The organism is Rhodococcus sp. MurmanLake-1 (assembly GCF_056945715.1).
Map to the genome: position 1 here is coordinate 1 of NZ_JBWZNF010000008.1, position 230,686 is coordinate 230,686.

Annotated in this window: 216 protein-coding genes, 6 tRNA genes and 1 other RNA gene (1 of these 223 cut by a window edge); 83 read left to right on the forward strand and 140 right to left on the reverse strand. The window is 62.3% G+C overall.

The annotated features are described in order from the left end of the window. Positions 1-78 precede the first annotated feature (78 nt). From AC2ETI_RS21565 to cspE, 6 genes are all read right to left on the reverse strand, one after another. A complete protein-coding gene (locus tag AC2ETI_RS21565; protein WP_021342696.1) occupies positions 79-648 on the reverse strand; it encodes an RDD family protein in 570 nt (189 codons plus the stop codon). 121 nt (positions 649-769) lie between these two features. Next, positions 770-842 (reverse strand) — tRNA-Thr (locus AC2ETI_RS21570). Between the two features lie 30 nt (positions 843-872). Further along, positions 873-2,102 (reverse strand): DNA polymerase III subunit delta', encoded by a 1,230-nt coding sequence (locus AC2ETI_RS21575; RefSeq protein ID WP_019746652.1) that lies wholly within the window; start codon positions 2,100-2,102, stop codon positions 873-875. A 33-nt stretch (positions 2,103-2,135) separates the two neighbouring features. Further along, positions 2,136-5,072, reverse strand: coding sequence for a type I DNA topoisomerase (gene topA / locus AC2ETI_RS21580; protein WP_019746651.1), 2,937 nt, complete (start codon positions 5,070-5,072; stop codon positions 2,136-2,138). A gap of 215 nt (positions 5,073-5,287) precedes the next feature. After that, the gene (locus AC2ETI_RS21585) at positions 5,288-5,872 is read right to left on the reverse strand and encodes a hypothetical protein (protein WP_003946106.1); all 585 of its coding nucleotides are present in this window, start codon (positions 5,870-5,872) and stop codon (positions 5,288-5,290) included. Positions 5,873-6,055: 183 nt separating this feature from the next. Next, on the reverse strand, positions 6,056-6,259 hold the full coding sequence (cspE, locus tag AC2ETI_RS21590; RefSeq protein WP_003946117.1) for a transcription antiterminator/RNA stability regulator CspE: 204 nt from the start codon (positions 6,257-6,259) through the stop codon (positions 6,056-6,058). 456 nt (positions 6,260-6,715) lie between these two features. Between cspE and AC2ETI_RS21595 the strand changes: the two genes are divergently transcribed. After that, entirely contained in the window at positions 6,716-9,004 is a 2,289-nt protein-coding gene (locus tag AC2ETI_RS21595; protein ID WP_030535671.1) for a DEAD/DEAH box helicase, read from the forward strand. A gap of 7 nt (positions 9,005-9,011) precedes the next feature. On the opposite strand, the gene AC2ETI_RS21600 is transcribed toward AC2ETI_RS21595, so the two are convergent. The 7 genes from AC2ETI_RS21600 to ssd form a co-directional block, all read right to left on the reverse strand. Beyond that, the gene (locus AC2ETI_RS21600; RefSeq protein WP_019746648.1) at positions 9,012-9,362 is read right to left on the reverse strand and encodes an Rv3654c family TadE-like protein; all 351 of its coding nucleotides are present in this window, start codon (positions 9,360-9,362) and stop codon (positions 9,012-9,014) included. Then, positions 9,359-9,718 (reverse strand): TadE family type IV pilus minor pilin, encoded by a 360-nt coding sequence (locus AC2ETI_RS21605; protein ID WP_020968274.1) that lies wholly within the window; start codon positions 9,716-9,718, stop codon positions 9,359-9,361. Before AC2ETI_RS21605 ends, AC2ETI_RS21600 begins: the two co-directional genes overlap by 4 nt. Beyond that, on the reverse strand, positions 9,718-9,921 hold the full coding sequence (locus tag AC2ETI_RS21610; RefSeq protein ID WP_020905984.1) for a DUF4244 domain-containing protein: 204 nt from the start codon (positions 9,919-9,921) through the stop codon (positions 9,718-9,720). Before AC2ETI_RS21610 ends, AC2ETI_RS21605 begins: the two co-directional genes overlap by 1 nt. 65 nt (positions 9,922-9,986) lie before the next feature. Continuing rightward, positions 9,987-10,571, reverse strand: a complete 585-nt coding sequence (locus AC2ETI_RS21615) for a type II secretion system F family protein (protein ID WP_019746645.1) — start codon at positions 10,569-10,571, stop codon at positions 9,987-9,989. Further along, complete coding sequence (locus AC2ETI_RS21620; RefSeq protein ID WP_019746644.1) at positions 10,568-11,356, reverse strand: type II secretion system F family protein; 789 nt, start codon at positions 11,354-11,356, stop codon at positions 10,568-10,570. Before AC2ETI_RS21620 ends, AC2ETI_RS21615 begins: the two co-directional genes overlap by 4 nt. Continuing rightward, positions 11,353-12,534, reverse strand: a complete 1,182-nt coding sequence (locus tag AC2ETI_RS21625; protein WP_092765749.1) for a TadA family conjugal transfer-associated ATPase — start codon at positions 12,532-12,534, stop codon at positions 11,353-11,355. Before AC2ETI_RS21625 ends, AC2ETI_RS21620 begins: the two co-directional genes overlap by 4 nt. Continuing rightward, positions 12,531-13,625: a septum site-determining protein Ssd gene (gene ssd, locus AC2ETI_RS21630; protein ID WP_019746642.1), complete on the reverse strand. Its 1,095-nt coding sequence runs from the start codon at positions 13,623-13,625 to the stop codon at positions 12,531-12,533. Before ssd ends, AC2ETI_RS21625 begins: the two co-directional genes overlap by 4 nt. 312 nt (positions 13,626-13,937) lie before the next feature. Here ssd and AC2ETI_RS21635 point away from each other — a divergent pair, with 312 nt between their 5' ends. Further along, positions 13,938-14,756: an HAD-IB family hydrolase gene (locus AC2ETI_RS21635; RefSeq protein ID WP_019746641.1), complete on the forward strand. Its 819-nt coding sequence runs from the start codon at positions 13,938-13,940 to the stop codon at positions 14,754-14,756. 390 nt (positions 14,757-15,146) lie between these two features. Here AC2ETI_RS21635 and AC2ETI_RS21640 read toward each other — a convergent pair whose 3' ends face one another. The 5 genes from AC2ETI_RS21640 to AC2ETI_RS21660 all read right to left on the reverse strand — a co-directional run bounded on the left by AC2ETI_RS21640 (position 15,147) and on the right by AC2ETI_RS21660 (position 21,300). After that, a complete protein-coding gene (locus tag AC2ETI_RS21640) occupies positions 15,147-15,896 on the reverse strand; it encodes a Fic family protein (RefSeq protein WP_020905979.1) in 750 nt (249 codons plus the stop codon). A gap of 56 nt (positions 15,897-15,952) precedes the next feature. Then, the gene (locus tag AC2ETI_RS21645; protein WP_095973517.1) at positions 15,953-17,677 is read right to left on the reverse strand and encodes a dipeptide ABC transporter ATP-binding protein; all 1,725 of its coding nucleotides are present in this window, start codon (positions 17,675-17,677) and stop codon (positions 15,953-15,955) included. Positions 17,678-17,682: 5 nt separating this feature from the next. Then, the gene (locus AC2ETI_RS21650) at positions 17,683-18,639 is read right to left on the reverse strand and encodes an ABC transporter permease (protein WP_019746638.1); all 957 of its coding nucleotides are present in this window, start codon (positions 18,637-18,639) and stop codon (positions 17,683-17,685) included. Further along, positions 18,632-19,558 carry an ABC transporter permease gene (locus AC2ETI_RS21655; RefSeq protein ID WP_019746637.1) on the reverse strand — a complete coding sequence of 309 codons (927 nt, stop codon included), beginning with the start codon at positions 19,556-19,558 and terminating at the stop codon, positions 18,632-18,634. Before AC2ETI_RS21655 ends, AC2ETI_RS21650 begins: the two co-directional genes overlap by 8 nt. 125 nt (positions 19,559-19,683) lie before the next feature. Then, positions 19,684-21,300, reverse strand: coding sequence for a peptide ABC transporter substrate-binding protein (locus tag AC2ETI_RS21660; RefSeq protein ID WP_020968269.1), 1,617 nt, complete (start codon positions 21,298-21,300; stop codon positions 19,684-19,686). Positions 21,301-21,664: 364 nt separating this feature from the next. Here AC2ETI_RS21660 and acs point away from each other — a divergent pair, with 364 nt between their 5' ends. Then, complete coding sequence (gene acs, locus AC2ETI_RS21665; protein ID WP_030535675.1) at positions 21,665-23,596, forward strand: acetate--CoA ligase; 1,932 nt, start codon at positions 21,665-21,667, stop codon at positions 23,594-23,596. Positions 23,597-23,633: 37 nt separating this feature from the next. Here the strand turns inward: acs and AC2ETI_RS21670 are convergent, their stop codons facing one another. Continuing rightward, entirely contained in the window at positions 23,634-24,059 is a 426-nt protein-coding gene (locus AC2ETI_RS21670; RefSeq protein WP_041815521.1) for a MarR family transcriptional regulator, read from the reverse strand. A gap of 107 nt (positions 24,060-24,166) precedes the next feature. Here AC2ETI_RS21670 and AC2ETI_RS21675 point away from each other — a divergent pair, with 107 nt between their 5' ends. The 5 genes from AC2ETI_RS21675 to AC2ETI_RS21695 all read left to right on the forward strand — a co-directional run bounded on the left by AC2ETI_RS21675 (position 24,167) and on the right by AC2ETI_RS21695 (position 29,931). Beyond that, on the forward strand, positions 24,167-25,246 hold the full coding sequence (locus AC2ETI_RS21675) for a substrate-binding domain-containing protein (protein WP_029254338.1): 1,080 nt from the start codon (positions 24,167-24,169) through the stop codon (positions 25,244-25,246). A 110-nt stretch (positions 25,247-25,356) separates the two neighbouring features. After that, positions 25,357-25,977 carry an AmiS/UreI family transporter gene (locus AC2ETI_RS21680; RefSeq protein WP_070796468.1) on the forward strand — a complete coding sequence of 207 codons (621 nt, stop codon included), beginning with the start codon at positions 25,357-25,359 and terminating at the stop codon, positions 25,975-25,977. A 26-nt stretch (positions 25,978-26,003) separates the two neighbouring features. Beyond that, positions 26,004-27,041 (forward strand): aliphatic amidase, encoded by a 1,038-nt coding sequence (locus tag AC2ETI_RS21685; protein ID WP_019746630.1) that lies wholly within the window; start codon positions 26,004-26,006, stop codon positions 27,039-27,041. A 10-nt stretch (positions 27,042-27,051) separates the two neighbouring features. Next, positions 27,052-28,110 (forward strand): AAA family ATPase, encoded by a 1,059-nt coding sequence (locus AC2ETI_RS21690; protein ID WP_041814587.1) that lies wholly within the window; start codon positions 27,052-27,054, stop codon positions 28,108-28,110. Positions 28,111-28,245: 135 nt separating this feature from the next. Then, the gene (locus AC2ETI_RS21695; protein WP_019746628.1) at positions 28,246-29,931 is read left to right on the forward strand and encodes a purine-cytosine permease family protein; all 1,686 of its coding nucleotides are present in this window, start codon (positions 28,246-28,248) and stop codon (positions 29,929-29,931) included. A 55-nt stretch (positions 29,932-29,986) separates the two neighbouring features. Here the strand turns inward: AC2ETI_RS21695 and AC2ETI_RS21700 are convergent, their stop codons facing one another. Further along, entirely contained in the window at positions 29,987-31,378 is a 1,392-nt protein-coding gene (locus AC2ETI_RS21700) for an MFS transporter (RefSeq protein ID WP_483634378.1), read from the reverse strand. Between the two features lie 173 nt (positions 31,379-31,551). On the opposite strand from AC2ETI_RS21700, the gene nhaA reads away from it, so the two are divergent. The 3 genes from nhaA to AC2ETI_RS21715 are packed head-to-tail and all read left to right on the forward strand — an operon-like array spanning position 31,552 to position 34,343. Further along, complete coding sequence (gene nhaA, locus AC2ETI_RS21705; protein WP_019746626.1) at positions 31,552-32,886, forward strand: Na+/H+ antiporter NhaA; 1,335 nt, start codon at positions 31,552-31,554, stop codon at positions 32,884-32,886. Continuing rightward, the gene (locus tag AC2ETI_RS21710) at positions 32,883-33,392 is read left to right on the forward strand and encodes a phage holin family protein (protein ID WP_019746625.1); all 510 of its coding nucleotides are present in this window, start codon (positions 32,883-32,885) and stop codon (positions 33,390-33,392) included. The genes nhaA and AC2ETI_RS21710 overlap by 4 nt, the downstream gene beginning before the upstream one ends. Positions 33,393-33,407: 15 nt before the next feature. Beyond that, complete coding sequence (locus AC2ETI_RS21715) at positions 33,408-34,343, forward strand: alpha/beta fold hydrolase (RefSeq protein WP_070385864.1); 936 nt, start codon at positions 33,408-33,410, stop codon at positions 34,341-34,343. Positions 34,344-34,346: 3 nt separating this feature from the next. Here AC2ETI_RS21715 and AC2ETI_RS21720 read toward each other — a convergent pair whose 3' ends face one another. Genes AC2ETI_RS21720 through nth form a run of 4 tightly spaced genes read right to left on the reverse strand, consistent with a single transcriptional unit; the run spans position 34,347 to position 37,695 of the window. Then, positions 34,347-35,537: a MarP family serine protease gene (locus tag AC2ETI_RS21720; RefSeq protein ID WP_019746623.1), complete on the reverse strand. Its 1,191-nt coding sequence runs from the start codon at positions 35,535-35,537 to the stop codon at positions 34,347-34,349. After that, on the reverse strand, positions 35,534-36,253 hold the full coding sequence (locus AC2ETI_RS21725; RefSeq protein ID WP_019746622.1) for an NUDIX hydrolase: 720 nt from the start codon (positions 36,251-36,253) through the stop codon (positions 35,534-35,536). The genes AC2ETI_RS21720 and AC2ETI_RS21725 overlap by 4 nt, the downstream gene beginning before the upstream one ends. Continuing rightward, positions 36,250-36,903, reverse strand: a complete 654-nt coding sequence (locus AC2ETI_RS21730; protein ID WP_020905971.1) for a TlpA family protein disulfide reductase — start codon at positions 36,901-36,903, stop codon at positions 36,250-36,252. Before AC2ETI_RS21730 ends, AC2ETI_RS21725 begins: the two co-directional genes overlap by 4 nt. A gap of 6 nt (positions 36,904-36,909) precedes the next feature. Beyond that, positions 36,910-37,695: an endonuclease III gene (gene nth / locus AC2ETI_RS21735; protein WP_003943471.1), complete on the reverse strand. Its 786-nt coding sequence runs from the start codon at positions 37,693-37,695 to the stop codon at positions 36,910-36,912. Between the two features lie 80 nt (positions 37,696-37,775). Here nth and AC2ETI_RS21740 point away from each other — a divergent pair, with 80 nt between their 5' ends. From AC2ETI_RS21740 to AC2ETI_RS21765, 6 genes are all read left to right on the forward strand, one after another. After that, entirely contained in the window at positions 37,776-38,048 is a 273-nt protein-coding gene (locus tag AC2ETI_RS21740; protein WP_019746620.1) for a hypothetical protein, read from the forward strand. Positions 38,049-38,303: 255 nt separating this feature from the next. Next, positions 38,304-38,978 (forward strand): Crp/Fnr family transcriptional regulator, encoded by a 675-nt coding sequence (locus AC2ETI_RS21745; RefSeq protein WP_003943506.1) that lies wholly within the window; start codon positions 38,304-38,306, stop codon positions 38,976-38,978. A 130-nt stretch (positions 38,979-39,108) separates the two neighbouring features. Then, on the forward strand, positions 39,109-39,579 hold the full coding sequence (locus AC2ETI_RS21750) for a nuclear transport factor 2 family protein (protein WP_019746619.1): 471 nt from the start codon (positions 39,109-39,111) through the stop codon (positions 39,577-39,579). 15 nt (positions 39,580-39,594) lie between these two features. Then, a complete protein-coding gene (locus tag AC2ETI_RS21755; protein WP_020905969.1) occupies positions 39,595-40,155 on the forward strand; it encodes a TetR/AcrR family transcriptional regulator in 561 nt (186 codons plus the stop codon). Positions 40,156-40,240: 85 nt separating this feature from the next. Next, on the forward strand, positions 40,241-41,533 hold the full coding sequence (locus AC2ETI_RS21760) for a carboxylesterase family protein (RefSeq protein WP_483634379.1): 1,293 nt from the start codon (positions 40,241-40,243) through the stop codon (positions 41,531-41,533). 50 nt (positions 41,534-41,583) lie between these two features. Continuing rightward, positions 41,584-42,510 (forward strand): LysR substrate-binding domain-containing protein, encoded by a 927-nt coding sequence (locus tag AC2ETI_RS21765; RefSeq protein ID WP_030535682.1) that lies wholly within the window; start codon positions 41,584-41,586, stop codon positions 42,508-42,510. A gap of 60 nt (positions 42,511-42,570) precedes the next feature. Here the strand turns inward: AC2ETI_RS21765 and AC2ETI_RS21770 are convergent, their stop codons facing one another. The 9 genes from AC2ETI_RS21770 to sp36 form a co-directional block, all read right to left on the reverse strand. Beyond that, positions 42,571-43,929, reverse strand: coding sequence for an MFS transporter (locus AC2ETI_RS21770; protein ID WP_047888101.1), 1,359 nt, complete (start codon positions 43,927-43,929; stop codon positions 42,571-42,573). A gap of 184 nt (positions 43,930-44,113) precedes the next feature. Continuing rightward, positions 44,114-45,109 (reverse strand): amidohydrolase family protein, encoded by a 996-nt coding sequence (locus tag AC2ETI_RS21775; protein WP_020968257.1) that lies wholly within the window; start codon positions 45,107-45,109, stop codon positions 44,114-44,116. A 3-nt stretch (positions 45,110-45,112) separates the two neighbouring features. Continuing rightward, a complete protein-coding gene (locus tag AC2ETI_RS21780; protein WP_003943511.1) occupies positions 45,113-45,634 on the reverse strand; it encodes a 3-hydroxyanthranilate 3,4-dioxygenase in 522 nt (173 codons plus the stop codon). Next, positions 45,631-46,083, reverse strand: coding sequence for a RidA family protein (locus AC2ETI_RS21785; RefSeq protein ID WP_019746612.1), 453 nt, complete (start codon positions 46,081-46,083; stop codon positions 45,631-45,633). Before AC2ETI_RS21785 ends, AC2ETI_RS21780 begins: the two co-directional genes overlap by 4 nt. Continuing rightward, complete coding sequence (locus AC2ETI_RS21790; RefSeq protein ID WP_019746611.1) at positions 46,080-46,853, reverse strand: 2-keto-4-pentenoate hydratase; 774 nt, start codon at positions 46,851-46,853, stop codon at positions 46,080-46,082. Before AC2ETI_RS21790 ends, AC2ETI_RS21785 begins: the two co-directional genes overlap by 4 nt. Positions 46,854-46,895: 42 nt before the next feature. After that, complete coding sequence (locus AC2ETI_RS21795; protein WP_483634380.1) at positions 46,896-48,371, reverse strand: 2-hydroxymuconic semialdehyde dehydrogenase; 1,476 nt, start codon at positions 48,369-48,371, stop codon at positions 46,896-46,898. A 157-nt stretch (positions 48,372-48,528) separates the two neighbouring features. Next, complete coding sequence (locus tag AC2ETI_RS21800; RefSeq protein WP_020905965.1) at positions 48,529-49,314, reverse strand: MBL fold metallo-hydrolase; 786 nt, start codon at positions 49,312-49,314, stop codon at positions 48,529-48,531. Continuing rightward, on the reverse strand, positions 49,314-49,784 hold the full coding sequence (locus AC2ETI_RS21805; RefSeq protein WP_003943508.1) for a RidA family protein: 471 nt from the start codon (positions 49,782-49,784) through the stop codon (positions 49,314-49,316). The genes AC2ETI_RS21800 and AC2ETI_RS21805 overlap by 1 nt, the downstream gene beginning before the upstream one ends. Before the next feature lie 5 nt (positions 49,785-49,789). Beyond that, a complete protein-coding gene (gene sp36, locus AC2ETI_RS21810; RefSeq protein WP_003943454.1) occupies positions 49,790-49,954 on the reverse strand; it encodes a Sp36 family protein in 165 nt (54 codons plus the stop codon). A 53-nt stretch (positions 49,955-50,007) separates the two neighbouring features. Here sp36 and bagA point away from each other — a divergent pair, with 53 nt between their 5' ends. Together bagA and bagB are read left to right on the forward strand one after the other, a co-directional pair. After that, positions 50,008-51,021, forward strand: coding sequence for an ATPase BagA (bagA, locus tag AC2ETI_RS21815; RefSeq protein ID WP_019746607.1), 1,014 nt, complete (start codon positions 50,008-50,010; stop codon positions 51,019-51,021). After that, on the forward strand, positions 51,021-52,199 hold the full coding sequence (bagB, locus tag AC2ETI_RS21820; protein WP_483634381.1) for an ATPase BagB: 1,179 nt from the start codon (positions 51,021-51,023) through the stop codon (positions 52,197-52,199). The genes bagA and bagB overlap by 1 nt, the downstream gene beginning before the upstream one ends. A 19-nt stretch (positions 52,200-52,218) precedes the next feature. Here the strand turns inward: bagB and AC2ETI_RS21825 are convergent, their stop codons facing one another. Continuing rightward, positions 52,219-52,542 (reverse strand): WhiB family transcriptional regulator, encoded by a 324-nt coding sequence (locus AC2ETI_RS21825; RefSeq protein ID WP_007732375.1) that lies wholly within the window; start codon positions 52,540-52,542, stop codon positions 52,219-52,221. 293 nt (positions 52,543-52,835) lie between these two features. Between AC2ETI_RS21825 and AC2ETI_RS21830 the strand changes: the two genes are divergently transcribed. Beyond that, positions 52,836-55,205 (forward strand): penicillin-binding protein, encoded by a 2,370-nt coding sequence (locus tag AC2ETI_RS21830; RefSeq protein ID WP_003943525.1) that lies wholly within the window; start codon positions 52,836-52,838, stop codon positions 55,203-55,205. 94 nt (positions 55,206-55,299) lie between these two features. On the opposite strand, the gene AC2ETI_RS21835 is transcribed toward AC2ETI_RS21830, so the two are convergent. After that, positions 55,300-55,776 (reverse strand): GatB/YqeY domain-containing protein, encoded by a 477-nt coding sequence (locus tag AC2ETI_RS21835; protein WP_003943491.1) that lies wholly within the window; start codon positions 55,774-55,776, stop codon positions 55,300-55,302. Between the two features lie 132 nt (positions 55,777-55,908). On the opposite strand from AC2ETI_RS21835, the gene AC2ETI_RS21840 reads away from it, so the two are divergent. The 3 genes from AC2ETI_RS21840 to AC2ETI_RS21850 all read left to right on the forward strand — a co-directional run bounded on the left by AC2ETI_RS21840 (position 55,909) and on the right by AC2ETI_RS21850 (position 57,403). Beyond that, complete coding sequence (locus AC2ETI_RS21840) at positions 55,909-56,877, forward strand: metallophosphoesterase (RefSeq protein ID WP_003943461.1); 969 nt, start codon at positions 55,909-55,911, stop codon at positions 56,875-56,877. Positions 56,878-56,931: 54 nt separating this feature from the next. Then, positions 56,932-57,005: transfer RNA gene (locus tag AC2ETI_RS21845), tRNA-Pro, on the forward strand. Positions 57,006-57,079: 74 nt separating this feature from the next. Continuing rightward, the gene (locus AC2ETI_RS21850; protein WP_020968253.1) at positions 57,080-57,403 is read left to right on the forward strand and encodes a hypothetical protein; all 324 of its coding nucleotides are present in this window, start codon (positions 57,080-57,082) and stop codon (positions 57,401-57,403) included. Here the strand turns inward: AC2ETI_RS21850 and AC2ETI_RS21855 are convergent. Together AC2ETI_RS21855 and AC2ETI_RS21860 are read right to left on the reverse strand one after the other, a co-directional pair. Next, positions 57,366-58,697 carry a wax ester/triacylglycerol synthase domain-containing protein gene (locus AC2ETI_RS21855; protein ID WP_483634382.1) on the reverse strand — a complete coding sequence of 444 codons (1,332 nt, stop codon included), beginning with the start codon at positions 58,695-58,697 and terminating at the stop codon, positions 57,366-57,368. The two genes, AC2ETI_RS21850 and AC2ETI_RS21855, sit on opposite strands and share 38 nt — an antisense overlap. Positions 58,698-58,777: 80 nt before the next feature. Continuing rightward, positions 58,778-60,337: an acyl-CoA synthetase gene (locus AC2ETI_RS21860; RefSeq protein WP_483634383.1), complete on the reverse strand. Its 1,560-nt coding sequence runs from the start codon at positions 60,335-60,337 to the stop codon at positions 58,778-58,780. Between the two features lie 189 nt (positions 60,338-60,526). Here AC2ETI_RS21860 and AC2ETI_RS21865 point away from each other — a divergent pair, with 189 nt between their 5' ends. Continuing rightward, the gene (locus AC2ETI_RS21865) at positions 60,527-61,558 is read left to right on the forward strand and encodes an ABC transporter substrate-binding protein (RefSeq protein WP_020968250.1); all 1,032 of its coding nucleotides are present in this window, start codon (positions 60,527-60,529) and stop codon (positions 61,556-61,558) included. 56 nt (positions 61,559-61,614) lie between these two features. Here AC2ETI_RS21865 and AC2ETI_RS21870 read toward each other — a convergent pair whose 3' ends face one another. Continuing rightward, positions 61,615-62,091: a MarR family winged helix-turn-helix transcriptional regulator gene (locus tag AC2ETI_RS21870; protein ID WP_020905958.1), complete on the reverse strand. Its 477-nt coding sequence runs from the start codon at positions 62,089-62,091 to the stop codon at positions 61,615-61,617. Positions 62,092-62,210: 119 nt separating this feature from the next. On the opposite strand from AC2ETI_RS21870, the gene AC2ETI_RS21875 reads away from it, so the two are divergent. Continuing rightward, the gene (locus AC2ETI_RS21875) at positions 62,211-63,824 is read left to right on the forward strand and encodes a DHA2 family efflux MFS transporter permease subunit (protein ID WP_029254323.1); all 1,614 of its coding nucleotides are present in this window, start codon (positions 62,211-62,213) and stop codon (positions 63,822-63,824) included. A gap of 92 nt (positions 63,825-63,916) precedes the next feature. Then, the gene (locus tag AC2ETI_RS21880) at positions 63,917-64,585 is read left to right on the forward strand and encodes a DUF6891 domain-containing protein (protein ID WP_046377835.1); all 669 of its coding nucleotides are present in this window, start codon (positions 63,917-63,919) and stop codon (positions 64,583-64,585) included. 5 nt (positions 64,586-64,590) lie between these two features. Here the strand turns inward: AC2ETI_RS21880 and AC2ETI_RS21885 are convergent, their stop codons facing one another. From AC2ETI_RS21885 to AC2ETI_RS21895, 3 genes are all read right to left on the reverse strand, one after another. Further along, positions 64,591-66,357 carry a cholesterol oxidase substrate-binding domain-containing protein gene (locus AC2ETI_RS21885; RefSeq protein ID WP_483634384.1) on the reverse strand — a complete coding sequence of 589 codons (1,767 nt, stop codon included), beginning with the start codon at positions 66,355-66,357 and terminating at the stop codon, positions 64,591-64,593. Between the two features lie 96 nt (positions 66,358-66,453). Next, positions 66,454-67,257: a metal-dependent hydrolase gene (locus AC2ETI_RS21890; protein WP_007732353.1), complete on the reverse strand. Its 804-nt coding sequence runs from the start codon at positions 67,255-67,257 to the stop codon at positions 66,454-66,456. A 220-nt stretch (positions 67,258-67,477) separates the two neighbouring features. Further along, positions 67,478-67,942: a hypothetical protein gene (locus AC2ETI_RS21895; protein ID WP_019746594.1), complete on the reverse strand. Its 465-nt coding sequence runs from the start codon at positions 67,940-67,942 to the stop codon at positions 67,478-67,480. Positions 67,943-68,109: 167 nt separating this feature from the next. On the opposite strand from AC2ETI_RS21895, the gene AC2ETI_RS21900 reads away from it, so the two are divergent. Both AC2ETI_RS21900 and AC2ETI_RS21905 read left to right on the forward strand, forming a co-directional pair. Next, complete coding sequence (locus AC2ETI_RS21900) at positions 68,110-68,814, forward strand: response regulator transcription factor (protein ID WP_003943475.1); 705 nt, start codon at positions 68,110-68,112, stop codon at positions 68,812-68,814. Continuing rightward, entirely contained in the window at positions 68,811-70,190 is a 1,380-nt protein-coding gene (locus AC2ETI_RS21905; RefSeq protein WP_019746593.1) for a sensor histidine kinase, read from the forward strand. Before AC2ETI_RS21900 ends, AC2ETI_RS21905 begins: the two co-directional genes overlap by 4 nt. Here the strand turns inward: AC2ETI_RS21905 and AC2ETI_RS21910 are convergent. The 8 genes from AC2ETI_RS21910 to AC2ETI_RS21945 all read right to left on the reverse strand — a co-directional run bounded on the left by AC2ETI_RS21910 (position 70,087) and on the right by AC2ETI_RS21945 (position 78,714). Then, positions 70,087-71,076, reverse strand: a complete 990-nt coding sequence (locus AC2ETI_RS21910; RefSeq protein WP_020723628.1) for an LLM class F420-dependent oxidoreductase — start codon at positions 71,074-71,076, stop codon at positions 70,087-70,089. The genes AC2ETI_RS21905 and AC2ETI_RS21910 overlap by 104 nt on opposite strands. 6 nt (positions 71,077-71,082) lie before the next feature. Continuing rightward, on the reverse strand, positions 71,083-71,769 hold the full coding sequence (locus AC2ETI_RS21915; protein ID WP_030535692.1) for an HAD family hydrolase: 687 nt from the start codon (positions 71,767-71,769) through the stop codon (positions 71,083-71,085). Between the two features lie 269 nt (positions 71,770-72,038). Beyond that, positions 72,039-73,490 carry a catalase gene (locus AC2ETI_RS21920; RefSeq protein ID WP_019746589.1) on the reverse strand — a complete coding sequence of 484 codons (1,452 nt, stop codon included), beginning with the start codon at positions 73,488-73,490 and terminating at the stop codon, positions 72,039-72,041. A 31-nt stretch (positions 73,491-73,521) separates the two neighbouring features. Then, positions 73,522-74,076 carry a Fur family transcriptional regulator gene (locus AC2ETI_RS21925; protein WP_019746588.1) on the reverse strand — a complete coding sequence of 185 codons (555 nt, stop codon included), beginning with the start codon at positions 74,074-74,076 and terminating at the stop codon, positions 73,522-73,524. A 289-nt stretch (positions 74,077-74,365) separates the two neighbouring features. Continuing rightward, complete coding sequence (locus AC2ETI_RS21930) at positions 74,366-75,013, reverse strand: acetoacetate decarboxylase family protein (protein WP_279218678.1); 648 nt, start codon at positions 75,011-75,013, stop codon at positions 74,366-74,368. Continuing rightward, positions 74,997-76,712: a GMC oxidoreductase gene (locus AC2ETI_RS21935; protein WP_483634385.1), complete on the reverse strand. Its 1,716-nt coding sequence runs from the start codon at positions 76,710-76,712 to the stop codon at positions 74,997-74,999. The genes AC2ETI_RS21930 and AC2ETI_RS21935 overlap by 17 nt, the downstream gene beginning before the upstream one ends. After that, positions 76,709-78,193 (reverse strand): flavin-containing monooxygenase, encoded by a 1,485-nt coding sequence (locus AC2ETI_RS21940; protein ID WP_166501707.1) that lies wholly within the window; start codon positions 78,191-78,193, stop codon positions 76,709-76,711. The genes AC2ETI_RS21935 and AC2ETI_RS21940 overlap by 4 nt, the downstream gene beginning before the upstream one ends. Next, complete coding sequence (locus AC2ETI_RS21945) at positions 78,190-78,714, reverse strand: TetR/AcrR family transcriptional regulator (protein ID WP_020968240.1); 525 nt, start codon at positions 78,712-78,714, stop codon at positions 78,190-78,192. The genes AC2ETI_RS21940 and AC2ETI_RS21945 overlap by 4 nt, the downstream gene beginning before the upstream one ends. 183 nt (positions 78,715-78,897) lie before the next feature. On the opposite strand from AC2ETI_RS21945, the gene AC2ETI_RS21950 reads away from it, so the two are divergent. From AC2ETI_RS21950 to AC2ETI_RS21970, 5 genes are all read left to right on the forward strand, one after another. Beyond that, positions 78,898-79,602 carry a response regulator transcription factor gene (locus tag AC2ETI_RS21950; RefSeq protein ID WP_019746583.1) on the forward strand — a complete coding sequence of 235 codons (705 nt, stop codon included), beginning with the start codon at positions 78,898-78,900 and terminating at the stop codon, positions 79,600-79,602. 190 nt (positions 79,603-79,792) lie between these two features. Continuing rightward, positions 79,793-80,035 (forward strand): LuxR C-terminal-related transcriptional regulator, encoded by a 243-nt coding sequence (locus AC2ETI_RS21955; RefSeq protein WP_042950493.1) that lies wholly within the window; start codon positions 79,793-79,795, stop codon positions 80,033-80,035. After that, positions 79,978-81,234 (forward strand): sensor histidine kinase, encoded by a 1,257-nt coding sequence (locus AC2ETI_RS21960; RefSeq protein WP_223257798.1) that lies wholly within the window; start codon positions 79,978-79,980, stop codon positions 81,232-81,234. Before AC2ETI_RS21955 ends, AC2ETI_RS21960 begins: the two co-directional genes overlap by 58 nt. Further along, a complete protein-coding gene (locus AC2ETI_RS21965) occupies positions 81,231-82,328 on the forward strand; it encodes a hypothetical protein (protein WP_047888090.1) in 1,098 nt (365 codons plus the stop codon). Before AC2ETI_RS21960 ends, AC2ETI_RS21965 begins: the two co-directional genes overlap by 4 nt. A gap of 47 nt (positions 82,329-82,375) precedes the next feature. Further along, entirely contained in the window at positions 82,376-82,681 is a 306-nt protein-coding gene (locus AC2ETI_RS21970) for a hypothetical protein (protein ID WP_019746579.1), read from the forward strand. Positions 82,682-82,687: 6 nt separating this feature from the next. Here the strand turns inward: AC2ETI_RS21970 and AC2ETI_RS21975 are convergent, their stop codons facing one another. From AC2ETI_RS21975 to AC2ETI_RS21990, 4 genes are read right to left on the reverse strand one after another with little or no spacing between them, the layout of a single operon-like run. Continuing rightward, entirely contained in the window at positions 82,688-83,599 is a 912-nt protein-coding gene (locus AC2ETI_RS21975) for a hydroxymethylglutaryl-CoA lyase (protein WP_069147138.1), read from the reverse strand. Position 83,600: 1 nt separating this feature from the next. Next, positions 83,601-84,815, reverse strand: a complete 1,215-nt coding sequence (locus AC2ETI_RS21980) for a CaiB/BaiF CoA transferase family protein (RefSeq protein ID WP_019746577.1) — start codon at positions 84,813-84,815, stop codon at positions 83,601-83,603. 36 nt (positions 84,816-84,851) lie between these two features. Beyond that, entirely contained in the window at positions 84,852-86,618 is a 1,767-nt protein-coding gene (locus AC2ETI_RS21985) for a multicopper oxidase family protein (protein WP_020905930.1), read from the reverse strand. Positions 86,619-86,674: 56 nt separating this feature from the next. Beyond that, positions 86,675-87,514, reverse strand: a complete 840-nt coding sequence (locus tag AC2ETI_RS21990) for an alpha/beta fold hydrolase (RefSeq protein WP_020968234.1) — start codon at positions 87,512-87,514, stop codon at positions 86,675-86,677. A 65-nt stretch (positions 87,515-87,579) separates the two neighbouring features. Here AC2ETI_RS21990 and AC2ETI_RS21995 point away from each other — a divergent pair, with 65 nt between their 5' ends. Both AC2ETI_RS21995 and AC2ETI_RS22000 read left to right on the forward strand, forming a co-directional pair. Continuing rightward, positions 87,580-88,356: a TetR/AcrR family transcriptional regulator gene (locus AC2ETI_RS21995; protein WP_428691720.1), complete on the forward strand. Its 777-nt coding sequence runs from the start codon at positions 87,580-87,582 to the stop codon at positions 88,354-88,356. Positions 88,357-88,405: 49 nt separating this feature from the next. After that, positions 88,406-89,710, forward strand: coding sequence for an HNH endonuclease signature motif containing protein (locus AC2ETI_RS22000; protein ID WP_483634386.1), 1,305 nt, complete (start codon positions 88,406-88,408; stop codon positions 89,708-89,710). 85 nt (positions 89,711-89,795) lie between these two features. Here AC2ETI_RS22000 and AC2ETI_RS22005 read toward each other — a convergent pair whose 3' ends face one another. Together AC2ETI_RS22005 and AC2ETI_RS22010 are read right to left on the reverse strand one after the other, a co-directional pair. Then, a complete protein-coding gene (locus tag AC2ETI_RS22005) occupies positions 89,796-90,728 on the reverse strand; it encodes an oxygenase MpaB family protein (RefSeq protein ID WP_081341386.1) in 933 nt (310 codons plus the stop codon). 1 nt (position 90,729) lies between these two features. After that, positions 90,730-92,511, reverse strand: coding sequence for an acyl-CoA dehydrogenase family protein (locus AC2ETI_RS22010; RefSeq protein WP_416314771.1), 1,782 nt, complete (start codon positions 92,509-92,511; stop codon positions 90,730-90,732). A gap of 159 nt (positions 92,512-92,670) precedes the next feature. Between AC2ETI_RS22010 and AC2ETI_RS22015 the strand changes: the two genes are divergently transcribed. Next, the gene (locus AC2ETI_RS22015) at positions 92,671-93,312 is read left to right on the forward strand and encodes a TetR/AcrR family transcriptional regulator (protein ID WP_020905924.1); all 642 of its coding nucleotides are present in this window, start codon (positions 92,671-92,673) and stop codon (positions 93,310-93,312) included. 43 nt (positions 93,313-93,355) lie between these two features. Beyond that, complete coding sequence (locus AC2ETI_RS22020) at positions 93,356-93,697, forward strand: Imm51 family immunity protein (RefSeq protein WP_483634387.1); 342 nt, start codon at positions 93,356-93,358, stop codon at positions 93,695-93,697. 62 nt (positions 93,698-93,759) lie between these two features. Here the strand turns inward: AC2ETI_RS22020 and AC2ETI_RS22025 are convergent, their stop codons facing one another. From AC2ETI_RS22025 to AC2ETI_RS22040, 4 genes are read right to left on the reverse strand one after another with little or no spacing between them, the layout of a single operon-like run. Then, entirely contained in the window at positions 93,760-94,794 is a 1,035-nt protein-coding gene (locus tag AC2ETI_RS22025; RefSeq protein WP_019746568.1) for an aspartate-semialdehyde dehydrogenase, read from the reverse strand. 6 nt (positions 94,795-94,800) lie between these two features. Beyond that, positions 94,801-96,066, reverse strand: coding sequence for an aspartate kinase (locus AC2ETI_RS22030; protein WP_019746567.1), 1,266 nt, complete (start codon positions 96,064-96,066; stop codon positions 94,801-94,803). 49 nt (positions 96,067-96,115) lie between these two features. Continuing rightward, positions 96,116-97,069 carry a hypothetical protein gene (locus AC2ETI_RS22035; protein ID WP_483634388.1) on the reverse strand — a complete coding sequence of 318 codons (954 nt, stop codon included), beginning with the start codon at positions 97,067-97,069 and terminating at the stop codon, positions 96,116-96,118. Continuing rightward, positions 97,069-97,434: a DUF8021 domain-containing protein gene (locus AC2ETI_RS22040; protein ID WP_003943492.1), complete on the reverse strand. Its 366-nt coding sequence runs from the start codon at positions 97,432-97,434 to the stop codon at positions 97,069-97,071. The genes AC2ETI_RS22035 and AC2ETI_RS22040 overlap by 1 nt, the downstream gene beginning before the upstream one ends. 270 nt (positions 97,435-97,704) lie before the next feature. Between AC2ETI_RS22040 and leuA the strand changes: the two genes are divergently transcribed. Together leuA and AC2ETI_RS22050 are read left to right on the forward strand one after the other, a co-directional pair. Continuing rightward, positions 97,705-99,513, forward strand: a complete 1,809-nt coding sequence (leuA, locus tag AC2ETI_RS22045; RefSeq protein WP_019746565.1) for a 2-isopropylmalate synthase — start codon at positions 97,705-97,707, stop codon at positions 99,511-99,513. 248 nt (positions 99,514-99,761) lie between these two features. After that, positions 99,762-100,139: a PLDc N-terminal domain-containing protein gene (locus tag AC2ETI_RS22050; protein ID WP_020968226.1), complete on the forward strand. Its 378-nt coding sequence runs from the start codon at positions 99,762-99,764 to the stop codon at positions 100,137-100,139. A 95-nt stretch (positions 100,140-100,234) separates the two neighbouring features. Here the strand turns inward: AC2ETI_RS22050 and AC2ETI_RS22055 are convergent, their stop codons facing one another. Continuing rightward, positions 100,235-101,128, reverse strand: a complete 894-nt coding sequence (locus AC2ETI_RS22055) for a LysR family transcriptional regulator (protein ID WP_069147130.1) — start codon at positions 101,126-101,128, stop codon at positions 100,235-100,237. 90 nt (positions 101,129-101,218) lie between these two features. Between AC2ETI_RS22055 and AC2ETI_RS22060 the strand changes: the two genes are divergently transcribed. Genes AC2ETI_RS22060 through AC2ETI_RS22070 form a run of 3 tightly spaced genes read left to right on the forward strand, consistent with a single transcriptional unit; the run spans position 101,219 to position 104,145 of the window. Further along, positions 101,219-102,160 (forward strand): EamA family transporter, encoded by a 942-nt coding sequence (locus tag AC2ETI_RS22060; protein WP_070385887.1) that lies wholly within the window; start codon positions 101,219-101,221, stop codon positions 102,158-102,160. A 25-nt stretch (positions 102,161-102,185) separates the two neighbouring features. Further along, positions 102,186-103,439, forward strand: coding sequence for a DUF1727 domain-containing protein (locus AC2ETI_RS22065; protein WP_483634389.1), 1,254 nt, complete (start codon positions 102,186-102,188; stop codon positions 103,437-103,439). Continuing rightward, complete coding sequence (locus AC2ETI_RS22070) at positions 103,432-104,145, forward strand: type 1 glutamine amidotransferase (RefSeq protein WP_019746560.1); 714 nt, start codon at positions 103,432-103,434, stop codon at positions 104,143-104,145. Before AC2ETI_RS22065 ends, AC2ETI_RS22070 begins: the two co-directional genes overlap by 8 nt. 6 nt (positions 104,146-104,151) lie before the next feature. Here AC2ETI_RS22070 and AC2ETI_RS22075 read toward each other — a convergent pair whose 3' ends face one another. The 11 genes from AC2ETI_RS22075 to AC2ETI_RS22125 all read right to left on the reverse strand — a co-directional run bounded on the left by AC2ETI_RS22075 (position 104,152) and on the right by AC2ETI_RS22125 (position 115,769). After that, positions 104,152-105,315, reverse strand: coding sequence for a low temperature requirement protein A (locus AC2ETI_RS22075; RefSeq protein ID WP_020905917.1), 1,164 nt, complete (start codon positions 105,313-105,315; stop codon positions 104,152-104,154). A 66-nt stretch (positions 105,316-105,381) separates the two neighbouring features. After that, positions 105,382-106,509 carry an acyl-CoA dehydrogenase family protein gene (locus AC2ETI_RS22080; protein ID WP_428691717.1) on the reverse strand — a complete coding sequence of 376 codons (1,128 nt, stop codon included), beginning with the start codon at positions 106,507-106,509 and terminating at the stop codon, positions 105,382-105,384. A 1-nt stretch (position 106,510) separates the two neighbouring features. Further along, on the reverse strand, positions 106,511-107,716 hold the full coding sequence (locus AC2ETI_RS22085; protein WP_483634390.1) for an acyl-CoA dehydrogenase family protein: 1,206 nt from the start codon (positions 107,714-107,716) through the stop codon (positions 106,511-106,513). A 17-nt stretch (positions 107,717-107,733) separates the two neighbouring features. Beyond that, positions 107,734-109,944 (reverse strand): acyl-CoA dehydrogenase family protein, encoded by a 2,211-nt coding sequence (locus AC2ETI_RS22090; protein WP_483634391.1) that lies wholly within the window; start codon positions 109,942-109,944, stop codon positions 107,734-107,736. A gap of 27 nt (positions 109,945-109,971) precedes the next feature. Next, positions 109,972-111,102 carry a steroid 3-ketoacyl-CoA thiolase gene (locus tag AC2ETI_RS22095; protein WP_070796486.1) on the reverse strand — a complete coding sequence of 377 codons (1,131 nt, stop codon included), beginning with the start codon at positions 111,100-111,102 and terminating at the stop codon, positions 109,972-109,974. Beyond that, the gene (locus AC2ETI_RS22100) at positions 111,099-111,935 is read right to left on the reverse strand and encodes an SDR family NAD(P)-dependent oxidoreductase (RefSeq protein WP_133728605.1); all 837 of its coding nucleotides are present in this window, start codon (positions 111,933-111,935) and stop codon (positions 111,099-111,101) included. The genes AC2ETI_RS22095 and AC2ETI_RS22100 overlap by 4 nt, the downstream gene beginning before the upstream one ends. A 1-nt stretch (position 111,936) precedes the next feature. Next, complete coding sequence (locus AC2ETI_RS22105; RefSeq protein ID WP_003943793.1) at positions 111,937-113,145, reverse strand: DegT/DnrJ/EryC1/StrS family aminotransferase; 1,209 nt, start codon at positions 113,143-113,145, stop codon at positions 111,937-111,939. Between the two features lie 32 nt (positions 113,146-113,177). Further along, complete coding sequence (locus tag AC2ETI_RS22110) at positions 113,178-114,359, reverse strand: lipid-transfer protein (protein WP_047888076.1); 1,182 nt, start codon at positions 114,357-114,359, stop codon at positions 113,178-113,180. Beyond that, positions 114,356-114,769, reverse strand: coding sequence for a hotdog family protein (locus AC2ETI_RS22115; protein ID WP_020968218.1), 414 nt, complete (start codon positions 114,767-114,769; stop codon positions 114,356-114,358). Before AC2ETI_RS22115 ends, AC2ETI_RS22110 begins: the two co-directional genes overlap by 4 nt. Next, positions 114,766-115,194, reverse strand: a complete 429-nt coding sequence (locus AC2ETI_RS22120) for a Zn-ribbon domain-containing OB-fold protein (RefSeq protein WP_047888075.1) — start codon at positions 115,192-115,194, stop codon at positions 114,766-114,768. Before AC2ETI_RS22120 ends, AC2ETI_RS22115 begins: the two co-directional genes overlap by 4 nt. Further along, entirely contained in the window at positions 115,191-115,769 is a 579-nt protein-coding gene (locus AC2ETI_RS22125; protein ID WP_483634392.1) for an FAS1-like dehydratase domain-containing protein, read from the reverse strand. The genes AC2ETI_RS22120 and AC2ETI_RS22125 overlap by 4 nt, the downstream gene beginning before the upstream one ends. A gap of 65 nt (positions 115,770-115,834) precedes the next feature. Here AC2ETI_RS22125 and AC2ETI_RS22130 point away from each other — a divergent pair, with 65 nt between their 5' ends. Then, on the forward strand, positions 115,835-116,548 hold the full coding sequence (locus AC2ETI_RS22130; RefSeq protein ID WP_020968216.1) for a TetR/AcrR family transcriptional regulator: 714 nt from the start codon (positions 115,835-115,837) through the stop codon (positions 116,546-116,548). Here the strand turns inward: AC2ETI_RS22130 and AC2ETI_RS22135 are convergent. From AC2ETI_RS22135 to AC2ETI_RS22150, 4 genes are all read right to left on the reverse strand, one after another. Further along, positions 116,535-118,007 (reverse strand): MFS transporter, encoded by a 1,473-nt coding sequence (locus AC2ETI_RS22135; protein WP_069147121.1) that lies wholly within the window; start codon positions 118,005-118,007, stop codon positions 116,535-116,537. The two genes, AC2ETI_RS22130 and AC2ETI_RS22135, sit on opposite strands and share 14 nt — an antisense overlap. Before the next feature lie 86 nt (positions 118,008-118,093). Further along, positions 118,094-118,663, reverse strand: a complete 570-nt coding sequence (locus AC2ETI_RS22140; protein WP_007731538.1) for a TetR/AcrR family transcriptional regulator — start codon at positions 118,661-118,663, stop codon at positions 118,094-118,096. Further along, a complete protein-coding gene (gene recR / locus AC2ETI_RS22145; protein WP_003943917.1) occupies positions 118,663-119,283 on the reverse strand; it encodes a recombination mediator RecR in 621 nt (206 codons plus the stop codon). The genes AC2ETI_RS22140 and recR overlap by 1 nt, the downstream gene beginning before the upstream one ends. Before the next feature lie 12 nt (positions 119,284-119,295). Then, positions 119,296-119,634: a YbaB/EbfC family nucleoid-associated protein gene (locus AC2ETI_RS22150; protein WP_003943929.1), complete on the reverse strand. Its 339-nt coding sequence runs from the start codon at positions 119,632-119,634 to the stop codon at positions 119,296-119,298. A 109-nt stretch (positions 119,635-119,743) separates the two neighbouring features. On the opposite strand from AC2ETI_RS22150, the gene AC2ETI_RS22155 reads away from it, so the two are divergent. The 3 genes from AC2ETI_RS22155 to AC2ETI_RS22165 all read left to right on the forward strand — a co-directional run bounded on the left by AC2ETI_RS22155 (position 119,744) and on the right by AC2ETI_RS22165 (position 122,436). After that, positions 119,744-120,544, forward strand: a complete 801-nt coding sequence (locus AC2ETI_RS22155; protein ID WP_070796491.1) for an Rv3717 family N-acetylmuramoyl-L-alanine amidase — start codon at positions 119,744-119,746, stop codon at positions 120,542-120,544. Positions 120,545-120,628: 84 nt separating this feature from the next. Then, positions 120,629-120,925, forward strand: a complete 297-nt coding sequence (locus tag AC2ETI_RS22160) for a hypothetical protein (RefSeq protein WP_483634393.1) — start codon at positions 120,629-120,631, stop codon at positions 120,923-120,925. Further along, positions 120,925-122,436 carry an alpha/beta hydrolase gene (locus AC2ETI_RS22165; protein ID WP_483634394.1) on the forward strand — a complete coding sequence of 504 codons (1,512 nt, stop codon included), beginning with the start codon at positions 120,925-120,927 and terminating at the stop codon, positions 122,434-122,436. Before AC2ETI_RS22160 ends, AC2ETI_RS22165 begins: the two co-directional genes overlap by 1 nt. Positions 122,437-122,490: 54 nt before the next feature. On the opposite strand, the gene AC2ETI_RS22170 is transcribed toward AC2ETI_RS22165, so the two are convergent. Beyond that, on the reverse strand, positions 122,491-122,925 hold the full coding sequence (locus AC2ETI_RS22170; RefSeq protein WP_019746544.1) for an SRPBCC family protein: 435 nt from the start codon (positions 122,923-122,925) through the stop codon (positions 122,491-122,493). Between the two features lie 338 nt (positions 122,926-123,263). Between AC2ETI_RS22170 and AC2ETI_RS22175 the strand changes: the two genes are divergently transcribed. Continuing rightward, positions 123,264-124,667: an FAD-binding protein gene (locus AC2ETI_RS22175; RefSeq protein ID WP_483634433.1), complete on the forward strand. Its 1,404-nt coding sequence runs from the start codon at positions 123,264-123,266 to the stop codon at positions 124,665-124,667. Further along, positions 124,664-125,965, forward strand: coding sequence for a class I SAM-dependent methyltransferase (locus AC2ETI_RS22180; RefSeq protein WP_003943932.1), 1,302 nt, complete (start codon positions 124,664-124,666; stop codon positions 125,963-125,965). Before AC2ETI_RS22175 ends, AC2ETI_RS22180 begins: the two co-directional genes overlap by 4 nt. Before the next feature lie 36 nt (positions 125,966-126,001). On the opposite strand, the gene AC2ETI_RS22185 is transcribed toward AC2ETI_RS22180, so the two are convergent. The 7 genes from AC2ETI_RS22185 to AC2ETI_RS22215 all read right to left on the reverse strand — a co-directional run bounded on the left by AC2ETI_RS22185 (position 126,002) and on the right by AC2ETI_RS22215 (position 143,291). Continuing rightward, on the reverse strand, positions 126,002-127,039 hold the full coding sequence (locus AC2ETI_RS22185; protein ID WP_003943834.1) for a type IV toxin-antitoxin system AbiEi family antitoxin domain-containing protein: 1,038 nt from the start codon (positions 127,037-127,039) through the stop codon (positions 126,002-126,004). A gap of 140 nt (positions 127,040-127,179) precedes the next feature. Then, complete coding sequence (locus AC2ETI_RS22190; protein WP_483634395.1) at positions 127,180-129,321, reverse strand: 3-hydroxyacyl-CoA dehydrogenase NAD-binding domain-containing protein; 2,142 nt, start codon at positions 129,319-129,321, stop codon at positions 127,180-127,182. A gap of 45 nt (positions 129,322-129,366) precedes the next feature. Then, positions 129,367-130,581, reverse strand: a complete 1,215-nt coding sequence (locus AC2ETI_RS22195; protein WP_007731553.1) for an acetyl-CoA C-acetyltransferase — start codon at positions 130,579-130,581, stop codon at positions 129,367-129,369. 222 nt (positions 130,582-130,803) lie between these two features. After that, positions 130,804-132,615, reverse strand: coding sequence for a multicopper oxidase family protein (locus tag AC2ETI_RS22200; RefSeq protein ID WP_058227082.1), 1,812 nt, complete (start codon positions 132,613-132,615; stop codon positions 130,804-130,806). Between the two features lie 88 nt (positions 132,616-132,703). Then, on the reverse strand, positions 132,704-134,260 hold the full coding sequence (locus tag AC2ETI_RS22205) for a hypothetical protein (RefSeq protein ID WP_483634396.1): 1,557 nt from the start codon (positions 134,258-134,260) through the stop codon (positions 132,704-132,706). Next, positions 134,257-140,367, reverse strand: a complete 6,111-nt coding sequence (locus AC2ETI_RS22210; protein ID WP_483634397.1) for an SDR family NAD(P)-dependent oxidoreductase — start codon at positions 140,365-140,367, stop codon at positions 134,257-134,259. Before AC2ETI_RS22210 ends, AC2ETI_RS22205 begins: the two co-directional genes overlap by 4 nt. A gap of 677 nt (positions 140,368-141,044) precedes the next feature. After that, positions 141,045-143,291 (reverse strand): DNA polymerase III subunit gamma and tau, encoded by a 2,247-nt coding sequence (locus AC2ETI_RS22215; protein WP_483634398.1) that lies wholly within the window; start codon positions 143,289-143,291, stop codon positions 141,045-141,047. A 162-nt stretch (positions 143,292-143,453) separates the two neighbouring features. Here AC2ETI_RS22215 and AC2ETI_RS22220 point away from each other — a divergent pair, with 162 nt between their 5' ends. Further along, positions 143,454-144,767: an ammonium transporter gene (locus tag AC2ETI_RS22220; RefSeq protein ID WP_003943791.1), complete on the forward strand. Its 1,314-nt coding sequence runs from the start codon at positions 143,454-143,456 to the stop codon at positions 144,765-144,767. Positions 144,768-144,773: 6 nt separating this feature from the next. On the opposite strand, the gene AC2ETI_RS22225 is transcribed toward AC2ETI_RS22220, so the two are convergent. The 7 genes from AC2ETI_RS22225 to AC2ETI_RS22255 all read right to left on the reverse strand — a co-directional run bounded on the left by AC2ETI_RS22225 (position 144,774) and on the right by AC2ETI_RS22255 (position 151,825). Beyond that, entirely contained in the window at positions 144,774-145,145 is a 372-nt protein-coding gene (locus tag AC2ETI_RS22225; RefSeq protein ID WP_020905896.1) for a carboxymuconolactone decarboxylase family protein, read from the reverse strand. Positions 145,146-145,153: 8 nt separating this feature from the next. Next, positions 145,154-146,743 carry a long-chain-fatty-acid--CoA ligase gene (locus AC2ETI_RS22230; protein ID WP_483634399.1) on the reverse strand — a complete coding sequence of 530 codons (1,590 nt, stop codon included), beginning with the start codon at positions 146,741-146,743 and terminating at the stop codon, positions 145,154-145,156. Further along, positions 146,736-147,359: an RBBP9/YdeN family alpha/beta hydrolase gene (locus AC2ETI_RS22235; RefSeq protein WP_483634400.1), complete on the reverse strand. Its 624-nt coding sequence runs from the start codon at positions 147,357-147,359 to the stop codon at positions 146,736-146,738. Before AC2ETI_RS22235 ends, AC2ETI_RS22230 begins: the two co-directional genes overlap by 8 nt. Next, positions 147,359-148,720 carry an MFS transporter gene (locus AC2ETI_RS22240; RefSeq protein ID WP_021332896.1) on the reverse strand — a complete coding sequence of 454 codons (1,362 nt, stop codon included), beginning with the start codon at positions 148,718-148,720 and terminating at the stop codon, positions 147,359-147,361. The genes AC2ETI_RS22235 and AC2ETI_RS22240 overlap by 1 nt, the downstream gene beginning before the upstream one ends. Positions 148,721-148,816: 96 nt before the next feature. Next, positions 148,817-149,869 carry a beta-keto acid cleavage family enzyme gene (locus tag AC2ETI_RS22245; RefSeq protein ID WP_003943988.1) on the reverse strand — a complete coding sequence of 351 codons (1,053 nt, stop codon included), beginning with the start codon at positions 149,867-149,869 and terminating at the stop codon, positions 148,817-148,819. 51 nt (positions 149,870-149,920) lie between these two features. Continuing rightward, on the reverse strand, positions 149,921-150,820 hold the full coding sequence (locus AC2ETI_RS22250; protein ID WP_483634401.1) for a TauD/TfdA dioxygenase family protein: 900 nt from the start codon (positions 150,818-150,820) through the stop codon (positions 149,921-149,923). A 30-nt stretch (positions 150,821-150,850) separates the two neighbouring features. Further along, positions 150,851-151,825, reverse strand: coding sequence for a quinone oxidoreductase family protein (locus AC2ETI_RS22255; RefSeq protein ID WP_003943928.1), 975 nt, complete (start codon positions 151,823-151,825; stop codon positions 150,851-150,853). 200 nt (positions 151,826-152,025) lie between these two features. On the opposite strand from AC2ETI_RS22255, the gene AC2ETI_RS22260 reads away from it, so the two are divergent. After that, on the forward strand, positions 152,026-153,030 hold the full coding sequence (locus AC2ETI_RS22260) for an AraC family transcriptional regulator (protein WP_021342611.1): 1,005 nt from the start codon (positions 152,026-152,028) through the stop codon (positions 153,028-153,030). Here the strand turns inward: AC2ETI_RS22260 and AC2ETI_RS22265 are convergent. Further along, entirely contained in the window at positions 153,023-154,069 is a 1,047-nt protein-coding gene (locus AC2ETI_RS22265) for a YeiH family protein (RefSeq protein ID WP_020905890.1), read from the reverse strand. The genes AC2ETI_RS22260 and AC2ETI_RS22265 overlap by 8 nt on opposite strands. Positions 154,070-154,170: 101 nt before the next feature. Here AC2ETI_RS22265 and AC2ETI_RS22270 point away from each other — a divergent pair, with 101 nt between their 5' ends. Further along, positions 154,171-155,079, forward strand: a complete 909-nt coding sequence (locus tag AC2ETI_RS22270) for a LysR family transcriptional regulator (RefSeq protein ID WP_020905889.1) — start codon at positions 154,171-154,173, stop codon at positions 155,077-155,079. A gap of 6 nt (positions 155,080-155,085) precedes the next feature. On the opposite strand, the gene AC2ETI_RS22275 is transcribed toward AC2ETI_RS22270, so the two are convergent. The 4 genes from AC2ETI_RS22275 to ffs form a co-directional block, all read right to left on the reverse strand. After that, positions 155,086-155,667 (reverse strand): HhH-GPD-type base excision DNA repair protein, encoded by a 582-nt coding sequence (locus tag AC2ETI_RS22275; protein WP_019746526.1) that lies wholly within the window; start codon positions 155,665-155,667, stop codon positions 155,086-155,088. Between the two features lie 18 nt (positions 155,668-155,685). Then, entirely contained in the window at positions 155,686-157,041 is a 1,356-nt protein-coding gene (locus tag AC2ETI_RS22280) for a glycosyltransferase 87 family protein (RefSeq protein WP_020968199.1), read from the reverse strand. Between the two features lie 98 nt (positions 157,042-157,139). Further along, positions 157,140-158,432 carry an aspartate aminotransferase type Ic gene (locus AC2ETI_RS22285; RefSeq protein ID WP_019746524.1) on the reverse strand — a complete coding sequence of 431 codons (1,293 nt, stop codon included), beginning with the start codon at positions 158,430-158,432 and terminating at the stop codon, positions 157,140-157,142. A 42-nt stretch (positions 158,433-158,474) separates the two neighbouring features. Continuing rightward, positions 158,475-158,574: signal recognition particle sRNA small type (gene ffs, locus AC2ETI_RS22290), an RNA gene on the reverse strand. 136 nt (positions 158,575-158,710) lie between these two features. Here ffs and AC2ETI_RS22295 point away from each other — a divergent pair. The 3 genes from AC2ETI_RS22295 to AC2ETI_RS22305 all read left to right on the forward strand — a co-directional run bounded on the left by AC2ETI_RS22295 (position 158,711) and on the right by AC2ETI_RS22305 (position 161,595). Further along, positions 158,711-158,798, forward strand: a tRNA-Ser gene (locus tag AC2ETI_RS22295). Between the two features lie 358 nt (positions 158,799-159,156). Next, complete coding sequence (locus tag AC2ETI_RS22300) at positions 159,157-160,422, forward strand: Fic family protein (protein WP_483634402.1); 1,266 nt, start codon at positions 159,157-159,159, stop codon at positions 160,420-160,422. A 354-nt stretch (positions 160,423-160,776) separates the two neighbouring features. Next, a complete protein-coding gene (locus tag AC2ETI_RS22305) occupies positions 160,777-161,595 on the forward strand; it encodes a pentapeptide repeat-containing protein (RefSeq protein WP_063315218.1) in 819 nt (272 codons plus the stop codon). A gap of 61 nt (positions 161,596-161,656) precedes the next feature. Here the strand turns inward: AC2ETI_RS22305 and AC2ETI_RS22310 are convergent, their stop codons facing one another. Then, positions 161,657-161,965: a DUF6191 domain-containing protein gene (locus AC2ETI_RS22310; protein ID WP_007731580.1), complete on the reverse strand. Its 309-nt coding sequence runs from the start codon at positions 161,963-161,965 to the stop codon at positions 161,657-161,659. Positions 161,966-162,099: 134 nt separating this feature from the next. Between AC2ETI_RS22310 and AC2ETI_RS22315 the strand changes: the two genes are divergently transcribed. Together AC2ETI_RS22315 and AC2ETI_RS22320 are read left to right on the forward strand one after the other, a co-directional pair. Further along, positions 162,100-162,771: a response regulator transcription factor gene (locus tag AC2ETI_RS22315; RefSeq protein ID WP_483634403.1), complete on the forward strand. Its 672-nt coding sequence runs from the start codon at positions 162,100-162,102 to the stop codon at positions 162,769-162,771. Between the two features lie 39 nt (positions 162,772-162,810). Further along, on the forward strand, positions 162,811-163,590 hold the full coding sequence (locus AC2ETI_RS22320) for a helix-turn-helix domain-containing protein (RefSeq protein WP_483634404.1): 780 nt from the start codon (positions 162,811-162,813) through the stop codon (positions 163,588-163,590). A gap of 22 nt (positions 163,591-163,612) precedes the next feature. Here AC2ETI_RS22320 and AC2ETI_RS22325 read toward each other — a convergent pair whose 3' ends face one another. Both AC2ETI_RS22325 and argE read right to left on the reverse strand, forming a co-directional pair. After that, on the reverse strand, positions 163,613-164,902 hold the full coding sequence (locus AC2ETI_RS22325) for an MFS transporter (RefSeq protein ID WP_483634405.1): 1,290 nt from the start codon (positions 164,900-164,902) through the stop codon (positions 163,613-163,615). A 26-nt stretch (positions 164,903-164,928) separates the two neighbouring features. Beyond that, positions 164,929-166,116: an acetylornithine deacetylase gene (gene argE / locus AC2ETI_RS22330; RefSeq protein WP_084325697.1), complete on the reverse strand. Its 1,188-nt coding sequence runs from the start codon at positions 166,114-166,116 to the stop codon at positions 164,929-164,931. Between the two features lie 111 nt (positions 166,117-166,227). Here argE and AC2ETI_RS22335 point away from each other — a divergent pair, with 111 nt between their 5' ends. From AC2ETI_RS22335 to AC2ETI_RS22355, 5 genes are all read left to right on the forward strand, one after another. Continuing rightward, entirely contained in the window at positions 166,228-167,295 is a 1,068-nt protein-coding gene (locus tag AC2ETI_RS22335) for an Lrp/AsnC family transcriptional regulator (RefSeq protein WP_225989443.1), read from the forward strand. Positions 167,296-167,346: 51 nt separating this feature from the next. Further along, positions 167,347-167,907, forward strand: a complete 561-nt coding sequence (locus tag AC2ETI_RS22340; protein ID WP_020968193.1) for a TIGR03086 family metal-binding protein — start codon at positions 167,347-167,349, stop codon at positions 167,905-167,907. Positions 167,908-167,958: 51 nt separating this feature from the next. Beyond that, a complete protein-coding gene (locus AC2ETI_RS22345; RefSeq protein WP_019746515.1) occupies positions 167,959-168,567 on the forward strand; it encodes a TetR/AcrR family transcriptional regulator in 609 nt (202 codons plus the stop codon). Position 168,568: 1 nt separating this feature from the next. Beyond that, positions 168,569-169,465, forward strand: coding sequence for a tRNA glutamyl-Q(34) synthetase GluQRS (gene gluQRS, locus AC2ETI_RS22350; RefSeq protein WP_483634406.1), 897 nt, complete (start codon positions 168,569-168,571; stop codon positions 169,463-169,465). Positions 169,466-169,720: 255 nt separating this feature from the next. Then, positions 169,721-170,461, forward strand: coding sequence for an EAL domain-containing protein (locus AC2ETI_RS22355; RefSeq protein WP_097387997.1), 741 nt, complete (start codon positions 169,721-169,723; stop codon positions 170,459-170,461). Between the two features lie 28 nt (positions 170,462-170,489). On the opposite strand, the gene AC2ETI_RS22360 is transcribed toward AC2ETI_RS22355, so the two are convergent. After that, on the reverse strand, positions 170,490-171,128 hold the full coding sequence (locus AC2ETI_RS22360) for a DUF4190 domain-containing protein (RefSeq protein WP_113683491.1): 639 nt from the start codon (positions 171,126-171,128) through the stop codon (positions 170,490-170,492). A 130-nt stretch (positions 171,129-171,258) separates the two neighbouring features. Between AC2ETI_RS22360 and AC2ETI_RS22365 the strand changes: the two genes are divergently transcribed. From AC2ETI_RS22365 to AC2ETI_RS22375, 3 genes are all read left to right on the forward strand, one after another. Continuing rightward, positions 171,259-171,981, forward strand: coding sequence for an RDD family protein (locus tag AC2ETI_RS22365; RefSeq protein WP_020968189.1), 723 nt, complete (start codon positions 171,259-171,261; stop codon positions 171,979-171,981). 10 nt (positions 171,982-171,991) lie between these two features. Then, positions 171,992-172,936 (forward strand): hypothetical protein, encoded by a 945-nt coding sequence (locus tag AC2ETI_RS22370; protein ID WP_230091064.1) that lies wholly within the window; start codon positions 171,992-171,994, stop codon positions 172,934-172,936. Between the two features lie 117 nt (positions 172,937-173,053). Further along, on the forward strand, positions 173,054-173,788 hold the full coding sequence (locus tag AC2ETI_RS22375; protein WP_019746509.1) for a queuosine precursor transporter: 735 nt from the start codon (positions 173,054-173,056) through the stop codon (positions 173,786-173,788). On the opposite strand, the gene tgt is transcribed toward AC2ETI_RS22375, so the two are convergent. Beyond that, positions 173,779-175,068 carry a tRNA guanosine(34) transglycosylase Tgt gene (gene tgt / locus AC2ETI_RS22380; RefSeq protein WP_483634407.1) on the reverse strand — a complete coding sequence of 430 codons (1,290 nt, stop codon included), beginning with the start codon at positions 175,066-175,068 and terminating at the stop codon, positions 173,779-173,781. The two genes, AC2ETI_RS22375 and tgt, sit on opposite strands and share 10 nt — an antisense overlap. Positions 175,069-175,259: 191 nt before the next feature. On the opposite strand from tgt, the gene AC2ETI_RS22385 reads away from it, so the two are divergent. The 5 genes from AC2ETI_RS22385 (at position 175,260) to AC2ETI_RS22405 (ending at position 182,042) form a co-directional block, all read left to right on the forward strand. Beyond that, a complete protein-coding gene (locus tag AC2ETI_RS22385) occupies positions 175,260-176,051 on the forward strand; it encodes an enoyl-CoA hydratase/isomerase family protein (RefSeq protein WP_020723626.1) in 792 nt (263 codons plus the stop codon). 26 nt (positions 176,052-176,077) lie between these two features. Then, entirely contained in the window at positions 176,078-177,049 is a 972-nt protein-coding gene (locus tag AC2ETI_RS22390) for an ABC transporter substrate-binding protein (protein ID WP_483634408.1), read from the forward strand. Positions 177,050-177,168: 119 nt separating this feature from the next. Then, positions 177,169-179,505, forward strand: coding sequence for a CaiB/BaiF CoA-transferase family protein (locus AC2ETI_RS22395; protein ID WP_483634409.1), 2,337 nt, complete (start codon positions 177,169-177,171; stop codon positions 179,503-179,505). Positions 179,506-179,555: 50 nt separating this feature from the next. Next, positions 179,556-180,503, forward strand: coding sequence for a quinone oxidoreductase family protein (locus AC2ETI_RS22400; RefSeq protein ID WP_021332885.1), 948 nt, complete (start codon positions 179,556-179,558; stop codon positions 180,501-180,503). Between the two features lie 15 nt (positions 180,504-180,518). Further along, the gene (locus AC2ETI_RS22405) at positions 180,519-182,042 is read left to right on the forward strand and encodes an AMP-binding protein (protein WP_021342542.1); all 1,524 of its coding nucleotides are present in this window, start codon (positions 180,519-180,521) and stop codon (positions 182,040-182,042) included. Between the two features lie 11 nt (positions 182,043-182,053). Here the strand turns inward: AC2ETI_RS22405 and AC2ETI_RS22410 are convergent, their stop codons facing one another. The 15 genes from AC2ETI_RS22410 to AC2ETI_RS22480 all read right to left on the reverse strand — a co-directional run bounded on the left by AC2ETI_RS22410 (position 182,054) and on the right by AC2ETI_RS22480 (position 195,807). After that, positions 182,054-182,956, reverse strand: a complete 903-nt coding sequence (locus AC2ETI_RS22410) for an IclR family transcriptional regulator (protein WP_007731601.1) — start codon at positions 182,954-182,956, stop codon at positions 182,054-182,056. 167 nt (positions 182,957-183,123) lie between these two features. Continuing rightward, positions 183,124-183,948 carry an alpha/beta fold hydrolase gene (locus AC2ETI_RS22415; protein WP_007731603.1) on the reverse strand — a complete coding sequence of 275 codons (825 nt, stop codon included), beginning with the start codon at positions 183,946-183,948 and terminating at the stop codon, positions 183,124-183,126. Continuing rightward, positions 183,948-184,268, reverse strand: coding sequence for a DUF362 domain-containing protein (locus tag AC2ETI_RS22420; RefSeq protein WP_007731605.1), 321 nt, complete (start codon positions 184,266-184,268; stop codon positions 183,948-183,950). The genes AC2ETI_RS22415 and AC2ETI_RS22420 overlap by 1 nt, the downstream gene beginning before the upstream one ends. A 3-nt stretch (positions 184,269-184,271) precedes the next feature. Beyond that, positions 184,272-185,282 (reverse strand): NAD(P)/FAD-dependent oxidoreductase, encoded by a 1,011-nt coding sequence (locus tag AC2ETI_RS22425; RefSeq protein ID WP_483634410.1) that lies wholly within the window; start codon positions 185,280-185,282, stop codon positions 184,272-184,274. 150 nt (positions 185,283-185,432) lie between these two features. After that, positions 185,433-186,218: a class II aldolase/adducin family protein gene (locus AC2ETI_RS22430; RefSeq protein ID WP_070385912.1), complete on the reverse strand. Its 786-nt coding sequence runs from the start codon at positions 186,216-186,218 to the stop codon at positions 185,433-185,435. 13 nt (positions 186,219-186,231) lie between these two features. Beyond that, a complete protein-coding gene (locus tag AC2ETI_RS22435; RefSeq protein ID WP_483634411.1) occupies positions 186,232-187,068 on the reverse strand; it encodes an ABC transporter permease in 837 nt (278 codons plus the stop codon). Then, positions 187,065-187,928 carry an ABC transporter ATP-binding protein gene (locus tag AC2ETI_RS22440; RefSeq protein WP_007731623.1) on the reverse strand — a complete coding sequence of 288 codons (864 nt, stop codon included), beginning with the start codon at positions 187,926-187,928 and terminating at the stop codon, positions 187,065-187,067. The genes AC2ETI_RS22435 and AC2ETI_RS22440 overlap by 4 nt, the downstream gene beginning before the upstream one ends. Then, positions 187,925-188,908 (reverse strand): ABC transporter substrate-binding protein, encoded by a 984-nt coding sequence (locus AC2ETI_RS22445; RefSeq protein WP_007731624.1) that lies wholly within the window; start codon positions 188,906-188,908, stop codon positions 187,925-187,927. The genes AC2ETI_RS22440 and AC2ETI_RS22445 overlap by 4 nt, the downstream gene beginning before the upstream one ends. 204 nt (positions 188,909-189,112) lie before the next feature. Then, positions 189,113-190,069, reverse strand: coding sequence for an NAD(P)-dependent oxidoreductase (locus tag AC2ETI_RS22450; protein ID WP_019746501.1), 957 nt, complete (start codon positions 190,067-190,069; stop codon positions 189,113-189,115). Positions 190,070-190,230: 161 nt separating this feature from the next. After that, positions 190,231-191,103 (reverse strand): alpha/beta fold hydrolase, encoded by an 873-nt coding sequence (locus AC2ETI_RS22455; protein ID WP_113683487.1) that lies wholly within the window; start codon positions 191,101-191,103, stop codon positions 190,231-190,233. A 30-nt stretch (positions 191,104-191,133) separates the two neighbouring features. After that, positions 191,134-192,090: a DODA-type extradiol aromatic ring-opening family dioxygenase gene (locus AC2ETI_RS22460; RefSeq protein WP_007731630.1), complete on the reverse strand. Its 957-nt coding sequence runs from the start codon at positions 192,088-192,090 to the stop codon at positions 191,134-191,136. After that, the gene (locus AC2ETI_RS22465) at positions 192,090-193,433 is read right to left on the reverse strand and encodes a M20 family metallopeptidase (RefSeq protein ID WP_021342534.1); all 1,344 of its coding nucleotides are present in this window, start codon (positions 193,431-193,433) and stop codon (positions 192,090-192,092) included. Before AC2ETI_RS22465 ends, AC2ETI_RS22460 begins: the two co-directional genes overlap by 1 nt. Before the next feature lie 122 nt (positions 193,434-193,555). Beyond that, entirely contained in the window at positions 193,556-194,845 is a 1,290-nt protein-coding gene (locus tag AC2ETI_RS22470) for an aromatic ring-hydroxylating oxygenase subunit alpha (RefSeq protein WP_046377787.1), read from the reverse strand. 81 nt (positions 194,846-194,926) lie between these two features. Beyond that, entirely contained in the window at positions 194,927-195,325 is a 399-nt protein-coding gene (locus tag AC2ETI_RS22475; protein ID WP_070385914.1) for a hotdog family protein, read from the reverse strand. After that, positions 195,322-195,807 (reverse strand): FAS1-like dehydratase domain-containing protein, encoded by a 486-nt coding sequence (locus AC2ETI_RS22480; protein ID WP_007731639.1) that lies wholly within the window; start codon positions 195,805-195,807, stop codon positions 195,322-195,324. Before AC2ETI_RS22480 ends, AC2ETI_RS22475 begins: the two co-directional genes overlap by 4 nt. A gap of 101 nt (positions 195,808-195,908) precedes the next feature. On the opposite strand from AC2ETI_RS22480, the gene AC2ETI_RS22485 reads away from it, so the two are divergent. Next, entirely contained in the window at positions 195,909-196,760 is an 852-nt protein-coding gene (locus AC2ETI_RS22485; RefSeq protein WP_046377785.1) for an alpha/beta fold hydrolase, read from the forward strand. Positions 196,761-196,767: 7 nt separating this feature from the next. After that, on the forward strand, positions 196,768-197,949 hold the full coding sequence (locus AC2ETI_RS22490; RefSeq protein WP_058038203.1) for a multidrug effflux MFS transporter: 1,182 nt from the start codon (positions 196,768-196,770) through the stop codon (positions 197,947-197,949). A 5-nt stretch (positions 197,950-197,954) separates the two neighbouring features. Here AC2ETI_RS22490 and AC2ETI_RS22495 read toward each other — a convergent pair whose 3' ends face one another. The 5 genes from AC2ETI_RS22495 to AC2ETI_RS22515 form a co-directional block, all read right to left on the reverse strand. Next, positions 197,955-198,698: an IclR family transcriptional regulator gene (locus AC2ETI_RS22495; protein WP_007731643.1), complete on the reverse strand. Its 744-nt coding sequence runs from the start codon at positions 198,696-198,698 to the stop codon at positions 197,955-197,957. A gap of 70 nt (positions 198,699-198,768) precedes the next feature. Then, entirely contained in the window at positions 198,769-200,700 is a 1,932-nt protein-coding gene (locus tag AC2ETI_RS22500) for an ABC transporter ATP-binding protein (protein WP_483634412.1), read from the reverse strand. Further along, on the reverse strand, positions 200,697-202,430 hold the full coding sequence (locus tag AC2ETI_RS22505; protein WP_021332868.1) for an ABC transporter ATP-binding protein: 1,734 nt from the start codon (positions 202,428-202,430) through the stop codon (positions 200,697-200,699). Before AC2ETI_RS22505 ends, AC2ETI_RS22500 begins: the two co-directional genes overlap by 4 nt. A gap of 114 nt (positions 202,431-202,544) precedes the next feature. Further along, positions 202,545-204,899 (reverse strand): MMPL family transporter, encoded by a 2,355-nt coding sequence (locus AC2ETI_RS22510; RefSeq protein ID WP_141487946.1) that lies wholly within the window; start codon positions 204,897-204,899, stop codon positions 202,545-202,547. A 71-nt stretch (positions 204,900-204,970) separates the two neighbouring features. Further along, complete coding sequence (locus AC2ETI_RS22515; protein WP_007731646.1) at positions 204,971-205,600, reverse strand: TetR/AcrR family transcriptional regulator; 630 nt, start codon at positions 205,598-205,600, stop codon at positions 204,971-204,973. 250 nt (positions 205,601-205,850) lie between these two features. Here AC2ETI_RS22515 and AC2ETI_RS22520 point away from each other — a divergent pair, with 250 nt between their 5' ends. Beyond that, positions 205,851-206,960, forward strand: a complete 1,110-nt coding sequence (locus AC2ETI_RS22520) for a GGDEF domain-containing protein (protein WP_113683484.1) — start codon at positions 205,851-205,853, stop codon at positions 206,958-206,960. A gap of 12 nt (positions 206,961-206,972) precedes the next feature. Here the strand turns inward: AC2ETI_RS22520 and AC2ETI_RS22525 are convergent, their stop codons facing one another. Next, complete coding sequence (locus AC2ETI_RS22525) at positions 206,973-207,428, reverse strand: RrF2 family transcriptional regulator (protein ID WP_003943908.1); 456 nt, start codon at positions 207,426-207,428, stop codon at positions 206,973-206,975. Between the two features lie 128 nt (positions 207,429-207,556). Between AC2ETI_RS22525 and AC2ETI_RS22530 the strand changes: the two genes are divergently transcribed. Further along, positions 207,557-208,498: a sterol desaturase family protein gene (locus AC2ETI_RS22530; protein ID WP_029254270.1), complete on the forward strand. Its 942-nt coding sequence runs from the start codon at positions 207,557-207,559 to the stop codon at positions 208,496-208,498. Here AC2ETI_RS22530 and AC2ETI_RS22535 read toward each other — a convergent pair. From AC2ETI_RS22535 to AC2ETI_RS22545, 3 genes are all read right to left on the reverse strand, one after another. Next, positions 208,464-208,802: a DUF202 domain-containing protein gene (locus AC2ETI_RS22535; RefSeq protein WP_029254269.1), complete on the reverse strand. Its 339-nt coding sequence runs from the start codon at positions 208,800-208,802 to the stop codon at positions 208,464-208,466. The two genes, AC2ETI_RS22530 and AC2ETI_RS22535, sit on opposite strands and share 35 nt — an antisense overlap. Beyond that, the gene (locus AC2ETI_RS22540; protein WP_029254268.1) at positions 208,803-209,153 is read right to left on the reverse strand and encodes a YidH family protein; all 351 of its coding nucleotides are present in this window, start codon (positions 209,151-209,153) and stop codon (positions 208,803-208,805) included. A 123-nt stretch (positions 209,154-209,276) separates the two neighbouring features. Beyond that, a complete protein-coding gene (locus tag AC2ETI_RS22545) occupies positions 209,277-209,960 on the reverse strand; it encodes a YceI family protein (RefSeq protein ID WP_483634413.1) in 684 nt (227 codons plus the stop codon). Positions 209,961-210,204: 244 nt separating this feature from the next. Between AC2ETI_RS22545 and AC2ETI_RS22550 the strand changes: the two genes are divergently transcribed. Continuing rightward, the gene (locus tag AC2ETI_RS22550) at positions 210,205-210,378 is read left to right on the forward strand and encodes a hypothetical protein (protein WP_003943953.1); all 174 of its coding nucleotides are present in this window, start codon (positions 210,205-210,207) and stop codon (positions 210,376-210,378) included. A gap of 352 nt (positions 210,379-210,730) precedes the next feature. Here AC2ETI_RS22550 and AC2ETI_RS22555 read toward each other — a convergent pair. From AC2ETI_RS22555 to AC2ETI_RS22570, 4 genes are all read right to left on the reverse strand, one after another. Further along, a tRNA-Ser gene (locus AC2ETI_RS22555) sits at positions 210,731-210,821 on the reverse strand. A gap of 56 nt (positions 210,822-210,877) precedes the next feature. After that, positions 210,878-211,069, reverse strand: a complete 192-nt coding sequence (locus tag AC2ETI_RS22560; RefSeq protein ID WP_003943869.1) for a CsbD family protein — start codon at positions 211,067-211,069, stop codon at positions 210,878-210,880. A gap of 138 nt (positions 211,070-211,207) precedes the next feature. Further along, complete coding sequence (locus AC2ETI_RS22565; protein WP_019746485.1) at positions 211,208-211,669, reverse strand: nucleoside deaminase; 462 nt, start codon at positions 211,667-211,669, stop codon at positions 211,208-211,210. Next, a complete protein-coding gene (locus AC2ETI_RS22570; protein WP_003943823.1) occupies positions 211,670-212,209 on the reverse strand; it encodes a tRNA adenosine deaminase-associated protein in 540 nt (179 codons plus the stop codon). 48 nt (positions 212,210-212,257) lie between these two features. Between AC2ETI_RS22570 and AC2ETI_RS22575 the strand changes: the two genes are divergently transcribed. Further along, positions 212,258-213,232, forward strand: coding sequence for a prephenate dehydrogenase (locus AC2ETI_RS22575; RefSeq protein WP_069146643.1), 975 nt, complete (start codon positions 212,258-212,260; stop codon positions 213,230-213,232). A gap of 11 nt (positions 213,233-213,243) precedes the next feature. Here the strand turns inward: AC2ETI_RS22575 and AC2ETI_RS22580 are convergent, their stop codons facing one another. Beyond that, the gene (locus AC2ETI_RS22580) at positions 213,244-213,831 is read right to left on the reverse strand and encodes a putative glycolipid-binding domain-containing protein (protein WP_019746484.1); all 588 of its coding nucleotides are present in this window, start codon (positions 213,829-213,831) and stop codon (positions 213,244-213,246) included. 238 nt (positions 213,832-214,069) lie between these two features. Between AC2ETI_RS22580 and AC2ETI_RS22585 the strand changes: the two genes are divergently transcribed. The 5 genes from AC2ETI_RS22585 (at position 214,070) to AC2ETI_RS22605 (ending at position 218,526) form a co-directional block, all read left to right on the forward strand. After that, positions 214,070-215,215, forward strand: a complete 1,146-nt coding sequence (locus AC2ETI_RS22585; protein WP_174531793.1) for a DNA cytosine methyltransferase — start codon at positions 214,070-214,072, stop codon at positions 215,213-215,215. Beyond that, entirely contained in the window at positions 215,212-216,087 is an 876-nt protein-coding gene (locus AC2ETI_RS22590; protein ID WP_483634414.1) for a hypothetical protein, read from the forward strand. The genes AC2ETI_RS22585 and AC2ETI_RS22590 overlap by 4 nt, the downstream gene beginning before the upstream one ends. A 10-nt stretch (positions 216,088-216,097) precedes the next feature. After that, positions 216,098-216,502, forward strand: a complete 405-nt coding sequence (locus AC2ETI_RS22595) for a very short patch repair endonuclease (protein WP_019746481.1) — start codon at positions 216,098-216,100, stop codon at positions 216,500-216,502. A 10-nt stretch (positions 216,503-216,512) separates the two neighbouring features. Next, positions 216,513-217,202 carry a DUF998 domain-containing protein gene (locus AC2ETI_RS22600; RefSeq protein ID WP_029254264.1) on the forward strand — a complete coding sequence of 230 codons (690 nt, stop codon included), beginning with the start codon at positions 216,513-216,515 and terminating at the stop codon, positions 217,200-217,202. A 79-nt stretch (positions 217,203-217,281) separates the two neighbouring features. Continuing rightward, positions 217,282-218,526 carry an alpha/beta hydrolase family protein gene (locus tag AC2ETI_RS22605; protein ID WP_483634415.1) on the forward strand — a complete coding sequence of 415 codons (1,245 nt, stop codon included), beginning with the start codon at positions 217,282-217,284 and terminating at the stop codon, positions 218,524-218,526. A gap of 1 nt (position 218,527) precedes the next feature. Here AC2ETI_RS22605 and AC2ETI_RS22610 read toward each other — a convergent pair whose 3' ends face one another. The 10 genes from AC2ETI_RS22610 to AC2ETI_RS22655 form a co-directional block, all read right to left on the reverse strand. Continuing rightward, positions 218,528-219,706 (reverse strand): cation:proton antiporter, encoded by a 1,179-nt coding sequence (locus AC2ETI_RS22610; protein ID WP_021332860.1) that lies wholly within the window; start codon positions 219,704-219,706, stop codon positions 218,528-218,530. A gap of 34 nt (positions 219,707-219,740) precedes the next feature. Next, on the reverse strand, positions 219,741-220,370 hold the full coding sequence (locus tag AC2ETI_RS22615; RefSeq protein WP_047888777.1) for a pyridoxamine 5'-phosphate oxidase family protein: 630 nt from the start codon (positions 220,368-220,370) through the stop codon (positions 219,741-219,743). Then, positions 220,367-221,182, reverse strand: a complete 816-nt coding sequence (locus tag AC2ETI_RS22620; protein ID WP_283385096.1) for an ABC transporter ATP-binding protein — start codon at positions 221,180-221,182, stop codon at positions 220,367-220,369. The genes AC2ETI_RS22615 and AC2ETI_RS22620 overlap by 4 nt, the downstream gene beginning before the upstream one ends. After that, positions 221,179-222,231: a FecCD family ABC transporter permease gene (locus AC2ETI_RS22625; RefSeq protein ID WP_046377767.1), complete on the reverse strand. Its 1,053-nt coding sequence runs from the start codon at positions 222,229-222,231 to the stop codon at positions 221,179-221,181. Before AC2ETI_RS22625 ends, AC2ETI_RS22620 begins: the two co-directional genes overlap by 4 nt. Continuing rightward, positions 222,228-223,271: a FecCD family ABC transporter permease gene (locus tag AC2ETI_RS22630; RefSeq protein WP_019746475.1), complete on the reverse strand. Its 1,044-nt coding sequence runs from the start codon at positions 223,269-223,271 to the stop codon at positions 222,228-222,230. The genes AC2ETI_RS22625 and AC2ETI_RS22630 overlap by 4 nt, the downstream gene beginning before the upstream one ends. Further along, complete coding sequence (locus tag AC2ETI_RS22635; RefSeq protein WP_029254259.1) at positions 223,268-224,302, reverse strand: iron-siderophore ABC transporter substrate-binding protein; 1,035 nt, start codon at positions 224,300-224,302, stop codon at positions 223,268-223,270. The genes AC2ETI_RS22630 and AC2ETI_RS22635 overlap by 4 nt, the downstream gene beginning before the upstream one ends. A gap of 156 nt (positions 224,303-224,458) precedes the next feature. Then, complete coding sequence (locus AC2ETI_RS22640; RefSeq protein WP_029537413.1) at positions 224,459-225,235, reverse strand: helix-turn-helix domain-containing protein; 777 nt, start codon at positions 225,233-225,235, stop codon at positions 224,459-224,461. 187 nt (positions 225,236-225,422) lie between these two features. Continuing rightward, positions 225,423-225,495: transfer RNA gene (locus tag AC2ETI_RS22645), tRNA-Arg, on the reverse strand. 82 nt (positions 225,496-225,577) lie between these two features. Beyond that, positions 225,578-225,669: transfer RNA gene (locus AC2ETI_RS22650), tRNA-Ser, on the reverse strand. Between the two features lie 96 nt (positions 225,670-225,765). Beyond that, complete coding sequence (locus tag AC2ETI_RS22655; RefSeq protein ID WP_483634416.1) at positions 225,766-226,485, reverse strand: dienelactone hydrolase family protein; 720 nt, start codon at positions 226,483-226,485, stop codon at positions 225,766-225,768. A 61-nt stretch (positions 226,486-226,546) separates the two neighbouring features. Here AC2ETI_RS22655 and hisC point away from each other — a divergent pair, with 61 nt between their 5' ends. The 3 genes from hisC to AC2ETI_RS22670 all read left to right on the forward strand — a co-directional run bounded on the left by hisC (position 226,547) and on the right by AC2ETI_RS22670 (position 230,325). After that, positions 226,547-227,623 (forward strand): histidinol-phosphate transaminase, encoded by a 1,077-nt coding sequence (gene hisC, locus AC2ETI_RS22660; protein WP_046377764.1) that lies wholly within the window; start codon positions 226,547-226,549, stop codon positions 227,621-227,623. A 100-nt stretch (positions 227,624-227,723) separates the two neighbouring features. Next, positions 227,724-229,418, forward strand: coding sequence for a bifunctional metallophosphatase/5'-nucleotidase (locus tag AC2ETI_RS22665; RefSeq protein ID WP_020968166.1), 1,695 nt, complete (start codon positions 227,724-227,726; stop codon positions 229,416-229,418). A 37-nt stretch (positions 229,419-229,455) separates the two neighbouring features. Then, positions 229,456-230,325 carry an MYG1 family protein gene (locus AC2ETI_RS22670; protein ID WP_042950378.1) on the forward strand — a complete coding sequence of 290 codons (870 nt, stop codon included), beginning with the start codon at positions 229,456-229,458 and terminating at the stop codon, positions 230,323-230,325. A 20-nt stretch (positions 230,326-230,345) separates the two neighbouring features. On the opposite strand, the gene AC2ETI_RS22675 is transcribed toward AC2ETI_RS22670, so the two are convergent. After that, on the reverse strand, positions 230,346-230,686 hold the 3' end of the coding sequence (locus AC2ETI_RS22675; protein ID WP_042950377.1) for an alpha/beta hydrolase. Its footprint extends 670 nt past the window's final position; 341 of the gene's 1,011 nt are visible here — the last part of the coding sequence; its start codon lies off the right edge, out of view; its stop codon occupies positions 230,346-230,348.

The following is a 230,686-nucleotide window of genomic DNA, read 5'->3' on the forward strand; positions in this document are numbered from 1 at the left end:
ACCGCATTCAGCACGCGGAGGACGACCGCCCGCCGCTTACCGCCGGCACCGCGTCACCAACGTCCGTTCCTCATACAACTAGCGCGCGCGAACGACTACCGACCGGACCACCATGTCGTGCCAGCACTGGTGCTTCGAGTCCCAGAGCGGCCAGAGATAGTTGAGGAAGCAGGCGCCACCCAGGATCGCCATCATGATCCAACGAAGCAGCGCCATCACCGGGCCGAGAGGCACACCGTCGGACTCCCGAATCACCGAAATTCCCAGCCACTTCTTGCCGAGCGTCTGTCCGGTGTTCCCTTGCCTGAAGACGAGATTCCACACCTCGATCAAGAAGATCGCCAGTATGCCGACGACCATGACGATCACCCCGACCGGATTACCGCCTTCAGCGCTCACGCTGCCGTCGTCGTATGTGGTCACTTCGGATCCGGAGAACGCGATCACTGCTCCGATGCCCGCGAGGATGACGCCGGGGAGCGGAACGACAAAGCCGTCGAGGATTGACGCAAACACCCGAGAGATCCAGCTTGCGTACGGATAGGCGGGCGTCGGCGGCTGATAACCCTGCGGCGGCATCGGCGGCATCTGCCCGTACGGCGGCTGATTCTGCGATGGTTGGCCTGGTCCCCAGTTCTGATCCGACATCGAGGTCTCTCCTGTTCAGGCACGTGTTCGCCGAACTCAGGATAAACCGCACATACGCAAGAATTGGGAACTAACGACAAGAGCCCCACATCCGGATTTCGGGGTGTGGGGCTCTTGGCTGAGCTGCCTGAGAGAATCGAACTCTCGACCTTTTCATTACGAGTGAAATGCTCTACCGACTGAGCTAAGGCAGCGTGCCTTTCGGCGGTGGCGAGTCTATCTGGTCAACCCCCGGATCGCGAAAACGGGGGTCGGAAAGCGGCTCCGATGGAGGCAACCATCGCATCGAGCGCCCACTGCAACTTGACGTTGAAGTCGACGGCCTCGCGGCATTCGAGCACCGCTTCGATGCACTTGAGCAACCCCTCCGGGGACGTTCGTGCAGCCAACTCGGCGGCCTGCCGAGCCATGTCGGGATGGGTCGCCGTCGACGTCGACCCCAGCGAATAGGAAAGCGCGTCCCGGTACATGCCGGCCAGGTCGATCAGCGTCCGGTCGAGAAGATCGCGGCGGGCCCGGGTGTCGCGCGATTTCTGGCGTGCTTCGAGGTCCTTGATCAGACCAGCCGATCCGCGCAGAGTCCCGGCTGTTCCCTTGCCGGTTCCACCGCCACCCAAGGAGACCTTGAGCTCCTCGAGTTCCTGTTCCTTGAGTTCGGCGTAGAACGCCTTGGTGTCAGCCTCGATCGACTTCACCAAGTTCTCTGCGGCCTTGTACGCCGTCGAAGCACCGATCGCGTCTGCGGCCAGCCGAAGCGAACGCTGACGCTCGTCCCGCGCGCTCTCGTCGGTGGCGAGGCGCCGCGCCCGACCGACATGTCCGCCGCTGATCGATGCGGCGATTCTCGCTCGCTCCGGATCCAGCCCGTCGCGGTCGATCAGTACCTGAGCGATCGATTCGACGGACGGCGTCACCAACGGCATGTGCCTACACCGCGAACGGAGGGTGACAGACATGTCTTCCGGATCGGTCGTCGGCGCGCAGAGCAGGATGACCGTGCGGTCCGGTGGCTCCTCGACAACCTTCAGCAGGGCGTTGGCTGCGCCTTCGGTCAAACGATCGGCATCCTCGACCACGATGACCTGCCACCGCCCCGTCGTCGGCCGACGCGAAGCGATGTTGACTATCTCGCGCATGCCTTTGACGCTGATGCTCAGGCCGTCGGGGATGATCCGTCGTACGTCACCGTGGGTTCCACCCATCGTCGTCGTACACGCATGACACTCACCGCACCCTGGTGCACCGTCGGAGGTGCATTGCAGGGCTGCGGCGAAGCAGAGAGCAGCAACCGAACGACCAGAGCCGGGTGGCCCGGTGAAGAGCCACGCGTGGGTCATCTCCGAGCCGCTGGAATCGCCACGAGCCGACAGCGCAGCATCACGCAGGCTCTGCTCGACGTCGTGCTGACCCACCAGCCGACCGAACACACCTCGTTCGGCCACTTCAGTACTCATGCAAAAACCCTAACCGTCGGCACCGACGAAGCCTTACGAGTCCTTCTTCGCGGGAGCCTTCTTGGCGGCAGCCTTCTTGGCCGGGGCCTTTTTTGCGGCTGTTTTCTTGGCAGCGGCCTTCTTTGCCGGAGCCTTCTTGGCAGCAGCCTTCTTCTTGACCGGGCCGCGCGCACGACGATCAGCCAGCAACTCCGACGCACGAGCATCGGAAATGGATTCGACGTCGTCGTCCTTGCGGAGGCTGGCGTTGGTCTCGCCGTCGGTGACGTACGGACCGAAACGGCCGTCCTTGATCACCATCGGCTTCTCGCTGACCGGATCGACGCCCAACTCACGCAACGGAGGCGTTGCCGACGCCTGACGCCCACGACGCTTCGGCTCGGCGTAGATCTTGAGGGCCTCGTCGAGCGTGACGGTGAACATCTGCTCTTCGTTGGCGAGCGAGCGTGAATCCGTGCCCTTCTTCAGGTACGGGCCGTAACGGCCGTTCTGCGCGGTGATCTCTTCCTTGGATTCGGGGTCGACACCCACGACGCGCGGAAGCGACAGCAGACGAAGCGCATCTTCCAAGGTGATCGTCGCCAAATCCATGGACTTGAGCAGCGATCCCGTCCGCGGCTTGGGGCCCGCGACCTTCTTGGCAGCCTTCTTCGCGGGCGCCTTCTTGGCTGCGGCCTTCTTCACCGCAGTCTTTGTACTGCCCGAACTGATTTCTTCCGGCTCGGGAGCGGAGACGGGAACGATGTCCGGTTCCGGCTCGGCCGGCGGTTCGGGCAGGATCTCGGTCACGTAGGGACCGAAGCGGCCTTCCTTCGCGACGATCTCGTGGCCCGTCAGTGGGTCGACGCCCAGCTTGCGGCCCTCTTGAGGCGTCGAGAACAGCTTCTCGGCGTACTCGGGAGTGAGCTCGTCCGGCGGCAGGTCGTCGGGAAGATTTGCCCGCTGCGAGATCAGATCGCCTTCGGGATCGTCCGGGTTCTGAACCATGCGCTCGAGATACGGGCCGAACCGGCCGACGCGGACGTGAACCTCGCGACCCTCGGCGTCGTCGAAGAGACGGATGGAGTTGACCTCGCGAGCGTCGATCTCCTCGAGGTTGACACCGACCATCTTCTTCAGCCCGCCCTCGCGGGCGACCGAACCCTCTGCGCCTGTCTCGCCGCCGAAGTAGAAGCTGCTCAGCCAGTTGCCACGCTGCTCACGGCCGCCGGCGATCGCGTCGAGATCGTCTTCCATTCCTGCCGTGAAGTCGAAGTCGACCAGCCGGCCGAAGTGCACCTCGAGCAGTCCGATGACGGCAAACGCCACCCAGGACGGAACCAGCGCGCTGCCACGTTTGTAGACGTATCCGCGATCGAGGATGGTCTTGATGATCGACGAGTAGGTCGAAGGACGACCGATGCCGAGTTCTTCGAGCGTCTTGATCAGGCTGGCTTCTGTGTAGCGAGCGGGCGGGTTGGTGCTGTGCCCGTCCGGATCGAGCTTGGTGGCCGTGACTTCCTGGCCCTTGACCAGTACCGGAAGCCTGGATTCGGCGTCGTCGGACTGACCGCCGGCTTCTTCGTCGACACTTTCGACGTAAGCCTTGAGGAAGCCGGCGAACACGATGGTGCGACCCGAAGCGGAGAACGTGCAGTCCTCGCCGGTGCCTGCCGTGCCGGAGATGCGGAGCGTCAGCGTCGTACCGCGGGCGTCGGCCATCTGTGAAGCGACGGTCCGCTGCCAGATCAGTTCGTACAGCTTGAACTCGTCGGAATCGAGCTTGGAGTGCAGCTGACCCGGGGTCTGGAACACGTCGCCGGCGGGGCGGATCGCCTCGTGCGCTTCCTGCGCGTTCTTGACCTTGCGGGTGTACTGACGCGGCGTCGGATGCACGTATTCCGGACCGTACAACTCGGTGGCCTGCGCTCGAGCGGCTGCAATCGCCGACTCCGAGAGCGTCGTCGAGTCGGTACGCATGTAGGTGATGTAGCCGTTTTCGTACAGACGCTGCGCGATACGCATGGCGCGCTCGGACGTGAAACGAAGTTTGCGTCCGGCTTCCTGCTGGAGAGTCGACGTCATGAACGGCGGGTAAGGCTTGCGCGTGTATGGCTTGTCCTCGGCGGAGGAAACCGTGAGGTCGACGCCCTGCAACGCTTCCGCCAGACGACGCGCGTATGCCTCGTCGAGCACGGTGACCGCGCTGCCCTTGAGCTTTCCGTCAGCTCCGAAATCGCGACCGGAGGCGACACGCGAACCGTCGACGGAGACCAGGCGAGCACCGAAACTACGCGGGCTGGCCTCTGCACCGGCGTCGAGCGTCGCGGAAATGTCCCAGTACGACGCCGACTTGAACGCCATGCGCTCGCGTTCACGCTGGACGATGACGCGAGTGGCCACCGACTGGACGCGGCCGGCCGAGAGCTTCGGCATGACCTTCTTCCAGAGAACCGGGCTGACCTCGTAACCGTAGAGACGGTCGAGGATGCGGCGGGTTTCCTGAGCATCAACGAGGTCGGTGTCGAGTTCGCGGGTGTCTTCGGCGGCAGCACGGATTGCCGGCTCGGTGATCTCGTGGAAGACCATTCGACGAACCGGAATCTTGGGCTTGAGAGTCTCGAGGAGATGCCAGGCGATTGCCTCGCCCTCGCGGTCGGGGTCAGTTGCGAGGAAGAGCTCGTCGGCGTCCTTCAACAGAGACTTGAGTTCGGCGACCTTGCCCTTCTTTTCCGGGCTCACGACATAGAGCGGCTCGAAGTCGTGATCGACGTTGACGCCGAGACGGGCCCATGACTCGCCCTTGTACTTGGCCGGAACGTCTGCTGCGCCTCGCGGCAGGTCGCGAATGTGACCGACCGATGCCTCTACGACGTAGTCCTTACCGAGGTAGGGAGCGATTTTGCGCGCCTTGGTCGGTGACTCGACGATCACGAGGCGACGAGGGTTACCGGACGCTCCCTGACCGCTGCCGTTGTCCGCTTTAGCCACCTGCTGCCCGAGCCTTCCTTTGGACGTTCACTGCCGTCGGCAGATCTTCAGAACTAGACGTGTGGAGCAAGTTATACCCCGTGTCTCTCTTTACAGAGTGACATACCCGCAAGACATTCGTGCAGATCAGTACAGTATGGGCTCCGTCGGACACGCGGCATGAGCACCGTCGGACACGCGGCATGAGCACCGTCGGACGCGAGGCAAGAGCACTGTCAGACGTGCGGCCAGGCGACCGAAGTGTCGACGTGTTTCGGCGCCTCACCGAGGTATTCGACGAGCTTTGTCAGTCTCTTCTTTCCCGACACACGGAGCCCCGGGCCCGGTGTCCGGTTACCCAGTTGAGTCGGCGCGATACCAACCCGCATCAAGGCCTGAGCCAGCGGTGCGTGCGTCTCCTTGGCATGGGGGTCGAGGCCGAAAACGAATCGCTCGCCGCCTTCTTCGAGCCTGCCGGCCGCGACGGCCCACACCCGGAGTTGGCGGGAGTTCGGTACCCAACCGACCGGCACCGCCTTCACAGCTCCCTTGGTCCACTGCACGGACAGCGGAAGGAGTGCGGGCGTCGACTGCGTGCGGACCAATGGGCTGCCTTCTTCACTACGCGTCACCTCGGCCCCGAGTCCGCACTGCGCGATCAACTCGGCAACGGCCTGCGCTCTCCAGTCCCGATCCACGACGATCGAGATCCGGGCACGGTCCTCCGAGGTCACGACCTGACCCGGTCCGGCCAGCATTCCGGCGAGGTCCGTCACGGCAGGTGGAATCGACTCGGCAGAGAAAAAGGACAGTTGGCTCACAGAGTGAAACGTAAGCCACGAAGGTACTGACGGCATAGACGACCGGCCGTGGTCGAACAGCTGCGTGCATTACCTCGGACAGAGAAAGACTGGCTCAGCCCGAAAAGATTTGTCCCCCACCGCACGGATGCGATGGGGGACAAATACTGTCCGAACTAATCGCTCAGCGAGTGAGCGGAAAAATCAGACCGCGCGAACGCCGGTAGCCTGGGGACCCTTGGTGCCCTGGCCGACCTCGAACTCCACACGCTGGTTCTCCTCGAGGGTACGGAAGCCGTTGCCCTGAATTTCGGAGTAGTGAACGAAGACGTCTGCGGAACCGTCTTCGGGAGCGATGAAGCCGAAGCCCTTTTCAGCGTTGAACCACTTCACAGTGCCCTGTGCCATGCTTTTCCTTCTCTTTCTAACACCGGATTCGGTGAACAGCCCTTACAGTCCACCGGGCCGGTTCCGACCGCTGTACGTCTTTATTTCCCCCTCAGGAAAGGCAGAGCACCGCGCCCGCAACAACGATCCTGCGAGCGTGCACTTTCTCAAGCCTACGAACACAGAAGCTGCGACCGATTGTCAGTCAACCATGTTCTCCGCGTGCACAACAGTCGAAAAGGGAACTAAAAACGTTAAAAGTTCGCTACGAGAAAAACGGCCCACGATCGTGGCTTCCCGCTTGCGCGCCGACCACCCGGTTCCACCAAGACCGCCGGCCGTTGCGTATCATCAAAACTGCAGGTAGCGACAGTTTCCGATTGCCGCCACACCCCAACGCCGAGCCCGGAGAGTCACGTGAACGCACCTTCCCCGATCCCCGCCCCGGGAGGGAAGCCTGGCGACACCTACGGGCAGATGCTGCTCGATCGCGTCGTCGCCGGGGTCAGTGGAAGCGAAAAACCACTGATGTTCACCGCGCAGTTGCCTGCTCGCGTAGCCGAGTTCACCGAATGGCCGGAGTGGGTGCACCCCAGCGTCGTACGCGCGCTCGCCGAGCACAGCGTGCGGTCCCCGTGGATCCACCAGAGTGAGGCCGCCGACCTTGCTCACGAGGGAAAACACGTGGTCGTGGCCACCGGTACGGCGTCGGGTAAGTCACTGGCATACCAACTCCCGGTGCTGACGGCCATGGCGACCGATCCGCTCGCAACTGCCCTGTACCTCTCCCCCACCAAAGCGCTGGGCTCGGATCAACTGCGAGCAGTGCTGTCCCTCACCGACTTCGACGTCGAACTTCGCAGCACGAACGCCAGTGCGTACGACGGCGACACCTCGCAGGAACTCCGCACCTGGGCACGCGAGAACTCACGCTGGCTCTTCACCAACCCCGACATGATCCACATTTCGCTGCTCCGCACCCATCAGCGATGGGCGCACTTCTTCCGCAACCTGAAATACGTGATCATCGACGAATGCCACTCCTACAGGGGAGTCTTCGGATCCAACGTCGCGCTCGTGATCCGGCGACTTCGCAGGATTGCAGCGCGCTACGGCGCCGAACCTACCTTCATCCTGGCCAGCGCGACCACGGCAGATCCCGGCGCAGCGGCCTCGCGGCTCATCGGCGCACACTGCACCGAGGTCACGGAAGACGGATCGCCGCACGGCCCACGCACCGTCGCACTGTGGGAGCCGCCGCTACTCGAGGCATTGACCGGCGAAAACGGTAGCCCGGTACGACGTCCCGCGGGCGCGGAAGCAGCGCGGATCATGGCTGACCTCATGATCGAGGGCGCCCGTACTCTCACCTTCGTCCGCTCCCGCCGCGGTGCCGAACTGACCGCGATGGCCACCAAACGTCTACTCGCCGAGGTGGACCCGGACCTCGCCGAGCGAGTCGCGTCGTATCGCGCCGGATATCTGGCCGAGGACCGTCGCGAACTGGAAGCTGCGCTCGCCGACGGCACGCTGCTGGGCGCAGCCACCACCAACGCGCTGGAGCTCGGCGTCGACATCGCAGGCCTCGACGCCGTTGTCGTGGCAGGCTTCCCGGGGACCGTTGCCTCGTTCTGGCAGCAGGCCGGTCGCTCCGGGCGACGCGGCGAGGGTTCACTCGTCGTGTTGATCGCCCGCGACGATCCACTCGACACCTACCTCGTTCACCATCCGTCGGCGGTACTCGACAAACCCGTCGAGGCGACGGTGACAGATCCCGGAAATCCGTACGTCCTGGGACCACAACTTCTCTGCGCTGCAATGGAACTCCCACTTTCCGATGCCGAGGTCGACGCTTTCGGGGCTCTCGAGGTTCTGACCAGGCTGTCGGAGGAAGGCAAGATCCGGCGCCGAAAGCACGGATGGTTCGTCACCGCCGATTCGAACCCCCACGGCTCTTTGGACATTCGCGGCGGTATCGGAACTCAGGTGGCCATTGTCGACGGTGAATCCGGCCGGATGCTGGGTACTGTTGACGCGGGCCGCGCTCCCGCCACAGTTCATCCCGGTGCCGTGCACATCCATCAAGGCGAGACCTACGTCGTCGACGAATTGGACCTCGACGTCGGACTCGCATTGGTGCACACCGAGAATCCGGACTGGACCACCTCGGCCCGCGAGACCACCGAAATCACGATCACCGAACAACTCGAGCACAAGAACTACGGCGACATCGCCGTCGCTCTCGTCCAGGTCGAGGTGACACATCAAGTCGTCGGGTACCTACGACGGTTGACTTCGGGTGAAGTCCTCGACTCGATCGAACTCGACATGCCCGCACACACTTTGCCCACCAGGGCAGTGATGTACACGGTCACGCCGGAACTACTCGAATCCATCGGGGTGCCGCCCGAACGGTTCCCCGGATCACTGCATGCCGCCGAACATGCCGCGATCGGCCTGCTGCCGCTGGTGGCAATCTGCGACCGCGGAGACATCGGCGGAGTATCGACGGCCATGCACGCCGACACCGGACTCCCGACTGTCTTCGTCTACGACGGTCACGCCGGCGGCGCCGGGTTCGCCGACCGGGGGCACAGCGAACTGTCACGGTGGCTCACCGCGACGCGCGACGCCATACTCTCCTGCGAGTGCGCTCACGGATGCCCGTCCTGCGTCTATTCACCCAAGTGCGGCAACGGAAACGACCCACTCGACAAAGACGGCGCGGTCAAGGTTCTGACCGCCGTCATCGATACGATCAGCTGAGACACGATCAGCCGATCGGACCCGCACGAGCGTAGGCCTGCGCATCGCCGATCCCGAAGCCCGACAACAACACCGGTGCACGTATCTCGACAACTACATCCCACCCCTGCACCTCACATTCCGCGAGCACCGTACGCATACGCTCCGCGATCGCCGCGGACTTCGCACACGCAGACGCCTCACCTCCGTCCAAGGCGCCCGCACCGCCGAGAGCCGAAAGATCAGCGGCCGACTGAGCAGTGTGCCGGGCCACCACCGCGGACCCGACATGCAGCATCCCACCAGTCACCATCACGATCGCTGCCAGAACGCAGCACGCCAGAACCGTCGCAACACCTTCGTCGTCACGTAGGTTCACCCCTCTTCCACCCCTGACTCCACAGCTGCCACAGCCTCGGAAGAAATGTCGACCAACGGCAGCAACGTACTCTCGGCGCTGACAACGGCAACGGCAAAGCCGTCAACGATCTCCACCGAGATCGACGCATCTTGGGGTGCGATCCGGCGGGCCGTGGCGACCGCAGACTCACGATCACCACGTGCCACCAACCGCGCGGCCTCACGAGCGGCGTCGACACACCGAACCTGCATCGACACCGCGAGGACACCACCGATACACAGCACGACCACCGTGACGATCGAAGCCAGAGCAATCGCAGCCTCGACCGTCACGGCGCCGTCGTCGGCTTGCCGAATACCTCTCGTGGACAACATCACACAGCTGTCTTGAGCGCCTTGTCGATGATGCCCGTCAGCGCCGAGACAATGGAGTCGCCGGTGACAACCGTGTACAGGACGGCACCGAATGCGGCAGCCGCAATCGTGCCGATCGCATACTCCGCGGTAGACATACCGTCGTCCTCCGTTACCAACAGCGCAAATCTGGCCGACATCGTCCTGAACGTCTTCGAAATCATTTTTCCCCCTTCAATCAAAACCTGTGGCAGCAGTTCTGCCGCAGGAGCTTTCACACGGATCCGGCTCACAACAGGCCGTTACCGAGCACAGTCGTGGCAAGCCCGATCACCACCGGGACGATGCCCAGGGCGATGAACGCCGGCAGGAAACACAGTCCGAGTGGACCGCTGATCAGCACTCCCGCACGTTCGGCCGCGGCAGCAGCCAGATCCTCGGCGTCACCTCGACTGCGCTCGGCGAGTTCTGCCATGGACGAGGACAGCGACGAACCCGAACGGGCGGAACGCCGAGCCATTCTGGCCAGCGCCTCGGTATCGGGATCGAGCGCGGCTTCGCTCCACGCAGCGTCAGGGTCGGCACCGAGCGTGAGAAGGTCGGCGACGCGACTGAGCGTGTCGGCCATCGGTTTCGGTGCCGTCGACGCCATCGCTGTGATCGCGGCGGAGACGGGAAGCCCCGCTCGCAGGCAGGCCCCGAGAAGGTCGAGACTTGCGGCAACCGCGAGTGGATCCGGCTTGTCCGGGGCTGAAACCGAATTTTCTGTTGTTGTGTCCGCGAACAGAATTTCTGCCGCCCTGGCCGAAGCGCCGCGGCGAGCGGGAATGATCGCGAGCGCCAACGCGATCATCGCCACGGATGCCCAACTCACGACGTGACCTTCGCAGTTATCCGGTCGGTCCAGAGCAAACCAGCTGAGACACAGGCAGTTCCGATCACGAGCAGCACGCCGCCGAGCCCACCGCCGAACAGCACGCGCAGAGGCGACGCCCCCATCAACTGGCCGAGGCCGATCCCCAGCAGCGGTAGAAAAGCCAGCACCGCAGCCGTCGCCCGAGCGCCCGCCAACCCGGCCTCGGTGCGCTGACGAAAGCGTCTACGCCCCAACATGTCCGTCCGGACCGCGCCGAGTAGTTCAGCCAGAGCCAGACCGTGTTGGTCTGCGACCCGCCAGACGGATCCGATACGGAAGAACTCACGCTCGATGCACGAATCCGGTACCGCGAAGGCCGCCGCGGCAGAACCACCGAGACGCGCCCTGGCCCCAGCGGACCGGAACACCGCACTTACTTCGCCGGTACATTCCTCGCCTGCAACAGAACTGGCAACTGCAGGATGCGCGCCGACGCTCAGCTCGGCGATCAGCACCTCCAGACCGGAGAGCAGCATCTTCTGTGAGAGGTCCCGGTTTTCGGCCGCCTTCACGCGGCGCCCACGAAAGATCAAGGTTCCGGCGAGGACAACCGCCGCGCATCCTGCCGACAAGCCTCCGAGAACCCATGCAGCCGACACCGCGAAAAATGCGGCGACCAACTGCCACGGAATCTGCCGGGAGGGCTTGCGGATGCTCGGGGCGTACGTAGCGAGCCGAGCACGTGAATCCCGCACCGGCGCAATCGAGACCGCCAACGCGAGGACCAGGAAGGAAACTGTCACGTCCCGACCTCTCGATTGCGAAGCCGGAACATCCGCTCGAGCCGCTCACGACCCGAACCGCCGTCCGGCCATGCCTGCATGATTTGTACGTATCCGTCCGCACCGCGGTCGATGACGCCGATCTGTTCGAGACGCCTCGATCCGTCGGCCAACCGGTGCACGTGCAGGATCACTTGAACTGCCGCGGCAAGTTGACTGTGCAACGCGTGGCGATCCATACCGCCGAGCGCAGCCAACGCCTCGAGTCTGGCCGGCACCTCTTCAGGCGAATTGGCGTGAACGGTGCCGGCGCCGCCGTCGTGGCCGGTGTTCATCGCCGTGAGCAGATCCGTCACCTCTGCACCGCGGACCTCACCGACGACGATGCGATCGGGACGCATCCGCAGTGCCTGCCGAACCAGATCGCGCACCGTCACCTCTCCGACGCCCTCGACGTTGGGAGCCCTGGCGACGAGGCGGACGACGTGCGGATGCGGCGGCGCTAGTTCGGCCGCGTCCTCGACGCAGACGATTCGCTCGCGCGGGTCGACGGCGCCGAGCATGGCGGACAACAACGTGGTCTTTCCCGCGCCGGTCCCGCCGATCACCAGGAAGGCCAAGCGGCACGAGATGATGCGATCGAGGAGTTCGCGCGCGTCCGGTTCCACGGCGCCGTGAGCACACAGCGCGTCGAGACCCTGTGTTGCGGGCCGCAGCACTCGCAGTGACACGCAGGTTCCGCCCTGGGCCACCGGTGCGAGTACGGCATGAAGTCGTACCCCGAAGTGCCCGTCGCCGACGCCCCGCAGGCGGCCGTCGACCCACGGTTGGGCGTCGTCGAGGCGTCGACCTGCCGACAGTGCCAACCGCTGCGCCAGTCGACGCACGGCTGCCTCGTCGGTGAACCGGACCCCTGACCTTTCGAGGCCGACCCCGCGGTCCACCCAGACCTGATCCGGCGCGGTCACCAGTACGTCGGCGACACCGGGTTCGTGCAGCAGTGGTTCGAGCGGCCCTGCGCCTGTCAGTTCCGTCTGGAGCACCCTGACGACCTCCAACAGATCCGTGTCCGCCAGAACGCCGGAGGACTCGGCTCGCACGGCGTCGGCAACGGTGGCCGCCGTCGGCTCGGCGACCGACGACGCCGTCAGCCGCTCGCGAACTCGGTCGAGCAGTTCTGTCGTGACCAACGCGCTCATGCCGCAGCCCTGCGCGGGCGTGCGCCGGATTCGACGGCGTCGAGTACCGCTGTTGCCACCGCACTCAGCGGACAACCTCGGGTCAATTCGAGGCCACCGCGCTCGAGCATCGGCGCCAGCGAGCGGTGGCCGCGCATCACGGCCGTCAGCGGCAGGCCGAGCATGTCTGCCACATCGGCGCCGCGTAGGCCTCCCGGCGCCGGCCCACGCACGACGAGCCCGACATTGGAGTTGTGTCGCACCACCCAGGCTCCGACCTTCTCGGCAGCGACGCACGCAGCCACGGTGGCCGGAACCACCACGAGAACCAAATCCGACATCTCCAACGCGGCCTGACCTACCTCGCTGGGATGACGTGGCACGTCGCAGACCACGAGTCCGCCGGAACTGCGACCTGCGTCCAGCACGGCGCGAACGGCGGTCACTGTCGGACCGTCGATCTCGCGGCGACTGCTCGCCAGAACCCTCAAGAACTTTCCCTTTGCCGGCAGGGCATCGCGCAGCGCATCCGGGGCCAACCGCCCGCCCTCGACGGTCAGTGCACCCCAACGCAATCCGGGGGTCGTCTCGATGCCCAACAGCACATCAGCGCCGGAGCCGAGGGCGTCGACGTCCACCAGTAACGTCGGGACGTGACGTGCCGCCGACGTCAACGCGACAGCCGCCGCAGTTGCCGAGGCTCCGCCGCCGCCACAACCACCCACCACGCTCACGACGGTGCCGTCACCACTCACGTCTACGTGGTCGGCCAGAACTGCGACCAACGCGTTCTCCTCTTCCGGCAGGGACAGAACGCTGTCGGCTCCGATCGCGGTGGCGCTCTTCCAGTCGTCGACGGTCGGTGTGCCGTCGCACACGAGGAACACTCGCGTTCGTTTAGGGGAACGAGCCAGAGCATCCCGCGCAGCCGACGCGTCCAATACGACCGCCGAGGCCCGGTTCCACTGTTGCCGGGAAACGGGATGCTCGGCCTCGTCCAGACGGCGGTCCACCGCGGCAGCGACGCGTCGCACGCTCGCGAGGACCTTCGCGTCGTCGACGAGAACCAGAATGGGAGCCCCGGTTTCCCGAGAGTTGATCGTCGTGTTCATGACTGCAGAGCCTGAACGAGCACCGGCACCGAAAACAGTGGGTCGAGAGAGCCTGTGGACAACTGGGAAGTTGTGGAGAAACAGGCCTGAGACAGAGGACGACCCCCGCCAATGGGGGGAGGAGGCGGGGGCCGTCTGAGTTCAGCCCCGGGGGGTCGGGCTGAACTAGTTCGAACGAATCGAACAGCAACGATCTTACACCCGCCATTGGCGAGAAATGCAAGCCTGAGCTGCACTGAACTGCTGTTTTTCGCCGAAAGAGGACGCTTGCCGAGGAGCACACGAACCGCCTGTCGGACTATCCTCATTCCTGTGACCGACAAGCCTGCGAACGGACTGAATACCGGGCGGACAGCCGCTTTCTTCGATTTGGACAAAACGATCATCGCGAAGTCGAGCACCCTGGCGTTCAGCAAGCCATTCTTCGCCCAGGGTCTGATCAATCGACGCTCGGTTCTCAAGAGCAGCTATGCGCAATTCCTGTTTCTTCTGTCCGGCGCCGATCACGATCAGATGGAGCGCATGCGCGAGCACCTGACGGCGATGTGCGCGGGCTGGGACGTGGAACAGGTGAAGGCCATCGTCGCGGAGACTCTGCACGACATCGTCGACCCACTCGTCTTTGCCGAGGCGGCCGATCTGATCGCCGATCACAAGCTGCGTGGACACGACGTCATCGTGGTGTCGGCGTCGGGCGAGGAGATCGTCGCTCCGATCGCCCGCGCCCTCGGCGCCACCCATTCCGTGGCGACGTCGATGAGGGAAGAAGACGGCCACTACACCGGCGAGGTCGACTTCTACTGCTACGGTCCGGGCAAGGTCGAGGCGATGGAAAAACTCGCCGCGGAATACGGCTACGACCTCGCCGCCAGTTACGCCTACTCCGACTCGGTGACCGATTTGCCCATGCTCGAGGCGGTCGGACATCCCACCGCAGTCAACCCCGATCGTGCATTACGCAAGGAAGCGGCCGTAAACGGTTGGCCCATACTGACTTTCTCGAACCCGGTCTCGCTTCGCGCGCGATTGTCAGCCCAGTCCACGACGACGGTCGCCACAACTGCAGCGGTGGGAATCGCAGCTCTGGTGGCCGGCGCCATGACCTTCGGGCTACTGCGTCGGAAACGCTGAAATCCAATGCCCACAAACAAAAATTGGTACTTGCTGTGAGCCCGGACACAGGGTACAAAGGAGTTACGGAAGAACGGAAGGCCAGGAACGGCTCGGAAGAGAAGGACCGTTTCCCCAACCGAAATTCCTAGCACGGGCACTAGGGCACCCACGCGGAGCACAAGCCACTATAAGGGCAGAAGCGTTGTGGGCCTGCGAGATTCGTTCAATTTGAGCGAGGACCCCGCACCGGTTGCGGGGACGACCTCAGAAAGTGCGATCCCTCGCCGAGGCCACCCACACAACCCACCGAGCACGCTTGGTAACGAGTAGTCCGTGCTGACGGGCGGCGAAGTCGATTTATCGGCAGCGCCGCCCGTTCGTTATGTGCCGGCCCCGCCCTGTTGCAGACTATCCAGTCGCCGCGTCGGCGATCGAAGTCGCTTCTCGCGCACCGGCTTCGAGAGCTCCGCAGCACAAGATCACCCAACTGCCGACACCCGCCGGATTTCCCGAAGCGAATCCAGCCGCGCCGTCCGTGTACGCCTGCGGCCGCCGAAGCCAACTGACCTCGGGGACTCCCAGATTGTGCGGATCCAACCCGGACGAGACCGCAACCAGACGCGAAGCCGCACGTGCAACAATGCCGTCAGCGGTGCCGAACGGGCTCAGCGCCAAGAGCTCTCCGTGTACGACGGCCGCCAGAACCGGCGCCGGCGCACTGGTTCCGCCGGTAACGAGTTGCGCGAGAGCGTCCAACCGCTCCCCCACTCCGCGATCCGACCGTGGCCGCCCCAGTTGATCCGCGTCCTCGACGAGGTCTGCCGCGGCCAGCAGGTGCAGCCGGGCCAAAGCCTGCAGCGGGGCGCGCTTCCACGTCGACTCCATGAGCGGAAGACTGTCGCCGTCCAGTGCCTGAGCCACGCGCAGAGCACCCGCGAGAATCGGATCACCGGCCATGCCCTCGGCCGGCAATTCGGTGGTGCCACCGGCCAGCGATGCGGAAGCTCGCGCAGCGCGAACCGCGGCTTCGGCGGCAGTGGTGGGCCAACCGCGACGGTTGGTCTTGTGCCGATGAACCTCACCCAGAGCGTCGCGCGCATGATCGGCGGCGGCGCGTACGCCTGGAAGATCGACGAGGGGCTGCAAGGGGTCCGTCACGATCAACGACGGTACCCTTGCAGCCCCTCTGCGGACTTGCCTACCTACCTGTTGCGTCAGCTTCCCAGCGTGATGGACCCGCCGGGAATCGCGTCGAGCAACTTGCGGGTGTAGTCCTGTTGCGGATTGCCGAACACGTCGTCGATCGGTGCCGATTCGACGATCGAGCCACGCGACATCACCAACACGTTGTCCGCGATCTGGCGAACCACGGCCAGGTCGTGCGTGATGAAGAGGTACGTCAACCCGAACTCTGCCTGCAGGTCGTTGAGCAGGGTCAAGATCTGATCCTGCACGAGCACGTCAAGAGCGGAGACCGCCTCGTCGCAGATCACGACCTCCGGCTGAAGTGCCAACGCTCGCGCAATTGCGACGCGCTGACGCTGTCCGCCTGAGAGCTCGTTCGGGAACCGTCGCATGACCGACTGGGGCAGACCGACCTTGTCGAGAAGTTCGCGGACGCGAGCCTCCCGTTCTGCTTTGGTCCCGACCTTGTGGGTACGCAGCGGCTCTTCGATCGTGCGGTAGATCGAGTACATCGGGTCGAGCGTGCCGTAAGGGTTCTGGAAGATCGGCTGCACTCGGCGACGGAACGCAAAGGTTTCCTTGGCGCCGAGTTTCGCCACGTCCTGACCGTCGAAGACCACGTTGCCTGCGGTGGGCTCGAGCAAACCGAGAACCATCTGCGCGACCGTCGACTTACCGGAACCCGATTCGCCGACGATTGCAGTCGTGGTTCCGCGGCGGACCTTGAAGGACACGTCGTTCACGGCTGTGAAGTCGGTGGTCTTGCGGAAACCCTTGCGCAGCTTGAACACCTTGGTCAGATGATCGACGACAAGAACGTCGTCGGTCGCCTTGCCGAAGGACTCTGCCGCACTTTCCTCGGCCTTGACCGCTTCGGCGACCTCTTCCGCCTGTTCGCGAATCTCGGCGCGCGCCACCGACGAGCTGAGCCGCTTCGACGCCAACGACGGCGCAGCAGCGACCAGCTTCTGCGTGTACGGATGCTGCGGGCGCTTCAGAATCTCCAGTGCCGGACCGGATTCGACGATGCGACCCTTGCTCATCACGATCAGATGCTCGGCGCGCTCGGCGGCCAAGCCCAGATCGTGAGTGATGAGCAGAACGGCGGTGCCGAGTTCCGTTGTCAGACCGTCGAGGTGGTCGAGGATCTGACGCTGGACCGTGACGTCGAGCGCCGACGTCGGCTCGTCCGCGATCAGGAGCTTCGGACGAGCGGACAACCCGATCGCGATGAGTGCGCGCTGACGCATACCGCCCGAGAACTCGTGCGGGTACTGCCCCAACCGGCTCTCGGCTTCGGCGAGTCCTGCCTCCTCGAGCAGTTCGGCGGCCCGAACCTTGGCTGCCTTGCCCTTGGCGATCCCGTTGGCGGCCAGTGCTTCCTCGATCTGGAAGCCCACTTTCCACACGGGATTCAGATTCGACATAGGGTCCTGCGGAACCAAACCGATCTGGCTTCCCCGGATGTGGACGAAGTCCTTCTCCGAGACCTTCGAGATGTCCTTGCCGTCGAAGATGATCTCGCCTGCCGTCACCTTGCCGGTGCCGGGAAGCAGATTGATGATCGAGTGGGCGGTGGTGGACTTACCCGAACCCGATTCGCCGACGATCGCGACCGTCTGACCCGGGTAGACGGTCAGGCTGACGCCTCGAACTGCCGGAACCGGACCGGAATTGGACTGGAAAGACACCTCGAGATCACGAATCTCGAGCAACGGAGTTTCCTCCGAGGTGAGAGTTTCCTTGGTGGTCATCGTGCTCACCGCTTCCGCGACTTGGGATCGAGGGCGTCGCGCAGAGCGTCACCCATCATGATGAATCCGAGAACGGTGATCGCCAAAGCCGTTGCCGGGTAGAACAGAATGGTCGAACCCTGACGCAGCGTCACCTGAGCGTTGCTGATGTCGCCGCCCCACGAAACCTCGGTGGACGGAAGACCGATACCGAGGAAGGACAGCGTCGCCTCGGCAACGATGTACGTACCGAGCGATATGGTGGCGACCACGATGATGGGCGCCAACGAGTTCGGGATGACGTGGCGGATCAGTGTCTTGAGCTTCGAGACACCCAACGCTTCCGAGGCCATGACGTAATCGTTGTTCTTCGCCGAGATCACCGCGCCTCGAGCGATTCTTGCCATCTGCGGCCAGCCGAAGAGCGCCAGCACGCCGACGACGGTCCAGATGGTGCGATCGGTGAACAGCTGCATCAGGACGATGGCAGCCAGGATCAGCGGGATGCCGAAGAAGATGTCGGCGACACGGGAGAGGATCGAATCGGTCCATCCGCCGTAGAAACCGGACAGCGCACCGAAGATCACGCCGATCACCAGCACCGACGCAGTGACACCGACGCCCACGAGTACGGATGCGCGAGCACCGTAGATGGTGCGCGAGTACACGTCACAGCCCTGGCGGTCGAAGCCGAACCAGTGCCCTGAGGTCGGCCCCTGCATGCTGTAGGTCAGGTCGCAGAACCGCGGATCGGTGCTCGTGAACAAGCTCGGAAACGCTGCGATGACGATGACCGCGAGGATGATGATCGTCGAGATGATGAACAGGGGGCGCTTGCGTAGGTCGCGCCACGCGTCGGTCCACATGCTCGTCGGCGCCTGATCGAGTTTGACGGCGTCCGTCTCCCCCGGTGCCGCAACTTCGGGCGGCGCCACGAAATGACTTTGCCGGACTGCGCGTCCGGTCTTCACGGTCTCAGACATAGCGGATCCTCGGATCGAGCGCGGCGTACAAGAGGTCGACGAGCAGATTCGCGATCAGGTAGATCACGATCAGGATGGTGACGAACGAAACCACCGTCGGCGCTTCACCTCTGGTCACGGCCTGGTAGATCGTGCCACCGACGCCGTTGATGTTGAAGATGCCCTCGGTGACGATGGCGCCGCCCATCAACGTCGCGAGGTCGGCACCCAGGAACGTGACCACGGGGATCAGCGAGTTGCGCAACACGTGCACGCGAACCACTCGTCCACGGGAAAGTCCCTTGGCGGTAGCGGTGCGGACGTAATCGGCAGTCAGATTCTCCGCCACGGACGTTCGGGTCAGTCGCAGTACGTACGCGAACGAGACCGAACCAAGAACCAGGGCAGGGAGCAGGAGATTGGTGAAGCTGGTGTTGCCACCGACCGTCGGCGGGACGATGCCCCATTTGACGCCGATGAAGAACTGAGCCAGGAAGCCGATCACGAAGATCGGGATGGCGATGAGAACGAGGCTGAACAGCAGGACGGTGCTGTCGAAGAATCCGCCCTTACGCAGGCCCGCGATGAGGCCGAAGCCGACACCGAAGACCGTCTCGACGATCAGTGCCATGAAGGCAAGTTTCATCGTGATCGGAAATGCCTGTGCCAGAACTTCACTGACAGGTCGTCCGGAGAACGACGTGCCGAAGTCCAGCGTGAAGATGCCCTTCAGGTACAGCAGGTACTGCTGATAGAAGGGGAGATCGAGGTGGTAGCGCTCCCGAAGCTGTGCTGCCACAGCCGGACTGAGCGCCTTGTCGCCCGCCAACGCGGCAATCGGATCACCGGGAAGCAGGAAGACCATGGCGTAGATCAGAAGAGTGGCCCCGAGAAAAACCGGGATCATTTGAAGCACTCGGCGACCGATGTACCAGAGCATCGGATCACCTCCTTGTCGATGATCGTGTACGTCAGCGGACAGTCCGGTGTGAACACGAGTTCGGGGCGGCAGGCAGGGCGCCTGCCGCCCCGAACTCACGTTTCAGATGCGGATCGTTCTACGCGTCAGTTCTTTTCGATGTCTTCGTAGACCGGAACACCGTTCCAGCTGATGGTCACGTTGGAAACGTTCTCCGACCATCCACTGGCAGCGTTGCGGTACCACGTCGGAACTGCGGGCAGGTCCTTGAGCAGGACTTCCTGGGCCTGATCGAGCAGTTCCTGAGCCTTCGCCTGATCGGTCTGGCCGGCCGATTCGCGCAGGAGGCGGTCGAACTCGGGGTTGGAGTAATCACCGTCGTTGGAGCTGCCGCCGGTCTGGTAGTTCTGCGCCAGGAAGCCGTACTGCTGCGGGTAGTCGCCCTGCCAACCGGAGCGGAAAGAGCTCTGGATGGTGCGGTCGGTGGCTTCGGTGCGGATCTGAGCGAAGGTGGCGTACTGCTTGCCCTTCGCGTCGATACCGAGGGTGTTGCGGATGCTGTTCGCCGTGGCATCGACCCATTCCTGGTGTCCGCCGTCGGAGTTGTAGGCGATCTCGAAGCTGCCGGACCACGGTGCGATGGCGTCGGCCTTGGCCCAAGCAGCCTTGGCCGCCTCGGGATCGAACTTCACGTTGCTGTTACCGGTCAGCGAGTCGTTCCAGCCCTTGATCGCGGGGCTGGTGAAGTCGAGTGCAGGCGTCCTGGTCTTGTTGAAGATCTGCTGGGTGATCTGATCGCGGTTGATCGCCATCGAGATCGCCTGACGGCGGAGCATGCCCTCTTCGCCGCTGAAGTGCGGCAGGCGACCCGGGATCGTGAACGTCTCGATGGTTGCCGACGGCTGGTTGACGGTGCGTCCGGGCAGGTCCGACTCGAAGGTCGTGACGGCGCTCGGCGGAACCTGGTCGAGAACGTCGACGTTGTTGGCCAGGAGATCGGTGTACGCCGTGTCGAGGCTGTTGTACATGATGAAGTCGACGCCGGCGTTCTTCGGCTTACGGTTGCCGTTGTAGTCCGGGTTCACGACGGTGTCGATGCGGACGTTGTGCTGCCACGCGCCGGTTCCGTCGAGCTTGTACGGGCCGTTGCCGATCGGGTTCTCACCGAAGGCGGTCATGTCCTTGAACGCGACCTCGGGCAGCGGGTAGTACGCCGTGAAGCCGAGGCGATCGGGGAACGCCGACTCGGGCTGCTTGAGTTCGATGGTGAAGGTGGAGTCGTCCACAACCTTCAGACCCGACATGGTCTGTGCCGTCGGAACCTCGGCGGCAACTTCGTCGTAGCCCTTGATCGGATCGAAGAACGATGCCTGAAGCTGAGCGTTGGTGGAGAGGGCTCCGTAGTTCCACGCGTCGACGAACGACTTCGCGGTGACGGGGGTGCCGTCCGTGAAGGTCCAACCGTCCTTGAGCTTGACGGTGAAGTTCTGACCGTCGGTGCTCTCGATGGACTCGGCAACCTCGTTCTCCGTACCGCCGTCTGCGGTGTACGAAACGAGACCGGAGAACAGCGAGTCGAGGACGCGGCCGCCCATGTTCTCACTCGTGTTCGTGGGGATCAACGGGTTCTGAGGCTCGCCCGCCCAGGCGTTGACGACGCCACTGGACGATCCGCCCGACGAATCGCCGGACGAACATGCCGTGATCAGCACTGCCGTCATTCCGAGCGCGACCGCGCCGGTCGCTATGCGTGAGATACGCAAAGGAATTCCTTCCACATCTAAGTGACCCCGAGCATGCTCGCGGCCTGCCGACAGCCGTAACTGCCGGCGTCGTGTCGCCTACAACTGAAAGTGAACGTGACTTCGAGTTGCGGTCGAATAATGGTTTGACAATAGACACATCGAACCCGAAGCGCGCACCGCACCCATTGTTGGAAAATTGGGGGTAATTGAATTCGGGCACATTCATTCGTCGGCGGAAGTGACCACCCGTCGCATCGATTCGACCGATCGTCGCAGGACAACGGGTTGCAACGTGATGCAACGGTGCGTTTGAGCGAGCTTGTGACTACCCTCACACGGAGTCAGAAAAGTGTCGATCAATGTGGAAAGAAGGCCGTCAGCCATGACAAGCGCAGCCGAAACAGACGTCCCCCAGGCATATCCGCCGAGCGCAGAGTTCGCTGCGGCCGCCAACGCGGGACCGGAGTTGCAGGCTGCCGCAGATACCGACCGCCTCGCTTTCTGGGCGAATCAGGCTGAGCGCCTTCACTGGCACGAGAAATGGACCGACGTCCTCGACTGGACCGACGCCCCCGTCGCCAAATGGTTCGTCGGCGGAAAACTCAACGTCGCCTACAACTGCGTCGACCGCCACGTCCTCGCCGGCAACGGCGACCGCGTCGCCATTGCATTCGAAGGCGAACCAGGCGATTCCCGGGATCTGACCTACAACGACCTCCTCGCCGAAGTCAGCCGCGCCGCAAACACTTTCACCGACCTCGGCCTCGTCGCCGGTGACCGCGTAGCGATCTACATGCCGATGATCCCCGAAGCGATCGTCACCATGCTCGCCTGCGCCCGCCTCGGCCTGACCCACTCGGTCGTCTTCGCCGGATTCTCCGCCACTGCCCTACGCTCGCGCATCGACGACGCCCAAGCCAAGCTCGTCGTCACCGTCGACGGCCAGTGGCGACGCGGCGCCGCAGCACCCATCAAAACAGCGGTCGACGAATCCGTCGCCGGCGCCGACTCCGTCCAGAACGTGTTGGTGGTCAACCGGACCGGCATCGACGTCGAGTGGACCGACGGCCGCGACCTGTGGTGGCACGAGACCGTCGCGGCGGCCTCGCCCGAGCACGAAGCGCAGGCCTTCGACGCCGAACATCCCCTGTTCATCCTCTACACCTCCGGCACCACCGGTAAGCCCAAGGGCATCATCCACACCTCCGGCGGCTACCTCACCCAGGCGTCGTACACCCACCACAACGTCTTCGATCACAAAGCGGGACAAGACGTCTACTGGTGCACCGCCGACATCGGCTGGGTCACCGGACACTCCTACATCGTCTATGGACCCCTCTCCAACGGCGTCACCCAGGTCGTCTACGAAGGCACCCCCAACTCCCCGAACGAGCACCGCCACTTCGACATCATCGAGAAGTACGGCGTCTCCATCTACTACACCGCCCCCACCCTCGTGCGGACGTTCATGAAGTGGGGCCGGGAAATCCCCGACGCCCACGACCTGTCCTCGATCCGTTTGCTCGGATCTGTGGGCGAGCCCATCAACCCCGAAGCGTGGCGCTGGTTCCGCGACGTCATCGGCGGCAACAAGGCCCCCATCGTCGACACCTGGTGGCAGACCGAGACCGGCGCGATCATGATCTCTCCGCTGCCCGGTATCACCGCCACCAAGCCCGGATCCGCGATGGCACCGCTGCCCGGTATCTCCGCGAAGATCGTCGACGACGACGCCAAGCCCCTCGGCCCCGGCGGCAACGGTTACCTCGTCCTCGACGAGCCGTGGCCGGCGATGCTCCGCGGCATCTGGGGCGACATGGACCGCTACCGCGACACCTACTGGTCCCGTTACGCCGAAGAAGGCTGGTACTTCGCCGGTGACGGCGCCAAGTACGACGACGACGGCGCCCTCTGGGTCCTCGGCCGCGTCGACGACGTCATGAACGTCTCCGGTCACCGCATCTCCACCTCCGAAGTGGAATCGGCACTGGTCAACCATCACGGAGTCGCCGAAGCCGCCGTCGTCGGTGCCGCGGACGAGACCACCGGACAGGGCATCGTCGCGTTCGTCATCCTGCGCGAAGGCGTCGAGAACACCGGTGAGGTTCTGATCGCCGAGCTCAAGGCGCAGGTCTCCACCGACATCAGCCCCATCGCCAAGCCGCGTCAGATCACGATCGTGCCGGAACTGCCGAAAACCCGATCCGGCAAGATCATGCGCCGCCTCCTGCGCGACGTCGCCGAAGGCCGCGACCTCGGAGACACCTCAACCCTGGTCGATCCCAAGGTATTCGACGCAATCCGCGGTAAGTAGGGCCTTCGGCCCCTGTGCGCCTTTTTGGTAGTCCCCACTACCGGAAAGGCGCACAGGGGCGGAGCCCCTCTCGCAACTTCACTTCCTCTTTCGACGTCAGCCAAGACTCCTCGGCCACGCGAATGTCTGCGGCAACCCGCTTGTGCAGAGACTTTCCACGCGAGGAGAGAAACACGCGCACCTTCCGGCGATCGTCCTCACCGACTTCGCGATAGATCAGCGCAAGCGAGACCAACTTGTCCGCAACTCGCGTCAGCGTCGGAGCCGGTGTTCCCGTTCGATCGCGCAGCTCAGCCATCGTCAGCCCCTCGGTCGACGCCAGGGCTTCGAGCGTCATCCAGTGATCGAGAGTGAGATTCTCAGCCGCCAGCGTCTTCTCCGCCGCTGCCGCGGCCATTCGAGCCGCTCGGACCAGAGCGGTCGTCAGCGAAGCATCAAGAATTCCGGAGTCACTTTTTCCCACTGATCGCTCCCCCGCTGTTGCGTACTTCACACTTCTCGGGCAATACTTTCAAATGAAATGATAGTAACCCAGGCCAGGCCGCTGACTTCCGATTCCGGCGGCGACACATGAGCGCTACCGGCGCGCTCGAACGCGCGCGCAGCGCCGTGTGGCGCCTGGGCATGGTGCTTCCCCTCCAAGGGCCGGCCGGACTGTTCGGTCCGTCGTGTGAGGCGATCAGCGAATTGGCCGCCCGCGATCTCAACAACTCCGGCGGCGTACTGGGACGCGAAGTCCAGATCGAAGTGATCGACGGCGGCGCTTCGCCGGGCGTCGTCGCAGCCCGCGTGCAACAGCTACTCGACGCAGGTGACATCGACGCCGTCAGCGGTTGGCACATCTCCTCGGTCCGCCACGCACTCGCACCGGTGGTCGCAGGCCGTATTCCGTACTCGTACACCTCGCTCTACGAGGGCGGCGAGGTCAGACCAGGAATCTACTGTTCAGGCGAAACACCACGACAGCAGATCGCGCCGGCACTGAAGTGGCTGCGCGACAACGTCGGAGCGCGCAAGTGGTTCGTCGTCGGCGACGACTACATCTGGCCTCACAGCTCGCTCGGGGCCGTGAGGCAATTCGCCACCGAACTCGACCTCACCCTGGTCGGCGGTTCGTTTGTCGATCTGGGGCGCGGCAACATGAAGCAGTTGGTCGAGACCGTCTCGAACTCCGGTTGCGACGGCGTGATCATGCTCCTCGTCGGGCAGGACGCCGTCGACTTCAACCGAGCCTTCGCCCGCCGAGGCCTCGACGAGTCGATGATCCGGTTCAGCCCGTTGATGGAAGAAAACATGCTGCTCGCAAGCGGCCCCCGCGCAACCCGGAACCTGTTTGCGTCGGCAGCGTACTTCCGCTCGATGGTCGACGGTAACTCCATGGACCTGCTCGGGCGCTACATCGCACTGCACGGCGCGCACGCCCCGGCACTGAACAACGCTGCCGAGTCGTGTTACGAAGGGATACATACCCTTTCGGCCCTGGTTCGACGCGCCGACAGCACCCACCCGCACGCCCTGGACGCCGTCGTCGAAGGCGCCGCGTACGACGGGCCTCGCGGAACCGTCGAGTTTCGCGATCGCGTTGCACGACAGAAGATTCAGCTGGCCGTCGCCGACGGACTCGACTTCTCGATCATCGCCACCCTCTGAAACCTTCCCCTGAGATCCACCTCTTGACTTCTGTGGCGCGCATCACTTAGTTTCATTTGGAATCATTTCATTTGAAAGTAACCCGTCCCGAAAGTAACCGGAGGTGCTCGATGGGCAGTGTTGGTTTGCTTTACGTGGGAGCCGTCCTCTTCGTCAACGGACTGATGCTGCTCGGCACAGTTCCCGTTCGATCCGCCTCGGTCCTCAACCTCTTCGTCGGCACACTTCAATGCGTCGTCCCCACCGTTTTGTTGATTCAGGCACAGGGAGATTCGAGCGCCGTCCTGGCGGCCTCAGGTCTCTACCTGTTCGGATTCACCTACCTCTACGTGGGAATCAGCAATCTCGCCGGCTTCGAACCGGAAGGAATCGGGTGGTTCTCACTGTTCGTCGCGTGCGCCGCGCTCGTGTACTCCTTCCTCTCGTTCACGGTGAGCAACGACCCCGTCTTCGGGGTCATCTGGCTCGCATGGGCAGCACTGTGGACGCTGTTCTTCCTGGTGCTCGGCCTCGGCCGTGAGAACCTCAGCCGCTTCACCGGCTGGGCAGCAGTCCTGCTGAGCCAGCCCACCTGTACTGTTCCCGCCTTTCTGATCCTGACCGACAACTTCCACACCACACCCGCGGTAGCCGCCGGCTGGGCCGGAGCGCTTCTGGTTCTCCTCGGCCTGGCCAAGATCCTCGCTGCACCCAAAGCCGCAGTTCCCCAGACTCATCCAGTCTTCAACTGATCCACACAACCAAGGAGTGAAAGACAATGCGACACGGTGACATCTCCTCCAGCAACGACACGGTCGGCGTAGCAGTAGTCAACTACAAGATGCCCCGCCTGCACGATCGCGCCGGAGTTCTCGAGAACGCGCGCAAGATCGCCGACATGATGATCGGCATGAAGACCGGACTCCCCGGAATGGATCTGGTGGTATTCCCCGAATACTCCACGCAGGGAATCATGTACAACGAAGAGGAGATGTATGCGACAGCGGCAACCATCCCCGGTGACGAGACCGCAATCTTTTCCGCCGCTTGCCGCGAGGCCGATACCTGGGGAATCTTCTCCATCACCGGTGAACAGCACGAAGACCATCCGAACAAGCCGCCGTACAACACGTTGATTCTCATCGACAACAAGGGCGAGATCGTTCAGAAGTACCGAAAGATCCTGCCCTGGTGCCCCATCGAAGGTTGGTACCCCGGCGACACCACGTACGTATCCGAGGGTCCCAAGGGCCTGAAGATCTCGCTCATCATCTGCGACGACGGCAACTACCCGGAGATCTGGCGTGACTGCGCGATGAAGGGTGCAGAACTCATCGTCCGCTGCCAGGGCTACATGTACCCCGCCAAGGACCAGCAGGTGATGATGTCCAAGGCAATGGCCTGGGCCAACAATTGTTATGTGGCAGTTGCCAATGCAGCCGGATTCGACGGCGTCTACTCCTACTTCGGACACTCCGCGATCATCGGATTCGACGGCCGGACGCTGGGTGAGACCGGTGAGGAGGAATACGGAATCCAGTACGCACAGCTGTCCGTTTCCGCCATTCGCGACGCACGCGAGAACGATCAGTCCCAGAACCACATCTTCAAGCTCCTTCACCGCGGATACTCCGGTGTCCACGCAGCAGGTGACGGAGACAAGGGCGTCGCTGACTGCCCGTTCGAGTTCTACAAGCTGTGGGTCACCGATGCCCAGAAGGCTCAGGAACGCGTCGAGGCCATCACCCGAGACACAGTGGGCGTGGCGGACTGCCGCGTCGGAAACCTGCCGGTCGAGAAGACAATCGAAGTTTAAGGATCTCGCTGTGCCGTATATCACCGACATGCTCCATGACCGGAACAGTGCAGCACCACCACCACCGGCCGAGGAACGATCCGAACCCGTACCGGTCGGGGCCTTCGACGCTCGGAAGCTCTCGAAAGCCCTCAGTTCCAAGATCGTCGGACAACAGGCCGCCGTCGACGCAGTGGTTCGGGCGATTTCGATCGCGCATGTCGGTGCCACGGATCCGACGCGTCCGCTCGCCAACATCCTTCTGGTCGGCCCCACCGGCGTCGGCAAGACGGAGTTGGTGCGGCGCGTGGCCGCGGAACTACGGTCCGGGCCCGACGATCTGTGCCGCATCGACATGAATGCTCTTGCGCAAGAGCATTATGCGGCGTCGTTCTCCGGGGCACCGCCTGGGTATGCCGGCAGCAAGGAGTCCTTCACACTGTTCGACAAGAACACCGTCGAGGGAGATCCGTACACCCCCGGAATCGTCCTGTTCGACGAAGTGGAGAAGGCCGACCCCACCGTTCTACGCGCGCTCCTGCAGGTCCTCGACAACGGCGAACTCCGGTTGGCGAACGGTCAGCAGAAGATCTCGTTCCGCAACAGCTACGTGTTCCTGACCTCGAATCTCGGTTCGGCTGCGGTGGCGGAGCGTCGACGGTCCCGGGTGCGGCAGCTCACCGATCGCGTCCGGATCGATCGACCACACCATGGTCACCACTTGGTGCAGCGTGCTCTCGAGAAGTTCTTCGATCCCGAGTTCTTCAACCGCATCGACGAAACCGTGATCCTCGACGAGTTCGACGAACAGACCGCGGAACAAGTGACCCGGCTCGAGATCGAACTGATCACGACTCGGTTGGCAAGGAGAGGCGTCGACGTCGACGTGGACGACAGCGCCGTCGCACTGTTGCAACGGCGCGGATTCGATCCGGTGTACGGAGCACGTGGCCTGCGCCGGACCATCCGAAACGTCTTGGCCGACCCGGTGGCCGCCGCCGTTCTCAACCTACGACCGGTCGGGACGCAGCCACTCGCCTTGCAGGCGCGGGCAGTTGGTGATCAGATACAGGTAAAGAAAGTCCCATGAGTGCTCGCTCACGTTGCGGATCGAATCCGCAACGTGGGCGACACATTTCAAACATGTCCGCGTAACGCCACCTCCCTAGGTTGGGTGCCTGCACCACAAAGTGCACATGCACAGGCACCCAGGGGAAGTGACGTCATGACAGCAGTGAACGAGCAGGTGTCCGCCGGCGCACCGGACAGGGCAGATCTCGGTGAGAACGCCGCACTGAAGGAGACTCTGGAGGACTACACCCTCCGATTTGCGCCACGCAGCTACCGCAAATGGGGAACCGGCGTCGTCGCGACCTCCGCACTCGGCGGAATCGCGTATCTCGCAGACTTCTCGATCGGCGCCAACATCGGCATCTCGTACGGCACCGGTAACGCATTGCTGGGCATCGCCGTGTTTGCCGTCGTCATCATGGCCACCGGCTTCCCACTCGCCTACTACGCCGCGCGATACAACATCGACCTCGATTTGATCACGCGCGGAAGCGGTTTCGGCTACTACGGCTCCGTGGTCACCAACGTAATCTTCGCGACGTTCACCTTCATCTTCTTCGCGCTCGAAGGTTCCATCATGGCCCAGGGTTTGAAACTGGGGCTCGGGATCCCACTCTCGATCGGCTACGCGGTCTCGACCCTGATGGTCATTCCACTGGTCATCTACGGAATGAAGGCTCTGGCAAAGCTCCAAGTGTGGACGACGCCTCTGTGGCTCGTCATGATGGTGCTGCCGTTCCTGTATCTGCTGTTCAAGCACCCAGATTCGGTGAGCGCGTTCTTCGCCTTCGGCGGTGAGGACGGCGCAAACGGCAAGGGCGTCAACTTCGGATCGGTGATGCTGGCCGCGGGTGTCTGCCTGTCGCTGATCGCACAGATCGCCGAGCAGATCGACTACCTACGCTTCATGCCGCCCAAGACGCCGGAGAACACCCGTCGTTGGTGGGCTGCAGTAATTCTCGCGGGGCCCGGCTGGGTCATCTTCGGCGCGTTCAAGCAGATCGTCGGACTGTTCCTCGCCGTGTACATCATCGCGAACGTCGTCGACGGATCTTCGATCGCCAACCAGCCCGTGCACCAGTTTCTCGAGATCTACCAGGACATGATGCCGCACTGGCTGGCCATGACCCTTGCCGTGATCCTCGTGGTCATCAGCCAGATCAAGATCAACGTCACCAACGCGTACTCCGGCTCACTGGCCTGGACCAACTCGTACACCCGCGTCACCAAGACCTACCCGGGACGCATGATCTTCGTTCTGGTCAACCTGGCGATCGCACTGATCTTGATGGAAGCCAACATGTTCGACTTCCTCAACACGATCCTGGGCTTCTACGCCAACTGCGGTATCGCCTGGGTCGTGGTCGTCGCCTCCGACATCGCGATCAACAAGTACTGGTTGAAGCTCTCCCCGAAGGTCCCCGAGTTCCGACGCGGGATGCTCTACGACGTCAACCCTGTCGGCTTCGTGTCGATGCTGCTGGCCGCGGGCATTTCGATCCTGGTGTTCTTCGGCGCATTCGGTTCGGCGATCAAGCCGTTCTCCCCAATCGTCGCGATCGTCATCGCACTGGTGATGCCGCCGGTCCTCGCCGTCGCCACCAAGGGCAAGTACTACCTGCGGCGCACCGACGACGGCATCGATCTGCCGATGTTCGACGAGTACGGGAACCCCTCGGGTGAAACGCTTCTGTGCTGCGTCAGCGGCATCGAGTTCGAGCGACCCGACATGCTCGCGTCGAATGTTCCCGGCCCCAACGGCGAGAAGCAGTACATCAGTTCCTTGGCCTTGAGCACCGACAAGACCGGTGAGCACGTCCTGCCTGCTCAGCTTCCCTGACAACTGCTGTGCGCCTTTATTAACCGCCGGGGGTTAATAAAGGCGCACAGCAGGGTTATGCCCCTACATCGTCTAGCGACTCACCCTTTGTCTCGCGCATGACCAGCAGCGCAACAAAAGTCAGCGTCGCCGCCACGAGGAGGTAGATGCCGACCCAGCCGACGCCGTAGTTCTTCGCGAGGTAGACGGCGATGAACGGCGCCACCGCAGCGCCCAGAATACTGGCCGTGTTGTACGCGATTCCCGAGCCCGTGTAGCGGACGTTGGTCGGGAAGAGCTCCGGGAGAACGGCACTCATCGGTCCGAAGGTCAGGCCCATGAGCAGCATGCCCACGATGAGGAACGCCAACATACGACCGTCGTTCATTCCGTCCGGTTCGAGGAACACGCCGAAGGTCAAGCCGAACACCATGATCAGGCCGGTGATGATCAGCAGTGTGATACGACGCCCGCAACGGTCCGCAAGCCAACCCGAGACCGGCACGGCGGCAGCGAAGAACACGACTGCGATCAACTGCAGGACAAGGAAATCGGTGTACTTGAAGCCGGCGCCGGTTCCGCCGTCGGCCGCCGTCTTGCCGGTTCCGTGGCTGAGCACCCAGGTGGTCATGATGTAGAAGAGCGTGTACGTCGCGAGCATCACGAACGTACCGATGATCAGCTGACGCCAGCTGGTCTTGAATACCTCGGCGACCGGGGTCTTGACCTTCTCGCCGCGCTCGACTGCACGCGCGAACACCGGGGTCTCTTCGAGCTTGAGCCTGACGTACAGGCCGATCATCACCATGATTGCGCTGAGCAGGAACGGAATTCGCCATCCCCAGCTCAGGAAGGCACCTTCGAGGTCCGGGCTGGAATTGTCGTGGTTCATGAACAACGTGATGATCAGGAACAGTCCGTTGGCCATGAAGAAGCCGATGGGTGCACCGAGCTGCGGCCACATCGCCGCCCAGGCCCGCTTGCCTTCCTTGGCCGTCTCGGTCGCGAGCAGAGCCGCGCCCGACCATTCGCCGCCGAGTCCGAGGCCCTGACAGAAACGCATGAGCGCCAACAACGCCGGGGCCAGCAGACCGATCTGGTGATAAGTGGGCAGCAGTCCGATGAGGAAGGTCGCGATACCCATCGTCAGCAGCGAGCCGACCAGAGTTGCCTTGCGTCCGACGCGGTCACCGAAGTGCCCGAAGAGAATCGAGCCGAGGGGACGGGCGACAAACGCGAGTCCGAACGTCGCCAACGACGCGAGAAGCGCGGTGGTGTCGTTGCCCTTCGGGAAGAACAGGTGCGGGAACACCGATACTGCCGCTGTTGCATAGATGTAGAAGTCGTAGAACTCGATGGACGTACCCACCATGCTGGCAACCACGATTCGGCTGCGCGGCACTCCGGCGACGGTATCTGCGTCGCTGCCCTCCGGCTTGGGTGGGTTCTCACTGACTGACGTGCTCAAAACATGCTCCTGCGCCGTTATACGAAAATTGTCCAATTGGTGGGATGGTGTCCCAATCAGTAGGAATTGAACACCCGCGGGGTTTTCCGGCGCAAATTCGGTTCGCTAATTCGGCTCAGCGAGCAATCCGCGATAAAATCCCGTAAAGGTGAGCCGGGAAGTCTGGTCGGCACGTGCATTCGATGCTTTACAACGTCGATCACGTTCATGTCTGTTGCATCCGAACTCGGGTGCACGAACAAAGGTCGTCCCCACGCGTGATCTCCACTTTGCGTTCCGAACTGTCCCGCTATCTCCGCACCGAAACGGTGGGCGGATCGATACTGCTCATCGCCGCTGCCGTCGCTCTGATCTGGGTGAACTCACCTTTCGGTGAGAGCTACATCGCACTGCGCGACTTCCAGATCGGCCCGTCTGCACTCCATCTGGACCTCAGCCTTGGCACCTGGGCGCAAGACGGACTGCTTGCCGTCTTCTTCTTCGTCGCCGGCCTCGAACTCAAACGCGAACTGGTGGTCGGCGAGCTCGCGGACCGCAAAGCCGCGATGCTCCCGATCATCGCGGCGTGCGGCGGCGTCCTGGTCCCCGCGATCATCGCGGCGTCCATCGGCTTCGGCACTCCAGGTATGGACAAGGGCTGGGCCATTCCCGTCGCGACGGACATCGCTTTTGCCCTCGGCGTGCTCGCTCTCACCGGATCGAAGATCCCCGCAAGCGCCCGAGTCTTCCTGCTCAGCCTGGCCGTCGTCGACGATCTGCTCGCCATCATCCTCATCGCCGTACTGTTCACCGGCTCCCTCGCGATGTTGTGGCTGCTGACCGCGGCCGCAGCCCTCGCTGTCTACGCCTACGCCCAGCACAAGCGCATCACGACGCCGTTCCTCTACGTCCCGCTGGCACTACTGACCTGGTACGCGATGCACGAAGCGGGGATACACGCCACACTCGCGGGCGTCGCGCTCGGCCTACTCACCCGTGTCAGGCGCGATCCGGACGAGGAATACGCGCCGGGCAGCCGCCTCGAGCACCGCATTCAGCCGTACTCCGCAGGCTTCTGCGTCCCCGTGTTCGCACTGTTCGCCTCCGGTGTTCCGATCAACGCCGCGGTACTCGGCGACATTTTCACCGACCCCGTCGGGCAATCGGTTGTCGTCGGCCTTCTGGTCGGAAAGACCGTCGGAATCTTCGGAATTTCCCTGCTCGCGATCAAATTGGGCATAGCCACCAAGCCCAAGACACTGGAATTGAGAGACATGTTTGCCCTCTCAGTTCTCGGTGGCATCGGGTTCACCGTTAGCCTGCTTGTAGCAGACCTCGCATTGGACGGGGTCGGCGATGGCAGCGAGGCCGAGATAGCGAAGGCCGCAGTTCTCGTGACATCGTTGGTGGCATCGCTGATCGGATCAGCGCTGCTGTGGCGACGTGGACGAGTTCATGCGGCTCGAGACGACGCTTCCACCGCCATTGCCACGGACGCGAGAGAACTACCTGGAGAGGTCGACAAGTGAGCTTGACCAACGGAGAGAGCCAGCGCTTCACCGGAGATGGAGTACCGAACACGGTCTCGTCCATCCCTCTCACCGATGTGGACGCCCGCACGCCGGGTGAGGCCACCATCGGGGCCCTCGTCAAGGACGCGACCGCACAGGTCTCCACCCTCGTGCGCGCCGAGGTTGAACTTGCCAAGGCCGAGGTCACGGGCGAGGTCAAGAAGGGTCTGCAGGGCAGTGTCTTCTTCATCCTGGCCTTCACGGTTCTGCTGTTCAGCTCGTTCTTCTTCTTTTTCTTCTTGGCCGAGATGCTCGATACCTGGGTGCCGCGCTGGCTGGCGTTCCTCATCGTCTTCCTGATCATGGTGGTGACCACCGCGATTCTGGCGCTGCTCGGTTATCTGCGTGTGCGCAAGCTGAGGGCTCCGGAGAAGACGATCGAATCGCTCAAGCAGGCCAAGAACGTCCTTCCCGGCAGCCATGACGACGCAAAGCCGTCTGTCGATTTCAACGCGCGCCGGTAGCGAGTCTGATCGAAAGTGGCAGCCCCAGATCCATCCACCGTCAGGTTCGACGGCCCCTGGATTCACCGGGACATTCACGCCAACGGCATCCGGTTTCACGTCGTCGAGGTAGGCGACGCGGAGCCGGATGCTCCGTTGGTGGTCCTGTTGCACGGATTCGCCGATTTCTGGTGGTCCTGGCGCCATCAGTTGACGGCACTGTCGGAACAGGGATTCCGCGTCGTCGCCATGGATCTTCGTGGGTACGGCGATTCCGACAAGCCCCCTCGCGGCTACGACGGTTGGACGCTCGCCGGTGACGTAGCCGGTCTCATTCGTGCGATGGGTTACGGCAAGGCCACGCTGATCGGTCATGCCGACGGCGGGTTGGTGTGCTGGGCGACCGCGCTCCTGCATCCACGCCTGGTGCGGTCGATCGCGTTGATCTCGTCGCCACACCCGATGGCACTCAAGAAAGCAGTCGTGCGCGACCCATATCAGCGCCGCGCGCTTTTGCCCTCTTTCCTGGCCTATCAGGTACCGCTACGCCCGGAACGTCGGTTGACGGCCGACAACGGCGCCGAGGTGGAGCGTCTGGTTCGCTCGCGGTCCGGCCCCACCTGGCCGCAGCAACCCGAGTTCGCGGACGTGATGACCAAGATGCGGGCCGCGATCCGGATCCCGGGCGTCGCGCATTCCACGCTGGAGTACCAGCGCTGGGCCTTCCGCAGCCAGCTTCGGCCCGAGGGTCGTCGTTTCATGCGTTTGATGGATCAGGTTCTTCGCATTCCGATCGTCCAGATTCACGGCGAACTCGACCCGTACGTGCTCACCCGTACCGTGCGGCGCGACAAGCATTGGGCTCCCGGCGAGAAACTGCGCACCATTGCGGGAGTTGGTCACTACGCGCATCAGGAAGCCCCCGAGCGCGTCAACCGCGAACTCGAGGACTTCCTCCTTACAGAGCAGTGACCGCTACAGAATGCAGGCGCCTGTCGGCACCGGCGTCGACGCCGAGGCAGCCGCGTTCAACTGGCGCGATACTTCCTGGGCGGTGAGGACGAATCCGGTGTCGCTGTCGTCGACGGCGGCACCGAACACGACGCCGAGGACGCGCCCCTGATCGTCGACCATCGGCCCACCAGAGTTGCCCTGCCTGATGGATCCGCGGACGGTGTAGACCTCACGTTGAGTGGTTCCGGCCTTGTAGATGTCCGGTCCGTTCAGGTTCAGGACCTCACGAACGCGGGCTGCGCTGGCCGTGTACGGACCGCCGCCTGGGTAACCGAGCACCAACGCGTTGTCGCCGGTCTGAGCCTGCTCCGGAGCAAACGGCAGCACCGGTGCGTCCAGTCCGGGAACCGCCAGAATCGCGATGTCGACGGCGGAGTCGAAGAGAACCACCTGCGCGGGCAGCGCGCCCTCCATGGTGTCCACCGTGATGCTCTCGGTTCCGGCAACCACGTGTGCGTTGGTCATGACGCGTTCGGGAGCGACGATGAATCCGGATCCCTCGAGCGCGCGCTGGCAACTCGGTGCGACGCCGTTGATGCGTAGAACACTCGGACGCAACTGCGCCGCCAACGGACTGGCCAGAACGCTCGCGTCGGGTGCTTCGACCTCGGTGATGGGCGTACGCCCGAACGGGCCGATGACGTCTGGCAGGCCGGAGGTGTCGAGCAACGCCGAAAACTCCGTCGGGATGCGGCGCAGCCACTGCGGGGCCAGTTCGTCCACGCTGGCGAGAACATCCGAACCACGAACAGCGGCGGCAATATTCGGCTGCGACGAAGAAGTGAGCGGAATCGCGAGCAACCACGCCGCGACCACGACGGCCACCGCCTGTAGACCCGCACCGATGACGCTGTCGACGGATCGCGCCGTCGGACTGTGCATTCCGCTGCGCGCCGCGCGTCCGAGCACCATGCCGGCGACTTCGCCGATGATGACCAACACCACGATCAGCGAGATGCCCGCGAGGATGCGCAGCTTGCCTTCGGTGACGTGCACGAGCAGGTGGGGCGCCAACAGAATTCCGGCGACGGCACCGAGGATCACGCCGACAAACGCCAACGCCGACGCCACCGCACCCTGACGCCATCCGGACGTGGCCGCGATGAGGGCGACCAGAACGATGGCGATGTCCACCCAACGAGAACCTGTCATCGCGGCACCGCCGAATCCTCGACACCTTCACCGAACTCGGACAGCGCTGTGTCCAGGTCTCTCACGTCCTCGTAGTTCCACGGAATCTCCCAGCCCGACACCGTGAACAGCGCCGCGAGGATTCCTGCTGTGAACCCCCAGACCAGCATGCCGTCGGCGCGGAACGCCGGGCCCTGGTATCCGAGGGGATGGCGAACCTGAAACCGGTTGTCGGGGTCGAGCAACGTGCGCAGCGGCACCCTGGCCACCCGTCCGACCTCGCCCTCGTCCTGAATCCCCACCGTCGTCGGCTGCTCCCAGTAGCCGAGCACCGGCGTCACGTCGAAACCCGACGGCGGGATGAAGATCTCCGGCAGCACGGTGAGCGGCTGAACTCCGCTCGGATCGAGCCCGGTTTCCTCCTGCGCTTCACGCAACGCGGTGCCGATGGGGCCGTCGTCGCCCGGATCGGCGGCGCCGCCCGGGAATGCGACCTGTCCGCTGTGCTGACGCATCGTCGACGCCCGTTGGGTCAGCAACACGTCTGCGCCCTCCGGCAAGCCGCCGACGGCGAGAGGGTCTGCCTCACGCGGTCCGCCGAAGAGCACGAGCACCGCGGCCGGACGCGTCACGGTCCCGCGCGGCGCGCGACGCTCGAGGACGGGGTTGATCCGGTGTGGATCGGTGGGCTCGGTGCTGGCAACAGCGCGCAACCACTCGGGAACCGGTGTGCTCATACGACGACTCCCAGATATTGCGCCGCAGCGGCGGCGATTTCGTCCGCACTGCGGAAAGGTTGAGGCAAGACCTTGGCGACTGTTCCATCCGCGCGCACGAGCACCGACACCGGCAGCACCGGCGGTGCGCCCACTGCGATCCGTACCTTGCCGTCACCGTCCTGGACGCCGGGTAAACGCACCGAGTAGTCGATGAGTCGCGTCAAAGCGTTCTCCTGATTCGGATCCGAATGCACCGTCAAAACGTTGATGCTGCCCTCGGCGCGCTCCGCGAATTCCTGAAGGTACGGAAGCTCTTCGGCGCATGGCGCGCACCAGTACGCCCACAAGTTGAGCAGAGTCGGTTTTCCGCCGACCGCTGCGGCAAGGTCGACGGGCCGACCGTCGGACACGCAGTCGAGGGTGATTCCGGCCAGAGCCGAGCCGGCCGGAGCTTCGCCCGTCGGAGTCGGACAGGGAGCCAGTGAGGCCTGGCTACGGAGTTGATCGAGCGATTCCGACGACGGAGTGAACGTCGGCGGCTGATACGCGGACGACGACGGACCCGTGGACGTGGGCGTCGTGTCGTCTCCCCCGCGCGGCCAGATCGCCACGACGAGAGCCGCGACGACCACGAGCGCAGCGAGAGACCATCTTCCAGCACTTGTCATCGGCGATCACAACCCTGCCAGGGCGAGCAGATGGTCGGTCTCGGGGCCTTTCACCAGGGCCGCGGCCTCGGTTTTGTCGGTCGGGCCGAGTCCGTACGACGGGCAGTCCTTGGCCAGAACGCACACCCCGCACGCGGGCTTGCGCGCGTGGCAGACCCGGCGGCCGTGAAAGATCACGCGGTGCGAGAGCAGTGTCCATTCCTTACGTTCGATCAGTGCCCCGACGGCGTGTTCCACCTTGACGGCATCTTCTTCCTCGGTCCACTTCCACCGGCGCACGAGCCGACCGAAGTGGGTGTCGACGGTGATTCCCGGGATGTCGAAGGCATTGCCCAGCACGACGTTCGCGGTCTTGCGTCCGATGCCTGGGAGTTTCACCAGATCTTCGAGCTTGTTCGGGACCTGACCGTCGTGGCGTTCGAGTAGCGCCTGACCGAGGCCGATCAACGACGTCGTCTTGTTCCGGTAGAAGCCGGTGGAGCGGATGTACTCCTCGAGTTCGGTCCGATCGGCTTCCGCGTATGCCTTCGCGTCGGGATAGCGGGCGAAGAGCGCCGGCGTGACCATGTTGACGCGGACGTCAGTGCATTGCGCCGACAGGATTGTCGCCACTGCCAGTTCCAACGGAGTCGTGAAGTCGAGTTCGCAATACACGTGCGGGAAAGCCACAGCGAGCTCGCGATTCATCCGACGCGCCCGGCGTACCAATCCGAGGTGTGATTCTTCCTTCCGCGCACCCCCCGAACGCGGTTTCTTCCGCTGCTCTGAACTGCCTGTCGGGGTGGTCTGCACTCAGACAACTGTACGGATACGACATGAGTGGAGACTCCGTCGTGTCGATTCTGAGACCTTCGACGTGTTTACTTCCCCCTATGCAAGGACTCGCAGTAATTCTCTTTCCGCTACTGCTGATGCTCTTTGCCCTGGCGATGGAACGAGTCGAAGGGCGATTGCGTCGGCTCTCGGTTCAAGAGCACGAAGTAGAAGACTTCCTCGATCAGGCAAGTCACGACGACGTCGCCCGCCTGGCAAGCGATGGGTTTCCCCATGCGTTCGCTCGCTTCCACCGGAAGCGGAAGGGCCGCCAGTCGGAGGCTCCCGAGAGCGCCAGCCTGGGCGAAATCCGGACACAACGGGCAAGTTGACGGCCATACAAAGTAGTCACCGCAGCGGATTCCGGAAGAATTTTCGGCTCTTACGTGGCATCAATCACTCGTCGCGAGCTATCGGGACGTAGACTTCGATGCCGTACCTGTTGCATTGAACACAGATTGCATTGGACACAGTGTCTCACTCATGAGGGCTGAGCCTGTGTACGACGGTTTGTGCGCAGCGCGGGTACAAAGATAGTTAGCGCAAAAATGACACCACAAACGAACAAATCCCAACAAGGAGCGCACGTGGACGACGTCCTGGCAAGAGCCGGCATCTTCCAAGGAGTCGAGCCCTCAGCGGTAGCGGCGCTGACAAAGCAGCTGCAGCCCGTCGACTTCCCCCGTGGACATGTCATCTTCAACGAAGGTGAACCCGGTGACCGCCTGTACATCATCGTGTCCGGCAAGGTGAAGATCGGTCGACGCTCACCCGACGGTCGCGAGAACCTACTGACGATCATGGGCCCGTCCGACATGTTCGGCGAACTGTCCATCTTCGACCCCGGCCCCCGCACCTCGACGGCTACGACCGTCACCGAGGTTCGCGCCGTGAGCATGGACCGCGACGCTCTCAAGGCATGGATCCAGCAGCGCCCCGAGATCGCCGAGCAGCTGCTGCGCGTTCTCGCCCGCCGACTGCGTCGTACCAACAACACCCTGGCCGACCTGATCTTCACGGACGTTCCCGGCCGTGTGGCCAAGGCGCTCCTGCAGCTCGCGCAGCGCTTCGGCACTCAGGAAGGTGGCGCCCTGCGCGTCACTCACGACCTCACGCAGGAAGAGATCGCCCAGCTCGTCGGCGCTTCCCGCGAGACCGTCAACAAGGCGCTCGCCGATTTCGCACACCGCGGATGGCTGCGCCTCGAAGGCAAGAGCGTTCTGATCTCGGATTCCGAGCGTCTGGCTCGTCGCGCCCGCTAGTTTCTTCCTTCTCGACTCTTTCGGCCGCTCCCACTTCGGTGGGGGCGGCCGAAGTCATTCCCTGGACTCTTGTTGTACCTATCGGTAAAGTGTGTACCGATAGGTACACATCCGATCGAGAGGCCACGCAATGACCGTCCGAGCACCGATTCCGCCCTTCACCCACGAAACCGCCGTCCAGAAGGTCCGCCTCGCCGAGGACGGATGGAACTCACGCGATCCGCACAAGGTGTCGCTGGCCTACACGCCGGACAGTTGGTGGCGCAATCGGTCGACGTTCGTCACCGGCCGATCCGAAATCGTCGAACTTCTGACCGAGAAGTGGACCCGCGAGCTGGACTACCGGTTGATCAAAGAGTTGTGGGCACACGGCGACGACCGCATCGCCGTGCGATTCGCGTACGAGTGGCACGATCACGACGGGCAGTGGTTCCGCTCCTACGGCAACGAGAACTGGGAATTCGACGCGGACGGCCTCATGCATCACCGTCATGCCAGCATCAACGACGTCCCCATCGCGGAGTCCGAGCGAAAGTTCTTCTGGGATTCGACCGGACCACGCCCGCACGATCATCCGGGCCTGAGCGAGTTGGGTCTGTGATGAAAGGATGAATCCATGGCCAGACAGGTAGCTGAACGCTCGGACACGATCCCCGCTCTCGCGAACGTGTTTCGAACCTACGGGTTCGACGGAGCAAGCCTGGCCGTCATCACCGAACACACCGGTTTGGGCAAAGGCAGTCTCTACAACTTCTTTCCGCGAGGGAAGGAAGAGATGGCCGAGGCCGTACTCGACGAGGTCGACGGATGGTTTCGCACCGAAGTCTTCGAACCGCTTCGAGCAGAGTCGGTTCCACCGCAGCAGCGCATCGAGAGCATGTTCGCTACCGTCGCCGACTACTTTCGGTCAGGGCAACGCATTTGCTTGTTCGGCGCATTTGCACTCGGTGAAGAGCGAAACCGCTTCGGCGCCAAGGTGCGAACCTACTTCGACGAATGGACCGCGGCGCTCGAGGCGGCACTCGTGGGAGCCGAAGATTCCACCGGACTCGCCGAAGAAGCCGTGGCCGGAATCCAAGGCGCAATAGTGATGTCCCGAGCCCTGGACGACGGTGCCGTATACAGCCGAGTAACGACGCGACTCGAAGATCGACTGGTTCAGGCACTCACGCCGTAACGCATACCGCACGACCACAAAGGCATTTGTGCCGCGGCATGCACCTGGCATGCTCGAAAAGGTATGCACAAGAGGAAAGGAACCCATGCCCTCGTCCGAGACGGTGATCGCATCCACAGCTTCGGGGAAGATCCGCGGCCTAAAGCGTGACGGTTTCTACTACTTCGGTGCGATCCCCTACGCCCGCGCACCGCGCTTCGAGAAGCCGCGGCCGGCGGGACCGTTCTCCGACGTCTTCGACGCCACAGCGCTTGGAACGGTCTTCCCCCAACCACCTTCACGGCTCGAGCGCATCATGGGGCCACCGCTCCCCGAACCGGAGCAGAGCGAGGACAGCTTCACCGTCACCGTCACAACCCCGTCGCTGACCGGTCATCGCCCGGTGATGGTCTGGCTTCACGGTGGCGGTTACTCCAGTGGCGGCGGCTCCCTCCCCTGGTACGACGGCGGCGCTTTGTCAGCCGAGGGCGACGTCGTCGTGGTGTCGGTCAACTACCGCGTCGGCGTGCTCGGATATCTCCTCCTCGACGGCGTGAGCGAAGGCAATCTCGGGGTCCACGATCAGATCGCAGCGCTCGAGTGGGTGCGCGAGAACATCGAGGCATTCGGCGGCGACCCAGACTCGGTCACCGTGTTCGGGCAGTCGGCCGGCGCTCATTCGATTGTGAATCTGTTGAGCAGTAACAACTCTCGAACTCTGTTCCATCGAGCAATTCTGCAGAGCACCCCACGGCCGGACCTCAACTTCACGCAGGTTGCCGCGATCGAGAACGGTGAAACATTTGCCCGACTGCTCGACGGAGATCCTCGGACCGCGCTACTCTCCCGCATTCTCGACGCATTCCGCAGCACCGCAATCGAGTTCAGCCGGCGGTCCCCTAACGTCGTGCAACCGCCCTTCGCACCGATTTCCGAACTGGATCCGGTGATCCGAACTTTCGAAACAGCGCCGGACGTCATCGTGGGATACACCCGCGACGAGGGATCCGCTTTCGTGCGCGACGTGGCGGGAGTACCCGATCCCGAACGCGTCGCCGAAAAGGCACTGACACAGAACATGTTTGCCGAACCGGCGATGGAGCTGGCCGACGCCTTCACAGCGGCCGGCGCGTCGGTGTACACGTATCGCTTCGACTGGGCACCGACGGACGACGTCTTCGGAGCCACTCACTGCATCGAACTACCCTTCATGTTGGGAACCGAGCAGTCCTGGAAGAGCTCACCGATGCTGGGCAGCAGCGACTGGCAGAGCATCGACGCACTGGGCCGTCGGATACGCCGGCACTGGACGTCGTTTGCGCACACGGGAAGTCCGGACAGCAGCGAAACCTGGGAGAAGTACACCTCGGCCCAACCGATCGGAATCACCTTCTTCTGAGCAACTTCGGGCGCCTACCCACTCGCGGCAATCCCGTCTAGGATTGCTCCATGGACATGCCCAAGCTCCTCGACGGGCGACTCAAACTCCGCCATCTTCTGCTCGTCGACGCATTGAGCCGTCAGGGCAGCGTGGTCGGCGCCGCTGCCGCACTTCACATCACACAACCCGTCGCGACCCGCAGTCTGCACGACATCGAGTCCATTCTCGGTGTCTCGCTCTTCGACCGCGGGCCACGCGGAATCACCCCGACCATTTTCGGCGAGGCCTTCACAACTCATGCGCGGGCCGTGATCGCGCAGCTGACCGAAGCCGGGCGGCACGTCGTCGAACTTGCCGACGCCAATCGCGGAACCGTCATCGTGGGAACACATCTCGCCGGATCCAACGTGCTGCTTCCCGGCGCTATCGCGCGCCTGAAGGTTCACCACCCGCTGCTCACCGTCATCGTGCGCGAAGGCACGCCCGAACAGTTGCTCACCGATCTGGAAGCGGGCCGAATCGACCTGATCGTCGGCCGGCTCACCTCACCTACTGATGACACCGCGACAAGACGGAACCTCTACGCGGAGTCCGTCGAACTCGTCACCCGCGTGGATCACCCGCTCGCTCACCGCGAGGACGTCCAACTCGAAGAACTACGCGGCTTCCCCTGGATCCTTCCCGGGGTCGAGACAGTGCTCCGCCGCGAGCTCGAGGAGTTCTTCGCCCGCAACAGCCTGCCGTTGCCCGAAAACCGCGTCGAGGCAACCTCTTTCCTCACCGTGCGCCAACTGCTGGTCGAGACCGACATGATCGCGGTCCTACCGAGCCTCATCCCCCGCGACGACGCGCGCTTGACCACCCTGTCCATCACACTCGATCCGATCGGGCACAGCGTCGGCATCACTTCCTCGGCGACTCGCACGTCGAGCCCGTCCGCACAGGCCCTGATCGCGACGCTGGAGTCCTTTGCAGCTGAGCTCATGCGACCGTGAAACGCCGATCGGCCCGTTCCCCGCGAGGGGGAACGGGCCGATGTCGGATCAATCCAGTACTCAGGCGTTTTCGGAGACGCGAATCTCCTCGTGCTCCAAGCCCCGCGACGAATCGGGGACAATCTTGAACAGTGCGATGGCGCCGACCAGGCTGATTGTGCATATCGAGGCGAGGTACCAGGTGACGCCTACCGAAGACCCGGTGGCGTCCAGCAGTGCGGTGGCGATCATCGGCGCCAGTCCACCGCCGAGAATCGCACCACTCTGAAGGATCAGAGACGAACCGGAGTAGCGGACCTTGGCCGGGAAGGTATCGGCGATGATGCTGCCCTGAACGCAGTGGGTGACCGGCACGATCAGACCCATACCCAGGAACGCGATGACAGCGATCACTTTGTTCTCGGTGTTCAGTAGCGGGAAGAACACGATGCACCACAACAGGATTGCGGCTGATCCGCCGATGAACATGTGTCGACGACCGTACTTGTCAGCGATCTTGGTCCAGAACGGGATGGAAAGGAACCACAGGACTGCTGCCGCGGTCACGCTGAGCACCAGGAATTGCTTGTCGTAGCCCAGATGTTGAGTTCCGTACGACAGGGTGAACACCATGAAGGCGTACGCCACGGCGGAGTTCGCCAAGCACGCGGCAAGCGTGAGAGACAACCGGGGGAAGCCGACCTTGAGCGACTCGCGCAGCGGGAAGCGGACTATTTCGCCCTTCTCCATGATCCCGGCGAATGACGGCGACTCGGTGACGCGCAGGCGAATCACCAGACCGATCGCCACCAGAACGAAGCTGAGCAGGAACGGGATTCGCCAACCCCACGAAGCGAATGCCGAGTCCGACATCACGGCGTTGGTCGTCAGGAAGATGCCGTTGGCGAGAACCAGTCCGGCGGGTGTGCCCATCTGCGGGAAACCTGCATAACGATTCTTCTGCCCTGCCGGCGCGTGCTCCATCGACATGAGTGTCGCACCGGCGCCTTCACCGCCTAGACCGATGCCCTGAACGACGCGCATGGCCACCAGGAGGACGGGCGCCCAGAATCCGATGGAATCGTAGTTCGGGATGAGGCCGATGAGTGTGGACCCGACGCCCATCATCACCAGGGAGACCACGAGTGTGGCCTTGCGCCCGATCCGGTCACCGAAGTGCCCGAACACGAGCCCACCTACCGGCCGTGCGATGAATCCGACGGCGAAGGTGCTGAAGGCAGCCAGCGTGCCGGCCGTGGGGCTCAGGCTCGGAAAGAATTGTTTGTTGAAGATCAGCGCGGCGGCTGTGCCGTAGAGGAAGAAGTCGTACCATTCGAGAGTTGTGCCGGCCAGAGTTGCCATGGCAACTCGGCTACGGGCAGCTTTCTCCGGCAACGGCTTTCCGTCACTCGTTGTGCTGTTGGATATCTTGTCTGACATCGCGGAACCTATCGATTGGATGGGGCAGGCGGACGATGAAATCTGTAGTCACCGACCCCGTCTTCGGGATTGTCGGCATCACGAGCGTCGTCGATCGTTGTGTTTGGAATTGTGCTCGCTCGAGACATGACTCACAAATGCCGAATTCACCGTCCGCCATACCGGAAAGGGTATAGCCGGGGTCTCAGACGAGACCCAGGAAGCGTTCGGCATTCCCCCGCGAAATCAGTTGGCGCGCAGTATCGTCCAAGAACTCACTCTTGCGAACCACCTCACCGACCGGACGCTCCCCCAAGGGGTACGGGTAATCACTACCCACCATCACACGGTCCACCCCCACCGTGTCCACCAGCAGTCGCAGTGCGCGCTCGTCGAAGACGACGGAATCCACGTAGAACCTACCCAGGTAATGCGAAGGCGGGAACTCCGACGTACCGATGATGTCGTTGCGGCCGTGCCAGGCGTTTTCCATCCGGCCCAACCAGAACGCGAAAGATCCACCACCGTGCGCAAATCCGATCTTGAGACGATCGTCGATCTTGTCGAACACCCCACCGAGAATCAGCGCGAGTATCGACAGATGCGTTTCGGCCGGCATCGCGGTGAGCCACTGCGCCATCCAGCGATCGAGGCGCGGAGAGTTGGCCATGTCCCACGGGTGCACGAATACCGGCACGTCAAGCGACGCGCAGTGCTGGAGAAACGTCACCACGCCCTCGCTGTCGAGGTCCAGATCGCCCACATGATTGCCGATCTCGACACCGCGGTGCCCGTTCGCGATGCACCGCTCGAGCTCACGACACGCTGCGTCGGTGTCTTGCAGAGGCACCTGGCAGAACGGAATCAACCGATCCTTCGCCGGCTCCACGATCTCGAGCGCGAGGTCGTTGAAGATCCGTGCGATGCGACTTGCCTGCTCGCCGCTTCGGCCGTAATTGAAGAATGCCGGCGTCGGCGAGACGACCTGCGTGTGCACGCCGTCGGCATCCATGTCCCGAAGCCGCACCTCGGCGTCCCAGGCATCGGACTGGATGCGGCGGAACTCCTTGGTGCCCATCATGATCATGGCTTCGGTCTCCGACTCGACCTTCAGCCACGGCGCTTGCGGCCCCGCGTCTTCGGTCAGATCCGGCCACCCGTTGGGCACGTAGTGGGTGTGGATGTCGATCAGGTTGCTCATCACTCAGCCCTTGCCGGGATGGAGCGTGCCGCACTTGTCACACGTGCGGGCTTCTTCGCTCTCGTAGAACTTGACGAACACCGGCGGAAGGTCGGCCACGATGTCGCGCACCTGAAGTTCGACCTCGTGAATCTTGTGATCGCATTCGAGGCAGTACCACTGGAACTTCTCGAGCGTGCCTTCCTTGCGGACGCGTTCGATGACCAGGCCGATGGAGCCCGCAGTGGGACGCTGCGGCGAATGCGGAATGTCTCCCGGCAGCAACCAGGTTTCGCCCTCACGAATGTCGACACGCTGAGGACCGTCCTCGGTCATGACGTTGACGTGGATGTCGCCTTCGAGCTGGTAGAACCACTCCTCGTACGGATCGAGGTGGTAGTCGGTCCGCTGGTTCGGTCCGCCGACGACCTGCACGATGAAGTCGTCTCCGAGCGCCATCGTCTGATTGTTGACAGGCGGCTGCAGCAGGTGGCGGTTGTCGTCGATCCACTTCTTGAAGTCGATGACGGGAGGAATCGTGGTCATGATGCATTCTCCGTATCTTCGGACGCTGAGCGCTTGGAGGCGGGCACGTACGCCACGCCGGAAATTTCGATGAGCAGATGCGGGTGGGGCAGTTGGTGAACAGCCACAGTCGTTCTCGTCGGACCGTTTTCGTCGAACAGTTCGGCGTACACCTCGTTGTATCCACCGAAGTCGTTCATGGACACCAGGTAGGAGGTGACCTGAACCAGATCACTGAGTTCTCCACCCACTTCGGCGAGGATTGCCGCGATGTTTTCGATGACGGCACGCGTCTGCGCCCGAATGTCGAGCGCCGTCGTCCCCATCTCGTCGACCTCGACGCCGACAAACGTGTTGTCGGGTCGACGCGAACTGGTCCCGGAGACATAGACGAAATCGCCGACCACCTTGACGTGGGGGAACTTTCCGCGCGGCTTCGCCAGCTTCTCGATGACCTGCGCCCCACTCATCGCTTCACACCTTTCACCGTGACGGTTCCGAGTCCGTCGATCGTGCACTGTGCGACGCCCTCGTCGAGTCGCACAGCTGCTGTGGCGGCACCGGCCAGAATTACCTGACCGGCGCGCAACGGAATTCGGCGTCGGCGGGCGATGTCGAGCAGTGCATGCAAAGCGCGCGCCGGATCGCCGAGAATGGCCGACGTGGAACCGACTACCGTCTCGCCGCCGACCTCCATACGTACGGAACGGTCTTCGACGTTCTGTAGCGGCAGCCACCGCCCGATCACATACCCGGCAGCGCTGGTGTTGTCAGCGACGACGTCGGTGTAGGTGAAGCGGAAGTCGCGATAGCGCGAGTCGATGATCTCCATTGCGGGAGCCAGTGCATCGACGCAGGTTTCGATGTCGACGTTCGGATCGTCGAGATCGACGTCCTTCGACAGACGGTATGCCACTTCGGGTTCGATCTTGGGATGAATGAACTTCCTCAGGTCGACTTCGCCGCCGTTGCTCACGCACATCGCGTCGGTCAACTGACCGACGATCACTTCGGAGACACCCATCTGCGCCATCTTCGCCTGGCTTGTGAAGCCGAGCTTGATACCCACAATCGATTCGCCACGGCTGGTTCGTCGTTCGAGGAGTTCGTTCTGGATCCGGTAGGCCTCGTCGATGTCGATGGTGTATTCGTCGGCGAGGCTCGGGGTGTCGGTGCGAGTCTGCGCAGCGTCGTCGAGGCGACGCGCGAGCGCGGATACGGTGTCTTCGGGGGCTGTCATCACGCCTCGCTCATTTCTGAAAAACTTTTGCGGTTTCGATGTTCACAGTTGCACACATACATTCGTCGGTTCGGTGTAGAAGTGCAGCGAGGACTCGCCACCCTCACGTCCGATGCCGGACAGGCCCATGCCGCCGAAGGGAGATCGCAGTTCACGGGTGAACCACGTGTTGACCCAGGAGATTCCGACGTTCATCCTCTGCGCGACGCGGTGTCCACGGCGCAGGTCGTTGGTCCACACGGAGGCCGCCAAGCCGTACTCGGTGTCGTTTGCCAAGGCGATCGCTTCTGCCTCGGTGTCGAACGGAATGAGTGCTGCGACGGGTCCGAAGATCTCCTCGCGCACGACGCGATCCTTGTTGGTCAAGCCAGTCCACAGGGTGGGTTCGATCCACGATCCGCCCGACAGTTCCTGTCCGAGGTCCGGAATACCGCCGCCGGTCAGCACTTTCGCGCCTTCCTGCTCGGCGATCTCGAAGTAGTCGAGAACCTTCTTCCGGTGCGCCTGCGAGATGAGCGGTCCGGTCGTCGTTGCATCGAGCGTCGGGTCGCCCAGACGCAATCCTGCTGCCCGCTCGACGAGTCCACCGGCGATGTCGTCGAAAATGCTGCGGTGCACGTACACCCGCTCGGTGCACAGGCAGACCTGGCCGGTGTTGGTGAACACCGACTTGGTCAGACCCGTCAACGCTTCGTCGATGTCGACGTCGTCGAAGACGATCGCGGCGTTCTTGCCACCGAGTTCGAACGAGACCGGACGGACTCGCGGCGCAACGGTTTTCATGACATGGGAACCGGTTGCCGAAGAACCGGTGAAGGTGACGCCGTCGATGCCGGGGTGCGTGGTGAGGAACTCGCCGGCGGAGTTCGCACCGAACCCGTGGACGACGTTGTAGACACCGGCAGGCAGGCCGACTTCTTCGAGTACCTCGGCAAGCAACGACGCGGTCGCTGGGGTTTCCTCGGAGGGCTTGACCACCACGGAGTTCCCGCACGCGAGCGCGGGCGCTACCTTCCAGGTCAGGAGAAGCAGCGGCAGGTTCCAGGGAACGATGACAGCGACGACGCCGAGCGGCTTGCGGATCGCGTAGTTCAGCGCCTGCTTCCCACCCGCGAGATCCATGACAAACGATTCCTGTCCGGCCGCGGCGACGATGTCGGCGAAAGTGCGGAAGTTCGTCAGGGCGCGCGCGACGTCGAGTTCGCGTGCCTGTGTGATCGGCTTGCCGGTGTCCGCCATTTCTGCGGCGACGAACTCTTCGAATCGCTCCTCGATCCGGTCGGCGGCGCGTCGCAGCAGAGCCGTCCGCTCGCGGACCGGCGTATCGGCCCAACCGTTGTCCAGAGCACGTCTGGCAGAGGTCACGGCCCGATCGACCAGGGCCTTGTCGGCCTCGTGGACCCGGGCGAGAACACGGCCCGTTGCTGGGTCGACCTGATCGAAGCTCGACGACTCGTCGGGTTCGACATAGGAGCCGTCCACGTAATTGCGGATCCATCCGTCGCATTGTGAGGTCATGGACTAACTATTGGCCCGTGACCCATATCAAACAAATGCAAAAACTGCCGCCAGCTATACCTCGATCGGCATAGATGGCGGCAGTTCGGCTACACAACTCAACTCTTTATGTCGGCGCCGAGCGCCTCAGCGGCGCAGAATGTCGGCGCCGAGCGCCTCAGCGGCGCAGATACGCCAACTGCACGTTGACGGATTTCTCCGCCACCGGCCACAGCTTCGGGTCGACGTCGGAGTAGACGTGCTCGACAACCTCGCGCACCGATGCCGACTCCCCCAACGTCGTCAGAGCGTCCCGCACCTGGGCTAGACGCTCCTCGCGGTGAGCAAGGTACTGCTGCGAAATCGCCTGCAGATCGGGCAGGTCCGGACCGTGCCCGGGAAGAACCGTCAGTCCTTCGCCGAGTGCGGCCAACGACCGCAGTGATGTGAGGTAATCCCCCAGATCGCCGTCGGTGTCGTCCAGAACTGCGGTGCCGCGGCCGAGAATGGTGTCGCCTGTCAGCACGCTCGCATCGTTCTCGATGACTATCGACACCGAGTCAGCGGTGTGTCCCGGAGTCGCGAGGATCCGCAGCTTCAGACCCGCCACCTCGATCACTTCACCGTCGACAAGCGCCGAAGCACCCCCGCGCAGAAAAGTGGGGTCGACGGAACGCACCGGAGCCGAGGTCAATTCATGGAAACGGTCCACCCCGCCGGTGTGGTCGTAGTGCCGGTGCGTGATCAAGGTCAGCGCAACCGGACCGATACCAGCGACACGTTGCAGGTGTTCCTCGTCGTTGTCGCCCGGATCGACGACTACACACTCGACGCTGCCGGGAGCATGCAGAATCCAGGTGTTCGTACCGTCCAGCGTCATCATGCCCGGATTGTTTTCGAGCAAGACCGAAGCGATGTCGGTGACGCGGCGAAGCTGCGCGTAGGCGGGATGGACCGTCGACATCAGCGAACTTCGACGATCAGTTCCACCTCGACCGGAGAGCCGAGGGGAAGCTCTGCCACGCCGACTGCCGAACGAGCGTGGATACCGGCGTCGCCGAGCACCTCACCGAGGAATTCGGAAGCGCCGTTGATCACGCCGGGCTGACCGGTGAATCCTTCGGCGGATGCCACGAAGCCGACAACCTTGACAACACGAACGACGTTGTCGATGCCGACCAGGGCGTCGATGGCAGCAAGAGCGTTGAGCGCGCAGGTACGCGCCGCGGCCTTGGCGTCCTCATCCGACACGCCCGCACCGAGCTTGCCGGTCAGCGCCAGTTTTCCGTCGACGAACGGGAGCTGACCCGACGTGTACACGTGGTTGCCGCTGCGAACCGCGGGAACGTACGCAGCAACGGGTGCCGCGACGGCGGGAAGTGCAATGCCCAGTTCGGCGAGACGCTCCGACCAGGTCTGTGTTGCCTCTGCCATGTGATTCAGCCCTTCGGACGCTTCATGTACGCGACGTGCTGCTCGCCCGACGCGCTCGGCAGGACTGCCACGAGTTCCCAGCCGTCGACACCCCAGTTGTCGAGAATTGCCTTCGGATTGTGGACCAGCAACGGAGTCACGGTGTATTCCCAGGAAGTTATTTCGCTCATGCGGTGAGCCTATCCCGCGTACATCTTCGGCCCCAGACTTATAGGCTCGCGGTGTGGTTGCATCCCAAGATGAGCTGAGCAGGACCTGGCCCGAGTCTGCGACGAAGGCCCGCCTGCACTTTGTGTCGGGTAAAGGCGGAACCGGTAAGTCCACGGTTGCCGCCGCGTTGGCGCTCGCGTTGGCCGAGGGCGGCAAGCGCGTTCTCCTCGTGGAGGTCGAGGGCCGCCAGGGAATCGCGCAGCTCTTCGACGTACCGCCGCTTCCACCGCAGGAGACCAAAGTCGCGGCCGCCGAAGGTGGCGGTGAAGTGATGGCTCTGGCCGTCGACATCGAGACCGCGTTCCTCGAATACCTCGAAATGTTCTACAACCTCGGCTTCGCCGGCCGGGCGATGCGTAAGTTCGGCGCCATCGAATTCGCCACCACCATCGCTCCCGGCCTTCGCGACGTTCTACTCACCGGCAAGATCAAGGAGTGCGTCATCCGCACCGATCGAACCGGCAAACGCGTGTACGACGCCGTTGTCGTCGACGCTCCCCCGACCGGACGAATCGGCAGCTTCCTCGACGTCACCAAGGCGATGGCCGATCTCGCCAAGGGCGGCCCGGTGCACTCCCAGAGTGAAGGCGTCGTTCGGCTGCTGCACTCGCCGGAGACCGTCGTACATCTTGTTGCACTTCTCGAAGCGCTGCCCGTTCAGGAAACTGCCGACGCCGCCGCAGAACTGGCGCGCGACGACCTCAACCTCGGTGCCATCATCGTCAACCGCGCCAGCCCGAGGTTCTTGCCCGAAGACCAACTCTCCGGTGCCGCTGCCGGCGATATCGACGCGGCTTCGATCCGGTCGACACTCTCGGACGTCGGCATCGATCTGTCCGACGACGACTTCGCAGGCCTGCTCACCGAGACGATCGAGCATGCCTCGGTGCTCGAAGCTCAAGAATCCAGCGCCGAGAAGCTCCGCGAGATCGACGGGGCTCGGGTGCAACTTCCCGCACTCGCCGACGGCGTCGATCTCGGTGGGCTGTACGAGCTTGCCGAATACCTCACGGAACAGGGCGTGTGATGACCGAGACCACCGAGAACGTGACGGTCGGCAGTTCCAGGACCGGCCGACGCGCAGCTCCTGCCCTCGATATTTCGGCGATCATCAAGGACCCGACGGCCCGGATCGTGGTGTGTTGCGGCGCAGGTGGCGTCGGCAAGACCACGACGGCCGCGTCCCTGGCGTTGCGTGCAGCCGAAGAGGGCCGACGCGTAGTCGTCCTCACCATCGATCCGGCCCGCCGCCTCGCACAGGCCCTGGGTGTGGCCGAACTCGACAACACTCCGCAGCCGGTGAAGCTGGGTCCCGAGGCCACGGGCGAACTGCACGCGATGATGCTGAACATGCGTCGGACTTTCGACGAGATGGTCATCGAGCATTCGAGCCCTGAGAAGGCCGAGCAGATCCTGGCGAATCCCTTCTACCAAACCGTTGCCACATCGTTCTCCGGAACGCAGGAGTACATGGCGATGGAGAAGTTGGGGCAGCTGGCGTCGAACGACGCGTGGGACCTGGTGATCGTCGATACCCCGCCGTCGCGCAATGCGCTCGACTTCCTCGACGCCCCGCAGAGGCTCGGCACGTTCCTCGACGGACGGATGATCCGGCTGCTCTCCGCACCCGGCCGTGGCCTGACCAGGCTCGTGGCCGGCGCGATGGGATTGGCACTGAAGGGTGTCTCTACCATCGTGGGAAGCCAAATGCTTTCGGATGCATCGGCATTCGTGCAGTCGCTCGACTCGATGTTCGGCGGTTTCCGTGAACGCGCAACGAAGACCTACGAGTTGCTACGTCAGCCGGGGACTCATTTCCTGGTGATCGCAGCGGCCGAACCCGACGCTCTTCGCGAGGCGGCGTTCTTCGTCGATCGCCTTGCGGGCGACTCGATGCCGTTGGCCGGTCTGGTTCTCAACCGCACGCACCCGACATTGACGGCTCTGCCTGCCGATCATGCGGTGACCGCCGCCGACAAACTGGAAGCGAAGGAAAGTGCGACCGAGGCCGAAGCCCTCACCGCAGCCGTTCTCCGCATCCATGCCCATCGGGCAGTGATCGCGAAGCGGGAGATCGCCTTGCTGAGTCGATTCACCGCAGCTCACCCGAGGGTGCCGCTGATCGGTGTTCCGTCGCTACCGTTCGAGGTCTCGGACCTCAAGGCGCTGCGCGCGGTGGGAGATCAGCTCACTCGTAAGGGCTGATCCCCCCGATCGGCCTGGATCAGACTGCTGAGTGATGCTGGCGCTGGTCTTCGAAGAACTCGGACCAGGAGTCGACGTCGGGGTGCTGCTTGAGCAGTGCACGGCGCTGACGCTCGGTCATTCCGCCCCACACACCGAACTCGACACGATTGTCGAGAGCATCTGCTCCGCACTGCATGAGGACCGGGCAGTGACGGCAGATGGTGGCCGCCTTGCGCTGCGCGGCGCCACGAACAAAAAGTTGGTCGGGGTCGACCTCGCGGCATCGTGCCTGAGTTACCCAGGCAATTCGTGCCTCGGCCTGCTCGATGTCCAAACGGCTACTCGGGGTGGCTGTGTACATTCTGGGTCCCCTCTACAAAGTCTGACCGTCGCCATAGGGCGAGCAGCGCACCATCTCAGCCGTCCCCGCGGTAGCACGGTGAAAGCTGAGACACATTCGCGATCGAGTGTTACGTCGATCACACTGATCACAATTTAGGTAAAGAACGGCCCTAACGCAAGACGCTCGGGAGCATTTTTTGGTACGGCAGTACAAAGCGCGTGTTCAGAAGGTTTCGAACACCCCCAAAACACTGAAACCGGTTCCAATGGGTGGGCACACGTACTCTGTAGATCGTGTCGATTGCAAAAACAGTGGCGAAGCTCGCCGGAAGCTCCGCATTGGCGGGTGTCCTGGTCGCAGGGGTGATGTTCCCAGTGGCGGGCGGATTCGGATTCGCGTCCAACCGCGCCGCCGATACCGTCGACAACGTCTCGGCCGAACTGGTCGAAGGCACGGTCCCCGCGGTGTCCACCATGGTCGATGCGGCAGGCAATCCCATTGCCTGGCTCTACGACCAACGACGCTTCGAAGTCCCGAGCGAGAAGATCTCCAACAACATGAAGTTGGCGATCGTCTCCATCGAGGACCGCCGGTTCCCCGACCACAAGGGCGTCGACTGGCAGGGAACGCTGCGTGCCTTCCTCACCAACACGACGACCGGTGAAGTGCAGCAGGGCGCGTCGACACTCGATCAGCAGTATGTGAAGAACTACCAACTGTTGGTCGTGGCCAAGACGGATGCCGAGCGCCGCGCTGCCATCGAGACCACCCCGGCCCGAAAGATCCGCGAGATCCGGATGGCCCTGACGCTGGACAAGGAACTCACGAAAGACGAGATCCTCACCCGGTACCTCAACCTCGTACCGTTCGGCAACGGATCCTTCGGCATCCAGGACGCGGCTCAGACCTACTTCGGCGTCGATGCCGCAGATCTGACCGTTCCCCAGTCGGCGATGCTTGCCGGCATGGTTCAGTCCAGCTCCGCACTGAACCCGTACACGAACGTCGAGGGCGTGACCGAGCGTCGTAACACCGTGCTCGACACCATGATCACGAACATTCCGGATCGTGCCGACGAGTTCCGCGCCGCCAAGGAAGAGCCCCTCGGCGTCCTGGAAACCCCCAACAACTTGCCGCGCGGCTGCATCGCTGCAGGCGATCGCGGATTCTTCTGTGACTACGCACTGAAGTACCTCTCGGACGCCGGAATCACGCGCGACCAGATCAACGAGGGTGGTTACCTCATCAAGACCACTCTCGATCCGCAGGTCCAGGCGTCCACCAAGGCCGGACTGAACGCGAACGCGAGCGCCAACCTCGACGGCATCGCGAACGTGATGAACGTGATCAGGCCGGGCCAGGATTCACACAAGGTCATCGCGATGGCCAGCAGTCGCACGTACGGTCTCAATGCCGACGCCGACGAAACCGTCCAGGCACAGCCGTACTCCCTTGCGGGTGACGGTGCGGGTTCCGTCTTCAAGATCTTCACGACGGCTGCGGCGATGGAGAAGGGCCTCGGTATCAACGCGACGCTCGACGTGCCCAAGCGATTCGAAGCCAAGGGCATGGGTAGCGGTGGTGCGGCCGGTTGCCCGGTGTCGACTTACTGCGTGGAGAACGCCGGCAACTACCCGCCGACGCTGTCCGTGACCGACGCGCTGGCACAGTCCCCCAACACCGCTTTCGTCAAGCTCATCGAGGCAACCGGCGTCACGCCGACCGTCGACATGGCCGTCCGTCTCGGCATGCGCTCGTACGCTGATCCCAACACCTCGGGCTTCGACGAGCGCAGCATGGCCGACTTCCAGAAGGAACAGAACCTCGGTTCGTTCACCCTGGGCCCCACCTGGATCAACCCGCTCGAACTCTCCAACGTCGCGGCCACTCTCGCCTCGCACGGCAAGTGGTGCCCGCCGAGTCCCATCGATTCGGTCTTCGACCGCTACGGCAAGCCGGTGGCCGTCACCGAGCAGGGCTGTGAGCAGGTTGTCGAGCCCGGCTTGGCAGACACACTCGCCAACGCCATGAGCCGTGACGACGTCGGCGCCGGTACGTCTGCCGGAGCTGCAAGCAGCGCCGGATGGAGCCTGCCGATGTCGGGCAAGACGGGTACCACCGAGACCCACAAGTCCTCGGCGTTCCTCGGCTTCACCAACAACCTCGCTGCTGCCGTCTACATCTTCGGCGACTCCCCGACGCCGGGAGAGATCTGCTCGAGCCCGCTGCGCCCCTGCTACAGCGGCAACCTGTACGGCGGTACCGAACCGGCGAGATCCTGGTTCGCGGCAATGAACCCGGTCGCCAACAACTTCGGGCCCACCTCACTGCCTCCGATCGACGAGAAGTACGCACGGGGATCGCAGAACGGCCAGGTTCCCGAGGTTGTCGGCCTGAGCCAGTCGGCGGCGACGTCGAGGTTGCAGGCGTCCGGCTTCACGGTCAATTCCGTGACCACGGCGTCCGGAGCACGCGCGGGAACGGTCACCGGAGTTTCGCCGTCCGGGTCCGCGATCCCGGGTTCGACCGTCACGATCTACATCAGTGACGGTTCCGTGAGGGCTCCGGCAGCACCCGCATCCCCGGCAGCTCCAGCAGCTCCGGCACCGGGCGCGACTCCCCCGGATGCGACTCCGCCCGGAGGTGAACCCGCACCGCCCGCGGGGACCCCGCCGAACTGACGGCCCTGAAAACTGACGGCTCTGAAAACAAGAACGGCCGCGATCTCCGAGTGACTCGGAGATCGCGGCCGTTTTCGATTCTGGTGGCGCGCTTCTACAGGCGGGACTTCACTGCTGCAGAGATACGGGCGCCATCGGCCTTGCCCTTGGCCAGCGCGCTGGCGGCCTTGATGACCTGGCCCATCTGACGCATCCCCGGACGCTCACCGAGCTCCTCGGACACCTGAGCGAGGGCGGTGTCGACGACGTCGACAAGCTCGGCGTCGGTCAACGGCGTCGGCAGGTACTCGTCGATGATCTGAGCTTCGGCGCGCTCTTTCGCGGCAAGCTCACCGCGGCCGTTCTCGGTGTAGATCTCGGCCGATTCGCCGCGCTTCTTCGATTCCTTTGCAAGGACTTTGATGATTTCTTCGTCGGTGAGGACTCGTGCTTCCTTACCGGCCACCTCTTCGGTCTGGATGGCTGCCATGAGCATCCGAAGGGTGGCTGTACGTAGCGGATCCTTCGCCTTCATGGATGCAACCATGTCGGTTCGGAGGGTGGCTTTGAGCGATGGTGTCGTGTCGGACATGGTGGAAACGTTACGCGCTCGGCGTTTCGAGCGTGCCGATAGTTACCTCCGCCCGGACACAATTCTCTGTGGAATAGCTGCAAATGGCGGCGAGAGCGACGCAGAAGAACGCCACACCCGTATCCTTGAGAGGTGTCTTCCCAGTTCCGCACCAATCTGACCCGCACCGCACTTGGTGCCGCGGGCGCCGCTGCACTAGGGATCGGGTACGCATCCGGCATCGAACGCAATGCATTTGCACTGCGTGAGGTGACGATGCCAGTCCTGGCGCCCGGTTCGTCGTCGCTGCGGGTCCTCCATCTCAGCGACCTGCACATGATGCCGAACCAACGGTTGAAACAGAATTGGTTGCGTGAGCTCGAAGGCCTCGACCCCGACCTCGTGGTCAACACCGGCGACAACTTGTCGCATCAGCGCAGCGTCCCGGCAGTGGTCCAGGCGCTCGGTGATCTGTTGGCTCGGCCGGGTCTGTTCGTCTTCGGCAGCAACGACTACTTCGCTCCGAAACCGAAGAACCCACTGAGCTACATCTTCAACAAGGACAAGCGCATCACCGGGGATCCCCTCCCCTGGGGCGATCTGCGGGCCGCGTTCACCGAACGTGGATGGCTGGACATGACCCACGTGCGCCGCGAACTCGAAGTGGCCGGTATTCGCATCGCGGCCGCCGGCGTCGACGATCCGCACCTGAAGCGTGATCGCTACGACACCGTCGCCGGAACACCCAATCCCGTCGCCCAGCTCAAGCTTGGTCTGACGCACTCGCCCGAACCTCGAGTTCTCGATCGGTTCGCCGACGACGGTTACGACCTTGTGCTCGCCGGCCACACGCACGGTGGTCAGCTGTGCCTTCCGTTCTACGGCGCGTTGGTCACCAACTGCCAGATCGATCGATCCCGGGTCAAGGGGCCGTCGAAGTGGGGCGCGCACACCCAGCTGCACGTCTCCGCGGGCATCGGCACTTCGCCGTGGGCGCCGGCGCGCTTCTGCTGCCGCCCCGAGGCAACTCTGTTGACTCTGGTTCCGGCCACCAGGCGCGAACCGGAGCACGTCTCCGCACACAGTTCCGCAGAGTCTCCAGCGTCGGTTCTACGCAACTGACCTGCGGATTTAATGTCAGTCGACTCGGTAATGTAAGCTAACCGAGGTTCGACACGGGGTGTGGCGCAGCTTGGTAGCGCGCTTCGTTCGGGACGAAGAGGTCGTGGGTTCAAATCCCGCCACCCCGACAGTGAAGAACAGCAATCGAGGCCCTTCCGCTCACGCGGGAGGGCCTCGATTGCGTTGACGATAAGGTGAAGCCGTGGCATCCCAACCAGACTTTGCGCACAACGACATGGCGAGCCGTAGCCGACGCGAGAAAGCCGTCGGCCTGGCCAAGTTCGCCTGGGATCGCGATATCAGTAGCACCGAGTTGCTAGAGATGCCCGACGATCGACTGCGCAAACTCGCACGTGCGGCCGGCGCCAATCCGCCGAGCACGCGGGAGACCTGGACCATCGCGGCCGGACTGCTCGACGAGAAAGCTGTGTGGGCAGCCGCTAACCCTGACCGTCCCGAAGCTCGGCGTGAGCATCCGGACGAGAAGATCATGTGGGTGAAGAAGCCGATCGAGCCCTGGCTGTAGTACTTCGCTCCGCGAGGCATGCCAGAACCCGGGCTGAGTTCCTCTCGAGAACTGTCGCGTAGTTGTCGATGTCACCACTGTCCGGGGATCCGCTGAGCACCGAGATAGCGAGCACGTCACCCACCGAATAGATCCCGTGATTGAAGGGACTCCTCGGTGACACGTATGGGAAAGACACGGTCGACAGGATCTTCGAGGTTCCGAGTGTCATGACAGCGGGACCACGGTTGACACTGCTCGCGACAGTTCCCAGTTTGGGATCCGCGGACAATTCAGATTTGATCGCAATTGCCGGAAGTTCGTATTGCAGTGCGCGTACGGCTCGATATGCGTCGAGATATCCCGCTTTGGCGTGGTTGTTGTTCTTGGTGATGGCGAGAAGTCGCTCCTCGATGTCTACTGTGCCCAACGCCAAGGCGATGTGATAGCAGCCCATGTGATTTTGTCCGCGCACTGCGGCGCCCATGGGCGCCCCGGACATTACTTGCATCGATCGCGGACTCTTCTCACCGAAATATTCTTCCAAAGACAACGAGATCACTGTCTGGGCAATGGCAGTCACCGTAACTCCAGGCCATTCTTTCTTGGCCTCTCGAATCAGTGCCAAATCGAGCATCACCGCCGTTGCCGAACGCTCGCCGGTGAAGGTCACAGCGCCACCACCTGAATCCGGCGCGTCGTACTTCCGGGACTCCGGCAGAGCCCTTAATGCGCGGACATACTTACGCGGCGTTCCAATAATTCCCTTGACGGACGACCACCACGGGTTAAGCGTTGTCAGTTGCGGAACAAAGTCGGGTAATTGCTTCGTCGAAAACAGATCGTGAACGATTTCGTTGTACATCCGTCCGTCCCCCAGAGCATGGGAGGCCTTGAGAATCACTACCGTTGCTTCCCCCTGCACTCCAGGCGCATCGCGAACACCTCGAATTACGTGCAGACGCCACAGACATTGGTAAGGATCTACAAACCGCGCCGCCAACTCGGCAGAGTATTCGAAAACACCTTTCCACGTTGAAATTTCAACATTATCTTCGACGTGGTCGTCGATATCGAACGGTTGGGAGTCAATCCAGTAGGGAAAATTGAACCCACCAGGGACTGTGGTCAAAGTCCATCGCAATTGCGGGATCCTCGACGCGCGCGCAGCAAGGAGTTCGAGTAGCTCTTTTCTATCGAGCGGTAGCGAACTACCTGAATCGAACAGGAATATCGTTAGAACATCCGTAGAACGGTTTTCCACGTTGGCCGCAATCAATCCGAAATCTACCGAGGTCAGTTGCCTGGTGGGCATAAATCTCCAATCGAAATCTTGAAAGCAGGGCGCGAATGGAAGCTGTCAGCGACCTACCTACTTCCGCAGGTGTTTCACGATTATGTACAACCAGCTACGGTTTCGCGAGCCCAACGGTAGTCGGCCTTCCCACTGGGTGAGCGGAGGATGCTGGGTACCAGCACGATCGACCGGGGGATCTTGTACCCAGCCACGTGGGTGCGGCAGTGCTCCGACAATGATTCCGTCGCAACATCTTCGAACCCCGGCCGAACCTGCACGACAGCGGCGACCTTCTCACCGAATCGTGCGTCGGGCGCGCCCGCTACCAAAGCGTCGAAAACTGCCGGGTGAGTTTTGAGCGCCTGCTCCACTTCTTCGGGGTAGACCTTCTCGCCGCCGGAGTTGATGCACATCGAACCGCGCCCGAGCAGCACGATGGTTCCGTCGGCTTCCAAGGTGCCCATGTCCCCGAGTACCGCCAGCCGCACCCCGTCGACGACAGGAAAAGTTGCAGCAGTCTTGGCGGGGTCGTCGAAGTAGGCCACGGGGACATGGCCGGCCCTGGCGATGAACCCGGTTGTGCCCGAGCCTGGTTCGATGCGACGAAATTCGTCGTCGACAAGAATCATGTTGGGGTTGGATCGAATTCGCTTTGAACCGTCCTCACCGAATTCGACGACGCCGTCGTTGCCGGATTCCGAAGCACCGAAGGCATCCTTGATCACCAGTCCCGGTAATCGGGTTGTCAGTTCTGCCTTCAGGTTCGGGGAGAACAATGCGCCACCCGACCCGATCAGTTTGAGAGTCGAAAGGTCGTAGCGCCCTTCGCTTGCGGCGATGGCGTCGGCGATCGGCCGAGCAATCGCGTCGCCGACGACCGTGATTCCGGTGATCTTCTCGGCCTCGACCAGTCGCAACACTTCCATCGGATCGAAGCTGCTGGTCAGTACTCGGGGCGCTCCCATGAGGAAAGCCGTGAGCAGTGAATAGATCGCGGCTCCATGCATGAGCGGCGGGATAAGTAGCAGCACAGTTGGATTGGTGTTCGCCACGGCCGCATCCACAACCTCTTCGAGGCTCCGACGCGGCGGCCCGCTGAGGTTCGCTCCGGACAGCGCGGCGAAGAAGAAGTCCTCGTGCCGCCACACCACGCCCTTGGGCATTCCGGTTGTACCGCCGGTGTAGATGATGAAATGGTCGTCGTTGCTTCGCGGGCCGAAGTCGCGGGTATCAGTCTGCGCGGCAAGGGCGTTCTCATAGTCGTCGCCGACGATCAGCACGTGGGAGATCTCCGGACACTGCGGAACCACGGCCAATGCCGTCGGCGCGAATTCCTCTTCGACGAGTAATGCCACCATTTGAGAGTTGGTGTAGATGTACAGGAGTTCTGCATCGGTATAGCGGAAGTTGACGTTGATCGGCACTGCTCTGATCTTCAAGCAAGCCAGGAGCGCTTCGACGTACTCGACGCAGTTACGCATGTGAATACCGACGTGCTGCCCAGGCTCGACGCCGACGGACTGCAGATGATGTGCGAGGCGGTTCGATCGCAGTTCGAGTTCGGCGTAGCTCAACCGCGAATCTTCCAGAATCAAGGGAACCCGATCGGGGATCGCATCGGCAACGGCCTCGAACAGATCGGCAATGTTCAGGGTCATCGAAATCCTCACTACACGCGTCTTCGCTTACCAGTACAGGTCTTTCGCGAAGCTAACACGTTGATCGCACCCTGTAGTCCGAATTGCGTAGCGGTCCCGCTGAGCGAGACCTGACGCGCTGCTCACCTGGCATCAACGGTGCGGATACCTCTCTGACCAAGCCCGATAGCTGGAAGGTAGGGTAGCCTAATGCATTCACGCACCACTCTCCGGAGCCGCACATCGGTCCGGGTCGCCATGGTTGCCCTGGCGACTGTTTTTGCCGCTACGGCCTGCGGTTCTTCCGACGCCGGCGGCAACGCAAACGGCAACACCGATGTCGCAACCGGCGGCAAGCTGTTCAGCACCGCCGACACGGAAACCGCGAAGCTCGGCAGCGATGCTGCGCCCGGCGAGTTCCCACGCACCATCACCCATGCTCTGGGCGAGACCACCCTCGAGGCCAAGCCGACCCGTGTCGTCGTCCTCGACAGCGGCGAACTCGACGAGGTCCTCTCGCTCGGGATCACCCCGGTCGGCATCGCCAGCCCGGAAAGTGCCGCCGGTCAGCCGTCGTACCTGGCTGACAAATTGGTCGGCGTCCCCGACGTCGGCACGACCAACAACCTCAACCTCGAGGCGATCACCGCACTGCAGCCCGATCTGATCCTCGGCAGCAAGCTGCGCCAGGACAAGCTTTACCCGCAGCTCGCGGCAATCGCGCCGACGGTCTTCAGCATCCGCCCCGGCTTCCCGTGGAAGGAGAACTTCCTCCTTGCCGGTGACGCACTCGGGGAGGAGACCAAGGCCGAGCAGGTTCTCAACGACTACCAGACGCACGCGGATCAGGTCCGTGAGTCGATCGACGGTTCGCCGACGATCTCGCTGGTTCGCTTCATGTCCGGGAAGCTGCGCCTGTACGGCAACCTGTCGTTCATCGGCGTCATCTTGAAGGATGTCGGCCTGCCACGCCCGGCGATCCAGGACATCAACGAGTTGGCCGTCGAGGTCAGCCCGGAAACGATCACCGAGGCAGAGGGTGACCGAATCTTCTACTCCAGCTACGGAAATCCCGCAGACACCGGTCAGACCACCGTTGTTGCCGGCCCGCTGTGGGCAAGCATGGACGCAGTCAAGGAAGGCCGCGCCACCGAGGTGAGTGACGAGACCTGGTTCCTGGGCCTCGGCCCGACAGGCGCAGGCCTGGTTCTCGACGACCTGCAGGCCAAGCTCGGCAAGTAGCCGTCACCGACACAAAAAACGCCGCCCGACTCTCCGGAGTCGGGCGGCTTTTTTGTTCAGCGGTTGTCCTGCTCGAGGTGTTCGTTCATCGTCGAGTGCAGGTCGACGAGAAATTCCTCGAATCGACTGAGCAGTTCGGGCGGGTATTTCTCCATCATGGCGTCGAGTCGCACGGCAAGTGGGCCGAAGAACTCGTCCGCGAGGTCCTGCACATGCGCACTGCTGTGCAGCGTGACCACGCGACGGTCTGCATTCTCACGGGTCCGGACGATATGTCCCGCCTTCTCCAGGCGGTTGAGCAACGCGGTGGTTGCGCCCGACGTCAGCGAGATCCGCTCTCCGAGGCGGGCGGGCGAGAGCGGCGCCCCCTTCTCCTCGGCAGCGGTGATTTCCATCAAGGCAGTCGCGTCGGTGGAATGCAGGCCGAGCCACGACGCGAATCGATGACTGAATTCGGTGAACGTCCCACCGTACGCGCGGAATTCGTCCATCAGCCGCTCCCGCTCCACGGAGATGTCGCGCGGTGCTTCCACCCCGTGATCCCACCTTTCCTGTGCCAGACGGCGGCCGGTCGAGCCCAGCGCGCACGTTGACAACTTACCGCCTCAAATATACCTTCACTGTGAAGTTACTTCACAATGGAGGTTTATTCGTGAACATCTCACCCACCACTCGCAAGTGGTTGGGCCTGATCGCCATCGCACTCGGCGTGGCACTGATCGTCGTCGACACCACTATCGTCAACGTCATAGTTCCCTCGATCATCGAAGATCTCGGGATCAACTCCGTTCAGGCTCAATGGATCCAAGAGTCCTACGCAATCGTGTTCGCGGCGCTCCTGCTACTGGTCGGCAGAGTTGCGGACCTGGTCGGCGCCCGTCGCATCTTCATCGCCGGTGTCGTCGTGTTCGGCGCAACGAGCCTGCTGGCCGGACTGGCACCGAACGGCGGCTTGCTCATCCTGGCGCGATTCCTGCAGGGCGCCGGCGCGGCCATGATCCTGCCCACCTCACTGTCGCTTCTGAACGCGATGTTCACCGGCAAAGCCCGCGGCCAGGCCTTCGCAGTCTGGGGTTCCACCATCGGTGCTGCCTCCGCCCTCGGCCCACTACTCGGCGGGTGGCTTGCCGAACATGCCTCATGGCGTTGGGCATTCGGCATCAATATTCCGCTTGCTGCGCTCATTCTGATCGGCGCGGTGCTGTTCATCGCGCCCTCACCCCGCACCGCTGGGCGCATCGACGCCACCGGAGCGGCACTGTCCATCGCCGGCCTGGGCCTGCTCGCCTTCGGCCTCGTCGAGGGACGTACGTATGGGTGGCTGACGACGAAGGAACCCTTCGATCTGTTCGGCCTGTCGTGGTCCAGCGGACCGTCGCCGGTTCTGGTGGCGTTGGTTCTCGCCGTTCTGTCGCTCGGTGCGTTCGCCTACCGTCAAACCATGCTCACCCGCAGCGACGATCCGTCGCGGGCGCTGATGGACGTACGGCTGTTCTCCATCTCGTCGTTCCGCAACGGCAACATCGCGACGCTGATCATCGGGCTCGGTGAGTTCGGAATCGTTGCGGTGCTTCCCCTCTGGCTTCAGTTCACGCTCGGGTACAGCGCACTCCAGGCGGGGCTCGCGCTGGTTCCCATTGCCATCGGCAGCTTCGTCGCCAGTGGTGCGAGCTTCGGAATGGCGTCGAAGGTCTCGCCGTTGGGCTTGGTCCGTATCGGTTTGGCCCTCGAAGCGCTCGGTCTCGCCGGTCTCGGATTCATCGCTGCGACAGACAGCCCCTGGTGGACTATCGCCGCAGTGCTCTTCTTCTACGGCATCGGTGTCGGTTTTGCGACTGCGCAGGTGACCAACGTCGTGCTCGAGGAGATTCCCGAGCAGAGCGCCGGTCAAGGCTCCGGCATTCAGAGTGCGTTCCGCCAACTCGGATCCGCACTGGGCATCGCTGTCCTCACCACGGTCTTCTTCAGCACTCTCAATTCCACGCTGAACAACGACCTCACCGAGTCCGGTGTCGACCAAGCTCAGGCTGATCAGTTGACGCGTGCTGTCACCGACAGCGCGGGCGCCGCCATCGACTCGCTGGCCGGGTCACCGAGCACCGCTTTCGTCGCCGACGCTGCACAGTCTGCAATGACTCACGGGATCACACTCGGCGGATACCTTGCGGCCGGATTTGTCGTGGTCGGCCTGATCGCCACCGCGCTCATCCCGAACAAGCCTGCCCCGTCGACCGAGGAGGAAACAAAGGCAGCAGCCGACGCCTGACGGCCGGATCGGTGCAGTACGGTGCCGGTATGCGATTGCCCTGGTCACGGTCAGCACCGTCACGGTCAGCACGGTCACGTCAGCCTGCAACGGTGCTCAGCGCGGCCGACATCGTGGCCGTCCGTGAGCAAGCACGCGAATTGGTAGTCCCCGGGTTCGCGACGTTCGATGAAATCTGCGAAGCCGCCCGAGACTGTGTCGAGGGCGGTTTCGAGAACGATGAACTCGGCAGACAGATCGACGCAGTAGTGCGTGAGGTCTGGGACCGAAGGCTCGGGGAGCAGACCCAGTGGGCGGGTCCCGGCGACTTCGAGCGCGTATCCGCCGCCTTCGCAGAACTCGAGCGCAACGGCATCGTGGCCCGCATGAACTTCACCTGCTGCATGCAGTGCGGCACTACCGAAATCGACGACGAACGCACGCCGTCCGAACCGGACGAGAACGGGTATCCCTTTGCTCAGTGGGCGTACACGTTCTTCCACATGCAAGATGCGGAGCGTCTCGGCGACGAGCCGTCCGATCTCTACTTGTCCTACAGTGCGTTTCGTCCGGCCCACGATCTCGATCCCGCGCTGGTCTCCGCCGCGTTCGGCGGCGACGAAACCGCCAAGGCACAGATGATCGCGCACACCGATCAGACCGTCGGGCGCCAGGTAGCCGACGCACTCCGAGCCCAGGGACTGAGCGTCGACTGGAACGGTGACAACAATCAGCGCATCCGCATCTCCGACGTGCGCTGGCGCAAACCACTACCGCAGTAGGAGATTCAGCTGGGTGGCAAGACGCGGTCGATGAACGTATTGCTGAAGACGCGGTGCGGGTCGTGTTCGTCCAGAGTGGCGAGAGCGAAGTCCCAGTTCCCGTCGCCACCGGCACGGAAGGTGGCAGGCACTGTGCTGGTGAGGAATTCGTCGTCTTGGTACGCAGCTTGATCGGTGAATGCCCATCCCTTGGACCACTCCGGACGGAAAGTCGCGTAATCGCCGGAGTAGTTCGCGACCATCCACCGTTCCATCTCGCGAAGGAACGCGGGCAATCCCGCGGTGCCGGGAATCGAGACCACGTTCATCCAGATCGCCGTATCCCAGTCCTGACGATCCGCCCGGGGCCGCACCGCTGACAGATCCGGCACGCCGGCGCTGTCGACAAGGACTTCGCCACTGTCATCGACACCACAGAGACGCACTTCGAACGGCATGTTGACGGGATACTGCCCCAGCGACGCGTAGTACGTCATTCGCTCGTTCAACCAACTCGTCATCTCGTGGACGACTCGGCCGATGTTGGACCGCTTGGTGATCACCGCGCCGCCGCCCGCTACTACGCGCAACGTCGTGTGCCGCAGGTAGAACAGAACATCTTTTGACCAGCCCCACAGATCGTCGGTGTCGGTCAGCGCCAATCCTGCTGCTACAGCTCCGAACTGAGAGGCGCCGAACAGCGGTGTCGCAGCTTGAAGGCCCTGCGCCACCATCCCCAACGGGGTGGTGACTTCTTCGGGAATCGCGTCGGAGAAGAAGTAGTTGTACGGCCCGCTCACCTCTCGGGACTCCGGTGGTTTGACCGGGGTCGGCGTCCAGACCTTGAGCCACGGTGTTTGCGTGAACGGGAACCAGATCGCCTCCACCCGTCCGGATTTCTCGACAAAACTCTCGTAGGTACGCCCTGGCGAACCGGGAGCAGCAAAGAGTTCTTGCCACGGAATGTCGGTGAAACTCTGGCACCGCAGCCGATAATTCTCCCCGGCTTGCAGCGTCACGGAGGTGACGAAGGTTCGGCCCAGGTGAGTCAGGAAAGCCGTGATCTCGTCATCTGATCGGTGAAAAGTCTTCAGCCCGTAGCGATTGCTGCCTTCGTCCCACGCCACCACCGTGATCTCGGTGATCAGGTTGCTCAGCGACCCGTACGACTGGCCAGGGGTAATCGTCTCCCCCACCGCCGGATACGTTGCCCCGTGAGCGCCGATCGCCAGTGCCCCGGCGATGGACAGCTCACCGATCGCCGGAGAGTTGGCCCACCCGAGCCCCTCGCGCTCGAGCGCTGTCAGAATCGCTTCGATACTGGCGCCGGCGCCCGCCGTGACTGTTGCGGGCGTGCCGTGCTGCACCACAACCGAATTCAAGTTCGCCATCGTACCGACCAGCAGAACTCGATCCGAAGGCGCGCCGGGCACCACCGTCAACGGACTCCACCCGTGCATCGTTCCCTTCGCACGCACTGTGTACCCGTTGTCGAACGCCCAGTTGGCGAGGGCGACGACGTCGTCGCTGTGCCGCGCCGTCGCCGTCCACACGCTGTCGAGCATGATTTCTCGCGACCAGTTCGCGTATGCCTGCTGTGACAACGGAATGTCCGACGGAAATCCGGGCGGTGGCGCGATGGTCGATGCCGAGCCCCAGGGAACAGCTCCCGCCGGTGCCCAGGAAATACCCGCGAGAGCAGCTGCGCCGACACTCGCTGCGAGAAATCCGCGCCGGCTCACACCGTTTTCTCTCGAGCTGTGCTCCGCCTTGCGCTCTGCTTGATGCACCACTGCTCACTCCGTCAGCCGACTCGGTTCATGTCAGGGACGAACGTAGAACAAATATGATTACGATGCCAGTGGTTCCGTAATAAAAGATTTAGATGCTCACTGCACCATCGGAGCGAAGACGGCGTAGATCGCTTCCGGGGCGCCGTCGAAAGCACTGATGATCAACCAGGCAGTCAGGACCGTCAGCGCCGGCCCGATCAGAATCTTCTCGAGGTTCCCACCTGCGCGGATGGACAGAAATGACGGCAGCCGTTGTTCCCACCACCGCTTGCCGCCGAGCGGAATCAGGGGCGCGAGAAACGGCACCCCTTCCTTGGTGATCGCATCGCCGAGACAGTGTGTGGCGCAGCCCAGTGCCACTGCAACACCTAGCCCGGTGGATCCGGCCTCACTCGGATACCACTGCCAGGTGAGGGCCGAGAGCACCAACGCAACGGCGGAGACGGCGAGCCACCCCTTCTCCTTGGCCAATTCACCCGCCAATCCTCGGATCGCCAGCCCGAGGCAGAAGAACAGCGTGATGATGATGGCGGGCTTCCCGAACTGAACAACCAGCGCCGAGACCCCGGCCCCAAGACCGGCGGCAAACAGCGCGGTGTGCGTGAGCGTCCGATGTCCACCACGACGCTTGCCGTCCTTCTTGCCTTTGGTGATGCGGTAGAAGGTCACCGAAATTGCGTCGATACCTTTGGCCAGCGCTTTGCTGAGCGGACCGAATGATCGGGAAACCGTCGACTGACCGGTATCGAGGTCGGGAAGCAAGGCGGCTCCCGCGCACACACCGGCAAAAGTCAAGGTTTCAGCGGTGGATGTGGGCCCTCCCCAATCGAGAGGCAACAACTCTGCAACCACCAACCCCACAGCAGCACCGGACATCGCGTGGGTGGGGCCCATGACCATGAAACACAACACCTTTCGAAACGCGCCCCGCATCAGGCCGTACCGGACCCTCTGCAAGACACCACACACATGACGCCGTCGGCGACGGCCCCGGCATGCTCGCCGAGACCGCCCCGAACGTAGCAAGTGCTACCGACAGGGTTGACCAACCTCCGGACCCGGTTGAGTACGGCCGTACCGTTCCAGGTCAAAGCGGTTCATGCGGAGCTTTTTTCGCTCGTCAGCCCGCAGCAACCGCGCATGACAGGGCAACGCCTTCCTCCAGCGGAGCGACGCCTGCCATGTTGAGCACCTCTGCCGGAACACCCTCGATCGCCGGAGCCCATTCGACGGTCGGCAACGCCGGCACCCCTTCACGCGCAATGAATGTCGCGGCGTCGCCAGGGACTTCGATCGTGATTGCGGCTGTGCCCGCCTCCTCGGCGCGCACAACCTTGCCCTCGTCGATGAGCTTCTGCAGCTCCTCGTCGGAAATCGGCGTCGCGGCACCACACGCTACTTCCGGTGCCACACCTGCCTCTGACGGAGCGGTCGCGATCGATCGCACCGCCACCGGCGACCCGTCGGAAATCGGGTTGGAAGCCCAGGCGATTCCCGGCGCCACGGCCATACCGAGGACCGCCACCGACGCCACCACCACACCGGTCCGGCTGGCCCGCTTGCCGTTCACTTTCAATCGCGTCATCGTTGTTCTCCTTGATCGAACGTTCTCGAATTCTCGGCGCGGTCGCATCCGAGAAACCCGAGGTTATGAAGCCAACACTGCAGATCTGTTGTCGGTTTCTTAGGAGTTGATGAGAATGCGGCGGCCCTCGCTCCGAGCGAGGCCCCAGGTCGCAATCCGATGGCACCATGGCTGGAGTGAGTACACGCGAGCGCATCCTGATCGTTGACGACGACGCGAAGGTTCTGAATTCGCTCGAACGTGGACTCCGATTGTCGGGCTTCGACACGGCAACTGCCGTCGACGGACGATCGGCCTTGTCATCGGTGAACAAGCAATGCCCGGCCGCACTCGTTCTCGACGTCAACATGCCCGGCCTCGACGGCGTCGGAGTGGTAACCGCCCTGCGCGCGATCGGCAACGAGGTTCCGATCTGCGTACTCAGCGCCCGAAGCTCCGTGGGTGACCGCATCGCGGGGCTGGAGGCGGGCGCCGACGACTACCTCACCAAGCCCTTCGAATTGGCCGAGCTCGTCGCCAGACTGCGCGCATTGCTACGACGCACGACGCGAGCCACTCCGTCGGTCGACCATCCGATCACGGTGGGACCGCTGACGGTCGATCTCCGTGGCCATCGAGCACACATCGACGGTAGGCGAATCGAACTCACCAAAAGAGAATTCGACCTGTTGTCGGTACTCGCCGAGCATGCCGGTGTCGTACTCAGTCGCGCACAACTCCTGCGACTCGTCTGGGGTTACGACTTCGCTGCCGACACCAATGTCGTCGACGTCTTCGTCACCTACCTACGCAAGAAACTCGAAGTCGACGGGGCGCCCCGCGTGATCCACACGGTGCGCGGAGTGGGCTTCGTCCTGAGGGCCGAACGATGAAGCGGCCGCTGTCACTTCAGACCCGGGTAGCCATCGCGTCGGGCCTGGCCGCCGGAATCGTGATTGCCGCGATCGGAATTGCGTTCGCGGTCTTCCTGCGCGTCAACGGATCCGAACAACTCGAACGCACTCTCGATTCCGTCACCCTGGGCGTCGCAGCGAGTGCACCGAGCCCCCTGTTCATCGAAACACCAACTGCAACAACAGAACCATTCGTGGTCAGCCCTGGATTCAACGCCACGACCGTCAGCGCCTTGGCTACCACCGATGTTCGCAGTCGGGATGTTCTCGTGCCCGGCGACAGCGGCGCCGCATTGGCCGTCAGCATCCCCGAAGATCCACTGACCCAGGCAATCCGTGAACAGCAGTTCCAAGTGGCCGCTGCGGCAGTGGTCGCCATCCTTGCCGCGGCCGGGCTCGGCTGGTTCCTCACAGGCCGAGCCGTCCGGCCCCTACAGCAATTGACCGAGACCACCAGTTCGATCGGCAACAACCTCGACGTCGAAGGACTCTCGCGCCGGGCACCGTCGGTGCGCGGAACGCGCGAAGCCGAAGAACTGTCGGAGGCAATCCACAGCATGCTCAGCCGCATCGAAACCGATAGAAGCCGCACCGAAGAGGCGTTGGAGTCGGCACGCGATTTCGCTCGCGTCTCCGCCCACGAACTACGCACACCTCTCACGTCGATGCGTACCGATCTCGAAGTTCTCGCAACACTGGATCTCACGGAAAGCCAACGCCGCGAACTGTCCAGCGAGTTGTTGGAGGCGCAGCGCCAGATCGAGCGCACCCTGACCGATCTCGAGACGCTCGCCCTGGGTGAAGTGGCCGATCCGGAGGATTGTGCCGACGTCGATCTCGTGGAGGTTGCCGATCGTGCCGTCGCTGACGCAGGCCGTCTGCACCCTCAGGTCGACGTTCGTTTGAAAGCACCGGAAGAACTTTCGGTTCAGGCCTTTCCCGCGGGCATCCGTCTGGTGTTGACCAACGCCGTCACCAACTCCGTTCGGCACGGCAATGCCGACGAAGTCGAGATCACCGTCCGATCAGGGGCTGCCACCGGTTCGGCGACGGTATACGTCGACGACAACGGCACCGTGATCGCGCCGTCGGAACGCGAAGCGATGTTCGAACGATTTGTTCGTGGTACCGGCGCCGGCGACGCCGGAAGCGGTTTGGGGTTGGCCCTCGTCGCGCAGCAGGCGCGGCTGCACGGCGGTAGCGCGCGACTCGACGCGAGCCCCCTCGGCGGAACTCGATTGATTTTCTCGATCAACCCAATTCGACGTGCAGAGCCTCGAGCAGTGGCTTGGCTGCCTCGTCGAAGAATCGGTCTTGGGTATCTCCACCGATCTGTACCAGCGCCACATCGGTGAACCCGGCATCGGTGTACGCCTTGACTGCCTCCACGATGACATCGAGATCAGGACCACACGGAATACTTTCCGCCACATCCTCTTTGCGCACGAACTGAGTCGCACCTGCGAAACTCGCCGGTGTGGGTAGTTCGGAGTTCACAGACCACCCTCCACCGAACCACCGGAACTGCTGATGAGCGCGAGCGATGGCCGTGTCGCGATCAGGATCCCACGAGATCGGAATCTGACCGATGGTCCGGCCTGCTGGCGCCAACCCGTACGCCCGTCCGTGAACATGCTTCCACTGGTGCACCAGATCCGAATCCGGTTGCACGGCAATCAGGTCATCGGCCATCGGACCGAAACGCTCGACGGACTTGTCGCCGGACATGGCCAGCGCCAGGGGAACCGGGTTCTCCGGGAGATCCCAGATCCGCGCGGACTGAACGTCGAAGTACTCCCCCTTCCAGCTCACCAGATCTCCGGCAAGCAGTGCACGAATAATGCTCACTGCTTCCTGCAGCATGTCGTGCCGGGTGTCGACGGACGGCCACCCCTCACCGACCACATGCTCGTTCAGGCTCTCGCCACTTCCCAATCCCAGTGTGAAGCGCCCGTCCGCGAGGATCTGGATCGTCGCGGCTTTCTGCGCGACCACGGCAGGGTGGTACCTGACGGTCGGACAAGTCACATACGTCATCAACCCGACTCGCTCGGTGGCATGGGCAACTGCTCCCAGCACCGACCAGGCGTAAGGCGCATGCCCCTGCTCGGTCAGCCACGGCGAGTAATGATCACTCATCACTTCGAAGTCGAAGCCGACTTCTTCGGCCCGAACTGCATGGCGGACCAGTTCTTTCGGGCCGGCCTGTTCGGTCATCAAGGTATAGCCGAATCGTGCCATCACTGATCAACTCCCGGTATCTTGGCCTGAAACGAGTTCGGAAATCACACTGCCGTCGAGGTGGTCGAGAAGGTCGCGGGCGTCGTCGTACACCTCCGCCGCACCCGCGCCGTCGAGTTCGTCGGTCGACATGCCGCCGCTGCGCACTCCCACAGCCACAACGCCTGCCGATGTCGCCGCCTTCATGTCCCAGACGGCGTCTCCGACCATGACCGCATCGCCCGCGTCGACACCTGCCTTCGCGAGCGCGATTTCGATCAGGTCCGGATCAGGCTTGGCCTCGTCGACGGATTCCGAAGAGGTCGCGGCGTAGATCATTTCGTCGATGTCGAGCGTCTGGCGCAACAACTCCAGTTCGTCGTCGGGCGCCGAGGTAGCGAGCACGACGTGCAGTCCGAGCGAGTGAACTCGGCGGATCAACTCTCGCGCTCCCGGCAGTACTCGGAGACGGTCAGCCGACTGCCGGTAGTACTTGGTGTGAAGTTCCTTGGCCCGAGGCCCGCACCCGTCGATGTCTTCGCCGAGCAACGTCTCCAGTAGTTGGTCTCCGTCCATGCCGATGCAGCGGTGCACCCGCCACGCGTCAACCGGGCGACCCACCTCGAAGAAGGCTCGCGACCACGCTTCTACATGCAGATAGTTGGAATCGACGAGCGTTCCGTCGATGTCGAAGAGAACTGCACCTGTTGCCATGGGAATTGACTGCCCAACACCTCGGTTCGCGAAACTTGTGCCCCGAGCATTCTCCGCTCGAGAAGCGGATCATGGAGAGTGCGGACAGCAGAAGTGCACGTCGAACAGGGGTGTCGTCATGGAGTCAGTGGTTGTGTTCCTTCTGGCATGCTTCGTCTACTGGTTCGCACTGCTGTAGTTGGGCAGACAAAAACGGACCGCTGCCGGGAAGTGATTTCCCTTGCAGCGGTCCGCATTCGGTAAACCTAGGCGATGCTCATGTCAGCGGGTCACTGACCTGCGCGTACACCTTCTTCGACGCGCTTGCCCAAATCTGCGTCGACGTTCTTCCAGTACTCGAAGACACGCAGTAGAACTTCTTCGCTGACGCCGGCAAGGGCGTGGCCGACGATGTTGCTCACCAGGCGCTCACGAGCTGCGTCGTCGAGAACTTCACGGACCAGCGTTCCGGCCTGCGTGAAGTCGCCGTCCTCGGCGTGCTCGATGTATCCGGCGCGCACTGCCTTGCCGTCGAACGACCACAGGCCTTCGTCACCGGCAACAGACGGATCGGCGTGAGGTCCGCCGTACGAGTTGGGTGCGTACACCGGCGTCGACGGGGAATTGAAGCTGTAACGCATGGCGCCCTCCTTGGAGTAGGAGTTCACCTCGTTCTTCGGGGCGTTGACCGGCAGGTCGGCGTAGTTGGTGCCGATGCGGTAACGATGTGCGTCGGCGTAGGAGAAGACGCGACCCAGAAGCATCTTGTCCGGGCTGAATCCGATGCCGGGCACCACGTTCGACGGCTCGAAGGATGCCTGCTCGATCTGCGCGAAGAAGTTCTCCGGGTTACGGTTCAGCGTCCACTTGCCGACCTCGATCAGCGGGTAGTCCTTCTGGGACCAGACCTTGGTGAGGTCGAACGGGTTGAAGCGGTAGCCTTCGGCCTCGTCGACCGGCATGATCTGAACCTTGAGGGTCCAGCTCGGGAAATTACCGGCCTCGATGGCGTTGTACAGATCCGCGCGGTGGTAGTCGGGATCGCTACCGGCGAGGCTGTCTGCTTCTGCCTGCGTCAGGAACTCGATCCCCTGATCGGTCTTGAAGTGGTACTTCACCCAGAAGCGTTCGCCCGCAGCGTTGACCCACTGGTAGGTGTGCGATCCGAAGCCGTCCATGTTGCGCCAGGTCTTCGGGATACCGCGGTCACCCATCAACCAGGTCACCTGGTGAGCCGTTTCGGGACGCAGAGTCCAGAAGTCCCACTGCATGTCGTGGTCACGAAGACCGGAGCCTGGCAGTCGCTTCTGCGAACGGATGAAGTCGGGGAACTTGATGGCGTCCTTGATGAAGAACACCGGGGTGTTGTTGCCGACGAGGTCGTAGTTTCCCTCTTCGGTGTAGAACTTCATCGCGAAACCGCGCGGATCGCGCCAGGTGTCCGGGCTGCCCTGCTCACCGGCGACGGTGGAGAAGCGGACGAGCGACTCGGTCTTCTTACCCGGCTGCAGGAACGCGGCCTTCGTGTACTTGCTGACGTCGTGTGTGATGACGAGTTCACCGAAAGCGCCGCCGCCCTTGGCGTGGACGATGCGCTCCGGGACACGCTCGCGGTTGAACTGCGCGAGCTTCTCGATCAGGTAGTGGTCGTGAAGGAGCACCGGCCCCTGAATACCCGCGGTCAGCGATTCGTCATCACTTGCGACCGCGATACCGAAATTGTTGGTGGTGGGCTTGGTCATGGCGAAGCCTCCTAGCGTTGTGGGCTGGGCGTCAGAGGAGCGGGGCTGCATCCGAGCCGAACGCATGGGCTGCATGCGAAGGGGCTGGCTCGGAGGTTCTGGACGCATCAATTCGATTCTGCGAGACCGTGTCCGACGCGGTGTCGGATTCGGCAGAATTCTTCAGGCAATCTTCGCAACGGCCCCAGAACACGACCTCGGCTTCGTCGATTTCGAAGCCGTGATTATCGGAAGGTTCGAGGCAGGGAGCTTGGCCGACAACACAATCGACGTCGACGACCTTGCCGCAGCCGCGACAGACGAGGTGATGGTGGTTGTCACCAGTTCTCGTCTCGAACCGTGCGGGTGAACCCGCCGGCTCGATGCGTCGCAGCAATCCTGCGTTCACGCATGCCTTGAGCACGTCGTAAACGGCCTGTGTGGATACCGATCCGAGCTGCTGCCGCACGAGTGCTGCAACAGAATCGGCGTCTGAATGCGGTTGGGCTGTAACCGCATCCAGCACGGCGAGGCGCGGAGCAGTGATCCTCAACCCGACGGCGCGAAGTTGCGCTCGGGGGTCGAAGTCATGCTCTCCGTCTCGCATGTTTCCCAGTATGCCGCTTTTCTGGAATTAGTCAAGAAAAGGATTGCCTAAGTTGAATCGAGACCGGCGTCACATACCCGGGACGGGAACAAATGCGGGGCGACCACCGTTGAACACCCTGTCGGCGTCCGAACAAGCCCCGGGCCCCACCCCTTTTGTCGCTGCGAGCGACCACCCGCCGAGAGGCGCCTGTGGGACGTCGACACCTAACTTATTTACACAACACGAGCAAGGCCGCCCAATCACCGACTGGGCGGCCTTGCTCGTTCTTTCGCAGGTCAACCCCCCGCTATCGGTGCTTGGCTGCTCCCGTAGTCATTTTTCCGCCCAGAATCACGGCGCCGTGATGAGTGCCCGATGCCAACCAGTTCGGCAGTGTCGGCCCCTCTGCCTCGACGCTCACGCGCGCATATCGGAACGACCCCGTCAGCCTGGCCGACGCGATCGCCAGACCTCCACCGGATTCCGGCTGCGCAAATCCCAACGCCCCGGCAATCGGCAGACGCGGCCCGAGCATCCGCGTGTCCGAACGCACCCGCCATTCGTCGCCGGTTGCAGTGAATTTCTGCTGCACGTCTCCGTCGAAATCGGCCAGAACCTTGGGCAATTGCCAGTGGACTCGCCCGCCGTGCACCGACGGTTCCGAATCCACCGCGATGAAAGGGACCGCCATCCGCGGCATAGGCCCGATCCGTTTCCCTGGCGCATGCAAGACCGGACTGGCGAGGATCTCGCGATACGGGCCGACCGGCGAATCGAGGTAGTCCACCATCATGGCCACCGTCACCGGAATCGTTCGATCGTCTGGCCCGAGTTCCCGCGCCGCCGGCGTGCTGCGGTGCCACCACAGTGTTGCGCGAACGGAAGCAGGCCACGGCGGCGGATCGCTCACCGGCCAGTCGACGCGGTCACTTGTCGATTCAGGCACGCTCCACATCGGGCACCTTCTCAGCTCGAACGGTCAGGGGAAGTCGCAAAGCACCTGGTGCATGCGTCGGCACCACCGGGTTGGACGGCAACGTCGGATCGATACGTACGTATGGTTCGCCGGTCTTCGGGCGGGCGTCTGCGGCACCTTTGTTCGGCCACATCGCGCACGCTCGTTCCGCCTGCGCAGTGATGGTCAGGGAAGGATTCACGCCGAGATTCGCGCTCACCACCGAACCGTCCATGACGTGCAGGCCGGCATGTCCGTAAGCACGGAGATACGGATCCACGACGCCACTCGCCGCGCTGTCACCGATTGCGCAGCCACCCAGAAAGTGCGCCGTCATCGGGATATTCACGATCTCGGCGATGGAACCGCCCGCGTCGCCGTCGATCTTCTCGGCGACCTTGCGAATAGCTGTATGGCCCTGCGGAATCCACTGGGGAGGTGGATCACCCGGTCCCGGCCTACTGGTGAGGGAACGCCCGAATCGTTTGGTGTTCTTGGAAAGCTCGAGGGAGTTGTCGTCGGTCTGCATCACCAGCGCGATGACGGTTCGCTCGGACCAGTTCCGTACCGACAAGGACCGGAAGAACGCACCTGGGTGCCGTGCCGCGACCGCCAGAGTCTTCAGCACCCGGGGAGTTCGCCCACCGCCGTCACTCAGGACGGTCTGCAGAAGTCCTATTGCATTGCTGCCCTTGCCGTATCGCACCGGCTCGATGTGCGTGTGATCATCCGGGTGAAAGGACGATGTGATCGCTACGCCCTGCGTGAAGTTCCGTCGACGCGACTTCGACGTTGCGGCCAGTACGGCTTCGGAATTGGTACGTACAACGGTGCCCAGAGTGTCCGACAGGTCAGGCAGGGCACCGGATTCCTTCATACCGAGCAGCAGTCTCGCCGTTCCGTACGTTCCGGCGGCTACCACCACCTGATCGGCGGTGAACAGAACTTCTCGCCGGCGGACGCCGTCCGTTCGCCTCGCGAGCAGGTGATAACCACCGCTTGCGCTCGGCCGAAGTTCGGTGACGGTCGTGAGCGGATGAACCCTGGCGCCCGCTTGCTCGGCGAGATGGAGGTAGTTCTTGACCAGCGTGTTCTTCGCCCCGACTCGGCACCCGGTCATGCATCCCCCGCATTCGGTGCAACCGGTGCGTTCGGGCCCTTTTCCGCCGAAGAACGGGTCCGGCACGGAAACTCCTGCCTCCCCGAAGAAAACACCGACGGGGGTGGACGTGAAGGTCTCCCCCACGCCCATCTCTTCGGCTACGTCTTTCATCACCGCATCGGCCGGAGTGAAGGACGGATTGGTGCGAACACCCAACATCCGTTTGGCCTGGTCGTAGTACGGCGCCAGTTCGTCGTGCCAGTCCGTGATGTGCGCCCACTGACGGTCTTCGAAGAACCGCTTGGGTGGCTGATACAACGTGTTGGCGTAGTTCAACGATCCGCCTCCGACGCCGGCTCCCGCCATCACGAGTACGTCCGGAAGAAGGTGGATACGCTGAACCCCATAACATCCGATCCACGGCGCCCACAGGTACTTTCGCATCCGCCAACTGGTTTCGGGCAACTCGTCGTCGGCAAACCGTCGACCGGCTTCGAGCACCCCGACACGGTAGCCCTTCTCCGTCAGGCGAAGAGCGGCGACACTGCCACCGAATCCCGATCCGATTACCACCACGTCGTAGTGCGTCGTGGTCATGCCTGGACGCTTTCGATCTTGCGAGCGGAGTAGTTCTCACGATCGAAATGCTCCAGCAGCGAACGGAATTTGAATGTGAACGTCGGCCACTGCACCGAGTTGCGCCCCTCCGGATCGATGTACCAACTCGAGCATCCGCCCTTGTTCCACACCGTGTGCTGCAACTCGTGCTGAATTCCCTTGTTGTAGTGCACCTGTACCGACTCGTTGACATCAAGAGCGTCCAGTCGCTCACGTTTCATGGTGTTCAACGCGTCGTTGACGTACTCGGCCTGGGACTCGAGCATGTACACGATCGAACTGTGTCCGAGGTTGGTGTTCGGACCGTACATGAGGAACAGATTCGGGAACCCGCTGACCGCAGTGCCCTTGTAGGCATTGGGGCTACCGTTCCAATGCGCGGCCAGCGTTTCGCCACGTTTTCCGGTGATCAGATGCGCCACAGGCGGTTCCGTCGGCGTGAACCCCGTGGCGAAGATGATGGTGTCGACCTTGTGCTCGACTCCGTGCCCGTCGACCACCCCGCCCTCGGTGACCGAGACGAGCCCGCTGTCGACCAGGCTCACGTCCGCGCGGTCGAGGGTGCGCAACCAGTCGTTGGACAGAAGCATGCGCTTGCAACCGATCGTGAAATCGGGAGTCAGTTTCCGGCGCAACTCCGGATCTTTCACCTGTCTGCGCAGATGGAGGCGCGCGGCCGCCTCGAAGGCCGGCAGGACCCACGTCGCATGTGACATCGCGGCACCGAGCAACTCGCGAAAACCGTAAACCGCTCCGCGAACAACTTTCTGCGTAGCGGGAATCCGCGAGTAGACGGCCTTCTGCGCCGCAGGCAGGGTGCGATCCATTCGCGGAATCACCCAGGCCGGAGTTCTCTGGAACACGGTGACATGGGCAGCAGGGTCGGCAATTTCGGGAACGAACTGAACCGCCGACGCTCCCGTTCCGATCACGGCTACGCGCTCACCACGCAGTTCGTGTTCGTGGTTCCACGTCGCCGAATGGAAAGTGGTACCGGAGAATTGGTCGAGACCGGGAAAATCCGGGATCTTGGGTGTCGACAACGCCCCGGTCGCAGCGACCAGCGCTTTGGCTGTCAACGACCCCAGGGATGTCCGGACACGCCACAGCGCCGCATCCTCGTCCCACACAGCGGCTTCGAGTTCGCAGTTCAGGATTACGCGATCCCCGATGCCGGTGTCTGCGGCCACTTTCTTCAGATAGTCGTAGATCTCGGGCTGACGAGCAAAGGTATGACTCCAATCAGCGCTCGGCGCAAAAGAATACGAGTACAGCGCCGTCGGCACGTCACAGGCACAACCTGGGTAGGTGTTGTCTCGCCAGGTGCCACCGATATCAGCTCCGCGCTCGATCAACACGACGTCCGCCGTTCGGTTGTCACGAAGCATTCTGGCCGCCAAGCCCATACCGGCGAATCCGGCACCGACGATCAATGTTTCGACATGTTCGGGAAGCTTCACTTCTTCTCCACTCGGGATTGCCAGGCCGGCAACAGTCGCGCTCTGAGCGCGTCGTCGGCTTCGGGTGTACGGAAAAGGGCTGAGACTGCAAGACCGCGGACGAGTTCGATGGTGAGTTCGACCGACTCGGAATCGAATCGATCGCCGAACAACTCGGCGCTACCGAACTCGAGTGCCTCACTGACCTTGCGTTCGAGGGGCACCGTCGCCGCATGCAGAACAGGATCGGTTCGCGCCGCGACCCACAATTCGAGGGCGGCGTAGAACAGTGGCCCGGAGAACGCGTCCGCCAGGACCTCGAGACCTCGGCCGCGATCCACTTCAGCGGTGAGGATTTCTTCCAGTCGCTTGTCGACCAGATACTCGACGGCCGCAACGACCAGCGATTCCTTGGTCGGAAAATGATGCAGTTGCGTACCTCGCGAGACGCCTGCGCGGCGGGCGATCTCCTGGGTGCTGGTCCGGGCGTAGCCCAGTTCGACAAGCGATTCGACGGCGGCGTCGAGCAGGCGCCCACGCATCGCGGCAGTTCGTTCGGCCTGCGTACGGCTTACTTTCGCATCGGAAGTGGTCTCGGTCACAAGACAACTGTAGAGCCGAAACGTAAAACAGTCCAGGCTGACTTCAAATCTTGATACGTAACATACCGATCAGTCAGCTCTGCCTGATAACGTCCTCGCATCGAGCGGAGGGAAACAATCGCTATGCCAGAGCAAACTGCATTTCCACACCGCCGTGTCGGACTGGTGGAAGACCACGAGTCGGTGGCTATCGGCTTGTCCGTGATGCTGAAGGACGAGCCGGATATCGAGTTGGTGTGCATCGCGACCACTGTGTCCGAGATGCTCGCTCAGAACGTCAGCTTGGATCTGGCAATTCTCGACCTCCGACTGGCCGACGGTTCATCGCCCAAGAGCAACGTCGAGGAACTGCGGGCCGCGGGGCTCGAGACATTGATCTTCACCGGGGCGGAAAACCCGTTCCTCGTTCGCTCGGCTGCCCGTGCCGGTGTGCTGGGCGTCGTGCGCAAGTCCGAACCGACTGCCGTCGTGATTGATGCAATACGCGCCGCCGCGTCGGGAAGGCAGGTGGTGACGACAGAGTGGGCTGCCGCAATCGACGGGGATCCAGGTCTCGACGAGGTGGGTCTGAGCCCTCGACAACTCGAGGTCCTCGAACTTTACGCATCCGGAGAGAAGGCAGATCGCGTTGCGCGACTCACCGGTTTGGCGCCGCAGACGGTCAACGATTACCTCCAACGCATCAGGCAGAAATATGCGGCTGCCGGACGGCCGGCCCCCACAAAGACAGATCTGTACAAACGCGCGGTCGAGGACGGGGTGTTACCGATTCCGGAACGCAGGAATCTCGGTAGAAATCTGACCTTGACTAACAATGACCTTCAGTAATGAAAAAGTTCGGTAACGATTGATTTCACTGAGGCTGCCCCTGGAAATATGGGCAGAGGAATTGATGTCTGGGAAAAATGGCCAACTTCGACTTACATTCACCTGGTAAGAAGACGGCGCTGTCGGGGAGTCTGTCATTCCGCTAGACGAAAGAAAGACGAAACTCATGACCGTCACTGTGGAAAACTGCATGACACAAGACCCTGTCGGACCGCACCTTTCGGAGCGCGAAGTCGAGGTTCTCAGGGAATGGCTACTGAGTGATTCGAAATCACGCGTCGCTCAAAACCTCTACATAAGCGTGGGAACGGTGGGAACCCACCTGTCCCGGATTCGCGAGAAGTATGCCGACGTTGGAAGGAACGCACCGACGAAATGCGAACTACTCGTGCGAGCGATACAAGATCAGATAGTGACGATCGACGAACTCTGATCGACAAAGTTGCTTTCGACAAAACAGCCACTGCTTCTGACGAAATTCTCAGGCTCTTCGGCCGTTTCATCGGCGCAGGCTATGTCTGTTATCTGATATTGCTCGCCCCTGCCATTGCCGAAGCCACTGCGATGTCCGCGTCTTGGTGGACCCCGCTGGCAGTGGTCGCAACTTTCGGTAGTGGACTGGTATTGGGAGCATCGACGTTTCACGCAGACACCCGGTGGGTGAAACGAGCCGCGAGTGCAAATGCGCTCCTCTACGTCGTGGTCATCCTCCTGTGGTGGCCGGCCTGGAATGGTGAGCACGTCACGGATTTCACCTTGTGGATTTCCAATTTCCCCGGCGTCGCCAGCCTTGCGGCAGCTGCGGCTTGGCGACCGGCCGCTGCCGTCGTGCACCTTTTCGTGGCGGCAACACTCGCACAGTTGACCAATCACATAATCCGGACGAGTCCCACGACGCACCTGCTTGTTCCCGACCTCGCCTTCGCCTGGACATTTTGCGCGGTATTCGTCGCAGCGGCCGTCATGGCCTTGCGCACCGGTCGCGTGCTGGATGCAACTATCGCCACCACTCATGCCGCTGCGGCAGGCGCCGCAGCGGCCGAGGCCAAGTCCGTCGAACGCGAGAGATTCGACGCACTCATCCACGACACCGTGATGTCCACCCTGCTCGCTGCTTCGAGAAACGATGCCGATCCCTCGGTCATCGCTCAGGCACGAAGGACTGTCGAGAGGCTTGACGAACTCCGCTCCGGAACCGATCACGAGACGAGTTTCGACTTCGACGGAATCCTCGCTCAGTTGCGTTCAGCCGCTTCGGAAGTAGACGAAAACATCACGTTCGAGACCGCCCTCTCAGTCGGGTCCGATCCGAGCGGATACGCGCCCGACTCGATTCGTGCGATGGCCGGTGCGATGGCCGAGGCGCTGCGCAACAGCGTCAAGCACGCCGGAAGCAGTGCACGGCGTTCGGTCACGGTCACGGCAACCACCACCCACCTCGAAGTAGTCGTCGCGGACGACGGCGTCGGCTTCGATCCGAGCTCCGTCGAGACGCATCGCCTCGGAATCACTGTCAGCATCCGCGGCAGAATGCGCCAACTCGACGGCGGATCGGCAACCATTCGATCGTCACCCGGCCGCGGCACTTCGGTGACTCTGACCCTGAGCTTGCCCGCAGCGGTGATGACATGACCAGACCGGACGGACGAGATGTCCGCGATCTCCTCGGTATGCACAGCCGTGCTGCTCGATTCATGGCTGCATGCTTCGCGCTCACCTGCGTGATCTCGGTCGCGTACACCTCCTCCGACGTCCGCGCAGTCTGGCCGATGGTCTTGGCAATTATCGTGTGCTCAACTGCGGCTTTTACACTCGTTCTGAGCCGAGGCGACCCGATGCCGCTGGGGCAGAGCGTTCTGGTGTCTCTGACTGGCGCCGTCACGAGTGGCCTTGTGTTGTCAGTGGTTCCAGTGCCCGTCAACGACATGACTCAATTGTGGATGTTCGGGATGTCTACGGCCGTTTTCACCTTCATGTGCGTTCGTGGGCGTACAGCACTCGCGTGGCTCGGGCTTGGGCTCATGGTGTTGGTGACCGCCATCTGGTCCTCCACTACCGGCCAGGGGGCCATGTACGGAGTGTCGTTGACGGTCATCAACGCGGGCCCTGTTCTGATGTCGACCTTCTTCGCGTACACCATCCGTCCTCAAGCCAGGGTTATCTACGAACTTCGGGAGCAGTCCACCCAACGAATTGCCTCCGCATCCGCTAGCGCTGCGATTCTCGAGGAACGCGACGCGCAACTCGACAGGCTCGATCTACTTGCGCGCCCACTCCTCGAACGGGTCGCTTCCGGGATTCCGCTGACAACCGCCGAGCGGCAAGAATGCGAACTCCTCGAGGCGCAACTCCGAGATTCGCTGAGGGCGCCTGGCTTACAACAGACAGATGTCATCGATGCTGTGCATGCCACTCGAAACCGCGGCGTCGAGGTAGTCCTGCTCGACGACCACGGAATGGATGGTGCTGACCCCGCCGTGCGCGACCGAATCCACGCGAGCATCGTCCGGGAACTCACCGCGATCACGCGAGGCAAAGTGACCATTCGGATCCTTCCACCTCGGCGCACCGCAATGGCCACGATGCTGGTCGACACTGAAGACGTTCGACGAATCGAGTTCGATCACAACGGAATGCAGCTGTTACGGCAGGGAGATCAGAGGGAACTCGGCGCCTCGTCCATGTCCGTCGATCCGACTACAGACAGCGCCGTCGATCCCGAATAGCTTTCGAGGAGAGTGAGATTCACCGCGTCGATCACCAGGAGAAATGAATGATCTTCGAACTGCGTCCAGCACATGTTGCACGCGCCCTTGCCGCACTGTGTGCCCTTCCGATTCTGTGGACCTTCGCAGTCGAGGGAATCACCACGACAACGGAATACGACTACAGCACGGGCGAAGTATCCTCATCGAGCGACCTGGGCTCTCAGATCGGAAGCGTAGCGATCTGGATCGTCCTCGCGATCGCATGTGCCGCCGGTGCATGGTATCTGGAGAAACAGCGCATCGGTTGGCCGCCGGCGGCACACGAGCAGCTGGTCAAACTGCAGCTGGCATCACCCAACCGAGAAGAGTAAAGGTCCCTATCGCTTCCGATCGCCGGCGCGGAGAAGATTACTGGGAACGGTATGGCCCACTATCTCCTCTGCAACGGCAGCGGCACGAATGCTCGCATCCAGGTCGATACCTGTCGCAATGCCCATGTCTTCGAGCATGTAGACCAGTTCCTCAGTCGCGATATTGCCACTGGCACCAGGAGCAAACGGGCAACCGCCCAGGCCACCGGTGGACGCATCCAGGTTTCGAACTCCGTGCTGCACAGCCGCCAACGCACTGGCAAGACCAGCGCCACGCGTGTTGTGGAAGTGCACACCCAAGCCGAAGTCACCCACTCTTTCGCCGACAGCGTCGATCAACCGTCCGACGCGTCCCGGTGTGGCAGTGCCGATGGTATCCGCGATCGAGAACTGATCAGCGCCGAACTCTTTGGCCTGCTCCGCAATCCGCAGAACACGGTCCGGATCGGTTGGACCGTCGAACGGACAGTCCCAGGCTGTGGCCACGATGACCTCCACCCGTCCACCAGCCTCGTGGACGATCCGGACGACCTCTCCGATACGTTCGGTCGCTTGCTCCGTCGTCGACCGAGTGTTGGCCTCGCTGTGGCTATTCGATGCCGACACCACATATTCGACGGTTTGCATTCCTGCAGCAACGGCCCGTTTCGCTCCACCGATTCCGGCGACCAATGCCGAGAACTCGATGCCTGGCCACTGGTGCAACTCTGCGGCCAACAACTCCGCGTCGGCCAGTGCCGGCACCGCACGCGGTGACACGAACGACGTCGCCTCGATGCGCGAAACACCTGTCGCAGCCAGAGCTTCGACAAGACGAAGTTTCTCCGCCAGCGAGACCGGGTCTTCGATCTGCAACCCATCCCGTGGCCCGACTTCACGAATGCTGACCGCGGGAACACCTGCTTCAGGTACCGACACGTCAGATCACGCCCTTCTTCTTCAGTTCTGTCTGCTCGTCGCCCGAGAGTCCGAGGAGCCCACCCCAGACCGAAGCGTTGTCGTACCCCGGCGACGCTGCTCCCGCGTTGCGAACGGATCCGGGTGTCTCACTGAATGTAGGCACGACGCCCAGGCCGAGGACGTTTTCCCCGATCCGCTCGTCGTAGTGGTCGACGAGCATCCCCCGTTCGATCAGCTGCGGATCCTTGACCACATCTTCAACCGTATTGATCGGCCCGGCAACAACTCCCACTTCGGTGAGGCGTTCCACGAGACTGGTGGGATCTTGGAGCGCAACCCAGGCGCTGATCAATTCGTCGAGCTCGTCCTGATGTTTGCCACGCGCAACATGATTGGAGAATCGGTCGTCTTGCGCTAGTTCCGGTCGACCCATGATGGTGCACAGACGCACGAAGAGCGTGTCCTGATTGGCCGCGATCACCACCCAGTTTCCTTCAGAGGTCTGGTAGATGTTGGACGGTGCGATACCCTCCAACCTCGTTCCCGAGGGCTGCCGGATGATCCCGCCCCGATCGTAGTCCGGGATCGTGGATTCCTGCACCGCCAGACAGGATTCCGTGAGGGCAACGTCGACCACCTGACCACGGCCGGTCCGCTCTCGCGAGAGCAACGCCGCCAGCACTCCCTGAACGGCGAACATCCCACCGAGAGAATCTCCGAGTGAAAGGGCAATACGCGGGGGTGCCTGCCCTGGATAACCGTTCAGATGCCGAAATCCGCTGACTGCTTCGGCAACCGAGGCGTAGCCGGCGCTCTTGGCTTGCGGTCCGCTCTGCCCGTAGCCGGATACCCTGGCCAACACCAACTTCGGATTGCGCGCGCTGAGCACGTCGAATCCCAGACCCCACTTCTCGAGGGTGCCCGGCCGGAAGTTCTCGACCACCACGTCGGCATGTTCGATCAGATTCAGAAACAGGTCTCGGCCCGCGTCGACGCGAAGGTCCAACGTCACACACCGCTTGTTGCGGGCGTGAACCGTCCAGAAGAATCGATGACCGTCCTGCTCTGCCTGACCCCAGGTACGAAGCGGGTCTGGACGGTCCGGTGATTCGATCTTGATCACGTCGGCTCCCATGTCGCCGAGCAATTTCCCGGCGAAGGGCCCGGCGATCAAGGTTCCGAGTTCAATCACCCGATATCCGTCCAGGGGCCCGGTGGGCGCACCTTCCGACACAGCTGCCTCCTCTGGGAACTTTTCTCCCTTTGAAGGCTACGTCACCACCCGGTATCGCAACATCATGTCGTGGTCTTCGTGATCGAGCATATGGCAGTGCCAGACGTACCCCTGCAAGTCCCCCATGCCAGCTTCTCCGTGCGCCGAGTGATCTGCCATGGAACCTCTCGCGAAAGTTGCATCCGGATCGAAGCCCAACTCGTCGGCCGTCGGAAAGCGCACGATCACGCGGGTGATCGAGTTGGCATCCACGATGACCGTGTCCTTCTCCCCCGTTTCCCACACTTCGGGAGGCCGCAGCGAAGAGGTCACGAATTCCTCCGCCGATGGCGTCCACCGGACCCCCAAGTCAGGCACCGGATACCGCTGCATCAGTGCTGCAGTGTCGAGGCTCTGGCGTCCCACAACGCGGAACGCCACCAGGTGCAGATGAATCGGATGTGGTTCCGTGGTGATGTTGATCAGATTCCATTGCTCGACGGCTCCCTGACGTGGCAGTTCGATATCCGAATCGGTGAACCTCAAATTGTTGAGCGACATAGTGATCGACGGGTAGTCCGAGGGACGCGACAGCTGCATGATCGTGAGATTTCGCACCACATCCGGGGACGCCGGTTCGGCGGCAACGGAATTCAGCTGCTGCGGGATCGAGCCGGTGAATCCCTTTGCGCTGCCCACGTCGAACCGACAGAACACCGGCATCACCTGCGTGCCGCGTTGAGCCACCGCAAGGGGTACCGGTTCGTCGTTGCGCAATTCCACCGTTGTGCCCGGCTCGAGCATACTGAAGTCGACCAGCAGATCAGCGCGTTCACCCGGACTCAACCGGACGTGATCCGTCGGCGCCGGAGCGGCCAGTAAACCGCCTTCGGACCCGATCACCCAGAACCGCATACGATTTGCGAAATGCAGATTCCACACCGAATAGGTTGCGGCGTTGAGCAGTCGCAATCGATACAGGCCGCGGGCAACCTCCACTTTCGGCCACACGACGCCGTTCACCACGCCAACGTCACCGGGGGTCGCCGGATCCCATGAACCTTGCGGAGTGAGCCACGTGGAACGGACACTCTGCTGACCGTCGGAAGTGAATACCTTGTCCTGCAGAATCATCGGGAGTTCGAACTCACCGGTCGGCAGGCCGAGAGAATTCCCGGCGGCGCCCGTGTCAACGTCGTCACGGAGAAAATACATCCCGACCAATCCGGCGTAGACGTTGAGGCGCGTCATTCCCATGGCGTGATCGTGGTACCAGAGATTGCCGGCGGCACGACCATTCGTGTATTCGTGGACCAAACCTTCGCCCGGACGCTGGATCAACTCCGGATGTCCGTCGAACTGTGGTGCAGTAACTCCTCCGTGCAGGTGAAGCGAGGTGGGGACCTGTGTGCGGTCGAGGTCGCTGACGCCGTGCAGACCCGGATCGACATCCGCGGCAAGCGGATACGCAGAAATGTCATTGGCATATCGGACTGTGACGAGCTGATCGACGTGAGCTTCGATGGTGGGGCCCAGATAATCCATTCCGCCGTAACCCAGCGACGGCGACGACGGTAGGTCCGGATGGAAACGGTGCATCGACGAAGCCGCGCGAAGCTCCAGGTTGCCACCCGAAATGCCCGGCAGGACAGGAAGGGTCTCCCGAAACGGTTCCAGCCGGGGTGACGGAAGTTGGAATGGGCGTAGCGGATCGATGTCAGGGGGCCGAGCTGTCGCTGATCCAGCGGACAATGCACTCAGGCCGGCCAGCAAGCCAAGCCCTTGAACAAACGATCGTCGACGGATCTTGTGTGACTCGTCCACTCACGGCCCCCTCACGCTGACGGCATCCGGAGCGGGTTACCCGTGTGCTCGCACGGTCAAACACCGACCACCTTCTCCAACCAAGGTTTGAGAATGGGTAGAACATGAGCCGGTTGCATTGCCTGCGTGTGATCCAGACCGTCTAGTACCTCGATATCCCACCCTGCTGACCGAGCGGCGTCGAGGTCGAGATCGGCCGGCGCGACCCGTACCCCACCCCATCGGTCACCGTATTCGATGACGTCTTGCGAACCGACGAAACACATTCGCGGACAAAGGATGCGCCCTTGAATTGTTCGATCGTCGAATTCACCAAGTGCGCGGTACAGCGTCACGAACTGCCGGGTCTGCGCTCCGGTCAACGCAATGTCGATGGAGTTCCAATCGAACTCGTCTGATGATGCCGTGGGTTGTGATGTGCGCTGGGGCGGTTCACTCGTCATGCGGTGTGTAGCTTCGGTAACCTGGAGCATCGCCTTGTACGGCCCATCCACCGGCGGGAAACCACCCATGACCAGTGCGGTCAGACGATCGGTGCGCAGCGCCAACTGCAATCCGCACAGAGCCAGCCAGGAGTATCCGTAGTAGGCGAACTGGTCGATCCCAGCCGAATTCGCCACAGCCAGAATGTCGGACGTGATGTTGTCGGGAGTGAGCGTGTCCGGAGCGGGCGACGCCATCCGGTGCCCTTCGTAGTCGAAGGCAACCACAGTGAAGTTCGACGCCAACCCTTCCATGAACGTTCGACCGAGCGAGGGGTCAACGCCCCAGGCGCGCAGTTCGTCAGCCTTGATGCCGGTAGCCGAAATCGGATTCACGGGCATCAGCACGGCGGGGCCATGTCCGAGAACCTCGACATCGATAGTTGTCCCGTCGTGAAGTCTTGCCTCAACCATGCCCACTCCCAAATCTTTACACTGTAAAGTAATTAAGAATAGCGCGACTCCACGAAAGCGACAAGATGAATAAACAGGCAGGCCGACGCGATATCGCACGCACGATTTCACTTCTGTGGCGTCAACCCGAGACGCCTTCCGGCCGCCGAGGACCGAAGCCCGCGCTGTCCACGGACTCAGTCGTTGACGCCGCGATCGAAGTCGCCGACGCCAACCCCACGACACCGTTGTCGATGCGCATGATCGGCGACCACCTCGGCCGCACTGCGATGTCTCTGTACACCTACATACCGGGAAAGGACGAACTACTGGACCTGATGTACGACCGGGTGCATGCCGAGCTACCGCCGATCGCAGACACCGGCGACTGGCGCATGGCACTGTCCGACTGGGCCGCCGCACTCTTCGCCCTACATACACGCCATCCGTGGACATTGGATGTCTCGTTGGCGCGCCCCGTCCTGGGTCCGCACGAGCAGGCAGGACTCGAATCACTCCTGTCCATTCTCTACCCCACGGGTCTCAATGCTCCGACCATCCGCAGATCGGTGAGCATGATTTTCCATTTCATCCGGGGGTCCGCGCGGACCCTAGCTGAGATCCGGAGCGCCTCGACCATCGGAGATTCCGAATTTCATTGGTGGGCAGAGTCTTCTGCTGCACTGGCCGATGCTGCACCGGATTTCGCGGACGACTTCCCCCACACGATGCAGTTGGGTCGGGAGGCCCCACCGGTACCGGGCGGCGACTTCTATCTCGAACGAGAAACCGAAGAGTCATTTACTCAGGGCCTACAGATCCTCCTTGACGGGATCGAATCGAGGATTCGAAAACACTCTTGACTCGAACGCATGTTCGAGTATTCTTGTGTGTAGGGGATCGGGGGATTCAATGAGTGCCTTGTTGTCGGATGTGGTGTCTGGTTCTGCGGTGGGGTTGCGCGGACGTCTGTGGCAGTTGTCTGCTTCTGAGTTGCGTGCTGCTGCTATTGAGGCGAGTGCGGAGATTCTTCGTCTCGAGGCTGTTCGTGTGGCGGTGGTCGACGAACTCTCGATGCGTCCCGATGATCAGGTGATTGCCAGCCGCGGGGTGGGTTGCTGGTTGGCGGCAAACACGATGCTGCAGGTCCGGGACGGGAAGAAGATCGCCGCCCTGGGTGCTGCGCTACGGCCTTTTCCGGCGGTGGCGGCCCGGTTCGATGGCGGGGACTGCTCCTTCGATCATGCCGTGTTGATCGTGGCGTTCTGCGAATCACCACCGAAGGGCATGCCGGAGGAAGCGCTCCCTCGCTGTATCGATTTGTTGTTGGCTGCCGCGTCGGGCGTGGAGGCGACGACCACGAAAGTGCGGAACGTCATCGCGACGTTAGAGCGAGTGTTCGAATCCGATGAAATTCCACCCGCCGAAGATATCGACCGCAACGAGCTCCGGATCGCGTCGACATTGAATGGTCGGGTGGTGGTGCGCGGAGATTTCGACGCCCTCACCGGCGAAATGCTGCTCTCCGCCCTGTCGAATCTGACGATGCCGACCCCGGCACCCGATGGAACCCCCGATACCCGGTCGGCAGCGAAGCGGACCGCGGACGGGTTCACCGAACTGATTCGGCGGTATCTGGATTGCGCGAAAACCGGTGTCGATGGTGGTCAGCGTCCGCACGTGAACGTGCACATCAACGCGCGTGATTTAGCGGAGCATCGGGACTGCGCCGCCGCACCCTCGCCCGATGGTGTTGCTGTGGCTGTGTCGGATCTCGATGTCGGGCACATGCCCTGGCTCGGACCACTGTCCGTCTCGCAGACCAGACTCCTCGGGTGCGACTGCTTCCTGTCCACTGTGCTGCTCGACGATCACGGCGCGCCGCTCGATGCGAAACCCGGAAAGCGATTAGTGTCCGCGGAGCAGCGAGTGGCGTTGATCGCCCGAGACAAAGGTTGCGCGTTCCCCGGCTGCACGTGCGTGCCCGCGTGGACGGATGCGCACCATATCCGGCACTGGGCCAACGGCGGCCCGACGGTGATGAACAACCTTGTCCTGCTGTGCCGTTCACATCACCGGTTGATGCACCGGAAATCCGGGTTCGTCGGGAAGTGGATGATCCGGATCGGGGTCGACAACAAACCGTGGTTCATCCCACCACCCTCGATCGACCCCGGCCAGCACCCGCGGCCCGCGAACACCACCTTCAAAACCTGAGGTAGTACTCCTCGGGCACAACAGAACACGGCCCAGCACCGCATCGAAGGAGTCCTCGATGCGGTGCCGAAAGCCGTGAATTCCGTCAGACCGCCTGCGGAACTTTGGTGGTGCGTGGGAATCGCTCCCGAATCTCCGCTGGCGTGACAACTCTCGGGTCGAGGGGTTGCTCGTCACGCAGGTGGCGCTCCAACACCTTGCCAGTCATCGGCGCGATGACCTTCAGAGCAGTCGTCATGTTCTTCGGTGAACTGCCGACCCGGACCGCGGTTCGCACCGCGGGCGCAATTGCCCTGTCCAACAAAGCGGGTTGATCGAAGCCGCCCATGGTTCGCATCCAGCCCGGCAATGTTGCAATAGTGGCCGGCGCGACCAATCGGCTGAACGCCGCGAACTTCGTCTTCCCCTGCGCTCTTGGCGTTCTCAACAAGTAGTGCATCGCCCGGTTGGCACGTTCGGAGGTACACAATCTGGGCCTGACTTCAGCGAAGTACTCCCGTACCTCGTCTCGCGAGCGCGGAACGTCGGACGCTTTGCATGTCTGCAGTTCGGCAGCGATCACGCATTCTTCCCAGTACCGCTGCTCTTCGACGGCGGAGAGCGGGCCCGGCCCGTACATCTCGTAGCACTTGAGCACCGAATGCCAACCCGTCACGTGGATCCACAGTTGTGACGCCGGATTGTTTGCACTGTAACGAGTTCCGGTGATCGGTTCGATACCCGTGGCCTGAGCGTGAACCGTCATGAGATGGTCGGACAACGCCAGTGCCGTCCGCCCGTCGGCAGTGGCGACGGTCAGGAAGTACGCCAAGGTTCGGTCGAGTCGCCCGGCGGGATCGCTGTAGATCCCGCTCATATCTGCCACCGCGGCAGCAAGGAAGGGGTCGAAGTGCTCGAGCACCACTGACCGCTGGAAACCGATCAATGCTGTCGGAGCCGCCCAGATCTTCCAACTGGGTGATCCTGGGCCGAAGAAGCCGTAATCCTCACGCGGTCGATTCATCGTCAGTTCAGACATTTCATTCCTCCCCGTTCGTTGACCCTGCACCGTTCATTTCGTAGGCACCAGACAAGGCGACTACTTGCTGCCAGACGTACTCGAATCGCTCGGCCGCGAACGCGGGGCGCCGAATAGATGCGAGAGCCAACCGCTGCTGATCTTCACTGGCGCTGGGTTTTCCGTACAACTCCACCGCTGCAGCACTGAAGTCGCGGACCAGGACGTCGAAGATCTGATCCAGCACCCCATCGCTCCGCTGCCCCTCGTCCAATCCCAAGATCTCGGCTTGTTCGAGGATCAACTGGCCGTAGACGACGAGGGTGAAGAGTTCGGTGATCGCCAGGCCGAAGTCCAAGTCGACCTGCTGCGCCGCATCCGGTGCAGCTTCGGCAAGGAGGGTCACGAGCGCTTCGGCCTGCTCCACGAACAGTGCGACGTTGGGAACATCCGCAAACTTCGCGTACACCGCTCGCCAGTCGTCGAATCGAACCTTGGACAACCCCCGTGCCGGGCCCTGACGGAACAGGAACTCGTCGTCGGCTGCGTCGTTACGCGTCGGAATCGCCGGAAATGACTCGGGGGCAAAGAGGTACGCCGGCATGAACTTGGCGATCAGGGCGAGATTGACGGCGACGGTCCCCTCGAGCTTGGGCAGCCCGTCGACATCCATCTTGGCCACCGCGAGGTAGCTGTCCTTCTCGAAGCCCTTTGCCGCAGCGATGTCGGAGAGCAGTCCGATCACCTTCTGTGCCTCGGTTGTCACCTTCATCTTGGTGACGGGATTGAACAAGAGGTAGCGGCGGTCCTCGGGCGATGCGGTGCGGAAGTAGTCCACCGCACGATCCGAGAAGAGCCTCATCGCCAGCAGGCGCGCGTACGCGTCGACGAATTCACGTCGTACGTGTGGGAACGCCGTGACGGGATTGCCAAACAGGATTCGATTGTGCGCGTGGGTAATCGTCTCGTACAAGGCATGAGTCGACATACCGATTCCGCCGAAGCACAGGTTGAATTTTCCGATGTTCACGGTGTTGAGTGCGGCACTGAATGCTGCCTCGCCGGTATGCAGGATATCCTCTGCCGCAACGGGATAGTCGACGAGTGAGAACTCCGCTACGTACATCTGGGCCGGAACGATGTTCTTCACCACGGTAAATGCCGGATGGTCCGAGTCGGCGTAGAAAAAGACGTACTGATCGGCGCCCTCCACTCCGTCGACGCGACCGAAGACAGAGACCGTGTTGGCGCAGTTGCCATTTCCGATGTAGTACTTCGAACCGCTGGCCAGGTACCCGCCGCTGCCGTTCGACGTCAAGACCATGTCGGTGGAGTAGACGTCGGCGCCGTGCTCTTTCTCGGACAATCCGAATGCCGCAACGCCTCCGGAAGCCAAAGCGGAAGCTGCTCGCGCCCTTGCCTTCTCGTTGTCACTCTGCCACACCGGCCCCAGGCCGAGAATGGTCACCTGCCACGGGTACCAGTAGTTGAGTCCGTAGAAGCCGAGGATCTCGGACAGCGCGGCGATACGGCTGGTATCCCAGCGCTTGTCGGAGTCACCGCCGCTGTCGCGGGCGGGGGTCAGGAAAGTCGCGAACAGGCCTTCCTTTGCCGCGAAGTCGAGGAAGTCGGAGTAAAAGGTCTTGTCGTGATAGTCGGCCAGAAGTCGATTCTTTCCACGCGCCTCGAACCAGTCGACGGTCGCGCCCAGCAGTCTCCGCGTGGTCGCGTCGAATTCCGGCCGATCGTAAGTGGAGGGATGGAGCAACAGATCATTCGGCACTAAAGAGGTCGACGCTGTCATCGCGGTTGTTCTCCTAGAGATCTCGGCAGAGGCGCCTCACTGACCGCCTCTTCGAATACAACGCCACCGTAACAATTGATGACGACGAATACAACGGTTGCGTATGATTCACGAAGAATTGGCAGGCAGATTAGGGTGGGAGCGGAGGTGAGGCACACGATGACCAGGTCACAAGCTGACGCAACGGATACACCGCGACGCAAATACGCCCCTCGCATGGCGCCCGAGCAACGACGCGAACAGTTGCTCGACGCAGCATTCGAGGTCACCGGCCGCGTAGGCCTGCACAACCTCAGCATGGAATCCGTCGCTGCCGAAGCCGGCGTCGGCAAGCCCGTCCTCTACACGATTTTCGATACCAGGACCGATCTCGTCGCTGCACTCCTGCGCCGCGAGCACGAGCGAGCCATCGCTCAGGTGCTCGAAACCATGCCGACAGATCTGAGCGAACTCGGCCCAGCGGCGTCATACACCGGAACCGTTGGCGCCTTCGTCGACGCCGTACTGGAGAACCCGACGCGCTGGCGCCTGATTCTGACGTCTGTCGAGAACGCCCCCAGCGAGTATCACGGCTTGCTGAAGCTCTCTCGCGGAGCTGTCTTCGCCCGCGCCGAAGAACTGGCGCGTGCCGGGATTGCCCTCGAACCGAAGCTCGAAGGCCTTGATCCGGTTCTCCTCGCACACACCATGATGTCGTTTGCCGAAATGCTCGGACGACTGGCCGTCAGCGACCCCGAAACCTATACCCGAGAAAGACTTTCCAGTTTTGCCGTGGCCCTCGCCCAATCGGTCGGACGTTAGCTGCCGACTGAAACCTGTCGGTCGGATCTGCTTCAATACACGCATGACATCACCATCGATCGAACCGCTACAGCTTTTCGAAACGTCTCCGGGCAACTGGTCACTGATGCTCACCGACCAGCATTTCGGCAAGGTAGCAGCGGTATTCGAGCAGGTAGAGGGTTTCGAAGGCTCCGGCTACGACTGGGCGTCGGTCGCCCACGCAGTGGTAGGCCGCGATGCACCGCATCTGGAGGGCCGCTTCGGCACCGATCCCGAAGCGGGCATGTTTGTTGCGTACGGCAGCGACAACGAAGCTCTTGGTGAACTCGGAGTGCTTCTCGCCAAAGCGTATTCGGATGCCGAGCACCTCGGCGGCCTGGTCGCCATTTCCGAACTCGACTAGAGCTCCTGCTGAAACGACACCGGCCCCACACCTAGGTGCGGGGCCGGTACCGAAGGAAAGATCTAGCCGACCAACAGCTCGGCAATCTGAATCGTGTTGAGAGCGGCGCCCTTACGGAGGTTGTCACCCGAAACGAAGAGCGCGAGTCCGCGTCCCTCCGGGACACCCGGATCCTGACGGATACGACCGACCAGCGACGCGTTGCCGCCGGCAGCGGCCAGCGGCGTCGGAACCTCGACCAACTCCACTCCGGGAGCGTCGGCGAGGATTTCCTTCGCACGAGCGACCGAGAGCGGGTTCGCGAACTCTGCGTTGATCGCGAGCGAGTGTCCGGTCACGACGGGAACGCGCACGCAGGTGCCCGAAACCAGCAGATCAGGAAGTCCGAGGATCTTGCGGCTCTCGTTACGGAGTTTCTGATCCTCGTCGGTCTCGCCGCTTCCGTCGTCGACCAGCGAACCTGCCAGCGGCAGGACGTTGAACGCGATGGGGGCGACGTAGTTGTTCGGGGCCGGGAAGTCGACGGCGCTGCCGTCGTGAACCAACTTCTCGGCGTCACCGACAACGGCGCGCACCTGGCCGAGGAGTTCCTCGACGCCGGCGATCCCGCTACCGGACACAGCCTGGTAGCTGGAGACGATCAGACGCTGCAGACCGGCTTCGTCGTGCAGAACCTTGAGCACCGGCATCGCTGCCATGGTGGTGCAGTTGGGGTTCGCGATGATGCCCTTGACCAGGTTCTTCGTGTCCTGCGGGTTGACCTCGCTGACCACGAGGGGAACCTCGGGATCCTTGCGCCATGCGGAAGAGTTGTCGACAACCGTCGCACCGGCCGCGGCAAAGCGCGGGGCCTGCGCACGAGACAGCGTCGCACCGGCGGAGAAGAGGGCGATGTCGATGCCCTTCAGATCCTCGTCGGACGTTGCTTCGGCATCCTCGACAACGATCTCTTCGCCGCGGAACGTCAGCTTCTTACCGGCGGAGCGTGCCGATGCAAAGAACCGCACCTTGTCCGCGGGGAAGTTACGTTCTTCGAGCAGAGTGCGCATGACGATGCCGACCTGACCGGTCGCACCGACAACAGCGATTGTTGTCATCAGAAATTACCGTCCTGTTCCTGCGTGTACTACAGCTTCTTCGTCGCCGCCGAGACCGAAAGCGGCGTGGATAACGCGCACGGCGTCGTCGAGTTCGGTGTCCTTGACCAGCACGGAGATGCGGATCTCGGAGGTCGAGATGAGATCGATGTTGATGTCGGCCTTGGCCAGTGCCTCACAGAACGTGGCCGTGACGCCCGGGTGGCTCCGCATTCCGGCACCGACCAGGGAAACCTTGCCGATGTGGTCGTCGAACAAGATCTGTGTGAAGCCGATGTCTTCCTGACGCTTGGTCAGGATCTCGACGGCGCGGGGGCCGTCGGCGGTCGGCAGCGTGAAGGTGATGTCCGTCTTGTTGGTCTCCACCTTGGAGATGTTCTGCAGCACCATGTCGATGTTGATCTCGGCATCGGAGACAGCGCGGAACACCTTGGCAGCATGTCCCGGTGTGTCCGGCAATCCGACAACGGTGATCTTGGCTTCGCCGCGATCGTGCGCGACTCCGGTGATCAGGGCCTCTTCCACAGGAATGTCCTCCATCGATCCGGACACGATTGTTCCGGGCTTGGTGGTGTATGACGAACGGACGTGCACAGGCACGTTGTAACGACGGGCGTACTCGACGCACCGGAGCATGAGCACCTTGGCACCACACGCTGCGAGTTCGAGCATTTCCTCGAAGGAAACCGTCTCGAGGCGGTGAGCGTCGGGGACGATGCGAGGATCGGCGGAGAAGACGCCGTCGACGTCGGTGTAGATCTCGCAGACGTCGGCGTTGAGTGCAGCTGCCAACGCCACGGCGGTGGTGTCGGAGCCACCGCGTCCGAGCGTCGTGATGTCCTTGCTGTCCTGGCTGACGCCTTGGAATCCGGCGACCAGAACGATCGAGCCTTCGTCGAGGGCGGTGCGAACACGGCCCGGCGTGACGTCGATGATCTTGGCGTTTCCGTGGCTGCCGGTCGTGATGACTCCGGCTTGTGAGCCCGAGAACGAGCGAGCTTCGGCGCCGAGGGAGTGAATTGCCATCGCTACCAAGGAGTTGGAGATGCGCTCACCCGAGGTCAGCAGCATGTCCATTTCACGGGCCGGCGGGGAAGGGCACACCTGCTGAGCCAGGTCGAGCAGCTCATCGGTGGTATCGCCCATCGCTGACACCACGACGACGACATCATTGCCGGCCTTCTTGGTCTCGACGATCCGTTCAGCGACTCGTCGGATGCGCTCGGCGGTTGCCACCGAGGATCCGCCGTACTTCTGGACGACGAGAGCCACGCGTTTCTACCTCCAGGTCGAAATTGTTTACAGATACCAGAGGTCGAGCTTACCGAGGTGGTCCTGGGACTTCCCGATGCGTACTGCTGTTCGCCTCAGATCCGCGCGGGATCAGTTGCGAGATCCGCGCTCGCATCAACGTCGCAGAACGCGAACCACCGGCAACGTAACCGACCACCGCGACGGCAACTCCGCAGGCGAGAAGCACGCGGATACTGCTGACCAGGGAAACTGCCAGCGCGTCGTACACCGCCACAGCCGCCTCGGACGACGGTATGTCTGAATTCTGTAAATAGACCCGGCGCACGACGGCCAGCGCCACCAGCAGGGCGATCATCGCCACCGCCGTCGCCAGCCCGACCAGGGACAGCGCGCGCATTCGCCCCGGTGCAACTGCGACGGCCGCAATCGCGCAGGCCACCGACGCCCACGGCAGCCAGGTCGCTGCTCGGTCGAGCATGTTCGAGAAATCCTGAGCCCGCACCAACTCGTCGGATTGCAGGATCTCGAACTGCGGATCGAGCGCCGGGAGGCGATCGATCACGGTGAATCCGCGATCGCGGAGGTTCGTCCTCAGTTCTGTCATGACCGGTGCGAGGGAGACGGTGACCGTTCCGCTGTCGTCGGCCCGAACTATGCCGTCGGCGGCTCGGCCGGTCACCATCGCGGCAAGTTGCGCGTGCGCTCGACGGTTGGCCGCGGTCCAGAGCGTCGCAAACTGGTCGCTCGAGACCAACGACTGAGCGGCCTCACGAACAAGTCTCTCGGCCTGTCTCGTCACCACCTGCGGAAACCCGCCCAACCGCTGCGTCAATTCCTCGGTCAGCCGATCAACGACCGCCGATTGGACAGCGGGGTCGGCAGCCAGCGGGGCAACGGACTCGACATAGCTGTCGGTGTCGTTCACCTGGGTGTGGACGAACAGCGCGAGCACCGAGCCGGCAAAACCGAGACCAGCGAGAACGATCAGCAGTGAACAGACGATCCAGCGGATCGAGCGCATCACGTGTGCTTGGCGCGCGCCGGTCGAATCTTCGCGGTGATGTGGTGAATGCGGTGATCGTCAGCGGGTATCCGGAAGGTCTCGGTAACCCGAACGGTCATCAGGTTGCGCCCGAACAACCCGGCGTCAAGGAGGTAGTCCGCCGTCAGGTCGTCCCCGTCGACCGTCCACTCCACCTCACGAATGTCGCGGATCACGCGATACTGAGGACCTCCGGAAAGGCTGCGCCGCAAATGATTCCCCGAAAATCCGGTCTTCAACCCGACCTCGTGACGTACCGCGTCCGGAGCCAGCGGTACGGAACTGCCATCGTGGCTACGGAGCGCGTCGAGGTACGTGCTCGCCACGGCGATTCGGGGATCCATGGACGACAGTCCACCATTTTCGAGGCCGAAACGGCAGCACAATTCGGCGACAAATTGGACATGAGGGCGAACCCCACCGATTTCTCGCGAAATCCAGGAGTAGAGTGCTGTGCATGCAGCGCGCACTCCTTCTTGGTTGCCGCGACGGGGTCTGATCCAGACTGGCCTCCCGCCGCGGGGTTTTTGTGCGCCGGTCGACCAAGCCTTCCGGACTCATGGTCTTGACCAACAGGTCATCAGGCCAGGTCCACAATCCTGGAGATCACACCAATGTCCCCCGCTGACGCATTCACCACCGGCACTCGCACCATTACCCCGCCCACGAAGCCGGCACCTTCCGACCAGCCTGCGTGGAACACGCAGAAGAACTCGTCCATGCCGACGTTCCGCTACCGCCCGTTCGCCGAAGAGGTCGAGACGGTCACGCTGCCCGACCGCACCTGGCCGGACAAGATCATCGACCGAGCACCCCAGTGGTGTGCCGTTGACCTGCGCGACGGCAACCAGGCGCTGATCGATCCGATGAGCCCGGCGCGCAAGCGTCGTATGTTCGATCTCCTGGTCCGTATGGGCTACAAGGAGATCGAGGTCGGATTCCCGTCCGCGAGCCAGACCGACTTCGACTTCGTTCGCGAAATCATCGAAGACGGCGCGATCCCGTCCGACGTCACCATCCAGGTGCTGACGCAGTCGCGTCCCGAACTGATCAAGCGCACATTCGAGGCGTGCGAAGGTGCCGAGAACGCAATCGTGCACTTCTACAACTCCACCTCGATCCTGCAGCGCCGCGTCGTGTTCCGCGCCGACAAGGACACGATCAAGAAGATCGCCACCGACGCCGCCGAACTGGTCCTGGCCGAGTCGAAGAAGTACCCGGACACGAACTGGCGCTGGGAATACTCGCCCGAGTCCTACACCGGCACCGAACTCGAGTACGCCAAGGAAGTATGTGACGCCGTCACCGAAACCCTGGGTGCGACGCCTGCCAACCCGGTCATCCTGAACCTGCCCGCCACCGTCGAGATGGCGACACCCAACGTGTACGCCGACTCCATCGAGTGGATGCACCGCAACCTGGCCCGCCGCGATTCGGTCATCCTGTCGCTGCACCCCCACAACGACCGCGGCACCGGCGTCGCTGCAGCCGAGCTGGGCTACCAGGCCGGCGCAGACCGCATCGAAGGCTGCCTGTTCGGCAACGGCGAGCGCACCGGCAACGTCTGCCTGGTCACCCTCGCGCTGAACATGTTCACGCGCGGCGTCGACCCGCAGATCGATTTCTCGAACATCGACGAGATCCGTCGCACGGTCGAGTACTGCAACCAACTGCCCGTCCACGAGCGTCATCCGTACGGCGGCGACCTGGTCTACACCGCGTTCTCCGGCAGCCACCAGGACGCGATCAACAAGGGCCTCGACGCCATGAAGGTCGACGCCGACAACCAGGACTCCGACGTCGACGACATTCTCTGGCAGGTCCCCTACCTGCCGATCGACCCCAAGGACGTCGGCCGCAGCTACGAGGCCGTCATCCGCGTGAACTCGCAGTCCGGCAAGGGCGGCGTCGCGTACATCATGAAGGCCGATCACGGTCTGGTGCTGCCGCGTCGTCTGCAGGTCGAGTTCTCGCAGTCGGTCCAGAAGATCACCGACGGTGAGGGCGGCGAGGTCTCGCCGAAGGAAATGTGGGACGTCTTCCACGAGGAGTACCTCGCCCCCGTCACCCCGCTCGAGCGGATGAAGCAGAAGGTCACCGCGTCCGAGGAGGACGGCGGCACCGACGCCATCACCGCCATCGTCAAGGTGAACGGCAAGGAGCAGGAGATCTCGGGAACCGGTAACGGCCCGCTCGCTGCCTTCGTCGACGCGCTGGGAAGCATCAACTTCGATGTCCGTGTCCTCGACTACTCCGAGCACGCAATGTCCGCCGGCGACGACGCCCAAGCCGCGGCCTACGTCGAGTGCGCAGTGACTGGCCCGGACGGTCAGAGCACCGTCGTCTGGGGTGTGGGTATCGCCACGTCGATCACGACGGCGTCGCTGCGCGCCGTGGTTTCGGCAGTGAACCGCGCGAGCTGACACTCACGCAATACGAACCCGGCTCTTCAACAAACCCTGGTCTCACCCGATTTTCGGGTGAGACCAGGGTTGTTTTCACGGCACAGAAGTTCTTCGGTCCGCGTTTTCGCTTCGGCATGACATAGGTCCCGAAAGAGTCGCTTAGCGAAGTTAACAAACAGGATTCACCCATCGAGGATGATGCAGCCGACCCCGGCACGTGAGATAGTCACCTCAGACAAATCCGACTTGTGAAATGGGGCTCGACAATGGATTCCTTTTGGGACTTCCTCTGGCTGATCATCATCAGCTTCGCGTTCATCGCGTACCTGATCCTGCTCTTCTCGATCATCACCGACCTATTCCGTGATCACAAGACTTCCGGCTGGGTAAAGGCAATCTGGATCGTCTTCCTGTTCTTCATTCCGCTGCTCACCTCGCTCGTCTATCTGATCGTCCGAAGCGACGGAATGGCCCAGCGCTCCATGGAGGCTGCTCAGCAGGTCAAGAATGCACAGGACAGCTACATCCGTGAGGTTGCCGGAAAGTCCCCGGCCGAGTCCATCGCAGATGCAAAGGCACTTCTCGACGCCGGCACCATCAGCGAAGAAGAATTCGCAGCGCTCAAGGCCAAGGCCCTCGCCTGATTCAGGCCCTCACTAATCAGTGAGGATTGCACTACCGAAACGGGAGCGACACTAATCGTGTCGCTCCCGTTTCGTATTCATTCACCATCCGCCGTTCATTCACCGACCGCCCGGGCGACGTCGCGAAAAGCGTCGAGAACCACTCCGATAGCCGGGCTGCGGTCGATGTGTAATCGAGTTGCCAATTCATAAACGCGTGCAGCGCGCACGCCTGCCACCGGTTTCCTCGACACTCCAGGATGTGTGATCGCGTAACGCGGCATCAAAGCCACACCGTGGCCCGCCGCCACCAACTCTTCGATAACTCGGAAATCGTTTATCCGATGAGCGACTCGAGGTTGGACCCCGGTGACGGATGCAACGGACAACAGAACGTCGTCGACCGGAAACCCGCCGCGCACGCTGATCCAGTTCTCGTCGGCCAATTGTTCCAACCGGACCGAATCCTGCTCGGCGAGTGGATGATCAGGCCGCAGCACCAGGTCGATCGGTTCACGCATCAGCGGTTGCACGCTGACCCGGGGAAACGAGGTCTCGGCGCCGCGTTCGTCACGGTGAGTGAGGATCACGTCGTGATCGGCCAACAGTCCAGGGACGGCCGACGCCGGTTTGTCGACGTCGTGGGCGTCGATGTCCACGTCCGAGTTCTTCAGCGCCGTCAGGACGCCGGGCAGCAGGAGAGCTGCTCCGGAGGGAAAGAACGCCACTCGCACCTTGCCGCGCGGCGAGCCTCGGTACGACGCCATCTCGTCCGCTGCCCGGTCGAGCGCCGCCACCACGTCGTCGGCGCGGAGCACCAGCGCTCGACCAGCGTCGGTGAGGCGCAGCGTGCGCCCGTCCGGTTCGAGGAGCGAGACCCCCGCCTCTCGGCCGAGGATCTTGAGTTGTTGCGAGACGGCGGACGGTGTCATCGAGAGAGCGAGAGCAGTAGCGCCGACGGTTCTTCGGTCGGCGAGCTCACGGAGGATCCGCAAGCGCGTGGCATCCATACGGTGACGAATATCCATGTAGCAAAACTACATGGATAGTGCATCTATATTCGCTTGTTCTGATGCTTCGTACGGCTCACGATTAACGTCATGACTCCCCGCGACCGTCTCCTCGGCCTGACCGTGATCGTCTTGTGGGGTCTGAACTTCCTGGCCATTCGCGTCGGCCTGGATCATTTCCCGCCGTTCTTCTTCGCGGCGCTGCGGTTCCTGATCATCGCGATTCCGGTGGTCATCTTCGTGCCGCGTCCGCAGGTACCGCTCCGTTGGTTGCTGCTCTACGGATTCGGTTTCGGATTCGGCCAGTTCGTCTTCCTCTTCTGGGCGATGCATTCGGGGATGCCGACGGGTCTCGCATCACTGGTCCTGCAGTCGTCCGCGCCGTTCACCGTCCTACTCGGCGCGTTCCTGCTCCGCGAGAAGCTCAGCGTCTGGCAGGTCTCCGGGATCGCCGTCGCCGTAGTCGGTATGTCGTTGATCGGCTGGGACCGTTCACACCACGCGGCACTGCTGCCAGTGATCCTCACGCTCCTCGGCGGCCTGTCCTGGGCGTTCGGCAATCTCGGCAGCCGCTTGGCCGCAGCGAACACCGTCGGCGAGCCCGCACCGATGCGCTTGATGCTGTGGATGTGCGTCATCCCGCCGTTGCCGATGCTCGCCCTGTCCGCGGTGGTCGAAGGCCCCACCGTCGGATGGCACGCACTTGGTACCGCGTTCAGCGCCGACGCCTGGCCGTCACTGGTCGGGCTGGCCTACATCATTCTGCTCGGCACCATCGCCGGATCCGGGCTCTGGACGATGCTCATGGGCCGCTATCCCGCCGGCATGGTGGCGCCGCTCTCCTTGCTGGTACCGGTAGTGGGAATCGGCGCGTCCTGGCTGTTCCTGCACGAGGATCCGAGCCCGTTGTCCCTGGTCGGGGCAGTCATCGTGATCGCCGGAGCGAGTGCCGCACAGATGAGGCGCAAGCCCGCGAACACTGTTTTCTCGGACACACCTGCAGCCTCACCACCGGCGCGACTCGGCGTCTGACGATGCCCTGTGCCAAACTCGGGCCGTGGGAACTGGACTATCGATCACAGTGCGCGGAAAGCTCGCCATGCGAGCTGCCGCAGCAGCATCTTGGGCATCGCAGAAGGCCGGTCGCGGCAAGGGTTCGATGATCGGCGGGTTGATCGCCCTCAAGATCGACCCGACGCTCATGACTCAGCTCGGACGCGGCAAGCGCACCGTCGTGGTCACGGGCACCAACGGCAAGTCGACGACCACGCGTATGACCGCCGCAGCGCTCGCGACACTCGGTGACGTCGCCACGCAGGCCGACGGCGCCAACATGGATGCCGGGATCGTGGCCGCTCTGGCCGCGCGTACGGACGCAACGCTGGCAGCACTCGAGGTCGACGAACTGCACGTCCCCCACGTAGCCGACGCCGTGAACCCGGAAGTGATCGTGCTGCTCAATCTCAGCCGCGATCAGCTCGACCGGGTCGGCGAGATCAACATGATCGAGCGGAAGCTCCGCGCGTGCGTCAATGCGCATCCGAACGCGGTGATCGTCGCCAACTGCGATGACGTACTGGTCACCTCCGTGGCGTACGACGCCGCCAACGTCGTGTGGGTTGCTGCCGGCGGCGGCTGGGCCGGCGATTCCGTCAGCTGCCCGCGCACCGGTGAACCCATCGTGTGGGAGGGAAAGCACTGGCGCAGTACCGGTTCCGACTTCGCGCGGCCCGAGCCGACCTGGTGGCTCGACGACGACAATCTCTACGGCCCCGACGGCCTGAAGATTCCGATGACGTTGACTCTCCCCGGAAAAGCCAACCGCGGTAACGCCGCTCAGGCCGTAGCTGCTGCGGCTGCTTTGGGCGCAGATCCGGTCGGGGCAGTTGCCGCCGCGTCGACGGTCCAGGAAGTCGCCGGCCGCTACAGCACCGTCGAGGTCGGACCGCACTCCGTCCACATGCTGCTCGCGAAGAATCCCGCCGGTTGGCAGGAAGCGCTGTCGATGATCGATCCCACGGTGGACGGACTGGTGATCGCGGTGAACGGTCAGGTGCCGGACGGCGAGGACCTCTCCTGGCTGTGGGACGTGAAGTTCGAGCACTTCGAAGGCGTCAAGGTAGTGGCCGCCGGCGAACGCGGAACCGATCTCGCCGTTCGCCTCACGTACGCAGGCGTCGAGCACACCCTCGATCCGGATCCGTTGCGCGCCATCTCTTCCTGCCCTCCCGGACGCGTGGAGGTACTGGCGAACTACACAGCCTTCCGTGACCTCAACACCGCCATCGCGAAGGAGTCTCGCAATGTCTGACTCGACAATTCGCATCGGACTGGTTCTCCCCGACGTCATGGGCACCTACGGCGACGGCGGCAATGCCCTGATCCTGCGTCAGCGTCTGCGGATGCGCGGGTACGACGCCGAAATCGTGGACATCACCTTGAGCGATCCGGTCCCCGATTCGCTCGACGTGTACACATTGGGTGGCGCCGAGGATTCCGCTCAGCGACTCGCAACGCGCCATCTCGCGAAATACCCTGGCCTGCAACGCGCCGCCGAGCGTGGCGCACCGGTTCTGGCGATCTGCGCTGCAATTCAGGTGCTCGGCAACTGGTACGAAACCTCCAGCGGCGAACGCGTCGACGGTGTCTCGATGCTCGACGTCACGACCTCTCCGCAGGAGAAGCGTTCCATCGGCGAGGTCATCACGAAGCCCTTGATCGACGGGCTCACCGCGCCTCTCTCAGGTTTCGAGAATCACCGCGGCGGAACAACTCTGGGTAGCTCAGCCTCTGGATTCGCACGTGTCACCCATGGTGTCGGAAACGGCGTCGGTGACGGATTCGAAGGCGTCGTGCAGGGTTCGGTGATCGGGACGTACATGCACGGACCCGCCTTGGCCCGGAATCCGGAACTCGCGGACCTCCTGCTCATGCGGGCCTTGGGCGTCAACGAGCTCGAACCCCTGCATCTGCCCGAGGTCGACAAGCTCCGCAAGGAGCGGCTCGCGATTCGCTGACCCGGTTCAGACGGTTTCGGATTTCCCCTCGGTCAGAACCAGTTCCACGGCCAACAGCGCGGCGCAGGCCAGTCCCGCAACCAGTTCGGGCACCGCGGTGTAGGTACCACCGAGCACGACGACGATCGCGACCGAGAACGGCATGAGGGTGCGTACCGAGGAGTCGTGTAGTCGAATGTGGATGAACCACAGGGCGGCAAGGATGACCGCGACCGGAACGGTGACGGCAGCACCCGTCACCAACGCGCTGCCGTCACCGTGATGAGTCCAGAAGTCGACGCGCGAGGCCAACCCCGCACCGATGGCGGCAGCGGCGGCGAAGATGAAGTAGTGACCGAACCCCCAGACGAAGGGTGAGACGTTGTCACCGCCGATCACTTCGCCTGCATTGCGTTGGAAGTAGAGCCACCACAGGCTGAAGACAATCAGAATGCCGCCGATCACGACGTAGGTGACCTGCGCTGCCGGATGCTCACCGTCGACCGCGTCCTGAATCGCGATGGTGGTCGAGAGGATCGTCTCGCCCAGAACGATGATGAAGAACAACGAGTACCGCTCCGCGATGTGATGCGGGTGCCACGGCGTCATGCCCGGCTTCTCCGACCAGATCGGTACCGCGAATTCGCACAGAACCAACACCAGGAACGTCGGGACGTAAATGGCGGATGGAACGAAGTAGAAACCGATCCAACCGATCTGGACCAACACGATTCCGAGAGCGTATCGACGAGCCGTGAGCGCATGTTCGGGGTCGTTCCGCGACACCCTGAGCCATTGGATGACCAGGGCTATTCGCATGATGACGTAGCCGACGATGATGAGCAGGGCGTCGTCGTTGAAGAAGCGGACGATGCCGGCTGCAAGGACCAGCGATCCGAGGATCTGGAAGATGGTCAGCAGCCGGGCGATTCCGTCGTCGTTGTCGTACGCCGAGGTGAACCACGTGAAGTTCAGCCACGTCCACCAGATCGCGAAGAATGCCATCGCGAAGTGCCCGACGCCCGAAGCCGCGTGCCCTTCGCTGATCGCGTGGTGCAGACCGGTGGCCGCTTGAGCGACCGCCACGACGAAGCAGAGGTCGGTGAGCAGCTCGAGCGGCGTCGCCACCCGATGCGGCTCGTGCGGATCCCGCGGAACCAACGGCCGGATGAACGAACTGGTGCGATTCACGAAGGGCAGAGTAGCGCGATGATTGCCGACGCGCTGCCCGTGGCTGCAACCTGTCGTCTCAGATATTCACGCCGACGCCCCGATCTGGGCTCGGATTTCCAACTGATCGGCGAGTTCGGCGCCTATCGCCCCCGCGCTCCCCAAGGTGAAGGCGATCTGCCGTCCCCACAGGAAATAGCGGTGAATCGGATAGTCGACATCCGCTCCGATTCCGCCGTGCAGGTGCTGGGTCGCGTGCACCACACGCAGGCCGCCGCGCGACGCCCACCATTTGGCGACCAGCGCAGCTGCTTCCGCTTCACTCTCGACTCCGCTGTCCATCAGCCAGGCAGCGCGGTGCGTGGTCAACCTTGTGCTCTCGGTGTCGAGGTACGCGTCGGCGGCCCGGACGGCAACTGCCTGGTTGGTCGAGAGTGGACGACCGAATTGCACTCGCTCGGAGGTGTATTTCGCCGTCATCCCCAGCGCTTCCTCGCAGACGCCGGTAGCCAGGGCCGCAAGAGCCACCCGTGCACGCCGCAACGTCCAGTCTCGAACCACCGCGCCGTCTGCGGGAAGTGCGTCAGCTGCAGTAACCGCAACCCCGTCGAACTGCACAGCGCTGTTGCTCTCGCGGTTCGTCACCGCAAGCGGTGTACGCACCAGCGCGTCCCGGTCCGTGGGCACGATCATGACGCTGACACTGCCGTCCGGCATCGTCACCGGAACGACCAGCGCGGCCGCGAACTCCGCGGCAGGCACGGAGTCGACGTGGCCTGACAGAACCCAACCGTCAGGCGCCGGCTCGGCGCGAACCGCCGTCTCGGCGTTGTAGCCGGTGTCGAATGCGCCGGTGACGATCACCGAGCCGTCGAGCAGTCCCGGAAGCCACGACGCTTTCTGCTCCGTGCTGCCGAACTCGGAAATCGGCAGCGCCGCCGTGGAAATCACCGACCAGAGCGGCACCTGGGCGACCCGGCGGCCCTGTTGTTCGAGCACCGCAGCCAGGCCGAGCATTCCGAGTCCTGCTCCCCCGACCTCTTCCGGCAGAGCGATTCCCAGAACGTCGGAGTCGGCGAGGAGCTTCCACAGTTCGGCGTCGAAACCGATGGTGCTCTCCACTTCCCGCAGTCGGTCCACTCCGGACTTCGCCGAGAAGATCGATTCACTCAGATCCCGCACGGCGGACAAGTTGTCGTCGAATTCGAATTCCATGTCAGCTCTTTTCGTTCTGTGCAGCGGGCCGGCGACGCGCAGCAAGCGCCATGCTCAGGCATTTTGCGGCGACAATTTCACGCATCACTTCGTTGGTACCACCACCGAAGGTGTTGTTCTGGGCGCGCCGACCCAGGTTCTCGACCCGCCCTTCCAGTACCGCTCCGGGTGTACCGGGGCGCAGTAAGCCCTTGGCACCCAGCACTTCCTGCAGCATGCCGTACGCACTGACGACGGCTTCGGTACCGAAGATCTTGGCCGCGGCCGAATCCCCGCCGCCCAAGGTGTTGGCGGCGACGTCCGCCACCAGTCGCAGGTTCATCAGGTCGGCGGCGCTGAGCAGCGCGTAGACTTCCGCCAATTTCTCACGTACCCAGCCGATGTCGTAGACGTGGCCGTCACCGGCGGGTTCTGTCTTTGCCCACTCGACCACCTCGGCGAAGAGCTCGTTGGCGATGCCACCGCGTGCTGCCAGGGCAACACGTTCGTGGTTGAGCTGGTTGGTGATGAGCTTCCACCCCTGATTGAGCTCACCGACGACATTGCTGATCGGCACCCGAACATCTTCGTAATAGGTTGCCGAAGTGCTGATTCCGCCCACGGTGTGAATTTCGGTGACCGAGAACCCCGGCGAATTGGTCGGTACCAGGACCACGGAAATGCCCTGATGTGTCGGCGCGTCAGGATCGGTGCGAACGGCAAGCCAGACCCAGTCGGCAAACACACCGGCGCTGGTGAAGATCTTGTTGCCGTTGATGACAAGCTCGTCGCCCTCGATGCGGGCGCGTGTTTCGAGTGCCGCGAGGTCGGTGCCCGCATTGGGTTCGGTGTAGCCGATGGCAAAGATCAATTCACCCGCCAGGATCGGACGCAGGAAGAAGTCCTTCTGCGCTTGCGTCCCGTGCTTGATCAGAGCGGGTCCGACGGTGTTCAGCGTGACCAGTGACAGCGGCGCATTCGCGCGAATCACCTCGTCGTAGAACACATACAGAGCTTCGGGGTTCTCACCCCGACCGCCGAATTCCTCCGGCCACCCCAAGCCCAACCAACCGTCTTTACCCATCCGGCGCAGGATGCGATCGAAGACGGGGCCGCCTTCGGTCTGATCCACGAGAGCACGGCGGTCTTCGTCGTTGATGATCTCTGCGAAGTATGCGCGCAATTCCTTGCGCAGAGTCTTCGACTCCTCCGACAAATCCAAGTACATGGTGAAGCTCCTAAGATCTACGAACGCGGCAGGCCGAGTACGCGCTGCGCGATGACGTTGAGTTGAATTTCGACGGTTCCGCCGCCGAACAGAATCGAGGGAAGTCCGATGTGGTCTATCGCGTAATTCGCCGACGGGTCGACAACTGCGGCGCGCGGTCCGAGCAGTCGCAACAGGTCCCGCGAGCCCTCGCGCTGCGCCAGGGCGTTGTACACCTTCGACACGCTGATCTCGGCGCCCGGTTCCTGACCCGCCAGCCGCGCCGACACCCCGCGCAGATTCATCGCGGACAGTGCCAACTCACGAGAGAGACTGCGGCCGAGGCCTTCCACTGCATCTTCGCGGGGGCAGTCGTGGCTCGCGTCGGCAATCACCTGACGGAACAACCGACTCGAACCGTGGTGCAGCGTGCTGCCCATGCTCAAGCGTTCGTTGGACAGCGTTGTCGCAGCAAGTTTCCACCCTTGCCCCGGTTCGGCCACCAGGCAGTCGTCCGGGACGAAGACGTCGTCGAGGAATACCTCGTTGAATTCCGACTTGCCGGTGGCTTGCTTCAGCGGACGTACGTCGACGCCCTTCGAGGTCATGTCGACCAGGAAGTACGACAGCCCACGATGTTTCGGAGCGTCCGCGTCGGAACGCGCCAGGCATACCCCCCAATCTGCCTCGTGCGCACCCGAGTTCCACACTTTCTGACCAGACAGGACCCAGCCACCGTCGACCTTGCGCGCTTTCGTGCTCAGACCGGCCAGGTCTGATCCCGCGCCCGGCTCACTGAACAGCTGGCACCAGATGATGTCGGCGCGCAGCGAAGGCTCGACGAACCTGTCCTGCTGCTCGGCGTTGCCGTGTTCGAGAATCGTGGGCAGCACCCATTCCCCGATCACCGTGGACGGTTGAGCCCAACCTCGCATCGCGAATTCATGTGCGATGACGGCCTGTTCCCTCGGTCCCGCTCCCAGCCCGTACGGCGCCCGATAGTGCGGGGCAACCAGTCTGGCGTCGGCAAATCGGGCGCGTCGAGCGCTCCCCTTGGCCGGCGCCCAACTGGCGCTAGTGGTTCCGTCGTCGGGCAGCAGCGCAACCTCGTCCAGAACCCTACGAACCTGCTCTCGTAACTCCGGCAGCATTTCCGGGTCGACAAAGGAGAAATCCCGTTCCGAATCGGCAGACCGGTCTCCCAACGTGTGTGCCCACTTCACCTCGGAACCCGCCACTGCCGCGATACTGATCGCCCGGCGCCAGTACAGATGCGCGTCATGCTCCCAGGTGAATCCGATTCCGCCGAGCAAAGTTACACATTCGAGGGCGTTCTCGATGCCGACGGGCAAAGCGGCCAACGCAGCTTGAGCCGAGACAAGTTTCTGCTGATCCTCGTCGTGGTCTTCGGATCGAGCGGCGTCCCACGCTGCGGCACAGGCAATCTCGGAGCGGACCAGCATCATGGCCGCCTTGTGCTGAACTGCCTGGAAGCTTCCGACCGGACGGCCGAACTGCTGCCGGGACTTCACATAGCCGACTGCGGTCCGTAGCGCCCACCCGGCGATACCGCTCGCCTCCGCAGCCAACACCGTGTTGACGATCAGTTCGGTTCGGTGCGCCTGGAGGCCCTCGACGATCAGCCCAGCCTCGACCTGGTGATCGGTCAACGTCAGTGTTCCGATCGACCGTGTCAGATCCACCCCGTCTTCGATCACCACCGCAGCGGAAGTCGACGGTTCGAGCCGGAACCACAACTCGCCGTCTTCGCTGTTCGCCCGCACGAGAACGACATCAGCTCCGGGCAGACCTAGAGCTGGGTCGGCAGAACCGCTCACTGTCCACCCAGCGTCGCTGCGAGCCGCGCGCAATCTCGTTCCGGTGCAGACTGCTCCGGTTGCACCGGCGGCCAATTCGGTCAGCATTGTTTCCGCAGCCGGGCCCGCAGCTGTTGCGAGAATGCCGCTCGCGATGACCGTCGGAACGTACGGTCCCGGATAGAGCGCATCACCCAATTGCTCGACTACCACTGCAAGTTCGGCAAGACCCGCCCCGTCACCGCCGTACTGCTCCGGCAGGTGCACTGCGTGCAGGCCCTGACGGACCAACCCATCCCACGAGTCCGGCCGATCACCGGCGGCGTACCGCGTGACGTTGCTCCGCGTATCGGCGATTCCACCGAAGCGGTTCGCGAATGCGGCTACCGCTTCCGCCAGGTCACGGTGATCTTCGAGCAGGGGTAGTGCCATGGCAGGTTCCTCAATCTTCGATTCTTGTCAGATGCGTTCGAGAATCAGGCAGGTGGTTGCGGCGGACGCGCAGATCGCGATCAGTGCGATGGACTTGTTCCGGCGCTCCAATTCGTCGATGACATTGGCCAACAGTCTGATTCCGGTTGCACCGGCCGGGTGGCCCAGTGCGATTGCGCCGCCGTTGACGTTCAGCAATTCGGGATCGACGCCGTGAACCTGCGCGAACGACATCGGTACCGAAGCAAATGCCTCGTTGACCTCGAACAGATCGATGTCGTCGATCGTCAGACCGGTGCGTCCGAGCACGATGTTTGCCGCGTCGACGGGACCGTCGAGCATGAACTCGGTGTCACCGCCGATGACGCACTGCGCCAGTATCTTTGCGCGAGGCCGCACGCCGAGGGCCTTGGCTCGATCCTCTGACATCAGCAGAGCGGCACTCGCACCGTCCGAGACCTGCGAAGACGTTCCAGCGGTGTGCAATCCGCCCTCTTGAACGGTGCGCAGCTTCGCGAGCCCTTCGAGAGTCGATTCGCGCAGACCCTGATCACGGTGAACCGGAACGTCAGAGCCCGGAGCGACCACATCGATGATGTGCGAGTCGAAGCGTCCTGCCTCCCAGGCTGCTGCGGCTCGCTGCTGCGAGCGCAGCCCGAAGGCGTCGAGATCTTCGCGGCTGAAACCGCGCTTGACAGCAATCCGATCGGCCGCGGTGTACTGGTCGACGGTATCGAGTGACCACGACTCCGGACGCGGCGTTCCCAGACCGGTACCCACCTTGTACGTCAACGGAGCGCGGGACATCAACTCGACACCGCACGCCACACCCACGTCGACTGCACCGATGGCAATCTGCCCGGCGATCAACTGCACCGATTGCTGCGCTGTGCCGCACTGCGCGTCGATCGTGGTGCAACCCGCTTTCAACGGAAGGCCCGCATGCATCCAGGACGTACGCACGATGTTTCCGAACTGCTCACCGAGAGGCGTCACACAGCCGCCGATGACCTGGTCGACCGCGTCAGGATCCACGCCCACCCGATCCAGCACGCCTCTCTGCGCATAACCCAACAGTTCCGCCGCGTGGACTCCGGACAGCCAACCCTCACGCTTGCCGAACGGCGTTCGTGCTGCGTCCACGATGACGGGCTTCATGCCAACTCCTCGGTTCGTAGTGCCGTTCCGTCCAGACCGCGTACGGTCAGGGACCACTCGTCGATCAGGTCCAAGCTGACGCTCGAGCGCGCGGTGAACTCGGTGTCGCAATCACACAGCGCTGTGACCGCTTCCACCATTTCTTCCATAGATTCGACCTGATCCGGCCGGATAGTCTCACCGACCAGGACTCTGGCGCCCTCACTGAGCACCGCTGCCCGCGGTTGAACCGTGTTGACGCGAACCCCCTGGCCGTAAAGTTCCACGCCCATGCCGTTGCTCATCCTGTTGAGCGCTGCTTTGGACGCGCCGTACACGGTCATGGCAGTTCCCGGTTCGACCCACGTGAACGGCGGGCCATGCCACGGTTTGACGGTGCCACTGGACACGTTCACGATCCAGCCGTATCCGTTTGCCACCATCCCCGGCACCACGGCTTGCATCAGATCGAGCGGTGCATGGACATTTGCCTCGAACATCAAACGTCGCCGCCGCAGTGGGTAATCCGACAGCGGCTGATAGATCGCCGCTGCCGCGTTGTTCACCAGGATGTCGATCGTCCCGCCAAGCTTCTCGATCGCCAGCGGCACCACCGTGTCGCGCTGCTGCTCGTCCGTCAGATCTGCGACAACTATCTCGACTTTGGTTCCGTACTTGGCAATTCGAGCCGCAGTCTCTTCGAGACTGCCCGGCAGGGTTGCATGCGTGCCGAGCGTCCGAGCCACGAGGGCGACGTCGGCACCCTCGGCTGCCAGTCGCTCTGCGACGCCCGCACCGATTCCGCGACTGGAACCGGTGACAAGCGCTCGGCGGCCGTCAAAGCGCCTCGTCATGCTATTTGAACTTCGAGGCGAAGCGATTGATGCTCTCTGCGATCCGTGCAACTTCGTCTTCACGCAGGCCGTGACTCATGCCGAGTGTCATTCCTCGGGCGAAAACCGCGTCGGCTTCCGGCAATCCTTCGGCCGGCTGACGGAACTCGATGTTGTTCATCATCGGGTGACGAGTGACGTTGCCGCTCCACACAGTTCGTGTGTCGATACCGTCGGCCTCGATGGCTTCCTGCAGGTCGCTGCGCGTGAAGGGGGCGTTCTCGTTGATCATCACCGGGTAACACAGCCACGCCGTGTCGAGACCGTCGAGTTCTACCGGCGTCGTGAAGAATTCAGGATGGGCGCCGTATGCCGCCGTGAAGGCCGCAAACGTTGCCTTACGCGTCTTGTAGTTCTCTTCCAGCTTGTCGAGCTGCACGACGCCGTAGGCTGCGCCGAGTTCGGAGGGCTCGAAGTTCCACGACATGAGCTCGAAGATGAAGTCGTTGTCGTAGTCGACGCCGTCGAGTTCTTCACGGAAGACTCGGCCGGACTTGGTACTACCGAACAGATTCGGCTCACTGCGACGACCCCAGCGGCGAAGCAGGAGCGCCTTGTCGCGGCTGGCTTCGTCGTCGACGCACACCATTCCACCGGTTCCCGCGCACGTGATGATGTGTGCCATCGAGAAACTGGTGACGACGATGTCCGCCCGGGAGCCGGTGGGAGTGCCGCGGAGCGTGGCACCGATCGCGTCACACGAATCCTCGATCACCTTGAGTCCGTGACGATCTGCGATATCACGAATGACGTCCCAGTCCGGGCAGTTGCCGGCGAGGTTCGGCATGAGGATGGCACCGGTTTTTTCGGTGACCATTGCCTCGATCTTGGTGACGTCGACGTTGAACGTGTTGGGTTCCACGTCCACGAACACCGGCACCAGACCGGCACGCACGATCGGTGCGATGTCGGTGGAGAACGTCAACGGCGACGTGATGATCTCGCTTCCCGCAGGCAGTCCGAGCAGCTCGACTGCCAAGTACAAACCCGAGGATCCCGAGTTGCACATGACGCCGAACTTCTTGCCTGCCAAGGCCGCGATACGTTCTTCCATCTCGAAGACGTTCTTGCCGATGCGCAATCCTTGATGCCCGCTGCGCAAGACGTCGACAACCGCCTGTATTTCTTCCTCGCCGTGTGTAGCCCTGGCGTAGGTGATCCGCTCACTCATCTGGTTCCTGCTTTCTCGAATTGGCGGCAGATTCAGCGATCTGCCGAGAGGACGAGCGCACTGTGCGGGACGGGAGAGCCGCCGGTCACGAGCACGTTGTCCAGAGTTTTGGTGGGTTGATTGGTGGAAGTGCCGCGGATCAGGCGTACACCTTCGGCAATACCGTTGACGCCGTGGATGTATCCCTCACCGAGTTGACCGCCGTGGGTGTTGATCGGCAGGCGACCGTCCAGCTCGAGATTGCCGTCGGCGATGAAGTCTTTTGCCTCGCCTCGACCGCAGAATCCGTACTCCTCGAGTTGAAGCAGAACCATCGGGGTGAAGGCGTCGTAGAGAATTGCGGCATCGATGTCGTCCGGGCCGATACCGGCCTGGTCCCACAGTTGGCGCGCCACGAGTTCGACTTCCGGCATGCTGTCGATGTCTTCGCGGTAGTAGCTGCTCATCGAAATCTGTTGTGGACCTACACCTTGCGCAGCACCGCTGATGATCGCTGGTTTGTGCGGCAGGTCGCGGGCGCGCTCCGCGCTGACGATGACCAGCGCCTGTCCGCCGTCACTTTCCTGACAGCAGTCGAGCAGGCGGATGGGGTCGGCGATCATGCGCGAGTTCTGATGATCCTCGATGGTGATCGGGCGTTCGTAGAACCAGGCCTTCGGGTTGTTCGCGGCATGCTTGCGTGAGAGAACCGAGATCTGACCGAAGTCGGCGCTGGTTGCCCCGTACTTGTGCATGTAGAGCTTGGCGAGGAAGGCTTCCTGCTGCGCCGGCGTCAGAAGCCCGTACGGGTTGATCCAGTTCCGATACTCCTGGTCCGTCGACGCGTTGTACGCAAAGGGCGGTGGCCCGGCGCCGAATCGGTGGCCTGATCTTTCGTTGAAGGCACGGTAGACGACCACGACGTCGGCGACACCACTGGAGACGGCAAGCGCGGCTTGTTGAACCGGTGCGCAGGCGCCGCCGCCGCCGTGTGGAATACGACTGAAGAACGTCAGTTCCGGGATCCCGAGAGCGCGTGCGACCGCAATCTCGGGATTGTTCTCCATGGTGAACAGCGCAAATCCGTTCACCTCTTCTGCCTCGATGTGAGCGTCGTCGAGCGCGGCGATCACGGATTCGCACGCCAACTGCCATTCACTGCGGCCGGAGTTCTTGGAGAACTCGGTGGCGCCGATCCCGGCGATGGCGGCTTGCCTCGAAAATCCTCGTGTCATGCGATTACCCTTTCCGCCGGTTCGAGGGTCACGTCGGCTGTCACGTGCGTTCCGCGAGCGTTCTTGCCGAGAACCGTCACGGTGAGCGTCCGGCCGTCGGTGTCGATCACTTTGCCGGTGAACGTCATGGTGTCTCCGGGAAAGTTCGGAACACCAAGCCGTAGTGATGTTTTGACGATTCGCGATCCCGGGCCTGACCAGTCGGTGATGTAGCGGTCGATGAGCCCGTTGGTGGTGTTGATGCTCATGAAGATGTCGGGAGTTCCGCGATCCTGCGCCTTGCCCGGATCGTGATGCACGTCCTCGAAATCCTGAGAAGCGATCGCCGTGGCGACGATGAGCGTTCGGTCCAACGGCAGTTCGAGGCTGGGAAGGGTCGAACCTACCTCGTAATCAGAAAGATTCGTCATTGCACCGATCCCCGTCGCCTCAGTTGCGGCAGCATCTCGCTGTGAGCGTGCTCGGAGAACGCCACTTCGAGTTCCATACCGAATTCGAGTTCCTCGTGATCGATGCCCGCGATGTCGGCAACCAGACGCGTGCCTTCTTCGAGATCGACGAGTCCGACGGCGAGCGGGTACTCGAAGGCAGGATCCTTCGGGTGATGAATGACCGTGAAGCTGTGCAACGTGCATCGCCGCGTGGATTCGACTGTGTCCCAACTGAACGAGCGGCATTCCGGGCAGGCGGGCGCTGGCGGGTGGCGCAGAGTCTTGCAATCCGCACACCGTTGGATCTCGAGGCGACCCTCTTTGGCCGCGGAGAAGAAGAAATCGTTGTCGTCGGTGACGGTGAGTCTCGGCACCGCGGTGTGGCGGGAGCCAGTCTCGCTCATGCGATTACCTCCTGGGCTTCTGGCTTGGTATCTGTCTGGGCATCTGGTTTGAATCTGAGCAGTCGAAAGCGCTCTTCGACCAGCGTCTTTCCGTCCTGGTCCACGTACTTCTTGAACAGAGTGATGAAGCACCCGTGACCGAGAGCCGTCTGTTTGAACGGTGAGATCGCTTCGATGGTGAAATATGCGGTGACGTGGTCTCCGGGACTCAACTCCGCGAAATACTCCTGCTCGACGTTGGTCGCGACTACGGACGTGTAGCCGGCCTCGTCCAACAGCCCGAGTAGTCGTGAATAGGCGAAATCCTCGGAGGCTCCGTCGGCGCGAAGTTGTTGGACCTGCCGATAGCGGCGGTAGCCCGCCATCACCCAGGTCGAGATCATGGCGGGTGGGCAGACGACGTCTCGACGGCCAGTGCTGCGAGCAGCGTCGGCGTCGACGTAGATCGAGTTGCGGTCGTCGTGTGCCTCGACCCAGTTGCGGATCATCGCCTCGTTGACGGCGTAGCGGGCGACGCGGGGTGGTTCAGCCTCTGCGCCGATGAAATTCGGAAACTGCGTCTGCAGGCTCTGCACTGAAATCCTCCGTGAACGAAAGTTGAGCAAGCGCTTGATTTTGAAGTTAGCATAGGAATCCGGAAGTGGAAACACGCGATCTCACCGACGAATTGGTTCGAGCCGGAGCCATCAGGCAGGATTGCGCTACGTTCGACGCCGGCAGCCCGGCACCCGCGAAACCCTGCCCTGAGCAGGACCGACAACCAGTGGAGATTTCAGTGGCATCACCAGATCGTCGGGAGAAGATCCTGGAGAGCTCAGCCGAGCTGTTCGCCAGGAAGGGTGTCGCCACCACGACCGTTCGCGAGATCGGCGACGCCGCTGGTGTGTTCTCGGGCAGCCTCTACCACTACTTCAAGTCGAAGAATGCGATAGTCGCCGAGCTCATGCGCGGCTTCATCACCGACATTCAACTCCGCTTCGATCAGGTGGAGAAGACGGCGAACGACCCCGAGGACGTCCTACGCGGCCTGATCCGCGAGACCCTGGTCGTCATCGAACTGCACCCGCACCCGACGGCGATCTACCAGAACGATCGGGCGTATCTACGCGACAACGATCTCCTGCAATCCGTCGACGGGCCTTCCCGCCAAGTCCGCGAGCACTGGATGAAAGCGATCGCCGAAGGCGTCGATCAGGGAATCTTCCGCAAAGACGTGGCCCCGGAGATTTTCTATCGATCGGTACGAGACACCCTGTGGTCGACCACGCATTGGCCGGACCGCCAGAAATACACCACCGAAGAGTTCGCGGATCTGATGATCACACTCTTCCTCTCGGGATTCAGGGTCGCCTGACGAGATCCGGCAGGTCCAGATGTTTCGGGGTTCGCCCCTGCGGCAACAGGATCGACACTGCGAACACGACCACGGCGCAGCCCGCGCACACCAGGTAGGCGACGGAGAATCCGGTCCACGACGTGGAATGTTCCGAACCGCTGATCACGAACGCGGCGAGGATCGTTGCCACCGTCGCGCTGCAGATCGTGCTTCCGGACGTCCGCAGAAGTGAGTTCACCCCGTTGGCTGCCGCCAGTCGCTGTCGAGGCACGGCAACCAGAATCAGCAGCGAGAGCGTGCTGTAGACGATGGCGGTCCCGACTGCTGTGATGCCCAGTGCTGCAACCACTCCCCACAGCGGCTTACCGGCAACGGCGTGAATCCCGTACCCGCCGGCGAGGAACACGGCACCGGTCAACATCGCGGTCCGTGAACCGAAGCGGTCGGTGATCCGCACCGCAACCGGTGAGAACAGCACCATCGCGATACTCGCCGGAATCTGGCAGAGCGCTGCTGCGATGATCGACAGGCCATACCCGGCGCCCGGCCCCTTCATCCCCTGGAGGAGTTGTGTAGTGATCAGTGTGTTCCCGAAAAATGCGAACCCGACCAGCAGAGCCGCCAGATGCGGGATCAACACCGCACGCTTCACGAGAGCACGGACGTCGACCAGCGGATTGACGTTGCGCCGCTGTTGAATTACCCAGAGCGTGAACAGCACCGCCGACGCGGCCAGCATGGAGATCACCGCTCCGCTGGTCCATCCCCAACTCGACCCCTGAGTGATCGGCACGAGCAGAGCGATCATCGCGGCGCTCAGACCGACAGCCCCGACGCCGTCGAATCTTCCCGACGGATTCGGCTCGGACTCTCGAATGAACAGCACCGCAGCAAGAGTCACGGACAGTCCGATGGCGGTGGTTACCCAGAACAGGACGTGCCAGTTCGAGTACTGCGCGATCATCGCAGAAAACGGTATGCCCAAAGCGGTTCCGACGCCGAGCGTCGAACTCATCATGGCCACTGCGCCGTTGACCTTGTTGCGTGGCAATTCGTCACGGAGCATGGAGATTCCGATGGGGATGACCGCCGACCCAGCTCCCTGCAACGCTCTCGCGAAGATGAGGACAGCGATGTCCGACGACAGCGCACACAACATCGAGCCGAGAGTCATCATCGAGAAGGCAACCAGAAGCATCTTCTTCTTGCCGAACATGTCGGCGAGCCGGCCGAAGATGGGAGTGACGACGGCGCCGACCAGCAGCGTGACGGTCACCAGCCAGGACACCGCCGTACGTCCAGCGCCGGTGAAGTGCGGCAACTCCGGCAGCAGTGGAACGATGACCGTCTGCAGAACAGCCTGGAACACGGCGGCGGCGACAACGATGGGAAAGAGGAAGCGGGAGCGCGGCTGCGCGAGACTCGCGTCGGGGGTGGTGGCTGCAGGCGTGCCCGGCGGACGGTCGAGCGTCGTCACCCCACACCGCCTGTTCCCACTTGGTAAATATCCGTTCACCTACATTAGGTGAACGGATATTTACCAAGCAAGAATTGTGATGCCGCTCACCCGTCGAGCAGCTTTTGGACAAGTGGTGCGTACAACGCAACCACTTCGTCCTGGGTGCCGGTGGCATGGCCGGCCATCATCCGTCGGCGCATGATCGCCACTCCGACCACCATCGACATCGCCAGTTCCGCGCGCAATCTCGCGTCGGGGCCGGACAGGCGAGCGGCGAGGGTGTCGATCATCTGCGTCGAATAGTTCTCGCGCAGCTTGCGGTTGCTCTCTTCACTGACGCCGCTCATGAACAACAAGCTCATGGACAGCGGCTTGTACGACTCCAACGGCTTGGTGAACAGCGAGACCATGCGCTCGCCGAGCGAGTCGTTCGGGGCGTCGAAGACCGTGACCGCCGCTGCCCGGAAGTCGACCAACTCGTCGTACAACTGCTCTTTGGAACCGAAGTACTTGATGATCAGCGGAGCGCTGACGCCTGCGTCTTCGGCGATGTCCTTGAGCGTGATTTCGCGGTACGGCCGAGTCGCGAATGCTTTCCCGGCCGACGCGATGATCTGCGCACGCGTCTGCTCGGACGTACGACGCACCTGCTGACCTTGCTCCGTGCCGCTCATCAAGCGTTCCGCGACAATTCACGACGGCCGGACAATGCCCGACCCAGCGTCAACTCGTCTGCGAATTCGAGATCGCCACCCATCGGAAGACCCGAGGCCAACCGAGACACCGTCAGCCCCGGAATGTCTCGCATCATGCGAACGAGATAGGTGGCTGTCGCCTCACCCTCCGTGTTGGGGTCGGTGGCGATGATGACCTCGGACACGTCGACGCCGTCCTCCTGATTTGCGATGCGAGCCAACAACTCCCGGATACGCAACTGGTCCGGCCCGATCCCCGAGAGCGGATTGAGCGCACCGCCGAGCACGTGGTAGCGACCCTTGAACTCACGGGTGCGTTCGACGGCCTGGACGTCCTTCGGTTCCTCCACGACGCAGATCACCGTGCGATCGCGACGTGCGTCGGCGCAGATGCGGCACTTCTCCTGATCGGACACAGTTCCGCACACCGTGCAGAACTGAACGCCGTCACGGATGCGCTGCAATGCATTTTTCAAACGGTCGATCTCGGGAGGCTCCACGGAGAGCAGGTGAAAAGCGATGCGTTGAGCGCTCTTCGGCCCGACTCCGGGAAGCTTCCCGAGTTCGTCGATCAGATCCTGAACCGGACCTTCGTACACGCGTTCTCGTTTCTAGAAGCCGGGGAGACCGGGAAGGCCTCCGCCGAGTCCGCCGGCCAACGGGCCGAGCTTCTCAGCAGCGACTTCCTGTGCTTTGCGCGAAGCGTCCTCGATCGCGCCGATCACCAGATCCTGCAGCGTCTCGACGTCTTCAGGGTCGACGACCTTGGGATCGATCTGCAGACCGACAACCTCGCCGGTGCCCTTGACCGTGGCGACAACCAGTCCGCCACCGGCCTGACCGGTCACTTCGGCCTGAGCCATTTCCTGCTGCGCCGCCATCAATTGCTGCTGCATCTGCTGAGCCTGAGCCAACAGAGCAGACATGTCGGGTGCTCCACCTGGTTGCACGAGCGGTCCTTTCTACAGAGTTATCCCCACCAGCGTAGTCGGTGCGCGCTACCGTGAGCGGGTGCGCCGGAACCAGTCAGACACCGTAAAACCGTCAGGTAGGTCAAACATGGCATCACGTGTGTTCCGCTCCACTGCCCTGATCGCCGTGGTCGGGGCTGGGCTTCTGAGCGCTGCGTGCACGATTCCGACCGAGACTGCCGAGGCCACGACTTCGGTCGAGGTGTCTCCGCTCAGCACTGTGGCCGCTGACGTCCCCGCTGCGCTCACCGGCAAGGTCGTCTTCCTTGATCCCGGGCACAGCGGGGCGAACGACGACAGCATCAACACCCAGGTCCCCACGGGCCGCGGCGGCACCAAGAACTGCCAGACCACCGGCACCAACACCGATGCCGGGTTCCCCGAGCACACCTTCAACTGGGAAGTCGCGAGCCTGGTCAAGGGCGAACTCGAAGGCCAAGGCGCAACCGTCGTCCTGAGTCGACCCGATGACGTCAGCGTCGGATCATGCGTCGACGCACGTGCCGAAGCTGCCAATTCCTCCGGCGCCGACGTAGTGGTGAGCATTCACGCGGACGGCGCAGCAGCGGGGGCCGAGGGCTTCCATGTCTGCTACTCCGCGCCCCCGCTGAATACGGTGCAGGCCGGCCCGTCCGTCGCCTTTGCCGAAACCATGCGCGACTCACTCGTCACCGCCGGGCTCACCCCGTCGACCTACATCGGTGACGACGGGTTGGCGCCACGCGCCGATCTGACGGGTCTCAATCTGTCGCAGCGGCCGTCGATTCTGGTCGAACTCGGCAACATGCGAAATGCCGACGAGGCAGCGCGCATGACGAGCCCGGACGGTCAGCAGGAGTATGCAGCCGCCGTCACCAGCGGAGTCACGGCCTTCCTGACAACCCCCTGACCTGGCTTCTGTGGAGAAATCCCGATTGTCCACAGGAAACTCGGCACCGTCCCGCTAGCCAGCTCACCTGGATACGGTTCTGCCATGGGGCCGATACTTCAGGTAGATTTCGCTGCTCTGCAGCAACTTTCAGCTGATCTGTCTCGAATTGCGGATCAGATCTCGGGGATCGATTCCGTCGGCCCGATTTTCGAAGCCGCGGCGGCCCTGAATTCGTCCGCTGTCGCGGCTGTGTCGACTGGGAATGCAGGCGTCATCGCCGACGCGTACCGGCACCTGGCTACGCAATTGGGACTCATGGCGTCGGGAACTGCTGCCGCAGCACGTCTGTACGACGCTGCCGAGGGCGAAGTGGTGTCCGAACTGCGCGGAGCCTACTGATGCGGCCCACCGTCTCTCAGCTTCGAACGTGGTCACCGGAGAAATTGCGCACGAGCGCTTCGGAACTGATCGACATCGACCGGCAGATCGAAGTTCTCGGCAATGACGCCGGACGCAGCATCGACGCCGTCCGCGAATTCTGGCAGGGACAAGCGTCGAGCGCGGCGGCAGTGCAGTGGTCTGGCATCTCGCTTTCCTCGTCGCGGCTGTCGATTGCCGTTCGCGTAGTTGCGGATCTGTATGGCAGAGCAGCCAATACGATCGGGGCAGCGCGAAAATCAATTCTGGACCTGGTCGAGGAGGCGACTCTCGAACACGGCTTGACGGTGTCAGACAGTGGAGCTGTATCGGCACCTGAGACGAAGCAGCCCTGGAATCTGGCCGACGTCATGCAAGATTCCGAAAATGCCACGGCTGCACAGATTTTTCAGCAAAAGATCTCCACTGCATTGACGGCACTCGACGACGAAGACAACCGGGCCGCGACTGCTCTGGGTGAGGCATTCCGGGAGATCGGATCACTCCTTGGTAATCAGACTGATCGCCTCAACCGCACTGTCGTCGACATCATCGATGGGAGGTCGACACTCCCCGGGACACCAACGGAGCTACACCGACTGTGGGAATCGCTCACTCCCAGCGAGAAAGACGCGTTGGCGAGGTGGGATCCGTCCATCGGTAGCCGCGACGGCCTTCCCGCTCTAGACCGGGACTACTACAACCGGCGGTACCTCTCTGCGCTCGAGCAGTTGCCGGATCGAACGGTAGCTGCCGGATACACGGCCGTGCGCGGCGAACTGCGACCGGACACGTTCCTTCTCTCGGTCACGGATGGGCACGCCGTAGTGGCAGTCGGTAATCCCGATGCCGCCGACAACGTCGCAACACTGGTTCCCGGAACCGGCTCCGGGCTGTCGGGCGTCGGCGGAGATCTGCAACGAACCAAGGCCATGTACGACGCGGCGGTGAGGGCGGCGCCAACGGAAGCCACATCAGTGATCCTGTGGTCCGGATACGACGCTCCCCCAGGCATTCCCGATGCAGCCTCGGATCGGTACGCCAACTCCGCGGCGCCGAGGCTGGACAGCTTCCAGGACGGGTTACGAACCTCGCATGACGGTCAGCCGTCGCACAACGTGGTGATCGGTCATTCCTACGGCAGCACCGTCGTCGGTGCTGCGACTACCCGTGGCGCTTCTCTCGACGTCGACGAACTGGTTTTTGTCGCAAGCCCGGGCGTCGATGTCGAGCGCGTGAACGAACTGAGCCTGGACGGCGTCGACTCGGACGAGGTGGCGCGCCATGTTCATTCGACGACGGCCTTCTGGGATCCGGTCCAATTGATCCCCAAGATCCTCGGACTCCACGGGTTCGACCCGTCGGATCCGGAATTCGGCGCGCAGATATTCGCCGGATCACCCGGGCAGCCTGGGTTCGGAGTTCACAGCGACTACTGGGAAAGCGGAAACCCCGCACTCACCGAATTGGCGCGGATCATTACCGGCCCATGAAAGAAGGCGCCGTACCGGTGAAGGTACGACGCCATCTCGGTGATGCAGGATCAGTTAGACGAGTTCGCGCTTGAGGTTGTCCAGGACCTGGGCCTGGATGCGCTGCAGACCCTTCGGGGCGAACGTGCGCTCGAAGAAACCGCCGATACCGGTGGCACCCTGCCACTGGGTGAGCGTCGTCACCGTCGTTCCGGTGCCGTTAGGGGCAACGGTCCAGGTGGTGACGAGACTGGAGTTCGCGTCCTTCTCGGTGATGACGTTGCCGTCGACCGTAACGGTGGCCTTGACGTTGCGCGAGCGCTTTTCCGTCGCCTTCAGCGTCCACTGCGCGACGGTGCCGTCACCCTGGCCGCCTTCGACGACCTTGTAGTCGAGGTACTGCTCGGACAGAATCCGCGGGCGAACCGTCTCGTAGTCCGCGAGCGCCGCGAGCACCTTGTCGGGTGCTGCTGTGACGACTATCGAACTCATTGCATTGACCTGACCCATATGCCCTACGTCTCCTTGCTCGACCAACGCGGCTCGATACCGCGAATGACTACCCGAATCCGCACCTCGAACTGCGCAGATATTCCTTTCCATACTGCCTGCTGCGCCCGGGTATCTCGACCATCTACCCATTCCGTGTGAGCTGGTTCACCACTCGGAGCATTTACCGAGTTCGATTGCAACAACTCGATCAAATTCGGGCATTAATACCCCTCCGGATAGCTTGCACACGCAACTACCGATAGCGTCAGGGTGTGACTCTCTCGTTCAATGGGGTAGTTCAGAAGTTAGATCGAATCCGGACAAAGCAAGGCCCGGGTTCCGATGCTGCGCGTGAAATGGGGTTCGAGCAGCACAGAGAAGGCGTCGAACGCCTACTCGCGTCATACCGCGCCATTCCCGCCGATGCTTCTGTACGCCTGGCAAAGAAGACATCCAATCTGTTCCGCGCTCGCGCCAAGACGTCGGCCCCCGGCCTCGACGTCAGCGGTCTGGCAGGTGTCATCGCCGTCGATGCGCAGGCGCACACAGCCGACGTCGCCGGCATGTGCACCTACGAAGACCTCGTCGACGCGACACTGCCCTACGGTCTGGCGCCAATGGTCGTACCTCAACTCAAGACCATCACCCTGGGCGGTGCGGTGACGGGCCTGGGCATCGAGTCCACCTCGTTCCGCAACGGCCTGCCACACGAGTCGGTGCTCGAAATCGACGTACTGACCGGCAGCGGCGAGATCATCACCGCAACGCCGGACGGCGAACACGCCGAACTGTTCTTCGGTTTCCCCAATTCCTACGGCACACTTGGCTATTCGACGCGATTGAAGATCGCACTCGAACCCGTCAAGAAGTACGTCGCCCTGCGTCACGTGCGCTTCGATTCGTTGAAGAAGCTCGAAGAAACGATGGATCGCATCGTCACCGAGCGCGAGTACGACGGGATCGCCGTCGACTATCTCGACGGGGTGGTCTTCACCGATTCCGAGAGCTACCTCACACTCGGCGTACAAACCGACGAGGAAGGTCCGGTCAGCGATTACACCGACCAGGACATCTTCTACCGGTCGATCCAGCATCCGTCACTCACACAGCCCAAGACGGATCGCTTGACCATTCGGGACTACCTGTGGCGCTGGGACACCGACTGGTTCTGGTGCTCACGGGCTTTCGGTGCACAGAACCCGAAGATTCGACGCTTCTGGCCCAAGCAGTACCTGCGCAGCAGCTTCTACTGGAAGCTGATCGCCCTCGACCACAAGTACGACATCGGAGATCGCCTCGAAAAGCGCAAGGGCAAGCCCCCGCGCGAACGCGTCGTCCAGGACGTCGAGGTACCCATCGAACGAACCGCGGACTTCGTCTCTTGGTTCCTCGAGGAAATTCCGATCGAACCACTGTGGTTGTGCCCGTTGCGTCTTCGTGAGCCCAGCCCGGCCGCTGCCTCAGCTTCTCGGCCGTGGCCCCTCTACCCCCTCGAACCCAAGCGCACCTACGTCAACATCGGCTTCTGGTCTTCGGTGCCGATCGTTCCCGGCGAGCGCGAGGGGGCAGCAAATCGACTGATCGAAGAAAAGGTCAGCGATTTCGACGGACACAAATCGCTCTACTCCGACTCCTACTACTCGAAGGAAGACTTCGAGGAGCTGTACTACGGCGGCGACCGGTACATCGGACTCAAGGAACGCTACGACCCGAAATCCCGTTTATTGGATCTATTCTCTAAGGCGGTGCAACGTAAATGACCACGTTCAAAGACTCCAAAAGCCAGGACAAGCTCTCTATTGCCGAGATTCTCGAGACGCTTTCCGACGGCATGCTGCCGCTTCGATTCACCGCGTACGACGGCAGCACCGCCGGTCCCGAAGATGCCGACTACGGACTGCACCTCAAGTCGACTCGCGGAACCACTTATCTCGCAACGGCGCCCGGCGACCTCGGCATGGCCCGCGCGTACGTCTCCGGCGATCTCGAAGCCGAGGGTGTTCACCCCGGTGATCCGTACGAGATCCTGCGCATCATGGGTGACGAACTCCACCTCAAGCGCCCGTCGGCACTGACACTCGCCAGCATCACCCGCTCACTGGGCTGGGATCTGTTGCGGCCCATCGCCCCGCCGCCCCAGGAACACCTTCCTCGCTGGCGTCGCGTCGCAGAAGGACTGCGTCACTCCAAGACTCGTGACGCCGAAGTCATCCATCACCATTACGACGTCTCCAACACCTTCTACGAGTACGTCCTCGGCCCGTCCATGACGTACACCTGTGCCGCCTACGACAATGCGGAACAGACGCTCGAAGAAGCCCAGGAGAACAAGTACCGCCTGGTGTTCGAGAAGCTCGGACTCCAGAAGGGTGATCGACTTCTCGACATCGGTTGCGGCTGGGGCTCGATGGTTCGCTACGCGGCCCGACGCGGCGTCAAGGTGATCGGCGTGACTCTCTCACGCGAGCAAGCGGATTGGGCACAGAAGGCCATCGAGGACGAGGGCCTCGCCGATCTCGCCCAGGTCCGTTTCTCCGACTACCGCGACGTGGCCGAAACCGGATTCGACGCAGTGTCCTCCATCGGCCTGACCGAGCACATCGGCGTCGGAAACTACCCGGCGTACTTCGAGTTCCTCAAGGGCAAGCTGCGTGAAGGTGGGCGTCTGCTCAACCACTGCATCACCCGTCCGGACAACCGAAGCAGTGCCAAGGCAGGCGGATTCATCGACCGGTACGTCTTCCCCGACGGGGAGCTCACCGGTTCGGGTCGCATCATCTCCGAGATCCAGAACGTCGGTCTCGAGGTGCGCCACGAGGAGAACCTGCGCGAGCACTACGCACTGACGCTCGCCGGATGGTGCCAGAATCTCGTCGACAACTGGGACGCCTGCGTCGCCGAGGTCGGCGAGGGAACCGCACGCGTCTGGGGCCTGTACATGGCCGGCTCACGACTCGGGTTCGAGCGCAACGTCGTTCAGCTGCACCAGGTTCTGGCCGTCAAGCTCGGCCCCAAGGGTGAGGCGCATGTGCCGCTTCGCCCGTGGTGGAAGGCCTAGGGGCAAAGCCCCTGTGCGCCTTTTTGGTAGTCGGCACTACCAAAAAGGCGCACAGGTGCCGCAGGCACCCGACTGCGTCCTCACCCAGCCTCCCCGCCGCAAGACCGTCTCCACCTCGTGCGCAACCTGGCACGGGGTCTTCATCACCTCGTCGAATCCGTAGACCAACCGCGGACGACCTGCCAGCTCTGCCGCATTGTCACGGCGGCGATCACGAAATGCCACTTCTGCCATGGAATGCGCCCACCGACCGTCGAGACGCACGATCAGCGGCACACTGACTTCGCTGTAGTCGCAATCCTCGTACAGCGTGCGGCCGTCGACGCGGACCGGAGACTGGCGTCTGGCCGACGGCAACCCGTGCGCCTGCTCCACGTCGACCGCATAGTGGTATTCGAGCGTTGACTGCACCCCGTCTGCCAGGAGTCGTACCGCATCGGAAAGCGCACCCTTGAATCGATGTGGTGTTCGTTCGTCAATCCGACGACGCACATCGTTCAACGGAATTCGCGCATTTGTCACTGTGGTGATGAGTGAAACGTAGGCGCTTCGCGCTGTGGATTCGGCGGTCGCAAGATCAATCGCGGTATCCGCCCGCGACGTTCGAGGTATGACTGACGGCACGCCGATGTATCGGTGGGCTCGGGATCGGTGGACGACTACCCCAGGGTGAACCACGCCACCCACTCTGACAAGTGCACCCGACGTTCGCGCTGGAACTCGGCGGATTGTCGCGGACTGACAGCGAGCCGACTTGCCGTATGGCACGGTGACATGGACTGGCTTGTCTGCGTCGATGCGACGCATTCCCCATTCCTCAGCTGCAGTGTCGTGGCTCAGAATCGCTTGCGGGCCACCATAAAGCCAAGCGGCGTTCAAGATCATTTCTCTGGTGAGCGGGCCAGCGGTCACTGCATACACGCCTTGTAGAACGCGCTGCCATTCGCCGCGGTCCAGAAAGTTCCGCAGCATCCCTCGGTTGTACCCGAATGACGAGAGTTGCTGTTGCCGTACCAGACCGGATTGCGCATCGAGAATCCGGAGAAACTCGCTTCCACCATGAGACGTAGTCATGGCACCAAGCGTCAGGCCGAACTCCGACAGGACTGACGTGAAATTCGCTGTCGGAGTTCGTCTGTGGATAACTCACCAGCTGGGGATAAACCCCTGTGCGCCTTTTTGGTAGCCGTAACTACCAAAAAGGCGCACGGGGGCTATGCCCCTAGCGAAGCCGGCGGGGTGAACCGCGGGCCGTACTGCGCAGCGAGTTCCTTTGCACGAGCGACGAAGCCGGCCGTGCCGCCCTCGTAACCGACGATGAACTGGTGAACGCCACCGGTCCAGGCCGGGAATCCGATACCCATGATGGAGCCGATGTTGGCGTCCGCCGTGGTGATCAGGACGTTCTCGTCGAAGCACTTCTGCGTCTCGATCGCCTCGATGAACAGCATGCGGTCGATGAGGTCCTGGATCGGAGCATCGGAGGTTCCGGAGTTGAAGTTCTCGCGGAGTCCGGACCACAGGCCGGTGCGCTTGCCCTCGGCGTAATCGTAGAAGCCGGCTCCACCGAGCTTGCCCTTACGATCGAACTTCTCGACGAGGGTGTTGATGACCTCGCCGGCCGGATCTGCCGGCAGTTCCTTGCCCTCGGCCTTGGCGGCGTCGGCAGATTCCTTGCGGATCTTCTGCATGAGGGTGAGGTTGAGCTCATCCGAAAGCTGAAGCGGCGCAGCCGGGTAACCGGCCTGCATACCGGCCTGCTCGATGGTGGCGGGCTCGACGCCCTCGGCGAGCATGCCGATGGCCTCGTTGATGAAGGTTCCGATGACACGCGAGGTGAAGAAGCCACGCGAGTCGTTGACCACGATCGGCGTCTTGCGGATCGCCTGGACGTAGTCGAACACGCGAGCCAGAGTCTCGTCGGAGGTCTTCTCACCGCGGATGATCTCCACCAGCGGCATCTTGTCGACGGGCGAGAAGAAGTGGATGCCGATGAAGTCTTCCTGACGCTTCACGCCGGTGGCGAGACCCGTGATGGGCAGCGTCGAGGTGTTCGAGCCCAGCAGCGCCTTGGGATCGACGATCTCCTCGATCTCCTGGAACACCTTGTGCTTGAGTTCCTGGCTCTCGAAGACTGCTTCGATGACGAAGTCGACGCCGGCGAAATCTGCCGGGTCAGCCGTCGGGGTGATCTTGGCGAGGAGTGCGTCGGACTTCTCCTGCGTGGTCTTGCCGCGCGAGAGCGCCTTGGCCTCAATGCCTTCGGCGTACGCCTTGCCCTTGTTGGCAGCCTCGATGCTGACGTCCTTGAGGACGACGTCGAAGCCGGCCTTCGCGGAGACGTACGCGATGCCCGCGCCCATCATGCCTGCGCCGAGGACGCCGACCTTCTTGATGGTGGACTTCTCGATGCCTGCCGGACGTGAACCGCCGCCGTTGATCGACTGCAGGTCGAAGAAGAACGCCTGGATCATGTTCTTCGCGACGCGGCCGGTCACCAGCGAGGTGAAGTAGCGAGCCTCGATGAGCAGCGCGTTGTCGATATCGACCTGCGAACCCTCGACGGCTGCGGCCATGATGGCGCGCGGAGCCGGCATCGGAGCACCCTTGAGCTGCTTACGCAGGTTCGCGGGGAACGCCGGAAGGTTGGCAGCGAATGCCGGAGTGGACGGAGTTCCGCCAGGGATCTTGTAGCCCTTGACATCCCACGGCTGAACGCCGCCTTCGGGGTTGGCCTTGATCCATGCCTTCGCAGCCGGAACCAGTTCTTCTACCGAGCCGACGACCTCGTCGATGAGGCCGACTTCCTTGGCCTGAACGGGTCCACGCTGCTGCCCCTGGAGCAGGACGCCCATGAGCGCGTTCTGCAGACCGAGCATCCGCACGGTGCGCACGACGCCGCCGCCACCGGGCAGCAGGCCGAGGGTGACCTCGGGCAGGCCGATCTTGACGCCCTTGACGTCTGCCGCGATGCGGTGGTGGGTCGCGAGAGCGATCTCGAGACCGCCGCCGAGCGCCGCGCCGTTGATGGCGGCGACGACCGGCTTGCCGAGAGTTTCGAGACGACGCAGGTCTGCCTTGATCTCGACGCTGTGGTTGTAGATCTCCTCGGCCTGCTCGGGGCCGACCTTGATCATGTTCTTGAGGTCGCCACCGGCGAAGAATGTCTTCTTGCCGGAAGTGATGACGGCACCGGTGATGGAGTCCTTCTCGGCGACCAGACGGTCGACGGTGGCCTTCATCGACGCGATGTACGCGTCGTTCATTGTGTTTGCGCCCTGGTTGGGATCGTTGATGGTGAGCACGACGATGCCGTCGGCGTCCTGGTCCCAGTTGATGATGTTCTGATCAGTCACTTTGCTTGACTCCTGGTAAGCCTCGTTGGAAGGACGGACGCCGCGTCAGACGCGCTCGATGATGGTGGCAACGCCCATACCGCCGCCGATGCACAGGGTGATGAGGGCGCGCTTGCCGCCACGACGCTCGAGCTCGTCGACCATCGTTCCGGTGATCATCGCGCCGGTTGCACCGAGCGGGTGACCCATGGCGATCGCGCCACCGTTGACGTTGAGCTTCTCGTCCGGGATGTTCAGGTCCTTCTGGAACTTCAGGACGACGGAAGCGAATGCCTCGTTGATCTCGAAGAGGTCGATGTCGTCGACTGTCAGGCCGGCAGCTGCCAGAACCTTCTTCGACGCCGGCGTCGGGCCGGTGAGCATGATGGTGGAGTCGGCGCCGCTGGTGGCGGTGGCGACGACGCGAGCGCGCGGCGTGAGACCCATGTCCTTGCCGGCCTGCTCGCTACCGACGAGCACGAGGGCAGCGCCGTCGACGATTCCCGAGCTGTTGCCGCCGTGGTGAACGTGGTTGATCTTCTCGACCCAGTGGTACTTCTGCAGCGACACGGCGTCGAATCCGCCGATTTCACCGATCACACCGAACGCGGGAGCCAAGCCGGCGAGGTTCTCTGCCGTGGTGCCCGGACGCATGTGCTCGTCGTTGTCGAGGATGGTGATGCCGTTGATGTCCTTGACCGGCACTACCGACTTGGCGAAGTATCCGCCGGTCCACGCCTTGGCGGCGAGGTCCTGCGAGCGCACGGCGTATGCGTCGACGTCGTCACGCGAGAAGCCCTCGATGGTGGCGATGAGGTCTGCGCCGACGCCCTGCGGCACGAAGTAGTTGTCGTAGTTGGTGGCGGGGTCGAGTGCCCACGGTCCACCGTCGGATCCCATCGGAACGCGGGACATCGACTCGACGCCACCGGCAATCACCAGTTCGTCCCAGCCGGACCGAACCTTCTGAGCAGCCATGTTCACGGCCTCGAGGCCGGAAGCGCAGAAACGGTTGAGCTGAACGCCACCGACGGTGTCGGGCAGTCCCGCATCGTTGACTGCAACGCGGGCGATGTCCATTCCCTGATCGCCAACGGGGGTGACGACGCCCAGGATGAGGTCGGAGATCCGGTCCTCGTCGAGGTCGGGAAAGCGCACGCGCAGTTCCTGGATCAGACCCGTGACCAGCGAGATCGGCTTGACCGAGTGCAACGACCCGGTCTTCTTGCCGCGGCCTCGCGGGGTACGGATGGCTTCATAAATGAATGCCTCTGTGGTCACTGTGAGGTGTTCCTTCCGTGTAATTCGTCGAACCGGTCTGCAGATCGTCCGCGCCACCTTCGGTGGTGGCGCATGGCCGAGGTACAGACCTCAGCCCTTTCACTGTAGAACGTGTTCCAAATTCATGGGAAGGACCGAAGCGATCCTGCTAGGTGACCGAGGTGATCAGGTGCGCGAACGCCTGCCCGCTTCGGTTCATTTCGAGAGCGCCCCCGGAAGCACTCACGGCACGATGCGATACGGCAACATCATGTCGTGATCTTCGTGATCGAGTAGATGGCAATGCCACACGTATCCCTGGAGTCGACCAGAATCAGCCATATCGTGGCGCCCGCCGCCCGTCATCCCACTACCCGTCATCACACCGCTCGGAAGACGATCGAACATCGCGTCGGGATCGAAACCCAGCTCATCCGCGGTGGGGAATCGCACGATGATCCGGGTGACGGTGCCGCCGTCCACCCTGACGGTGTCCTTCATCCCCGCTTCCCACGGCGCCGGCGCGATCATCGGCCCCGCCTCGAACCCGTCGGGCGACGGAGTCCACTTGTTGCCGATCACCGGCTGCGGATGGCGGATCAAGTACTCCAGCGTCCGCATCGGTGTTCTGCCGAGAATCCGGAAATTCACCAAGTGCAGGTGTATCGGATGCGGGTCCGGCGTGGTGTTGACGATGTTCCACTGCTCGACGGTGCCTTGCCGCGGCCTCTCGACGTCCGTGGTGCTGAACGTCAGGTTGTTCAACGTCATCTGAGCCGGTGGATTCCGCAGTTCCAGTTGCTGGCTCACCGTCACCGTGCGAATTACCGTCGGCTGCTCCAACGGGGCGAGAACGTCACGTTGTCGGCGCCCACCGCGCAGTTGCGACGGAACACCACCGGTGAATCCGCGCCTGGCGTCACCGCGGAACCGGCAGAACAGCGGCATAGTCACTTCACCGATGACAGCGGCGGGCAGCGGGGGCGCCTCGTCGTTGCGAAGCTCCACCGTCGAACCCTCCGACAGTCCGGTGAAATCGACGAGGAGGTCGTACCGCTCCCCCGGTGCGCAGCGGAAGGCATTGACCGCGACGGGTGCGTCGAGCATTCCGGCGTCGTTGCCGATGACCCAGAACGTCATCATGTTCGAGAAGTGAAGATTCCACACACTTGCCGACGACGCATTGACGATGCGGAAGCGGTAAAGGCCCCGAGCCACGGACAGTTCCGGCCACACCTTGCCGTTGACCAAGCCGACGTCGCCCACCGCGCCGCCTTCCCACGATCCTTCCGGGATCAAGATGGTGGATCGGCCGTTCTGGGCGCCTGTCGGCGTGAAGATCTTCTCCTGCAGGATCAACGGGATCTCGAATTCCTCGGCCGGCAACCCCAACGGATTTCCCAGTTTGCCGGTGTCGAATTCATCCCTGATCAGATAGTTGCCGATCAGACCGGCGTAGACGTTGAGCCGGGTGATGCCCATCGCATGATCGTGATACCAGAGGTGGGCGGCTTCCTGACCGTGCAAAAAGTGATGCATCGCAGCCTGTCCCGGCATCACCAGCAGTTCCGGGTGGCCGTCGCTCTCAGGTGAAGTGACTCCACCGTGCAAGTGCAACGACGTCGGCGGGTGCGCACGAAAGTCGGCCTGCATTCCGTGCAGCGTCATATCCATGTCCGCTGCCAACGGATGTCCGGTCAGATCGTTCTCGAACGTCAACATGATCGGCTCGCCGGAATGCGCCTCGACGGTAGGGCCCAGATAACCGCCACCGATCTCTCCGCTGCGGTACGACAGTGCCGGGGACGGGGGAAAATCCCGATGAAAGGCATGTTGCCCCACTTGCGCTGTCAGTGTGATCTCGTTTCCGGAAAGCGTTGACAACGAATGTAGTTCGTCACAGAACGGCTCGAACTCCGGCGAATGAAAAATCAACGGAGACTCGATATCCACACTCCCCGCCGGAGCAGCACCTGCCTTTGCACCCAAAGCAACAGCCGCTGTGCCGACTACCGACCCTTTCAGAACCGATCTTCTGGAAACCCCGATACCCATACATTCCCCTCCCCATCGAAACGGGTTGCGTTCTCCCGCAAGGAAAACGCAACCCGTCTCTCCACTTCGATCTCGGAAAATCCCCCGTCTACTTTCCGTCGATCGCCTCCAGCACCGAATCGATCAGCGACTGTGGAAGTTTCGACGGCGGAGAGATTTCCAGTTCTCCCGGAGCGCCCGGCATCGTCCAGACAGTTCTGTGCCGAGCGATCGCGAGCTTCTCCCGTGATCCGTCCTCATTGACCTTGAAGTACTCGAACTCGAGGTCGATCCCCCTCTCGTAGAGGGCAGACAAGGACATCGTGACCAGGACGTCGTCGAACGGCATGACCTCGCGCAGATGCTCAACCCTGGTGTGCACACAACGAAGTTCCCCGAGAGCGCCTCTGGCCGCCATGGCCTCACGCTGAGAACGGACCAGGAACTTGTCCCGAACCCTCGACTGCCAGATGTAATAGTTGCCGAAGTAGATGTTGCCCACGACGTTTCCGTCCTGCAACGTCGTCGAGAACACCTCGGATTCGAGCAGGTACGGATTGCGCGGCACCATCGGAGCCGAGCGGATCACGGAACCACGATCGACGTTCTTCGGTTCGGTGGGAACAGCGATGTTCTTCGTCCCCGTCGGAATCGTCATCGGCTCGATGAAATCGTGGAAGTACTGCGGCATCGGCCGTGCCGCCACCACACCGTGGGAGAGGATTTCCACCCACGTCGTCTGCATCGCACTCCACCCGATGTGAGTGCGCGTCTCGCCGTCGACCCGGCACCATTCGACATGCAGATTGGTGGTTGCCCGATCCGGACCGGTGAGCTCGGTGATCCAGATCGTCCCCTCGACAATCTCGTCGGTGTACAGGTTCGCATCGATGAACACCTCGGAGTTGTTGGTCACCATGCCCCAACGACCCGTCGCCATGTCCTCCACGATCTGCTTCGAGATCGGTCCGGTTCCCCTCTCTCGCAAAGCGCCCAACCACAGCGCGAAGCTCGCGAACCCCACTGATCCACCGACGTTGCACGCGTCCCGGAACCCGACGGGGAACCGGATCGACACCGCCGGATAGCCGCTCCGGGCCACCACATGCACGTCGGAGCCGTAGGCCATCGGATCGAACTGCGCGAGAGACTTCGCCGACAACGGTCCGGAGTCGAACTGCGGTGCCGGGTCCTGCGCCGGTTCCTCCGCATCCTCCTCATGAGTCACAAACGCGAGAATCCGCTCCTCGTTGTCCGTCAACAGAGCTGGAAAAGTCAGAACCACCACGCTTCCCTCTGCGCCGCCGCGGAAGGTCACTGCGTCGTCCTCCCTGGCGCCCATCGCCAGAGAAACCGACATCTGCCCCGTGGCCTTTCGGATCGCCTCGGCCGCCGCCCACAGCCTGGTTCCCGCACGATCGAGTGATTCGCCGCCTGCGATCAACTCGTCCAGCAGCGGAATCCGCGCCGAACCCAGAAGCGCCTTCCACTGCACGGCGGTTCGGGAGCGAATCGGTTCGATGTCACACCCCTGAGGCCAGTCGCCGGCCGAACTGAGTGACTTGCTGCCGTCGTGCGAGAACGAGACATCCACAGAGGGCGGAATATCACCGACGACGACGGGCTTTCCGGTTTCCTGCCATTCGATGGCAAAGGCATTACTCATTTGATCACCACATCCTCATCGAGATGAATGTTCACGGCCGCCTCGGCGATCGGTTTCTCCTGCTCGTGGCGTTCCGACTTGGTCAACTCGTGAATCCCCGGGGTATGCGCGACCACAACCCGCGGGCTCTTCACTCCCAACGCCCGGCTGTGTTGCGCGAGCTTGTCGAGAATGATCTGTGCGTCGCGCGCAGTCGGATCCGCGATTTCCTCAGCTGTAGGACGGCTTTCGTCGTGGGAGAGAATCTGGGAGCGATATCCCTCGAGCTGCATCACCACTCGTCCGTCCTTCACCACCGCCACGTCGGCTTGCATGTGGGTCTCTGTCTGCACCTTGTCGTAGGCGTACGCGGTGAACGAACGAGCCTCGAATCGTCCGTCGTACATGTCGATTCGCGCAATGTTGACCGGAAGGCAGATCTCCCGCGGAACCATGATCTGACCCGATTGGAGCAGGGAATCGAGGAAGTAGGGATCACCGAGGAGGTGCTGCTTACGGTCGGCTCGCGAAATAGCGCTGAAGAGAATGTGCTCGGAATCGAGGCTCGAGATCTCTTCGAGTCGGCGGAAATCGCCCTCCTGGAACAGCAACCACGAGTAGAGATCGTCCAACGGATCGATGTCGAGCACCGGTCGCGGCAACTCCTTCTCGAACTCCGGCAGTGTTTCGTCCAGCCCGAAGATGAAGTCGGCCGAGAAATGGGGCCGTCCGTACCCGGTCCGTTCGGTGCCGATCGTGACATGCACCCGCGTTCCTGCAGCATCACGATCCTGCTCCACGACGCTTGCCTTGATCTCGACTCTGGTGCCCTCGACCGTGTCGACGACGATCGGTCGATCCAGCTTGATGTCGTCGATGCGGACGCGGCCCAGAGTCACGCGTCCGGTGACATAAGCCGCCGCCTGCGACATCGCCTCGAGTCCGAACACCGTCGGAAGCAGCGCCGATCCTTTCCAGACATGTTCTAGGACAAAAGGATCTGCCGAGGTGGACAACGTCGTCCGGGTAACCAGTTCTACCTGCGGCTCGATGGTCACCACTTGGTCGATGTACCGCGACACCGCCGGCAGAGCCGGTGCTGCCGGCGCCCAGGTGTCCAGACCGCCGAGTCGACTGGTCACGACGATACGACTCGCCTCGGGTCCGCTGTCGACCAGACGAAGGAAATGATCCACTCCCGCAGCCGTGGAAATCGGCATGACACCCATCTTCGCGAGGTGGTTGACACTGCCCATGCGGGCGCCCATGCCGGTCTCCCCCCACACGCTGTACGCGAGCGAGAACGTCCGAGTCTTCGGGTGCCCGGCGGCATACCGCATCACCATTTCGTCGAGAAGCTCGTTTCCGTATGCATACCAGCTGTTTCCGGGCATACCTGTGAATCCGATGATGGAGGAGAAGCCCACGAACAGCTTCAAGTCGCGATCAGCGAGCGCTTCGACAAAGTTGGCTGCGCCCAGGACCTTAGGTGCGACCTCCTTGAAAGCCGCAGCGCTGTCGACTCTCTCGAACCGCCGCGGAACATTCGCCCCCGCACCGTGGACAAACCCGGTGATCGGCCCAACCTCGACCTCGATCTGGGCGACGACGCCGGCCACCGCCGCAGCATCCGTGACGTTGCAGCGATAGTAGTGAGCGCTCAATCCGGCAGACGTGAAGTCCGCAAGAGTGGAAGCGATTTCGTCACCCGCTTGTCGCTGAGAGCTTCCGATCAGCACTAGTTCGGCGCCTGTCTTTCGACCGAGAGCCAGAGCGCATTGCGCCATGATGCCTTTCGCGCCACCGGTCACGACCACTACATCCGAACTCCCCAACCCGCTCTCGCGGACGGTGTAGTCGCTCGAGGCAAGAACCCGCGGTTGCAGTGCCGTGCGTCCCATCTCGGTGTCGTAAGTCGCGAACACATAGGATGCAACCGAATCCAACTCGGAGACGACGGTGGTTGCCACCACCGCGTCCGCAGTCGAGCCGTCGAATCCTATGACGCGGACATCCAGTTCGGGGCGCTCGTGATGCACCGAAGCGGCAAAAGCCGCCGCACTCGATACCGGCGCCGGATTGCCCAACTCGACATCGGTGAACTGAATCACTGCCAATGTGGTTCGTGCGCCTCCACTTTGCTGCGCCGGAACCATCTTGTACATGTGTTCGATCCCACGGCGCAAGCCGATTTCGGTGACGGAATCATCGGTCACACGCGGCATTACGGCAACCACGTGCTGTGCATTCGCAGGAGCGCCGTCGGAGAATGTGCGAATGTCGACCTGAGCACCACGCCCTCGTAGTTCGGATTCCAACCTTCCGACCAAACCGGCGTCGTCACCGATGACGACAAACGTCGTGTCCGTGAGGTCTCGGACTCCGTGCAACGCTGTCTCGCTCCGAACCTTTTCCAGGGTGTAATCGCGAACCCAGGTGAAGCTGTCGGCTGATAGACCCTTTGCCTTCACCGGCAGCGCCCGCGCAACCGGCTGCTGCTGCCCCGACTTCTCTTTCGCGGATCGATCGAGCACTTCGATCAGTTCACCCAGGCTGACGTTGACGAGTTCGGCCGGATCCAGATCACCCTGAACACCCAATCGCGTTGCCACAGTTGCTATCGCATCGGCAGCCTTGATCGAGTCCATGTTCAGGTCGTCGAGCAAGTGGAGATCCACATCGAGAGACTCCACCGGAAATCCGGTGTCCTCCGCGATTACCTCGAGCAGTATTCGCGACACGTCCGACTGCACCGAACTCGCTGCTGGAACGGCAGAACCGAGATTCGGTGATGCCGCAAGGATCAGCGATGCTGCTTCTCCGATCGTGGCATTGGCCAACTCGGCAGGGTCGAGGTCGACAACCTCGAACTGATGCGCAACCTTCGAAATAGCCTCTGCCGCACTGATCGAGTCGAGATTCAGATCATCGAGCAGACGCAGATCCGTCGTGATCGACTCGGCGGGGAATCCCGTCGTATCGGCGAGGATCCTGGTCAGCTCACTTTCCACGGACCCAGCGCCCGCGTCAGCCGGCTCTTCGACTACCGGAGCCGAAACCGGCGAAGGAGCTTTCGCTGCTACAGATTCGTGGCCGTTGGTGACTGCCCGCGAAGTCGGAGCAGATGGAGAAGACGGAGAAGTCGCTCCACTGCCTACATCAGCACGAATCACGTCGACGAGGAAGGTCCCGCGTCGGCTCAGGTAATCGGCCAGCGCCGCAGCCGGATCCCCGCCGGACGTACCAAGTGCGAGCGGTTCGGGAGCAGAGGTAACCGTCAGCTTCGCCTCGGCCAGGTTCTCGATGAACACCTTCTGATCGGCAGGAACGAATTCGCGCACGAACCGGCCGTCGAAAATTTCGTTCCAGCGGACCTGAGCGCCGTGGACGTACATCGCGGCCAGCGCGACGTTGAAGTCCTCGTCGCGTCCGGACTTGGACGCAACGGGGAAGCAGCGCACGCCGTCGGTCCCATTGATCGCCTTGGTGAGCCCGGTCAGCACACGGCCGGGTCCGACCTCGACGAGCAGGTCCACGTCCTGCGAGATTCCACTTACCGTCTTGACCCAGTCGACCGGTGAGACAACCTGTTTGGTGACCAATTCGCGAAGTGCCAGTGGCGTCTGTACGCGTTTCCCTTCGACGCAGGAATACACGGGGCAAGTCAACGAATCGACTTGCTCGTCAACGGGCGCAGTGGACTTCAGCTCCCGCTCGGCCTCGTTCATCATCTCGGAGTGGAAAGCATTCGACACGGCAAGCGCCTGAGCCGACACTCCGCGCGTCTTCGCGATGGCAACCACATCGTCGACCGCGTCTTTGGTGCCCGAAACCACGGTCTGTGTAGGCGTATTCAGATTCGCGACGGTCGCGTAACCCTTTGTTTCCGCAATGATCACCTCAGCCGTCGATCGGTCGCAGGTCAGGCTCGCCATCGCGCCGTTTCCACCACCACTGACAGCCATGGCCGCACCCTTCGCCGCAGCCAAGGTGATCAGCGTCTTCTGGTCGTAAGCTCCTGCCGCGTAGAGCGCGGTCAACTCGCCGAGACTGTGGCCGGCGACAGCACTGGGTGTGACACCCAATCGGCGGAGGTACTCGAACCAGAGCAGCGAAGCCAAAGCGACGGCAGGCTGGGTGAACTGCGTCTGGGCGAGATCCCGCTTCCACTTCGCCAATTCCGCAGCGTCAGCGCTCTTGACCGGGTTCCGCAGAATTCGAGGCGTGATCGCCTCCGCTCCAACTCCCTCCAACCAGCCGTCCGCCTCGGTCGCCAGTTCGCGTGCCCACTCGAAGCGCTCGATCAGCACGCGCGCCATCTCTAGTTGTTGGGATCCCTGTCCCGGGAACAGGAATCCGATGTCGTGGTGGACGGCGTTCGAGATTGAGATCTCGTTGCTCACGACCTTCACCTGACCGGATGCAGGAGCGGAGTTCTCGCAGATCACGGCAAGCTGACGCATGCGTTCGGCCAACTGCGCGGGACGTCCGGCCACCACTGCGGCACGGAAGGGCGCGGTCGGCGAGATCACTCGCGAGAGTTTCGCCGAAAAGTCCAGCAGCTCCGCAACACTCAACGGAACCGCCAGATCTGCAACATCCCGCGCTCGGGTCGCCAAGTCCACCGCGGAATCTGCAGAGAGTACAAATACCTCGGTGTCCTGATACGACGCCATCATCGTGCGGACGTCTTGCGAGGGTGTCAGCTTGATGGACGGTGCATCAGCCGATTCGATCGCGACGTGGCAGTTGATACCGCCGAAACCCATGGCTTGCGCACCGGCACGCATCTTCTCCGACGGATCTCTGATCTCGCCGTTGACAAGCGGAAAGAGTGCCGGTGCTTCGGTTCCGAACGCCGGGTTCGGGTCGGTGCAACCGGCGAGCGGCGGAAGGATTCGTTGATTGACGGCCATGGTCGCCTTGATCAGCGCAAGGATGCCCGACGCCGCCTTCGTGTGCCCGATCAGCGACTTCAGTGAGGTCATGCCGATGCTACGAGCCTCGACTGGTCCGTCCGTCTGCGCGGCCTGCTGGACGCCGGCCAATTCGACAGGGTCCCCGACGGGAGTACCAGTTCCGTGTCCTTCGACAAAGGCAACCTCGCTGGCCGCGAATCCCGCTCCCGAATATGCGCGACGGATCATTTCGGCCTGAGTTTCGGCGCGGGGCTTGGTAATTCCACCCTTGCCATCGGTGGAGATGCCCCAGCCGCGAATCGTCGCGTACACGTAGTCGCCGTCTGCCCTGGCGTCCTCGAGTCGTTTCAAGGCCACGAATCCGCAACCTTCACCCGGGATGAATCCGCTTCGGCTTGCGTCGTACACGTTCATGTCGCCGCGTGTCAGTGCACCCAAACGGGCGAATCCCACCAGTTCCAAAGGATCCAGGCTGACGTCGACTCCACCTGCCAAGACGAAGTCGGCCGCGCCGGACGCCAGCTTTTCGGCTGCAGTCGCCACCGCGAGCATTCCGGACGCGCACGCACCGTCCACGACGTACCCGCCGCCGTTGAAGTCGAGGTAATTGCAGATACGGCCGGCGATCGTATTCGACAACATGCCGGCCAGAGTGTCTTCACTCGGCTCCACCAACGGGCCTTTGTAGACCTCTTCCATCGTCTCGGCGAGAGCATCGGCGACGGAACTGTCCAACTGGCGCGCTTCGGCTGCCACAGCGAGTGCGCGCTTGACGTAAGGCCAACGCAAACGCATCGACCACATCCGGGATTCTTCACCGGTGAGGGAGTTGCCGACGATTGCGGCGCTGCGTCCAGTTGGCACCGATCCTCGGCTGTAGCCCGCGTCCGCCAAAGCCCCGAGTGCTGTTTCCAGCGCCAACCAGTGTGTGAGATCTGTCGACTTGAAGGTTCGCTCCGGTATCCGGCGACCGACCCAGTCGAATTCGAAACCGTCCATGAACGCGCCGCGGTCGGCGTATGTCTTGTCGACGTCGTCAGGGCTCGCGCTCCAGTAGTCGTCGAGCGACATCCGCGACTCGGGAAACTTTCGGAATTGCATCCGTCGCGCGAGGACGTTCTCCCAAAATCCTTGCAGATCATGGGCACCGGGAGACCACATGCTCATCCCGACTATCGCGATCGCGGGATTAGTTGAATCTTCAGTCATCTTACACTTCCTATTTTCGCGCGCATCCACGGGAGACTCAATCGACCGAAGACTAACCACGCGTTCAGCCGTGTGTAAAACGCAGATTCACCTCAAGGCATAAACAAATAACAAAGGTCGTTCAGCTCCGTGAACATGTGTCAGCAATTTAGCAGCAATCGATAGTTAGCTGTAACTCGGAGTTACTTATTTGCTTCGTCGCCGGTCAAGCAGTGGTTTGAACATCCGTACCGGACACCGGTTTCACGGCCACCGTTTTCTCGAGATCGGCAAATGCTCAGTTGAGTGCGCACCGAAATGCCGCAATGCCGAATATGTGGCCAATTCGCCGAATGTCCCAAATTGGTCGATCACCGCAAAACAAACATCCGACAACTATCAATCTGAACATTCGTGACACACCGAGAATTAGCAACAGCACGCGAATGTCGATCAGACAGCTAGAAATTCCAGATATTCTTCGGCGACCATCGTCCGAATCGATGTTTCGTTACACCGGAATTGAGCGAACGAATGTGCCAGCAAACCGGCCACACACAATTCAGCTTTGCCGGGCCGAGCCGGTGCCCTTTCGACACGTGCGCACACAAAAGGAACGGCACTTATAACAATTCGATCACACAGTGGTGCCGCGGCATTCCGACAGCCGTTTCACGCGCACGGACCGAGTCGGCAACTCAGCTTTCGAGGCGGCGTGCCCCGAGGACGTCCTTGAGGAGTTCCTTTGCAACGTCCTCGGGATCACGTCTGGCAGTCGGATCAGCGGGCTCAGCCGCCTCCGCGAACATCTCGTCCTCGTCCTCCGGCGTTGCAGGCGGAGGAGTTGCCTCGTAGTCGACCTCAGGAGCAGGGGCCGGTCCAGGGTCTTCCGGATAGTCGGGGGCCTCAGGCGGCGGAATGTCGTCCGAATCTCCGCGCTGGGGCTGCGGGGCCTTGGGCTGCTGCGCTGCACGCTCCTGACTGGGGCGCGAGAAGCGGGGCGCAGCGGCCGGGCGGCTCGCAGCTTCTGTCACCTTGGGTGCGCTCGATGCTGCCGGCGCTGTGGGCGCACCTTCTTGGTACTCGACTTGCCAAGTGCCACCGAACATCTCGGCAAGGACCTCGCAGATGACCGCCGCGTTGTGCGGTTGCGTCACACGAGCACCCAGGACCGGCGAGCCGTGAGCGATGACCACAACATGTCCACGCACGTCGTGAACCGTCGCAGCGGACAGCATGGCCGGAAGAACCTTGTTTCGTTCACCGACCTTGTTGCGCAAGGTGTTCCACGATTCACGGAGGGTCTCGACTGTGGGGCCCGCCGAGACCGGCGCAGCTTCTGCAGCCGCCGGCTCCTCGTACTCGGGCTCGGGCTCGTAGTCGGGTTCCGGCTCGGCAAGCCCGATCAGCTCTTCCGCTTCGACCGGAGCAGGAGCCGGTGGTTCAACCACAGGAGCTTCAACTATTGGAGCTTCGGCAACCGGAGCTTCAACCACTGGTGCTTCAACCACCGGAGCTTCAACCACTGGAGCTTCCGCAACCGGCGGTTCCACGATCTCGACGGTGGGAGGCTCGACCACGGGAGCTGCCGCTACCGGAGGTTCGACGACAGGAGCCTCGACGACCGGCGGCGCCGCCGGAGCCGGGGCGGCTGGTTCCGGCCGTGCCTCAGGCTCGGCCTTGCGTTGGGAGGGCCGTTGGAACTTGGAAGCAATCTCCGGTTCGAGCGGCGGCACAGTCGGTGCCGGCGTTGCTGCCGCGCGAGGGGCAGCGGCAGCCGCGACTCCGGCAGCCGGAATACCTTGTTCCAGGCGCTCGAGCCGCTGCAACACAGCCGACTCGGTGTCGGAGGCCGAAGGAAGCAGCATTCTCGCGCACATCACTTCGAGCAGCAGCCGCGGCGCCGTCGCCCCACGCATTTCACTGAGACCAGCGTGGACGGTTTCGGCGAAACGGGTGAGCGTGGCCGGGCCGACTCGCTGAATCTGTTCACGCATCGTGACCAGCTCGGCCTCCGGCGCATCGACCAACCCTCGTTCGCTGGCATCGGAGACTGCCTGCATCAAAATGAGATCGCGTAGACGTTCGAGGAGATCGAGCGCGAATCGGCGTGGATCGTGACCGGCGTCCATCACCCGATCGACAGTGCCGAACAAGGCGGCTCCGTCACTGGCAGACAGGGCGTCTACTGCTTCGTCGATGAGCGCGACGTCGGTGACTCCGAGAAGAGAGAGCGCCCGCGGATACGTGACACCTTCTTCGCCGGCTCCCGCGAGCAACTGATCGAGGACACTCAACGAGTCGCGAGGCGAACCGCCGCCGGCCTTGATGACCAGGGGATAAACAGCAGACTCGACCGGTACGCCTTCCTGGGCGCAGATCTTTTCCAGGAGTCCGCGCATGGTCGACGGCGCCAACAGGCGGAACGGGTAGTGGTGTGTACGCGAACGGATGGTCGGGAGAACCTTCTCCGGTTCCGTCGTCGCAAAGATGAAGATGAGGTGCTCCGGCGGCTCTTCGACGATCTTGAGCAGCGCGTTGAAGCCCGCCGCCGTCACCATGTGTGCCTCGTCGATGATGAAGACGCGGTAGCGAGAAGCGGCGGGGGCGTGGAACGCCTTGTCTCGGAGTTCTCGGGTGTCGTCGACGCCACCGTGACTTGCGGCGTCGAGTTCCGTCACGTCCAGGTTGCCTGTGCCGCCCGGGCCAAGCGAAACGCACGAGTCGCATACATCGCACGGCGTCGACGTCGGTCCCTGCTCACAGTTCAGCGAACGCGCCAGGATTCGCGCCGACGACGTCTTTCCACAGCCGCGCGGGCCGGAAAACAGATAGGCATGGTTGATGCGTCCGGTGTCGAGGGCCGTGCTGAGCGGTGCGGTGACATGCTCCTGCCCCACCACCTCGGCGAAGGACGCGGGTCGATACTTCCGGTACAGGGCCACGCGCAAAGACTACCGGCGACCCACGACAGGTGATCCGGTGCGGGTGCAACGCCGACTTCTCCCGAAACATGTTCGCAACACAATCGCAGTGCGGAGGAAACCGCACGCACCCATCGTGGGTTCCGTGCACGCGGGCTGGTCCGCATGCGTGAGGAGAAAACTGTGCCCGCCACCATCGATGCCGGAGCAACTGCCTGGTTGCTCGTCAGTACTGCACTCGTACTTCTGATGACGCCAGGACTCGCGCTCTTCTACGGCGGCATGGTCCGCTCGACCGGCGTACTCAACATGATCATGATGAGCTTCGTCTCCATCGCACTCGTCACGGTCGCGTGGTTGTTCGTGGGCTACAGCCTCGTGTTCGGCGACGATCACGGTGGCATCATCGGCGGACTCGAACACATCGGCATGGCGGGCATCGACCCGTCGACCGTGCACGGGAATGTCCCGGAAGTGTTGTTCGCAACCTTCCAATTGACGTTCGCAATCCTTACTGCAGCACTCATCAGTGGTGCGATCGCCGACCGCGCGAAGTTCTCCGCCTGGATGATCTTCGTCCCCATCTGGTCCTTGCTCGTCTATGTCCCCGTCGCTCACTGGGTGTGGAATCCGCAGGGATGGCTCGCCCAGATGGGCGCACTCGACTACGCCGGTGGCCTCGTGGTCGAAATCGTGTCCGGAGCGTCAGGCCTGGCATTGGCACTGGTCCTCGGCCAGCGGATGGGTTTCAAGGCCGAGTCGATGCGTCCGCACAATCTGCCGTTCGTCCTGCTCGGCGTCGGTCTGCTCTGGTTCGGTTGGTTCGGATTCAACGCCGGGTCGGCCCTTGCGGCCGACGGTATGGCCTCGCAGATCTTCCTCAACACACTCGTCGCCGGCTGTACCGGACTACTCGGCTGGCTGTTCGTCGAGCAGAACCGTGACGGACACCCCACGACGTTCGGCGCAGCTTCGGGCGTCGTCGCCGGTCTGGTCGCGATCACCCCGTCGTGCGGAACGGTGAACATGTTCGGTGCGCTCGTCATCGGTCTGATCGCGGGCATCGTCTGCTCGTACGCCGTGGGATGGAAGCACAAGCTCGGCTACGACGACTCCCTCGACGTCGTCGGCGTGCACCTCGTCGGCGGAATCGTCGGCTCGTTGCTGATCGGACTCCTCGCGACGGCCGTGATGACGGGCGGTCCGGAAGGTTTGTTCTTCGGCGGCGGATTCGCGCAGCTGGGCAAGCAGTTCGTCGGTGTCGTCGTGGTCGCGCTCTATGCCTTCGGTGTGACCTACGGTCTCGGAAAGCTCATCGACAAGACCTTCGGCTTCCGTATTTCGCGTGAAGACGAGGCCCGCGGAATCGACGTTGCCCTGCACGCGGAGTCCGCCTACGAGCACGGAGTCCTCGGCCACGGTCCGATCGGCGGACAGAACCCGAGCCCGTTCCTCCAGCGTCAGCGTGAGGAACGGGAGAACCGCGAGCGGGACTGACCGCCGTCACCGGTTTGCGATTTCCTCCATCAGGATCGGAACGCCGACATTGCAGGAGTGAATCCCGACGACGGTGGTCAGTTTCAGCACCTCGAGAATCTCCTTCGGGGTCACTCCCATGTCGAGCGCAGCGCGAATATGGCGTCGTACGCCGGGTGCGTACATGTGTGTGCTCGCCGCATCGACGGCTATGCACAGCAACTGGATCACCTGAGGTGACAGCACCCCACTGTTCCAGGGCTGCATTGCTGTCTTCATGTACAGCTCGGTCCACTCGGGATCCAGCTCCGAAAGTCCGTCCCACAACGGATTCCAGCCACCCGAATCCTTCATGGCCTGGGTCACGGGAAAAGCTTCACTTGCTCGAACGTCAGTCATCGATCTCCTCAGACAATCGAAAATGCTTGATTCAGTTCACGTTTGAGAATCTTTCCGGTTGCCGTCATCGGCAGCGACGGCACGAACTCGATGCGGCGCGGATATTTGTAGGCGGCCATCTGTTCCCGCGACCATTCCACGAGATCCGATTCGGAGATCTCTTCACTCGGCTCTCGGATCACGAATGCGACAACTTCTTCGCCGAGGCTCGTGTCCGGCACCCCGACGACAGCGACGAGTGAGACGGCTGGGTGGGTGAGCAGAACCTCTTCGATTTCGCGTGGGTAGACGTTGAATCCGCCCCGCACGATCATGTCCTTCGCGCGGTCGACGATGTAGTAATTTTTGTCGGTATCGACCCGTGCCAGATCCCCGGTGCGAAACCATCCGTCGCACATTACTTCCGCCGTCGCCTCGGGTCGGTTGAAATAGCCCTTCATGACGTTGTGCCCGCGAATGGCCAACTCACCCACTCCATCGGGGCCGGTGATCGTACGCCAAGAGTCATCGACAAGCCGCGCTTCGACGCCCCAAATCGGCACGCCGATCGAACCGGGCCGGGGGTCGCTCTCCGGGTCACTGAACAAGGCCAACGGAGAGGTCTCGGACAACCCGTACCCTTCGAGGATCTGAACACCGAAGCGTTCCCTGAACTGTGTCAAGATTTCGACGGGAAGCGCTGCACCACCGGAGATCGCGCACCGCATGTTCTGTGCAACGGTCTCGATATCCACCCCGGATTTCACTACCTCCTCCAGCACGCCGAGCAGTCCCCAATACATGGTCGGGACGCCCGCGAAGACCGAGATCTTTTCGCGTTCCATGATCTCGAGTGCCGCGGTCGCATCGAAGCGCGGCATCAACACCAAAGTGGCACCGACGCAGATTCCCGCATTCATGGTCACTGTCTGGCCGAACGAGTGGAACAACGGCAAAGTCAGGAGATAACGCTCATGCATGGACGGAACGCTCTCGAACAACCGGTTGGTCGACAGTGCATTCAAGACCATGTTGCAGTGAGTGAGTTCGGCGCCCTTGGGCTTTCCGGTCGTACCGCTGGTGTAGAGAATGACCGCGGTGTCCGTCGGTTCACGAACAACCGCGGCTGCAGGCGTTTCCGTGCCGGACACGGATGCCAGTGCTTCGCCTAGAGTCTCGACTCCGAGGATCGACGACGGTGCACCCGGCTCGGCGCTGATCACGATCAGGGCCGAACAGGTCTCGCTCTGCTCGAACCCGGCGATGGCGTACTCGGCGATCGGTAATTCGGGACTTCCCTCGAAACAGAAGTACAGCTTCGCTTCCGAATCAGCCAGGTGATAGGCGATTTCGCGCCCCTTGAGCAGGATGTTCAGAGGAACGACGACGCCACCGGCCTTGAGAATGCCGTAGTAGACGATCGGGAACTCGAGAACGTTCGGGCAGGACAACGCCACCTTGTCACCTGGCTCGACACCCCGCGAGACGAGCAGATGGGCGATGCGATTCGCGTAGGCGTCGAACTGTGCATACGTCAGCCTCGCTTCTCCGAGAACCAGCGCATCCCGTTCCGGGTATCGCCGGGCCGAGTCTTCCAGCAGAGCAGCAAGATCAAGCATGACTGTGTTCCTCCTGCGACTCGGAATCCGTGGTACGAGACGAGGCGGCGTGCGACACCGACTCGAGCAGTTCCCACACCAATGATTCCGCCCGCGGCCAATACCCGTATCCGGACGCCGGATTGAGATGTCCGACCTCACCCAGATCCAGCAACCGACTCCCCCATCCTTCAGCCAAACCCACAACTCGGCGATACCCGGCGAGCGGGTCGTTCCGACTCGCCGCGACCGTGCTCGGAAACGGCAGACGCTGACGCGGTATCGGTAGCCACCCGTACCGATCGAGCTCCTCGAGAGACGGATAGGACTCGGGTAGAGGAAGTTCGAGATCCGCCGGCGTGACCAGAAGTGCGCCGGCAACATCTCGATGATGCGCCCTCGCCCAGTGGGCAACTGTCATGACTCCGGCGCTGTGCGCGACCAGGACCACCGGGCTGGAAACACTAGTCAACACCTCGTCCAATACCGCAACCCTGGCATCGCGACTGAGCTTGTCGGTCTCGAGGGGAGGAACCGTCAGAACGTTGTCGAGCCTGCGCGCGAGGTGAGTCTGCCAATGATCCTCGACATGATCGCGCAGACCGGGAACTATTACTACCGTGGGTGATTCATCCATCAGGAACTCCGAACTTCTGCTACTTCAGTGGCGCCGGGGATCTCGGGCCGATTCTGCAACGTCGCCAACCGCCTCATCCCGGCGGGATAGGCACGCTTGCCGGCTACCAACGCGAGGGCCGCGACGACATAGACGAAGGGCGAAAGCTGTAGAGCGCCGAGAAGACCCAGGTGATCGGCGAGGATGCCGACCACGAAGGGACCGAGCGCCAGCCCAAGAAGGTTGTTGGCAACGGTGAGCGTTCCCATGGCCGACGCTCGAATCGAGTGATGGGTAAGGTTCGCGACCATAGCTGCCGTCGGCCCCGACGAACCGGCGGAGAAGAATGCACCGATACCGAGCAATACGAGTTGCGCTGTCCCCGTATCCAACCGGAGCCCGATACTCAGCGTCACCAACGAGATGGCGCAGTAGACGATTGCGGTGGTCCATTTCCGCGCCGAATCGTCGCGGCTGAATCTATCTGTGATGAACCCGCACACCACCATCCCACTTCCGACCAGGAGGACGAACACGGAAGCCGTGACGCCGGCCTTGTCCGGGGCCAAATCGTAGTAGCGATTGAAGAAGCTCGGCAACCACGCCAGAAGTACAGCGGCGGTGAACATCTGGAGACCACCACCGATGTAGGCGAACAACACGGCGGGATTGGTGAACAGCGAGGACACCGGCGCACGAAAACCGTCGTGTCTCACCGCTTCCCCGGCGGCATCCGGCGCGGCCTCGACGGCGTAAGCGGTGAGCTTCTTCTCGGTGACGAGGGCACGGAACAGCGCAACCAGAATCAGACCGAAGATCGCCATGGCGGCAAAAGACCACCGCCAACTGAACTGGACTGCGATGAACCCACCGATTGCCACACCGATGACCGAACCGAACGATCCACCGGCCATGAAGGCACCGGCAAGAGCTGCGTGCACGCGGGGCGCAAACACACTGAGGACCACGGCGATACCCACGCTGCCGTACGCCGCTTCACCGACACCTACCAAGAATCGGGCGCCCAACATCTGTTCGTAGGTCTGAGCGATTGCGCACAGCAACGTCGCGACACTCCACAACACCGCCATCAAGATCAAGCTCTTGACGCGGCCCCAGCGGTCCGCGAGCAGCGACAACGGGAACGTCAACAGCCCGACCATCAATGCCACCACGCTGCTCAGGGAGGCGAGGTGCGAATCGGAGAGATCCCAGTCCGCTTTCAGGATCGGGAAGACTGCACTGAGCACCTGCCTCGACATGTAGTCCGAGAGCAGAAGACCGAAAGCCAGGGCGAAAACGATCCACGGGTATAACTTTCGTCGTCCGCCGATTCCGAGCGCGGTGTCCACACGTGGCGTGGCGGGAGCTTGCAGTCCCATGACTCTCCTAGAAGTACTCGAGGTAGACGGGGGGATTCGGGGGTACGAACCGTCGCGGTTCGTACCCCCGGAACTGTTGTACGAGAGGGTGCGAACTCAGGCGTGCTGCGTGAATCCCAGCTGGCCGATCCGGCGGTTGGGCGCGTAACCCAGCTTCGCCAACGTCTCGTCGGTGTCGGCATACGTCTCACCGATCCGGTAGATGTCCCGAGCTTCCTTCGCGGTAGCCACCTCGCGGCCCAATTCGCCTGCAATGCGCACCAACTGCTCGATCTGCTGCACCGACGTCATCTTCTCGCCCTTGCGGCCCCAGATGGTGTCCTCGTTGCCGCAACGAGCGTGCAAGCCCATCGCGATGGCCATCGTGTTCACCGGCAGGACGCTACGCATCAGCGTTTCCAGCGTCAGGCACGCACCATCGGGAACACGCTGGACGAAGTTCATCATGTTGTACGGGTTGGGGCCGTCGAAACCGCCGCCGATTGCGACCCACGTGAGGTTGACCGGACCCGTGTAGATGCCGCGTCGGATCAACCGCTCCACCGTTTCGAGCTGCGGAATACTGGACAACTGGAAATGCGGCTGGATTCCGGCGGCCTGCAACCGGCGCAGGTGCTCTGCCACCCACTCCGGACCGGCGGGCACGGTCATTTCCCGATACGTATCGGCCAATTCCGGACGTTGCATCGACGTACCCGCGATGTCGTCGTCGGTCATCAGTTCCATGATGTTCATCTGGCTGGTGTTGATCGCGATCGTCACCTGATCGGGAGCCGGCTCCAATTCCGCCAGCATGTGACGCACGTCGTCGGACAACCACTTCGCATCGGCGCCTTCGCCCTCCGGGGCAAACGAAATCGAGCCGCCGACCTGCAGAATCATCTCGGGAACGGCCTCACGCAAGCGGCCGAGAAGCTCGTTGAACTTCGACAGTCGCTTCGAGCCCTTGCCGTCGAGTTCACGCACGTGGATGTGGAGAACGGTGGCACCGGCGTTGAAGCAGTCGACGGCTTGCTGGACGTGCTCGTCCATCGACAGCGGGAGGTCTTCTGCAAAATCGTCCGGCTCCCACTCCGGTCCGTAGGGAGCAACGGTGATGACAAGCTTGTCCTGGGTTTCGGGGAACAGTGAATCGTCGTGGAAATGCATAGTGTGACTCCGATCGAGTGAATGAATTATCTTCGGGGCTGGGAAGAGAGATCAGAACGGTGCGTCGCCGATGATTCCGGCGCGCTCCATCTTTCGAACCGCGGGCCAGTAGTCCTGCACCGCGTAATGCTGTGTCGACCGGTTGTCCCAGATCGCGACGCTGTTCTCGGTCCAGCGCCACCGAACCTGATACTCGGGAATCTGGGCCTGGCTGGCCAGGTAAGTGAGCAGGTTTCCGGCACCGGGGGCGTAATCGATTCCGTAGCGGACGTTCTCGGGCGTGTGATAGTTCACGAGGTGTGTGGCGAACGAATTGACGAAGAGAATCTTCTCGCCGGTCTCCGGATGTGTTCGTACCACGGGATGTTCGGCGTCGGGAAAGCGTTCCTTCAGCTGGTGCCGCTGATCGATCGGCATCCGAGCGCCGAAGGTCGACTCGATACTGTGCCTGGCACGCAGGTCCTTGATCTGCTCCTTGACCCGCGCCGGCAGATTCTCGTAGGCGAGTGCCATGTTCACCCAAATCGTGTCGCCGCCGACCGGAGGTGTTTCCACACAACGCAATACACATCCCATGGGCGGGTTCACGCGCCAGGTGGCGTCGCAGTGATACGCATTCTCGAAATGCTCCGGCGGGCTGTCCAGGTCTTTGTAGATGCGGACCAGGCCCGGGTGGTCGGGGTCGCTGCCCAGGGCCGGATGATCCTCGAGTTCACCGAATCGCTGGGCAAGTTCTACGTGCTCGGCTCTGGAGAAGTTCTGGTCGCGAAAGAACAGAACCTTGTGCTCGAGCAGCAATCCCTTGATTTGGGCAAAGAGTGCAGCATCTCGCGCGACCTCGCCGAGATCCACCCCGGACAACTCTGCCCCGATCGAACAGGTCAATTTCTCGACGCGGATCGTGCTGGTCGACGAGGGAAGGTTTTCTGTCAACATTGCGGTGTTGGTCATGACAATTCCTCTGGGAAGTGCTGTTTCGGTTCAGACGGAGAAGACGGAGGAACCGATACTGCGACCGGACTCCATGTCGTGGTGCGCACGCACCGCATCTTCGAGGGGGTATCGCTGGTTGATCTCGATCTTGATTCGCCCGGATTCGACGTGTGAGAACAGTTCGCCCGCCAGTTCGGCACGTTCCTCGGGATCTGCGATGTAATCGGCAAGTGCCGGACGTGTGAGGAAGAGAGATCCCTTGACGGCCAACTGCATTGCCTGAATCGGCGGAGTCGGCCCGGACGCCGTTCCGAAGCACACCAGCAGCCCGCGCCTGGCAAGGCAATCGAGAGAGATGTCGAACGTGGATTGCCCGATACTGTCGTAGACAACCGGCACGCCGACGCCCCCGGTGATCTCCTTGACACGCGCTACGACGTCCTCGCGGGTGTAGATGACGACTTCATCGCACCCGTGAGCTCGGGCAACGCTCGCCTTCTCGTCGCTCGACACCGTTCCGATCACTTTGATTCCCAACAGTTTTGCCCACTGGGTGAAGATCAGTCCAACCCCGCCCGCCGCAGCATGCAGCAACACGGTGTCTCCCGCTTTCAACGGGTAGATGCGACGCAGAAGGTAGGCGGCAGTCAGTCCTCGCATGGTCATGGCGGCCGCGGTGTCGAAGGCAATGCCGTCGGGTAGCGCGATCAGGTCGGACGACGCCATGATCCGCTCGGTGGCGTACGCACCCAGCGGACTGCCGGTGTAGGTCACACGGTCCCCCACTGCAAAATCGACTACTCCCTCGCCGATCTCTTCGACCACACCGGCGCCCTCAACGCCCATCCCGGCAGGCAATTGCGCAGGATAGAGGCCACTTCGAAAGTAGGTGTCGGCGAAGTTCAACCCCACCGCTTCATGACGAACCCGAACCTCTCCGGCACCGGGTCGTCCTACCTCGATCTCTTCCCAACGCATGACGGACGGTGTGCCGATCTCATGGAACCGAATGGCGTTTGCCATCAATGCTCTCCAATTCTGTGGGCGGGCTCGACTCGATTACGGTCGAGCTGTATTCGTACGCAACAACTTCCAGAAGTCGGTGCTCGACTTCGCGGTCGTGCCGAACTGATGTGAACAAAACTATGTGAGATCCGGCTCACATGCTTAACTTGACGAGACACACAACACAACATTTCGGGACATCGAGTAAAGGGGGCCCTATGAAGCCACTCGCCCGCTACGCGTCACTGAACCGATACGTCGACCTGTGCCGAACAGTGGACGTGGACGCTGTGGCCCTCATGAGAAGTGTCGGCCTGAGCCCGGCAAGCCTGGCGAACCCCGACCAATGGGTACCGGCCGCCTCCATCGCATCGCTCCTGGAGCGATCGGCAGCGGAGTCCGGACACGAAGACTTCGGGCTTCTACTCGCCGGCCTGCGTCGACTGTCCAATCTCGGTCCCCTCAGCTTGGTCATCAGGGAAGAACCAGACGTCAGGAGCGCGCTCGACGTATTGATGCGATACGAGCACACGTACAACGAGTCATTGCGCATCCGATTGAACGAGGTCAACGGACTCGCCACCCTGCGAATCTCGCTCGAGGTCGGCGAACCGGTCGACACCAGACAGAGCGTCGAACTCGCAGTCGGCGCGACGCTGCAGATCCTGCGAAGTTTCCTGGGTTCTCGATGGCATCCGGTCAGCGTGGGATTCACGCACAATGCCCCGAAAGATACGAGCACGCATCGACGAATCCTCGGCGACACCGTGGAATTCGATCACGAATTCACCGGAATCGTTTTCTTCGCCGCCGACCTGGATGCGGCAAACCAACTCTCCGACGAGTTGCTCCGGCCGTACGCTCGCCAGTTCCTCGACTCACTTCCCGCATCGGAAACCTCCGACACCCTCAGCCGAACCAAGGAATTGATCGAAGTTCTGCTTCCGACCGGCCGCTGCTCTGTCGAGCAGGTGGCACGAAGCCTCGGGTTCGACCGGCGGACACTGCACCGTCATCTCGCCGAATCCGGAGATACGTTCACGGCCGTTCTCAATTCGGTCCGAAGCACCCTCGCGGAACGATTTGTCGCCAACCCTCGCTATTCATTGACCGAAGTGGCGGTGCACCTGGGGTTTTCGACGCAGGGTAGTTTCTCGCGCTGGTTTCGCACTCAGTTCTCGACGAGCCCGAGCGCATGGCGGACTCAACGCTCGATCAGCTGACCAGCACGACTCCGACGTAGGCGATCGTCGCCACCCACACGGTGGAAATCGCGGCCAGAACGAATGGTCGTGCGCCCACTCCACGAATGACGCTCAGCCGCACCCCCAGCCCGAGAGCGAACATCGCAGCAGCCAACAGCGCCGTCTGCACGGTCTTCGCCAATCCGAGAAGCTCATTCGGCAACATTCCGGTGGAGCGCAAACCCATGCAGCCGATGAATGCCACGACGAACAACGGAATCAGCGGGGGCCGCTTGGTGGCGGTGTTGTCGACCATCGTGCGTTGCCGAATGCTCAGAAACGCCATGACCGGCGCCAACATCAATACGCGCGCAAGTTTCACCACGGTCGCGACACCCAACGCGGTGGCGCCGAGAGCGCTGCCGGCAGCCACTACTTGTGCCACTTCGTGGATCGACCCACCGGCCCACATGCCCGCCTCGATCTCGTTCATACCGAAAGCATCGGCCAGCAAGGGGATCGTCGGAATCATCAGAGTTCCGAAGATCACCACCAGCGCAACAGCGGTCAGCAACTCTTCCTCTCGCGCATTCACCACACCGTCCGCAGCAGCCACAGCGGCAGCGCCACAGATCGAGAAGCCGCAGGCAATCAGAATCCTCTGCGACCAACTCAATCCCAGAAGTTTTCCGGCATACATGGTCCCGGCGATACCGAGGAACACTATCGCCACCACAACGGCGATCACTCCCCAACCCAAACCGACGATGTCGGAGAACATCAATTGCAGCCCGAGCAGAGCGATACCCACCCGAAGTAGCCGTTTCGCCGAGAATGCCAGGCCAGGTTGGAATTTCGCCGGCAAAGAGACGGTATTCGCCAACACCGCACCCGCCACGATCGCAATCAGCAACGGACTCACGGCGGAGGTGAACTGACCGGCTATCAGCGCGACCGTGGCACCCAAGGCGCACAACGCAACTCCGGGCACCAATGCAGCGACACTCGACCACCGTCGTACTTCTGACGAAGGGGCGACTGCGGGTTTCTCGGCCACGGACTTCACATCACGGTTCACTCATCCAGCGTCCTTGAGCCACCATCGCTCCGGTAGGGCGATTTCTACCATCACGACATATCAGATCGATATGGAATAGATGCTGGGTATAGCCTGTCTGCATGACCAGAAGGTGGCCCGACCTCACCACACTCGAGCTACTCGTCGGCATCGATGATCACGGAAGCCTCAGTGCTGCAAGCCGTCTGGCTCACATCGCACAACCGAATGCCAGCCGCGCCGTCAAAGCCCTTGAGCGGCAGCTCGGGATGCCACTCATACACCGAAGGTCGACGGGTGCGACTTTGACTCCGCAGGGGACCGTCATCGTCCACTGGGCGCGCCGCGTCCTCGCCAACTCGAGGCAGCTTCTCGACGTCGCCGAAGGGATGCGGACCGAACGATCCGCGGAATTGACCGTGTGTGCCAGCATGACCGTCGCCGAACATCTGATCCCGGCCTGGCTCGGCGTCTTTCGATCACTGCATCCTGGTGTCACCGTCCACCTTCAGGTCTACAACTCGACACGCGTACTCGAAGCCGTCGAAGTAGGAATGTGTGACCTCGGATTCGTCGAGTCACCGACCGTTCCGAAGAGCCTGCCCAGCGTCACCGTCGCGCGTGACTCGCTGGTCGTGGTCGTTCATCCGGATCATCCATGGGCGCGTCGACGAAAGCCGCTGACCGTCGCCGAACTGGCAGCGACACCGCTGCTGGTGCGTGAGCCCGGATCGGGAACCAGAACGACTCTCGACCTGGCGTTACACGAATACGAGCGCGGTGCACCGTTGTTGGAACTGGGTAGTTCGGCCGCGATTCGAACCAGCGTGCTCGGTGGCGTCGGCCCGGCGGTACTGAGCACGCTGGCCGTCGAGGACCAGGTGAAGCAGGGAGAACTTCGGGTCGTAGCCGTCGAAGGCTTGGAACTCGACCGATCCCTGCGTGCAGTGTGGCGCCCGCCGCGTCAGCTCGAGGGCCCCGCAGGCGACCTGATGAAAGTAGTGCGTGCCAGCGGGTCCCGGAAATCCTGAAAGCGGCTACTTCTTGTCGGCCTTCGCTGCCGCCTTTGCGGCCTTCTTGAACTCGCGGACCTCGAGCAAAGACTGTTCGTCGACCACGTCTGCAATCGAGCGCCTCGACCCCTCGAGCCCGTAGTCGCCGGCCGCTTGGCGCCAACCTTTCGGCTCGACGCCGATCTGTTTTCCGAGCAACGCCAGGAAGATCCGGGCTTTCTGATCCCCGTAACCGGGTAGGGCTTTGAGCCGCTTCAGCACTTCCTTGCCGTCGGGATTTCCCGAAGTCCAGATCGCCGCGGTGTCGCCGTCGTAGTTCTCGACGATGAACTGGCACATGAGCTGGATACGCTCGCCCATCGACTTGGGGAATCGGTGCACAGCCGGAGGCTCGGCACAGATGGCGATGAACTCGTCGGTGTCCATGTCGGCGATACGCCTGACGTCGATACCGCTGAGCCGATCCGCCAGCTTCTTCGGACCGAGGAAGGCCGTTTCCATCGGAACCTGTTGATCGAGAAGCATTCCGATCAACAACGCCAACGGGTCCTCGGCCAGGAGGGCATCAGCTTCGGGGTCACCGACAAGGTTCAGTTGAAGTGCCATGAGTCCGATACTGCCACGTCAGGCGGCAGTTGTGACCGGCGCCGACGCATCCGGAGCCGGAATCTTCCACTTCTTCCAGCCGAACAGAACCAACGTCGAGACCGCGGCAAGCGTGAAGACCCAGAGGTAGACGCCGACGGTCGGAATCCGCAGATACTCGGGCGGCACGAACATGAACAGGCCCATTCCGACAAAGCGATCCGTACCCGGAATGACCGACGGGTCCCACCAAGTGTGAGACCAGTTCAAGACTGGGAGCAGGAAAACGAACGGCGCCACCCACGCCCAGCGCTTCTTCGACACCATCGCGTAGTGCGCGGCGAGGACGACCAGCGGGACGAACCACACCCAGTGATGACCCCACGAGAACGGCGAGACAGTGGTCGCAGTCAACCCCGTCATGGTGAGGCCGAGCAATTTCTGGCCGTGCCGGTGAGCAATCCACGCGGCACCGAGTCCGAGGCATACCGCCAGCGCACTGAAGACGAGGACCAGGACCCGCGACGGCGTCGGAGTGTGAGTGAGCTGAGCGATCAGACCGGACACGGACTGGTTGCTCGGAGCATCCGTCGGTCCGACGCGTTCGCTGTCGACAAGAGTGCCGGTCCAGTACTTGTACGCATCGTTGTAGATCACGACGAAACCAATCGCGACGGTCGCCGCGAACGTCACGACGGCCGTCACCAACGCACGCCATTGACGAGTGATGAAGAGGTACGCCCAGAAGAAGGCCGGGGTGAGCTTCACGCCGGCGGCGATGCCTGCCCCGATTCCTCGGAGCCGACTCTTCTCGTCCCGACCGAGGTCCCACACGATCAAGAGCAGCAGGAAGATGTTGATCTGCCCGAGCCAGAGCGTCGTACGTATCGGTTCCATGAACAGAAAGATCGTGGTGGCCAACGCACTGACGGCGTACGCCTTCACGTCGAGCCGATAACCGAGGTACTTCCAGCACAACACGATCACTGCGAACAACGCAGCGATGTTCAAACCCGTCCACACGACAATCGCCTGTTTGAACGAGAGCACCGCCCACACCGTGAACAGCAAAGCCGCAAACGGGGTGTACGTGAACATCATCCCTTCCAGGACTGGCCCGTCGTACAACGGAAGGCCCTGAACCACAACGCTGCCGCCGTGGCGGTAGACGTCGAGATCGAGGAAATTTTCGAAGATCCCCCAGTACCGCGTATTCATCGGCACGGCGAAAAGAACCATCAGCACGGACGCGACTGCCAGAACACCGAGCACAGAGAATCCGAGAACACCGACACGGAGACTGCGTCGCGGTATGTCAGCTTCGATGACCGACTCTGATTTCGCGGTGTGCGCCTCGAAAGAGGGTCCATCCGAAGCGTTGATCGCGCCCGTCACTACAACCTCCGGGATTTACACCCTATGTCGGGAATTGATGCTCCGAACGGTACAAGACGAGACCGAAAAGTACCGACCGGGCACGCCGCTTAGAGAACTCAGATCTCGGAGAGACGCGATTCGGTGGCTGCGAGCAGGACACACGTCGCCACGCCGTCCATGGCAACTTCGAGTTCAGCCGTGGACGGGAAGCTCGGGGCCAACCGGATGTTCCGGTCGTCCGGATCCGTGCTGTACGGGAAAGCCGATCCGGCAGCGGTGAGCGCGATACCCGCGTTCTTCGCCAGTTCGATGACGCGCTTGGCCGTGCCGTCGACCACGTCGAGGCTGATGAAGTATCCGCCCTTCGGCTCGGTCCAGGACGCGACCTTCGAAGCACCGAGACGATCCTCGAGGATCCGCAGTACGAGCTCGAACTTGGGTGCGAGGAACGCGCGATGCTTCTCCATGTGCGCACGAACGCCGTCGGCATTGCCGAAGAAACGCAGGTGGCGAAGCTGATTGACCTTGTCAGGTCCGATGCTCTTCTTACCCAGGAACTTCTGGTACCAGGCAAGGTTTTCCGCCGAGCTACCGAAGAAGCTCACACCAGCGCCGGCGAAAGTGATCTTGGACGTCGACGCGAACACGAGCGGACGGTTGGGGTGTCCGGCCTCCGCTGCCATCGAGAGAATGTCGTAGGAAGGTGCGGTCTCGCCGACAAGTGGATGCACGGCATACGCGTTGTCCCAGTACAGGCGGAAGTCCGGCGCGGCCGTCGGCATCGACGCGAGCGTCCGGACAATTTCTTCGGAGTACACGGCACCGGTGGGGTTCGCGTAAACCGGAACCGCCCACATGCCCTTGATCTGCGGATCTGACGCAACAAGTTCGGCGATCTTGACGACATCCGGGCCGTCGTGGTTCATCGGCACCGCAATCATCTCGATGCCGAGGGACTCGGTGATCGCGAAGTGGCGGTCGTAGCCCGGTGCGGGGCAGAGAAACTTGATCTTCTCTTCCTGTGCCCACGGCCGGGCCGAATCCGGAGTGCCGTGCAGCAGTGAGAACACGACGTTGTCGTGCATGATCTCGAGGCTCGCGTTGTTGCCGGCGAGAAGGTTCGCAACGGGGATACCCAGCAGCTCACCGAAGATGGCGCGCAGTTCCGGCAGACCGGTGAGTCCGCCGTAGTTACGACAGTCGGTGCCGCTGCCGTCACGGAAGTCACCGTCGCCGGGCAGCGTCAGCAGCTCTGCGGAAAGGTCGAGTTGTTCCGGGGAAGGCTTACCGCGGGTCAGATCGAGTGCGAGCTTCTGCGCCTGGAGCTGCGTGTACTTCGCGCTCTGGCTCTCATGCTCGGAGGTGAGTTCTTCATGGCTCATCAACCCGATCTGGGTTTGGATAGGCATCCGGAGCGGCCTTTCACCGACGAGGCGGGGTCGGGTATGTGAAAAAAATAGAGGACCCCGCGCACCCGGCAGAGCCCGTTGACCCTTGCTGCCTTCCGGCCCTGGGGGAGTTCACAGGATGCGCGCCGCGCGGGATCCAATGAACAGTGTAGACGGCTTTCGTCGGCCGCTGCACACCACCTACCGAGGTGGAGATGCAAACCCTGAGATCCAGCGGTTCTTCGCAGGTCAGGTACCCGTTTAACGCTTCACGCCTGCAATTGGGTATGCTGCTCCACGGAGGATTCGCCTAGTGGCCTATGGCGCTCGCCTGGAACGCGGGTTGGGTTAACGCCCTCAGGGGTTCAAATCCCCTATCCTCCGCCAAAGGAACCCCTGTGAACTGCTGAGAAGCGGTTCACAGGGGTTCTTTTCTGTCCTCATGCAACGAGTAATGCAACAGGGTCTCGGTTCAGCTCGATGTTCTGCGAGCTCAGACGGTCTGCCGACTCGTGGTGGTTTCGATCCCTCAGCGCGCCGAATCGGAATGCTGCTGCGTGACTTCGAGTGGCCCGCCGATGGCCTGAACCCGATTCGGGAAGCTATGGCCACATCTTCTCCTGCAGCCCGCGTTGGTCATGAAATGACACCCGCGCCGCAAGTCTTATTTATCCAGATCCCATTCTGGATAAGATAGGCATGGAAAGCAAGGCGGCAATATAGCGTGGATACAGGGAGAGACCAGATGGCGTACAGGACGTTGAAATCGATCTTTCACCAACGAGATCGTGCTGGTGCCAATGCTGAGGAGCGAGCGCGACGCGATTCTCCCGCCGCCGTCCACTGGGACCTACTGATCGGCGAACACTCGACGTTCGCACTGATGACACCCGAAGTCGCAGCGCTGATCGAACGGATCATGAGCTTCGAGCCGAAGATCCGGGCTGAGTGGAACGGGCTGCCGGCCCTCGCGCGCACCCACTACCTGCATCGCATGGTGATCGACGAGATCCAGGCAACGAACGAGATCGAACAGGTCCGCTCAACCCGGAAGGAGATCAGCGAGGCAATCGAGATGGTGTGGGCGGAGCAACCCCTCGCGAACAAGCGGTTCGCCGAGATGGTGCGGCTCTATCTCAATATCGGCAACGACCAGGCCGAGAGTCCGCAGACGCTCGACGACATCCGAGACGTCTACGACGCGGTAACTCGGGGCGAGATTCGCGACGAGGACGCACCCGATGGGAAGCGGTTCCGGCAAGGGCCAGTATCGATCACGTCAGGAATCAAGGTCGTGCACACCGGTGTGGTACCCGAGTCAGCGATCGACGACGCGCTGACCCTCATGCTGAGCCAGGGGGGCGACGACTCGATTCCACGACTGATCAGGGCAGTGGTCGCGCACTTCATCTTCGAGTACACGCACCCGTTCTACGACGGCAACGGCCGAACCGGACGCTACCTTCTCGCGCTGGACCTTCGACAGGTGTTGGCTCCGTATGCGAGCCTGGCATTGTCGGCGACCGTCGCCGACAACAAGGATCGTTACTACAAAGCATTCTCTGACGCGGAGAATCCATTGAACCGCGGAGATCTGACGCCCTACCTGATCGATATGCTGGAGATCATCGCCGAGGCGCAACATCGACTGCTGCTCGACCTCTCCGAGAGGCGGCATAAGATCGACACACTCGAGGCGCGTATCCGCGTTCTGGTGGAGGATGAGGAATTTCCGCTGAACTTGGGACTCGATCGCGAGTCGACGCCGCCGGTTGATAGCAACCACATCGGCGCAGTCCTGTTCACCCTGGGTCAGGCCCACTGCTTCGAGGCGAACCGCGCCATCAAGTTGAACACCCTGGTCGAGGTGGTGGGTCGATCCAGCCAGTTCGCCCGCCCGCGACTTCAGCGCCTGGACGATGCCGGGATCATTGAGACGGTTACGAAGAGACCGCTGCGCTTCCGGCTCACGGCACGGGGGGTATCGCTCCTCGATCTGGATGGGGAGTGATTTTCGCCAGGTCGCAGATGGGCTAGGTGGCGATTGGGCGCACGATCGACGTTTCCATTCCCACTCGCGAATGGAGTGCAGTGGCCGCAACATTTGTGGTCTTCGTCGGCGCACTGGTTCTGCCGCCGGGTACCGCACGACGATTGGTTGCAGCGAGCTGGGCCGTCCACCCGATTTTCGACCTACTTCACGAGCGTGGTCCAGAATCACGTCTGCCGGATTGGTACCCCGCAATTGCGCGGGATACGACCTCGGAGCCGCTGGACTTCTTGCTGCCGAACCACGCAATTTCGTTTGACAGACTCACAAACCCGAGGACAGACTTTCCGTCCAACCCAACCATCGGGAGTACGCGTGATTGCCGGCCAGACCAATCTGCTCGCAGATTGCAGCAGTTGCTTCGGTCTGTGCTGCGTCGCACTCCCCTTTTCCAAGTCCTCCGACTTCGCGACCAACAAGAATGCCGGCGACCCCTGCAAGAACCTGCAGCAGGATTTCCGTTGCGGCATTCACACCGGATTGCGAAAGAAGGGCTTCACCGGTTGCACCGTCTACGACTGTTTCGGTGCGGGACAGAAGGTTTCACAGCAGACCTACGACGGCGTCAGCTGGCGTGATGCCCCGGAGACCGCGTCAGACATGTTCGAAACCTTCCCTGTCATACGCCAGTTGCACGAACTGCTCTGGTATCTCGCCGAAGCCCGCTCGCTGAAGCAAACCCACTCGATACGAAAGGAACTCGACGCTGCACTCGCAGAGACGGAAAGCCTGACCAACGGCACACCTTCGCAGATTCAAACCGTCGACGTCTCAGCACACCGAGCGGCAGTCAACACACTGCTCTTGCAGACGAGTAACCTTGTGCGCTCACCGATCTCAACCAAGAAGGGTCGAAAACTCGACCACCGCGGCGCAGACCTCATCGGCGCCAAATTTCGTGGTTCCGATCTACGTGGGGCCAACTTTCGCGGGAGTTACCTGATCGGTGCAGACCTCCGCGACTGCGAACTCGATCGAGCCGATCTGATCGGTGCAGACTTACGCGGCACCGACATTCGCGGCACAAAACTCCGCGGCAGTATCTTTCTCACTCAGTTCCAGATCAACGGGGCGATCGGCGATTCGGCTACCACACTTCCCGATTCACTGACCCGCCCCAGCCACTGGGCCTGAACCCGACTGTCAACTCCGTCGTCTGTCGGCGACTGTCAACTCCGTCGACTGTTGACGACTGTCAACTCCGTCGACGGAGAACGACCTTGTTAGCTTCCGGATCGACAGACACCCACGGCGGGTCACCGTCCGTTCCGTCCTCACGATGCATCAATGCGCTCTGACGCTGTTCGAATTCATGATGCTTGGACCCCTGAAACAGGGCAGCAACCTCTTCGAAGCCCGCGGCCGAGACCGGACGAGTTGTACGTCCCCGAGTCCACGGCAGTGCCCGGCCGCCGGTGAGCCGGTTCCAGAGAGTCTCGGCGAAAGCGAACAGGACCAGCAGCACGAGCAAGCCTGGCAGCGTCAACGCGAACAGAGTGCCCATGAAAGAAGTCTAGCGACGAACGCCCCCGGTTCCCTCGACTTCCGATCGGCCGCCCTATGTCTGGTCCCGCGGTCGATGATCTGCCAGAATGCAAGCTGTTACGACTAGTAACACCTTCGGGGGGAGGATTTCACGTGAGCTTGATACTTGCAGCTACCGACCGTTCGGACCTTGCCCAGACACTCGGTACCGAATTAATACATTTCGGGCACCAGATACAGCTCGTCCGCACCGGGCGCCGCCTACTCGATGACCTGGACACCGACAGTTTCGATATCGCCGTGATCGATCTCCTTCTGCCGGACATCGACGGCTACGAGATCGCACGGCAGATCCGCTTGCGCAGTTCGATGCCGATCATGATGCTGGTGGATACCTACGAGGACATCGACGAAGCACCACATCGCGCTGTCTCGGACTTTGTGCTGAACCCGATCGATTCTCACGCGCTCGATCTTCGGGTCACCGCAATCCTTCGTGAAACCGCACATCCCGCCCCCGGCAAACACCAACGTCACGGTGACCTGCTCCTCGATCGACGTGCGATGACGGCGACGATGGGCGGAAAGCTGCTGGTCCTCAGTCGGACCGAATGGCGGGTACTCCTGGAGCTGTCGACCGAGCCTGGGCGCGTGTACTCACGTGATCACCTGATCCGAATCGTGTGGGGTTCCGACCACGAAAGAACGCGTGTGGTCGACGCAACCATTCTCAGCCTGCGGTCCAAACTCGAATCCGATCCCGCGAAACCGAAGTACATCAAAACCATCAGGGGATTCGGATACCGCTTCGGCCCGGTCGACTGAAGTCGCCTTCGTGTCGGTGCCGCTCGATAAGCTCTTGTCATGGGTTGGTACACACCACAATCGGTCGCCCCGGATCTCTCCGACATCCTGGTGTGTGGCTGGACGGCGTGCGCAGAAGGAGAACACCTCCTCGTGCCCGATGCTTGCATGGACGTGCTGTGGATACGTGGCGTCGGCATACGCGTCTGTGGCCCCGAAACCGCTGCATGGTCATTCACTCTTCCGCCCGGAACACGCTCCGTGGGTGTTCGATTCCGCCCTGGATCGGCATCGCCGATGTTGCGAACCTCGGCGTCCGAGCTTCGAGATTCTCGCGCTGACCTCAGCGCTGTAACCGACGCACGCACGGAACGAATACTGTTGAACCGCTTGGAAAATTCCGAAGACCACGAACAAGTCTCGATCCTCGAAAGCGCTGTCCGGAGTTGGGCAGGTTCGAGTTTCCGTCACGATCCGGTGATCAACCACGTCCGCACCGCACTGTCCGAACATTCGTGGAATGTCAGCACTCTCGCCGACGCGGCGGCACTGACTTCGCGCCAACTCCAGCGTCGATGCAACGATGCCTTCGGATACGGCCCTGCAACGCTGCGCTCGATCCTGCGCCTCCAGCGTTTCATGGCGCTCGCTCGCAGTCGACCCGCGCTGGGCCTCGCTGAATCCGCAGCCCACTGCGGATTCAGCGATCAGGCCCACTTGACGCGTGAATGCCGCCGAATCTCTTCGCTGACCCCGGCAGCTCTGCTGCGATCCCAAGCCCCTGACTGGCACGGGTCGGATACCGTTGTCGCGCTGGCAGAGGGAGACGCGGTCGCATGATCGCTACCGCGCTCCCCCGCCGTCACTTCTGACTGAAAAGCGTCCTGGCAGACCACAGCCCGCCGAGGGAGAGCACTGCGACCGTCATGTAGTAGTAGCTCGGAGCGTCGAGCGAGCCTGTTGTACTGATCAACCAGGTCAAGATCAACGGCGCGATTCCGCCGAGCAAAGTCACGCCGAGGTTGTACGACAAAGACATCCCGGTAGCCCGGATCTCCGCCGGGAACAGCGAACTCATCAAGGCAGGCAAGGGGCCGAAGGCAAACGCCATGATGACGCCCAGAGCCGAAACAACCAGGACGAGCGTCAGAGTCGAGGGGTGATCGACCATCAGTTTGAAGAGCGGCCAGGCCAGGACGATTGCCGCAACGGCGGCCCAGGTCATAACTCTCGCAGGTCCGACCCGATCGGCAAGATGACCGATCAACGGCACGGTGATCAAGGTGACCAGTCCGGCGACGATTCCGCCGAGGTAGCCGGCAGAGGCGGATACTCCGAGGTTCTTCACGGCAAACGTCGGCATGTACAAGATGAGGTAGATCGAGATCGTCGCGACGCCGACTACTGCGGCGCCGGTAAGCACCCGGCCGAGATGCCTGGTCAGCGTCGTCTTCAGTGGGGCTTTTTCCGGAACGCTCGTCTTGAAATCGTCCGTTTCATCGAGCTTGGCGCGGATGTAGAGACCGACCGGCCCGACGATGATGCCGAAGAAGAACGGAACGCGCCAGCCCCACGAGTAGAGCGCTTCATGCGAGAGATGGGTATTGAGCACGTATCCGAACAACGATGCCAGGAAAACCGAAGCACCCTGGCTGGCAACCTGCCAGGAAGAGTAGAACGCCTTCTTGTGCGGTGCAGTTTCCACGAGGAAGGTTGTAGCAGTACCGAATTCACCGCCTGCGGAGAATCCTTGAATGAGTCGCGAAACCAGGATGACGACGCCGGCCCACGGCCCGATCATCGAGGTCGTCGGCGCCACGGCCATGATGAGCGTGCCGATCATCATCAGCATCATCGTCAACGTCAAGGCGTTCTTGCGCCCGCGACGGTCGGCATAGCTTCCGAGAACCATCCCGCCAAGCGGCCGGATGACGTATGAGATCGCGAACGTCGCGAACGTCAGTATCAAGCCGAGAGTGTTGTCGCCGCCGGGAAAGAAGTTATGGGCGATGACCACTGCAAATGATGCGTAGACGATGACGTCGAACCATTCGAGCGCAGCGCCGAGCGAACTGCTGATCACCGCCTTGCGAGCAGCGGCCAGGCGTTCCGGGGTGACTGCTCCGGAGGTTGGCGTAGTTGCCGTGGACATGGTTTTCCTTAGGGGGTGAGGGTGGGTCAGGCGCGGGCGTGAGCGATGACGTTCCGAACGAACTGCTCGCACTGTGCCAATTGGTCAAGTGTCACGTACTCGTCAGGTGCATGCGCCTGAGTGATGCTTCCCGGCCCACACACAACAGTGGGGACACCGATACTCGCGAACATCCCGGCCTCGGTGGCGTACGCGACCTTTTCGTCCGAGGACCGACCACCCCATTGTTCGACCAGTGCGGCCGCCGAAGCATTCGCATCCGTCTCCAGGGGAGGAACCGAGGCCGACACGTGCATCGTCACGGAGGCTGACGGGTTTTCTTCCTGCATCAGGTTTTCGATCCGATTCGCCTCGGCGGCAAAGCGTTCGAGCAAATCTGCGGCGCCAGCTGAGCTGATGCTCCTGAATTCGAAAGTGATGGAGCAATCCTCGGGGACAGTGTTCACTGCGATCCCGCCGGATACGAGATTGACCGAACACGTCGTCCAGGCCACGTCGAATGCGTCGTCGTACGGGCCGGACGCACGGAGCTCGTCGGCCGCGCTTCTGACGAATCGAATCAACTCCGCGCCGTATTCGATCGCGTTGACTCCTTGCGGAGTAAGCGACGAGTGCGCCGAAACACCATGCAGATCAACACGTATGACATTCATCGACTTGTGTGCGCGAATGACCCGCATCTCCGACGGCTCTCCGACGACGCACACATCAGGGCGCAGGTTCCGGGAAACAACCTCCTCGACCAACCCGGCCGCACCGATGCAGCCGACTTCCTCGTCGTAGGAGAATGCAAAGTGAATCGGCTTCGCCAGCGGCCGAGCAACGATGTCGGGGATCGCCGCGACAACGATCCCGATGAACGACTTCATGTCGCACGTGCCGCGTCCGTACAGACTTCCGTCGCGAATTTCGGGAGTGAAAGGGTGGCTGCTCCAGTCTTGATCGTCGACCGGCACTACATCTGTATGGCCGGAAAACATCACTCCACCGGCAGTGCTTCCGTCAGGAGGCGTGAATGTTGCCAACAGGTTCAGCTTGGAACCCTCGTCGTCGGAAACGAGTATCGGCTCGACCCCGTGGCGACGTAGTTCCGCGGCGATGAGATCGATCAACGGTCGATTGCTCACGGCACTCGTCGTATCGATTCCGATGAGGCGCTGCACCCAGTCGAGACTTCTCTCGGTTGGAACAGCGGACAACGTGGTGGACGACATCTGGGTTCTCCTTTCACAGCACGAACGCGGTGGGCACTTGCCACCGCGTTCTGCCCTTCGAGCATGAATGAAGTGATCCCAGACACAATGAAGATGCACGATACTTGCAACATGATCGAAGAAACGCAGGATTCCGCCGTGCTCGACGACGTCGACCTCGCCCTGATCAATTGCCTGCAACTCGACCCGCGAGCGTCGTGGCGCACGGTTGGTGACGCGCTCAAAGTTGATCCGGTTACCGTCGCGCGCCGCTGGCAACGGCTACAGGACTCCGGCACCGCCTGGGTCTCCGCGAGGGCAACCGGCCACGGCCGTCCGGAATCGTGTCTGGCTTTCGTGGAAGTCGACTGTACGACTTCGAACGCATTGGCGATTGCGGAACGTCTTGCCCGCTGGCCGCAGGTTCTGAGCGTCGAACACACAAGCGGCCCAGGCGACTTGACTCTTCTCGTCGAGGTCAGAGACATGGCTTTCCTGTCGCGTTTCCTGCTTCGCTCACTCGCGTCGGTGCCCGGGATCGTCAGTTCGCGTGCACACCTCGTCACCGAGGTCTTCGCGATCGGAGACGACTGGAAATTGCAGGTACTCGATGCCACGCAGCGGGCGGTGATGACAGACCGGCCTGTGCGCTACAAATATGCTCCGACGGATCAGCGCCATCACGGGAAGACTTTCGACGCGGTCGACCGTCAATTGATCTTGAAGCTGGGCGAGGACGGTCGATCCTCGATTGCCGAGCTCACGGTCGGTACCGGCCTCAGCGAAAGTACGGTCAGGCGGCGACTTGCCGAACTGACGTCGCGCAACCAAATCGTGTTCCGCTGCGACGTGTCTCTACCGCTGTCCGGCTGGCCCCTCGTGACCTGGGTGTGGGGATATGTCGATCCCACGGACCGGTCGACGATTCGTGCTCTGGTGGAGCGAGTGCCTGGAACACGAGTGTGCATGCGGATATCCGGTGGACGCGCCAACACACTGCTCGCGATCGCCGCACACTCCCTTCGCGAAACTCCCATTACCGAAGTACAACTCGCACAAGAGGCACCGGGCCTGGTGGTGCTGAACAGGTCAGTGGTGCTGCGATCGATGAAGAGGGTGGGCCGACTTCTCGATGACGAAGGCAAGAGCGCCGGGGTCGTACCGATGGACATCTGGGCGGAAGCCCCGGAGATCGAGTGAATGTCCGAAATAATCAATCATGACGCGCCGCGGTGGAGAAGGATTGCTGTCATGACTTCAACAGAGATCTCCCCCGCCCAGCGTTATCGGGATCTGGCCGCCGGATTCACGGCGCGGATCGACGCCGTACCCGCCGACCGCTGGGACAACGATTCCCCCTGCGAGGGCTGGACCGCCCGCGACGTGGTGAGACACGTGCTCGACAGCGAACGAGACATGGTCAAGGTAGTCGGCCTGGAATTGGCACCCGGTCCGTCGGTCGACGACGACCCGTCGGCAGCCTGGGCGGCCGTCCGAGATTCGATGCAGGCCATTCTGGACGATCCGGCAAAGTCCACCCTCGAATACGACGGGCACTTCGGCCGGACCAACCTCGGGGCCACGGTCGAGGGGTTCTTGTGTTTCGATCTGGTCATCCACGGTTGGGATCTCGCAGCCGCGACCGGCACCGATACGACGATGCGTGACACGGACGTGGAGTGGGTGTCGGAGATCGCCGCGGGCCTCGGCGAGTCGATCCGCATGAGCGGTGTGTGCGGCCCGGAAATACAGGTTCCGGACAACGCTGACAAAGCGACGAAACTCCTTGCCTTCCTCGGCCGGAAGGCGTGAAAAAGTACCCCTGACGTGGGCATTACTTCCATACACATGTAATGTCGCGGTATGCCGGAACGCCGAAAATCTTCCACGAGTCCAGACCTGCTTGCGGCGGCATTGTTCGATGTCGCCGCGGAATCCGGACTGGAAAATGCCAGCGTTCGCGAGGTCGCAAAACGGGCGGGCGTCTCGATCGGCGCAGTGCAACATCATTTCTCGACCAAGGACGAGATGTTTGCATTCGCACTGCGAACACTCGTCGATCGATTGTTGACGCGACTGGCCGAATCGTCCGCCGACGCGGACCCGCATACCGCCCTGTTCCAGGCGCTCTCGCAACTCCTGCCCCTCGACGAGCAACGCACGCGTGAGGCGCATGTGCTCGCCGCGTTTGCCGTGCGCGCCGCAACCAGTGAGTCACTCTCCGAAATTCGCCGGACAACCCTGTTCACAATCCGCACCGGCATCTCGACAGTTCTGATCGGGATCGGAACTCCGGAAGCGGAAACCAGAGCGGCACTTCTACTTTCAACCGTCAATGGATTGGCCCTCGACGCACTCGGAAGCCCCGCCATGTATCCGCCGCAGTACCTCGATCACGCTTTGGAAACCCAGATCCGCCTCACCCTGCACGACGCCGAGAACCCGCTCGCCTCCGTCGGGCTCGCCAGCTGACGTGGCAGGAGCAGGGCGCTTCGCGCCGAGCCCGTCCGGCGATCTCCATCTGGGAAACCTCCGTACCGCCCTCTTGGCCTGGCTGTTCGCCCGCACCAGCGGTCGCGACTTCCTCATTCGAGTCGAGGATCTCGACCGTCTCCGACCCGGCGCGATGGAACGACAACTCGACGATCTGCGCAGGCTCGGCCTCACATGGGACGGCCCAGTCGTATTGCAGTCGCACCGTCTTCCCTTGTACCACAACGCTATCGAGCTATTACGCGAGCGCCACCTGACCTATCCCTGCTTCTGCACACGCAAGGAGATCCTGCAGGCACCGTCCGCTCCCCATGCTCCAGACGGCGCCTACCCCGGCACGTGCCGGAACCTGTCGAAGGCCGAACGCGCCGAGAAATCGGCAAGCGGCCGATCCCCCGCGCTGAGGCTACGGGCCGACATCGATTCGTTCACCGTGCACGACGAACTGTTCGGCGAGGTGACGGGGCAAGTCGACGACGTCGTCTTGCTCCGCGGAGACGGCGTACCCGCCTACAACCTCGCCGTTGTCGTCGACGACGGTGCGCAGAACATCGATCAAGTGGTCCGCGGCGACGACCTCCTGACCTCGGCGCCGCGTCAGGCGCACCTTGCTCAACTGCTCGACATCGAACCGCCGTCGTACGCCCACGTTCCTCTCGCGTTGAACAGTGAAGGCAAACGACTCGCGAAGCGCGACGGCGCAGTGACTCTGGCCGATCAACTCGAGGCCGGACGCAGTGCCGAACAGGTCCTGACAATGATCGCGTCGAGCATCGGTCTCGCTGAACCCGGCGAAGTTGTCACACCACCCCAATTGGCGGATCGATTCGACTCTCGCAAGATCCCCCGAACCCCGTGGATTTTCCCGGCGAAGTAAGTGAAGTTTCAATCGACACCTCGTCGGGACAAAAGCTCGATTGTCCGATATGACAAAGCCGTCCGCAATAGCTATTCGTTGGCAATTCTCGATTAGTGAAGTACGGTCAAGACTGGCGAAGGAAATTCAGGGCGAGTAGTCCCTGCAAAACTACGCCCGGGATCTGAACCTGGGATCCGACCGCAGTACCCACTTGCAGCATCCACGCTGACACGCACGTGCGGCACGGGCGACTCAGGACGAAAAGGAATACGCATGGTCCGCGAGCTTCGCGAGGCACTCGACGACCATCAATTCGAGGTGTTGTATCAACCCCAGGTAAATCTGAACTCGTCAGCAATTATCAGCTATGAAGCACTTCTGCGGTGGCGCCATCCGCTTCGAGGGTTGATCGAACCCCAAGATTTCATGCGCTCCGCCGAATCCTCTGGGCTCATCATTCCCATCGGGCTGCAGGCTCTGGACATGATCTGTGCCCAAACAGCGTCGTGGCCTGAGCACATGATGGTCGCGGTCAACTTTTCACCTCGCCAACTCGCTACCCCGCACGCCGCTCACGAGATCCTCGGAGCGCTGGACAGTTCAGAAACCCCACTGAGCAGAATCATCGTGGAAGTCACCGAACTCGGCGTCGTGGGTCGGCATGCCGCCGAGACCCTTCACGTCTTGCATAACGAGGGAATTCGAATCGCGCTGGATGATTTCGGGGCGGGCTTCGCGTCTTTCTCCGCGTTGTCGGAATTGCCGCTCGACATTCTCAAGGTCGACCAATCCTTGACCTGGGCCGTCAGCGCAGCGGGTCGTGCTGGAGACCGCGCCTTCATGGTCATGGAGTCAATCGCCGACATCGCGCGGAAGCTCGGGCTTGATTCGATCGCCGAGGGCGTCGAAACCGCGGAACACGCAGCCAACGTCTTGCGAGCCGGCTGCGACATGGGCCAGGGCTATTACTTCGGGAAGCCACTTCCTGCGTCGTCCATAGTCACTCCCGTGTGAGCGCCAGCCACTTCAGTACGACGCCACTTCAGTACGACGACGATGCGCTCGCTATGAGTGCGACCACGAGAATCACGGCAAAAATGGCCAAGAAGGTTGCTCCGACCGCAATTCCGGCTATCGCAAGCCCGCGTCCCTCTTGACCTGTCTGCTTGATCTGATTGAGCGCGACAATTCCCAAAATGATTCCGATGATTCCGCCGAGACTGTAGAAACAACCGCCTGCAAGCGATACCACCAACGACGCAATTGCGAGACCATTGGTGCCGACTGGCTGCATCGGCGGGATGTATCCACCAGCGAATTGGTTCGGTTGACCGTACGCATTCGGCGGTTGACCGTATTGGGGCTGTCCGTATTGAGCTTGTCCGTATTGTCCGGGTTGCTGATATTGATTCGGCTGATATTGATTCGGCGGCGGCAAGTATGGATTGGGTTCACCAATTCCACCCGGCTGAGGCGTATTACCGGTCGGGTTGTACGACGGCGGCGGATAACCCGGGTACTGCTCGTTGGGAGTGGTATATCCGGGAACTTCAGGTGAAGACTGCGTTTCGGATGGGGACACGCCGTACCCCTCGGGCGGCAGGCTCGGAAATTCTCCGTATCCAGGTTTTGCCTGGTAATCGCTCGAAGAATCGTCGTTGTTGCCCCCAGAACTCGTCATACAACGCAGCCTAAACCACAGGTGACCTCCGAATCCAAGTGAGCAGATGTCATCCACATCGCTCTTTGATCCCAGTAGGGTCATATCCACTGTCACACTCGAGCGCGATATTTACGACTGAGGGGAACACATGACAACCGGCGGGTACGACCCCAACCAGAATCCAGAAGGAGGGAAGCAATTCCCACCCCAGGATCCATATGGCCAGCAGGGAACACCTCCTCCCGGAAGTTACCCACCTCCCGCAGGCCCCCCGCAGGGCGGTAGCTACCCGCCTCCTCCACAGGGCGGGAACTTCCCGCCCCCTCAGGGTGGCAACTACCCGCCGCCCGGTGGATACCCGCCGCCTCCGCAGGGCGGCAACTTCCCGCCGCCTCCGCAGTTCAACGACCAAGGTGCGTACGGCGGAGGAAATCGACTGCCCTCGGGTGCTCAGCCGGGTGATCTGTGGATTCGACTCGGCGCCCGCATCATCGACGGAATCATCGTCGGCATCATCGCCGCGATTCTGGCTCTCTTGGTCAGTGACTCCGACAGCTTGATTCTGATCTCGGGACTGTTCTCGGGAATTCTGACCTTCGCTTACTTCATCGCAATGGAAGTAACGCAGGGTCGGACTTTGGGAAAGATGATTCTGGGCCTTTCAGTGCACGGTCCGGGCGGCGCACCTCGCCCCTCCGTCCAGCAGTCTGCGATTCGCAACGCCTTCACGTTGCTCTCGATCATTCCGATCATCGGCGGAATCCTCGCGCTGGTCGCCTACATCGTCATCGCGGTCACCATCAACAACAGCCCCACCAAGCAGGGCAAGCATGACGAGCTCGCTGGTGGGACTCAGGTAGTCAAGGGTTAGGTAGACATATATGACAACCGGTGGGCAAGACCCCAACCAGAACCCAGAAGACGGGAAGCAATTCCCACCCCAGGATCCGTACGGCCAGCAGGGAACACCCCCTCCGGGGAGTTTTCCTCCACCGGCCGGTCCTCCGCAGGGTGGAAGTTATCCCCCGCCCGGCGGCTACCCGCCGCCCCCACAGGGCAACTTCCCTCCACCCCCGCAGGGTGGAAGCTATCCCCCTCCCGGCGGAAACTACCCGCCTCCCGGTGGGTACCCGCCTCCTCCCGGTGGTGGCAACTTCCCGCCTCCGCCCCCGAATGACTACGGCGCAGGCTTCGGCGCCCCCCAGCTTTCTGTGGGTGCGGCAATTACCTACGGCTGGAACAAGTTCAAAGACAACGCACTGGTCTGGATCGGGATCTCGATCATCGCTTTTCTGATCGCCGGACTCATCCAGGGCGCTTTCAACGGCTTCGACTACACCAATACCGAATTCAGCGCGCTGTCGATCGTGGGTGGATTGGTCACCGCAATCGTCGGCTACATCATCCAAGCCGCATTCCTTCGTGGAGCATTGAGCGAATTGGACGGAATCAAGCCGGCTTTCGGCACCTTCTTCCAATTCACGAACATCGGTGCAGTTGTTCTCGGCGGTTTCCTTGTCGCCGTCGCCACCTATGTCGGTTTGGTTCTGTGCATCATTCCCGGCATCATCGCGGCGTTCCTGCTCTACTACACGCTGACCTTCATCGTGGACAAGAATCAGGATGCGATTTCGGGCATCAAATCGAGCTACGCGTTGACCTCGTCGAACGTCGGAACGTTGATCCTGCTGGCGCTCGCTCTGATCGGTATCAACATCATCGGCGCACTGCTGTGCGGAATCGGTCTTCTCGTGACGGCGCCCGTCGCGCTGATCGCCAGTACCTACGCATACCGCGTGCTGACCGGCGGCCATGTAGCTGCCTGATCAGTTCGTTTGCATCACCGAAGGCCCTGCGGTTCCACGTGAAACCGCAGGGCCTTCGGTGTGTTCTGCGCAACTGGACGGTCGCCAACTCGCCTCCGAGCGCCTTGTGGTGCTTGGATGACGGACGTGACAGCTCAGGATCAGCAAGACGAATCGACCCACGAAACCAAATTTGCGCACGTCAGCCGGGGTTATTACCCGACAATCGTCGCGCTCTTCACCGCAACGCTGCTGATCTCGAACGTGGCGGCGACCAAGGGGGTCGCCTTCTTTGCGGATTCCGACTTCTCGCTCGGTCCCTTGCAGATTCTGCCCATCATCACCGATGGTGGATTCTTCTTGTTCCCGCTTGCCTACGTCCTCGGTGACGTACTCAGCGAGGTGTACGGCTTCAAGGCGACCCGACGCGCGATCTACCTGGGCTTCGGCGCACTGATTCTTGCCGCCGCGTGCTTCTGGATCGCTGTGCAACTCCCGTCGGCAGAGTTCTACGAGAACCAGGCCGCCCTCGAAACCGTGGTCGGCGTCATTCCCCGGCTGCTGGTCGCAGGCTTGGCCGCCTACCTCGTCGGCCAGCTGCTGAACTCCCTGGTCCTGGTCATGATGAAAAAGCGCATGCAGGAGAAGCACCTGTGGGCGCGGCTGATCGGCTCGACCGTCGTCGGCGAATTCGCCGACACCCTCATCTTCTGTTCCATCGCAGCCGGTGTCATCGGCATCAGTACGTGGGAAGACTTCATCAACTACGTGCTGGTCGGCTTCCTGTGGAAGACGCTTGTCGAGGTTCTGGTCATGCCGATCACCTACCGCGTCATCGCCTACGTGAAGAAGCGCGAACCGACCTACGTCTGAGGTGCAGGCGTCTTCGCCGCATAGAACTTTCCGAGCATGTCCGCTTTGAAGTCGTGGAAGTATCCGCCTTCGATGCTGGCTCGGATGTCGTCGACCAACTTCACGGTGAATCGCTCGTTGTGGATCGTGCACAGCGTCGACGCGAGCATTTCCTTCGCCTTGAAGAGGTGATGGATGTACGCGCGGGTGTAATTGGCGCACGTGTAGCAGTCGCACTCGTCGTCGATAGGCGTGAAGTCACGACGGAATCGGCTGGTGTTGATGTTGAACCTGCCGGAGCGGACGTAAATCGCAGCATTGCGAGCAACACGCGACGGGTTGACGCAGTCGAAAGTGTCCGCGCCGTTCTCGATTGCGACGAAGAAGTCGTCCGGTTCACTGATGCCGAGCATATGACGCGGCTTGTTCTCGGGTAGTTCCTCGTTGCACCAGCGCACGATCGTGCCGAGGTTCTGCTTCTCCAAGGCACCGCCGATGCCGTAACCGTCGAAGCCGTATCCGTTCTCGCCTTCGATCGACTCGAGGCCACGGCAGGCCTGACGACGCAGATCCTCGTACTGCGCGCCTTGGATCACGCCGAAGAGTGCCTGGTAGGGCTTCTCGGCGCGTTCGGCGGTGAGCTTCTCGTGCTCGTTGATGCAGCGGATCGCCCACGCCTGCGTGCGCTCGACCGATCGCTCCTGATAGCCGCGGGTGTTGAGCAGCGTAGTGAGCTCGTCGAACGCGAACATGATGTCGGCGCCGAGCTGATGCTGGATCTGCATCGACACCTCGGGAGTGAAGCGATGCTTACTGCCGTCGAGGTGCGATTTGAACGTCACGCCCTCGTCGTCGACCGTCGCGAGACGCTCTTTGCCCTTCGCGATGACGTCGTCGGACTGCACACCGACGGCCTCCATCGCGAGCACCTTCTTGAACCCGACACCAAGCGACATGACTTGGAAGCCACCGCTGTCGGTGAAGGTGGGCCCGTCCCAGTTCATGAACTTGCCCAACCCGCCCGCCTCGTCGACGATGTCGGGTCCCGGCTGCAGGTACAGGTGGTACGCATTAGCGAGCAACGACTGCGCACCGAGTTCCTTCATGGACTCGGGCAGCACGGCCTTGACCGTGGCCTTGGTTCCGACGGCCACGAACGACGGCGTGGCGATATCGCCGTGCGGTGTGTGGATGGTGCCGGTGCGTCCGAGCCGGTTCTCGAGCCTGGTCCCAATGGTGAAAATCGACTCGGGACGCTTGTCGACGGAGGGCGCGGGCGGTGTCGGTACTGCAGAAGTCACGGGCTCAATCCTGTCACAGGAGTAAATATCGCCGTGATCACAGCGAAGAAAGTTCCTACGCGATCAGCATCCGCATTGGTCTACTGACCGAACCCGAGCGGTACCGCCGCGTGAGGGTCCCCACCATACTTCCCACTACACATCCCCCGGCTCGACCGGTTTACCCCGCCAGCCCGCTGACAGGAGCTCACTTGACGAGACAGACCGGCCAGACCTACAACTTCGTCACCGTCGACGTCACAGACTCGATTGCCACCGTGACTATCGACAAACCTCCAGCCAACGCATTCAACCCCAGCATGATCGCCGAGCTTCTGGAGATACTGCCGGTACTCGCGTCGGACCAGACCGTCCGCGTCATTGTCGTGACGGGCACTGGACGGTTCTTCGTCGCCGGTGCGGACATCACCGTGATGCGCGAGCTGACGGAAGAAACTCAGCGCGCGATGCGCCCGTGGGTCGACGTACAGCGGATCCTCGAGTCGGCTCCCAAACCTGTCGTCGCGAAGATCAACGGGCACGCACTCGGCGGCGGAGCAGAACTGACGTTGGCCTGCGACTTCCGCATCATGGCGCAGTCGGCGACCATCGGCTTCCCCGAGATCGGACTTGGGCTTTTTCCGGGTGCCGGTGGCAGCCAGCGACTTCCACGCCTCATCGGCGCTCACCGAGCCAAAGTGCTCATGATCGAAGGCAAGCGCCTCAGCGCCGAGCATGCACTCGATATCGGCCTGGTCGACACCGTCGTTGCGGACGCCGACCTCGATGCGCATTGCGCTGACCTCGCACGCGAACTCGCGACGAAACCCACTGCCACCATCGGAATGATCAAACGCATTGTCGACGAGGGCATGTCGTTGCCGCTCGATCAAGCGCTGGATCTCGAATTCGAGGCAGTGCTCGACCTGATCAAGACGGACGACGCTGCTGAGGGACTTCAGTCATTCCTCGACAAGCGGTCCCCCACCTTCACGGGACGCTGACAGCTCCCATTTACCGAGAGGCCATCATGCTCAACAAATTTCAGAAGAAATGGGTGGGCGCAGTCGCTTCTCTCGCCGCCCTGACGATCGCGGTCAGCGGATGCACCCGGCCCGCTACCGACAACTCCGCGGAAAGTGGTGGCCTGGTACGGATCGCGGTGGGTGTAGACCCGTCGTACGCCCCGATTTTCCTGGCCGACCACGAGGGCATGTTCGAGGCCGCCGGCCTCGACGTCCAGGTCATCCAGACGGAAGGCGGGGCGGCGGGCGCCCAGAACGTCGTAGCCGGAACTTCGGAACTCTCCGGCAATGCCGACTCGACAGCACTGTCCGTCATGGCCGCCAATCCGAGCCTGCGGGCGCTGGGCGTATTTCAGGAATCCGACCGATACTTCCAGGTTGTACTGAGGAATGGCGTCGAGCCGAAGTCGATCAAGACCATGGGCGTCTTCCCCGGCATCGGCCTCTACTTCACGAACCAGTACCTGGCCAGTCTCGGCATCGACCCCACGACGGTCACACTCGTGAGCACAAGCCCGCCCGAACAGCCTGCTTTGCTGGCGCGCGGTGACATCGACGGCTTCCTGTCCTTCGACCCCTGGGTGACGCAGAGTGTCAATACCGGCGGGCGCGTTGTTGCCACGACCGGCGACTTCGGCGCCAAGTACGCCCAATGGATCATCACTTCGGACAACTGGTTGTCCGCGAACGAAGAAACCGCAGGCAAGGTGTTCAAGGTGATCTCGGAAGCGTCGGCAATCGTGAACTCGGATCCGGATCGGGCTGCAACCGCAATTGCCGCGTCTATCCAGATGGACCCGGCCGAGGCCGCAGACCGGGTGACCCAAATCGATTTCGGTGGACGCGGATTCACCGAGGACGGCGTGGAGCGCGCAAACGAACTTGTTGCATTCTTCCGCGAGCAGGGCAAGATCTCCGCGGACATCGATCCGTCCGCTGTCCTCCTCTCGGGATGGTTCGAGCAGAACGCCGCCTGAGCGGAGAGTGAGAACGGGTCCGGTGGGCAGACCGAAATCATGTCGCCCACCGGCCCGCAGAACTACGTTCGACACCAGTCGGTTCGGCGATATCTTTCGATTGAAACGGAGTAGTTGTGGTGCATCCCCCGGTACGGGTCGTAGAGATTTCCAGTCCGTTTGCGCGATTCGCCGGGCGCATCCTGGTCGGGCTGGGTTTCGAGGTCATTCTGGTAGAACCACCCACCGGTGACCCCAGTCGCACCGAGTCCCAGGGTGATTCGTACTTGCATTGGCATGCGGGCAAGAAGTCCGTTGTCCTCGATATCGACGACAGCAACGATCGCCTCGCTTTCGAAGCACTGCTGCGCAGTGCCGACGTCCTGCTCGACGGCAGCGCGACCGGCGCTCTACGCGACAACCGAGGATCTCTCGTTCACGTACGAGTGACACCCTTCGGCACAACCGGACCGCGAAGTGACTGGAAGGCAACAAATCTGACCGTCGCGGCACTCGGCGGGATGATGGCCCAGGTCGGCGATCCCGAGCACCCTCCACTGCTGCTCCCCGAACTCCAGGCTGAGCAGCTCGCCGGAATCAATGCCGCAATCGGCGTGCTTCTCGGACTGCGTTCGCGATCCAAGGGCCACAACCCGTTGCTGGAGATCAGCGCTCAGGAATGTGTTGCCGCCGCGCTGGAAGCGGGCACTCTTGCCTACATTCACGAGGACCGCGTACCACCGCGTCCGGGCCGGGTACATCCGCTCGTTCCGCACGGACTGTTCCAGGCCGCCGACGGTTATGTCGGTGGCGGCCTCGGCGGTAGCCCCCGCATGTGGGACGGCATGTTGGCCTGGCTGATCGACAACGATGCTCAGGACGATCTCGATCAACCGGAGTGGTCCGACGCGGTCTACCGAAAGACGCATCAGGAACACATTTTCGACGTTCTGTCCGCCTTCATCGCGAAGTGGCCGAAGGAAGAATTCGCGGTCAGCGCGCAGTCACGCAAGTTGCCGTGGGCAGCGGTCGACCGGCCCGAAGAACTGCTGCGTAACCCGCAACTCAACGACCGGGACTTCTTCACCGACGTGACCGGAGATCACGGTACCTACCGCGATCTCGGGTTCGGCTTCGCTTTCCCCGAAGGCCGGCGCATCGGAACGCTCGAGGCTGCCCGGTTGGGCCAGCATCAGGAACTCTTGAAGGCCACCTCGCCTGTGGCAGTGAACGAAACCCACGAGTTCAGCGGTGGCAGCACGCCCAGCCTCGAAGGTGTCCGCGTCCTGGATCTCACGTGGGTGTTGGCGGGCCCGTACGGCACCAGAATCCTTGCCGACCACGGTGCCGATGTCATCAAGGTCGAATCGATCGGACGCCCGGACCCGACTCGCTTTGCACCGTTCATGCATCTCTCGCGAGGACCGCACGACAATCCGAACACCAGCGGGTACTTCAACGACGTCAACCGCAACAAGCGCAGCATCACACTCGATACCCGATCCGCAGAGGGCCTTTCGGTACTGCGCGACCTGATCAGGAACTCCGACGTCGTGGTCGAGAATTTCAGCTCGTCGGTCATGGACAAGATGGGGCTCGGCTACGAACAACTCCGGGAGCTCAACCCGGACATCATCTACGTGTCGATGTCCGGGATGGGTCACACCGGTCCTCGCAAGGACTGGGTGTCGTATGCCGACATCGTTTCGGCAAGTACCGGTCTGACCGCACTGACCGGCCGGAACGCCGATGACGTTGTCGGAGTCATCTACGGCCATGGCGACATCGTCGCCGGACTGCAAGCCGGCGTCGCGATGCTGGCAGCCCTCGACTACCGCGACCGGACCGGCCGGGGACAGCACGTAGACCTGTCACAACTCGAAGCCATGGCAGCGCACATGGGTACCAGCGTTCTCCGAGCCGCCCGGTCACAGTCCCCCGATCCGATCGGCAACAGCCATCACGAACTGGCACCACACGGCGTGTACCCGTGCCTCGGCAGCGACCGGTGGTGCTCGATTGCCGTTCGCGATACCACGGAATGGAATGCATTGTGCCGCATCATCGAAGCAGAGAAATGGATCGGCAATCCTGACTTCGCGAGTGCAGAAAGCCGCCAAGCCGATCACGAACGTATCGACGACGCCATCGCCGACTGGACCAGGACTCTGTCACCCGAAACCGTCATGGAACGCTTGCAATCGGCGGGTATCACGGCCGGCACCGTCCAGGACGGACGCGACCTGGTCGAGAGCGATCCACATCTTCGGGCACGCAGTTTCTATTCGGCACAGGAACATCCCCTCGCCGGAACATTCCTCCACGAAGGCATCCCCGTTCGCCGGAACTCCGAACCCGGCTCGATCCGACGCGCTGCGCCGGTGCTGGGCGCGGACACCGACGACGTCCTCGAGTCGGTGCTCGGATACAGCGACGAACTGATCGCCGGACTTCGCGACCAGTCGATCCTGTCCTGACCGCACTCATATTCAGTACATCCATTCACAGATCGCTCCTAGGAGACACAATGCGCGCGGCCCGACTCCATCAGTTCGGCACTTCACCGGTCATCGACGACATCGACATTCCCACACGTGAATCCGGTCAGACGCTCGTGCGCATCGACGCTGCCGCGCTCGGCCATCTCGACATCACCGTCGCGAGCGGAAACTTCGGAGTCAAGCCGAACCTGCCACATATCGGTGGAACAGACGGAGCGGCGACGGTAATCGAATCCGACACCTATGAGCCTGGCACCCGCCTTCTGGTCCGAGGCGGCGGAGTCGGCCTGTTCAAGAACGGTTGCTGGGCTGAGTATCTGGTAGCGGCAGACAAGGCGTTCACACCCTTTGATCCCGCACTGTCGCCGGCCGTCGCCGCAACCTTCTTCCTGCCCAGCACAACCGGCTATGTTGCCGTCAACGACATTGCAGCCGTCGCTCCCGGCGAACGAGTTGTTGTCGCCGGAGCATCCGGCGCTGTCGGATCGATGGCAGCACAGTTCGCTCTGCTTGCCGGAGCGTCCGAGGTAATCGGTGTTGTACCGCGCGAAGATCAGGCCGCCTTGCTTCCGGAGGGTGTGCGTCCCGTCGTCGGGCAAGGCGACGAACTTGCCGGGGTGCTGGGATCCGAGCCTTCCGTCGACGCCGTGATCGACACGCTTGGCGGCGACGGCTTGCCGCACCTTCTGGCGAGTGTTATCCCCGGTGGCCGGGCTGCCCTGATCGGATATACCTTGGGTAAGAGCCTCACCCTGGACTTGCCGAACTGGTTGCTCAGCGATGTCCGGATCCTGCCCGTCAACATGATTCGCAAGACTGCCCGGCAAGCCGAACTGGCACCTGAAATGATCCGGCTGCTCATCGAAGGCAAGATTTCCGTTGCAGTGCAGGAGTTTCCGCTGGATGACATCGCAACGGCACTGCAGTTGATGGGTGAGGGCAAAGTTGCCGGCCGGGCCGTCGTCGTACCCTGAGGGATACAATTACCCATGCCCCACGACGCACATGCCATTCCGCGCTCGCTTCCGGATTTGATCCGGAGGCGAGCTTTGGAGCGTCCGGAGCACCCGGCGCTCGTCGTCGACGGGATCACGGTCACCTACCGCGAATTGCGGGATCGTGCAGCGTCGATGGGGGCGGATCTCCGTAATCACGGTGTCGGCCGTGGGGAGCGCGTGGCGGCACTGTCCGGCAACAGGATCGAACTGGCAGACCTTGTTCTCGGATGCGCGTGGATCGGTGCGGTTGTCGTCCCACTCAATACGGCCCTCCGAGCCGACAGTGTTGCCAGCGCACTCGAACAGGCTGGTGTACAACGGATCCTGGTTTCACCCGAATACTCAGGCGCTGTAGCCGGATTCGACGGCACCGTGTGGGTCATGGGTGAACAGTGCGTCCCCACTGCCGGTTCGCATCCGGGCTGTGAGCCCGAGACCCTCGATCCGCTCGACCTGGCCGCGATACTCTTCACCTCCGGCACCACCGGTCTGCCCCGAGGCGTCCGATGCCCGCACGCGCAGTTCCTGCAGTGGGGCAAAGGCGTCGGCGCCTCACTCGGGCTCACCGGGGACGATGTGCTGTACAACTGCCTGCCGCTGTTTCACACCAATGCTCTCAATGCCTTTGTTCAGTCCCTTTGGGCCGGGTCTACTTTTTTCCTGGGACAACGCTTTTCGGTCCGCAATCATTGGCGCGAAGTTCGCGAGATCGGCGCAACTGTCGACTACCTGCTGGGTGCGATGGTGGCCATGTTGATGAACGCGGACCCATCGCCGCAAGACCGACAGCACAGCGTCCACGTGGCACTTGCCCCCGCAACGCCGGCTCATCTGATCGAACCGTTTGCCCAGAGATTCGGTGTAGAACTCGTGGACGGATTCGGAAGTACCGAAACCAATCTCGTGATCGGCACACTTCCGGGAGATCGGCGGGCCGGGTACATGGGGCGGGTGATGAGTGGCTACGACGCCGCAGTCGTCAACGACGGTACTGCTGCCGCAGACGGGGAGCCCGGCGAACTGGTGGTCCGCAGCACGATCCCCGGCGCCTGTTCACTGGGCTATCTGGGCGAGGAGATTCCGGCGACGGAGAGTTGGATACAGACCGGTGACAGGGTGATTCGGGAAGCAGACGGCTGGTTCCGATTTGTCGATCGCATCAAAGACGTGATTCGGCGCCGCGGTGAAAATATTTCCGGGGCCGAAGTGGAAACCGTTCTGGCGTTGCATCCGTCGGTCGGTCAGGTTGCCGTCTTCCCGGTACCGTCGGATCTGGCCGAGGACGACGTCATGGCAACTGTAATACTGCGCCCCGGAGTATCTTTCGACCCCATTTCGATTCTGGAGTTCTCCCAGCAACAGCTGCCGTACTTTGCACTTCCCCGGTACATCGACGTCGTGGACACGTTGCCACTCACCGAAACCGGCAAGGTACAGAAAGCAGTGCTACGTGAGAGGGGCGTCGGCCCACACACCTGGGACTGCGAGAAGAGCGTGTTCCGCGCCCGGCGATAGACCGCGCCTCGCTACTTGCCGCAACCGTTGAACGAACACATCACCGGACTGCAGATCGTGCGCAGAGCCAGCGGGTCGCTCGGCGAATGTGTGCACTTCATGGCATGAAGTTTTCGGGTGATTCCGGCGCCGGCAGTGCGCAGGGCCCCGGTGATGCGGCTGACGTTGAGGCGAGCCGTCGGCGCTGTCACAGACAACGCGCCGGCCAGAGTGCGCGGGCCGCTGAACACCGGCACTGCGACGCTCATGTACCCGAGCCGTGTCTCCTCGACCTCCACCGCGAGTTGTTCCTTACGCATCCGCTCGGTTTGCTGGCGCAGCACGCTGACGGACATCGTCGTTCGACTGGTCAAGGCGGTGAAACCCTGCTCGACTACCTCGTCGAAGACCGATTGCGGGGAGAAGGCAAGGATGATCTTGCCGGTGGCGGTGCAGTACAGCGGGAGCCGACCGGCCACCCGCGACTGCTGATTGAGCCCGCGGTGTCCGATGATCTTCTCGATGTAGAGGACGTCGATGCCGTCACGAACCGCAAAGTGAACCGTCTCCTGCGTCGCCAGCAGTAGGTCCTCCATGTACGGCAGCGCCGCGTCGCGCAGAATCCGCTGACGCGGCACCAATTGGCCCAGCTCGAACAATCGCAGGCCGAGCCGGTACTTGGTACCCGCGCGCTCGAGCAATCCCCACTCGACCAGCTCGCCGGCCAACCGGTGAACCGTCGCTTTCGCGACCCCACTGCGCCGGGTGAGCTCCGTCAGAGACAGGTCACTGTGGTCGGTGTCGAAAGCGTCCAAGATCATTCGAGCCTTGCCCAGGACCGAGGACAGTTCACCTGCAGGCTGCGATGCAGCGGTCGTTTCCGACGCGATGGGTAGTACGGATCCGAACCCGACGGATTGTTGTGGAGCGGCCATGAGTGTCCTCCTGAACGATCTGTGACAGCCTGCCGAGACCGAGTGCCACAACGACCGAGATCGGTCGGGGCCCTCGTTAGGTGCAGGTGCTTCGAGACTGACACTATGGTGACGACACGATGAGACGCACGCCACACGGTCCGCTCAGTGAACCCGTCCCGCAGAGTTTACACGGGGCGCCTACCTGCGTAATTCTCCAGAAACATGCGGACGGCGGATGCAATCTGCGGAGCGTGCTCCTCGACGAGTGCGACGGTCCCCGATTCGACGATCTCCGTTTCCACCACTGCCGCACCCGTCAGGTGTGCACGCAACGGCGCAATGTTAGGCATCGAGAAGGGATCCTTCTGCGCGCCGATCAGCAAAACCGGCGCAGTCACCGAACCGACTCTCGCCTCCATGACGTAGCGGGCGCAGGCTTTGTGCCCCTCCGCCGGATCTACCCGGTAGGCAAGCGCGTCTCGGATGAACCTGTCGAGCAGTGCGGTGCCTGGTTCGGGGTAGTAGGGGCGACGCATCTCCCACAGCCTGGTGAGATGGCTACCGTCTGCGGCCCGGTCGACGCAGTCGATCCCACCGGGTCCCGAGTGCCCCTCGCGGTAGTTGCGGTCGGTCCACGGGCACGACGAGAGCACGGCAGCGTGCACCCTCTCGGGGCGTGATGCCGCCATCTCGAGCGCCACTGCCGCACCGGTGTGGTGACCGATGACCGTGACTCGATCGACGCCCAGGGTGTCGAGCAATTCCCACGCGCCTCGCGCATAGGTCTCGATGGTCTGCGGGCCGGGCACCGGAGCACTGTTGCCGTACCCCGGCATGTCCATCGCGACAACGCGGAAGTCGTCGGCAAGGAGTGGAATGAACTCGCGGAACTCGTCCCACGACCGGGGCGCCTGATGAAGCAGGAGAATCGCCTCACCAGAACCTTGCTGCGCGTAATGCAATTGCCCGAAAGACGAATCCACGTATCCGAGTTGCAGGCCGCCAGCCATCAGAACGCCGCAACCATCGGGGTATCGACGCCGACGATGTCGATCTTTGCCGAACCACCCGGATTTCCGACGGGCTCGCTACGGGTAGGCAAGACCTCGAGGAAGAAGCGCTTGTTGTCTTCCTTGAAATCCGGGTCTGCTTTCCGGTCGACGGTGATCGCCTCCACCGGGCAGGCCAATTCGCAAGCGCCGCAATCGATGCATTCGTTCGGGTTGATGTAGAGCTTGCGATCACCCTCGTAGATGCAATCCACGGGGCATTCTTCCATGCACGATCGGTCCGTGTAGTCGATGCATGCTTCACCGATGACAAATGCCATTGCCTAGCTCTCCTGTTCGGTGGAGTGTCCAGGGAAGATTTCTGCTTCCGGATCCAGCACTGCCGCAGCGTTGTTCACCGCAGTCGCGGCCTCGCCGAAACCGACGGCGATCAAGCGGACCTTGCCGTGATAGTCCGTGATGTCCCCGGCGGCATACACACGCGGAACATTCGTCTCCATCCGTGTGTTCACCGCGATGTGGCGACTGTCGATCTCGATTCCCCACTCCATCATCGGACCGAGGTCGGCCGTGAATCCCAATGCAGCGATGACGGATTGAGCGGGCAGCGTGGACGTGCTCTTGTCTTGTTTGTGGGTGATGTCGACCTCGCCGATCCACCCGTTTCCACGTACCGCCGAGACATCGGCGTTGACGAGAACCTGGACACTGCTTTCCTGCACCTTGGCGACTGTGGATTTGTGCGCGCGGAAACGATCTCGCCGGTGAACCAGGGTGACGGACTTGGCAATCGGTTCCAGGTGAACGGCCCAGTCGAACGCGCTGTCGCCGCCACCGACGATGACAACGTCTTTCCCGGTGTGCGCCGACAAATCCGGGACGAAGTAACTCAGCCCCCGATCCATGAACTCCGAACCCTTCGCCAACGGACGCGGGGTGAAGGTTCCGATGCCGCCGGTGATGACAACCGCGCCGGCCACCACGACCTGGCCCGTGCTGGTGGTGATCCGCACCCGGCCGTCGTCGTCATGCGACAGCTCACGAGCCTGCATGCCCAGAAGGTACACCGGATCGAACGGGGCAGCCTGCGCCATCAAACCCTCGATCAGGTTGCGTCCCTTGACCGAAGGGAATCCTGCGATGTCGAGGATCGCCTTCTCCGGGTACATCGCACTAACCTGTCCCCCCGGTTCCGCAAGGGCATCGATCACGGCAACCGAGAGGCCGCGGAAGCCTGCGTAGTACGCGCCGTATAGCCCGGCGGGGCCAGCACCAATGATCAGAATATCGACGCCGATCTCGTTGTCGGTCGCCGTGGAAGACGTTGTGTTCACGCTCGATACGGTATTGCGCTGACGGACTCCCGCAAATGAAACCGGTCCGCTCAACAGACCTCGGTAACAGTTGCGGGACACCACGAAAAGGGCCCGCCGACCTCTCGGTCTACGGGCCCAATGCTCGCAAGAATTCAGTGCGCGAAGAATTCAGTGCGCGAATACCTCGGGTTCGTCTGCTGCGATCTTCTGGATGATGGTCGAGTACGCAAACCACCCCACCTTCTCGGTGCCGACTGCCTCGTAGGTCTGCGCCGCGATCTTCTCGTGCAGGACAACCGGATCACCGGCGGCTCGCGCCGTCAGCTCCGCCTGCATCGACCGCTCCATCGACACATACCACCACACTGCGCTCTCCACGGAAGTTCCGACGGTCAGATGACCGTGGTTGGTGAGGATCACGGCCTTGTTCGATCCGAGGGCATCCGCGATGCGAATCCCCTCCTCTTCGTCCAGCGCCACCCCGTGATACTCCTCGTAGATCGAGTGATCCTCGTGAAAGGCGCACGCGTCCTGAGTGATCGGCGTGAGGCGGGTGTGCAGCGAGGAGAACGCCTTACCGTTCAAACCGTGAGCGTGAACAGCTCCGATGACGTCGGGACGAGCCTCGTGAACCTTGCTGTGGATGACAAACGCTGCTCGGTTGAGCGGTCCGTCTCCGGAAATGACCGTGCCGTCCGACGCCACATGCAGCAATTCCTCCGGCTGAACCTGGGAGAAGTGCCGCCCGAACGGCGCAGTCCAGAAAGTCTCCGGATCCTCTGGGTCTCGGGCGGTGATATGTCCCGAGATTCCCTCGTCCAAACCGAATTTCGACAAAATCCGATACCCGCCGATGACAGCGGTCTTGCGACGACGCCGCTCACTCTCGATATCGGTGAACTCGGGCGGTCCCGGAATTCCGGCCTGCTCGGCAATGCTCAGCGGGTGATTCATGCTGCGCTCCTGACTATTTGACGCCGTAACGGGCGAGGTACCGCGAGGACAGAGTGCGGAGAATCCGGTCGAAGATGAAGCCCATGATGCCCAGGACGATGATGCCGACGAACGTCCAGTCGATCCGGCCGTAGTTTCGAGCCTGCCAGATCATCGAACCGATACCCTGGTCGGCGGCGACGATCTCCGCCGACACGATGGTGAGGAAGCTGTTGCCCATCGCCAGGCGAGCGCCCGTGACGATGCCGGGGATCGACGACGGCAAGACCACCGTCTTCATGATCTGAAGTTTGTTGGCACCAAGATTTGCCGCTGCCTGCAGTTTGTTCTCGCTGATCGCTACAGTCGCGGCAATCGTGCTGACCGTGACGATGAATACCGAGGTGTAGAAGATCAGAACAACCTTCGACGTCTCACCGATGCCGAACCAGACGACGGCGAGAGTGACAAACGCAATAGGCGGAATGAACCGGAAGAACTCGATGTACGGATCGAGGAGCTGCCGCACGATGGAAATGCGGCCCATCAGAATTCCGACGGGAGCACCGATCACGACACCCAGGAACCAGCCGATGAGAATTCGCTGACCCGATGCGGTGATCGACGACCACAGAACGCCGCTCTCCCACAGTTCCTGTGCCGCCGACCATACTTCGGCCGGTGATGCAATGGTGGTCGGCCCGTACCACCACGCCAGGAACGACCAGATGCCCAAACCGATTGCCGCTGAGGCTGCATACATCAGCGTCGCTTTGACAATCTTGGATCGCCGCGCCGACGAACGCTTTTTTGTCTGCGCCACCTTCGCTGTTCTCACACCGGCTGAACCACCGGTCACTACAGCCGTCACAGCTCGTCCTCCTCAATGCCTTGGTTCCGCAGCGACGCAACCACTTCTGCCCGAATGTCGTCCCGCAGCTTCTCGTAGAGCTCGATCACCTCGGGATCGTTGCGGTCTCGCGGACGAGCCGCATTGACCTCGTAGACGCTCTTGATCCGGGCCCGCGGGCCGGCCGACATCACGATCACACGGTCAGCCAACGTCAGTGCCTCGTCGATATCGTGAGTCACGAATACCACGGTGCAGCGGGTGTGCCGCCAGATACGGTCGAGTTCGGTCTGCAGAACCTGACGAGTCTGAGCGTCCAACGCACCGAACGGCTCGTCCATGAGAACCAACGACGGCTGGTTGGCAAGAACTCGTGCGATCTGAACACGTTGCCGCATACCGCCGGACAGCTGCGAGGGGAACTTCGCACCCGCGTGGGGCAAGCCGACCATCGCGAGGTACTCGGCCGCGATACTCGCCTGCTCGCTGCGGTTCGCTCCACGCATCCTGGGGCCGTAGGCCACGTTCTGGCTCACGGTCATCCATTCGAACAACGCTTCGGAGCTCTGAAACACCATGCCGGCGTGGCGGTTACTGCCGGCGACGACATCTCCGTCGCACACGATCTCGCCGGCGCTGGGTTCCACGAAGCCGGCCATGGACGACAGCAGCGTCGACTTGCCGCAGCCACTCGGACCGAGCAGACAGACGAATTCACCTGGCTGCACGTGCATGTCGATTCCGGCGACGATCTCCGCCGCGCCGAAGCTGATTCCGAGGTCGACCACGTCGATGGCAACACCGGTGTTCTTCTTGCCGGGGCCGGCTGTCCCCGCGCTATTCGTCGAGCTGGTCGTTGAACCACTTGTTGCGATACTCACTGTGCACCATCCTTGTACCAATCCAGAAGCATTGCCGATTCGAGATCCGGCTGGTCGCTGAGAACACCGATCGACTTGTAGAAATCTACGATCGACTGAGCCGACTCGACATCCGCAGCTTCGAGATTCACCACGGCGAAGTCGATCTCGTCCACCGCGGCAATAGTCTGATCCTCGCTGACGTTCACAGCCGCCTTGGTCGCGGACGCTGCCACGCCCGGATCCGACTCGACCTTGCGCGTTGCCTCGTCGAGCACCTTCGCGACGGTTCGCGCTGTCTCTTCGTTGGCCGACAACCACGGAGCCGTCGTGATCGCCCAATGATGATAGAACCAGCCGTAGTCTCCGGTTACTGCCACCACGTGGCCGGTTCCCTGATCCAGGGCGGTGGCCGGCCACGGCTCCCACAGGACAAACCCGTCGATGTCGCCGCGACTGAGCAGTGCGGGCATGTCCGTCGGGGTCGCCGAGATCATCTCGACCGAACCGGGGGCAATGGAGTTGGCAGCGAGGTACTTGTCCGTCGAAATCTGGCTGAGACCCGGGACGATGCCCATCTTCTTGATCGCAGCCGGTGAGTCGACACCGTTACGCAGCACGACCTTGATGTAGTCACCCGACGCCTCGTACGAGTACATCGCGCGCAACGACGGATTCTGACGCAACTGGGCGATCGTTGTCGTATCGGAGCTACCGGCGATCTGGACCTGCCCGGTCGAGAGTGCGTCGACGGCCTCGCCACCACGACCGAACTGGACGAGTTCGACGTCCAAACCGGCAGCGTCGAACATGCCTTCCTGATCCGCTACGAAGAACGGAGCGTAGGAAGCATCGATTCCGACTGCGATACGCAGTGGTCCACTTCCGGCGGAATCAGCTGTGCTTTGCGTCGCCGGGCGGCTGCATGCCCCGGTTGCAACGGTCAGCAGCAGCGCAGCCGAAACAAGAGCAGTCCTTCCAAACTTTGACAGCGAGGCCATCTACTCACACCTTTGTTTGTGATCTGTGCCGCAGTTGCGGGTCGTGGAGAGCAAACCTAGCTGTGTGTACCTACACCCGAGAACCAACCGGGTCCACCGTGCGGACCGGGGACAGGAACTTACCTCGGCGAAACACTGCACCTGGAGGAACGTGCGGACCGAAATACTTCGGTAACACGGCCCTCGATCACAATGTCCACCGAATCACAATGTCCACCGAATTGTCTGCGAGCGCAGCGCACTGGCGACATTCTGCGCCGTCATCGAATAGATCGACGCACGCGCTCCGGCGCTGCCGCCGGCGACGTGCGGGCTCAGGAGGGTCGAATCGAATCCACGGAGCGGGCTCGAAATCGGTAGTGGTTCAACGTCGAACACATCGAGGGCAGCGCCGCCGACATGCCTGGAACGCAAGGCACGCGCCAATGCCGCGTCGTCGACGACAGCGCCGCGCGCCACATTGACCACGATCGCTCCGGTGGGCAACTGCGCAACTCGATGGGAATTGATCAGTCCCCGAGTTGATTCCGTAAGCGGGACGGCCAGCACCAGGACATCCGCGAGAGGCAGTAACTCGTCGAGTGACACAAACGTCGCAGCCACAGTGTCACGCGGTCTCGAACGCGCGGTGACGTAGACGTCGCAACCGAAGGCGGCAAACAATTCTGCACACCGGCGGCCGATCGAACCGACACCTACGACGCCGACCCGGCGCTGCGCCAGATCGCGGCAATCGCGCGTCAGGATGGATTCCTGTGGCCATCGACCATCGGTAACCTCGTTGTGCGCCCAGAACATGGAGCGGCACAACACACCTGCCGCGAGCACTGCCCACTCCGCAACCGAATTCGCGTTTGCACCGGGAGTATTCGCCACCGGAACTCCGGCGGCGCGCCATGCTTCGGCATCGATGAAATTGGTTCCGGCACCAGGCTGTTGGACGAGGAGCACATTCCGGCCGAGTTCTGCTTCCTCCTTGCCCAGTGGCAGATCACCACTCCAGTCCCCCACCACGACGTCGCATGTCGGCAACTCCGCACGGAGCGCCCCCGTGGTGCGCTCAGGTAATCGAACTACCTCCGCCTCACCCCTGACGGCGTCACGGATTGCGGTACCGAGTCCGTTGTCGGCGTCGGCCGTCAGCAGAAGTACTTTCTTCACGAGAACTCCTTCGCTGTAAGACGATGACTGTACCTTCGAAAACGCGGAAGCCGGCCTCCCAATCGAGAGACCGGCTCCATTACGCAGCAGTATATGCGGAAGCCGGCCTCCCAATCGAGAGACCGGCTCCATTACGCAGCAGTATATTTGGCAGGAACTTCTCAGATAGCTGCCTTCGCGCTGGTTGATGCCTTTGCCAAGAACTCGAGGCTCAGCGGGTTGTACTTCGCTGCCTGCTCGTGCTGCGGCCAGTGACCGCACTCCGAGTAGAGTTCGAGCTGAGCGCCCGGAATATCCTCGGCCATCTTCTTCGCTTCCGGAACATCACCGAACGGATTTTCCTGACCCCAGACCACAAGAGTCGGCGCCTTGATGAGTGCCATTCGATCCGGGCGCAGCAGGTTCCGCTGGCGAACCTCCATCTCCTGCAAGGAAAGGAGGTTGTGGATGTTGGCGACAAAATCAGGCTGATGGTAGATCCGGTGACGAGCCTGAACCAATTCCTCGGTTGCATCGGCGGGATCATGCATGAGCAACTGCATACGTGCGCGGGTCAATTCGATGTCGTCGCTCTGGACGGCCTTCGCGGTCGACGTCTTGATGCGCTCCATGACTACCGGGTTCGCGACTGTTCCGCCTGCTGCCAGCAACTGCAGCGACAGAACACGTTCGGGCTGCTCGCTGGCCAGGTAGGCAGCGACCCAACCACCGAGGCTTTCACCCACCAAGTGCACACGGTCCAGTCCGACCGCGTCGAGGTAGTTCACCAAATGCTCGACGTAGCGCGGAATCTCGTACGGGTAGTCAGGCTTGCCGGTGTAACCATGGCCGAGCATGTCGATCGCGTGAACCCGGTAAGACTCGGCGTGCGGTGCAATATTGCGTGCAAATGCCTCGAGGTGTCCGCTGGTGCCGTGCAGGAAGATCACGGCCTCGTCACCGGATCCTGCCTGCAGAGAGCGCGTGGGCACACCGCCGGCGTCGACGGTCGTCAACTCGAAATCGAGCCCGGCAAGTTCGTTCCAGATTGTCATCAGAGAAACTTCCTTTACTGAAGGTGCAGATTATGTTGTTGCGCTGTCTGTTCCAGCTGGATCGAGAATCGTGACACCCATACCGGTGAGCCACTCGGGAATCGCTTCGTAGGCAAGGCGTTCACCCGGAACGTAGTCGAGCATCGCGGCCATCATGAGCCAGGTCCGCAACTCCTGCGCACCGTTGCCCGCCTCGTCTTCGATCTGCTGCGTCGTGAACTCGGCAAGCTCACTTGCCTTGCCGCTGGCAAACAGATCAAGAATTCGGTCATCGAACTCCGGAGTGATCGCGGCATCGGCTGCGCGGATGATCTGGCGTCGCCGGACGTCGTAGTCGGACCAGTTCTCCCGGCCGTCCAGCCAGGCTTGAACCATGAAATCCTCGTCCTCACCGTGCGGATCACGCCAGTCCGGCCAGGGCAGACGATGAGACAATCCACCGGACGCGATCACCACGACCCGGGTATCCGCCGGATACGACGCAACGGCATCCCGCAGGGCCTTCGCCACTTCCTCACATCGCTTGAACGTCGGGAGGGGCGGCGCGAATACGTTGACCACCAACGGAACTATCGGAACATCGATTCCGTCGAGAAGGTACTGAATCGCGTGAGACTGACCATGATCGATCTGCAATCGCGCCGAGTAGGCAAGATCGAACCGGCCACCTTCGATCAGCTCGTTTGCAAGGTGCCTGGCGAACTCCACGTCGACCCGTTGCGGCCCCTTGGGTGTTCCTGACTCGCCACTGGAAATGCACTCTCCGACGCCGAGAGTGAACGCCGGAATCAGATCCAGCCAGAAACCGCGAAAGTGGTTGGAGCCGAGAATCAAGACAACATCGGGTTTCGACGCCGCGATCTTCTCCCGGCTCAGATACAGCGCGTCCCTGAAGCGTTCGGCCTCCGCCTTGTGCGTCGTCTCTTCCCAATGGGTGTTCATCAAGGTGCTGTGGGAGGCACCGATACCCAGAACTATCTTCGCCATCAGTCGATTCCTACTTCCTCGAGCGAGCGGGTGACGGTGTCGAGGGCCACTCGGATCAGATACTTCGTAAATCTCTCCGCCGCAGCGAGATCCACAGTGTTCATCCCCATCGCGAAGTCCACCTCGAAGGGTGCGTCGACCACCTTGGGCATACCCACCCGAATCGTCGGGATGCCGCGGCTGCGCAGGATGTTTGCGTCGGTGGCTCCACTGGCGTCGAAGAAGTCCTGATGCGGCTCTCCTTCGGCAGCCTCCCACGCGTCGACTGCGGCGCGGCGCAACCACATTCGAGGGTCGGAACCCTCACCGGGGATGGCAAGAACCTGTTCGACGTCGATCTGTAGATCCAGCGATTGTGCGATCTCCGCCACGACAGCTTTGAGTTCACGCTTGGCTGCGGTGGGCGTCGTCCGCGGGCTGAGCCGCAGATCAACGGTAAGGCGCACCTGCTCGGGGGTGAACGACGCTGTTCGCTCCCACCCGCCGCGGATGTTGGCGACGATCCCCTGGGGCGCAACCAAACCGTCCTGATGCGCCGCCGAGTACTTCGGGAACCATTCCTCCAACTTGGCGACCACCTCGCCGGCGGCGGTAATCGCGTTGCGGTACGGCAACCGGTGGCGCGAGCCGACGTAGGTGTGCAGACCGTGCACCGTGATCTCGAACCAGGCCAGGCCCACTTCTTCCCAGGAAACCGTCCAGCCGGGCTTGGCGATCAGCGCGCAGTCCGCCCACACTCCCTGTTCCAGGAGGAACGAGCAGCCGACGCCCTGGCCGGTGTTGTGTCGGGGGTTTCCGACACCGGGGCGGGCATTGGTCGGCATACCGCCGGCGCCGAATCCGAGTACCAGGTCACCGCGGAGCGGAATGCCAGCTGCGGCAATTGCTTCGGCCGCTGCGACGATGCAGACGGCGTGGCCTTTGGGGTTCGACGCACCTAATCCGATCACGTAGTTCTCGTCGAACTGGGCGTGCGGCGTCAGATCCGCTCGCAGCTCGTTTCCCACCCACGGCAGGTCTTCCGCCGGATCGCCCGTCGTGACGGTGTCGATCGGCGCATACAGCAACAGGTCCGGTCCGGACCCGTCACCGCGGAGCCTTCCCCACGAGTTCGCTTGCCGATCATCGAGATCCATTGTGTGGGCCTCGATGCCCGACGCTGCCAGGACCGCCGTGATGTGGCGGGCCAGCGGTGCTTCGTCACCCGTCGGACTGGGAATGTTCACCACCGAAGTGGCGAGATCTCGCAATCGCGCACGATCGACATGGGCGTAGGCTCGCTCGACCCATTCCCGGCGCTCGTCGCCTAGGCCTGCGAGAGCGTCGGCCCTCGCAGTGGTCATGGATTGACCTGATGTACCTGAGTATTGCTGCGCTCGCCGGCCAGCTGCCACAGCTTGGGAACTGCCACTGCAACAGCGGCACCGATAGCGACAGCCGTCAGAATCTTGAACATGTATCTCTCCTATTCGCTGGTGCCGGTGGGAATCTGAGCGTCGGCGACAGGGGCCGAGCGGGACGTTGGCGTCCGGCGCTCTCGGGTGGGCCTGACCGGCGCCTTGGGGGTGTGCTTGGCCGCGTCGGCGATCTTCTCGGCGTACTCTTCCTCTGCCAGATTTCGCCACGTCGTCAGCGACACGTCCGGTCGGTACAGCTTCTCCGGCGGCGCGTCGGTGACCTCGACCATCCACGCATCCTGACCCGAGAACTGACCGTGGAACAGCCAGCGGATCGCGCCGAGGTACTTGGCGTAGAAGCCCAATTTTGCTGCGCCGGAGACGAAGTTGACCATGAGGCCGACGTACTTGTGGTTGTCTTCGTCCACCGGGACGTAGAACTCGTAGTGAATGAACTTGGGGTACGCGATGCGCAGGACACCCGGCATGGACAGTGAAGCAAAACCGGGGAAGTTCTGAGCTGCGATCACAGGATTGACATCCAGGCCGGCGCCGACGTTTCCGATCTGCGAAATCTGGGTCTCGTCCGGCTTCTTCTTCCACCACCGCTTGTTCGTCCAGGTTCCCACGCCCGGGAATTCCGCCTCCCAGTACACCTCTTCCTGCACCCGGTAGATCCAGCGTCCCTCCGGAACGATGCTCGTGATGTTCCACGTGGGCATCGGCTTGAACAGACGCCACAATGCGGTGCGGTGCAGGTACTTCGCATGTCCCTCGTCGAAACCGTTCTCACATGCGAAGCGCCAGTTGCCTTCTCGGGGCTGAATCCGACCACCGACGATACCCTTGTTCTCCACCAGCTCACGCGGCAACTGGTCGTCGATGGACGGCGCCGGCTCGTTGGCGATCGGGATGTACACCCACACCAGACCGAGTCGCTCCTCGATCGCATAGGTCTGGACGTTCAGCTTGCCGCAGATCTTGGAATCCGGACCGTCGGTGATGACCGCGGCCAGCTTGCCGTCGGTGAGCCGGTACGTCCAGCCGTGGTACGGGCAGCTGACGGTTCCCGGGAACTGCTGATCGCCCTCGGACAACGGAACGCCGCGGTGCGGGCACCGATCGTGCAGGGCATATGCCTTGCCTGCGTCGCGGATGATCGCCAGCTTTTCACCACAGATGGTGAAGCTCTTGGGGTCTTTGGTGATGTGGTTCGACCACGTGACCGGGTACCAGTAACCGCGGTATCCGCTGCCGGCTGCGTTGTAACCCGGCCATGCCGTCCAATCCTGCCGACCGGCCGCTCGTGGCCGCTCGGGCAGCGCGAACGTGGCTTCCGACGCCTCGACACCAGTCATGTGAAGTCCTCTCGACACTGAACGTTTGAATGAAACAGATCTTGGGTGAGATTGCGGTCTACGCCAATGGATTCGGTTCGCTCAGCAGACCCGGACCACCACAGCGGTTCCGACGGCACACAGCACGCCATTGTCCGAATGCTCCCGCATTGTCAAAGTTAGTTGGTCACTGTCGATTTGGGACACTTCACCCGACACCTCGAGTGTGGTTCCGACGGGCGCGGGCGCACGATTCTGCCAGGAGACGGACACAACTCCTTCGTATCCACCGGCAAAGTGTGACGCGGCACGAAAGAACAGCGTGCCCTGCAACTGGGCCATGACCACCGGTGCGGACAACCCCTCCGTCTGCGCATAGGAGGCGTCGTAGTGAATACGGTGCGAATTGTGCGTCGACGCCCCGAATCGAAGGATCCGAACCGGATCGCAGACCAAGGTCACCGATTCGATCGGCGTGCCCACGACTACTGTTTCGGTCATCGGACGATGAACTTCTCGACGACCTCGGCAAATGCGCCGGACTGCGCACCCCGGTAAGTCTTGGTGACCGAGAGCAGCAGAAACTCGTCCGGAGCCCGGCCCTTGGTCGTCACGGTATCGAGTACTCGCCCTACGACGACAGCCTCACCCAGCGGGGCCGGTCGCAAGAAAGTCACACTCTGCCCGCCGGCCATCAAGCGCACGTCGATACCGTCTGTGCCCGGCACTTCGTCACGGAACATGCCGTCTGCTCGGTACTCTCGATCGGAGCCACCTTGCGGTCCTCGCAAAAGCGAAGGCAGATACATCGGATGGACGGCAAATGCCGGGTGCTCCGGGTCGAGAAACCGGGGGTCCGTCTCGGCGGTGGCAACCGCAAACGCAACCGACTCCGCCGGACGCACCGTTCCCAACTCTCGCGTTTCCCGCGTACCGATCATCGCCTCCGCGCGATCACGCGCGTGCTCGAGTTCTGTTCTCATGCCAGCACGCTAGGCATTCGGAAGTCTCACAGCCACGAACCGGGTTCGCCTGCCGGACCGCGATACTTCCCATACCGCTCACCTCGAGGTCAGGTATAGCCATGGCTGATCAACCGAAGAGCTTGTACGCCAAAGCAGATGGCGTCACATTCCATTACTACGACCTCGGCGAGGGCGACCCCACGATTTTCCTGCACGGAGGCGGCCCCGGCTGCACTGCGTGGTCCGACTTCGGGCCGGTGGCACCGCTCTTCGCCTCGGATCGACGAGCGATTCTCGTTGATCTGCTGCAATACGGTCGGTCCGACAAGTGCACCATCGCCGGCCCAATGTGGGACTTCCACGCCGCCAAGATGGTTGCCCTGCTCGACGAACTCGGAATCGAACGCGCAGACTTCGTCTGCAACTCGTGGGGCGGCACCATAGCGCTCAATCTTGCGGCAAAGTACCCGGAACGCGTTCGCTCCCTGGTGATCACGGGCAGCATGCCCGTCTTCTACGGTCCACTCGCGCCGCTCCCCGAGGATGGCCGGCGTGGCCGCAACGCCCGCGACCTCTACTACGGCGGCACCGGCCCCACCCTCGAAAAACTCCGCACCTTGATCACCAGTCTCGAATGGTTCGACGGATCGAAGTTGCCCGCCGAAACCCTCCAGATGCGATACGAGCAAAGTCTCGACCCCGAAGAAATGGCCCTGGCTGCCTCGGCGGACTCACCTCGTGGCGATTGGCAGGATCTCACAGCTGAACTCGGCCAGATCCAGGCGCCGACGCTCTTCGCCTGGGGCATGCACGACGCATTCCTCACCCCGGACTACCCGCTCATGCTGGCGCGGATGATTCCCCATGGCCATCTCTACATCATGGACAAGGCGTCGCATCATCTTCAGGAAGAACGACCATACGACTACTACAGTGTAGTTTCGGGTTTCCTTGACCAACAGCACAACTGAACGAACGGTGATCGCCCCGACGGGCGGTGCACGGATCCGATTGGTACTGCTTCTCGGAATTCTCACCGCCCTCGGGCCGTTCACCGTCGACATGTATCTTCCTGCGCTGCCACAGATCACGCAGGAATTCGGCACGTCGGACACGATGGTTCAGCTGACCCTGACGGGCACACTGCTGGGTCTGGCTTTCGGCCAGTTGCTCATCGGCCCACTGTCCGACATCTACGGACGTCGACGTCCCCTGCTCGTGGGCACCGTAATTCACGTCGGCGCGTCGTTGGCCTGCTTCTTTGCTCCGTCCATCGAAGTCCTCACTGCGCTGCGAACCCTTCAAGGTTTCGGCGCCGCCGCGACGGGCGTGATCGCGATGGCAATCGTTCGTGATCTATTCACCGGACACGATGCGGCAGTTGTACTTTCGCGGCTGATGTTGGTCATGGGCGTAGCGCCCATCCTGGCCCCCTCCATCGGCGGGGCACTGATGTCCGTAACACAGTGGCGCGGAGTCTTTCTCGCTCTCTTCATCCTGGGCATCGCGATGATCGCACTCGCGGCAGTATCGCTGCCGGAAACACTTCCACCCGAGAATCGGTCGGGCAAGGGCATCGGCGCCATCGCGCGAAACTACATTGCGCTCGGCAAGGATGCCCACTTCATGGTGTTGGTGCTCGTGTGCGGTCTCGGCCGCGGCGTTTTGTGGTCGTACATCGCCGCGTCGTCCTACGTGATGCAGGAACAGTTCGGACTGAGCGCCACCGCATACGGATTTGCCTTTGCCGGCGGCGCCGTCGTTTTGATCGGTTCGTCCCAGCTCAACGTCGTGCTTCTCGGCCGGTGGTCGCCGAATTCCATCACGATCTGGGCAATGTGGGGCAGTAGTGCCGTCGGCGCTGCATTTGTTGTTGTTGCCGCCACCGACTCGTGGGGATTCGTCGGGTTTGCCGTCCCCATCCTGCTGATGCTCTGCGCAACGGGTTTTGTCATGCCCAACGCACCGGCGGTTGCACTGTCCCGTCACGGAGAAGCCGCAGGCTCAGCAGCCGCGCTGATCGGATTTGCGCAGTTCGGCGCTGCCGCTGTGGTTGCGCCCATCGTCGGCCTTCTCGGCAACACCAGTCTTGCCGTGGCCATCTCCATGACCGGGGCTTCGGTTCTCGGCGTGATCGCGCTGCTCTGCGTGCGTCGATAAAACGGTTATGCCGAGCGTTCGAGAACCGATACCTTCCGGCTGATCCCTTCGGCCGCCGCGCGCAACGGTTCGGCAAAACGCTCGGTATCCATTCGATACCGCGGACTCGACACACCGATCGCGGCAACTGCTTCACCAAGTCCACCGAAGATCGGGGCAGCGATACTCGATGTTCCCAGGCGAACCTCTTCGGTCTCGACCGCCAACTGCTGCGAACGAACAGCGTCGAGTTGCCTACGTAACCCGTCTTCCGAGTTCACCGTCCGATCGGTGAACTCGACAAATCCGTTGCCTGTCACCGCTCGAAAAACGGAATCCGGTGAGTACGCGAGTATCGCTTTGCCGGTTGCCGTGGCATACATCGGCAGCCGGCCAGCCACCCGCGACGGCAGGTCCACCCCGTGATGACCGGAGATCTTGTCGATGTACAGAACATCGAGGCCGTCGCGAATCGCGAGGTGAACCGTCTCCCGGGTCGCCGCGTGAAGATCCTGCACATACGTCAAGGACACCTCGCGCAGAATACGTTGACGAGGAACCAACTGCCCCAGTTCGAAGAGCCGTAACCCCAACCTGTACTTGGTTCCGACCCGTTCCAGTAGACCAAGAGACACCAGTTCACCGGCTATTCGATGCACCGTCGCCTTCGCAACACCACTCCGATTCGCAAGTTCGGTCAGCGACAGCGCACCCGAATCCGCATCGAAGGAATCGAGTATCAGGCGCGCTTTCCCCAGCAACGAATGCATCGCCGAGCGCCTCCAGTACACAGAATGTGGTCCACCCAGCGGACCAAGTCTGCTCCAGTCTACTGAGGCATCAGATCTCCGCGCCCACGAATTGGCTGTTGTACAGACGGAAGTACGCGCCGCGGGATTCGAGCAGAGCCTCATGGCTCCCCTGCTCCACGATCCGGCCTTCCTCCATCACCACGATCAGGTTCGCATCACGAATTGTCGAAAGACGGTGCGCGATGACAAAGCTGGTGCGGTCGTTGCGCAGAACCGCGGTGGCGCTCTGGACCAGCAGTTCGGTGCGTGTGTCCACCGAACTGGTCGCCTCGTCGAGGATCAGGATGGACGGCTGCGAGATGAAGGCGCGGGCGATAGTGATGAGCTGCTTCTCACCGGCACTGACGTTGCTGCCTTCCTCGTCGATGACCGTGTCGTAACCCTCAGGCAGAGAGTGCACGAACTTGTCGACGTAGCTCATCTCGGCCGCACGACGAATCTCCTCGTCGGTGGCACCAGGCTTGCCGTAGGCGATGTTCTCGCGGATGGTTCCACCGAACAGCCACGCGTCCTGCAGAACCATGCCGATCCGTGAGCGCAGATCGTCTCGCGTCATGTCGGCGATGTCGATGCCGTCCAAAGTGATTCGGCCCGAATTGAGTTCGTAGAACCGCAGGATGAGGTTGACGAGGGTGGTCTTGCCGGCGCCGGTGGGTCCGACGATCGCAACCATCTGGCCCGGCTCGGCAGTCAGGGACAGGTCCTCGATCAGCGGCTGTTGCGGCTTGTAACTGAAGGTGACGTTCTCGAACTTGACGCGACCCTTGTCGACCGTGGGCGACTTCGCACTCTTCGGGTCCTCCGACTGCTCCTCTTGGTCGAGCAGCGCGAAGACCCGCTCGGCCGAAGCGACGCCGGACTGCAGCAGATTGGTCATCGACGCGATCTGCGTGAGCGGCTGGGTGAACTGCCGCGAGTACTGGATGAACGCTTGCACGTCGCCGAGGGTCATCGTTCCGGATGCGACGCGCATGCCACCCACCACTGCGATGGCGACGTAGTTGAGGTTGCCGAGGAACATCACGGCCGGCATGACCAGACCGGAGATGAACTGCGCCTTGAAACTCGACTCGTACAGATCCTCGTTCTGCTTGCGGAAGCGCTCCTCGACCTCCTGCTGGCGACCGAACACCTTGACCAACTCGTGGCCGCTGAATGCTTCCTCGACCTGCGCGTTGATTCCGCCGGTGCTCTTCCACTGCGCCACGAAGTGCTTCTGTGAACGCTTCGCGATGAACGCCGTCACCATGATCGACAGCGGAACAGTTGCCACCGCGATCAAGGCGAGCAGCGGTGAGATCCACAGCATCATCACCAGAATGCCCAGGACGGTCATCACCGACATGACCAACTGGCTGAGCGTCTGCTGCAAGCTCTGCGCGACGTTGTCGATGTCATTGGTCACGCGTGAGAGAACATCACCGCGGGCATGGGTATCGAAGTACCGCAAGGGAAGTCGGTGAATCTTCTGCTCGACGTCCTCACGCAGACGACGAACGGTTCGCTGGACCACGATGTTGAGCAGATACGCCTGCAGCCAACTGAACAGCGACGCGCAGACGAACAGCAGCAGCACGATCATCAAGACCTTGCCGACGGCGTCGAAATCGATTCCGGTTCCGGGCACAACGGCCATGCCGGACACCATGTCGGCGAGTTGACCCTGCCCCGAAGCGCGCAATCCTTCGACAGCCTGTTCCTTTGTCGTCCCCGGCTGGAGTTGCTTACTGACGATGCCGTCGAAGATCAGATTGGTGGCGTTTCCCAGGATCTTCGGCGCGATCGAGGAAAGTACGACGCTTGCCGTCACCAAAGCGAAGATCAGGATGACGATCGGCTTGTCCGGGCTCAAGCGACCGAGGAGACGCTTGAGCGAAGGGCCGAAGTTCATGGCCTTCTTGGTGGGATCGCCGCCGCCGGGCGGGCCGATGGGAGGCGAGGAAGTCGGTCGATTACTCATGATGCGTCCTGTACGGCTAGCTGAGAGGCGACGATTTCGCCGTAGGTGGGACAACTGACCACGAGTTCGTCGTGCGTGCCGATCCCCACGATGGCGCCGTCGTCGAGCACGATGATCTGATCGGCCTCGACGATAGTGGAGATACGCTGCGCGACAACGACTATGCAGGCGTCTTGCGTGACCGGCCGGAGCGCCGCACGCAGCCTTGCGTCGGTAGTGAGGTCGAGTGCCGAGAAGGAATCGTCGAACAGATAGATCTGCGGCTTACGCACCAACGCTCTCGCGATGGCGAGTCTCTGACGCTGACCGCCCGATACCGTCGTACCGCCTTGTGCCACCGGTGTGTCCAGGCCTTCTGGCATGGCGCGGACGAAGTCGGCAGCTTGGGCGATCTCGAGGCACTCCCACAGCCATTCGTCGGTAGCTTCGGGGTTTCCGTAGCGGAGATTGGTGGCGACAGTGCCGGAGAACAGATACGGCTTCTGCGGGACCAGACCGATCACCGAGCAGAGCAGCTCAGTGTCGATGTCGCGGACGTCGACGCCGCCCACCGATACCGATCCGGAGGTGGAGTCGATCAAACGCGGAATCAGGTTGAGCAGAGTGGTCTTTCCCGATCCGGTGCCGCCGATGATCGCCGTCGTCTTGCCTGGTTCGGCGCGGAAGGTGATGTCGCGCAACACTGGCTCCTCGGCTCCGGGGAACTGGAACTGAGCCCCACGAAGCTCGACGACGCCCGGGTCCTTCAACTCCAGGACCGGATTCTCGGGCGGAATCACCGAGGAATCGGTGTCGAGTACCTCGGAGATACGTTCGGCGCACACCGACGCACGCGGCAGCATCACCGCCATGAAGGTGGCCATCATGACGGCCATCAGGATCTGCATGATGTAGCTGAGCATCGCGGTGAGCGAGCCGATCTGCATCGAGCCCTCGTTGATCTGATGGCCACCGAACCAGATGACCGCGACGCTGGTGACATTGCTGATCAGCATCACGAGCGGGAACATCAGTGCCATGAGGCGGCCGACGCCGAGTGCAGTCTCCGTCAGTTCGCGGTTGGCGTCGCCGAAACGCTCTACCTCGTACGGTTCCCGTACAAACGCTCGGACGACGCGGATGCCCGTGATCTGTTCGCGAAGAACACGGTTGACGGCGTCGAGGCGGCCCTGCATGACCCGGAATCCGGGGACCATCCGGGCGATCAGGAAACCCATCGAGACTACGAGGAGCGGGACGCTGATCCCGAGGATCCAGGAAAGATTCAGGTCCTGGCGCAGAGCCATGATGATGCCGCCGATACACATGATCGGCGCCATGACGAGGATGGTGCAACTCATCACGACCATCATCTGTACTTGCTGGACGTCGTTGGTATTGCGGGTGATCAGCGAAGGCGCACCGAAGTGCCCGACTTCCCTGGCCGAGAACGTCCCGACCTGATGCAGCACCGACGCTCGGAGGTCGCGCCCGACACCCATGGCGACTCGCGCTCCGAAGAAGACGGCACCCACCGAGCACAGGATCTGCGTCAGCGTGACCATCAGCATCATCCCGCCGGTGGAGAGAATGTAGCCGGTGTCGCCTTTGGTCACGCCGTTGTCGATGATGTCGGCGTTGAGACTCGGAAGGTAAAGGGCCGCCATAGTCGAAATAAACTGCAGGACGACAACGCCCGTGAGTTCACCCCGGTACGGCGTCAGATAAGTGCGCAGCAGCCTGATCAGCATAGTGAGCGAAGGTTACCAATCCTGGCCGACATGTGCCGCTGGATATTTCGATACGCAAAAACAGCTGTGCGCCTTTATTAACCGCGGGGGGTTAATAAAGGCGCACAGCAGAGATCAAGCAGATGCGGACTGCAGTTCCGCTTCCTTCTCGTCACGGAGGGCCTTGCTGAGCTTCTCACCCTCGATGTCGACGTTCGGCAGAATCTTGTCCAGCCACTTCGGCAGCCACCACGCCTTGTCGCCGAGCAGTGCCATGACGGACGGGATGATCACCATGCGCACGATGAAGGCGTCGAAGAACACCGCCGCGGCGAGCGCGAATCCGATCGACTTGATGAACGAGTTCGGTTCCGCGATGAAGGCACCGAACACGGAGATCATGATGACCGCGGCCGCACTGACCACGCGGGCACCGTGGTTGAAGCCGATGGTCACGGCCTCCTTCGCGCTCGCACCGTGGACGTACTCCTCACGCATACGCGTCACGAGGAACACCTGGTAGTCCATCGCCAACCCGAACACCACGCCGATCAGGAAGATCGGCATGAAACTCACGAGCGGTTGCGGGTTCGAGATGATGCCCAACCAACCGTGCTGGAAGATCGCCACCGTCGCACCGAATGTCGCGAGCACGCTGAGCAGGAAGCCGAGCGTCGCGGTCAGCGGAACCAGGATCGAACGGAACACCAAGAGCAACAGAATGAATGCAAGGCCGACCACTACGGCAAGGTAGGGCACCAATGCATCCTTCAGCGTGTCCGAGACGTCGCCTTCGAGTGCGGTCTGACCAGTGATGCCGTAGCTGACGCCGATCGAATCGTTGAGTCCGCCTTCTGCTCCGCGGAGGCTGCCCACCAGGTCCATCGTGGCCGGATCGGTCGGTCCGCTCTTCGGAGTGATCAGTACCTGCGCGGTGTCGCCGGCTTCGTTGACCCTCACGACCTGTGCGTTCTGGACGTCACCGAAGCTCGAGATGGTCGAGACGACCTCCGCAAAGGCCTCCCCGGCGGGGACGCTGGCATCTTTGGCGTCGACAACCGCGATCAGCGGTCCGTTGCGGCCGTCACCGAAGCCCTCGTCGATCAGGTCGTACGCCTGACGCGCACTGGTCGCCGGGTCACCGGTGGCCTCCGACGGCAATGCCAGGCTCAATCCCGTTGCGGGCAGAGCCAATGCGCCCAGAAGAACTACTCCACCGATCAGCGGCACGAGCGGACGACGAACGACGGCGGTGATGAAGCGCAGAGCCAGCTTCGGCTTGCCTGAATCATTGTTTTCGGACTCCTCCGCACGCTTGCTGAGGAAGGGAATCTTGCCGGCAAAAGCCTTGCGTCCGAACATACCCAGGATCGCGGGCAGCAAGGTCAATGCGATCAGTACCGCGATCAGCACGGTGAAGGCCGCTGCCGCACCCATGTCCGAGAGGAACGGGATGCCGACGACACGCAAGGCAACGAGCGCGATGATGACTGTCAAACCGGCGAATACCACTGCGGAACCGGCAGTTCCGACGGCGCGACCTGCTGCTTCGGCACGGTTGTCGGTGAGGGTGAGCTCATGCCTGAACCTGGACATGATGAACAGCGAGTAGTCGATCGCCACGGCCAGACCGATCATGATCGCCAGCGTCGGAGTCATCGAACTGAGATCCATGAATCCGGTGGCAACCGTGATTCCAAGGCTGCCGATAGCGATACCGATGATCGCGGTCAGGAGCGGAAGCCCCGCGGCCACAAGCGAACCGAACGTGATGGCCAGAACGACAGCGGCAACGGCGATACCGATCAGCTCGGTGACACCACCGGGCATCTCCGCTTCCTGAGCAGCAGAACCACTGACCTGGACGTTGAGTCCCTCGGCCCGACCGACATCGGCTGCGGAGTTGATCGAATCACGCAACGCCTGATCGAGATCGGCGAAGTCACCGCTGAACGGAACCTCGACGTACCCGACCGTGCCGTCGGCACTGAGCGGCGACAACGCGCGCGCGTCGTCCACGGCCTGCGTCTCGGAAGTTCCAGCCGCAGCAGCCTTTTCCTTGAACATCGCAACCATGGAGTCGTTGCCGGTAACCGGATTGACCAACGCCTTCGCGGCCTGTTCCGGAGTGGCAGTCGCCGGGTCCACCTTGGCGGAGTCGGCGACCTTGTCGATGCCACGAATACTCGCGAGCATGTCGTCCATGGCCTTGACGTTCGCCGGATCGGCCAGCGTCGTGCCCGCCGGAGCTTGCACTACGTATCGCGCGCTCAGCGAATCCATCGGGTTGGGCGCGTCGGGAAAACGCTCCGCCATCAGGTCTTGCGCCTGCTGTGCCGGGGTTCCCGGAATGGAGAACGAATCCTTGGTGGGGCCGGACAGAGTGGCTGCCCCGACGCCCATCAGGACCAGGATTATCAGCCAAACGCTGAGGACCGCGCCTTTTCGCCGGTAGGCGAACTTGCCGATCCGATAAAGATAGGTGGCCACGACGGGCTCCTTGCTGTTTCGGTGCGTGTACGTGGACAGGTATTACGTGTGGGGCTCAGAGACGGGACATCTCAGGGACGCGACATCTCAGGGGCGGGCGGCGGCGCGGGCAATCCGGCACGAATCTGCCGAAAAGCGTCGTGAACCAACTCCTCCGGACTGGAAGCCTCCGACTTTCCGCCAGTCCAGACGTCGATCACCGATTTAGCGGCTCCGCCCACCGCTCCCAGGAGGAGCGTCGGGTACAGGTCCTTCTCGGCGTCGGTACCGGTGCGTTCCGCCAATGCCTGAACGACTGCACGGTTGATCCGCTGATGCATGTCTGCGGCATCCCGGTAGAGCGCGGGACTCGAATCCGACAGCAGCCAGATACTTGCCTTCTCACTCCCACTCGGACCTGAGTCGTTCACGATTTCGACCACAAGTTCTTCGAGGACGTCGAGAATTGGTTCGTCCGCGGGCCGCGACGCAAGCGCCTCGATCCACAGGTTCACCGATTCCTCGAAACTGGCGAGCACTGCCTCCTCCTTGCTGGAGAAGTAGTTGTGGAACGTCCTCGTCGACACTCCGGCCTCGGAGGCGATCGCGTCAGCGGTGACGCATTCGATCCCCAGCGCACGAGCGAGCCGTGCTGCCGCGCCACTGAGTGCGGCACGGGTTGCTGCCTTCTTGCGGTCGCGAAGGCCTTGTTCGATGATCACTCCAACACGGTACCCAACTTGCAGAGCTCTGCAACTTTGCAGAGGTCTGCAATATTGTGCGATCGAACACACAGCGCGGAAACTCGAGGCGTACCTCACACTCACGCACGGCAAATGCCTGAACAGCGCGACAGAGAGAGTTGTGAGCAGCTCCACGGCGTGACGCCCACTGCCAAGTTGACGCGTGAATCAACATGGCCTGACATACTTTGCGGTGAATTAACCGCAATGTGCTCGGCGAAGGAATCTGATGGACCCGCTCCTGCATACCTGGCCGGTTTCGTCCACGGTAATGCTGTGGGGATCGAAGTCCGGACGAGGCTCCGTACTACGTCTCGTCCGTCTGACCATCGGATTCTGCTCACTCAATTTCTCGATCGTGGCGTTCCTGTTTCTCCTCAGCGGAGAGGGCCCGGACGGACCGTTTGCGCGCAGTTGGCTCGTCGGCATTGCGACCGTCAACCTGATCCCCACGATTCTCTGGTTTGTCGGCCGAATCAGAGGTTCACGCATGCTCAAGCTCTACGGTCTGTGGGCGGATCTCGGAACGGCCTCGATTCTCATCACCTTCACCAGCCATAACGCCGCCCTTTTCGGCGCGGCACTCTTTGTGGCCACCGGCGCCTACTTCACCTATTTTCTCGACCGCCGCTGGCTGGCATTCCACCTCGCCTTTGCCACGACGTTTGTCATCGCCCTGACCGTGCTCGGCCTGACGAACGGCGACTACTCGGCAACCAGCGTGATTGCACGCACCGACGTCGTACTGTGTGCCGTGATCTTCATTCCGGCCACCATTCAATTCACCTGGCGGCAATTACTCTCGCGCGCAACGGGATCCAAGGTGGATGTACTCACCGGACTCCTGAACCGGCGAGGGCTGTGGGACATGTCGGAGCGTATCTGGTCGGTCGCGTCGGCAAATCGTGCCGACATTGCTGTTGCCGTCGTCGACATCGACAAGTTCAAGGCTGTGAACGACACCTTCGGTCACGAAGTCGGTGACGCCGTCATCATCCGGACAGGAACGCGCCTGCAGGAGCATGTGAACGGTTTCGGCTACGCCGCGCGCACCGGCGGCGAGGAGTTCACCGTTGTGATGATCGGCACCCCGTACGGACTTCGCAAAAGAATCGCGACACTGCCCAAAGCCGTCGTGAACGCTTCCGACGACCCCTTGGCCACGGTCAGCGTCGGAGCAGCGACGCTACCTTTCATCCCGCATCAGGAAGAGTTCGACTACAACGAGTTCTCCCGAGCAATCGTTGCGGCCGATCATCTGATGTACGACGCAAAATCCGCGGGAGGCAACACTGCGAACACTGCTCCTATGACTGTTCCACGTCGACGGGCACACTGAAACCGGGCTGTATCAGCGCCGATTCCACGCCTCGGGATCTGCCGTCAGTTCGTGAATGAACTCGGGCAACTCTCCACCTGCTACATCGGTGAGTGTGACATTTTCGAGCACAGCACGGAGGTTGACGCGCACTGCAATCCACACCTCCTTGAGGGGCGTCGCCGGCCCCCCGTAGTCGACGTCTTCCGGTCGCTGACCCCGAATCGAAGCAAGCGGTCCTTCGACGGCTCGTATGACGTCTGCAATCGTGATCTCGTCCGCGGACCGAGCGAGCCAGTATCCCCCGTCCGGGCCTCGACGGCTGTTGACCAAGCCGCCGCGCCGCAGGTCCGAGAGCACGGCTTCCAGGAACTTGTGGGGTATGACCTGGGATTTGGCGAGAAACTCGGCCTTGGCCGGGTCAGGACCTACTGCCGCGAGCTCGACCAGAGTCCGCACGGCGTAGTCCACCTTCGCGGTGATATGCACCGGCAATTCCTACCATCGTTCTATGAATAGTCGCAACAAACCTGCGAGTTCTTCGCCGCAAAGGGTTCCGTGACGTTACATTTTGATGCATGATGTAACGATCGAAGCTAGAGAACAGGACAAATCGCGTGTGGGAAACCCTTCTCGAATCATGGAAGTCACTTCTCGAACCGCTCCATGATCCAGTCACGCTCGCAATCCCCGCGTTTGTCATCTTCCTGGCAATCGAATGGTTCGCGGCCCGCGCTCTCGAGGATCATCCCGACGACGCCGACGGACGCGCACGACCCGAGGAAGGCGGCTACCGAAGCGTCGACGCCAGAACCAGCGTTCTGCTCGGACTCGTGTCGATCGCAACGAGCACCTTCTGGAAAGTGCTGGCGCTGATCGGCTATTCCGCAATATGGGTGTACCTCGCTCCGTGGCACCTCTCGCCGACGGCCTGGTACACCTGGGTGATCCTGCTGCTCGGAATCGACGTCCTCTATTACGCGTATCACCGCATCGCGCACCGAGTTCGGGTCATCTGGGCCACACACCAGGCTCACCATTCGAGTGAGTACTTCAACTTCAGCACCGCACTGCGGCAGAAGTGGAACAACAGCGGTGAGATCATCATGTGGTTGCCGTTGCCGTTCCTCGGGATTCCGCCGTGGATGGTGTTCGTCGGCTTCTCCGTCAGCCTCGTCTACCAGTTCTTCGTCCACACCGAACGTGTCGGAAAACTTTGGCGGCCCATCGAATTCATCTTCAACACGCCGTCGCACCATCGCGTCCACCACGGGTCCGACGCCGAGTACCTCGACCGCAACTACGCCGGAATCCTCATCATCTGGGACCGGATGTTCGGAACATTCGCAGCCGAAACCCACCGGCCCACCTACGGACTCACGACGCCGGTCGGAACGTACAACATCTGGAAGCTCCAAACACGCGAATACGCTGCCATCGCTCGCGACTGGAAAGCGTCGAAGTCGTGGCGCCAGCGCGCAGGCTACGTGTTCGGCCCACCCGGCTGGGCACCCAAAGCCGAGGTTACTTCAACAGAATCCACAGCCCCGTCGCACTGAGCAGGAGCAGGGCGACCGCGAGAGCAGCACCCATACCCAAAGCTGGCGTTGCCTTTTCGGCTGAGAACTGGGCCAACCGCCTGGGCCGCGACCGACGTTCGTAGACCGTCACCGCGACGACAAGCACGGCAGCGAGGGACGGGCCGATCAGTGCTAGCGAACCGAACGGCGGCAACCATCTCAAACAGGCGGCAGACAAGCCGAGGATCGACAGACTCGTCCGTACGAACGAGAGCGATGTGCGCTCGGACTGCAAGCCCTTGTCCGGAGGCTTGACACCTTCCGACGGTTCCAGCGCGGTCAATCAGTTCACGACCTCGACCACCAGGACGGTCGCGCAGATCACCAGCACGATGCCGACCACCGGCGCCATGAGCGGTACCGGCAACGGGCGCTCAGCACGCAGTGCTCGCTCGGCGCTGATCCAGTGAACAAAAGAAGTGATGGCGATCAGAGCGCCGCCGACGAGTAACAACGCGGCCAAGCCGGCACGAACCGTCGGGTTGAGAATGTCGCCGCCGAACGCTTCGAGTCCGACGCCCGACGCGACAAAGGCCGTCGCCGTGCGGATCCAGGCCAGATACGTCCGCTCATTGGCGAGAGTGAACCGTGGATCGGGGTCTTCGCCCGTTCGGAACGGTTTCCACCGGGGCATCACCTGTTCATTCCGTCCGGGCAGAAATCGCACACTGCCTTCGGAACGGACAACAAGAAAGGAAGGTCATGTCCTTAATCTTCCCTGCCCGCCCCGAAGCAGTGCTAATCGGGTAGACGTAATTCAGCTCGCGGCGAGTGAGACGAGGAAGTCCACCGATCCACTGGCGTCGACGGTGACAAAACCGAGGGACGGGGGTTCAACTCCGAAATCGGTCCAGGTGACCGGAATCGAGCCCGATGCGATCAGCGAATCACCCGAATGCAGCACGGTCATGTCGACCGACACCGGCTTGGACTGACCTTTGAGTGTCAAGGTGCCAGACACCGTGACCGTCGCCGTTGTTCCGTCCGTCGGCACAGCAGCCAAGTCCACCGGCGAGTCGATCGTGAACGTCGCCGTCGGATACGTGCTGGTATCCATCACATTGCCCGTGAACTGGCCGTCGCGCCGATCCGAGTCGGTCTTGACGCTTGCCACCTGCACCGTCACTTCGCCTGAAGTGAGCTTTTCACCCTCGACAACCGCGTTTCCGCTCACCTCGCCGGTGGTTCCGACGACGGTCACACTCGATCCGTTCAGAATCTCGTGCACGGTGTATCCCGCTGCCGTCTGGTTGTCCCCCTGCCCGGCGACGACGGTCCACTGCCCGTCGATCGATCCGGACGCCGCTTCTGCGCCCTGAGTGGATACCACGGCCGCCGGCGCATCGTCTTCAGCGATGAATTTCCCGTACGCCCACGGCCCCACAAGCAGGGCGAGTACGACCACAACTACTGCTCCGCCGATCCACCAGATCTTTTTCATGGGTTCGACGATAGTTGCAGCTTCAACGATTGTCAGGACTTACGACCTGGGAGAACCCTGTGAAAGCGCTCCACGAACACCGAAAGCGGGCACACCCGCAGCCATTAGTAATCATTTGGTAAAGTGGTTTTTGCATTCCGGCCCCCAGCCTGGAGTGCCTGGGCCGTGCGCATCGAATCATGCATCGATCCCGATGCGCACGGTCTGCCCGAAACACGAATCACACCGATCGGGGGGGCTCGCAATGGCGGACCTGACGCTCCTGACCGACGACGAGTTACGCGAGCGTCGGATCGCCCTCAGTCGATCCCTCACTACCGCAGCAGATTTGATCCCCACCCCGCCACCCTCGTTCTTCGAGAAGCTGAAGCAGGACATCGATGCCGCCGCTGCAGAGTGGATCGCTCGCCGCTCCTGAACTTCGTCAACCTGTGAATGTCCACCGGAGGGCGGCCCCCCCCATAAGACCTAGTGCGGCTTCCGATCTCCTCCGAAGTCCAGCGCTGTCCTCGTCCGAATGGCGGATTTCTGCTCAATCCGAACGATTGTTTCTCGATTGCGGAATAGGTTCACGACGACGGATCCGCCCGGCGGCCGATCAGGTCTATGTGTCGAACCCTCTCAGCCTCGACATACATGGACGCGGGCTTCGACCTGGCCGGTCGTCCGATGGTCCAGTCGGAGCGTGTCCGTTCTGACGGTCGTCAGCGCTCGCACGCCAGGTCCACCACACAAAAAGCTCCCCACCTGCGTGAACAGGTGGGGAGCTTTGGCGGTGGCGGAGGGATTTGAACCCTCGGACGGGGGTTACCCGTCACACGCTTTCGAGGCGTGCTCCTTAGGCCGCTCGGACACGCCACCGTTGGTGACTTTACCGGATGGAGTGCCCGTGGCCGAAATCGCCAGGTCGAGCGGTATTACGTGAGCTTGTCCTTGATGCTGGATGCGGCGTCCTTGACCTTCTCGCCGGCATCCTTGACGGCCGATTTCACCTGGTCGCCTTTACCTTCGTTTTCGAGGTCCCGGTCACCGGTAGCGCTGCCAGCAGCTTCCTTGGCCTTGCCCCCGAGGTCTTCGGCCTTGTTCTGAGCCTTGTCTGCGATTCCCATGAGTACTCCTCTGTGAACGCGAACGAATCGCCTTCCGACGATCCGCCGATGCCCTGACGGCATCTGCCTCCACCATGCCCTCGATTGCTGGATCCGGCTACCCGAGTGTGCGATCACTCTCGATGGGGAATACCGATTTCAGGCCCGCTGCTCGCGGAAGAAATCTTCCAAAAGCCCAGCGCATTCGTCCTCGAGGACCCCGCCGCGCACCTGCGGCCGATAGGTCAATCTTTTATCTCGAACTACGTCCCATAATGATCCGACGGCTCCGGTTTTCGGCTCCCACGCCCCGAAAACAACCCGAGAAACCCGGGCGAGGACCAGAGCGCCAGCACACATCGTGCATGGCTCGAGGGTGACGGCCAGCGTCGCACCTTCCAGGCGCCAGCCGTCACCGTAGATTCTTGCGGCAGCGCGCAACGCCAGGATTTCGGCGTGCGCGGTCGGATCGGACGACGCTTCCCGGGCATTGGCGGCCCGAGCAACTTCGACGCCGTCTGCGTCGAACACCACTGCCCCGACCGGGACGTCTGCGTCGGAGGCGGAACGTGCGGCCACGATGGCCGCACGGATCATGCGCTGATCGTCAGCGAGAGTCATCTAACGCGGGAGCTTGTCGAGCGCTGCGCCGAACTCGGACGCGAACCCGAGTCGCTGTGCGATCATCCCCAACTGCTCGTCCGGATAAAGGTCGGTCTCGGCCGCGATGACAGCGAGCACGGGTTCCGGCAGGCCCAGATCGGCCAGGACGGACAGGTCGCCCTCTTCCCAGGGTTCGACATCGTCGAGGTCGTCCGGGTCGATGTCGGGGATCTCGATGTGCAAGGCGTCGAGGACGTCGGCTGCGATGTCGTAGTCGATGGCGGCGGTCGCGTCGGAAATCAGCAACTGCGTGCCGGACGGCGCCGGACGCAACACGATGAAGAACTCGTCGTCGACGTCGAGAAGACCGAAGACGGCACCCGAACTTCGCAGCTCACGCAGCTGCGTTTCGGCGGCCGAGAGCGAGGTCAACGCGTCGGGCGTCAATGCCTTGACCGTCCAACGCCCCTCTTCACGGACCACCGCGACACCGAAGCCTTCAAGCTCCTCCGACTGGTTCGAAGAGGCGCTCTTGTTACCCGCGCGCTGTGCACCCATGGCGCAACGGTAGCCCGCCTGGTGCCAGTGAGTGAAGTCCGAGCATCGATGTGCCAACCTGAACTCGTGTCTGCGATCGATTCCGCCCCACCAGTCTGCGTTCTCGGCCTCGGATTGATCGGCGGTTCGCTACTTCGCGCCGCCGTCCGATCCGGTCGTCAGGCGTGGGGTTACAACCGTTCCAGCGAGTCCGCCGACGCGGCCCGAGCCGACGGTTTCGACGCCGACACCGATCTGGTTTCAGTGCTGCAGAGAGCGAACGAGAGCGGTGCGATCATTGTGATCGCCGTGCCGATGCCTGCCGTCGACGCCACCTTGGAGGCAATCGCCGCGCATGCGCCGAACAATCCGATCACGGACGTCGTCAGCGTCAAGGGCGAAGTGAAGGCCGCGGTCGAACGAGCGGGCTTGAGCGCCAAGTTCGTGGGCGGTCATCCGATGACGGGGACGTCAGCTTCGGGTTGGGCGGTCGGGGATGCCGATCTGTTCGTCGACGCGGTGTGGGTCGTTGCCACCGACAACGGCGTCGACGCAGACGTGTGGTCGCAGGTCGCCGACCTGGCACTCGACTGCGGCTCGGTGGTGGTGCCAGCCGAATCTCTCGAGCACGATCGAGCAGTCGCGCGTATCTCTCACCTGCCCCACCTACTGGCGGAAACACTCGCGATCACCGGAGCTGCCGGCGGCGAACTGGCCCTTGGGCTGGCCGCCGGGTCATTTCGCGACGGCACCCGCGTAGCCGGGAGCGCTCCTGGCCTGGTGCGGGCGATGTGCGAGGGCAACCGTGACGCCCTGCTGGTCGCGCTGGACGAAGCGCTCGACCTTTTGCAGGGTGCACGCACCGATCTGCTCGACAACGGCTCCACGGCACGATTGGTGGACGCAGGGTTCGCTGCGCGCGGCGCTTACGAGTCGCACGAGCGTTGGGACATCGAAGACCTTCGGGTCGGAGAACCCGACTGGATCGAGCGGATGCGGGACGCCGGTCGACGCGGTGGTGTCATCCGGCGATCCGAAACCTAGAGGTACGAAACCTAGATTCGAGTTGCCAGACCCGGGTAGTCGAGGACAAAGCCTTCGGTATCGACGGCCAGCGTCGAGCTGGACACCGGGGACAGCACACTGATTCCGTCGGTGCCGCTGCTGTAGGTGATGGTCGCACCCTCGACGCGCAGGTCGAGAAGGTTGACGTAGACGACCGGGACCTCGGCGTCTTCGATGTCGTTCTGCAAGCCGACGCGGCGGATGGGCAGCGTGTTGAAGAACGGGCTGAGGATCACGTCGACATCGAGTGCGCCATCGAACGCAGAGCGCTGGTGACTGGCGCCGTTCTCGACCATCCAGGTGCCTTCTTCGTCCCGGCTGATCGACATCTGACGCTCACCGGCGGCCAGGGCGGTCCGCACCGACAGCCTGCGGGTGATGCCGGCCTCGTCGGTGACCAGGTCGTATGACGCGCTGAATGCAGGGTGCTCACTGCAGGCTCCACCGATGATCCGGCCGGAAGCCTTGATGCGATTTCCGTTCAGCTGCACACGAACAGACTCCATACGAGGAGCGTTGTGGGCCTGCCAGGTCAATACCGCGGGCCAGGACGCGTCACCGGAAGGTTGGATGCTCACCCGACCACGGTAATGGACGAACGGGCGCGGAGCACCGCTGGTTCGGGTTATTGCTTCGATCAGGGACCTTTTAGGGACTTCGATCGGCCCCGAAGATCTCGATGTAAGCCGTTTCACAACGCTTCTTCCGCCAGGAGCACCCCGCAGACCGAATAGTTGGCAAACGGTGTCGGAGTTCTCGAGTACCGTGCTTCTAGGTCGGTTCGTGAGGAAGGGTGCTGTGACGTCGTCGCGGAGCATGGTGGGTTTGTTTGCCGGTATCGGCGGGCTCGAGTTGGGGCTCTCGGAACATGGGTGGAACACCGAACTGCTGTGTGAAATCGATCCGGGCGCCCAGGCAGTTCTCCGTTCGCGATTCGCCGACGTGCCGTTGCACGGCGACGTCACCAAACTGCGCGCGCTGCCCAGCGACATCGAATTGGTGGCCGCCGGTTTCCCCTGCCAGGACCTCTCTCAAGCCGGCAAAACAGCAGGCATCACCGGCGCACGCTCAGGCCTGGTGGACGAGGTGTTCCGTCTGGTCAAGCGCAAGAAAGGCCCGCGCTGGCTGTTGATCGAGAACGTTCCGTTCATGCTGCAACTCGGCAAGGGCGCTGCCATGCGGCACATCACCGACGCTCTCGAAGACCTCGGATACACCTGGGCATACCGGGTGGTGGACGCCCGTGCCTTCGGACTCCCCCAGCGCCGCCAGCGCGTCATCATGCTTGCCTCGCGCACGGACGATCCTCGCGAAATCCTGTTCGGCCAGGACGCTGGCGAGCGCCTGGGAGGTGATCCCGCGGACTACCCCTGCGGCTTCTACTGGACCGAAGGCACCCGCGGACTCGGATGGGCCGTCAATGCGGTGCCGACGCTCAAGGGCGGCTCGTCCGTCGGCATCCCCAGCCAGCCGGCGGTCCGGTTGCCGTCCGGTGAGATCGTCACTCCCGGCCTCGTCGACGCCGAACGCCTGCAGGGTTTCGATCCCGACTGGACGCTTCCGTCCGTCGAGGTTCCCGGCCTACGCCACAGCCACCGATGGAAGCTCGTCGGCAATGCCGTGAGCGTGCGGATGGCATCGTGGGTCGGTGGCCGGCTGAACGATCCCATCGAATACGACGCCGCCGGCGAGACGCCACTCGAACCGGGCGACGCGTGGCCGAGTGCGGCGTGGGGCCGTAACCGCCAAGCCTTCCGCGTCCATACCTCGACCTGGCCGGTCCAGTACGACTACGAGGATCTGAGTGGCTTCCTCGAGGACACGCGGTTGCTGTCGGCGCGGGCCACAGCCGGCTTCCTCAAGCGCGCACGCATGGGCAATCTTCGGTTCATCCCCGGTTTCATCGAGGACGTCGAAAGCCATCTCGAGCGGATGGGCGGATACCCCGAGGCCGCGGCATGACGGAATCACTGTTCCCCGAACCTGAAACGCTATTCCCCGAACCGCTGTTTTCCGAGCCGGAATACGAACCACTGTGGAGCGCACTGCAACTCGCGGGCGACAAGCCCCCGGCCGACGCCGATCGCGGCGAGAAGAAGAACTACGCCCAGCGACTCTCCAATCAACTGGCACAGACGGTGGCCGACGCTCTGCGTCCGCTGTATCCCAACATCACCCCGACAGCGTCCGGCGAAGGCCAGGAGGCAACCGTTGATGTCGCCAAGGGCCGAAAGCGCTTGGACGTCAAGGCACTCGACCCCACTCTCGGCCTGATCCTCTGTGTCTCCATCAAGACGTACAACTTCCAGGACTACAGTCCCCGCAGCGGAAAACTTGGACGGTGGACCAAGAACATCGTCCGCAACGACCACGAATTGCGTGGCGAGGCAATGGTTCTGCATCAGCGTCAGCCGTACAGCGTGTTGGTCGCCGTCATGTTCGAGCCGTACGCCACGTGCGACGACGGCGACCCGACCAAGACCAGCGACACCGGCAAATCCTCTTTTGCACACCACGTCACGACGCTCTCGAAGCGCTCGGGCCGGGGCAAGCGCGCGGTGGTCGGCGTTCCAGGAAAGGCCTGGGTGGATCTCGGCGCCGAGGACACCCGCTACGACCTCTTCGAGAAGGTCTACATCGGACTCTACGAACCCGATGGCGCGGTTCGGTTCTTCGACGTCGACGAGCCGCCGCCGCGCAACGGCCGGCCCACCGAAGCTCAGACGCTCTCGTTCACCGACTTCGTGACCGTCGTGCACGGTGAAGTGGAGCGTCGCAACAGGTTTGCGCCCACCTGGTCCGATCCCGAAGACAGCGACGATTCCGACGGCTGAGGGAACCACGGTGCCTGCGACGGATCCTGCCACCAGCGCTCGGATGAGCGCTCAGCGTCGACGCGACACCAAACCTGAAATTGCACTTCGACGCGAGCTTCATCGGCGCGGACTCCGGTACTTCGTGGACCGGGCGCCTGTCAAAGGTGTTCGCCGACGCGCTGATCTGGTGTTTCCGCGCCGCAAAGTCGCGGTGTTCGTGGACGGATGCTTCTGGCACAGCTGCCCGCAGCATGCGACGTTTCCCAAGAACAACGCGCAGTGGTGGACGGACAAGTTGGCCGCCAACGTGGTTCGAGACCGCGACACCGATGCACGTCTGGCAGAGCAGGGTTGGACCGTCATCCGCATCTGGGAGCACGAAGATCCGCTGGTAGCAGCCGAACGCGTCCAGAAAGCCCTGCTCGGTCCGTAAGCTCGATTTCGTGAAGGAACGCAACGTTGCGCGGTGGGGTTTGGTGGCTGCGCTGGCTCTGGGCGGAATCGTCTACTCGTCGTGGATTCTCGAATTTTTCCTCGACACCGGCCTCGACCCGGTGACATCGTTCCTCAGCGAACTCGATGCCGAGAACCAGAAATACCGTGACGTCTTCGGCAATGCCGACGTCCTGTCCGCGATCTTGATGTTGATCTCCGGAGCGCTGGGTCTGCTGATCACGCCCAGGCGCAGGCTCTACGTCACGGGCTGGATTGCACTTGCAGTGTTCGGCATCGCCACAATCGCCGACGCGTCGTTCCCTCTCGAATGCTCGGGCGAGGGTTGCCCGTCGAGCGCACCCGACGGTCTACTTCCGCAGCTCCACCATGTTCACGCATTGACGAGCAGCGTGGCGGTGTTCGCGATCTTCACCGCGATGATCGCATTCACCGTGGGAGCGTTCAGGTATCGCGAACACCGGTCATTGCGTACGACCGGCCTGACCATTTTGATCCTGACTTCCCTTGCGACGGTGTGGATGTTGACGACCAACAGCATCGAAGTCTCCGGCGGCGGTAATCTCGGACTGGGTATCGCTCAACGCGCACAGGTGCTGGGGATGTCGTTGTGGTTGTGCACCCTGGCATTTGCGATGTCGAGGCCGCCATCCACCGGGCTCCCGGCGTCGCCGCGCTGACAGGTTTTCCGGCAAGCGATTCGGGCGATCCTGGAACTACAACTGAAAATGGCTGCCCCGAACTAGCGAAGGTGTGCCCATGTCTCTCGCGTCGTCGTTCTTCGCCCATCCACACCAGGCGTTCACTGCCGGTTTCTACCGCAACGAGTCCTTCGACTTCGAGCTAAGAGTCGTTCTCGGGCAAGCCACCTACGGCGCGGCAGATACCGGCGAAGTGCTCTCGGCCATCGCTCATGTCGGCGAGAAAGACCTCGAGGGCTGGTACGAGGCCTGGTTCGACCTCGGCACACGAGTATTCGGGCAGGCCGATGAGGCAGCCGCGGCCGGGCATTCACGAAGCGCGTCCAACGCGTACCTGCGGGCGGCGTCGTACTTCGGTGTGGCGATCAACGCCGTAGACGGTCTCAGCGACGATTCGGTTTTGGTCCCCACTTTCAAACGTCACCGACAAGCGTGGGACCGCTTCGTCGACACCACCGCCCAGCCCGTCGAGCGCGTCCGGATCCCTTACGAGGACACCTACTTGCCCGGGTACTTCTTCCGGCCGCCCGGCGACGTGCGACGGCCGACGTTGATCATGGTGAACGGTAGCGACGGCCCGATCAGCGGACTGTGGGGCAGCGGCGGCGCCGGGGCCCTCGAGCGGGGCTACAACGTGTTGATGTTCGACGGACCCGGTCAGCAGTCGATGCTCTTCGAGCGCAACATCCCGTTCCGTCACGACTGGGAAGCCGTCATCACGCCCGTCGTCGACTATCTCGTGGACCGGCCGGACGTCGATGCGTCGAAGCTGGCGATGTACGGGATCAGTCAGGGCGGTTACTGGGTGCCGCAGTCGTTGGCGTTCGAGCATCGGATCGCGGCAGCGATCGCCGATCCGGGGGTCGTGGACGTGGCCGCGTCGTGGCTCGCCCATATCCCCAAGAACATGCAGAAGCTGCTCGACGAGGGGAAGTCGGAGGCCTTCGACCGCGACATGGCGATAGGGCTGGGGATCAAATTCTCGAAGGACAGCGCCCGGATCTGGCGTTTCCGAGCGCGTCCGTACCTCGCCGACGGTTACTACAACACTCTCGCCGAGGTTCGGAAGTACCACCTCGAACACGTCGCCGGCTCGATCTCCACTCCCCTGCTCATCACCGATCCGGAAGGCGAGCAGTTCTGGCCCGGTCAATCCAAGCGGCTTGCCGCCCTATCCGGCGGATCGACGACGGTGGTTCCCTTCACCGCTGCCGAAGGCGCGAACTTCCACTGTCAGCCCATGGCGAGGCGTCTGACGGATCAGCGAATGTTCGACTGGCTCGACGAGCAGTTGGATCTCTGAATCAGGACACTTTCTCCTTTTTCGTCAAGAGAGTGGCGAGCATCGGCAGCAGTAGAACGGTGATCGCACCGGCCGCGACAAGAATCGACGCGTTGTCCGAGGACATCTGATGCGCGTCGACGGCAGCGCCCGTGACCGCCACGATCATGGGCAGACCGGTAGCCCCGTACAACGCGACTTGCGCACTTTCGCGCGTGGTGAAGGGCGGCTCGGCCTTCTCGAACTTGGTCACGAAGAACACCGGCACGCCGCGGACGACAACGATCAGGATCAGAAACGCAATCAGTATGCCGGGACTGGCGGCGACCGCCGAGACGTCGATTGCCATGCCTGAAGTGATGAAGAAGATTGGGATGAGGAACCCGAAGGCGATCCCGTCGAGCTTGATCTCGAGGCGCTCGTCGCCCTCTGGCATCAGTCGCCGCAGGATGAAGCCGGCGGCAAACGCGCCGAGAATGACGTCGAGTGAGAACACGGCCGACAGCACTCCGAGGCTGACCAACAACAGAACGGTGAGGCGGACCGTCGTCTGCGCCGTGGTGTCCGCTCCTGCCCGCACCAGCCGATGTGTCCACGAGCCTTCGTGAATCAGCTTGCCGGGCAGCACCGCCACGACGATGGCGATCAAGGCGAAGACGGCAAGAACGATCAGCGACAGGACGGCACCACGGGCACTCAGCAGCACCGCCATCGCGACGACCGGCCCGAGTTCGCCGACGGCCCCGTGATTGAGGACCGTCTTGCCCAAGCGTGTGTCGAGGAGTTTGTTGTCCTTGAGGATCGGCAACAGCGTGCCCAGTGCGGTCGACGTCATTGCGATGGCAACAGCGGCTTCCGCGGAGATCACGTTCCTCATGCCAAGCAGCGCGACCACCGTGAACGCCAGCGCGAGGCAGAACAGCCACGTGTAGAGCGCTCGACGTCCGCCGCGCCCACTGAGTTCCTGTCGGTCGATCTCGTAGCCGGCGAGCAGGAACAGCATGCCGAGGCCGAGTTCGCGGAGGATTCCGATCGCTTCGCTGTCAGCGGCGATGTTGAGGGCGAACGGCCCGACCACTGCGCCCGCGACCAGTAGCAACACCACTTCGGGAACCAGGCGACGCGGGATCAACCCCGCGACTATCGGCGCGATGGCCGCGATCAGCGCAATCCAGAACAGCGACGAGGCAATTGAAGGCACGGATCATTATCGGACATAGGTGACGGATCTGCGCTCAGTACAGGTACTTGCGGTACGCCTCCTGTCGAGCCGGCTCCAGATCCTCGACCAGCAGGCTGTGCTGCTCGGCCATCATGTCGCGCAGACTCGGTACGTCATCGGATGCGGGCCACGTCGACGGATCCCACAGCTTCGCCCGCAGAATCGCTCTCGCGCAATGCAGATACGCCTCGTCGATCTTCACGATCACCGCAAGCTGCGCCGGCTTGCCGTTCATCGCCATCGAGTCCAACAGATCAGGATCGGTGGACAGAGTCGCCGTGCCGTTGACGCGCACGATCTCGTCGTGCCCGGGCGCGAGAAAGAGGATCCCCACGTGAGGATTTTCGATCATGTTCCGGTACGAGTCAGCGCGCCGGTTGCCCGGACGATCCGGGAGCACGAGCGTCTTCTCGTCAGGAAACAGAACCTGACTGACCAAGTCTCCGCGCGGCGAGCAATCGCAATTTCCAGCCGCATCGGATGTCGCAAGCACAAAAAACCGTGCCTGCTCGATGAATTCACGGATCAACGGAGTCGTGTAGGCGGTCTGCTTCTCCATGATCGTCGGATGGGGCTGTCCGAGAATCGCATTGAGTTGTTCCACGGATTCGATCCGCCCGCCCGTGGCGTTCGACGCCGTCACGTCAACACGTCGTCGAGAACGTGGTGGCGCCCGAGCGGCAACACCAACGGCTTACCCGAGATGGGGTCGGGGATGATTCGGCTCTCGAGACCGAAAACGGTGCGGACGTTGTCGCTCGTGAGCACCTCGGCAGGATCACCCGCCGCGTAGACCCGGCGATCGGCCATGGCGACGAGGTAGTCGGCGTAGCGGGCGGCGAGATTGAGATCGTGCAGAACCATGACAATCGTTGTACCCCGAGTCCGGTTCAGGTCGGTGAGCAGGTCCAAGACCTCAACCTGGTGGCTCACGTCCAAGAAGGTAGTCGGCTCGTCGAGAAGAAGCAGATCGGTTTGTTGGGCGAGCGCCATCGCAATCCACACACGTTGGCGCTGACCACCGGAAAGTTCGTCCACCGATCGTTCGGCCAATTCGGTTGTGTCCGTTGCCGCAAGCGCCTCAGCGACGGCTGCGTCATCCTCGCGACTCCACCTCGACAGCACCCGCTGATGTGGATGTCGGCCTCGGCCGACGAGATCGGCGACAACTATCCCTTCCGGTGCGATCGGTGACTGCGGCAGCAGACCGAGCGTGCGAGCGAGCTTCTTCGCGGGTAGGCGATGAACATCCTTGCCGTCCAACAGAACATGACCGCTTCGGGGACTGAGTAGCCGCGACATCGACCGCAGCAGCGTCGATTTGCCGCACGCGTTGGCGCCCACGATGGTCGTGATCTTTCCCGGCGGCACCGCGAGGTCGAGCGATTCGACGACGGTCCGTCCTCCGTAACCGAGTTCGAGGTTTTCGACAGTCAGAGTATGGGATCCGGTCACAGCGAACCTCCCGTTCGGTTGGAGCGAATGATGAGGTAGACGAGATACGGCGCTCCCAGCGCGCCGGTCACCACGCCAACGGGGTAGCGGGTGCCGAAGGCGTACTGTCCGCAGAAATCGGCAACTAGCACCAGCAGCGCTCCGACCAGCGCAGACGGAATCAAAAGTGATGTTCCCGGACCGACGATGCGGGCGGCGATGGGCCCTGACAGAAATGCGACGAAGGCGATGGGCCCCGCAGCGGCAGTGGCAAAGGCGATGAGTCCGACGGCCGCAATGATCGTCAGAATGCGCGTTCGTTCCACTCTGACGCCGAGCGCTTGTGCTGCGTCGTCACCGAGCTGGATGGTCGAAAGGTTGCGCGATTGGCTCAGCAGCACAGGTCCGAGGACAACCAGCGCCAGGAGTACGGGAACCGTCGAACCCCAGTTGGCACCGTTGAGACTGCCGGTGAGCCAACGCATCGTCTCCTGCAGATCCCACGCGGCGGCGGTACTGAGCAGGTAGGCGGTGACGCTGTCGAGCATCGCGGCGATGCCGATACCGATCAGGATCAGCCGAGTGCCCGCTACACCGTCTCGGAAGGACAGAACGTAGATCAAGACTGCGACGCCCAGACCGACAGCGATGGCGAAGATCGAGACCTGCGAGCCGCCGAGCGAAAGCGAGATGATCGCGAAAGCCGCTGCAGCGCTTGCGCCCGAGCTGATCCCGATGATGTCGGGGCTCGCGAGCGGGTTGCGCAGCATCGTCTGGAACGTGATGCCGCCCAAGCCGAAACAGATTCCGGCGACCACAGCGAGGACAGCGCGAGGCAGCCGGAGGCGGCCGACGGTGAACGAGGCACCAGGCACGTTCTCCCCCAGCACGACGCGAAGCACATCTGACGGCGGGTAGAAGGTTTTTCCCACCATCAGAGTGACCGCGAAGGAGGCGACGACGAGGACCGTCAGCACGGCAATCACGATGCGGCGGCGTCTACCTCGTCGGACACGGCTTGCTCCGACTGCGTCGACCTCGACTTCGGGAGTAACGAATGTAGTGGTCACAGCTCACGTATTTTCTGACGGCGGACTATGTAAATGAAGAAGGGCGCTCCGATGAGCGCGGTGATGATGCCGACGTCGATTTCGCTCGGCCGGGCGACAATTCGTCCGAGAATGTCGGCGGCGACGAGAAGGCCGGCACCTGTCAGCGCAGAAAACGGTAGTAGCCAACGGTTGTCAATCCCGATCAGCAACCGGCACAGATGCGGGACAACCAAACCGACGAAGCCGATCGGTCCGGCAATGGCAGTGGCTGCACCGCAGAGCAACACTGCACCGAGCGCTGCCACTGCACGAACCACCGCGACGCGTTCGCCGAGACCTGACGCAACCTCGTCGCCGAGCGCAAGAGAGTTGAGACTGCGCGCTGACAGCAGACAGATCACGAAGCCGACAATGAGGAAAGGCAGACCCTGCCGGATCACCTCGAAACTCGCGCCACCGACGCCGCCGATCTGCCACGAACGAATGTTGCCCGCAATATCGTTTCGCGGCAGCATGATCGCAGTGATGAACGAAGCAAACGCAGCCGATGTTGCGGCCCCGGCAAGAGCCAACTTGAGTGGCGTGGCTCCACCTCGCCCGAGTGACCCGACTACGTAGACGAACAATGCAGCCCCGGCTGCACCGAGTACTGCCACCCAGATCATGCTGGTCTGGGTCCACAATCCGAACCACGCCATTCCGATCACCACGGCGAGCGAAGCGCCCATGTTGACGCCCAGGATTCCGGGATCCGCCAAAGGGTTTCGGGTAATCCCCTGCATCACCGCGCCGGCAAGGCCGAGCGCAGCACCCACGACGATCGCGAGCACCGTCCGCGGAATGCGCTTGGCAATCGCACCCTGACCGATATTGTCGGTGGAACCGCCAAGTGCGGCAACGATGTCGGACCAATCGACCTCACGAGAGCCGATGACGATCGAGGCGCACATGAGCACGGCGAGGACCACGAGAAGGGCGATCAGCCACAGCGAATTGCCGAACGTCGGGCGCCGCGTATCGCTGGCGCCCGACGTCGAATCCTGCGAGGTTACAGTCACTCCGACTTTCCAGCAGCCCCGGCGAGCAGATCGACATAGTCGCCGAGTACCCACGAAATGGCGAGCGGAGTCGGGTTGGCCGCCGTTCCCATCGGCCCGGTTCCGTTGAGGAAGACGATCGAATTGTTGGCGACGGCAGGCATCTGCGAGAGCAGCGGGTCAGCCTTGAGTGCGTCGACAAGTGCCTGGTCACCGTACGTGACGATCAGTTCGACGTCGTCGAAGACGTCCACACGCTCGGCACTGACCTTCTTCGAGAACTCACCACCCGTCGAGGCGTCGGCAACGCTCTTCGGCGTCGAAAGTCCGAGGTCCTCGAAGAACGCGGCGCGTGTGTCGTTCGCGGTGTAGAAGCTGACCTGGCTCAGGTCGGCAGTGTCGACGTGCGTCAGGAACATTGTTGCCTTGCCGGCAAGCTGCGGATGTGAGGCAACCTCGTCGGCGATCTCCTTCTCGATGGTGGAGATCAGTTCCTGCCCTTCGGATTCCATGCCGAGGCCCATGCTGTTGAACTTGATGACGTCACGCCACGACGTCGCCCACGGCCCCTCGGGATACGCCACAACCGGAGCGATCTCACTGAGAGTGTCGTAGTCCTCCTGCGTCAATCCGGAGTACGCGGCAAGAATGACGTCAGGGTTCGTATCGGAGACGGCTTCGAAGTCGATGCCGTCGGTCTCGTCGAAGAGCACCGGCGGCTTCGCGCCGAGGTCGTCGAGCTTTTCCTCGACCCACGGCAGCATTCCGTTGCCGTTGTCGTCGCCGAACGTCGCCGCTGCCATTCCGACGGGAACCACGCCGAGAGCAAGGGGCACTTCGTGATTGGCCCAGGCAACGGTGGCAACTCGCTCCGGCTTGGCGTCGATCGTCGTAGTTCCGAAAGCGTGCTCGATCGTGACAGGGAAGGAGCTGGATCCGCTTCCGGCGCTGCCGCCGTCGGCGGTCTCCGAGGAGCCGGAACTGCAAGCTGTCATGCCGAGGGCGACTGCGACCGCTGCTGCGGCCACCGCCAAGAAGCGTTTTGAACGCATGAAAACAGAACTCTCTCGAGAAGGGGTACGGCCCTCAACCCGGCTCAATCAGGCACTTAGGTGAGGTTTGCCTAAACCGTATACGGGAGGGCAATGTGGCGCAATCGCGTGTTTGGGACACCCGGTGTAGCGATCGAGACAAGGTGTGATGGCCGATCAGCTAGCCCGGAACATCCCTGGTGTGGCCCCGGTGGTGCGCCGGAATGCCGCACCGAACGCACTGGTCGAGTGGTAGCCCACGCGCTCGGCAACCTCTTGCAGATCCAAGCCGTGTGCAAGAAGCGTCACCGCCCGTTGGGCGCGCACCGCTGACACCCACTGCCCGAAACTCATCCCGGTCTCCGACCGAAATACCCGGGTGATGGTTCGCGGGCTGACGCCGAGGAGCCTTGCCCAGTCGGACAGCGTTCGCATGTCACTCGGATCGTCACCGATCGCGTCGACGATGGGTTGCAGAAGCGCCGAGTCCGGCACCAGAACCAGCAACTCGTTGGGTGACGGCGCCAGTACGTCGATCACCATCTGCTCTGTGAGCGAGCGCGAAGAGGTTCCGAGTGAATCGTCTGCCAGTCGCTCGAGGAGGTTCCGCAGCAGCGGAGTCACCTCGATCGCCACCGGCACGTCGGACAGAGACGGAACCGATGCGATGTCGAGCTGAGCGGCCCGATACCAGGTTCCGGCGGGCGCGATCGCCGAGTGCAGGACGCCGGCGGGCATCCACAGACCGACGGTCGGGGTGATCGTCCACGTGCGCGATCCCACCGTGGCGCTCGACGCTCCTCGCTCGTTCCACAACAATTCGTGGGTCGGGTGCGAGTGCGCCTCCCACCGGGTCTCGCGGGAGACAAGCTCGTCCATGCCCGCGATGACAAAGGGCACCTCGACCGCCCCGGCCGAGTAGACCGGGAGCGTCCGACTGTCGACGGTCTCCAACGGGTTCTCCTCGGTTCGCGCGGCTGCTCCGGAGAAAGCATAGGTCGCGGGGATCGGTTGTTGGTTCCTACGATCGCGAGGGTCACCGACCGAAATTCGCCGAGGTGACGTCACACACATTCAAAAATCGCGAATGCACCACAACAAAAAGAAGGTCACAGACCGGAGTCTGTGACCTTCTTTCTTGTGCGCCCGAAGGGATTCGAACCCCTAACCTCTTGATCCGTAGTCAAGTGCTCTATCCGTTGAGCTACGGGCGCATGTTCTGTTGTCTTGCTGATCTTGCGTGTCTTGCCGTCGTACTTTCTATCATTTCTAACCCGCCGGTCAAAATCACCGGCTTGGCGGAGGCGAGAGGATTTGAACCTCCGGTCCCTCGTAAAAGGGACAACTCATTAGCAGTGAGTCCCATTCGGCCGCTCTGGCACGCCTCCCTGGGGGTTCCGATCCTTTCGGACCGCCGGATCGAAAGATTACACACCCTTCGCCACCAAAGGCAAAACGTGTGGTCAGCGCCTTGTTTTGTCGACTTACCGCAGGTGGCTGTCGAACCAGTCGAAGATCCGGGTCTGAGCTTCGACGATCGAAGCCGAGCCAGGTTCGTCGAGGTCGGCGTCCTCGGACAGCTGTGGCGGCTCGTCCGCCCGGTGAGCCAGTCCGGCGTAGCTGACCACCAGTGTCGCGACGTCGGCCTTGGCGGTCGCTTCCCGGAGCAGAGTCACGTGCTCACGCGGCGTGCTGGGATCGTCCTCGCCGTACAGCGCCAACCACGGCGCCTGCAGGGAAGTGGCCGCGTCGACGAGCGCCTGAGCATCTACCGACAAGGCTTCGACGATTCCCCGGGCGGCGACGCTCACCGCGGCGCCGACGGGACGACTGGTGGCCACGAGCATCGCGGCGGTCCCGGCGTCGTCGAATCCGAGCACCCCGATGGTGTCCGCGAGAACTTCGCGTCCGACGAGCCAATCGAGGGTCGCGTCGAAGTCAGCGAAGAGGTTGTCACCGAACACCTCGCCCTGCATGTGTTCGGGTTCGCGGTGGAACAGGTGCGGTGCGACGCTGACCCATCCTTCGCCGGCGAGCGAACACATCAGATTCAGCAGAGCCGGGCTGAACTGGCGGGCTTCATGCAGGACGACGATCCCGCCCCGCGTCGGGCCGTCCGGCTCCACCACCGTCAGCGGAACAGCCGTGGCGACCTCCCCTTCGGCGCCGCGCAGATACGCGGTGGCCCGGAAGATTTCCGACATCTTCTAACTCTGACACGCAGACGGCCGCTACGCACCAAATCGGTGCGCGCATAATCGACTCGTGACCGCACACATTCGCCCTGACCTCGCCTCCATCCCCGCCTACGTTCCCGGACGCAATTTTCCGGGTGCGATCAAGCTGGCGAGCAACGAAACGACCGTAGGGCCGTTGCCCGGTGTGCGTGACGCCGTCGCCGACGCGGTCGCCAATGCCAACCGCTACCCGGACAATGCCGCGGTCGCACTCATCGAGGCGCTGGCCAGCTTCCTGAAAGTCGAGCCGGCCAACGTCGCCGCTGGTTGTGGCTCCGTGACGCTGTGCCAAGAACTCGTGCAGATCACCTGCGATCAGGGTGACGAGGTCATCTACGCGTGGCGGTCGTTCGAGGCGTACCCCGTGGTCACCCAGGTCGGCCATGCCGTCTCCGTCAAGGTTCCGCTGACCGAGGACTTCGGCCACGACCTCGACGCGATGCTGGCCGCGATCACGGATCGCACGCGGTTGATCTTCGTGTGCAACCCCAACAACCCGACCGGCAATGCGTTGTCGAAGGCAGAGCTCGAGAGCTTCCTCGACGCGGTCCCGGCGCACGTCGTCGTCGCACTCGACGAGGCGTACTTCGAATACTCACGCTCGGACGCCGACGGCATCGAACTGTTCCGCAGCCGCCCCAACGTGGTTGTTCTGCGCACCTTCTCGAAGGCGTACGGCCTCGCGGGAATCCGCGTGGGTTACGCGGTCGCGGATCCGGAGATCATCGTGGCCCTCGGCAAGGTGCACACCCCGTTCACCGTGAGCGCTGTCGCGCAGGCCGCCGCAATCGCTTCCCTGGCTGCAGCAGACGAACTGCTTGCCCGCACCGAAGGCGTCATCGCCGAGCGGAGGCGAGTGCGCAGTGCACTGATCGAAGCCGGGTACACCGTCCCCGAGTCGTCGGCGAACTTCGTCTATCTCCCCCTCGGAGAGCTCTCCCCCGGTTTCGCCGAGGCGAGTACCGAGGCGGGCATTCTGATCCGTCAGTACGGCGTCGAGGGCGTCCGGATGACCATCGGCGATCCACACGAGAACGACGCGTTCCTCGCTTTCGCGAACACCGACGTCGCGAAGCAGGCTGCGGGCATCGGCGTCACCGCGTGACACTCGATACATAACTGTTACGCCGAGGACTGGAATTCGTTTCGGCGGACGGGCACACTCAGGGAGGTTCGAGGCCGGTCCGAGTGAGGGAGCACGACGCATGACGCGACGCATGACACGAACGTGTGCCGTGCTCGCAACAACCCTTCTCGCCACCTCCGCGACCTCCCTGAGTGCCGTCGCCACCGCCGAGTCCCAGGACACGGTGTCGGTACGTCTGCTGGCGTTCAACGATCTGCACGGCAGCCTCCGCCCGCCGGAAGGTGTTCGCAGCGAGATCAGGCAGGCCGACGGCTCGCTCACCCCCGCAGGTGGCGCGGCGTATCTCGCGGCATACGTGACGCAACTTCGCAGCCAAGCCACCAACTCGCTGCTGTATTCGGTCGGTGACAACTGGGGATCGTCGGCATTGGAATCGGCGATGTTCAACGACGAACCGACGGTCGAACTGCTGAATCGGATGAAGATCGACGCTTCCGCGATCGGCAACCACGAACTGGACAAGGGGCTCGCCGAGTTCCGTCGTATGCAGTCCGGCGGTTGCTCCGCCGTCGACGCGTGCACGTTCAGTCCGTCCTTCGGCGGCGCCAACTTCCCTCTGATGGCCGCAAACATGACGTACACCAACGGCACTCCGGCCACGCTGCCCTTCACCGTGAACATGGTCGACGGCATTCCGCTCGGAGTCATCGCGATTTCCCCCGCCAACACGTCGCAGATCGTGACACCGGGCGGGATCGCCGATCTGCAGTTCGGCGACGAGGTCGAAGCGATCAACCGCACCGCCGATGTCCTCGACTTCTTCGGCGTCAAAGCCATCACCGTTCTCCTGCACCGTGGGGACGAACCGGCCGTCGAAGGTGGGCCCAACGACTGCAACGTCGAGTCCGGCCCGGCCCGCGACATCGCCCTTCGTGCCTCACCGAAGGTGGACGTCATCTTCACCGCCGACAGCCACCAGCAGTACAACTGCGAATTCCCTGATCCCGCAGGCAATCCCAGAGTCGTCATGCAGGGCGCTTCGCACGGCCGGATCGTGTCCGTCGCCGACGTCACCATCGACCGCAACACCCGCGAGGTGGTTCGCGATCAGACGTCCGCTTTCAATCAGATAGTGACACACGATATTTCGCCGGATCCCGATATTCAGGCTCTCGCCGACAGGGCCTGGTCGGAGGCGTCGGAAAGCGCTCAGCGACCGGTGGGGACCATCACCGCCGATCTGACACGGGACCGCGTCCCCAGCGGTGAATCGACACTCGGCAACCTGGTCGCCGACGCTCAACTCGCCGCCGGATCGACACGAGGGGCTCAACTCGCGTTGACGAACCCGGGCGGCATGCGCGAGGACTTGGACTTCGGCACTTCCGGCCAGGTCACCTACCGCCAGGCCTACGGTGTTCAACCCTTCGGTAACAGCCTCGAGGTGCTCTCCGTCACAGGAGCGGTGTTGAAGGACGCTCTCGAACAGCAATTCCAGATCGACCTCGACGGCACCGCTACCGAGCGCATCCTCTCCCCGTCCGCGGGCTTCACCTACGCCATGGACCGGCGAGCAGCGCCGGGCTCGCGAATCTCGGAAATGCGCTTGAACGGGCAGGACATCGCCCCCGACGGCGTCTACAGCGTCGTGGTGAACAAGTTCCTCGCCGAGGGCGGGGACGGTTTCACCGCACTGAAGAACTCCACCCAGATGACCGGCGCGGGCAACGACCTCGACGCCTTGACTGCCCTGTTCGCAGCCGGGTCCCCGGTCTCGCCGCCTGCCACCGATCGCATCCGCACCGTCGGCTGAATAGGCATCCCCCCGCTCGATTGCCTAGTCTCGACGGGTGATCATCGCGACCCATAACGGCAAGTTCCATGCAGACGACGTCTTCGGCGTATCGCTGCTCAAGCAGCTGTACCCCGACGCCACCGTCGTTCGCAGCCGTGACGAGTCCGTCCTCGACAGCGCGGACATCGTGCTCGACGTCGGCGGTCGCTACAACCCGGCCGAGGGTCGCTTCGACCATCACCAGCGCGATGCCGGCGAGCGCAGCAACGGCATCCTGTACTCCGCTTTCGGTCTGCTCTGGCAGGAATACGGCCTGCAGTTCTGCGAAGGCGACGCCTCCGTTTTCCGCCGAATCGACAGTCGTCTGGTCGAGAGCATCGACGCCGTCGACAACGGCCAGGAGATCTACACCCTCAACGACTACGGCACCAAGCCTTTTGATCTGTCGTCGGTGCTGGACCTGTTCAATCCGATCTCGTCCACCGACGAAGAGTTCGACACCCAGTTCGAGCTGGCCGTGGTTCTCGCAACTCAGGTCTTGATTCGCCTGCGCGCCAAGTACGCCGGCGACGCTGCAGCCGAGCGCGAGTTCACCGAGACCTACGAGAAAGCAACGGATCCGCGCTTCGTCGTGCTGGAACGCTTCGTTCCCCACGGCCGCGCCGCGTCGGCCCAGCCAGAACTTCTGTTCACCATCTTCCCGAACACCAACGGCGGCTGGTCGATTCAGACGGTCAAGCCCGCTGACTCCAAGTTCGGTTCACGAAAGCTGTTGCCGGAGCCGTGGCGCGGCCTGAACGGCTCGGACCTTGCCGCCGAGACGGGCGTCGACAGTTCGGTCTTCTGCCACAAAGCTGGGTTCATCGCGGCTGCGCAGACCCGTGACGGCGCCCTCCAGTTGCTCGAACTGGCACTGGCCGAGTAGTTCTCAGCTCACAGCCCACTTCACATTCCCAGGGCGGTCTTCACTGTCGGCCAGGAATCGTGAAGCGCGTCTTGCCAGTACGGCCATGAATGGGTGCCGACGTTTCGATACGCGAACACTGCGGGAATCGACAACTCCCCCAACCTCGCCTCGAACAGTTGCGTGCACGTGTTTGCCAGTGCCTCGAGCGGCCCGCCTTCGATGGCCGTCTGCAGGCCGCCCGGGGTGAAGATGTTGTCGTATTCTCCGGGTGCGCCCGTGCCCGAGGAAACGTAGATCGTCTTTCCTCGCAGCGTTTCAGCATTGGTGGACGGGTCGTGCTTTTGCCAGTCGGGGTCCGACGCCGGGCCCCACATGTTGG

Coding starts and splice junctions, on each gene's coding strand:
- AC2ETI_RS21565 (WP_021342696.1), bottom strand. CDS start 648: ATGTCGGATCAGAACTGGGGACCAGGCCAACCATCGCAGAATCAGCCG.
- AC2ETI_RS21575 (WP_019746652.1), bottom strand. CDS start 2,102: ATGAGTACTGAAGTGGCCGAACGAGGTGTGTTCGGTCGGCTGGTGGGT.
- cspE (WP_003946117.1), bottom strand. CDS start 6,259: ATGGCACAGGGCACTGTGAAGTGGTTCAACGCTGAAAAGGGCTTCGGC.
- AC2ETI_RS21595 (WP_030535671.1), top strand. CDS start 6,716: ATGCTGCTCGATCGCGTCGTCGCCGGGGTCAGTGGAAGCGAAAAACCA.
- AC2ETI_RS21605 (WP_020968274.1), bottom strand. CDS start 9,718: ATGTTGTCCACGAGAGGTATTCGGCAAGCCGACGACGGCGCCGTGACG.
- AC2ETI_RS21610 (WP_020905984.1), bottom strand. CDS start 9,921: ATGATTTCGAAGACGTTCAGGACGATGTCGGCCAGATTTGCGCTGTTG.
- AC2ETI_RS21625 (WP_092765749.1), bottom strand. CDS start 12,534: ATGAGCGCGTTGGTCACGACAGAACTGCTCGACCGAGTTCGCGAGCGG.
- ssd (WP_019746642.1), bottom strand. CDS start 13,625: ATGAACACGACGATCAACTCTCGGGAAACCGGGGCTCCCATTCTGGTT.
- AC2ETI_RS21645 (WP_095973517.1), bottom strand. CDS start 17,677: ATGACCACCAAGGAAACTCTCACCTCGGAGGAAACTCCGTTGCTCGAG.
- AC2ETI_RS21650 (WP_019746638.1), bottom strand. CDS start 18,639: ATGTCTGAGACCGTGAAGACCGGACGCGCAGTCCGGCAAAGTCATTTC.
- AC2ETI_RS21655 (WP_019746637.1), bottom strand. CDS start 19,558: ATGCTCTGGTACATCGGTCGCCGAGTGCTTCAAATGATCCCGGTTTTT.
- acs (WP_030535675.1), top strand. CDS start 21,665: ATGACAAGCGCAGCCGAAACAGACGTCCCCCAGGCATATCCGCCGAGC.
- AC2ETI_RS21675 (WP_029254338.1), top strand. CDS start 24,167: ATGAGCGCTACCGGCGCGCTCGAACGCGCGCGCAGCGCCGTGTGGCGC.
- AC2ETI_RS21680 (WP_070796468.1), top strand. CDS start 25,357: ATGGGCAGTGTTGGTTTGCTTTACGTGGGAGCCGTCCTCTTCGTCAAC.
- AC2ETI_RS21685 (WP_019746630.1), top strand. CDS start 26,004: ATGCGACACGGTGACATCTCCTCCAGCAACGACACGGTCGGCGTAGCA.
- AC2ETI_RS21695 (WP_019746628.1), top strand. CDS start 28,246: ATGACAGCAGTGAACGAGCAGGTGTCCGCCGGCGCACCGGACAGGGCA.
- AC2ETI_RS21720 (WP_019746623.1), bottom strand. CDS start 35,537: ATGACAGGTTCTCGTTGGGTGGACATCGCCATCGTTCTGGTCGCCCTC.
- AC2ETI_RS21725 (WP_019746622.1), bottom strand. CDS start 36,253: ATGAGCACACCGGTTCCCGAGTGGTTGCGCGCTGTTGCCAGCACCGAG.
- AC2ETI_RS21730 (WP_020905971.1), bottom strand. CDS start 36,903: ATGACAAGTGCTGGAAGATGGTCTCTCGCTGCGCTCGTGGTCGTCGCG.
- AC2ETI_RS21740 (WP_019746620.1), top strand. CDS start 37,776: ATGCAAGGACTCGCAGTAATTCTCTTTCCGCTACTGCTGATGCTCTTT.
- AC2ETI_RS21750 (WP_019746619.1), top strand. CDS start 39,109: ATGACCGTCCGAGCACCGATTCCGCCCTTCACCCACGAAACCGCCGTC.
- AC2ETI_RS21755 (WP_020905969.1), top strand. CDS start 39,595: ATGGCCAGACAGGTAGCTGAACGCTCGGACACGATCCCCGCTCTCGCG.
- AC2ETI_RS21760 (WP_483634379.1), top strand. CDS start 40,241: ATGCCCTCGTCCGAGACGGTGATCGCATCCACAGCTTCGGGGAAGATC.
- AC2ETI_RS21765 (WP_030535682.1), top strand. CDS start 41,584: ATGGACATGCCCAAGCTCCTCGACGGGCGACTCAAACTCCGCCATCTT.
- AC2ETI_RS21770 (WP_047888101.1), bottom strand. CDS start 43,929: ATGTCAGACAAGATATCCAACAGCACAACGAGTGACGGAAAGCCGTTG.
- AC2ETI_RS21775 (WP_020968257.1), bottom strand. CDS start 45,109: ATGAGCAACCTGATCGACATCCACACCCACTACGTGCCCAACGGGTGG.
- AC2ETI_RS21780 (WP_003943511.1), bottom strand. CDS start 45,634: ATGACCACGATTCCTCCCGTCATCGACTTCAAGAAGTGGATCGACGAC.
- AC2ETI_RS21785 (WP_019746612.1), bottom strand. CDS start 46,083: ATGAGTGGGGCGCAGGTCATCGAGAAGCTGGCGAAGCCGCGCGGAAAG.
- AC2ETI_RS21790 (WP_019746611.1), bottom strand. CDS start 46,853: ATGACAGCCCCCGAAGACACCGTATCCGCGCTCGCGCGTCGCCTCGAC.
- AC2ETI_RS21795 (WP_483634380.1), bottom strand. CDS start 48,371: ATGACCTCACAATGCGACGGATGGATCCGCAATTACGTGGACGGCTCC.
- AC2ETI_RS21800 (WP_020905965.1), bottom strand. CDS start 49,314: ATGTCGACGGTCCATCCCGCCTACGCGCAGCTTCGCCGCGTCACCGAC.
- AC2ETI_RS21805 (WP_003943508.1), bottom strand. CDS start 49,784: ATGGCAGAGGCAACACAGACCTGGTCGGAGCGTCTCGCCGAACTGGGC.
- sp36 (WP_003943454.1), bottom strand. CDS start 49,954: ATGAGCGAAATAACTTCCTGGGAATACACCGTGACTCCGTTGCTGGTC.
- bagB (WP_483634381.1), top strand. CDS start 51,021: ATGACCGAGACCACCGAGAACGTGACGGTCGGCAGTTCCAGGACCGGC.
- AC2ETI_RS21825 (WP_007732375.1), bottom strand. CDS start 52,542: ATGTACACAGCCACCCCGAGTAGCCGTTTGGACATCGAGCAGGCCGAG.
- AC2ETI_RS21835 (WP_003943491.1), bottom strand. CDS start 55,776: ATGTCCGACACGACACCATCGCTCAAAGCCACCCTCCGAACCGACATG.
- AC2ETI_RS21855 (WP_483634382.1), bottom strand. CDS start 58,697: ATGCCCACCAGGCAACTGACCTCGGTAGATTTCGGATTGATTGCGGCC.
- AC2ETI_RS21860 (WP_483634383.1), bottom strand. CDS start 60,337: ATGACCCTGAACATTGCCGATCTGTTCGAGGCCGTTGCCGATGCGATC.
- AC2ETI_RS21865 (WP_020968250.1), top strand. CDS start 60,527: ATGCATTCACGCACCACTCTCCGGAGCCGCACATCGGTCCGGGTCGCC.
- AC2ETI_RS21890 (WP_007732353.1), bottom strand. CDS start 67,257: ATGGTCATGGGCCCCACCCACGCGATGTCCGGTGCTGCTGTGGGGTTG.
- AC2ETI_RS21895 (WP_019746594.1), bottom strand. CDS start 67,942: ATGACGCGATTGAAAGTGAACGGCAAGCGGGCCAGCCGGACCGGTGTG.
- AC2ETI_RS21900 (WP_003943475.1), top strand. CDS start 68,110: ATGGCTGGAGTGAGTACACGCGAGCGCATCCTGATCGTTGACGACGAC.
- AC2ETI_RS21905 (WP_019746593.1), top strand. CDS start 68,811: ATGAAGCGGCCGCTGTCACTTCAGACCCGGGTAGCCATCGCGTCGGGC.
- AC2ETI_RS21910 (WP_020723628.1), bottom strand. CDS start 71,076: ATGGCACGATTCGGCTATACCTTGATGACCGAACAGGCCGGCCCGAAA.
- AC2ETI_RS21915 (WP_030535692.1), bottom strand. CDS start 71,769: ATGGCAACAGGTGCAGTTCTCTTCGACATCGACGGAACGCTCGTCGAT.
- AC2ETI_RS21920 (WP_019746589.1), bottom strand. CDS start 73,490: ATGACCAAGCCCACCACCAACAATTTCGGTATCGCGGTCGCAAGTGAT.
- AC2ETI_RS21925 (WP_019746588.1), bottom strand. CDS start 74,076: ATGCGAGACGGAGAGCATGACTTCGACCCCCGAGCGCAACTTCGCGCC.
- AC2ETI_RS21930 (WP_279218678.1), bottom strand. CDS start 75,013: ATGTGGAGCGTGCCTGAATCGACAAGTGACCGCGTCGACTGGCCGGTG.
- AC2ETI_RS21935 (WP_483634385.1), bottom strand. CDS start 76,712: ATGACCACGACGCACTACGACGTGGTGGTAATCGGATCGGGATTCGGT.
- AC2ETI_RS21945 (WP_020968240.1), bottom strand. CDS start 78,714: ATGCGTGGGCGCCTGCTCGACGCCGCCGTCGAATCGCTTGTCGAACTG.
- AC2ETI_RS21950 (WP_019746583.1), top strand. CDS start 78,898: ATGCCAGAGCAAACTGCATTTCCACACCGCCGTGTCGGACTGGTGGAA.
- AC2ETI_RS21955 (WP_042950493.1), top strand. CDS start 79,793: ATGACACAAGACCCTGTCGGACCGCACCTTTCGGAGCGCGAAGTCGAG.
- AC2ETI_RS21960 (WP_223257798.1), top strand. CDS start 79,978: ATGCGAACTACTCGTGCGAGCGATACAAGATCAGATAGTGACGATCGA.
- AC2ETI_RS21965 (WP_047888090.1), top strand. CDS start 81,231: ATGACCAGACCGGACGGACGAGATGTCCGCGATCTCCTCGGTATGCAC.
- AC2ETI_RS21970 (WP_019746579.1), top strand. CDS start 82,376: ATGATCTTCGAACTGCGTCCAGCACATGTTGCACGCGCCCTTGCCGCA.
- AC2ETI_RS21990 (WP_020968234.1), bottom strand. CDS start 87,514: ATGGTTGAGGCAAGACTTCACGACGGGACAACTATCGATGTCGAGGTT.
- AC2ETI_RS21995 (WP_428691720.1), top strand. CDS start 87,580: ATGAATAAACAGGCAGGCCGACGCGATATCGCACGCACGATTTCACTT.
- AC2ETI_RS22000 (WP_483634386.1), top strand. CDS start 88,406: ATGAGTGCCTTGTTGTCGGATGTGGTGTCTGGTTCTGCGGTGGGGTTG.
- AC2ETI_RS22005 (WP_081341386.1), bottom strand. CDS start 90,728: ATGTCTGAACTGACGATGAATCGACCGCGTGAGGATTACGGCTTCTTC.
- AC2ETI_RS22010 (WP_416314771.1), bottom strand. CDS start 92,511: ATGACAGCGTCGACCTCTTTAGTGCCGAATGATCTGTTGCTCCATCCC.
- AC2ETI_RS22015 (WP_020905924.1), top strand. CDS start 92,671: ATGACCAGGTCACAAGCTGACGCAACGGATACACCGCGACGCAAATAC.
- AC2ETI_RS22020 (WP_483634387.1), top strand. CDS start 93,356: ATGACATCACCATCGATCGAACCGCTACAGCTTTTCGAAACGTCTCCG.
- AC2ETI_RS22025 (WP_019746568.1), bottom strand. CDS start 94,794: ATGACAACAATCGCTGTTGTCGGTGCGACCGGTCAGGTCGGCATCGTC.
- AC2ETI_RS22035 (WP_483634388.1), bottom strand. CDS start 97,069: ATGCGCTCGATCCGCTGGATCGTCTGTTCACTGCTGATCGTTCTCGCT.
- AC2ETI_RS22040 (WP_003943492.1), bottom strand. CDS start 97,434: ATGGATCCCCGAATCGCCGTGGCGAGCACGTACCTCGACGCGCTCCGT.
- leuA (WP_019746565.1), top strand. CDS start 97,705: ATGTCCCCCGCTGACGCATTCACCACCGGCACTCGCACCATTACCCCG.
- AC2ETI_RS22050 (WP_020968226.1), top strand. CDS start 99,762: ATGGATTCCTTTTGGGACTTCCTCTGGCTGATCATCATCAGCTTCGCG.
- AC2ETI_RS22055 (WP_069147130.1), bottom strand. CDS start 101,128: ATGGATGCCACGCGCTTGCGGATCCTCCGTGAGCTCGCCGACCGAAGA.
- AC2ETI_RS22060 (WP_070385887.1), top strand. CDS start 101,219: ATGACTCCCCGCGACCGTCTCCTCGGCCTGACCGTGATCGTCTTGTGG.
- AC2ETI_RS22070 (WP_019746560.1), top strand. CDS start 103,432: ATGTCTGACTCGACAATTCGCATCGGACTGGTTCTCCCCGACGTCATG.
- AC2ETI_RS22080 (WP_428691717.1), bottom strand. CDS start 106,509: ATGGAATTCGAATTCGACGACAACTTGTCCGCCGTGCGGGATCTGAGT.
- AC2ETI_RS22085 (WP_483634390.1), bottom strand. CDS start 107,716: ATGTACTTGGATTTGTCGGAGGAGTCGAAGACTCTGCGCAAGGAATTG.
- AC2ETI_RS22090 (WP_483634391.1), bottom strand. CDS start 109,944: ATGGCACTACCCCTGCTCGAAGATCACCGTGACCTGGCGGAAGCGGTA.
- AC2ETI_RS22095 (WP_070796486.1), bottom strand. CDS start 111,102: ATGAAGCCCGTCATCGTGGACGCAGCACGAACGCCGTTCGGCAAGCGT.
- AC2ETI_RS22100 (WP_133728605.1), bottom strand. CDS start 111,935: ATGACGAGGCGCTTTGACGGCCGCCGAGCGCTTGTCACCGGTTCCAGT.
- AC2ETI_RS22105 (WP_003943793.1), bottom strand. CDS start 113,145: ATGAGTGAGCGGATCACCTACGCCAGGGCTACACACGGCGAGGAAGAA.
- AC2ETI_RS22110 (WP_047888076.1), bottom strand. CDS start 114,359: ATGACACGAGGATTTTCGAGGCAAGCCGCCATCGCCGGGATCGGCGCC.
- AC2ETI_RS22115 (WP_020968218.1), bottom strand. CDS start 114,769: ATGACGAATCTTTCTGATTACGAGGTAGGTTCGACCCTTCCCAGCCTC.
- AC2ETI_RS22120 (WP_047888075.1), bottom strand. CDS start 115,194: ATGAGCGAGACTGGCTCCCGCCACACCGCGGTGCCGAGACTCACCGTC.
- AC2ETI_RS22140 (WP_007731538.1), bottom strand. CDS start 118,663: ATGAGCGGCACGGAGCAAGGTCAGCAGGTGCGTCGTACGTCCGAGCAG.
- AC2ETI_RS22155 (WP_070796491.1), top strand. CDS start 119,744: ATGGCATCACGTGTGTTCCGCTCCACTGCCCTGATCGCCGTGGTCGGG.
- AC2ETI_RS22160 (WP_483634393.1), top strand. CDS start 120,629: ATGGGGCCGATACTTCAGGTAGATTTCGCTGCTCTGCAGCAACTTTCA.
- AC2ETI_RS22165 (WP_483634394.1), top strand. CDS start 120,925: ATGCGGCCCACCGTCTCTCAGCTTCGAACGTGGTCACCGGAGAAATTG.
- AC2ETI_RS22170 (WP_019746544.1), bottom strand. CDS start 122,925: ATGGGTCAGGTCAATGCAATGAGTTCGATAGTCGTCACAGCAGCACCC.
- AC2ETI_RS22175 (WP_483634433.1), top strand. CDS start 123,264: ATGGGGTTCGAGCAGCACAGAGAAGGCGTCGAACGCCTACTCGCGTCA.
- AC2ETI_RS22180 (WP_003943932.1), top strand. CDS start 124,664: ATGACCACGTTCAAAGACTCCAAAAGCCAGGACAAGCTCTCTATTGCC.
- AC2ETI_RS22185 (WP_003943834.1), bottom strand. CDS start 127,039: ATGACTACGTCTCATGGTGGAAGCGAGTTTCTCCGGATTCTCGATGCG.
- AC2ETI_RS22200 (WP_058227082.1), bottom strand. CDS start 132,615: ATGGGTATCGGGGTTTCCAGAAGATCGGTTCTGAAAGGGTCGGTAGTC.
- AC2ETI_RS22205 (WP_483634396.1), bottom strand. CDS start 134,260: ATGAGTAATGCCTTTGCCATCGAATGGCAGGAAACCGGAAAGCCCGTC.
- AC2ETI_RS22210 (WP_483634397.1), bottom strand. CDS start 140,367: ATGACTGAAGATTCAACTAATCCCGCGATCGCGATAGTCGGGATGAGC.
- AC2ETI_RS22225 (WP_020905896.1), bottom strand. CDS start 145,145: ATGACTGACGTTCGAGCAAGTGAAGCTTTTCCCGTGACCCAGGCCATG.
- AC2ETI_RS22230 (WP_483634399.1), bottom strand. CDS start 146,743: ATGCTTGATCTTGCTGCTCTGCTGGAAGACTCGGCCCGGCGATACCCG.
- AC2ETI_RS22235 (WP_483634400.1), bottom strand. CDS start 147,359: ATGGATGAATCACCCACGGTAGTAATAGTTCCCGGTCTGCGCGATCAT.
- AC2ETI_RS22240 (WP_021332896.1), bottom strand. CDS start 148,720: ATGGGACTGCAAGCTCCCGCCACGCCACGTGTGGACACCGCGCTCGGA.
- AC2ETI_RS22245 (WP_003943988.1), bottom strand. CDS start 149,869: ATGCATTTCCACGACGATTCACTGTTCCCCGAAACCCAGGACAAGCTT.
- AC2ETI_RS22250 (WP_483634401.1), bottom strand. CDS start 150,820: ATGACCAACACCGCAATGTTGACAGAAAACCTTCCCTCGTCGACCAGC.
- AC2ETI_RS22255 (WP_003943928.1), bottom strand. CDS start 151,825: ATGGCAAACGCCATTCGGTTCCATGAGATCGGCACACCGTCCGTCATG.
- AC2ETI_RS22260 (WP_021342611.1), top strand. CDS start 152,026: ATGAAGCCACTCGCCCGCTACGCGTCACTGAACCGATACGTCGACCTG.
- AC2ETI_RS22270 (WP_020905889.1), top strand. CDS start 154,171: ATGACCAGAAGGTGGCCCGACCTCACCACACTCGAGCTACTCGTCGGC.
- AC2ETI_RS22275 (WP_019746526.1), bottom strand. CDS start 155,667: ATGGCACTTCAACTGAACCTTGTCGGTGACCCCGAAGCTGATGCCCTC.
- AC2ETI_RS22285 (WP_019746524.1), bottom strand. CDS start 158,432: ATGCCTATCCAAACCCAGATCGGGTTGATGAGCCATGAAGAACTCACC.
- AC2ETI_RS22300 (WP_483634402.1), top strand. CDS start 159,157: ATGGCGTACAGGACGTTGAAATCGATCTTTCACCAACGAGATCGTGCT.
- AC2ETI_RS22310 (WP_007731580.1), bottom strand. CDS start 161,965: ATGGGCACTCTGTTCGCGTTGACGCTGCCAGGCTTGCTCGTGCTGCTG.
- AC2ETI_RS22320 (WP_483634404.1), top strand. CDS start 162,811: ATGGGTTGGTACACACCACAATCGGTCGCCCCGGATCTCTCCGACATC.
- AC2ETI_RS22325 (WP_483634405.1), bottom strand. CDS start 164,902: ATGTCCACGGCAACTACGCCAACCTCCGGAGCAGTCACCCCGGAACGC.
- argE (WP_084325697.1), bottom strand. CDS start 166,116: ATGTCGTCCACCACGTTGTCCGCTGTTCCAACCGAGAGAAGTCTCGAC.
- AC2ETI_RS22335 (WP_225989443.1), top strand. CDS start 166,228: ATGATCGAAGAAACGCAGGATTCCGCCGTGCTCGACGACGTCGACCTC.
- AC2ETI_RS22340 (WP_020968193.1), top strand. CDS start 167,347: ATGACTTCAACAGAGATCTCCCCCGCCCAGCGTTATCGGGATCTGGCC.
- AC2ETI_RS22345 (WP_019746515.1), top strand. CDS start 167,959: ATGCCGGAACGCCGAAAATCTTCCACGAGTCCAGACCTGCTTGCGGCG.
- AC2ETI_RS22355 (WP_097387997.1), top strand. CDS start 169,721: ATGGTCCGCGAGCTTCGCGAGGCACTCGACGACCATCAATTCGAGGTG.
- AC2ETI_RS22360 (WP_113683491.1), bottom strand. CDS start 171,128: ATGACGAGTTCTGGGGGCAACAACGACGATTCTTCGAGCGATTACCAG.
- AC2ETI_RS22365 (WP_020968189.1), top strand. CDS start 171,259: ATGACAACCGGCGGGTACGACCCCAACCAGAATCCAGAAGGAGGGAAG.
- AC2ETI_RS22370 (WP_230091064.1), top strand. CDS start 171,992: ATGACAACCGGTGGGCAAGACCCCAACCAGAACCCAGAAGACGGGAAG.
- AC2ETI_RS22375 (WP_019746509.1), top strand. CDS start 173,054: ATGACGGACGTGACAGCTCAGGATCAGCAAGACGAATCGACCCACGAA.
- AC2ETI_RS22390 (WP_483634408.1), top strand. CDS start 176,078: ATGCTCAACAAATTTCAGAAGAAATGGGTGGGCGCAGTCGCTTCTCTC.
- AC2ETI_RS22400 (WP_021332885.1), top strand. CDS start 179,556: ATGCGCGCGGCCCGACTCCATCAGTTCGGCACTTCACCGGTCATCGAC.
- AC2ETI_RS22405 (WP_021342542.1), top strand. CDS start 180,519: ATGCCCCACGACGCACATGCCATTCCGCGCTCGCTTCCGGATTTGATC.
- AC2ETI_RS22410 (WP_007731601.1), bottom strand. CDS start 182,956: ATGGCCGCTCCACAACAATCCGTCGGGTTCGGATCCGTACTACCCATC.
- AC2ETI_RS22415 (WP_007731603.1), bottom strand. CDS start 183,948: ATGGCTGGCGGCCTGCAACTCGGATACGTGGATTCGTCTTTCGGGCAA.
- AC2ETI_RS22420 (WP_007731605.1), bottom strand. CDS start 184,268: ATGGCATTTGTCATCGGTGAAGCATGCATCGACTACACGGACCGATCG.
- AC2ETI_RS22430 (WP_070385912.1), bottom strand. CDS start 186,218: ATGAATCACCCGCTGAGCATTGCCGAGCAGGCCGGAATTCCGGGACCG.
- AC2ETI_RS22445 (WP_007731624.1), bottom strand. CDS start 188,908: ATGGCCTCGCTGTCAAAGTTTGGAAGGACTGCTCTTGTTTCGGCTGCG.
- AC2ETI_RS22455 (WP_113683487.1), bottom strand. CDS start 191,103: ATGACAATCTGGAACGAACTTGCCGGGCTCGATTTCGAGTTGACGACC.
- AC2ETI_RS22460 (WP_007731630.1), bottom strand. CDS start 192,090: ATGGCGAAGATAGTTCTGGGTATCGGTGCCTCCCACAGCACCTTGATG.
- AC2ETI_RS22465 (WP_021342534.1), bottom strand. CDS start 193,433: ATGACCACTGCGAGGGCCGACGCTCTCGCAGGCCTAGGCGACGAGCGC.
- AC2ETI_RS22470 (WP_046377787.1), bottom strand. CDS start 194,845: ATGACTGGTGTCGAGGCGTCGGAAGCCACGTTCGCGCTGCCCGAGCGG.
- AC2ETI_RS22475 (WP_070385914.1), bottom strand. CDS start 195,325: ATGACCGAAACAGTAGTCGTGGGCACGCCGATCGAATCGGTGACCTTG.
- AC2ETI_RS22480 (WP_007731639.1), bottom strand. CDS start 195,807: ATGAGAACAGAACTCGAGCACGCGCGTGATCGCGCGGAGGCGATGATC.
- AC2ETI_RS22485 (WP_046377785.1), top strand. CDS start 195,909: ATGGCTGATCAACCGAAGAGCTTGTACGCCAAAGCAGATGGCGTCACA.
- AC2ETI_RS22495 (WP_007731643.1), bottom strand. CDS start 198,698: ATGCATTCGTTGCTGGGGAAAGCGCGCCTGATACTCGATTCCTTCGAT.
- AC2ETI_RS22500 (WP_483634412.1), bottom strand. CDS start 200,700: ATGAGTAATCGACCGACTTCCTCGCCTCCCATCGGCCCGCCCGGCGGC.
- AC2ETI_RS22505 (WP_021332868.1), bottom strand. CDS start 202,430: ATGCTGATCAGGCTGCTGCGCACTTATCTGACGCCGTACCGGGGTGAA.
- AC2ETI_RS22520 (WP_113683484.1), top strand. CDS start 205,851: ATGGACCCGCTCCTGCATACCTGGCCGGTTTCGTCCACGGTAATGCTG.
- AC2ETI_RS22540 (WP_029254268.1), bottom strand. CDS start 209,153: ATGCCCCGGTGGAAACCGTTCCGAACGGGCGAAGACCCCGATCCACGG.
- AC2ETI_RS22545 (WP_483634413.1), bottom strand. CDS start 209,960: ATGAAAAAGATCTGGTGGATCGGCGGAGCAGTAGTTGTGGTCGTACTC.
- AC2ETI_RS22550 (WP_003943953.1), top strand. CDS start 210,205: ATGGCGGACCTGACGCTCCTGACCGACGACGAGTTACGCGAGCGTCGG.
- AC2ETI_RS22560 (WP_003943869.1), bottom strand. CDS start 211,069: ATGGGAATCGCAGACAAGGCTCAGAACAAGGCCGAAGACCTCGGGGGC.
- AC2ETI_RS22565 (WP_019746485.1), bottom strand. CDS start 211,669: ATGACTCTCGCTGACGATCAGCGCATGATCCGTGCGGCCATCGTGGCC.
- AC2ETI_RS22570 (WP_003943823.1), bottom strand. CDS start 212,209: ATGGGTGCACAGCGCGCGGGTAACAAGAGCGCCTCTTCGAACCAGTCG.
- AC2ETI_RS22575 (WP_069146643.1), top strand. CDS start 212,258: ATGTGCCAACCTGAACTCGTGTCTGCGATCGATTCCGCCCCACCAGTC.
- AC2ETI_RS22585 (WP_174531793.1), top strand. CDS start 214,070: ATGGTGGGTTTGTTTGCCGGTATCGGCGGGCTCGAGTTGGGGCTCTCG.
- AC2ETI_RS22590 (WP_483634414.1), top strand. CDS start 215,212: ATGACGGAATCACTGTTCCCCGAACCTGAAACGCTATTCCCCGAACCG.
- AC2ETI_RS22605 (WP_483634415.1), top strand. CDS start 217,282: ATGTCTCTCGCGTCGTCGTTCTTCGCCCATCCACACCAGGCGTTCACT.
- AC2ETI_RS22635 (WP_029254259.1), bottom strand. CDS start 224,302: ATGCGTTCAAAACGCTTCTTGGCGGTGGCCGCAGCAGCGGTCGCAGTC.
- AC2ETI_RS22655 (WP_483634416.1), bottom strand. CDS start 226,485: ATGTCGGAAATCTTCCGGGCCACCGCGTATCTGCGCGGCGCCGAAGGG.
- AC2ETI_RS22665 (WP_020968166.1), top strand. CDS start 227,724: ATGACGCGACGCATGACACGAACGTGTGCCGTGCTCGCAACAACCCTT.